Source organism: Shewanella sp. FeAMO (assembly GCF_053653955.1).
The window spans coordinates 4486975-4717660 of sequence record NZ_CM132201.1 but is presented as its reverse complement, the minus strand read 5'-3'; the positions used below and the strand labels follow the sequence as shown (position 1 = coordinate 4717660).

The 230686-nt window shown below is 53.8% G+C and carries 209 protein-coding genes, 4 tRNA genes and 2 pseudogenes (2 of these 215 running past the window's edge); 107 read left to right on the top strand and 108 right to left on the bottom strand.

Annotated elements, in window-relative coordinates:
• On the top strand, positions 1-27 hold the 3' portion of the coding sequence (locus tag ACWAU4_RS21095) for a LysR family transcriptional regulator (RefSeq protein ID WP_208125264.1). It extends 891 nt beyond the left edge of the window; the window shows 27 of its 918 coding nt (coding positions 892-918); the start codon falls outside the window, past its left edge; its stop codon occupies positions 25-27.
• A 74-nt stretch (positions 28-101) separates the two neighbouring features.
• Here ACWAU4_RS21095 and ACWAU4_RS21090 read toward each other — a convergent pair whose 3' ends face one another.
• On the bottom strand, positions 102-422 hold the full coding sequence (locus ACWAU4_RS21090) for an excalibur calcium-binding domain-containing protein (protein ID WP_025009224.1): 321 nt from the start codon (positions 420-422) through the stop codon (positions 102-104).
• A gap of 169 nt (positions 423-591) precedes the next feature.
• The gene (locus ACWAU4_RS21085; protein ID WP_156018539.1) at positions 592-765 is read right to left on the bottom strand and encodes a hypothetical protein; all 174 of its coding nucleotides are present in this window, start codon (positions 763-765) and stop codon (positions 592-594) included.
• A gap of 353 nt (positions 766-1118) precedes the next feature.
• Between ACWAU4_RS21085 and ACWAU4_RS21080 the strand changes: the two genes are divergently transcribed.
• From ACWAU4_RS21080 to ACWAU4_RS21070, 3 genes are read left to right on the top strand one after another with little or no spacing between them, the layout of a single operon-like run.
• Complete coding sequence (locus tag ACWAU4_RS21080; RefSeq protein ID WP_101059704.1) at positions 1119-1997, top strand: patatin-like phospholipase family protein; 879 nt, start codon at positions 1119-1121, stop codon at positions 1995-1997.
• A gap of 3 nt (positions 1998-2000) precedes the next feature.
• A complete protein-coding gene (locus ACWAU4_RS21075; RefSeq protein ID WP_107005815.1) occupies positions 2001-2531 on the top strand; it encodes a GNAT family N-acetyltransferase in 531 nt (176 codons plus the stop codon).
• The gene (locus ACWAU4_RS21070) at positions 2528-2956 is read left to right on the top strand and encodes a GNAT family N-acetyltransferase (RefSeq protein ID WP_044735473.1); all 429 of its coding nucleotides are present in this window, start codon (positions 2528-2530) and stop codon (positions 2954-2956) included. The genes ACWAU4_RS21075 and ACWAU4_RS21070 overlap by 4 nt, the downstream gene beginning before the upstream one ends.
• Before the next feature lie 33 nt (positions 2957-2989).
• Here ACWAU4_RS21070 and ACWAU4_RS21065 read toward each other — a convergent pair whose 3' ends face one another.
• Positions 2990-4156 carry an MFS transporter gene (locus ACWAU4_RS21065; protein ID WP_025009228.1) on the bottom strand — a complete coding sequence of 389 codons (1167 nt, stop codon included), beginning with the start codon at positions 4154-4156 and terminating at the stop codon, positions 2990-2992.
• A gap of 343 nt (positions 4157-4499) precedes the next feature.
• Between ACWAU4_RS21065 and ACWAU4_RS21060 the strand changes: the two genes are divergently transcribed.
• Positions 4500-5348, top strand: coding sequence for a PfkB family carbohydrate kinase (locus tag ACWAU4_RS21060; RefSeq protein ID WP_028780757.1), 849 nt, complete (start codon positions 4500-4502; stop codon positions 5346-5348).
• Positions 5349-5679: 331 nt separating this feature from the next.
• Here the strand turns inward: ACWAU4_RS21060 and ACWAU4_RS21055 are convergent, their stop codons facing one another.
• The 4 genes from ACWAU4_RS21055 to ACWAU4_RS21040 all read right to left on the bottom strand — a co-directional run bounded on the left by ACWAU4_RS21055 (position 5680) and on the right by ACWAU4_RS21040 (position 9055).
• The gene (locus tag ACWAU4_RS21055) at positions 5680-6987 is read right to left on the bottom strand and encodes an ATP-binding protein (protein ID WP_208125263.1); all 1308 of its coding nucleotides are present in this window, start codon (positions 6985-6987) and stop codon (positions 5680-5682) included.
• Positions 6987-7682 (bottom strand): response regulator, encoded by a 696-nt coding sequence (locus ACWAU4_RS21050; RefSeq protein ID WP_208125262.1) that lies wholly within the window; start codon positions 7680-7682, stop codon positions 6987-6989. The genes ACWAU4_RS21055 and ACWAU4_RS21050 overlap by 1 nt, the downstream gene beginning before the upstream one ends.
• Before the next feature lie 113 nt (positions 7683-7795).
• Positions 7796-8251 carry a CC0125/CC1285 family lipoprotein gene (locus tag ACWAU4_RS21045; RefSeq protein ID WP_044735471.1) on the bottom strand — a complete coding sequence of 152 codons (456 nt, stop codon included), beginning with the start codon at positions 8249-8251 and terminating at the stop codon, positions 7796-7798.
• Positions 8252-8266: 15 nt separating this feature from the next.
• Positions 8267-9055, bottom strand: coding sequence for a MipA/OmpV family protein (locus ACWAU4_RS21040; RefSeq protein ID WP_044735470.1), 789 nt, complete (start codon positions 9053-9055; stop codon positions 8267-8269).
• 147 nt (positions 9056-9202) lie between these two features.
• On the opposite strand from ACWAU4_RS21040, the gene ACWAU4_RS21035 reads away from it, so the two are divergent.
• The 3 genes from ACWAU4_RS21035 to ACWAU4_RS21025 are packed head-to-tail and all read left to right on the top strand — an operon-like array spanning position 9203 to position 10790.
• Positions 9203-9907, top strand: coding sequence for an MOSC domain-containing protein (locus ACWAU4_RS21035; RefSeq protein ID WP_208125261.1), 705 nt, complete (start codon positions 9203-9205; stop codon positions 9905-9907).
• A 17-nt stretch (positions 9908-9924) separates the two neighbouring features.
• Complete coding sequence (locus ACWAU4_RS21030) at positions 9925-10260, top strand: DUF4870 domain-containing protein (RefSeq protein ID WP_037436274.1); 336 nt, start codon at positions 9925-9927, stop codon at positions 10258-10260.
• Between the two features lie 47 nt (positions 10261-10307).
• Positions 10308-10790, top strand: coding sequence for a hypothetical protein (locus tag ACWAU4_RS21025; RefSeq protein ID WP_107005812.1), 483 nt, complete (start codon positions 10308-10310; stop codon positions 10788-10790).
• On the opposite strand, the gene ACWAU4_RS21020 is transcribed toward ACWAU4_RS21025, so the two are convergent.
• Together ACWAU4_RS21020 and rsmD are read right to left on the bottom strand one after the other, a co-directional pair.
• Positions 10781-11083 carry a DUF1145 domain-containing protein gene (locus ACWAU4_RS21020; protein WP_044735467.1) on the bottom strand — a complete coding sequence of 101 codons (303 nt, stop codon included), beginning with the start codon at positions 11081-11083 and terminating at the stop codon, positions 10781-10783. The two genes, ACWAU4_RS21025 and ACWAU4_RS21020, sit on opposite strands and share 10 nt — an antisense overlap.
• Positions 11080-11667, bottom strand: coding sequence for a 16S rRNA (guanine(966)-N(2))-methyltransferase RsmD (rsmD, locus tag ACWAU4_RS21015; RefSeq protein WP_025009234.1), 588 nt, complete (start codon positions 11665-11667; stop codon positions 11080-11082). The genes ACWAU4_RS21020 and rsmD overlap by 4 nt, the downstream gene beginning before the upstream one ends.
• 225 nt (positions 11668-11892) lie before the next feature.
• Here rsmD and ftsY point away from each other — a divergent pair, with 225 nt between their 5' ends.
• The 14 genes from ftsY to ACWAU4_RS20945 all read left to right on the top strand — a co-directional run bounded on the left by ftsY (position 11893) and on the right by ACWAU4_RS20945 (position 30362).
• Positions 11893-13602: a signal recognition particle-docking protein FtsY gene (gene ftsY, locus ACWAU4_RS21010; protein WP_208125260.1), complete on the top strand. Its 1710-nt coding sequence runs from the start codon at positions 11893-11895 to the stop codon at positions 13600-13602.
• A gap of 3 nt (positions 13603-13605) precedes the next feature.
• On the top strand, positions 13606-14298 hold the full coding sequence (ftsE, locus tag ACWAU4_RS21005; protein WP_025012145.1) for a cell division ATP-binding protein FtsE: 693 nt from the start codon (positions 13606-13608) through the stop codon (positions 14296-14298).
• Positions 14299-14301: 3 nt separating this feature from the next.
• On the top strand, positions 14302-15267 hold the full coding sequence (ftsX, locus tag ACWAU4_RS21000; protein ID WP_025012146.1) for a permease-like cell division protein FtsX: 966 nt from the start codon (positions 14302-14304) through the stop codon (positions 15265-15267).
• Between the two features lie 171 nt (positions 15268-15438).
• Positions 15439-16296 carry an RNA polymerase sigma factor RpoH gene (gene rpoH / locus ACWAU4_RS20995; protein ID WP_028780766.1) on the top strand — a complete coding sequence of 286 codons (858 nt, stop codon included), beginning with the start codon at positions 15439-15441 and terminating at the stop codon, positions 16294-16296.
• Positions 16297-16505: 209 nt separating this feature from the next.
• On the top strand, positions 16506-18680 hold the full coding sequence (katG, locus tag ACWAU4_RS20990; protein WP_208125259.1) for a catalase/peroxidase HPI: 2175 nt from the start codon (positions 16506-16508) through the stop codon (positions 18678-18680).
• A 414-nt stretch (positions 18681-19094) separates the two neighbouring features.
• Positions 19095-21251: a hypothetical protein gene (locus ACWAU4_RS20985; RefSeq protein ID WP_208125258.1), complete on the top strand. Its 2157-nt coding sequence runs from the start codon at positions 19095-19097 to the stop codon at positions 21249-21251.
• Positions 21252-21261: 10 nt separating this feature from the next.
• The gene (locus ACWAU4_RS20980) at positions 21262-23187 is read left to right on the top strand and encodes a toxin-antitoxin system YwqK family antitoxin (RefSeq protein WP_208125257.1); all 1926 of its coding nucleotides are present in this window, start codon (positions 21262-21264) and stop codon (positions 23185-23187) included.
• A 207-nt stretch (positions 23188-23394) separates the two neighbouring features.
• Positions 23395-23742 (top strand): hypothetical protein, encoded by a 348-nt coding sequence (locus tag ACWAU4_RS20975; RefSeq protein WP_123117144.1) that lies wholly within the window; start codon positions 23395-23397, stop codon positions 23740-23742.
• Between the two features lie 175 nt (positions 23743-23917).
• Positions 23918-24247: a type 1 fimbrial protein gene (locus ACWAU4_RS20970; protein ID WP_123117143.1), complete on the top strand. Its 330-nt coding sequence runs from the start codon at positions 23918-23920 to the stop codon at positions 24245-24247.
• A 197-nt stretch (positions 24248-24444) separates the two neighbouring features.
• Entirely contained in the window at positions 24445-24978 is a 534-nt protein-coding gene (locus ACWAU4_RS20965; RefSeq protein ID WP_025010734.1) for a fimbrial protein, read from the top strand.
• Positions 24979-25034: 56 nt separating this feature from the next.
• Positions 25035-25757, top strand: a complete 723-nt coding sequence (locus tag ACWAU4_RS20960) for a fimbrial biogenesis chaperone (protein ID WP_243756809.1) — start codon at positions 25035-25037, stop codon at positions 25755-25757.
• Entirely contained in the window at positions 25714-28320 is a 2607-nt protein-coding gene (locus tag ACWAU4_RS20955) for a fimbria/pilus outer membrane usher protein (RefSeq protein WP_454290373.1), read from the top strand. The genes ACWAU4_RS20960 and ACWAU4_RS20955 overlap by 44 nt, the downstream gene beginning before the upstream one ends.
• Before the next feature lie 22 nt (positions 28321-28342).
• Positions 28343-29680, top strand: a complete 1338-nt coding sequence (locus ACWAU4_RS20950) for a fimbrial protein (protein WP_044735460.1) — start codon at positions 28343-28345, stop codon at positions 29678-29680.
• A complete protein-coding gene (locus ACWAU4_RS20945; RefSeq protein ID WP_045283299.1) occupies positions 29646-30362 on the top strand; it encodes a fimbrial biogenesis chaperone in 717 nt (238 codons plus the stop codon). Before ACWAU4_RS20950 ends, ACWAU4_RS20945 begins: the two co-directional genes overlap by 35 nt.
• Before the next feature lie 22 nt (positions 30363-30384).
• Here ACWAU4_RS20945 and ACWAU4_RS20940 read toward each other — a convergent pair whose 3' ends face one another.
• Positions 30385-33987, bottom strand: a complete 3603-nt coding sequence (locus tag ACWAU4_RS20940) for an ATP-binding protein (protein WP_454290372.1) — start codon at positions 33985-33987, stop codon at positions 30385-30387.
• Positions 33984-34607, bottom strand: a complete 624-nt coding sequence (locus ACWAU4_RS20935; RefSeq protein ID WP_208125255.1) for a response regulator transcription factor — start codon at positions 34605-34607, stop codon at positions 33984-33986. Before ACWAU4_RS20935 ends, ACWAU4_RS20940 begins: the two co-directional genes overlap by 4 nt.
• Before the next feature lie 353 nt (positions 34608-34960).
• On the opposite strand from ACWAU4_RS20935, the gene ACWAU4_RS20930 reads away from it, so the two are divergent.
• Positions 34961-36175, top strand: coding sequence for an EAL domain-containing response regulator (locus tag ACWAU4_RS20930; protein WP_208194617.1), 1215 nt, complete (start codon positions 34961-34963; stop codon positions 36173-36175).
• Here the strand turns inward: ACWAU4_RS20930 and menE are convergent.
• From menE to ACWAU4_RS20905, 5 genes are all read right to left on the bottom strand, one after another.
• Positions 36158-37585, bottom strand: a complete 1428-nt coding sequence (menE, locus tag ACWAU4_RS20925) for an o-succinylbenzoate--CoA ligase (RefSeq protein WP_208125253.1) — start codon at positions 37583-37585, stop codon at positions 36158-36160. The genes ACWAU4_RS20930 and menE overlap by 18 nt on opposite strands.
• Positions 37586-37627: 42 nt before the next feature.
• Complete coding sequence (gene menC, locus ACWAU4_RS20920; RefSeq protein ID WP_208194644.1) at positions 37628-38671, bottom strand: o-succinylbenzoate synthase; 1044 nt, start codon at positions 38669-38671, stop codon at positions 37628-37630.
• Entirely contained in the window at positions 38671-39459 is a 789-nt protein-coding gene (gene menH / locus ACWAU4_RS20915; protein WP_208125252.1) for a 2-succinyl-6-hydroxy-2,4-cyclohexadiene-1-carboxylate synthase, read from the bottom strand. The genes menC and menH overlap by 1 nt, the downstream gene beginning before the upstream one ends.
• Positions 39459-41180, bottom strand: coding sequence for a 2-succinyl-5-enolpyruvyl-6-hydroxy-3-cyclohexene-1-carboxylic-acid synthase (menD, locus tag ACWAU4_RS20910; RefSeq protein WP_454290371.1), 1722 nt, complete (start codon positions 41178-41180; stop codon positions 39459-39461). Before menD ends, menH begins: the two co-directional genes overlap by 1 nt.
• A gap of 137 nt (positions 41181-41317) precedes the next feature.
• On the bottom strand, positions 41318-41998 hold the full coding sequence (locus ACWAU4_RS20905) for a LysR family transcriptional regulator substrate-binding protein (protein ID WP_157771182.1): 681 nt from the start codon (positions 41996-41998) through the stop codon (positions 41318-41320).
• 681 nt (positions 41999-42679) lie between these two features.
• On the opposite strand from ACWAU4_RS20905, the gene ACWAU4_RS20900 reads away from it, so the two are divergent.
• The 5 genes from ACWAU4_RS20900 to ACWAU4_RS20880 all read left to right on the top strand — a co-directional run bounded on the left by ACWAU4_RS20900 (position 42680) and on the right by ACWAU4_RS20880 (position 45629).
• Positions 42680-43144, top strand: a complete 465-nt coding sequence (locus tag ACWAU4_RS20900; protein WP_025010743.1) for a hypothetical protein — start codon at positions 42680-42682, stop codon at positions 43142-43144.
• Between the two features lie 76 nt (positions 43145-43220).
• Positions 43221-43682, top strand: coding sequence for a nitrite reductase (locus ACWAU4_RS20895; protein ID WP_025888903.1), 462 nt, complete (start codon positions 43221-43223; stop codon positions 43680-43682).
• Positions 43683-43694: 12 nt separating this feature from the next.
• On the top strand, positions 43695-44378 hold the full coding sequence (locus ACWAU4_RS20890) for a 4Fe-4S dicluster domain-containing protein (protein ID WP_144218619.1): 684 nt from the start codon (positions 43695-43697) through the stop codon (positions 44376-44378).
• Positions 44375-45316 carry a cytochrome c nitrite reductase subunit NrfD gene (gene nrfD / locus ACWAU4_RS20885; RefSeq protein WP_028780006.1) on the top strand — a complete coding sequence of 314 codons (942 nt, stop codon included), beginning with the start codon at positions 44375-44377 and terminating at the stop codon, positions 45314-45316. The genes ACWAU4_RS20890 and nrfD overlap by 4 nt, the downstream gene beginning before the upstream one ends.
• Before the next feature lie 22 nt (positions 45317-45338).
• Positions 45339-45629: a cytochrome c3 family protein gene (locus ACWAU4_RS20880; protein ID WP_025010747.1), complete on the top strand. Its 291-nt coding sequence runs from the start codon at positions 45339-45341 to the stop codon at positions 45627-45629.
• Positions 45630-45822: 193 nt separating this feature from the next.
• Here the strand turns inward: ACWAU4_RS20880 and ACWAU4_RS20875 are convergent, their stop codons facing one another.
• Positions 45823-46248: an Lrp/AsnC family transcriptional regulator gene (locus ACWAU4_RS20875; RefSeq protein ID WP_028780007.1), complete on the bottom strand. Its 426-nt coding sequence runs from the start codon at positions 46246-46248 to the stop codon at positions 45823-45825.
• A 141-nt stretch (positions 46249-46389) separates the two neighbouring features.
• Between ACWAU4_RS20875 and yjeH the strand changes: the two genes are divergently transcribed.
• Positions 46390-47655, top strand: coding sequence for an L-methionine/branched-chain amino acid transporter (gene yjeH / locus ACWAU4_RS20870; RefSeq protein ID WP_028780008.1), 1266 nt, complete (start codon positions 46390-46392; stop codon positions 47653-47655).
• A gap of 22 nt (positions 47656-47677) precedes the next feature.
• Here yjeH and ACWAU4_RS20865 read toward each other — a convergent pair whose 3' ends face one another.
• Both ACWAU4_RS20865 and ACWAU4_RS20860 read right to left on the bottom strand, forming a co-directional pair.
• The gene (locus ACWAU4_RS20865) at positions 47678-48133 is read right to left on the bottom strand and encodes a tellurite resistance TerB family protein (protein WP_028780009.1); all 456 of its coding nucleotides are present in this window, start codon (positions 48131-48133) and stop codon (positions 47678-47680) included.
• Between the two features lie 185 nt (positions 48134-48318).
• The gene (locus ACWAU4_RS20860) at positions 48319-48849 is read right to left on the bottom strand and encodes a DUF2780 domain-containing protein (protein ID WP_096142126.1); all 531 of its coding nucleotides are present in this window, start codon (positions 48847-48849) and stop codon (positions 48319-48321) included.
• Positions 48850-49036: 187 nt separating this feature from the next.
• Here ACWAU4_RS20860 and ACWAU4_RS20855 point away from each other — a divergent pair, with 187 nt between their 5' ends.
• Together ACWAU4_RS20855 and ACWAU4_RS20850 are read left to right on the top strand one after the other, a co-directional pair.
• On the top strand, positions 49037-49741 hold the full coding sequence (locus ACWAU4_RS20855; RefSeq protein WP_025888906.1) for a hypothetical protein: 705 nt from the start codon (positions 49037-49039) through the stop codon (positions 49739-49741).
• Positions 49742-49784: 43 nt separating this feature from the next.
• On the top strand, positions 49785-51197 hold the full coding sequence (locus ACWAU4_RS20850) for a tetratricopeptide repeat protein (RefSeq protein ID WP_101059620.1): 1413 nt from the start codon (positions 49785-49787) through the stop codon (positions 51195-51197).
• Here ACWAU4_RS20850 and ACWAU4_RS20845 read toward each other — a convergent pair.
• Positions 51194-51493 (bottom strand): hypothetical protein, encoded by a 300-nt coding sequence (locus ACWAU4_RS20845; RefSeq protein WP_025010750.1) that lies wholly within the window; start codon positions 51491-51493, stop codon positions 51194-51196. The genes ACWAU4_RS20850 and ACWAU4_RS20845 overlap by 4 nt on opposite strands.
• A gap of 326 nt (positions 51494-51819) precedes the next feature.
• On the opposite strand from ACWAU4_RS20845, the gene ACWAU4_RS20840 reads away from it, so the two are divergent.
• On the top strand, positions 51820-53691 hold the full coding sequence (locus tag ACWAU4_RS20840; RefSeq protein WP_345852958.1) for a methyl-accepting chemotaxis protein: 1872 nt from the start codon (positions 51820-51822) through the stop codon (positions 53689-53691).
• Positions 53692-53715: 24 nt separating this feature from the next.
• On the opposite strand, the gene ACWAU4_RS20835 is transcribed toward ACWAU4_RS20840, so the two are convergent.
• Positions 53716-54675, bottom strand: a complete 960-nt coding sequence (locus tag ACWAU4_RS20835) for a LysR family transcriptional regulator (RefSeq protein ID WP_025888907.1) — start codon at positions 54673-54675, stop codon at positions 53716-53718.
• A gap of 113 nt (positions 54676-54788) precedes the next feature.
• Here ACWAU4_RS20835 and ACWAU4_RS20830 point away from each other — a divergent pair, with 113 nt between their 5' ends.
• Together ACWAU4_RS20830 and ACWAU4_RS20825 are read left to right on the top strand one after the other, a co-directional pair.
• A complete protein-coding gene (locus tag ACWAU4_RS20830; RefSeq protein ID WP_096142123.1) occupies positions 54789-55997 on the top strand; it encodes a multidrug effflux MFS transporter in 1209 nt (402 codons plus the stop codon).
• A gap of 182 nt (positions 55998-56179) precedes the next feature.
• A complete protein-coding gene (locus ACWAU4_RS20825) occupies positions 56180-56770 on the top strand; it encodes a tRNA-uridine aminocarboxypropyltransferase (RefSeq protein WP_025010752.1) in 591 nt (196 codons plus the stop codon).
• A gap of 167 nt (positions 56771-56937) precedes the next feature.
• Here ACWAU4_RS20825 and ACWAU4_RS20820 read toward each other — a convergent pair whose 3' ends face one another.
• The gene (locus tag ACWAU4_RS20820; protein WP_071238005.1) at positions 56938-59040 is read right to left on the bottom strand and encodes a putative bifunctional diguanylate cyclase/phosphodiesterase; all 2103 of its coding nucleotides are present in this window, start codon (positions 59038-59040) and stop codon (positions 56938-56940) included.
• A 212-nt stretch (positions 59041-59252) separates the two neighbouring features.
• Here ACWAU4_RS20820 and ACWAU4_RS20815 point away from each other — a divergent pair, with 212 nt between their 5' ends.
• The 4 genes from ACWAU4_RS20815 (at position 59253) to ACWAU4_RS20800 (ending at position 63863) form a co-directional block, all read left to right on the top strand.
• Entirely contained in the window at positions 59253-59606 is a 354-nt protein-coding gene (locus ACWAU4_RS20815) for a hypothetical protein (RefSeq protein ID WP_025888910.1), read from the top strand.
• 72 nt (positions 59607-59678) lie between these two features.
• Positions 59679-60977 carry an amidohydrolase gene (locus tag ACWAU4_RS20810; RefSeq protein ID WP_107005796.1) on the top strand — a complete coding sequence of 433 codons (1299 nt, stop codon included), beginning with the start codon at positions 59679-59681 and terminating at the stop codon, positions 60975-60977.
• Positions 60978-61104: 127 nt separating this feature from the next.
• The gene (locus ACWAU4_RS20805) at positions 61105-62433 is read left to right on the top strand and encodes a M16 family metallopeptidase (protein ID WP_208125249.1); all 1329 of its coding nucleotides are present in this window, start codon (positions 61105-61107) and stop codon (positions 62431-62433) included.
• 56 nt (positions 62434-62489) lie between these two features.
• Positions 62490-63863: a M16 family metallopeptidase gene (locus ACWAU4_RS20800; protein ID WP_392464443.1), complete on the top strand. Its 1374-nt coding sequence runs from the start codon at positions 62490-62492 to the stop codon at positions 63861-63863.
• A gap of 68 nt (positions 63864-63931) precedes the next feature.
• Here the strand turns inward: ACWAU4_RS20800 and ACWAU4_RS20795 are convergent, their stop codons facing one another.
• Positions 63932-64909, bottom strand: a complete 978-nt coding sequence (locus tag ACWAU4_RS20795; protein ID WP_208125247.1) for a hypothetical protein — start codon at positions 64907-64909, stop codon at positions 63932-63934.
• A 291-nt stretch (positions 64910-65200) separates the two neighbouring features.
• Here ACWAU4_RS20795 and ACWAU4_RS20790 point away from each other — a divergent pair, with 291 nt between their 5' ends.
• Both ACWAU4_RS20790 and ACWAU4_RS20785 read left to right on the top strand, forming a co-directional pair.
• On the top strand, positions 65201-65764 hold the full coding sequence (locus ACWAU4_RS20790) for a hypothetical protein (RefSeq protein WP_025888918.1): 564 nt from the start codon (positions 65201-65203) through the stop codon (positions 65762-65764).
• Positions 65721-66260: a hypothetical protein gene (locus ACWAU4_RS20785; RefSeq protein WP_243756806.1), complete on the top strand. Its 540-nt coding sequence runs from the start codon at positions 65721-65723 to the stop codon at positions 66258-66260. The genes ACWAU4_RS20790 and ACWAU4_RS20785 overlap by 44 nt, the downstream gene beginning before the upstream one ends.
• A gap of 1 nt (position 66261) precedes the next feature.
• On the opposite strand, the gene ACWAU4_RS20780 is transcribed toward ACWAU4_RS20785, so the two are convergent.
• From ACWAU4_RS20780 to exaC, 3 genes are all read right to left on the bottom strand, one after another.
• Positions 66262-66726, bottom strand: coding sequence for a tRNA (cytidine(34)-2'-O)-methyltransferase (locus ACWAU4_RS20780; RefSeq protein WP_025010760.1), 465 nt, complete (start codon positions 66724-66726; stop codon positions 66262-66264).
• Between the two features lie 130 nt (positions 66727-66856).
• Positions 66857-69721 (bottom strand): TonB-dependent receptor plug domain-containing protein, encoded by a 2865-nt coding sequence (locus tag ACWAU4_RS20775; RefSeq protein WP_025010761.1) that lies wholly within the window; start codon positions 69719-69721, stop codon positions 66857-66859.
• A gap of 196 nt (positions 69722-69917) precedes the next feature.
• Positions 69918-71438 carry an acetaldehyde dehydrogenase ExaC gene (gene exaC / locus ACWAU4_RS20770; protein ID WP_044735443.1) on the bottom strand — a complete coding sequence of 507 codons (1521 nt, stop codon included), beginning with the start codon at positions 71436-71438 and terminating at the stop codon, positions 69918-69920.
• 247 nt (positions 71439-71685) lie between these two features.
• On the opposite strand from exaC, the gene ACWAU4_RS20765 reads away from it, so the two are divergent.
• The 5 genes from ACWAU4_RS20765 (at position 71686) to ACWAU4_RS20745 (ending at position 78517) form a co-directional block, all read left to right on the top strand.
• Positions 71686-73488, top strand: coding sequence for a sigma-54-dependent Fis family transcriptional regulator (locus tag ACWAU4_RS20765; protein WP_208125245.1), 1803 nt, complete (start codon positions 71686-71688; stop codon positions 73486-73488).
• A gap of 208 nt (positions 73489-73696) precedes the next feature.
• Positions 73697-74680 (top strand): acrylyl-CoA reductase (NADPH), encoded by a 984-nt coding sequence (gene acuI, locus ACWAU4_RS20760; RefSeq protein WP_025889898.1) that lies wholly within the window; start codon positions 73697-73699, stop codon positions 74678-74680.
• Between the two features lie 425 nt (positions 74681-75105).
• Entirely contained in the window at positions 75106-76626 is a 1521-nt protein-coding gene (locus ACWAU4_RS20755) for a flavocytochrome c (protein WP_044735440.1), read from the top strand.
• 26 nt (positions 76627-76652) lie between these two features.
• The gene (locus ACWAU4_RS20750; RefSeq protein ID WP_144135430.1) at positions 76653-77006 is read left to right on the top strand and encodes a cytochrome c3 family protein; all 354 of its coding nucleotides are present in this window, start codon (positions 76653-76655) and stop codon (positions 77004-77006) included.
• 266 nt (positions 77007-77272) lie between these two features.
• Complete coding sequence (locus ACWAU4_RS20745; protein ID WP_144135428.1) at positions 77273-78517, top strand: cupin domain-containing protein; 1245 nt, start codon at positions 77273-77275, stop codon at positions 78515-78517.
• A 38-nt stretch (positions 78518-78555) separates the two neighbouring features.
• Here ACWAU4_RS20745 and ACWAU4_RS20740 read toward each other — a convergent pair whose 3' ends face one another.
• The gene (locus tag ACWAU4_RS20740; RefSeq protein ID WP_025010766.1) at positions 78556-79422 is read right to left on the bottom strand and encodes a LysR family transcriptional regulator; all 867 of its coding nucleotides are present in this window, start codon (positions 79420-79422) and stop codon (positions 78556-78558) included.
• Between the two features lie 281 nt (positions 79423-79703).
• On the opposite strand from ACWAU4_RS20740, the gene ACWAU4_RS20735 reads away from it, so the two are divergent.
• Positions 79704-80219, top strand: coding sequence for a TetR/AcrR family transcriptional regulator (locus tag ACWAU4_RS20735; RefSeq protein WP_371873748.1), 516 nt, complete (start codon positions 79704-79706; stop codon positions 80217-80219).
• Here the strand turns inward: ACWAU4_RS20735 and ACWAU4_RS20730 are convergent.
• Together ACWAU4_RS20730 and ACWAU4_RS20725 are read right to left on the bottom strand one after the other, a co-directional pair.
• The gene (locus tag ACWAU4_RS20730; protein WP_208125244.1) at positions 80197-81564 is read right to left on the bottom strand and encodes an ATP-binding protein; all 1368 of its coding nucleotides are present in this window, start codon (positions 81562-81564) and stop codon (positions 80197-80199) included. The two genes, ACWAU4_RS20735 and ACWAU4_RS20730, sit on opposite strands and share 23 nt — an antisense overlap.
• Entirely contained in the window at positions 81564-82250 is a 687-nt protein-coding gene (locus ACWAU4_RS20725; protein ID WP_025010769.1) for a response regulator, read from the bottom strand. The genes ACWAU4_RS20730 and ACWAU4_RS20725 overlap by 1 nt, the downstream gene beginning before the upstream one ends.
• A 208-nt stretch (positions 82251-82458) precedes the next feature.
• Here ACWAU4_RS20725 and ACWAU4_RS20720 point away from each other — a divergent pair, with 208 nt between their 5' ends.
• The 3 genes from ACWAU4_RS20720 to ACWAU4_RS20710 all read left to right on the top strand — a co-directional run bounded on the left by ACWAU4_RS20720 (position 82459) and on the right by ACWAU4_RS20710 (position 84576).
• Positions 82459-82974, top strand: coding sequence for a Spy/CpxP family protein refolding chaperone (locus tag ACWAU4_RS20720; protein WP_101059633.1), 516 nt, complete (start codon positions 82459-82461; stop codon positions 82972-82974).
• Between the two features lie 45 nt (positions 82975-83019).
• Positions 83020-83889 (top strand): cation efflux pump FieF, encoded by an 870-nt coding sequence (fieF, locus tag ACWAU4_RS20715; protein WP_025010771.1) that lies wholly within the window; start codon positions 83020-83022, stop codon positions 83887-83889.
• A gap of 135 nt (positions 83890-84024) precedes the next feature.
• Positions 84025-84576, top strand: a complete 552-nt coding sequence (locus ACWAU4_RS20710; protein WP_208125243.1) for a porin family protein — start codon at positions 84025-84027, stop codon at positions 84574-84576.
• 72 nt (positions 84577-84648) lie between these two features.
• Here ACWAU4_RS20710 and glnG read toward each other — a convergent pair whose 3' ends face one another.
• From glnG to ACWAU4_RS20665, 9 genes are all read right to left on the bottom strand, one after another.
• A complete protein-coding gene (glnG, locus tag ACWAU4_RS20705; protein ID WP_044735433.1) occupies positions 84649-86052 on the bottom strand; it encodes a nitrogen regulation protein NR(I) in 1404 nt (467 codons plus the stop codon).
• A gap of 16 nt (positions 86053-86068) precedes the next feature.
• A complete protein-coding gene (gene glnL, locus ACWAU4_RS20700; RefSeq protein ID WP_025889905.1) occupies positions 86069-87127 on the bottom strand; it encodes a nitrogen regulation protein NR(II) in 1059 nt (352 codons plus the stop codon).
• Between the two features lie 115 nt (positions 87128-87242).
• The gene (locus tag ACWAU4_RS20695) at positions 87243-87788 is read right to left on the bottom strand and encodes a DUF4124 domain-containing protein (RefSeq protein WP_044735432.1); all 546 of its coding nucleotides are present in this window, start codon (positions 87786-87788) and stop codon (positions 87243-87245) included.
• 71 nt (positions 87789-87859) lie between these two features.
• Complete coding sequence (locus ACWAU4_RS20690) at positions 87860-89017, bottom strand: iron-containing alcohol dehydrogenase (RefSeq protein WP_144135421.1); 1158 nt, start codon at positions 89015-89017, stop codon at positions 87860-87862.
• Positions 89018-89029: 12 nt separating this feature from the next.
• Entirely contained in the window at positions 89030-91009 is a 1980-nt protein-coding gene (locus ACWAU4_RS20685; protein WP_144135419.1) for an FUSC family protein, read from the bottom strand.
• 106 nt (positions 91010-91115) lie between these two features.
• Positions 91116-92348, bottom strand: a complete 1233-nt coding sequence (locus ACWAU4_RS20680) for a cyanate transporter (RefSeq protein WP_144135417.1) — start codon at positions 92346-92348, stop codon at positions 91116-91118.
• Positions 92345-92479 (bottom strand): hypothetical protein, encoded by a 135-nt coding sequence (locus ACWAU4_RS20675; RefSeq protein WP_258181238.1) that lies wholly within the window; start codon positions 92477-92479, stop codon positions 92345-92347. Before ACWAU4_RS20675 ends, ACWAU4_RS20680 begins: the two co-directional genes overlap by 4 nt.
• A 90-nt stretch (positions 92480-92569) precedes the next feature.
• Entirely contained in the window at positions 92570-93427 is an 858-nt protein-coding gene (locus tag ACWAU4_RS20670; RefSeq protein WP_025889910.1) for a DMT family transporter, read from the bottom strand.
• A gap of 123 nt (positions 93428-93550) precedes the next feature.
• A complete protein-coding gene (locus ACWAU4_RS20665) occupies positions 93551-94597 on the bottom strand; it encodes a toxin-antitoxin system YwqK family antitoxin (protein WP_208125240.1) in 1047 nt (348 codons plus the stop codon).
• A 236-nt stretch (positions 94598-94833) separates the two neighbouring features.
• On the opposite strand from ACWAU4_RS20665, the gene ACWAU4_RS20660 reads away from it, so the two are divergent.
• Together ACWAU4_RS20660 and ACWAU4_RS20655 are read left to right on the top strand one after the other, a co-directional pair.
• A complete protein-coding gene (locus ACWAU4_RS20660) occupies positions 94834-95757 on the top strand; it encodes a C-GCAxxG-C-C family (seleno)protein (protein ID WP_025010779.1) in 924 nt (307 codons plus the stop codon).
• 9 nt (positions 95758-95766) lie between these two features.
• Positions 95767-96264: a hypothetical protein gene (locus tag ACWAU4_RS20655; RefSeq protein WP_208125239.1), complete on the top strand. Its 498-nt coding sequence runs from the start codon at positions 95767-95769 to the stop codon at positions 96262-96264.
• Positions 96265-96368: 104 nt separating this feature from the next.
• On the opposite strand, the gene glnA is transcribed toward ACWAU4_RS20655, so the two are convergent.
• A complete protein-coding gene (glnA, locus tag ACWAU4_RS20650) occupies positions 96369-97778 on the bottom strand; it encodes a glutamate--ammonia ligase (protein WP_028780041.1) in 1410 nt (469 codons plus the stop codon).
• A gap of 457 nt (positions 97779-98235) precedes the next feature.
• Between glnA and typA the strand changes: the two genes are divergently transcribed.
• Positions 98236-100047: a translational GTPase TypA gene (typA, locus tag ACWAU4_RS20645; RefSeq protein ID WP_025889914.1), complete on the top strand. Its 1812-nt coding sequence runs from the start codon at positions 98236-98238 to the stop codon at positions 100045-100047.
• A 70-nt stretch (positions 100048-100117) separates the two neighbouring features.
• Here the strand turns inward: typA and ACWAU4_RS20640 are convergent, their stop codons facing one another.
• Positions 100118-101518, bottom strand: coding sequence for an MATE family efflux transporter (locus tag ACWAU4_RS20640; protein ID WP_208125238.1), 1401 nt, complete (start codon positions 101516-101518; stop codon positions 100118-100120).
• Between the two features lie 111 nt (positions 101519-101629).
• Here ACWAU4_RS20640 and ACWAU4_RS20635 point away from each other — a divergent pair, with 111 nt between their 5' ends.
• Positions 101630-102502, top strand: a complete 873-nt coding sequence (locus ACWAU4_RS20635; RefSeq protein WP_025010784.1) for a LysR family transcriptional regulator — start codon at positions 101630-101632, stop codon at positions 102500-102502.
• Between the two features lie 34 nt (positions 102503-102536).
• Here the strand turns inward: ACWAU4_RS20635 and ACWAU4_RS20630 are convergent, their stop codons facing one another.
• The 7 genes from ACWAU4_RS20630 to ACWAU4_RS20600 all read right to left on the bottom strand — a co-directional run bounded on the left by ACWAU4_RS20630 (position 102537) and on the right by ACWAU4_RS20600 (position 109374).
• A complete protein-coding gene (locus ACWAU4_RS20630; protein ID WP_208125237.1) occupies positions 102537-104777 on the bottom strand; it encodes a xanthine dehydrogenase family protein molybdopterin-binding subunit in 2241 nt (746 codons plus the stop codon).
• On the bottom strand, positions 104774-105229 hold the full coding sequence (locus tag ACWAU4_RS20625; RefSeq protein ID WP_025010785.1) for a (2Fe-2S)-binding protein: 456 nt from the start codon (positions 105227-105229) through the stop codon (positions 104774-104776). Before ACWAU4_RS20625 ends, ACWAU4_RS20630 begins: the two co-directional genes overlap by 4 nt.
• 3 nt (positions 105230-105232) lie before the next feature.
• Complete coding sequence (locus ACWAU4_RS20620; protein ID WP_208125236.1) at positions 105233-105877, bottom strand: NTP transferase domain-containing protein; 645 nt, start codon at positions 105875-105877, stop codon at positions 105233-105235.
• On the bottom strand, positions 105874-106926 hold the full coding sequence (locus tag ACWAU4_RS20615; RefSeq protein WP_208125235.1) for an XdhC family protein: 1053 nt from the start codon (positions 106924-106926) through the stop codon (positions 105874-105876). The genes ACWAU4_RS20620 and ACWAU4_RS20615 overlap by 4 nt, the downstream gene beginning before the upstream one ends.
• 154 nt (positions 106927-107080) lie before the next feature.
• Positions 107081-108295, bottom strand: a complete 1215-nt coding sequence (locus ACWAU4_RS20610) for a 4Fe-4S binding protein (protein WP_208125234.1) — start codon at positions 108293-108295, stop codon at positions 107081-107083.
• A 189-nt stretch (positions 108296-108484) separates the two neighbouring features.
• Positions 108485-109135, bottom strand: coding sequence for a DUF2959 domain-containing protein (locus ACWAU4_RS20605; protein WP_208125233.1), 651 nt, complete (start codon positions 109133-109135; stop codon positions 108485-108487).
• 20 nt (positions 109136-109155) lie between these two features.
• The gene (locus ACWAU4_RS20600) at positions 109156-109374 is read right to left on the bottom strand and encodes a hypothetical protein (protein ID WP_025010146.1); all 219 of its coding nucleotides are present in this window, start codon (positions 109372-109374) and stop codon (positions 109156-109158) included.
• Positions 109375-109556: 182 nt separating this feature from the next.
• On the opposite strand from ACWAU4_RS20600, the gene ACWAU4_RS20595 reads away from it, so the two are divergent.
• From ACWAU4_RS20595 to ACWAU4_RS20575, 5 genes are all read left to right on the top strand, one after another.
• Positions 109557-110444 carry a virulence factor BrkB family protein gene (locus ACWAU4_RS20595; protein WP_025888483.1) on the top strand — a complete coding sequence of 296 codons (888 nt, stop codon included), beginning with the start codon at positions 109557-109559 and terminating at the stop codon, positions 110442-110444.
• Positions 110422-111387 carry an alpha/beta fold hydrolase gene (locus ACWAU4_RS20590; RefSeq protein WP_243756805.1) on the top strand — a complete coding sequence of 322 codons (966 nt, stop codon included), beginning with the start codon at positions 110422-110424 and terminating at the stop codon, positions 111385-111387. The genes ACWAU4_RS20595 and ACWAU4_RS20590 overlap by 23 nt, the downstream gene beginning before the upstream one ends.
• Positions 111384-111821 carry a D-aminoacyl-tRNA deacylase gene (dtd, locus tag ACWAU4_RS20585; protein ID WP_028780049.1) on the top strand — a complete coding sequence of 146 codons (438 nt, stop codon included), beginning with the start codon at positions 111384-111386 and terminating at the stop codon, positions 111819-111821. The genes ACWAU4_RS20590 and dtd overlap by 4 nt, the downstream gene beginning before the upstream one ends.
• Before the next feature lies 1 nt (position 111822).
• Positions 111823-112293 (top strand): thioesterase domain-containing protein, encoded by a 471-nt coding sequence (locus tag ACWAU4_RS20580; RefSeq protein WP_025010144.1) that lies wholly within the window; start codon positions 111823-111825, stop codon positions 112291-112293.
• 196 nt (positions 112294-112489) lie between these two features.
• Positions 112490-113083: an FMN-dependent NADH-azoreductase gene (locus tag ACWAU4_RS20575; protein ID WP_096142509.1), complete on the top strand. Its 594-nt coding sequence runs from the start codon at positions 112490-112492 to the stop codon at positions 113081-113083.
• Between the two features lie 55 nt (positions 113084-113138).
• Here ACWAU4_RS20575 and ACWAU4_RS20570 read toward each other — a convergent pair whose 3' ends face one another.
• A complete protein-coding gene (locus ACWAU4_RS20570) occupies positions 113139-113321 on the bottom strand; it encodes a hypothetical protein (protein ID WP_208135047.1) in 183 nt (60 codons plus the stop codon).
• Positions 113322-113326: 5 nt separating this feature from the next.
• Positions 113327-113647, bottom strand: a complete 321-nt coding sequence (locus tag ACWAU4_RS20565) for a rhodanese-like domain-containing protein (RefSeq protein WP_051472720.1) — start codon at positions 113645-113647, stop codon at positions 113327-113329.
• Positions 113648-113805: 158 nt separating this feature from the next.
• Between ACWAU4_RS20565 and ACWAU4_RS20560 the strand changes: the two genes are divergently transcribed.
• The gene (locus tag ACWAU4_RS20560; RefSeq protein WP_243756804.1) at positions 113806-114921 is read left to right on the top strand and encodes an HD-GYP domain-containing protein; all 1116 of its coding nucleotides are present in this window, start codon (positions 113806-113808) and stop codon (positions 114919-114921) included.
• Positions 114922-114991: 70 nt separating this feature from the next.
• Here the strand turns inward: ACWAU4_RS20560 and ACWAU4_RS20555 are convergent, their stop codons facing one another.
• The 24 genes and pseudogenes from ACWAU4_RS20555 to ACWAU4_RS20440 all read right to left on the bottom strand — a co-directional run bounded on the left by ACWAU4_RS20555 (position 114992) and on the right by ACWAU4_RS20440 (position 137220).
• Positions 114992-116224 carry a beta-ketoacyl-ACP synthase gene (locus ACWAU4_RS20555; RefSeq protein ID WP_208125231.1) on the bottom strand — a complete coding sequence of 411 codons (1233 nt, stop codon included), beginning with the start codon at positions 116222-116224 and terminating at the stop codon, positions 114992-114994.
• Positions 116221-116946 (bottom strand): 3-ketoacyl-ACP reductase FabG2, encoded by a 726-nt coding sequence (locus tag ACWAU4_RS20550; protein WP_044735417.1) that lies wholly within the window; start codon positions 116944-116946, stop codon positions 116221-116223. Before ACWAU4_RS20550 ends, ACWAU4_RS20555 begins: the two co-directional genes overlap by 4 nt.
• The gene (locus ACWAU4_RS20545; protein ID WP_045283272.1) at positions 116943-117434 is read right to left on the bottom strand and encodes an ApeP family dehydratase; all 492 of its coding nucleotides are present in this window, start codon (positions 117432-117434) and stop codon (positions 116943-116945) included. The genes ACWAU4_RS20550 and ACWAU4_RS20545 overlap by 4 nt, the downstream gene beginning before the upstream one ends.
• Positions 117431-118621 (bottom strand): beta-ketoacyl-[acyl-carrier-protein] synthase family protein, encoded by a 1191-nt coding sequence (locus tag ACWAU4_RS20540; RefSeq protein WP_096142505.1) that lies wholly within the window; start codon positions 118619-118621, stop codon positions 117431-117433. The genes ACWAU4_RS20545 and ACWAU4_RS20540 overlap by 4 nt, the downstream gene beginning before the upstream one ends.
• A gap of 31 nt (positions 118622-118652) precedes the next feature.
• Positions 118653-119336, bottom strand: coding sequence for a DUF3261 domain-containing protein (locus ACWAU4_RS20535; RefSeq protein WP_025010137.1), 684 nt, complete (start codon positions 119334-119336; stop codon positions 118653-118655).
• A complete protein-coding gene (locus tag ACWAU4_RS20530; RefSeq protein WP_062793396.1) occupies positions 119333-120589 on the bottom strand; it encodes an NAD(P)/FAD-dependent oxidoreductase in 1257 nt (418 codons plus the stop codon). The genes ACWAU4_RS20535 and ACWAU4_RS20530 overlap by 4 nt, the downstream gene beginning before the upstream one ends.
• Positions 120586-122943: an MMPL family transporter gene (locus ACWAU4_RS20525; protein ID WP_454290370.1), complete on the bottom strand. Its 2358-nt coding sequence runs from the start codon at positions 122941-122943 to the stop codon at positions 120586-120588. The genes ACWAU4_RS20530 and ACWAU4_RS20525 overlap by 4 nt, the downstream gene beginning before the upstream one ends.
• Complete coding sequence (locus ACWAU4_RS20520) at positions 122943-123737, bottom strand: LolA family protein (RefSeq protein WP_144131439.1); 795 nt, start codon at positions 123735-123737, stop codon at positions 122943-122945. Before ACWAU4_RS20520 ends, ACWAU4_RS20525 begins: the two co-directional genes overlap by 1 nt.
• Positions 123734-124171, bottom strand: coding sequence for an acyl-CoA thioesterase (locus ACWAU4_RS20515; protein ID WP_071238935.1), 438 nt, complete (start codon positions 124169-124171; stop codon positions 123734-123736). Before ACWAU4_RS20515 ends, ACWAU4_RS20520 begins: the two co-directional genes overlap by 4 nt.
• A pseudogene (locus tag ACWAU4_RS20510) lies at positions 124168-125720 on the bottom strand (HAL/PAL/TAL family ammonia-lyase). The gene ACWAU4_RS20515 and the pseudogene ACWAU4_RS20510 overlap by 4 nt, the downstream one beginning before the upstream one ends.
• A complete protein-coding gene (locus ACWAU4_RS20505) occupies positions 125717-127429 on the bottom strand; it encodes a glycosyltransferase family 2 protein (RefSeq protein WP_054744175.1) in 1713 nt (570 codons plus the stop codon). The pseudogene ACWAU4_RS20510 and the gene ACWAU4_RS20505 overlap by 4 nt, the downstream one beginning before the upstream one ends.
• Positions 127426-127788 (bottom strand): ApeI family dehydratase, encoded by a 363-nt coding sequence (locus tag ACWAU4_RS20500; RefSeq protein WP_454290369.1) that lies wholly within the window; start codon positions 127786-127788, stop codon positions 127426-127428. The genes ACWAU4_RS20505 and ACWAU4_RS20500 overlap by 4 nt, the downstream gene beginning before the upstream one ends.
• Positions 127781-129151 carry an AMP-binding protein gene (locus tag ACWAU4_RS20495; protein WP_454290368.1) on the bottom strand — a complete coding sequence of 457 codons (1371 nt, stop codon included), beginning with the start codon at positions 129149-129151 and terminating at the stop codon, positions 127781-127783. The genes ACWAU4_RS20500 and ACWAU4_RS20495 overlap by 8 nt, the downstream gene beginning before the upstream one ends.
• A 10-nt stretch (positions 129152-129161) precedes the next feature.
• Entirely contained in the window at positions 129162-129710 is a 549-nt protein-coding gene (locus ACWAU4_RS20490) for a COG4648 family protein (protein WP_025010132.1), read from the bottom strand.
• On the bottom strand, positions 129710-129958 hold the full coding sequence (locus ACWAU4_RS20485) for an acyl carrier protein (protein WP_025010131.1): 249 nt from the start codon (positions 129956-129958) through the stop codon (positions 129710-129712). The genes ACWAU4_RS20490 and ACWAU4_RS20485 overlap by 1 nt, the downstream gene beginning before the upstream one ends.
• Positions 129959-129967: 9 nt before the next feature.
• Positions 129968-130222 (bottom strand): phosphopantetheine-binding protein, encoded by a 255-nt coding sequence (locus tag ACWAU4_RS20480; RefSeq protein WP_025010130.1) that lies wholly within the window; start codon positions 130220-130222, stop codon positions 129968-129970.
• The gene (locus ACWAU4_RS20475; RefSeq protein ID WP_144131443.1) at positions 130209-131006 is read right to left on the bottom strand and encodes a lysophospholipid acyltransferase family protein; all 798 of its coding nucleotides are present in this window, start codon (positions 131004-131006) and stop codon (positions 130209-130211) included. The genes ACWAU4_RS20480 and ACWAU4_RS20475 overlap by 14 nt, the downstream gene beginning before the upstream one ends.
• Positions 131003-131731, bottom strand: coding sequence for a beta-ketoacyl synthase chain length factor (locus ACWAU4_RS20470; protein WP_025010128.1), 729 nt, complete (start codon positions 131729-131731; stop codon positions 131003-131005). The genes ACWAU4_RS20475 and ACWAU4_RS20470 overlap by 4 nt, the downstream gene beginning before the upstream one ends.
• Before the next feature lie 244 nt (positions 131732-131975).
• Positions 131976-132842, bottom strand: coding sequence for a DUF3014 domain-containing protein (locus ACWAU4_RS20465; protein ID WP_028780067.1), 867 nt, complete (start codon positions 132840-132842; stop codon positions 131976-131978).
• 188 nt (positions 132843-133030) lie between these two features.
• Positions 133031-135106: an ATP-dependent DNA helicase RecG gene (gene recG, locus ACWAU4_RS20460; RefSeq protein WP_025010126.1), complete on the bottom strand. Its 2076-nt coding sequence runs from the start codon at positions 135104-135106 to the stop codon at positions 133031-133033.
• A 170-nt stretch (positions 135107-135276) separates the two neighbouring features.
• Positions 135277-135516 (bottom strand): YrhK family protein, encoded by a 240-nt coding sequence (locus ACWAU4_RS20455; RefSeq protein ID WP_037474551.1) that lies wholly within the window; start codon positions 135514-135516, stop codon positions 135277-135279.
• 170 nt (positions 135517-135686) lie between these two features.
• Positions 135687-136238 (bottom strand): hypothetical protein, encoded by a 552-nt coding sequence (locus ACWAU4_RS20450; RefSeq protein ID WP_208142230.1) that lies wholly within the window; start codon positions 136236-136238, stop codon positions 135687-135689.
• A 99-nt stretch (positions 136239-136337) separates the two neighbouring features.
• On the bottom strand, positions 136338-136706 hold the full coding sequence (locus tag ACWAU4_RS20445; protein ID WP_096142495.1) for a nuclear transport factor 2 family protein: 369 nt from the start codon (positions 136704-136706) through the stop codon (positions 136338-136340).
• Positions 136707-136752: 46 nt separating this feature from the next.
• The gene (locus ACWAU4_RS20440; protein WP_208142229.1) at positions 136753-137220 is read right to left on the bottom strand and encodes a hypothetical protein; all 468 of its coding nucleotides are present in this window, start codon (positions 137218-137220) and stop codon (positions 136753-136755) included.
• 529 nt (positions 137221-137749) lie between these two features.
• Here ACWAU4_RS20440 and ACWAU4_RS20435 point away from each other — a divergent pair.
• A complete protein-coding gene (locus ACWAU4_RS20435; protein WP_208142228.1) occupies positions 137750-139042 on the top strand; it encodes an SLC5/6 family protein in 1293 nt (430 codons plus the stop codon).
• A 123-nt stretch (positions 139043-139165) separates the two neighbouring features.
• Positions 139166-140719 (top strand): L-lactate permease, encoded by a 1554-nt coding sequence (locus ACWAU4_RS20430; protein WP_208142227.1) that lies wholly within the window; start codon positions 139166-139168, stop codon positions 140717-140719.
• 126 nt (positions 140720-140845) lie between these two features.
• Here ACWAU4_RS20430 and ACWAU4_RS20425 read toward each other — a convergent pair whose 3' ends face one another.
• From ACWAU4_RS20425 to ACWAU4_RS20415, 3 genes are all read right to left on the bottom strand, one after another.
• Positions 140846-141442: a response regulator transcription factor gene (locus tag ACWAU4_RS20425; protein ID WP_025010119.1), complete on the bottom strand. Its 597-nt coding sequence runs from the start codon at positions 141440-141442 to the stop codon at positions 140846-140848.
• Positions 141439-142629 carry a sensor histidine kinase gene (locus tag ACWAU4_RS20420; protein WP_025888522.1) on the bottom strand — a complete coding sequence of 397 codons (1191 nt, stop codon included), beginning with the start codon at positions 142627-142629 and terminating at the stop codon, positions 141439-141441. Before ACWAU4_RS20420 ends, ACWAU4_RS20425 begins: the two co-directional genes overlap by 4 nt.
• 136 nt (positions 142630-142765) lie before the next feature.
• Positions 142766-143443 (bottom strand): tetratricopeptide repeat protein, encoded by a 678-nt coding sequence (locus tag ACWAU4_RS20415; protein ID WP_234522512.1) that lies wholly within the window; start codon positions 143441-143443, stop codon positions 142766-142768.
• Between the two features lie 86 nt (positions 143444-143529).
• On the opposite strand from ACWAU4_RS20415, the gene ACWAU4_RS20410 reads away from it, so the two are divergent.
• The gene (locus tag ACWAU4_RS20410) at positions 143530-143838 is read left to right on the top strand and encodes a DUF3332 family protein (RefSeq protein WP_025888526.1); all 309 of its coding nucleotides are present in this window, start codon (positions 143530-143532) and stop codon (positions 143836-143838) included.
• Between the two features lie 150 nt (positions 143839-143988).
• Here the strand turns inward: ACWAU4_RS20410 and ACWAU4_RS20405 are convergent, their stop codons facing one another.
• From ACWAU4_RS20405 to gmk, 7 genes are all read right to left on the bottom strand, one after another.
• Positions 143989-144918: a calcium/sodium antiporter gene (locus ACWAU4_RS20405; RefSeq protein ID WP_044735398.1), complete on the bottom strand. Its 930-nt coding sequence runs from the start codon at positions 144916-144918 to the stop codon at positions 143989-143991.
• A gap of 170 nt (positions 144919-145088) precedes the next feature.
• Positions 145089-146744: an AMP-binding protein gene (locus tag ACWAU4_RS20400; protein WP_044735397.1), complete on the bottom strand. Its 1656-nt coding sequence runs from the start codon at positions 146742-146744 to the stop codon at positions 145089-145091.
• Between the two features lie 159 nt (positions 146745-146903).
• A complete protein-coding gene (trmH, locus tag ACWAU4_RS20395) occupies positions 146904-147596 on the bottom strand; it encodes a tRNA (guanosine(18)-2'-O)-methyltransferase TrmH (protein WP_454290367.1) in 693 nt (230 codons plus the stop codon).
• A gap of 57 nt (positions 147597-147653) precedes the next feature.
• Complete coding sequence (locus tag ACWAU4_RS20390) at positions 147654-148037, bottom strand: RidA family protein (protein WP_025888534.1); 384 nt, start codon at positions 148035-148037, stop codon at positions 147654-147656.
• A 22-nt stretch (positions 148038-148059) separates the two neighbouring features.
• A complete protein-coding gene (gene spoT, locus ACWAU4_RS20385) occupies positions 148060-150168 on the bottom strand; it encodes a bifunctional GTP diphosphokinase/guanosine-3',5'-bis pyrophosphate 3'-pyrophosphohydrolase (RefSeq protein WP_028780077.1) in 2109 nt (702 codons plus the stop codon).
• Between the two features lie 25 nt (positions 150169-150193).
• On the bottom strand, positions 150194-150475 hold the full coding sequence (rpoZ, locus tag ACWAU4_RS20380) for a DNA-directed RNA polymerase subunit omega (RefSeq protein WP_025010112.1): 282 nt from the start codon (positions 150473-150475) through the stop codon (positions 150194-150196).
• 59 nt (positions 150476-150534) lie between these two features.
• Positions 150535-151158: a guanylate kinase gene (gene gmk, locus ACWAU4_RS20375; protein WP_025888535.1), complete on the bottom strand. Its 624-nt coding sequence runs from the start codon at positions 151156-151158 to the stop codon at positions 150535-150537.
• Between the two features lie 232 nt (positions 151159-151390).
• Here gmk and ACWAU4_RS20370 point away from each other — a divergent pair, with 232 nt between their 5' ends.
• From ACWAU4_RS20370 to ACWAU4_RS20360, 3 genes are all read left to right on the top strand, one after another.
• The gene (locus ACWAU4_RS20370; RefSeq protein ID WP_454290366.1) at positions 151391-152794 is read left to right on the top strand and encodes a hypothetical protein; all 1404 of its coding nucleotides are present in this window, start codon (positions 151391-151393) and stop codon (positions 152792-152794) included.
• A 111-nt stretch (positions 152795-152905) separates the two neighbouring features.
• Positions 152906-153841 (top strand): NTP transferase domain-containing protein, encoded by a 936-nt coding sequence (locus ACWAU4_RS20365; protein WP_208125216.1) that lies wholly within the window; start codon positions 152906-152908, stop codon positions 153839-153841.
• A complete protein-coding gene (locus tag ACWAU4_RS20360; protein ID WP_208125215.1) occupies positions 153834-154898 on the top strand; it encodes a phosphotransferase enzyme family protein in 1065 nt (354 codons plus the stop codon). The genes ACWAU4_RS20365 and ACWAU4_RS20360 overlap by 8 nt, the downstream gene beginning before the upstream one ends.
• A 256-nt stretch (positions 154899-155154) precedes the next feature.
• Here ACWAU4_RS20360 and ACWAU4_RS20355 read toward each other — a convergent pair whose 3' ends face one another.
• Positions 155155-156255 carry a DNA cytosine methyltransferase gene (locus tag ACWAU4_RS20355; RefSeq protein WP_145839373.1) on the bottom strand — a complete coding sequence of 367 codons (1101 nt, stop codon included), beginning with the start codon at positions 156253-156255 and terminating at the stop codon, positions 155155-155157.
• Between the two features lie 250 nt (positions 156256-156505).
• Between ACWAU4_RS20355 and ACWAU4_RS20350 the strand changes: the two genes are divergently transcribed.
• The 7 genes from ACWAU4_RS20350 to ACWAU4_RS20320 all read left to right on the top strand — a co-directional run bounded on the left by ACWAU4_RS20350 (position 156506) and on the right by ACWAU4_RS20320 (position 165736).
• The gene (locus tag ACWAU4_RS20350) at positions 156506-157471 is read left to right on the top strand and encodes an HNH endonuclease (protein ID WP_145839372.1); all 966 of its coding nucleotides are present in this window, start codon (positions 156506-156508) and stop codon (positions 157469-157471) included.
• Between the two features lie 58 nt (positions 157472-157529).
• On the top strand, positions 157530-158015 hold the full coding sequence (locus ACWAU4_RS20345) for a very short patch repair endonuclease (protein ID WP_208125214.1): 486 nt from the start codon (positions 157530-157532) through the stop codon (positions 158013-158015).
• Positions 158016-158321: 306 nt separating this feature from the next.
• Positions 158322-159701: an SWIM zinc finger family protein gene (locus ACWAU4_RS20340; RefSeq protein ID WP_208125213.1), complete on the top strand. Its 1380-nt coding sequence runs from the start codon at positions 158322-158324 to the stop codon at positions 159699-159701.
• The gene (locus ACWAU4_RS20335) at positions 159695-161164 is read left to right on the top strand and encodes a DUF5691 domain-containing protein (RefSeq protein WP_208125212.1); all 1470 of its coding nucleotides are present in this window, start codon (positions 159695-159697) and stop codon (positions 161162-161164) included. The genes ACWAU4_RS20340 and ACWAU4_RS20335 overlap by 7 nt, the downstream gene beginning before the upstream one ends.
• A 4-nt stretch (positions 161165-161168) precedes the next feature.
• On the top strand, positions 161169-162248 hold the full coding sequence (locus ACWAU4_RS20330; RefSeq protein ID WP_044735391.1) for an ATP-binding protein: 1080 nt from the start codon (positions 161169-161171) through the stop codon (positions 162246-162248).
• 27 nt (positions 162249-162275) lie between these two features.
• Positions 162276-164585 carry a DUF5682 family protein gene (locus ACWAU4_RS20325; RefSeq protein WP_208125211.1) on the top strand — a complete coding sequence of 770 codons (2310 nt, stop codon included), beginning with the start codon at positions 162276-162278 and terminating at the stop codon, positions 164583-164585.
• Positions 164573-165736 carry a VWA domain-containing protein gene (locus ACWAU4_RS20320; RefSeq protein ID WP_107111241.1) on the top strand — a complete coding sequence of 388 codons (1164 nt, stop codon included), beginning with the start codon at positions 164573-164575 and terminating at the stop codon, positions 165734-165736. The genes ACWAU4_RS20325 and ACWAU4_RS20320 overlap by 13 nt, the downstream gene beginning before the upstream one ends.
• Positions 165737-165890: 154 nt before the next feature.
• On the opposite strand, the gene ACWAU4_RS20315 is transcribed toward ACWAU4_RS20320, so the two are convergent.
• Positions 165891-166784: a LysR family transcriptional regulator gene (locus ACWAU4_RS20315; protein WP_208125210.1), complete on the bottom strand. Its 894-nt coding sequence runs from the start codon at positions 166782-166784 to the stop codon at positions 165891-165893.
• Between the two features lie 173 nt (positions 166785-166957).
• Between ACWAU4_RS20315 and ACWAU4_RS20310 the strand changes: the two genes are divergently transcribed.
• From ACWAU4_RS20310 to ACWAU4_RS20290, 5 genes are all read left to right on the top strand, one after another.
• Positions 166958-167473 carry a DMT family transporter gene (locus ACWAU4_RS20310; protein ID WP_243756803.1) on the top strand — a complete coding sequence of 172 codons (516 nt, stop codon included), beginning with the start codon at positions 166958-166960 and terminating at the stop codon, positions 167471-167473.
• Between the two features lie 18 nt (positions 167474-167491).
• On the top strand, positions 167492-167977 hold the full coding sequence (locus ACWAU4_RS20305) for a DMT family transporter (RefSeq protein WP_223828871.1): 486 nt from the start codon (positions 167492-167494) through the stop codon (positions 167975-167977).
• A gap of 85 nt (positions 167978-168062) precedes the next feature.
• A complete protein-coding gene (gene yjjG / locus ACWAU4_RS20300) occupies positions 168063-168755 on the top strand; it encodes a pyrimidine 5'-nucleotidase (protein WP_208125209.1) in 693 nt (230 codons plus the stop codon).
• Between the two features lie 220 nt (positions 168756-168975).
• Complete coding sequence (locus ACWAU4_RS20295) at positions 168976-171144, top strand: TonB-dependent receptor plug domain-containing protein (protein ID WP_208125208.1); 2169 nt, start codon at positions 168976-168978, stop codon at positions 171142-171144.
• Between the two features lie 2 nt (positions 171145-171146).
• Complete coding sequence (locus ACWAU4_RS20290; protein ID WP_107352473.1) at positions 171147-171608, top strand: TlpA family protein disulfide reductase; 462 nt, start codon at positions 171147-171149, stop codon at positions 171606-171608.
• A gap of 158 nt (positions 171609-171766) precedes the next feature.
• Here ACWAU4_RS20290 and ACWAU4_RS20285 read toward each other — a convergent pair whose 3' ends face one another.
• The 9 genes from ACWAU4_RS20285 to ACWAU4_RS20245 all read right to left on the bottom strand — a co-directional run bounded on the left by ACWAU4_RS20285 (position 171767) and on the right by ACWAU4_RS20245 (position 182440).
• Positions 171767-172708, bottom strand: a complete 942-nt coding sequence (locus ACWAU4_RS20285) for an alpha/beta hydrolase (protein WP_208125207.1) — start codon at positions 172706-172708, stop codon at positions 171767-171769.
• Positions 172709-172733: 25 nt separating this feature from the next.
• Positions 172734-173357: a carnitine operon protein CaiE gene (gene caiE, locus ACWAU4_RS20280; RefSeq protein WP_394805922.1), complete on the bottom strand. Its 624-nt coding sequence runs from the start codon at positions 173355-173357 to the stop codon at positions 172734-172736.
• A 30-nt stretch (positions 173358-173387) separates the two neighbouring features.
• Positions 173388-174173 (bottom strand): crotonobetainyl-CoA hydratase, encoded by a 786-nt coding sequence (gene caiD / locus ACWAU4_RS20275; RefSeq protein ID WP_025010097.1) that lies wholly within the window; start codon positions 174171-174173, stop codon positions 173388-173390.
• A 238-nt stretch (positions 174174-174411) separates the two neighbouring features.
• Positions 174412-175968 carry a crotonobetaine/carnitine-CoA ligase gene (gene caiC, locus ACWAU4_RS20270; RefSeq protein ID WP_208125206.1) on the bottom strand — a complete coding sequence of 519 codons (1557 nt, stop codon included), beginning with the start codon at positions 175966-175968 and terminating at the stop codon, positions 174412-174414.
• A gap of 73 nt (positions 175969-176041) precedes the next feature.
• The gene (gene caiB, locus ACWAU4_RS20265) at positions 176042-177268 is read right to left on the bottom strand and encodes an L-carnitine CoA-transferase (RefSeq protein WP_025010095.1); all 1227 of its coding nucleotides are present in this window, start codon (positions 177266-177268) and stop codon (positions 176042-176044) included.
• Between the two features lie 119 nt (positions 177269-177387).
• Positions 177388-178536, bottom strand: a complete 1149-nt coding sequence (gene caiA / locus ACWAU4_RS20260) for a crotonobetainyl-CoA dehydrogenase (protein ID WP_454290579.1) — start codon at positions 178534-178536, stop codon at positions 177388-177390.
• An 11-nt stretch (positions 178537-178547) separates the two neighbouring features.
• Positions 178548-179498: an IS30 family transposase gene (locus tag ACWAU4_RS20255; RefSeq protein ID WP_115389073.1), complete on the bottom strand. Its 951-nt coding sequence runs from the start codon at positions 179496-179498 to the stop codon at positions 178548-178550.
• A gap of 187 nt (positions 179499-179685) precedes the next feature.
• Positions 179686-181206, bottom strand: a complete 1521-nt coding sequence (gene caiT, locus ACWAU4_RS20250) for an L-carnitine/gamma-butyrobetaine antiporter (protein ID WP_025010093.1) — start codon at positions 181204-181206, stop codon at positions 179686-179688.
• Positions 181207-181333: 127 nt separating this feature from the next.
• Positions 181334-182440: a hypothetical protein gene (locus ACWAU4_RS20245; RefSeq protein WP_208125205.1), complete on the bottom strand. Its 1107-nt coding sequence runs from the start codon at positions 182438-182440 to the stop codon at positions 181334-181336.
• Between the two features lie 533 nt (positions 182441-182973).
• Between ACWAU4_RS20245 and fixA the strand changes: the two genes are divergently transcribed.
• The 5 genes from fixA to ACWAU4_RS20220 all read left to right on the top strand — a co-directional run bounded on the left by fixA (position 182974) and on the right by ACWAU4_RS20220 (position 188022).
• A complete protein-coding gene (gene fixA / locus ACWAU4_RS20240) occupies positions 182974-183747 on the top strand; it encodes a putative electron transfer flavoprotein FixA (RefSeq protein WP_208125204.1) in 774 nt (257 codons plus the stop codon).
• Positions 183748-183757: 10 nt separating this feature from the next.
• The gene (locus ACWAU4_RS20235) at positions 183758-184708 is read left to right on the top strand and encodes an FAD-binding protein (RefSeq protein WP_208125203.1); all 951 of its coding nucleotides are present in this window, start codon (positions 183758-183760) and stop codon (positions 184706-184708) included.
• A 60-nt stretch (positions 184709-184768) separates the two neighbouring features.
• On the top strand, positions 184769-186061 hold the full coding sequence (locus ACWAU4_RS20230; protein ID WP_123117090.1) for an FAD-dependent oxidoreductase: 1293 nt from the start codon (positions 184769-184771) through the stop codon (positions 186059-186061).
• Positions 186058-186345, top strand: coding sequence for a 4Fe-4S dicluster domain-containing protein (locus ACWAU4_RS20225; protein ID WP_025010089.1), 288 nt, complete (start codon positions 186058-186060; stop codon positions 186343-186345). Before ACWAU4_RS20230 ends, ACWAU4_RS20225 begins: the two co-directional genes overlap by 4 nt.
• A 357-nt stretch (positions 186346-186702) precedes the next feature.
• A complete protein-coding gene (locus ACWAU4_RS20220; protein ID WP_028780097.1) occupies positions 186703-188022 on the top strand; it encodes an MFS transporter in 1320 nt (439 codons plus the stop codon).
• 75 nt (positions 188023-188097) lie between these two features.
• On the opposite strand, the gene ACWAU4_RS20215 is transcribed toward ACWAU4_RS20220, so the two are convergent.
• On the bottom strand, positions 188098-188745 hold the full coding sequence (locus ACWAU4_RS20215) for an MBL fold metallo-hydrolase (RefSeq protein WP_454290365.1): 648 nt from the start codon (positions 188743-188745) through the stop codon (positions 188098-188100).
• A 348-nt stretch (positions 188746-189093) separates the two neighbouring features.
• On the opposite strand from ACWAU4_RS20215, the gene caiA (ACWAU4_RS20210) reads away from it, so the two are divergent.
• Positions 189094-190230 carry a crotonobetainyl-CoA dehydrogenase gene (caiA, locus tag ACWAU4_RS20210; protein ID WP_028780099.1) on the top strand — a complete coding sequence of 379 codons (1137 nt, stop codon included), beginning with the start codon at positions 189094-189096 and terminating at the stop codon, positions 190228-190230.
• Between the two features lie 86 nt (positions 190231-190316).
• Here the strand turns inward: caiA (ACWAU4_RS20210) and ACWAU4_RS20205 are convergent, their stop codons facing one another.
• Positions 190317-190685 carry a hypothetical protein gene (locus ACWAU4_RS20205; protein WP_082052712.1) on the bottom strand — a complete coding sequence of 123 codons (369 nt, stop codon included), beginning with the start codon at positions 190683-190685 and terminating at the stop codon, positions 190317-190319.
• Between the two features lie 116 nt (positions 190686-190801).
• On the bottom strand, positions 190802-192232 hold the full coding sequence (locus ACWAU4_RS20200; RefSeq protein ID WP_208125201.1) for a PAN domain-containing protein: 1431 nt from the start codon (positions 192230-192232) through the stop codon (positions 190802-190804).
• 214 nt (positions 192233-192446) lie between these two features.
• On the opposite strand from ACWAU4_RS20200, the gene ACWAU4_RS20195 reads away from it, so the two are divergent.
• From ACWAU4_RS20195 to phnX, 6 genes are all read left to right on the top strand, one after another.
• Entirely contained in the window at positions 192447-193550 is a 1104-nt protein-coding gene (locus ACWAU4_RS20195; RefSeq protein ID WP_052678657.1) for an OprO/OprP family phosphate-selective porin, read from the top strand.
• A gap of 109 nt (positions 193551-193659) precedes the next feature.
• Positions 193660-194508, top strand: a complete 849-nt coding sequence (phnD, locus tag ACWAU4_RS20190; protein WP_208125200.1) for a phosphonate ABC transporter substrate-binding protein — start codon at positions 193660-193662, stop codon at positions 194506-194508.
• Between the two features lie 16 nt (positions 194509-194524).
• Complete coding sequence (gene phnC, locus ACWAU4_RS20185; RefSeq protein ID WP_025010083.1) at positions 194525-195352, top strand: phosphonate ABC transporter ATP-binding protein; 828 nt, start codon at positions 194525-194527, stop codon at positions 195350-195352.
• Entirely contained in the window at positions 195346-196149 is an 804-nt protein-coding gene (gene phnE, locus ACWAU4_RS20180; protein WP_144131482.1) for a phosphonate ABC transporter, permease protein PhnE, read from the top strand. The genes phnC and phnE overlap by 7 nt, the downstream gene beginning before the upstream one ends.
• 18 nt (positions 196150-196167) lie before the next feature.
• Complete coding sequence (locus tag ACWAU4_RS20175) at positions 196168-197295, top strand: phosphonoacetaldehyde reductase (RefSeq protein ID WP_156018594.1); 1128 nt, start codon at positions 196168-196170, stop codon at positions 197293-197295.
• Positions 197283-198092, top strand: a complete 810-nt coding sequence (phnX, locus tag ACWAU4_RS20170) for a phosphonoacetaldehyde hydrolase (RefSeq protein ID WP_208125199.1) — start codon at positions 197283-197285, stop codon at positions 198090-198092. Before ACWAU4_RS20175 ends, phnX begins: the two co-directional genes overlap by 13 nt.
• A 102-nt stretch (positions 198093-198194) precedes the next feature.
• Here the strand turns inward: phnX and ACWAU4_RS20165 are convergent, their stop codons facing one another.
• From ACWAU4_RS20165 to ACWAU4_RS20150, 4 genes are all read right to left on the bottom strand, one after another.
• The gene (locus tag ACWAU4_RS20165) at positions 198195-199091 is read right to left on the bottom strand and encodes a LysR substrate-binding domain-containing protein (RefSeq protein ID WP_146146513.1); all 897 of its coding nucleotides are present in this window, start codon (positions 199089-199091) and stop codon (positions 198195-198197) included.
• 99 nt (positions 199092-199190) lie between these two features.
• Positions 199191-200711 carry a YifB family Mg chelatase-like AAA ATPase gene (locus ACWAU4_RS20160; protein WP_107352469.1) on the bottom strand — a complete coding sequence of 507 codons (1521 nt, stop codon included), beginning with the start codon at positions 200709-200711 and terminating at the stop codon, positions 199191-199193.
• A 157-nt stretch (positions 200712-200868) separates the two neighbouring features.
• Positions 200869-201369 carry a hypothetical protein gene (locus tag ACWAU4_RS20155; protein WP_054744206.1) on the bottom strand — a complete coding sequence of 167 codons (501 nt, stop codon included), beginning with the start codon at positions 201367-201369 and terminating at the stop codon, positions 200869-200871.
• A complete protein-coding gene (locus tag ACWAU4_RS20150; protein WP_025010078.1) occupies positions 201357-202154 on the bottom strand; it encodes a winged helix-turn-helix domain-containing protein in 798 nt (265 codons plus the stop codon). Before ACWAU4_RS20150 ends, ACWAU4_RS20155 begins: the two co-directional genes overlap by 13 nt.
• 318 nt (positions 202155-202472) lie before the next feature.
• Between ACWAU4_RS20150 and ACWAU4_RS20145 the strand changes: the two genes are divergently transcribed.
• The 4 genes from ACWAU4_RS20145 to ACWAU4_RS20130 all read left to right on the top strand — a co-directional run bounded on the left by ACWAU4_RS20145 (position 202473) and on the right by ACWAU4_RS20130 (position 206637).
• Positions 202473-203288 carry an EAL domain-containing protein gene (locus tag ACWAU4_RS20145; protein WP_144226303.1) on the top strand — a complete coding sequence of 272 codons (816 nt, stop codon included), beginning with the start codon at positions 202473-202475 and terminating at the stop codon, positions 203286-203288.
• A 155-nt stretch (positions 203289-203443) separates the two neighbouring features.
• Positions 203444-203692 (top strand): hypothetical protein, encoded by a 249-nt coding sequence (locus tag ACWAU4_RS20140; RefSeq protein WP_025010076.1) that lies wholly within the window; start codon positions 203444-203446, stop codon positions 203690-203692.
• Positions 203693-203881: 189 nt separating this feature from the next.
• Entirely contained in the window at positions 203882-204850 is a 969-nt protein-coding gene (locus ACWAU4_RS20135; protein WP_181317053.1) for an ABC transporter substrate-binding protein, read from the top strand.
• A complete protein-coding gene (locus ACWAU4_RS20130; protein WP_208125198.1) occupies positions 204847-206637 on the top strand; it encodes a sensor domain-containing diguanylate cyclase in 1791 nt (596 codons plus the stop codon). Before ACWAU4_RS20135 ends, ACWAU4_RS20130 begins: the two co-directional genes overlap by 4 nt.
• Before the next feature lie 30 nt (positions 206638-206667).
• On the opposite strand, the gene ACWAU4_RS20125 is transcribed toward ACWAU4_RS20130, so the two are convergent.
• Positions 206668-207471 (bottom strand): substrate-binding periplasmic protein, encoded by an 804-nt coding sequence (locus ACWAU4_RS20125; protein WP_208125197.1) that lies wholly within the window; start codon positions 207469-207471, stop codon positions 206668-206670.
• Between the two features lie 174 nt (positions 207472-207645).
• Here ACWAU4_RS20125 and paeA point away from each other — a divergent pair, with 174 nt between their 5' ends.
• The gene (gene paeA / locus ACWAU4_RS20120; RefSeq protein WP_025889658.1) at positions 207646-208977 is read left to right on the top strand and encodes a polyamine export protein PaeA; all 1332 of its coding nucleotides are present in this window, start codon (positions 207646-207648) and stop codon (positions 208975-208977) included.
• Between the two features lie 376 nt (positions 208978-209353).
• Here the strand turns inward: paeA and ilvY are convergent, their stop codons facing one another.
• Positions 209354-210226 (bottom strand): HTH-type transcriptional activator IlvY, encoded by an 873-nt coding sequence (gene ilvY, locus ACWAU4_RS20115; protein ID WP_096142464.1) that lies wholly within the window; start codon positions 210224-210226, stop codon positions 209354-209356.
• A 148-nt stretch (positions 210227-210374) separates the two neighbouring features.
• Here ilvY and ilvC point away from each other — a divergent pair, with 148 nt between their 5' ends.
• The 6 genes from ilvC (at position 210375) to ACWAU4_RS20085 (ending at position 218905) form a co-directional block, all read left to right on the top strand.
• Positions 210375-211856 (top strand): ketol-acid reductoisomerase, encoded by a 1482-nt coding sequence (gene ilvC, locus ACWAU4_RS20110; RefSeq protein WP_101056448.1) that lies wholly within the window; start codon positions 210375-210377, stop codon positions 211854-211856.
• Positions 211857-212268: 412 nt separating this feature from the next.
• On the top strand, positions 212269-213945 hold the full coding sequence (gene ilvG / locus ACWAU4_RS20105) for an acetolactate synthase 2 catalytic subunit (protein ID WP_100143442.1): 1677 nt from the start codon (positions 212269-212271) through the stop codon (positions 213943-213945).
• Entirely contained in the window at positions 213942-214199 is a 258-nt protein-coding gene (gene ilvM, locus ACWAU4_RS20100; RefSeq protein ID WP_025010070.1) for an acetolactate synthase 2 small subunit, read from the top strand. The genes ilvG and ilvM overlap by 4 nt, the downstream gene beginning before the upstream one ends.
• A 36-nt stretch (positions 214200-214235) precedes the next feature.
• Positions 214236-216092 carry a dihydroxy-acid dehydratase gene (gene ilvD / locus ACWAU4_RS20095; protein ID WP_454290364.1) on the top strand — a complete coding sequence of 619 codons (1857 nt, stop codon included), beginning with the start codon at positions 214236-214238 and terminating at the stop codon, positions 216090-216092.
• Between the two features lies 1 nt (position 216093).
• Positions 216094-217647, top strand: coding sequence for a threonine ammonia-lyase, biosynthetic (ilvA, locus tag ACWAU4_RS20090; RefSeq protein WP_208125196.1), 1554 nt, complete (start codon positions 216094-216096; stop codon positions 217645-217647).
• 127 nt (positions 217648-217774) lie between these two features.
• Complete coding sequence (locus ACWAU4_RS20085; RefSeq protein WP_045283242.1) at positions 217775-218905, top strand: pyridoxal-phosphate-dependent aminotransferase family protein; 1131 nt, start codon at positions 217775-217777, stop codon at positions 218903-218905.
• A gap of 43 nt (positions 218906-218948) precedes the next feature.
• Here the strand turns inward: ACWAU4_RS20085 and ACWAU4_RS20080 are convergent, their stop codons facing one another.
• Both ACWAU4_RS20080 and creD read right to left on the bottom strand, forming a co-directional pair.
• Positions 218949-219716 (bottom strand): phosphatase PAP2 family protein, encoded by a 768-nt coding sequence (locus ACWAU4_RS20080; protein ID WP_044735363.1) that lies wholly within the window; start codon positions 219714-219716, stop codon positions 218949-218951.
• Between the two features lie 168 nt (positions 219717-219884).
• Positions 219885-221306: a cell envelope integrity protein CreD gene (gene creD / locus ACWAU4_RS20075; protein ID WP_025010066.1), complete on the bottom strand. Its 1422-nt coding sequence runs from the start codon at positions 221304-221306 to the stop codon at positions 219885-219887.
• Between the two features lie 272 nt (positions 221307-221578).
• Here creD and ACWAU4_RS20070 point away from each other — a divergent pair, with 272 nt between their 5' ends.
• The gene (locus tag ACWAU4_RS20070) at positions 221579-222544 is read left to right on the top strand and encodes a DUF3187 family protein (RefSeq protein ID WP_208125195.1); all 966 of its coding nucleotides are present in this window, start codon (positions 221579-221581) and stop codon (positions 222542-222544) included.
• Positions 222545-222607: 63 nt separating this feature from the next.
• Here the strand turns inward: ACWAU4_RS20070 and ubiK are convergent, their stop codons facing one another.
• Positions 222608-222862: a ubiquinone biosynthesis accessory factor UbiK gene (gene ubiK / locus ACWAU4_RS20065; protein WP_208125194.1), complete on the bottom strand. Its 255-nt coding sequence runs from the start codon at positions 222860-222862 to the stop codon at positions 222608-222610.
• A 261-nt stretch (positions 222863-223123) separates the two neighbouring features.
• Here ubiK and rep point away from each other — a divergent pair, with 261 nt between their 5' ends.
• Positions 223124-225136 carry a DNA helicase Rep gene (gene rep, locus ACWAU4_RS20060; RefSeq protein ID WP_093983861.1) on the top strand — a complete coding sequence of 671 codons (2013 nt, stop codon included), beginning with the start codon at positions 223124-223126 and terminating at the stop codon, positions 225134-225136.
• Between the two features lie 21 nt (positions 225137-225157).
• Here rep and ACWAU4_RS20055 read toward each other — a convergent pair whose 3' ends face one another.
• On the bottom strand, positions 225158-227806 hold the full coding sequence (locus ACWAU4_RS20055; RefSeq protein ID WP_208125193.1) for a sensor domain-containing phosphodiesterase: 2649 nt from the start codon (positions 227804-227806) through the stop codon (positions 225158-225160).
• Between the two features lie 221 nt (positions 227807-228027).
• Here ACWAU4_RS20055 and ACWAU4_RS20050 point away from each other — a divergent pair.
• The 5 genes and pseudogenes from ACWAU4_RS20050 to ACWAU4_RS20030 all read left to right on the top strand — a co-directional run bounded on the left by ACWAU4_RS20050 (position 228028) and on the right by ACWAU4_RS20030 (position 228748).
• Positions 228028-228104: transfer RNA gene (locus ACWAU4_RS20050), tRNA-Arg, on the top strand.
• A gap of 44 nt (positions 228105-228148) precedes the next feature.
• Positions 228149-228224, top strand: a tRNA-His gene (locus ACWAU4_RS20045).
• A 132-nt stretch (positions 228225-228356) separates the two neighbouring features.
• Positions 228357-228433 (top strand) — tRNA-Pro (locus tag ACWAU4_RS20040).
• 47 nt (positions 228434-228480) lie between these two features.
• A tRNA-Pro gene (locus tag ACWAU4_RS20035) sits at positions 228481-228557 on the top strand.
• 102 nt (positions 228558-228659) lie between these two features.
• Positions 228660-228748 (top strand): annotated as a pseudogene (locus tag ACWAU4_RS20030).
• Between the two features lie 160 nt (positions 228749-228908).
• Here the strand turns inward: ACWAU4_RS20030 and ACWAU4_RS20025 are convergent.
• Positions 228909-230686: the 3' portion of a bifunctional diguanylate cyclase/phosphodiesterase gene (locus ACWAU4_RS20025; RefSeq protein WP_062793964.1), read on the bottom strand. It continues 142 nt past the right edge of the window; 1778 of the gene's 1920 nt are visible here — the last part of the coding sequence; the start codon falls outside the window, past its right edge; its stop codon occupies positions 228909-228911.

Genomic DNA, 230686 nt, shown 5'->3' with positions numbered 1-230686 from the left:
GAAGATGGTCCACTGGTTGCCGCTTGACTCAGGGTTGTCATTACCAGTGGATTGTCATTGCCAGTTGGGGAAATGGCTACAGGCCAAGACGGATTATTGCTTTACCAGCGGCTGTCGTTTTCACAGGGGCGGCCATCATTGTCGCCATCCATCTTGGTGTTGGGGCAGTAACGGTTGAAGTACTCGGCTTCGGCTCTGGAGGTCATCTGGCTGCAATACTGGCGTCCATCGCAGTGGAAGCCGGCGTCCATCTCTACAGGCTTACTGGCATAGCGCGGGGCGGTTTGAGCCGCTTCGCGGATGCTGTTGCTTATGGTGTCTTGGTGAATGTCGGTCAGCTGCTGCGGTTCATTGCCGCTGAGTTTTACCCAACTCAGGTAACAGGCATAACCAAAAATAAAATAAAAAACAAAGCGTTTCATCTTTTTCCCTTAAGTATTTCGGCATCCTTGGCCAAATTGAAGTTGGCTTTGCATCTTTGAGTGGCTAAACCGCCCAAGGTGAAATTTTGCGTCGCTATTGCAGCCTGTTCCGGGGAAAAATTCAACTTAAATTTGACTTGTGTCACCCTATTACCGGGTGCAATGCAGTTTACTCTTCCGCCAAGGCCTGTAGCCTGTGCATTTCATCCTGCACCTGTTGCACATATTGGTCCCAGTAGCCCAACTGTCGAAATTCTTCCAGACAGCAGCGATAGAGCTTGAGTTTGTGCTTGTTGGCCAACTGCGGCAGTAAGCAGATTTCTCCTTGATTGCTAGCATCCATTCCTTTTACTCCTGTCAGGCGATACTGCGTGGCTTCCTGCCACTGCAGATAAGTTACTTTTTAATCAGTTGCCTGATGGTGCAGACTCAACTGATATCGGCGGCATTTGGACCCGGCCAAGCAGGGGCAAGCCCTATGCCACCAGGGGTTGCCAAGGGTGAGTTGACAATCAATTTGAATGTTTTTGGCGGATTTCTTAATGAAAAATCAGCATAAGCTTAAGTAATTCAAGGCAAATTTCTTACTGCTAAAGTACGGGTATTTCAAGAGTGGCTTCCCCTGTGGGCCTTGCTTGGCTATGCTGCGCTATTGGCTGTATTGGGGGAATCATAATGGTCACAGAGTTTTCGCAACTGCAAGGCACGGCTTTGGTGCTGGAGGGCGGTGGCCTGCGCGCCATTTATACCGCCGGGGTGCTGGATGCTTTCCTGGAAGCCGGAGTCATGTTTGATTATCAGGTAGGGGTTTCCGCTGGAGCCATCTACCCGGCTTCGTACCTTTCCAGACAGAAAGGGCGTAACCTGTTAATTCAGCAGCGTTATCTTGCAGATAAGCGCTACATGGGCATGAGGCATCTGCTGAAGACGGGCAATTATGTCAATACTGACTTCACCTATAGACGTATGGCTCACGAGTTGCTGCCGTTCGATTTTGAGACCTTCCTGTCCTCGGGGGCCGAATTCAAAATAGGTGCTTTCAACTGCCTTTCCGGTGAAACCGACTTCTTTGGCATGAGTGATTTTGGTGGCCACGACGAGCTGTTGCAGATACTGATTGCCTCAAGCAGCCTGCCTTTTATCTCCAAACCCGTCGCCATCAATGGGGTGCCTTATCTTGATGGTGGCATTGCGGCTCCTATCCCGCTGCAGCAAGCCAGAGCTGACGGCTATCAAAAACAGCTGGTTATCCTGACCCAGGCCGCGGATTACAGTAAGTCAGCCTTTAAGTTTAAATGGTTGGCACAAAAGGCCTATCGGCGTTACCCCAAGGTTGCCGAGGCTTTGCTGAGGCGCCATCAGGTGTACAACCAGGCACAACAACAATTACAACAGGCGGTTGCTGAAGGGAGTGCCATGGTGATCCAACCCAAGATGGCGCTGGACTTGTCGAGGCTGGAGCGCGACATCAACAAGGTAGAGGCTGTGTATCATTTAGGGCTGGCCGATGGCCGTGAAGCGCTACCGGCTGTACAGGAGTTCTGTTGTTTTGGTGAAAAGCAAAGGGCTGGATAGCGAATGGAGCCAATTACAAGCACCAACCTGACACTGCGCCGCTTAAGAGCGTCAGATCTTGCCGCCTTCAGCCGTTATCGGCAGGAGCCGCAGGTGGCTCGTTATCAAAGCTGGGACACCTTCAGTCTCGAACAAGCCAAGACCTTGTATGAAGCCATTCCAAAAGCTTGGGCGCTGAGCGGTCATTGGTATCAACTGGCTATTGAGCTTACCGACGGCACTCTGGCCGGCGATCTGGCCTTGCACTTCATTGATGAGCAGCAAGTGGAGTTGGGATTCAGCCTGGATCCACTCTGCCAGGGGCAGGGTATCGCCAGGGAAGCGGTATTCGCCGTGCTGGATTACCTGTTTCGTGAGCTTGGCAGGCACAGGGTGATCGCAATTACCGACACGGAGAACCGCCCTGCCTGGCGCTTGCTTGAGGCCTTGGGCTTTCGCCGCGAAGGGCATTTTATCGACAATATTTTCTTTAAGGGACGCTGGGGCTGTGAGTATCAATATGCCCTGTTGGCAAAGGAGTGGTTATCCAAATGAAACAGCAAGTTGAAGTTCTGGAGCAAACCGCCGCTGTGGAGGACTTTATCCGTTTGCGGCAGATTACCGGACTGAGCCCTAGGCCGAGAGTCGGTGTCGAAAAGGCGCTGCCCAACAGCCTCTATGGTGTGCAACTTGTTTTCGAGGGTGAGTGTATCGCCATGGCCAGGGTGGTGGGGGACGGCGCAATTAATTTTGAAGTGGTGGATGTGGCTGTCGATCCCCGCTGGCAGGGACAAGGCTTGGGGCGTTTGTTGATGCAAAAGGTGATGGACTATCTGAAAGCTCACGCCTTCGAGGGTGCCTATATCACCTTGATGGCAGATGTGCCGCAACTGTACCTCAAATTTGGTTTCAGTTTCAGTTCACCGGCCAGTGAGGGCATGTATCTTGTCTGGCCGCCCAAGGCCGAGTTGAGTGCCTGAGTCCGGCCAAGGATCCTGAGCCTCAGCAGCGGCTCAGGGACGCAGTGCCGGCATCCGGCCACGGGTTGGTCGCACACTGGACAACAGCATATAGATACAAGTTGTGGTCAGACACAAGCCCAGATACATAGGCAGACCCTGCTGTTGCTGGAAGCCGTTGGCCACCAGAGGCCCGATAACTGAACCCACAGAGTAGCTGAGCAGCATAAGTTCGGTTGCCGCCACTATCTTGCTGCTGTCGAGGCTGTCACAGGCCAGCGTAATAGCGATAGGGTAGAGGGCGAAGGCGGCAGCCCCCAGCAGCAACAGGTTGAAGCCCATCACTAAAGTGCTGTGACTCAGCAAAATACCCACAACCCCGGCGGCGCCCAACAAACAGAAAAATGCCATCAAGAGAGTCTTGCTGAATCTGGGAGACAACCAACTGACCAGGGGTTGCACCAACATGGCTCCCAGGATCACTATGGCCATCAGTTTGCCCGTCAGCTGGTGGTCACCTGTCTGCTCGCTGAGAAACACAGGCATCAGGCCATAGATGGGGCCCAATACCAAACCTGCAACCAGACAGCCCATGATGGCAGGGCGACTGACATGCCTGACTTCTTTGAAGCTAATCTTCTGATGCTGTATTTTTTGTGGCTGGCAGCGCTTGGCCAGCAGTGGCGGCAATACGGCCAACACCAGTACTATAGCCACCAAAATATGCGGCATGGCACCATCGACACCCAACTGTCCCACACCCAGTTGTCCCAGGGCGTTACCGCCATAGAGTGAGCCTGTATAGAAGCCCAAACGCTTGGCTCTCTGCTTGGCGGTGTCGGCTATCAACAACCAGGACTCCACCACTACGAAGATGCCGGCCACGGCAATCCCGGCAATAAAGCGCGCCGCCAGCCAAAACTGGCCATTAACCACCAAGGGCATGCCAGCCACTGTCGCCGCCAACAGCAATAGAAACAGGATGAAGGCACCTCTGTGTCCCAGGCGTGCCACGACAGGTGAAATACAAGTTGCCCCGAGCAACAGGCCGAAATAGAAAATACTCGCCAGCCAAGCCGCCAGATCTGTCGCTAAGCCAAAACCGTCCAATGCCAGCGGCAGCAGACTCATATGATAGCCGGAAGCCAGAGCAAACAGGGTCAAACCCGCAACAGGTACCCAGGCACTGTTGTTGTGAGCGGTGGCGTGAGGTTGGGACAACTCAGACTCCAAATAGAAAAACGACCTTTTAAACTGAGATCAGTTTAAAAAGTCTGAATGGTGAAATTTTCCGCGAATATAGGAGTCTGTAGCGCTCGGGTAAAGTGAGTTTATTTTGTTGTCTTGGAAAGAAAATTTCACCAAAGTCTGGATGTTTAATAGTCTGTTTTAACTTTGAATAAATGTAAATAAAAACTCGCTTGAACGGCAATTTTTGCTGAGTTAAAACGGTGTTTTTAGCCGTTTGGTAATATCACCTCTTGTGGCCTTTGTTGTTGGCTGCGCTGCATTTAGTGTTTGCCCTGGGGTAAGATGGGGTCATTCGTTTCTGTGGACTATTTCTATGGCCAAGATTTTGCTCGTTGCCAACCTTAACTGTGACCGAATCTTATTGCTGGATAAACCCTTGCGTACCGGAGGTAGATTCCATTATCAGGATGGTGGCCAACGCTTGGGTGGTGGTGGCGCCAACACTGGCATAGGGCTGGAATGGGCCGGTCATAATGTGGCTCTGGTCAGTCAGGTTGGGCGAGACGAGATGGGCGATTGGCTGCTGGCCGAAGCCAGTACCCAAGGGCTGGATTGTCGCAGGGTGCAGCGGCGAGCAGGCAATACCTGTGAAATGTTGTTGGTGATGACCCCGGATGGCGAGCGCACCATTATCCGGCCGCAGCGGCCGATATTTGAATTGCCGGCGCCACCCAAATGGTCGCAGTGGGATGCCTTATATATCAACTCATCAGCCGAAGGGGCGGTCAGTTGGGCGCGAACCGCACTGGAACACACTCTGGTGGTGGCACAATTGGCCAAAGATGATAGGCCAAGACCCTGCCATGTATTGCTGTCTTCGGTAACCGATATGCAAGGGCGCAGCGAGCTTAGCCCCTGGCAGTTTGGGCGTCAGATAGCCGGTGATGCACTTAAATACTTTATTGTGACTCAAGGCGAGCAGGGCGCAGTGTTATACCAGGAGAATGGTGAGACGCTCATAGCGGCGGTTCCGGCGAAAGTGGTGGATACCACGGGTGCCGGTGATGCCTTTGCCGCTGGGCTTATCCATGGTTTGGTATCGGGAATGGCAGTGGAACAGGCCATGAAGGAAGCCGCTCAGTGGGCGGCTTTCGCGGTTGCCTCGGAAACCTCGATTCCGGGAGACGCCTTACGTCAGTACCTGCAAGCACAGCAGGATTGAGCTTGTCATAAAAATCCCGCATCAGTGTCATGCCGCCGTCATCAAGTGGGCTTAATCTTGCTGGCGATCTTTGGTTAGAGCTCAAGGGCTCTTCGGGTTTCTCCCTTCTTGTTTATTTATGTGCTAACTGGCTTGCCCTGCTCTTGAAGCAGGGCTTTTTTAATCCTGTTGCCCAAGGTTCGAGGCGATTGTCATCCCGCTGTCGCCTCTGTGTCATGAATGCGTCACCTAATAGCCCCAATATGTGCAGCGAGTCTTCTTTATGGCGCTGTGATTCGCCCGCTGATTCCCAACTGGTTTGCTGGTGCCCCGTTTCTTAACGGGGCTTTTTTTAGCTGCTTTGGCAGCTTGTTGCCGGTCTGGGTAACCAGATATCGAAACTCGGGCCACCGCTTGCTGTGTCGCTGACGCTAATGTCCCCACAGTGCTGGCGAATGATCTGGGCACTGATGGCCAATCCCAGGCCGTGACCGCCGCTGCCGCGATCCCGTGATTTGTCTATGCGAACGAAGGGATCAAAAATGCGCTGTTTATCTTCATCCTGGATCCCTGGGCCATCGTTGGCAATATGCAGCCAGACCCTGTCAGTGTCGCCGCTGAGCCTTATGCTGACGCTTTGGCTGGCATAGCGGTAGCCGTTGCGGATGATATTGCTGACAGCTCTATGCCAGAGGCGCAGATCTACCATGGCCTCCAGTGGTTCTACCTTGGTGAGTTCAAGGGCGATATCGGTTTCAAACTGCAGGTGGGCAATCAACTCCTGCAGCGCGGTATCCAATGATTGGCAGCTCAATTGTAATGGCGCCTGACGTCGCTCCATTCTGGCGTATTGCAGCAACTCGTCCACCATGGTGCCGAGTTCATCCAGGTCCTGATGTATGCCTTCCAGATAAGACATTTGCTCCGGGCGCACGCCGGAATCGTCCAGCATGTCCAGATTGCAACGGATCCTGAATATAGGTGTACGCACTTCATGGGCAACGGCATTGGTGAGTTGTTTGTTGCTGTCGATGAGTTTGGCTATCTTGTCAGCCATTTGATTGAATGACTGGTTCAGGTGTCCCACCTTGTGCCAAACACCTGTCTTGGCCCGTACTTTGAAATCTCCATTGGCAAAGGCACTGTGAACCCTTTCCAAGCGGCGCAGACGCCGGGCCAACAGGTAGAGCAGTACAAAGTTGATAAAAGCCAACACGGGAAACAGCACCCAGAGGGCAACGGATTCTTTGAAATAGTATTCCTGCCAGAAAGGAGCGGACTCATCACGGCTGATGGCATACACCTTATCTGAACCCTGGAACATGATATAGGAGATATCCTCTTCCATGTCTTTGACGTAATGCCGGTTGTCTCTCAGGATCTGTTTTTCTTCAGCCGACAGCTTGGCCGAGTCCAAAGAGATGACCCTCAGCTGTTTGTGCACGTTGCCTAGCACCTGCTCAAGCGAGGCCTCAGCGCTGGCAACACCCTTGGCGGCCGAGATTTCAGACAACAGCTGGCTCAGTGACATATTGGTGCGATCCAGATAGTCGCTTTCCCACTCATCGGAGGAAAAGAAGTCCAGCTGAAAGACAAAAATGATGGAGGTGAAAAACAGAAACACCAGCACCAGATAGGAGAAGATAAACAGGCGCTTCATTACCACCTATCCGGCACAAATAGATAACCCTTGCCCCTTACCGTGATTATCTTGCGTGGCAAACTGGGGTTGTCGCCTAATTTTTTACGCAAAATCACTACCTTGTTATCTATGCTGCGGTCTATTCCGTCGTACTCTATGCCGCGGGTTTCTTTGACCAGAAACTCCCGCGACAGTATTTCATCCGGATGTGAGCTCAGCAGCCACAACAGGTCGAATTCGGCTGCGGTGAGGTTGACCTCTGTCTGACTGACGGCGCAGAACTTGCGGGCATTGTCCAGATAGAGTTCACCAAACTGACGTTCACGGTTGCTCTCTGTGACCGCGCTTTCCTGCCGTCTCAGTAACATGCGGATCCTGGCCAGCAGTACCCTGGGCTGAATAGGTTTATTGACAAAGTCATCGGCGCCCATCTCCAGAGCTGCCACTTGATCCATGTCATCTTCACTGGCGGTGAGGATCAGTATCTTGCCTTGGTATTGGGCCCGGATTTCACGGCAGATACTCAAGCCATCGTTTCCCGGCAACATAAGATCCAGGATCACCAGCTCAGGTTGACGCTCGAGGATCTGCTGGCAGGCACAGTTGCCATCGTCTATCCGCTCTACATCGAAATGTTGGTTCCTGAGGTAATTGGTCAGAAGGTCACTGATCTTATTGTCGTCTTCTACGAGTGTTATGCGAGTGTTTGCCATTTCCTGCCGATAAGCTTGTGGATCAAGATAAAGCAAAATTAGCACCCCGATTACATAAGTGACAATTTGATTGGCATAAAGGGGGACTCAGTCACCCCTTTACCAGTGACCATTCAGTCTTTAACGCTGACATTACTGAGAATATAGCTGACTTCATAAACCCGGGTGCCTGGATTTTCCGGCTTCTGGTTCAGGCCGGTGACTTCCACTATCACTGAGGTTTCCCTCTCAATCGAGTTGGAGCCCCAGAGCCAGCTATTGTCATTGCGACCCACACCAAAAGTATTCACCGCATCCCTGTTGGTTTGTTCGCTGTCCAGGGTGAAGAAGGCAAATCCCCCTTGCTGGCTCAACTCTGCCGCTTTGCGCAGAATGTATTTGCGGGCCAGGGCCCTGTCAGTGTTGTTATTGCCGACAAAACTTATTTGCCAGGCATTTGAGGCAATTTGGGTTGTCTCAAAGCCTTTGCCAAAGGTCCAGAAGGATTTCTGGGTGTCATAAGGGGTAGCACAGCCACTGACAACTATGGCTAAGCCTGCGGCAAGCAAGAGGTTTTTAAGCGATTTCATCCAAGGACCTCAGATTCAGAAGTAATAAGTCAGTGCCAGGTTGGCGTTCCACTGCTGTTTGCCATCAACAATCGGCGAGTCGGCAATGGCGGAATCCAGGTAGCTGTAGTTGCTGCTTTGGCTGAGTTCGAGATGTTCCCCCAGAGGCACAATCAGCTTGTAACCTGCGTTGTAGGTGAAGGCTTTGCCCGGTTGGTAGGCCTTATGCTGCTTATTGGCTTCAGCCTTGCTGACTCCGAAGTAGTACTGGGTAAAGTCACTGCTCAGGTAGCTGACGCCGGCGTAGGGAACGACACTGCCCCAGCCCAGGTTCAGTGGTACGGCGTAACGGACCTGGCCGATAAAGCCGTTGTATCTGTTGGTTACGTCATGTTGTACCGAGGTGGACAGAGTACCGAATCCCAGTTGGGTATCCAGGTTGATACCCAGATCGCCACTCAGTTTACGTTCATGGATGCCGCCAAGCGCTGCCGCGTCTGAGTCTTTCAAGGCAATACCCGGACTACCCAGGTACACACTCAGGTTGAACAGATCTTTATCATTGCCGAAGAAACGGTAGTTGATATTGGCCAGTGAGGCGTTGAAGTCCTTGCCGTTATAACCCAGGTTACCGAAGGGACGCAGCTTGGAATCGACGCCTTGATAGAGTTCGCTGCCCTGATAGGCACCGGCAGAGACAAAGAAACTGTTTTCATGGCTGTAAATCTGGCCATTACGGATATAAACGTCAGTGTTGTCCGCCAAGGCGGCACTGCTTACTGCAGCCCCAACAAGGGCCAGGGCGCTGAATCTGAATGCTTTCATATTACTTCTCCTGAATACATAAGAAATCCCTGGTATTGTCCTCGGCGTCACGGCCATACAATAGCGCCGCTTTGTATGGAAATGTCCGTGATCTGTCCCGTAAGCTTGGAGTATGATCGGGCTTTGGCACCCGAAGGGAGACGTAACGTGACCAAGTGTTTGATTGACAAGATTTCTGGGCTGTATGCCGGTGATGAGCTGACATTCAGGGACAAGCTGGCAAGCGGGATAGATAACAAATCCCAGATGGAGACGCTGGAGGTTTTCGGCGACAGGGTTGCGGGTGATGCCCAGGCGGATCCAAAACATCATGGCGGCCCGGATAGGGTACTGCATCATTTCCCTCGCGAGCACTATGGCCACTACCGGCGCATGGGGCTGATAACTTCGGGGCAGGATGCACCTGCCATGGGAGAAAACATCAGCAGTGTTGGCTTAACAGAGGCGGATATTCATATCGGCGATATCCTCAGCTTTGGCGAAGTCGAGCTGCAAGTCACCCAACCGCGTTCCCCCTGCTTTAAGCTCAATCACCAATATGGCCAGCGGGACTTTGCCCTTGCCATGCAGCAAACAGGTATGTCAGGTTGGTTCTATCGGGTGCTGAAGCCTGGCATCATAAGCTGTCAGGATGCCCTGATATTGAAACAAAGGCGTACCGATATCAGTGTTGCCGAGGCGATGAAGCTGTATTTTCGCCCCGAATTTGATGCGGCCGCCTATGACAGGCTGCTCAGTTGTGAAGGTTTGGCAGCCAGCTGGGTAGGCAGCTTGCAGCGCCGACTGGAGCGGGGCAGCATAGAAGACTGGCAGATGCGCCTCTATGGCCCGGATAGTTTGGCTTTGAACTGAAAAAGTTAGGAAACAACATGGAAAAACAGGAAAGAGACATGGGAATGTTGGTGCACCTGGCGAGTTTTGCCGGTTACCTGATCCCTTTCGGCACTATCTTGGGGCCGTTGATCGTTTGGTTGATGAAACGGGAAGAGTTTGAATTTGTTGATGTTTGCGGCCGTAATTGCCTGAACTTCAAAATCAGTATGATCATTTACACCATCATCAGCCTGATCCTGATCTTTGTTGGCATAGGTTTGGTGCTGGTGGCTGTACTGGCGATTTTCGATGTGGTGGTGACCATAGTCGCAGCGGTCAAGGCCAGTGAGGGCGTGGAATACAAGTACCCCTTGGCAATCAAATTCCTGTGATCCCGGGCCATCCATTGGATGGCCTCGTTGCTGACAGCGGAGGAGCAATGCGAACCTTTTTATCCGGTATCAATAACTTTTGGGTCGGTCTGGTGTTCGGGTTGTCACTGCCGCTGTTGTTAATCGTGCTGACACTGAGCGTGACCCTTTATCAACTCACAGACTTTGCCAATGATGTTGCCATAACTCCTCTGTATCAGCGTGGAGAGCAGACTTTGGCGCGGGTCGACCAGCTGCTGGTGACTCTGGATCAACGACTCAGTGATGACGACCCAGGTTTATTGGCACCATTGAAGCAAATAGAGTTGTTGCCTGAGCTTAAGTTGTTGGCTCTCAGTGTTGCCAAGTTACAGGTTGAAGAGAACCAACCGGCTCTCTCTGCTGTGAAGGCTGAGCTGGCGACTCAACTCGATGCTTCCCTTAAGCAAAGGTTTGCGACAGCCGAGGCTGAAGCCCTGAGCCAGCATTTGCAGCAAATTCTGGAAATATTGGCCAAGGGTAAAGAGGCACCTTTGCCGCCTCAATCCTGAGTGTTTGCCGAGGTTTCTGCAGCCAGTTGACTCAGCGCTCGTTGGCGGTAATCCAGCAAGGCAAACACCCCGAATAGAAAGGCGTTGAGATAGTCTTTAGCCTTGAGCGGCAACAACTGACAAAATATCGTGTGAAATATCAGCACCTGCAGCCCATGCATCATGGCGGTTACCCCGAGAAGTATGGTGAGTATCACGCCGATATTGCCTTCAAACGGGCTGAACAGGTTGAAAAACATCAACACCCAAGCCAATAGGGTCGCCAGTTTTCCCAACACTAATACGGCTTTCATGACTCTATTCCTCCCGGGAAGCGATACAGGCGGTAGCTGACCTGGCCGGCCTGCTTCTCTTTCAATGCTTCCCAGTCAGCCGGTATCGGCAACTGCTGCAATTCTGATTCCACTTCGAGATAGATAAGGGCGCCTGGGTTGAGCCATTGATGCCGGGCCAGCAGGGTTAGGGTTTGCTCGGCCAGTCCCTTGCGAAAAGGGGGATCGATAAACACGATATCGAAACGGCGATCGGCAGGGCGCGCCAAACCGGCCAATACATCGCCGTTGATGACCTCGGCACTGTCGCATTTTAGGGTTTGCAGATTCTGCTGCAGTTGCTGAGCGGCGGTTTTTTGCAGCTCATAGACTCTGGCAAAAGCGGCATAGCGGGACAGGGCTTCCAAGGCAAGTGCGCCACTGCCACCGAAACAGTCCAACACCGAGCTGCCACTGAGTTCACCTGCCAGCCAGTTAAAAAGAGTTTCCCGCACTCTGTCTGTGGTTGGCCTCAGGCCTTCCAGATCCTGGATGGGTAATTTTCTCGAGCGCCATTGGCCTGCGATAATACGAACCTGACCGCTGCCCGGTCTATTTTTGGCCATCTTGCCCCCGTGATTTTGCCTGAAGAAAGAAAGTGGTAGACTATGCCACCTTAAAAGCGTCGCTATTTTATAACAAACTCAGCCGAAAAGGTGAGATGAAGCTAAAGCCCTTTATCGCTCGGGAATGCCCATAACAGGCCCCGCTGCTCCAGGGAAATAGTTGCGACCTCAAGCGGGAGCCCGGCTCCTGAAGATCCCCCACGATGTTGAGCACTGGTAGCACTGATGGCAAAGAAAGGTTTTTTTTCCTGGTTTCGTAAAGACAAAAGTAATGACGAAGCCGAGCAGGCGGCCAAACTCGCCGAACAACAAGCCGCAGAAGCCGCGGCCGAGGCCGAACGTTTAGCTGCTGAAAAAGCGCAGGCCGAACAAGCCGAAGCTGATCGTCTGGCGACTGAAAAGGCACAGGCTGAACAGGCCGAAGCCGAGCGTATTGCTGCTGAAAAAGCGCAGGCAGAACAGGCAGAAGCCGAGCGTATTGCTGCTGAAAAGGCACAGGTAGAGCAGGCCGAAGCTGAGCGTATTGCTGCTGAAAAAGCGCAGGCAGAACAGGCCGAAGCCGAGCGTATTGCTGCTGAAAAGGCGCAGGCGGAGCAGGCCGAAGCTGAGCGTCTGGCTGCTGAAAAGGCACAGGCAGAACAGGCCGAAGCCGAGCGTATTGCTGCTGAAAAAGCGCAGGCAGAGCAGGCCGAAGCCGAACGTCTGGCAGTTGAAAAGGCACAGGCAGAACAGGCAGAAGCCGAGCGTCTGGCGGCTGAAAAGGCGCAGGTGGAGCAGGCCGAGGCTGAACGTTTAGCTGTTGAAATAGCCCAGGCAGAGCAAGCAGAAGCCGAGCGTTTGGCGGCTGAAAAGGCGCAGGCAGAACAGGCCGAAGCCGAACGTCTGGCGGCCGAAAAAGCGCAGGCAGAACAGGCCGAAGCCGAGCGTCTGGCCGCTGAAAAAAACCAGGCCGAACAGGCTGCTGATGAAGAAGCTCAACCTGAGCCACAGGCAAAACCTGTTAAAGAGGGTTTCTTTGCCCGCCTCAAGCGAGGGCTGATGCGCACCAGCGAAAATATCGGTAGCGGTTTTATCGGGCTGTTTCGCGGTAAAAAGATTGATGATGACCTATTTGAAGAGCTGGAAGAGCAACTGCTTATTGCCGACGTTGGGGTGGAAACCACCAGTCGGTTGATCTCCAGCCTGACAGATCATGCTTCACGCAAGCAGCTCAAGGACGCCGAAGCCTTATATGAATTGCTGCAGCAGGAGATGCTGGCGACACTGGAGCCTGTGAGTGTGCCTCTGGTGCCGGATAATGCCGCCGGGCCTTTCGTTATTTTAATGGTGGGGGTCAACGGCGTTGGCAAGACCACTACCATAGGCAAGTTGGCCAAACAGTATCAGCGCGAAGGCAAGTCTGTCATGCTGGCAGCCGGTGATACTTTCCGCGCCGCTGCGGTTGAGCAGCTGCAGGTTTGGGGCCAGCGCAACGATATTCCTGTGATTGCCCAGCATACAGGTGCCGATAGCGCCTCTGTGCTGTTTGATGCCCTGCAGGCCGCCAAGGCCAGAAATGTCGATGTGTTGATTGCCGATACCGCAGGTCGTTTGCAGAACAAGAGCCATCTGATGGAAGAGCTGAAGAAAGTGGTTCGGGTGATGAAGAAACTGGATCCGGACGCTCCCCATGAAGTGATGCTGACCCTGGATGCCAGCACGGGCCAGAATGCCATCAGTCAGGCGCAGTTGTTCCAGGAAGCCGTCGGAGTTACCGGCATCAGTATCAGCAAGCTGGATGGTACCGCCAAAGGCGGAGTTATCTTTGCCATTGCCGATAAATTTGGTATTCCTATTCGTTACATAGGCGTGGGAGAGCAGATAGACGATCTGCGTACCTTCAATGCCAAAGACTTTATCGAAGCCCTGTTCAGTCAGGAGAAGGCGGATAACTGATATATGATTCGATTTGAGCAGGTCAGCAAAATTTACGCCGGGGGCCAAAAGGCACTGTCTGATGTGAGTTTTCATCTTCAGCGGGGCGAAATGGCCTTTCTTACCGGGCATTCCGGGGCCGGTAAGAGTACCTTGCTCAAATTGATCACAGTTATTGAGCGCGCCAGCGCCGGCCGGGTATGGATCAACGGCCATGATATCGCCGGTATCAAGCGCGGCCATGTGCCTTACCTGCGCCGCGATATCGGGATGATCTTCCAAAGCCACCATCTGTTGATGGACCGAAGCGTGTTTGACAATGTGGCGCTGCCCTTGGTTATCGAAGGTTTTACCCTGGGGGAGATCCGCAAGCGGGTAGCCGGTGCTCTGGATATGGTGGGGCTCTATGGTAAAGAGCGCCATAACCCCATCATGCTTTCGGGCGGTGAGCAGCAGCGGGTAGGCATTGCCAGGGCGATAGTCAACAAACCCCCTCTATTGCTGGCCGATGAACCTACGGGTAACCTGGACCCTAAGCTGTCCATGGATATTCTCAGGCTGTTTGAAACCTTCAACGATGCGGGCACCAGCGTGCTGATTGCCACCCATGATCTCGGTCTTATCGCCAGAATGAAATACCGCACCCTGACCCTGAAGCAGGGGCGGATGATAGGTGGTGAAGAACTGGGGACCAGCCCCATGAGCGCTAAGGAATAAGCTATGTCTGCCCAGCCTTCATTGACCCGCAGTAAACTCCCGCTTTCCGGCCGGATAGTGATGTTCTTTATCCGCCATATACAGCATGCCATGGCCAGCATGGGTGAGTTGTGGCGCAACCCTATCTCATCGCTGATGACCATGGCTGTGCTGGGTGTCAGCCTGAGTTTGCCGGCCGCCTTGCAGGTGCTGGTAAAAAATGCCGAAACCATTACCCAATCCTGGAGCAGCGCGGCACAGATCTCCTTGTTTATTGAGGGGAACCGCTCAGAGCAGAGTATTCAGAGCCTGCTGGCACGGATAAAGGTCTACCCGGAAATAGACGAGGTTGACTATATCAATCGTGACGAGGCACTGGCGGAGTTCCAACAGCTGTCTGGTTTCGGCGAGGCGCTCTCCTATCTGGAAAGCAACCCTTTGCCGGCGGTGATCAGCGTTATCCCCACCGAAAAGTATTCCAGCCCCGCAGGCGCCAGAGAGCTTTTGACCAAGCTGGAGCGTGAGCCTGAGGTGAGCTTTGGCCGTCTGGATATCGAGTGGCTGGAGCGCTTACAGGCGCTGGTGCGCTTGTTGGAACGTACCGTGCTGGCGTTGGCGGCACTGCTGATCCTGGCTGTGGTGCTGGTCATAGGTAACACGATTCGCTTGGCTATCATGAATCGGCGCAGTGAAATTGAGGTCATGAAGCTGGTCGGGGCCACGGAAGCCTTTATTCAGCGACCCTTTCTCTACACCGGCATCTGGTATGGTGTTATCGGCGGTATTCTCGCCTGGGTGATAATCAACCTCTTGGTCTGGTACCTGGATGGGGCGTTGGCCTCGCTTTTGGGCCTGTATGGCAGCCAACTTGAGATGCAGTCCCTGACCTTTGTTGAGCTGCTGCAGATGATGGCACTGGCGTCATTTTTGGGTTGGTTGGGGTCTTTCCTGTCGGTGCGCCAACACCTGCGAGCCATAGAGCCTCACTGATGTAAAAATGAACTTATCTTCACTTGCATTGTCCTATTTTCGGGGTAAAAATAACCCCAGATGTTGGATACGGCGTTGACAATATATGTCAATTGACCGATAGTGCATCGGCTCATCAGCGTTTTTTTCGACCCGAAATGAGCATCAAAGCAGTAAGAAACAGGAGCGTGAATGACTGATCAAACGCAATCAATGGCACTGATGGTTCCCCAGGGGAGCAGCAGTCTCGAGGCCTATATCCATTCGGTAAACAGCATGACCATGCTGGACGCCGAGCAGGAGTATGAGCTGGCGAAGCGTTTGCAGGAAACCGGTGATCTGCAGGCGGCTAAGCAACTGATTATGTCGCACTTACGTTTTGTGGTGCATATTGCCCGCGGCTATGCGGGTTATGGTCTGCCACAGGCAGACCTGATCCAGGAAGGCAACATAGGCCTGATGAAGGCGGTCAAACGTTTCGACCCTGATGTGGGTGTGCGTTTGGTGTCTTTCGCCGTGCACTGGATCAAGGCTGAAATTCATGAATATGTGCTGAAGAACTGGCGCATAGTTAAAGTCGCCACCACCAAGGCACAGCGTAAGTTGTTCTTCAACCTGCGTAAGGCCAAGAAACGTCTGGGTTGGTTCAGCGATGAAGAGGTCACTATGGTGGCGGAGAATCTTGGCGTATCCAAACAGGATGTGACCGAGATGGAGTCGCGAATGGCGGCGCAGGATCCGGCCTTTGACCTGACCAATGATCACGATGATGATCATGACTTTGCCCCGGCGCTTTATCTGGAAGATCACTCTTCCGACTTGGCGGCCCAGGTAGAAAATGACAACTGGGAATCCAATGCCCAGAACAAGCTGTTGTCGGCGATCAAGACCTTGGATGAACGCAGCCAGCATATTCTGCGGGCCCGTTGGTTGGACGATGAAAAGACCACACTGCAGGAGCTGGCCGATACCTATCAGGTGTCTGCCGAGCGGATCCGTCAGTTGGAGAAAAACGCCATGAACAAGCTCAAGGCTTGTATGGACGTATAACGCAGTCAGCAAACTATTCAGTAAAACCCGCCTTCTGGCGGGTTTTTTGTTTTCTGCCGAGGATGTGCCGGGTAAACCATACAAATTATATGGTTAAGAAATGCTTAACGGATTAGATATATACTCCTTGTTCGAGTATAAAAATTAGTCAGCGTATGATGTGAGAGTAAGTCTACTGTAATGCTTGTACCAATATGGAGATAACACCTATGACCGGAAGTAAGCCCTTGGGCAAATGTCCAGTAATGCACGGCGCCAACACATCCATAGAGCAAGACATCATGAAGTGGTGGCCCAAGTCGCTCAAGCTCGACATCCTCAGCCAGCACGACAGCAAGACCAATCCCATGGATCCCGATTTCAACTATGCCGAAGCGTTTGCCAAATTGGACTATGCCGGCCTGAAAGCCGATCTTAGGGCACTGATGACCACGAGCCAGGACTGGTGGCCGGCAGATTGGGGCCACTATGGCGCCATGATGGTGCGCATGGCCTGGCATGCGGCCGGTTCTTACCGCATTGAAGATGGCCGCGGCGGTGCAGGTACCGGCAATCAGCGTTTCGCCCCTCTCAATAGTTGGCCGGATAACGTCAACACAGACAAGGCTCGGCGTCTGCTATGGCCTATCAAGAAGAAGTACGGTAACAAGATTTCCTGGGCAGACCTGATCATTCTCGCCGGTACAGTCGCTTATGAAACCATGGGGCTGAAAACTTTCGGCTTTGCCGCCGGACGGGAAGATATCTGGCATCCGGAAAAGGATACCTATTGGGGCTCGGAGGAGGAGTGGCTGGCCACCAGTGATGGCCCCAACAGCCGCTATTCCGGGGAGCGCGAGTTGGAAAACCCATTGGCAGCCGTGATGATGGGGCTTATTTACGTCAACCCTGAAGGGGTTGATGGCAATCCGGATCCGCTGAAGACGGCCAAGGACATGCGGGAAACTTTCAAACGCATGGCAATGAATGATGAAGAAACCGTGGTGCTGACCGCAGGTGGCCACACTGTGGGTAAGTGTCACGGCAATGGCCGCGCCGAAAATCTCAGCCCGGAGCCGGAAGCGGCCGGCTTGGAAGAGCAGGGACTGGGCTGGCTAAACCACAAGAGCCGGGGCATTGGCCGCGATACTGTGGTCAGTGGCATTGAAGGGGCTTGGACAACCCATCCTACCCAGTGGGATAACGGTTTCTTCAAGATGCTGTTGCAGCATGAGTGGGAGCTGAAAAAGAGTCCAGCCGGTGCCTGGCAGTGGGAGCCTGTGGATATCAAAGAGCAAGACAAGCCTGTGGATGTGGAAGACCCGTCCATACGACACAATCCCATAATGACAGATGCCGATATGGCGCTGAAGGTCGACCCTGAATATCGTAAGATTGCCGAGCGTTTTGCCCAGGATCAGCAGTATTTCAGTGAGGTGTTTGCCAGGGCTTGGTTCAAGCTGACCCACAGAGACCTGGGGCCAAGAAGTCGCTATCTTGGGCCGGATGTGCCGACAGAAGAGCTTATCTGGCAAGACCCAATCCCTAAAGTCGACTACAGCCTGACAGCCAAGGATGTCGCCGACCTCAAGACAGAGATCCTGGCCTCCGGGCTGAGTGTGGCTGAGTTGGTGGCTACCGCCTGGGACAGCGCTCGCACCTTCCGCGGCTCTGACTACCGTGGTGGCGCCAACGGCGCGCGTATCCGTCTGCAGCCGTGCTGCGACTGGCATGGCAATGAGCCGAAGCGGCTGCAAAAAGTACTCAAGGTGTTGGAGGCTATCCAGTCAGGTTGCGGCAAAGAGATCAGCCTGGCCGACCTGATAGTGCTTGCGGGCAGCGCCGCAGTTGAGAAGGCCGCGAGGGATGCCGGGGTCAATATCGAGGTGCCATTCCTGCCGGGGCGTGGGGATGCAACCCAAGAGATGACGGATGTGGAATCGTTCGCCGTGCTTGAGCCTTTGCATGATGGCTTCAGAAATTATCTGCAGGCCGATTATCGGGTGACTCCCGAGCAACTCTTGCTGGATCGCAGCCAACTTATGGGGCTCACGGCCCCTGAAATGACAGTGCTCATAGGTGGTATGCGGGTGCTGGGTGCCAACTTCGAGGGGGCATTACAGGGCGTGTTTACCGATAGGGTCGGTGTTTTATCCAATGACTTCTTTGTCAATCTCACCGACATGCGCTATCAGTGGCGACCGGTTGCCGAAAACCTCTACGAGATTATTGAGCGTCACAGTGGCGCGGTTAAGTGGACCGCAACCCGGGTGGACTTGGTGCTTGGCTCCAACTCGATTCTGCGTTCTTATGCGGAAGTCTATGCCCAGGATGACAACGGCGAAAAGTTTGTTCGGGACTTCGTCAAGGCCTGGGTCAAGGTGATGAATGCCGATCGCTTTTAACTGAGAGCCAATAGACAGTATATGCCCGAGAGACATCTGGGGGTTGGAGTAGTGCAGCGTATGTAGCTGTATAATTCCAACCCCAGTTTTTTGGGCGTTGTACGGACTTAAAAAGGCTGCAACCTGACGTCAGGGTGGAAATCTGCCGCAGGGAGCAGAAAACGCCGGTTGCAGTAAAACTATGAGTCAGCAAGACTCTAGCCGCAGGAAAGGGTTGGTTGCCTCAAATGAGGTGGGACTTATTGTGGATTTTTGGCTTGGCCTTAAATAGAGGCTTTTTCCCAAAGCTATTGGCGAATTTGCGACGTTTACCCGGCGAAATGGTTAAAGCCTGCGGGGGTAGCAGCAGAATTGTGACTCAGGTTCTGGCATAATGTAGCGCTAATTTTTAAGTGTTCTTCTTCAAGGAATGAAATGAAGCAGTATCTTTCCCTCTTCGGCCTGTTATGGCTTTTGTCCGCATGCACCCCCAATTCCCATGTTGAATTTGACCCCAAAAAAGGCGATCAAGTTGATTACTGGGTACAGGCCAAAGCCACTATAGATATAGGTGGACGTCAATTTACTCAGGACAGCAACTCCCTGATGCGTTATGAGGTAATTGAGACCTCGCCGGCGCTAAAGATGGAGCTGGTACCCAAATATATGGCTATGTCAGGCGGCGGCCGGCCTTTCAGTAGCTTTGGCGCTACCGATGACAACCCCGAGCTGCAGAAGATGTTTTCCAAAGGCTTTGAAGTCACTCTGGATAAAGACTCAGGAAAACTGCTGGCGTTTAAGGCCAAGGACGATGAAACCTGGCAAAAAATATTGGCACGCTCTGGCCCTGAGCTAATCAAACTTTTGGCCCCGGGAATGGATGCTCCCGGCGTGTTGCAGGAGATCCCTGCCAAAGAGGGTAGTAAGCTGACACTTGAGGGGTTCAACGGCCAGCAAGCCGAATTACTGGTCACCAAAGTAACTCCCGAAACCGTAGACACTGAGTTGACGGCCGAAAGTGATGATAGCCGCCTGTATGGGCATATGCGCCTGGCCCGCGATAGCGGCTGGTTGCAGAAAATGGTGTTGGTGCTGGAAACTAAAGTCGAACTCAGGGGACGACAAGGCAGCAACCATATGTTGCTTGTCATGGAGCGTAAAGATCTGCTCGATCAAGTAGGTGACCTGAGCAATCGAATTGCCCCCGATTCTCTGGATAACTGGATTCCGATAGTGACCGCGCCGCCCAAACCTGTTGACGGGCAGGAGATCAGCGCCGAAGCCTTATTCCAATACGGCAAAGGAGCATATAGCGTCGAATCTAAACATCTCCAATTGGAGTTATTGCTCGCCGAGCATGAAAAAGAAGTTCTGGGAGAGATCACTTATCGAGACTTCAAGGCATTGGACGCGGAAGATAAACCTATTGAAATGGAGTTTGCCGTCCTAGGTCAATTTGGCCCCTATCAGCAAAATGACAAGCTAGTCACCAGTACCGCCATTGCACCTCTGGGCTGGAACCAGCGAAACCAGTTTGAAAAAATATCCTCCTTCAGCGCCATGGCAGATTTTATGCCACTCGAACTGGTATCGATTTCCGGCCAATGGCAGTCGGGACAAGAGCAGCAACTGGCGTTTGACGGCGGTATTGTCACCATTACACCTATAGCGCAGCAGCCAGATGAATATCAGCTGCATTTCAGCGGCACAGATGGCTATTTGTTGCCATTTTTTGATGGGCTTGAAGGTGAATACCGTTACCAGACGCCAGAAATCGGCCCCAAATGGCTCAATAGTTTGGATCGCAGCATACTATTTAGCGGCGAGAATGGGTTTAGGGTGAAGTTGACTAACCAGCCATCAGAGGTGACCTTCTTTGCTGTGAAGAAGCAGCAACAATCGAGCTTCAGCCGTGAGGTTAGCTGGGTAAGCCGCGAGGCCTTTGCTGCCGATTACACCCTGCCTCCAATGGATAAGAATTACCTTTACAATGACACCGGCGAAGACTCTGCCGATTTTGACCCTATGAGTTTCTCGACCCAGGCCGATACGCCGCAAGGTGCCAAGTTGACCCTGCCACAGGACTGGGCCAGTGTCTGCCAACTGCAGATAGAAGGCGATTTTAAACAAGGGCCGTCATCCTTGGTGTGGAAAGCGAAGTATGACAAATGGAAGCCTGCGCAACTCCAGTACCAACTGAGTACAGAAGATGGTCTTCGCCGTTACTTCTATGGCCTGGAAATACCCAGTCATCTGCATTGTGATGGACGCCCGGTATGGCAGCCAATTGACTATACCCCGAGTGAGCGCGCCTGGCTGGTGCCTATCGAAGTATTCGGTGAGCTGGATCTGCAGCAATCCACGCGGCAGTTCCTTCAGCAGTACCATCTCTATAGTGCCGACGGAGTACAACTGCCTTTGCTGGATATACACGCTCACTATCTCAATACGGACCATGCGTCCCTGAGCGAAGCCGTTATGGAAGACAAATACCTAAGGGTTGCCGATAGAGTGGAGCGTATCAGCAAACTCGAATATCAGGGCGAACCCCTGGATATTCGTTGGGTCAACAGTTTCCCGCCACTGCCTTAAGGACAAGAAAATGCGTGTATTGATATTACTTTGTTGCCTGATGAGCTGGATGGCCAGCGCCGAGACAGTGTGGCTGAATGATGATTGGCAAGTGGTCGACAGTGAGCAACAGGCCAGTTTTTATGTCAAAGATCCTCAAACTCAGGATCAACACGGTTGGCAAACCACCATCTATTATGTCGGCTCGGATACCCCCAGATTCAAGGGCAGCTTTGCCAAGCCGGGTCTTTTCCAAAATGCCCTAGGTAGCTACCGGTTCTTTCACAATAACGGCAAGCTGTCTTCCGACGGCAACTATAACAGTAACAGCGAGATGGAAGGCCCGATCCGCTTCTATGATGAAGACGGCATCCTGACCATGGAGGCCAGTTTTGTTGATGGTAAGCAGCGGGGCACTCAGAAAAACTTCTACAGTAACGGTCAGTTACAGGAAGTCTATGAGCAACTTGGCGACAAACGTGTCGGTAAAGACAGTCACTATTACCAGGATGGCAGTCTGCAGGCACAACACTCGCTGGTCAATGGGCTGCCGGAAGGGGAGCAACTGGAGTACTACCCCGGGGGGCAATTGCGTGAGCGCAGCCTGTATCTGGCGGGTAAACTGACCGGTGAGCGCAAACGTTATCACCGCAATGGCGAGCTGTCTTACATTGATACCTTTGGCCCTAAAGGCCAGCAGGGTAAAGCCTATGAATATTGGGATACAGGCGCCAAAGAGGCCGAATTTGTCTATGTGGATGGCCAGCGGCAGGGGTCGGCCAAACGTTGGCACAAGAATGGGCAACTCAGTTGGGAAGGCAGTTACCAGCAGAATAGAGAACATGGGGAAAGCCGTCGCTACGATGCACAGGGGCAACTGACTCGAGTCGAACATTATCAGCAGGGCAAAAAGGTGGGCGAGCAGCACACCTTTTATGCCAATAGCTCGCAGCTGCAGCATTTAGAGCGCTTTGACAATCAAGGCCGCTTGGTCTTTGAGCAAAAATTTGCCGATGACGGCAGCAAGACCATGGAATTCAGCGCCCGTTTTGTCAAAGACAAGCAGATCCTCGACAGGCAATACTTTAAAGAGGGCAAGCTCAGCTCAAGAATGCAGCAGGATATGACCCGGGTGTGGACTCTGTTTCAGAAGTTTGATGCCAGTGGGGTTGTCATTGAACGAGAGGAGAAACTGAAAGGTATGCGCGAGGGGCTAACTCTACAAAGTTATCAGGGGATTTGGGACGATGAGCCCTATATAGAGACCAGTTACTACAAGGAAGGTAAGCTCCATGGTGCCTATGAGAAGAAACTGGTTAGCGGCAAGCTGCTGGAGCAAGGCGAATATGCCAATGACAAAAAGGTGGGTACCTGGACCTACCTGGATGCCCGTAATCGCAGCACTGAAGCGTATGACAGCCAAGGGCGTCTGCATGGTGAGGTGAAAAAAATCCAGGTGCACGATGGTCAATTGTTGCAACTGGCACATTTCCGGCACGGGCAGCTTGAAGGCGAATACCAGACCTACAACGAAAAAGGCGAGTTGCAAGCCAAGGGATATTATAGTCAGGACAAACGGCATGGCCAGTGGCAGTACCAGGAGCCCTATGAAACCCAAGTGTCCCTCTGGCAAGGAGAGTACCATCACGGCAAAAAAGTCGGCACTTGGCTGGCCCACTCTGCAGCAGGTTATGAATTGGGACGGGAGCAGTATGACGCCAAGGGGCAGGAACAAGGCAGTTTTTACTATTTCACCGAAGACGGTTTATTGAAAAAGGTCGCCCGTTATCAGGACGGTAAAGAGCATGGTGATACCGTGTCTTACATCATGGGTAAACCCTACTATATCCAGATGTTCAAACACGGCGAGTTCTTGGGAAGTCGTGATGTCGATGAGTCGTCGAAGGGAGAGGGCGACTGCGATAACTCTACCTCATCGCTGCTGTTTGGTTGTTAATGGATATTTTATTGTTTAAAGAGTGAATCCGCTCATTGGTCTGGCGGTATTCCGCCGCCATAAATCTATGTTTAAGGCCGCATCTGCGGCCTTTTTTATGTTTAGGTAAGCCTGATCAGAAAATTCCGATGACAACAAGGATGTTTCTTAACGACCTTGTTTTCATGTCCCTATACAGTGCAACCAAGATCTCTTGGGGGACTGCTTATGGATTTCAGAACATACAGAGAGTTGGCGCTGACAGCCGAGCCAGGCTGGGGCATCGCGTTTCTGAAACAAAATAAGTATGAAGTTTACCATCAGACTCTTTACTGGCTGATGGATGCCGGTTTTCCTGTTCCACTAAGAGAACTGCGCATCGAACGCTTGGCCGGCTGCGACATTATCTGTTGCCGTATTCTCCCTTCTCGCCTGGAAAGATTTCTTGAAAAACAGGAAATCGCTCTCTACAAGAGCGACAAAGAAGCTCGCTGGGTATTACCCAATCCGATATCAGCCCCCCAATATCGACGTTGGCAGGCGTCAGTACTCTTGCATTCTCTTAAGAGCTTTTGAGTTGTCATTCCTTCATTTTTACGAATGAATCTCTAATGTCAGCCATTAATTCACTAAGTTATTCTTTTTTGTTGAAAGGAGTCACTAAAATCAACCGTTTATAAGCTGATAACTTGTTATCGAGGTCATTTGAAACCACAATAAGAATCGTCCTACAAACTTCGGGCGATTACTTATGAGATACTCCTTTAGTTTTATCAGAACAACCCTGTTGTCTACAGTTTTGTTGGCCTGTGGCGTTTTTGCGGCTAACGCTGCCGACGGGCAAATAAGTTTTACTGGCTCAGTCGTCGATCCTGGTTGTGAGTTACAGCAACAAGGGATCAATTGTTACCAGTCCGAGAGTTCAGCTTTTCAATATACTGCCTTGCCTTTTGGGCAAACAGCACTCGCGCTTGATGTTGGAGAGAGCCTCTCATTGGTTTCCCCATCTACCAGATTGGATTTAATCGAGGTGAGTCGAGTCGCTGACGCGGAAATGCTGATCTCTGCCAGTTTCAACTGAGGTTAAAAAATAACTCCTTTCCCTTGGTTGTTAGTTTGTCGTCAACCAAGGTTGAGGGCTTTATATCTTTAAGATATTTCCTACATTCCCACACACTTAGTCCGACAGTTTGATTGTTTCCGTAATTCTAAAATAGCTAGCGAATTCGATAAGCGCTTTTATCGTTTTCTATAAGCATTATTTTAAAGGAAATGATCATGAAAAAACTTACCTTAGCCTTTGCCGTAAGCGGCGCATTATTGGGTTCTTCTGCGGCTATGGCTGCCGGCCCTAACACCATTACCTTCCAAGGCGAAGTCACTGCCGAAACCTGTGAAGTTACCATCAATGGCAATGCAGCCAATCCTGTGGTTTTGCTGCCTACAGTCAGCGAAGCTGACCTGACTGCCGCCGGCGCAACTGCAGGTGAAACACTCTTTACTCTTGGTGTTACAGGCTGTAGTGGTGCATCCGCTATCAGCACCACGACCAAGTTTGTCGGCAACAATGTTGATACAGACGGCAACCTGGCCAATACCGGAACTGCCACCAATGTTGCGCTGCAGCTGCTGGACGCTCCAGGTGGTGCTGCTATTGACCTGAATACAGATGTTGCAGTTACCGGCGTAGCTTTGGCTGCGGGTGAGACAGAAGGCTCGGTTGACTATGCCGTGCAATACATCTCTGTTGCCGGTGGTGCAACAGCAGGTACAGTTGCCGGCTCTGTACAGTACGCCATCAGCTACCTGTAAGTTATTCCCGGCCCATATCTTATGGGCCATTCTCTACCTGAATGGGGTCAACTACCGTGTCTTGGTTACGTCCAGTTTCTATTTTGTTACTCGTCTTGGTTAGTCAGTGGGCCTGCGCCAGCGTGGTACTGACGGGAACCCGGGTGATCTATCCCGGGGATGCCAAAGACCACAGTATTCAACTGCGTAACAGGGATAGTTTCCCCAATGTGGTGCAACTATGGATGGACATAGATAACCCTGAATCAACACCGGAAACGGCCGATGCGCCATTTGTGTTGCTGCCGGCAATTTTTAAAGTCCCGGCCAACGGTGGCCAGACAGTGCGTATGCTCTATACAGGCACAGCTTTGCCACAGGACAGAGAATCTGTTTTCTACCTTAACTCCCTACAGATACCTCCTTCCAACAAGGCTGACAGCAGCAACAAGATGCTGGTCATGCTGCGTAATCGGAACAAGGTGTTTTATCGCCCTGAATCACTGACGGTCAGTCCAAGCCAAGTACCATCTATGTTGGCATTTTCCCTACGCCGTGATGCTTCGGGACTGCAGTTGGAAGTGCATAATCCCAGCCCCTATTTTGCCTCATTCAGCCAAGCAAGTTTGCAGGTGAATGAGCGATTGAGCTCAATACCTGTAGCCATGGTGGCACCTTTTTCCCGCATCAGTTGGCCCGTGGCAAACCTGATAGTGGCATCAGGAACCAGCGCTCAACTTAAATTCACTCTGATCAATGATCAGGGCGCACAGATCACTCAAGAACGCGTTGTCCGTTGAGGGAGTCTCGATGTTTAGATTTTACTCACAGAAGAAGTCTGCTCGGTGCGCTTGTATATATGCCTTGTTGTTTATGTCAGCACAGGTTATGGCCGATGAGGAGATAGAGTTCAGTTTTGATGAGTCTTTGCTGCTCGGACAAGGTTATAACACAGATATTCTGACACGTTTGGCGCAAGGGCCGGATGTGTTGCCCGGTGAGTACCAAGTTGATCTTTTCATCAATGGCCGTTTTTATTCCAGAGAGCAACTGCAGTTTTTTGCTTTGAGTGATGGCAGCGTTGAGCCATGTATTGAAGAATCTTTATGGTTGGATGCGGGGGTCATGTCAGAGCATGTGCAACCTGCACCTGTGACCGGCAGTTGCAGTTTGGGCTATAGGGTCGAGGGTAACAGTTTCAGTTTTGACCCTGGCAAATTGCGTCTGGAACTATCCATTCCTCAGGCTTATATGAAGCGGCAACCCAGAGGATATGTTTCGCCAGAGAGATGGGATGCCGGTGAAACGGCTTTATTCATCAACTATACCGCCAACTACTATCGCTCAGAGAGCAGAGTTAGCGGTGGCACCAGTAGCGATTCCGGTTATGTTGGGTTGAATTCCGGATTCAATCTGGGATTGTGGCGGATTCGTAACCAATCAACCTACCAATACCGTGACTATGGTTATGGAGCCGGTTATGGATCAGACAGCCAATTCAATTCGCAGCGCACTTACGTCAGTCGTGCGCTACCGAGCTGGGAAGCCGAGCTGACCTTGGGTGAGCTTTATACCCGCAGTACTGTATTTGGCAGCATCGGATTCAAAGGATTTCAGATTCAAACTGATACCAGAATGTTGCCCGTCTCTCAGCGGGGATATGCTCCCGTTGTAACTGGTATCGCCCAGACGACGGCCAAAGTCGTTATTAAACAAAATGGTCGTGAGATCTATCAGACAACAGTTGCTGCCGGTCCATTTGAAATCAATGATTTGTATCCGACCAGCTATCAAGGTGACCTGCTTGTTGAGGTGACGGAAGCGGACGGTCGAGTATCCTCATTTACCGTGCCATTTAGCGCTGTACCGGGGGCCATGCGAGCCGGACAGTCTCAATTTGCCCTCTCTATGGGCAAGAGTTATGACACAGGGGAGGATGACTATTTTGCCGATTTTACCTATGAGTTGGGTTTATCAAATGCTTTGACCTGGAATGCCGGTGTTCGCTTGGCCGATGATTATTTGGCACTGAGCTCGGGTGGAGTTTGGAGTTCCAACATAGGCTCGTTTGGGGCCACAGCGGTTTACTCCCACTCGCGTTTGAGCCGGGAAGTGGGCCAAGATGAGTCTGAAGCTGGTTGGCGTTTGGGGCTTAATTACAGCCGAGCTTTTGGTAGTGGCACTTCGGTAACTTTGGCGGGGTATAAGTACTCTACCGAAGGATATCGAGAATTGAGTGATGTGTTGCGCCAACGGGAATACCTGAACAGTGGTTACGAATATCTTTCGGCAGATTACCTGCAGAAGACTCAGATGACCCTGAGCATGAATCAGAGCATGGGGGAGTGGGGGATCTTGTCGGTCTCAGGTTCCAAACGGCAATATCGCAATGGCCGTGAGGATGACGATCAGTATCAGCTTGGTTACAGCAATCAGTTTGGTCCTGTCAGTGTTAGCCTTAACTACGCCCGCCAATACCTGAGCATGGATAGACCGCAGGAATCTTTTCTCCAGGAAGAGCGGATAAAAGATGATGTCTGGTCGCTGAATCTTTCCATGCCCCTTGGCGCTAGTAGCCATATGGTATCAACGGGAGCCAGTCACAGCAGTAGCTCAGGTGCCGATGACTATAGCTTGGGGATGTCCGGCACTTTGGATGATGCTCGCACTCTGAGCTACAGCATTAATGCCAGCCGTCAAGAAAACGATAGTTACAGTGGCAATAGTTTTGGTGCATCTGTTAACAAACGTACCTCTTTGGCCAGCATGGGGGCCAACTATTCCCGCAGTGACCAATATCAGCAATGGGGAGCCAATATTAGCGGCGCTGTAGTGCTGCATTCCGGGGGCGTCACTTTGGGGCAAACCGTGGGCGATACTTTTGCCATTGTCGAAGCCAAGGGGGCAGAAGGCGCAAGCGTTAGAAATAGTTGGGGAACCTTTGTTGATGGTAATGGATATGCATTAATGTCTAATTTGTTGCCTTACAGAGAGAACTCAATCGGCCTTGAGGCTGGTGATATGGGCGACAATGTTGAATTGCTGAATACGCAACAGCAAGTTGTACCCGTTGCCGGTGCAGCTGTTCGGCTCAAGTATAAAACCCGCAAAGGCATCCCAGTGCTATTCATTTCCAAGTTAGCTTCCGGCGAAGCTGTCCCGATGGGAGCAGATGTGTTTGGTAGTGGGGGGGAAGTCTTGGGAGTTGTTGGGCAAGCTGGCTTGGCTTATGTGCGCTTGAGTGAATTGAGCGGCAGCCTTGTGTTTCGTTGGGGGGGAGTAAACCAGCAGTGTCAACTCAATTACTCGCTGGAAGAGCAATCATTACATAATTTATTGAGGATCCCTGCTGTTTGCGAATAGTAGTATTCCCTTTGGAGACAATATGACTAAAAAAACGCTCTTGCTCTTATTCATATGCGGTTTATTTCAGCCTGTTCAGGCAACCTGTTATCGAATCAGTCACACTGGAGGATACGGACCAACAAGTGTTTACTATGTGAATCCGGCTTACGGTAAAGCGGCTGTTTGGAGTGGTGGTCATGACTCCAACCATGGTTTGGTGGGTATTCAAAATATCATTGGCATTACAGATAACGATTTTCAGCCGATAGGTACTGTTTTGGCACAGTCTACCGGCGCGCCAATGACTCAGTATGGACAGAGTGGTGGGTTTGACCCTGAGCAAGTGCTGTATCGCTGTGATGCCTCAGATGTTGACAGCCTATATGAAAGTTATTCGAACAACGGAGATGATTATTATAGTGGGCGCCGGTTAGTGACTGAAGCCGGAGTCCCTGCGGATACTTACGTGCTCAATAGTCAGCGTATTGGCTTTAGAGTTAAGAATGACACTACCGGTGAGTATTTAAACCGATATTGGCGTTATCGGAAGCTGACAAATTTGGATACCGACGACCAAGGTAAAATATTGGTAAAGGCAAAGAACTTTAGCAATATGTCTGTTGAGCTGATCAAAATATCATACCCTCCGATTACGGATACTCCCTCAGGTAACCCTGGAACCGGTTATAACTATAGCTATACCTATCTAGGCCCCCTTGGTTACACCACCTTTGTTGGGCCTGGCATTACTGGTTGTGACGAGGGGAAACCTTCTTCGACCTGCTACACAGGTTGGTATGCTAATTTCCCTGGAAATATTTCCATTCATAATCAACTCGTGATCAGAAGAACCAAGATGTGTGCCTTCAAGAGTGTTACGCCTTATGTGCTTTTTCCCACTATTTCAGTCGAAGCTCTGAGAAGAGGTGAGAAAGCAGCAGGGCAATTGAGTTTAACTTACAACTGTCAGCAGGGGGCTGCTTATGGAGTTGGTGCGAATCAGAATGCCGTAGGCTTTAAAGTAAGTGTGGAAGCTTATTTAGCTGCTGAATCAGCCGGTCTCAAGACTTCAGGTTATGGTGTTACTCATTTGCTCAGTCACGGCTATGGAACCGATCCTTCGGTAGCGACAGGCGTTGGTATTGAACTTGCCAAGTCTGATGGTTCACCAATGAATTGGCTGAGTGACGAGAATATTATGTATGGCGGTAATATTGATGGTTGGTATGCTTTGCAGGGAGAGAAAATCGGCACAGGAACCGTATCTGACGAGTATCTGGAAGTTTATAATGTGTATCTCACTGCTTTGGATGAGAATACGGCACCTACGCCTGGAAAAGTTTATGCAACTGCTGAAGTATTTATTCGGGTTCAATAGCCTGGGTTGGCTAATTTTCTGCGTGCCTCAGTTGGCTTGGGGAGGGGTTACAGCAGAGGTTTCTCGGGTAGTATATGAGGCCGCAAAGCCAGAACAATCGCTACAGCTGGCGAACCTCAATGATTATCCTGTGTTGGTGCAGCTGTGGATTGATGATGGTAACCCTGGCAGTACACCGGATAAAGCAACTTATGCGCCGGTAATATCTTTACCCGCCATTTTTAATCTGGCTGCCGGCGAGCAGCGAAGTATTCGATTGGTACGAGTGAGAGAAGATTTACCGGAAGATAGAGAAAGTCTCTATTGGCTTAATATTTACGAGGTGCCGCCCAAACCTTTGAGACAAGGAAGTAGTGCCGAGCAATTGGTGTTACTGACCATGCGTACTCAAATGAAGTTGTTTTTCCGTCCGGAATCTTTGAGTGCCAAAGCGGTCAATATGATTGAATCTGTTAAACTTGATTGGCGTGAAGGTAAACTGCAAATTAACAATCAAGGCCCATTTTTTCTGACAATCACCCGCATTGAATTAGATAACCAGACTCCCCCTCTGCAACCACAAATGCTGGCGCCATTTTCCAGCGAGAGCCTGGAACTGCCGATTAGGCCATTGGCTCAATCAGCATCTATCTATTACCTGGATGATTATGGGGTCGAGCAGTTATGGAAAGTGGCCTTGTAGCCCACTTTCCATAATGCTGTCGTTAGTTACCGGCCGCCAAGAATTCCTTGATTTCACTGGCCAGACGCGTAATTGCAACCGTCAACTTGGCCAGATGCACACAGGCATTTTCGGTTGTTTCGCTCTGCTCCAACTGCTCACATAGAGTGACTATGGCGGTAGCGGCAATGATCTTGGCTGCGCCTTTGATTTTGTGAGCAATGCTCTTGGCTTCATCAAGCTCACAGTTGTGTACTGCTGATTGTATCCTGGCAAGATCGGCCTCGTTGGCACTCAATAACTCCTGCAATAATTGCTCAGTCAGTTGCTTGTTACCACCGGTGAGTTTATCTAGGGAGCTGGGCAGGAAACTCTGCCTTGGGCCTTCCTGATTCAGTAGATTTCTGAAACTGTTCAGTTTTTGCTGTAGCTCTTCCAAACTTATGGGTTTGAACAGACAGTCATTCATGCCGGCCTCAATGCAGGCCCGTTTGGCTTCCAGTTGAGCATTCGCGGTATAACCCAGCAATACAGCCGGGGATAAGTTCTGATTTTGCTCCAGTTGTCTCAAGCGGCGACTCAACTCATAGCCATCCATTTCGGGCATGTTGCAGTCGGTGATGACAATCTTGTAGGAGTGTTGGCTAAATAGCTGTAGCGCTTCTTTGCCATCATTGGCTTCTTCTACGGTGTGGCCCAAGTACCTTAGTTGTTGAGATAACAGTAGTCGATTGGCTGGATGATCATCAACGATCAATACGTGTTGCGCTTGAATCGAGGGGATAACATCGGCGGAAGAGTTGACCTTGTTCTCCCCAAATAGATGAGTTTCCACAGCCAATAAGGGTATGCGCATGCTGATGCAAGTTCCCTGCCCGGGTTCGCTCATCATACTGAGTGTGCCACCCATCATGTCGCAAAGTGAGCGACATATCATGAGTCCCAAGCCGGTTCCTCCCTTGTTATGGGCACCGTTATGAACTTGGGCAAATGGGCGGAACAGCTTTTGTTGCTCTTCAATTGGAATACCTATACCTGTATCTGCGACTCTGAGGAGTAGCTGTGCCTTTTCCTCTGCATCCAGCTCTTTTTGTGCAGTGACTTTGATATGCCCTTGATCGGTAAACTTGATCGCATTGCCTATCAAGTTGGAAAGTATCTGCTTGACTCTGAGGGGATCCAACTGAACATATTTGGGTAGTTCAGAGTCAAACTCCAATGTTAATGCCAATCCTTTTTGGATGGCGATACCGTCAAAAATTCGGATCACTGAATCAAGCGTCTGTTTCAGCTCAACTTGAACTGGATTGAGGCTCAGCTGCCCAGCCTCGATACGTACGACATCAAGAATGTCGCCAATAAGGTCCAACAAGCCCTTGGCTGAGTCGTAAGCGACCCGGATAGAGTTGAAATCAAATTGATTATCTTGGGCACGTTTCAGTGATAGCTCGAGTAGCCCTATGATGGCATTCATTGGCGTGCGGATCTCGTGGCTCATGGTTGCGAGAAACTGGGTCTTGGCCTTACTGGCACCGTCGGCCATATCTTTAGCCTGGGTCAGTTGCTCCATGAGTTTGACCCTGTCACTGACATCAATCCAACCGCCAACTATCCCCTGTATTTGACCCTGTTCTCCTCTGTAGGGCTGAAACCAATGGTAGATATCCATGGATTGGCCATCAATATGCATTTTTCTATCGCGATAGAATGCACGGTTTTCTCTGATGGACGATTGGTATTCCTTGTCGATATCGGGCGCTTCCAATACCCGATGCACGCCTTCCATGGCCGTTTTATACAAGGCGTCTTCTTTGGACGTCCGAAAGACTCGCTGGTAGCTTTCGTTGCACAGAATTAGGCGACGGTTAATATCACGAACATAGATTGGGTGGGGGATGCTGTCGACCACCTCTTGCATGAATACCAGTTGTTCCTTGAGCTCCTGCTTGGCATTGAGTCTCTTGATATAGTGGCTACGGGTAAACCAGGCCCATACCAAGGATGCCAGAATCAACAGAATTGAGGCTATGGTTATTGTATATATGGTGTACTTGTAGTCTCGCCAGGTTTCTTGGCCTGGCATAGCGTTGCGGCGCCAACGGTTTTCCATGGATTGCAATTCATCTGCGGGAATCGCTGCCAGAATCTTATTCAGAATACTGATCAGCTCGGGATTCCTTTTACTGGTGGCAAAGGCCGCTGTTGCCGGCAATACACCGTCGAGAACTCTCTCTATCTTGAGCTGTTCGCTGAAGTAGTGATTGATGTAGTAATCGGCCATAGCAAGTGGTGCTACTGTGGCATCGACTTTTCCTTTAGCGGTAGCGTCCATGGCATCCAGGTAGTTATTCACCAAAATGATCTGCGCTTGAGGAAGAGCCTTGGGCAGCATTTCATTGGAAATATGTGCCGTCGGTAAGGCGACTTTTAAATTGGCTTTATTTACGGAGATGTTGTCTTCCTTGCGGGAGATCAGCACAAAGCTTGCTCTGGCAAATTCCTTACTGAACAGGAATTGCTGCTTGCGTTTCTCCGAAGGTGAAAACAGTGCCAAATCAGCGCTGTTATACTTAAGGTACTCTTCCATCTCCTTGAAATTTTGTGTCTTGATGACAACGGTTTCCATACCACTGTACAGTTTAATCACTTCGAGTACGTCGGCTGCAAAACCGTGCAGGTTGCGGTTCTGATCGAAATAGGTCATCGGAGCATTGAACTGGTTTGCCACCACTCTAATGGGTTGGTGTTGCTTGAGCCATTTTTGTTCTGCTTCGGTTAACTCAATACGGTGCTTACCTGTGAGTTGCGTGACACCACCGCCGCTCCAGCGCTTTTTGATCGCCCAATGCTCACTTGCCGGGAGCTGTTGCAACGCGCTGTTGATGATTTCTCTGAGAGTCTGATTCTCTGGCTTTAGCGCAAAACTGATGCCCCGACTATCTATTGGCAATAAGGTTCTCAGCAGCAGCTTCTTTGAAAAGCTGTTGTTGACCATATAGTTGGCAGAAAACAGATCGGTAACTACACCATCTGCTTGACCGAAAACCGCAGCGGCAACTGCTTGTTGTCTTGAGGGATAGCAGATTAGTTCGGCGTCTGGAAACAGCTTACTGACTTCGGCATCCGGTAGATAATCATAAGCCATGGCGATACGAGTCGGGGCTTCTGTTGCCGATAGTTTTTCCGAAACATAAAGCACAGGTACATCATCAATATAGGCATGGCTCAACTGCAGCTCATGAAACTCTTCGTAGCGGTTGGACGTGGTTAGCAGATCCAGTTCACCGGCCTTCACAGCAGCGATAGCATTTTGCCGTGAATTGAAGAAATGCAGCTCTATTTTGACTCTCAGAGCTTCAGAAAGAACCTGTAGGTAATCTGCACTCAAGCCTTCGTAGAAGTCACTACTGCCGTCCATTGTCATATCAAATGGAGGGTAGTCAGGTGTGGAGATCCCCACTCGGATTGTTTTCTGTGTCTGCAGCCAGTCCCATTGTTCATCGGATAGTTGCACTTCGACCTCACCTAGGGTGGTGTGGCCAAAGAGTGTCAGCGGGTGAGTTTCATCGCTTTTTGCTTGTGGTGAAACCACAAAACAACAAACCAATATCAGATAAAGCACCCGGATAAGAGGTGCTGTATTCATATAATTTGATTTCGCTTTGATATCTCAATGAGATCAACCAAGGTTCGGGCGTTAAGCTTCTCCAATAGCCGGGTCTTGTAGGTGCTGATGGTTTTATTGCTTAGCAACATACGGTCGGCAATCTCCTTGTTGGAAAGGCCATTGGCCAATTGCTGCAATACCATCATTTCTCTACCGGAAAGCTTGGCCAGCTTATCGGCCTCGGCCAACTGATTACCCTGATTGCGTTGCATGCTGGCGATATTGGGGAAATAGGAATATCCGGACAATACCGCCCGAAGAGCTCCCAAGACTTCCGTCAGATCTTCCTGTTTTGAAACAAACCCTGAGGCACCAGCATGAATGCAGCGAGTCACGAAGTATTCAGATGGCTGTGCTGTCAGTACTAAAACCTTGGGTGGAAGTGCCAGATTATTGAGGCGATTAATCACCTCCAATCCGTCGAGTTGGGGAATACCTATATCCAGAATCACGGCATCAGGCCTGTGCTCCCGAATGAGTTTCAGGGCATCTACCCCGTTATCTGTAGTGGCTATAACATGAAATCCTTTTTGTTCCAGCATGATCCTTATCGCCATAACCACAACGGGATGATCATCAACAATAATAACGTTCTTCATGTTTTCAATTACTCTTCATCTGTTCTCAGTGAAAACAGTCTGACGGCTTACAAGGCCTATGTAAGTAAGACGATTCTTACTGGCATTTCAGACTTTTCGATTGAGAAGCTCGGGTAGAATATGCGCATGCTTCGAGGCTGTAAACGGAACTTCATATTGATTTCCGTGACCTGAATCTTGCTTTAGATGAAGCTTTATTAATCTTGTTTGCATAAATGATTTTTATGAGTTTTGGAGTCACTTTTTCTTGATATTTGTAACTCTGAATGCCTTATTGCATGCAAGTTTTCCGTTGGCCGACTTAACCTAAATAAGTAGTTGCCTGAACCATTATTACTTCTATAGGCAGACTCATGAATAAACTCAGGGTACTGATTCTTGAGGATCATCCGTTTCAACGCACTGTGCTGGAGCATAATCTCAAGTCGTTGGCCTGTGTGGATGTTGTTAGTTTCGGCAGTGCAACTGCAGCCTTCTCTTGGTTAACTCAGAATCGCGAAGTCGACATAGTCATCTGCGACCTGATGATGGCCGGAACCGATGGACTGTCATTTCTGCGTCAGGCAAGGACTAGGTTTAAAATTCGTGCCGTAGCGCTCTATAGCGATGTGGACAGAGAGCTGCGCCGGGCAGTATCGCAGATGGTCAAACTGTTGGGGTTTCAATATTTGGGAGACTTGGCCAAGTCTCCCACAATTGAAAACCTGAGCTCAATGATTTGCCGTTATCGTGAGTTGAACGAACCTCGTCAGCAATCGCTTGAGCCTGAAAGACAAACAGACTGGGTATCTTTGAATTTCAAAGACTTCAAGGATGCAGTTATGGATCAGCAGTTTGTCGGCTTTTATCAGCCCAAGTTCCACGTATCTGATTTGCAGATTGAAGGCGCCGAAGTCTTGGCGCGCTGGAATCATCCCGTGTTTGGTCTCTTGAGTCCGGCACTGTTTATTGAGCCTTTGATCCGCTATGGGCTGCTGGATGAAATGTTTCTGCAGCTATTTCGCCAGGGGATAAGGCTGCAAAAACAGCTGCTGGAACAAGATTATCGCTTGTCGCTGGCTTATAACCTGGATATCTCTCAACTGAACTCCACTGAACTGGTATATCAGATCTCCAAGTTGATCCGTGACTACAAGTTGCCACCGAAATTGGTCACCATAGAGATCACCGAGTCCGGGCTTATCTCGGCGCCGGCCCTCAATATGGAAAACCTGATCCGATTACGCATGTTGGGCTGCGAGTTGGCCATTGACGACTTCGGGGCCGCACATTCATCTTTGGCTCGTCTGTGTGAACTGCCTTTTTCACAAATGAAACTGGATGCCTGTTTTGTGGCTGGTCTGGATACAGAGCCCAGATGCAAGGCAGCGATTTCCAGTGTAATTGCATTATCTGACTCACTCGACATGCAGTTGGTGATTGAAGGTATTGAGACCGAGGCCCAGCTCAGATTGCTGCAAAATCTTGGCTGCAACCTGGGGCAGGGATTCTACTTTTCCAAGCCCTTGAGTGAAGACGATTTTTGCAAGCGTTTTTTGAATAGCCAGACCCTAAGGCTTCGCGGCTGAGCTGACAGCCGCAATAAGCTGTTTACGCTGCACCTTGAGTCCCTCTGCAACCTGTTGCGGCCAGGGATAATAGTGCCTCGGGCGTTTAAAGCGGGCCAGCTTGTCTGCCAGGAAGGCGGTCAACTCTGCTTCGCTCGGTACTTCTATGCTTCGATATCGCAAAATGGCGGCCGGCAGTAAACCAAACTCGGGGTTATCTTCACCAAAGACGATGGCATCCAGGATGGCAGGGTGCCGTTTCAGCGCCGCTTCCACCTCTTCCGGTTGAATATTCTCGCCGCCGCAGATAAACATATTGTCGACCCGCCCCTGAATATGCAGTAGCCCATCCTGGCTCCAAAAGCCTTTGTCCTTGGTGCAGAACCAACCGTCTTGGGTCTCTTTAACTATGCTGCCATCCGGCTGCAGGTAACCCATGAACAAGGTCTCACCCCTGACCCAGATAACTCCTTGTTCTATTTTGAGTTCGCGCCCGGGTAACAGGCGGCCACTGCTGCTATCGCTGCGGGCCATTCCCGTGGTGATCTGCGAGCCCATCTCTGTCATGCCGTAACTGGTAAAAGCTTTCACCTTCAAGGGGGATAGCCTGTCCAGCAGGCCTTGGCCTATGGCGCCGCCGCCAAGTAGCAGGCACTTTACCCCCATAAGGCTTTCGGGGCTGTCGTCCAATAGGCGTTGCAATTGGGTGGCCACCAATGAGAGATGCGTGATGGCATCGCGCCTTAACTGCGCCGCCATAGTCAGCTTATTATCCGGCAGTACCACGGCTGCGGCCGCCAGGGCGCAGCGATTGAGGATTGCCAGACCACCGATATGGAACAGCGGCAACGAGAGTAACCAGGCATCACCACTCGCCAAAGGGATCAACTGCCGACTGCCATTGGCGTTGGCGATATGGTTGTTAAGGCTGTGGACTGCGGCCTTGGGGCTGCCACTGGAGCCTGAGGTAAGAATGATATTGAGCGGCGTATCGGCCGAGACAGTGGCTATCTCGGTAGAGGGACTGTTCAAATCTAAGCGGGTCGAATCTAAGGTGGCAAAATCCGCCTGCACTCGGGTGATATCCCGCGTTTGCCAAAGCTCATTCCGGGCGTTATCCGGACACCAGATAAAGCGAATATGAAAACGCTCAAGCAGCTCCTGGAGCTGACTATCCGGAAACTTGGGTGACAACGGGCAAAAGAGCAGCCCCAGATCCAGACAAGCCCAATACAGCAACATCAGCTCGCGGCAGTTGGCGGCCACACAAGCCAGTTTATCCCCGCGCTGCAACCCCAAGGCTCGAAGCTTAGCGCCGAGCGCCAACACCTGCCGGCTTACTGCCTGATAACTATGACAGAAGCCACCCTCTACCAAGGCGATGGCATCCGGAGTCTGTTGGCCACTGAGGTGAAGGGGCGAGTAGGTCATGCGCTTTCCTATTAATGAAATTGGAGGTTGCAGAGGCGGCGGTTACAGACAGGGCCACTGACCCAAGAGTTCCAGCTCGGCAAAGTCCAGACAGGGTTTGTGCCCTTGGCCAACAATAATATCGCGTCCGAAAGGCGCCAGAGTATCCAGTCCGGGGGCTTCGTTGGGGGTCAAGAGGGCACTGACCGCCTCCAGATCGGCAATTCCCAGAGAAGATTCCAGGCTGGAGCTCAATAGGGCACGCACGCCGGCCGCTTCGGCCTGTTCGATCAGGGTTTGCAGTCTGGTTAAGCTGCCGAGCAACATGGGTTTAAGCACCAGCGCGGTCAGGCCGCTCGCGAAGTCATTGCAGTCAGGTACAAACTCACTTTGCAGCAGACTTTCATCCAGGGCATAGCGGATCCCTGTGGCCTTGAATAGGGTCGGGTTATCGTCGGCGCGGCGGCAGGGTTCCTCAATATATTCAATGCTGGCCTTGGGCAGACAAGCGCAAAAATCCACAGCTTGCTGATACTCAAAGCCCTGATTGGCATCCAGCCTGAGTTTGAGATGAGGTTTGGCGGCCAATACAGCATGGATCAGTCTGAGCTCTTGCTCCATGCTGGTCTGGGCGACCTTGATCTTGGCTCTGAGAACCGTATCGGGAAGCGCCGCCAGCTTTTGTTGCAGCAGCGCCAGTGGCTCTTCTTCCCTGTGATAGATGAGTGGAATGGTTTCAAAGGCCGGCCAGCGCTGTGGCAGTTGTCCTTTGAGTTTGGCATCGAGCAGACTTAGCCCCCAGGCGAGCGAGGGATACTGACAGGCATCGGCCGCCTGACTCAACTCCAGCTCTTTGGCTGCCAGTGCTGGCATCAGCGCCAAGGCTGCTTCTGTCACCTCCGCCAGCGATTCACGGCTGAAACCCAGCAGTGGCTCGCCGTTGGCATCCAGGCCGCTCAAGGGGGCGACTTCCACAAAATGTTCTTCATTGCCGTAACAGGCCTTGATAATCAGCCCGGATCTCTGCTCGATTCTTTGCTTGCCCACAGGTAGTGAGGTTTCCAGCGGTAGCCTATAGCGGGCCAGTGACAGTGAGTCTGGATGCATCATTCACCCCTTGAAATCGCGTTCAGGGCGCCTTTGAGCGCCGTGGCAAAAGCGCCGGGTTGGGCCTGATGGCTATTATGGCCCGCATCGGCAATGGTATGCAGCTTGAATCCGGCTTGTGGCTGCCAGGCCTTGGCGAGAGCGCTAAACTTGGCATCCTGATCCCCTAGGTAGTAGTGGCTTGGGCAGGCAAGCTTGGCCGGCACCTGGCGCAGATCCTGTTGCAGTGCCAGTGAGGTGGCCTGGTAACAGTTGATTAGGCCAAGCGGCTGCTGATGGCGGCGTTTTTCGATTAAACGTTCACGCTCGGCGCTTGATAGGTCGGCAAATACCGCTTGCTGATACCAGAGGGCCAGCACTTGTTCAATCGGCATAGTGTTAAAACGTTCGGCCCACAGCTTATCGGCCATCGCCCTCTGCCGGCGTTCATCATGGGATAACAGGCCCGGGTGACAGGACTCAAGATGCAGGCTCAGCAGCGCCTCGGGCCAGGTTTGAGCCAGATGCAGCGCGATACGACCACCAAGCGAGTATCCCAATAAGTGAAAGCGTGGGATGCCAGCCTTGAGCAGTGTATGACGCAGCAAGGCAACACAGTCACTGAAGCCTGGGCTCGCTATCGAGATATCACCGCTGCGGCCATGGCCCGGGAGATCGACCGCAATACAGTAGTAGTCCTGACTCAGGTGCGGCAGCAACTCGCGCCAATCATAGCTGCTGCCGAGAAAACCGTGCAGCAGCACCAAAGGCGGCTGGGTTGCTGAACCCTGAGTCGTTGTGGCTAACATCAGCTTTGTTTTACCCATTGGCCTATGCTGGCTATCTGGTCGCTGGCCTGGGTTTGGCTGACGCAAACCTCAATAACCGAGGCGCCGTTATAGTTGAGTGCTTCACTGTAGGCATCCATAAAGCCCTGGAAGTCTTCCACCCTATTGTAGGGCAGGCCAAACATGGCCGCACCATAACCAAACTCCAGCCCGTGGCTTAATCGGTAATAGTGAGCCCTTACTTGCTCATCCGGTACCGGCAGGATATTGAAGATATTGCCGCCATCATTGTTGAGTATCACTATCACTAATGGCCCCTGAGCCTGGCGTGCCAGCGCCAGAGAGTTGAGGTCGTGCAGCGCCGATAGATCGCCGAGTACCAAGGTGGTGGCCTGGCCCTTGTGGTTGGCGACGCCACAGGCACTGGCCAGCAGGCCATCTATCCCCGAAGCGCCGCGGTTGGTATAGGTGATGGCGGCGCAGCAACTGATGGGCGCGAACATATCATAAAGTCGCACCGGCAAACTGTTACCGATAAAAAGCTGCTGCTCGCCGGTTCGGATTGCCGCTATGGCCCTGATCACCTGGGCCTCACCGAACTCGCCGTTATCGATTTGGCGTACAAAGAGCTCATTGAGCGCCTCATTCTGGGCGGTGAGCTCCAGCGCCCAATTGGCGGAGGACGAGCGTGGCCACTCAAGCGCGGCTATCTGCTGTAGCTCTGCCAGCCAGAGCTGCTTGGGTTTATGGCTGGGATCCAGGCGCATCTGCTGCGGCAATACTTGCCAATATTGGTGCCAGTTCTGCTGTTCAAGATAACTTATCAAGCGTTTCGACAGCAGGCGTCCACCAAACACCAGTGCCCGGTCAGCCTGTTGCAGCAGGGCTCGGCCCTTGGGGTTGAGCAGCAGTTGGTCGACATTGCCTATCGCGGCAGGATGTTGACGCAGCTGAGACTGGGCATCTGTCAGCAGCGGCCAACCGAGTTTGCTGGCCAGTTCGACCAACTTTTGTGGATTATCGGCACTATCCAGGGTGCCGGCAATGATAATACCCTTGCCGTGAACAAAACGCGCCATGGTATCCCAACTGGGGACTTGTCCCATGCCTACAGCTGCATATTGGTTATAGGGTGTGCTTGCCTGTTGCCAGCTCGCCAAAGGTTGCAGGTAGTGCTCTATGGCCTGGCTTCTGGGGGCATCCAGGCTGCTTGGGTACAGCGGCTCACGATACATACAATTGATGTGGACCGGCATGCTTTGGTTGGCCACGGCTTCATCAATCTGAGTCAGCAGTGCCTGAGGGGCTATGGCCAGATCCGGTGTCGGCAGGTTCAACTGCTTGGCATATTGGCCGAAAATCGCCGGTTGGAGTATGGCTTGGTTGGCGCCGCAAGCTATCAGCTCAGGCGGTCTGTCGCCGGAAAGCACGACCAAGGGGACTTGAGTCAACCAGGCCTCAACGATGGCCGGATACAGGTTGGCAACGGCCGTACCCGAGGTGGTGATAATGGCCACCGGAGCCCGACTGGCCTTGGCGAGCCCGAGCGCCATAAAGCCCAGTCCACGCTCATCGAAGTGCAGGTGTTGTTTTAGTTTGTCCTGGCGGGCGGCTGCCAGCGTCAGGGGCGTGGAGCGCGAGCCCGGCGCCATGCACACATGCTGAGCCCCAAGGCGTGCCAGTTCTTCAAGTATGAGGGAACCCCAAAGGAGATTGAGTTCGGCGTGAGAATTGATTTGCATAAACAGCTTACCCAGTATCGAATGCTCATTAGTGTACCGCTTTTGGCAGCGCTATTGTATGAACTCTTGGGCAAATCTGTCTGTATACCTCAAGGCCAAAGATCGGCTGAGATCGGGTTCAGATTGATGTGGCAAGCCTACAGCAAGGTTCCGCTCACCAAACGCAGCTGTGAGCGAATCCATTCCAGATCCGGGTCTTGCTGGCCGCTGGGGCTGAGCAGTGTCAGAGTCAGTGGCTCAGTGACATTGAACAGCCGGGTGGTTTCCATTTCCGACAGTTTGCAAAGGTGTAGCAGGGGTTCTTCGCCCAGCAGATCGAATACCGCCTTATAGGGCACCAAAGCCACCGCCTGTGAGGCTTCCAGATAGGCACTCAGGGAGGAGATGCCGGTGATGGTCATCTCGACATTCAAATCCAGATTGTTGATCCGGCAGTAGTCTTCAAATGGGCTCAGGCTGTTGGGACCAAGGCCCAGATCTGTATTGATATAGGGATACTCGGCTATGGTTTCCAGTGTCAGTTCACGGGACAACAGCGGATGATTCTTGTTGCAGATAAGGTAAAGGCTATCCAGCTTTCTCAAGGCTTCTATCTGTAACTTATTGCCGATTGCCAGTAAATCCTGCGGGTAATGGCAACTGCAAAGCCCGGCACTGATGTTGCCGTCTATTATTCCTTGCAATGAGTTGCAGCCCCAGGAGTTCAAATTGATATGCAACTGCTTGTTCTGTTGTTTAATGGCCTGCATCAAGGCTTTTGGGTAGGCGTAGGATATCAGCCCGGGGGTGACCAGCTCGAAGTTTTTGTTTCCAGCCAAGGTTGGGTTTCCAAGATGATTGAAGCCCTTGGCACAGTCGACTATTTCTTTGGCAATAGGGTAAACCTTGGCTGCAAATTCATTTGGAATAAGGCCATACTTCTTTCTTAAAAATAGCTCGTTACCAAAAATAGATCTGGCAGTTTTTAAACAACGGCTTATTTTTGGTGCGGGTACATTTAGAATTTTGGAAACATGTGTTGCAGACTTGTTCTCATATAAGCTAACAAGAATGGAAAGACTAAGAATATCCAGTTTTTCAAAGTCAATATGGTTCATCTGCAATACTCCTTTAGTGGTACCATCGATATCTATATTAACCAGTTTTTTCAGAAAAAATAATTTTATTCGAAGCTATTTTTGATTCTGTATTCTAGATCACTAAATGCTGGGTTTTAGGTTAATTAAAGGTTGTATGTGAGAGGGATTCTCATTACGCCTGCGTATTTCAAATAGTGAAATAGTGTATTTTCAAATATCGTTTTATCTAAATTCAATTTCTTATTTTTAACAGTTTATTTTCTAGAAAATAGCAATGTAGTCAGTGTCTTATGTTTTGTTTTTTAAGTCTTTCTCCGGATGGTTATTTGATGATGATCAAAATTTATATTGCTGTAGATAGTAATAATTCAACTGCGCAATAAGCGCATTAAAAACTAAAAATGATGTTTGGAGGGTTATATGGATACTTCAGTTATTCTAAGTTATGCCTTTATCTACTTCGTGCTTTTTATTGCAGTACCATTCGTGCTGGTGGTATTTGTGATGACATGTATCAAGTTCTTTAAGTCAGACGAAAAAAACGCCGAAGCGATAAAGCTCAAGAATCGGTTCTTTGACAAACAGAGTTTAGACTTTTTTAAATCTCTGAAGTCTTTAACCAATGGTCGATACGAAGTTTGCAGCAATGTAGCTTTGGAGTCAGTGGTTGATATTGACCCACATGCGCCTGCAAGTCACTCACGTCTGGACTATGTATTGATAGATCAGAATTCTTCAGAAATAAAAATGGTAATTTCAGATTTCAGTGATGCTGAAAGTGCCAATTCAAAGAGCCTACTCGAAAAACTCAACGTTCGCCTCATCGATATGAAACGCTCCAATCCCCTGGATGCACAGCATCTTGAGCAGATGTTGACGGCTTAGGCTGCAATAACGGGTGGCGGTGCTGCGCTGCCACCCTTGAGTCCCTGTTAGATCCAATTGAAAGTGAGGACCCGAGATGTCCAGTATTCGATGGCGTGCAATATTAGGCGCGGCCTCTTTGACTTGTTTGTTGGGAGTGAGCGGCGTTGTCTATGCCGAGACCGCGTTGAAAATCAACAGTGATCCCTGTGTGAAGTGCCACAAACGTAATGGCTTAATGCAGGGACACCATGGCCAGGATCAGCTCAATATGAGTTGCAGTACCTGTCATGGCGAAAAAGGAAACCATCCAAGAAAGCCCAATGATTTAAGGGTATTTACTCCTCAGGAAGGGATTGCACCTGTAACCCAGAATGCCACCTGTCTCAAGTGTCACCAGCCGCAGAAATTGGCTGAAAAAGAGTGGACCCACAATGTTCACGCCGACAAGTTGAGCTGCGCCGCCTGCCACAAGCTGCACCCGTTGGACGATCCAATGAAACAAGCAACAGGCAAACAGCACAGTAAGTTGTGCCGCGACTGTCATACGGCCAACTAAGGGGTAAGAGTAATGGAAAATTCCAGAAGACGTTTTTTAAAAGGGGGCTGTGCCCTGATGGCCGGTGCCTCTCTCTATCCATTGAGTGGCAATGAAGCGGTTGCCAGTGCCGATCATGACTCGGGGATCAATTATGCCCTGCTCCATGATGAAACCAAGTGTATTGGTTGTAATGCCTGTAGTGACGCCTGCCGGGAAGTCAACCAGGTACCTGAAGGGGTTTCCCGGTTGGAGATTATTCGCACCGGCCCTTACGGCGAATACCCGAACCAGTTTTATCACTTTAGCCGTAAGTCTTGTCAGCACTGTGAAGATGCGCCTTGTGTCAACGTCTGCCCAACAGGTGCGGCGTTCAAGGACAAGAAAACCGGCATAGTGACGGTCGACGCCTGGAAGTGTGTCGGTTGTCAGTACTGTATCGCGGCTTGCCCCTATCAGGTGCGCTTTATCAACCCTGTTACCAAAGCGGCCGACAAATGCGACTTCTGCCGTGAGACTCAACTCAAGCAGGGTAAACAGCCGGCCTGTGTGGAAGCCTGCCCAACCAAAGCCTTGGTATTCGGTAACCTGAAAGATCCGAGTTCAGAAGTGGTGCAGGTGATTCGGGCCAACCCAACCCAGAGATCCAAGGTCGATCTCGGCACCCGGCCCAAGCTGTTCAAGATTGTGGCCAAACAGGGGGAGATTAAGCTATGAGTCCTTTTCATTTTGATACTTTGGTTTGGCACTGGCCCATTGCGTTTTATTTGTTCTTCGCCGGGGTTTCGGCGGGCGCCATGTTCTTTGCCGTGCTGTTGAAAAACCTTTGTCTGAAGCAGGATGCCTGGCGTTCCGGCTTTGTCCAGGCAGCTTGTCTGGTGGCGCCGATCACTGTGATGGCGGGCTTGGGGATCTTGGTAATCGACCTGACCAAGCCGTTCCATTTCTGGAAGATCCTGGTGTTCTATAACCCCACTTCCGTGATGTCCATCGGGGTGATGATCCTCATGGTTTACATGGTGTTCATGTTTGCCTGGATTGCCATGGTATTTCGTCAACCGATAGATGACTGGTGTGAGCAACGTTTCCCCGTGGTGCTTAAAGTGACAGGCTTTTTGGCCAAGCATGAGCCCAGTTTGACTGGTCTGTTACTGATCTTCTCCCTGGCGCTGGGGGCTTATACCGGCTTCCTGCTGTCGGCTCTGCCCGGTTACCCCATGCTGAAGAATCCAGTATTGCCTCTGCTGTTCCTGATCTCCGGTTTGTCTTCCGGTGCGGCGGCGTCTCTGCTTGGTGGTGTACTGCTCAAGGGTAACCCTGACGGCAAGGAAGTGCACTTTATTCACAAGATAGAGATCCCTCTGATCCTGGTGGAAATTGCGGTGATCTTCACCTTCTTCGCCGGCTTGGTACTCACCGGTGGCCAAAGCAAAGTCGCGGCCTTCAATGCCATAGGGGAAGGTTTCTGGGGCTGGGTGTTCTGGCTGGGGATCCTGGGTTGTGGCCTCTCTATTCCACTGGCCATGAATCTGTTTATGACCGCCACGGCCAAGCGTAAATGGTCTTATGTGGCTGCGACAGCAACCCTGAGTCTGTTGGGGGTCATTTTGCTGCGCCACTTCATCCTGTACACAGGACAAATGACGATTGCTTAACCCCCATAAAAAGGAAAATGTGATGTTGAAAAAAATGCTTCTGATGATGGCTCTTGGTTTCTCCGGTTCACTGCTGGCTGCCCCAATTGCCGATTCCCACACGGAAATGTCCGGCTGCGAAGCCTGCCATAAAGATGGTTCGCCTTCCGCCGACTATGCCTTTGAAAACGAGCAATGTGCTTCCTGTCACGGTGATATGAAGTCGCTCGAAGGCGAGGCTCACAAGAAACATGATGGCGTGCTCAGCTGTACTGACTGTCATACAGCTCACGAAGAAAAAGACCCGGCAGCGGGTTGCAAAGACTGCCACTGATAAGAGGTTAAGGAATGCGGCGGCTTTGCAGTCAATAACAAGCACCGCCGCATCCTGAAGCAGCGTTTTACGTTGCTGACAAGGAAGTGATTGGGCAGGAAGCCACTTTGTTATTGCGCCTTTGACGCATTTCCCGATCCTCCACGGGACTCGCCACCTATTGAGCACGCGGGTGGCTTTTCTTGGTTTTCGTTCACTGGTTATTAATCCACTCGCTCATCACCACATGGGTTTTAATCTTCACTATCTCGGTGTGTGTGTCGATATATTCGCGGATCTCATGCAGCCGCCGCATGGATGGGGTTTTGACAAACACCAGCAGATCCATGTCGCCTGAGATACCATGGCAGGTCACGACTTCCGGAATTGCATGAAACACATGCACCACATCGCTGCAGCGGGGGCACTTATGCTGAATTTCAAAGTAAGCACTCACGGCTTCTTTTTGGGATTCGCTGAGTAGCAGCTGGTAACCGCGGATTACACCGTTTTGCTCGAGCTTCTTGATCCTGTCCGAGACAGCGCTGCGGGACAGCGACACTTCGGCTGCCACATCTGAAATACTCCGACGGGCGTTTTTTTTAAGCGCATTAATGATTGCTTTATCGAACTTATCCATGCTACCTGACGTTTTGAGTGTTTTTTGCTGATTTGCCGTCATTTTGTCGGCCTAAAAGCCGTATTTGACGGAAACGAATGACAGAAAGTCTGCCGGAGAACGACTATACTGGCGCCATTCAAGATACTGATAATTTAGCAGATGAATCAAGTTACAGGAACCATAGGACGCTGGCAGGGCGCCGGCTTAATGGCCACCACATTGTTGGGTACCGGGGTGTTTATTTTGCCGCAGATGACGGTCGCCAAAGCCGGTAGTGGCGCCTTGTTGGCCTGGGCTTTGCTGACCCTGGCCATTATTCCGGTGACCCTGGTGTTTGCCCGTCTGGCCAGTCGTTTCCCTCACGCCGCCGGGCCGGCTTATTTTGTCGAACGAGCCTTTGGCCGTACTCTGGGCCGCACCATAGGCCTGAGCTTTTTGATGGCTGTGCCTATCGGTGCGCCCGCCGCCATTTTGATGACTTTCCAATTCGTTAATGCGCTGGTTCCCGTGTCCGGCTGGGTTCAGGTGGGCTGCGAACTCTTGGTTCTGCTCGGGCTCTGGCTACTCAATCTCAGGGGGATTCAGGTTTCTGCCAAGGCGCAATTTGCCCTGACACTGGGAATTGTGGCCGTGGTGGTAATGATGTTCGGCGCCGGTGGTGCCAAGGCCGGTGAATTGGTGTCTTTGACTGCTCATTCCACTCCCGATTATGACGGCGTGATGCTGGCGATAGGCATCGCCTTCTGGAGTTTCCTCGGTGTGGAGGCCATGACCCACTTGGCCAACGATTTTCGGCGCCCGGATCGGGACTTGATCCCCGCCATGGTGATAGGGGTGATTTTGGTCGGCGCGGTTTATTTGGCCTGTACCTTGCTGTTATTGCTGGTGGAAGTGGATACCAAGGTCGCCATGATAGGCGCATTCGATACCCTGCTCGGCGGATACGGTGCTCAGGTGATAGGTGTGCTGGGTATTGCCAGTGGTCTGGCGGCGGTTAACGTTTATGCCGCCAGTGTATCGCGGCTGCTTTGGAGCTTCAGTACCGAGGGGATATTGCCGGCCTGGTTCCGTGAGCGTAACAGTTATCAGGTACCGGTCAGAGCCTTGTCGGCCGTGCTGGGTGTGATGGGGCTGGTGATAGTGCTGACCTATATTTCAGGCCAACAGCTTGAGCAGCTTATTGCCTGGAGTAACGGGGTCTTTGTGGTGATCTATCTCTTGTCCATGCTGGCAGCCATTCGCTTGCTGAGCAAACGCTACCTGCCTTTGGTACTGCTAAGCTGCGCGCTTTGTGTCTTGCTGGCGTTTGCACTCGGCAGCGCCATGGCTTACGCCCTGGGGTTGCTCTGTGTGCTGGCTGTGTTGTTGACACTGCAACAGCAGTGGCAGAAACGCCAATTGCCGCCGGTGATCCCTATGCAATAAAAGCGTGCAATAAAAGGCGGGTTCAGTCTGAGTTGCCAGTCATGGCCTGGTTGCGCAGCTGGATCAGCTCAGAGTGTTTGAGATACAGCAGGTCGGCACAGCGGCGAATGATCTGGTCTTCGTAGCGGCACAGTTCGCCGTCGGCATAGGCTACACGCCACATCGCCAGGATCAGCTGCTGCTTCTGCTCAAGGGTAAAGCTATCATTGATGGCAGAGGTGAACTCAAACAGTGAGGTGGCATCGTGACGGCTTTGTTTCGCTTCAACTATCAGCTCGGCCGCCGCTTCGGCGGCTATACCCAGCGTTTGTTCCAGAAGTTCGGGTAACAGCTGGGCCTCGGTGCCGGACATCTCCTCATCGGCATAAACCACTTCCAACAACATGCTGGCGGCTGCCAATTCCAGTTGTTTCTGTTGTTCCTGCGGGGATTTACTCTGCTGATGGGCATTCAAAAACTGCTTGAGTTTGGCGATCATAGGCTTCTCTTGTCAGTTGGCTCAGTGTTGGGGTTAACCCTGTTGGCTCTGGGAGTGTCGGGCCGCGCGGTTTGCGGCTTGGGCAGGGTGAAAACCAGCCTTGCCGATGCGCGCTTTAACCGGGCGGCCACATTTTTTAGACGCCATCAGCGGCCGCGGGTTCCCCTTTGATAGTGTGAACCGCTTTACAGCAGTGAGCCCAGCCCCTTGACCAGGAGATCGGCTGTGCCTTCGCCACCGCTACTTTGCAGGTAGTTTTTGACTATATCTATCATGGGCGCAGCCAGCTCTTTGGAGATCCCCAGTTTGGCAAAGGCATCATAGACCATGGCGCTGCCCTGTAGAGAGTTACCCAGGTCGCCGGCTTTTGACAAAAGGCCCGTCATCCCTGAGGTGCCATCCAGCTTGGGCGCTGCGGCCAGCAAGCCATCAATACCGGGAATGCTGTCGGCAATGGGAGAGAAAGATTCTTGCCCCAATGAAGTCTTGGCCAGTCCGAGCAGGCTGCCAAGGCCACCTTCGGCCTGGGTTTGAGTCAGACCCAGCTGTGACATCACGGTGCCAACCAGCTCACTGTTTTGAGTGGCGGTCTGAGTATTGGTGGCCGTATCGGCTTGTGTCTGGGTGTTGCTGGTGAGTTTGTCGAACCAACCGGCCTGCGCTGGGGCCGCCAACAGTGATCCCACGATTACGGCTGCAGTGATATAAGCTTTCATTTCTGCTTTCCTGTGCAAATAAAAGGTCTTCTGGGGCCATATTCTAGTCTTATCTCTGGCGTCGATGCACGGCTTTTGCGTGACAGGCGGTCGTTTTGCTGTATTTCATTTGTGCATTGGCGCGTGAATTTGGGTATCCTTGGCGTCTATCTTGATCCTTTAATTACAACCTTTTTGGGAAAGCTGCATGTCTCTGTCTGCCATCCTGACCGAAGCTTATAACTTCTTCCGTAATCATATCGTTCAGCTGGCGATGCTGACCGTTCCCTTACTACTGTTGCAGGTGGGTATTCAAATGTGGCTCGGTGCCGAGCTGCTAAATGCCGATCCTGAAAATCCGCAGTTCGGCACTCCTCATATGCTGGCAGTGATCGCCTTGATGGTGATCTTCTCAGTGCTTATCGCGGCGTTGACGCTATTTATGGAGCTGCGTACCGAAGGCATGCAGCCCAGTACTGGCCAGGTGTTGAAATCCAGTCTGGCATTTGTGCCTGGGCTGATGTTGGCCGGAGTGTTCTCCGGAATGGCGATCGCGGCGCCGACCATGATCCTGGCGGCCATAGGGCCTATTTGGATCCTGGGGATGGGGATCAGCCTGTATCTGTTTGCCCGCCTGGCCTTTGTTAACTTTATGGTAGTGGTCGAGCGCATGAGCCCGTTGCAGGCTATCAAGGCCAGTTTTGAGTTCAGTAGCGGGCTCACCGGCACGACAATCTTGGTACTGCTGAGCTATTTTCCGCTGCTTCTCATCGGCAGTGTGCTGTCGCAACTGGGACAGGCTGGTGGTATGCCACTGCAGTTGGTAGTGGATACCTTTGTGGCTTTCATTGGTTTGTTCGTCAATGTAGCCTTGTTCCGCCTCTATCGCGTTGCCCGTAAGGGCCGAGCTTGAATCTTCTTTGCTAGCCGCTCAAGCGGCTCTGTGAGGTCAGACTGTGCTGGATGATGTTGCCTTTATAGCCAGTGTGTCGGAAGACTTGGCCCGGGAATACCGGACTGCCAAGCGCTATGTGCAGGACGTGCCAACCCAGGCACTGCTGCATGTTCGCAGCTTTGCCCACAGATTGACTGAGCTGTTGGCCGCACCGGCCAAGCTCAGTTTTGACAGCCCCAACCTTTATGATCGTATCGAACAGCTCAATCGCCAGCGGCTGATCGATGTGCGCATCACCCGGGCGCTGCATAGGCTGAGGGCCGATGGCAACCGCGGCGCCCATCCGGAAAAGTTCCACCTCACAGAAACGCAACTGCTGCAACTGGCTAAAAAGGCCATCGGCGATCTGTTGAAACTGATGGAACTGGCCTACCCCAGGCTGAAGGGCCGGGAAGCGCCAGAGTACCACTTCGATGACTTTGATCTGCAGGCCGGACGCGAGCTCTGCTATCGGGCCGTGATGGAGGATGATGCCGAGGCGCAATATCTGCTGGGTATGGCGCTCAAGAATCGAGCCCTGATTGCCCGTGGCCAGGAACAGGCCCTGCAAGATAAGGCCGACGAACCGCTCACGGGTGACTCGGCGCGAATGCTGGCCAAGGCGGCACACTGGTTTGCCGAGGCGGCGCCAACTGAACCCAAGGCGTTGTTTGAACACGGAGTGGCCCTTATTCATGGCTACAGTGGTGATGTTGATCTTGCTACCGGACAGCAGGCTATTCGCCAAGCCGCTGAGGCCGGCGTGACCGACGCTATGGCGCTCTTGGGCTACTTCTATCTGGTGGGCAGTGGTGAGCTGGCTAAAGATGAAATCGAGGCAGAACGTTTCCTCAGTGCTGCTGCCGCCAACGAACAATCTGAGGCCATGGCCAATCTCGGGGTGCTCTGTTATCAACGCGGCGAGCTGCAACAAGCCTTTGAACACATAACCCGGGCGGCCAGAGCCGGCGATCCCCACGCTCAATACCACCTAGCCCTGATGTTGGCCCGTGGCGAAGGCTGTGAAGCAGACCCAGGTGCCAGTGAACAATGGTTGGCCGAAGCGGCAGAGCAGGGACAACTGGATGCCATGTTGGCGCGGGCGCAGCATATGCTCAACGATGACACCGCATTTGGCTCGGATCTGTCTCAGGCCGAAAGTTATTTAAGACAGGTTATCCGCTATGGCCACAGTGTGACCGCCATGATTGAATTGGCGATAGCCCTGACCGATGGTTGCCTTGGACGTATAGACGTAGTGGAGGCTGTTGCTTGGTTGCGTCTGGCGCGAGAGCGCGCCGATGAGCGTGAACTGGAGGTGATAGGCCCCTTGTGGCAGTCACTGCAACAACAGGTTGAGAATGTATTGCAGCTGAGCCAATCGGCAGATGAGCGGCGTGCCCTGAAACGGGCACAGGAACTGCTCGCCGATTAGTCCGGTTCGTGCTCTATGATACGGCCCCTTGGGCTCAAGCCTGAATCCCGGCACAGGTTGGGATCCAGGTCGTAGAGATCTCTTTGTCTGCCTCTTTGGCGGCATTGGTGAATGCTGGCCAACTGGCGTTTCAAATAGCTGCGGCCAAACAGGCTCAAACACAGGAGTGTCGTTGCCGCCAGGATCAACACCAGGGGCATAAGCAAGAGTGCCAGGCTAAAGGCACTGAGACTCAGCAATGCTCCCGCCAAGGTTCTGGGATTGAGTGGCTGACTCTGCGCAAATTGTCGGTACATCTTTCTTCCTCCGGTCTTTGCTTGGGTCCAAGTGTGACCCCATCCCTGGCTCAGGTCACGTTAAATCTGCTTCATTATTCATCATGTTTAATACGACTTTATTAAGAAAGCGTTAAGAGGCAGGAGTTCCCCGAATAAATAATTATTCATCAACTGTGGTTTAAAACCCAAAAGCCAGAGTTTTTGTTGCAATTTTGACCTGTTTTTCAACTAATTGTGAACTATCACTCAGTCAAATCAGCAGAATATGCGATCATTTCGACAAAGCTGTAGGTCGCTACTCCGATGGTTGTCGGCCTTTTCTCAAATATCGGACCCCGCTGAAGATGAAACTCCGCTCATTGAAACACAAGTTGCTGGTGTGTGTGGTACTGGCATTGACTCTGGTTGTGGCTCTGCTTTCCTGGCAAAGCTACAGCACTCAAAAAACACAACTGTTGCAAGCCAGCCAGCAAGAGTTAAAGCGTATTGGTGATATGCAGGCACAGCGTGTCACCGAGTGGTTGGCGATTCGCACCAACGTGGTTTCATCCTTGCAGGAATATATAAGTGATGACTTTGTGCCTGCACTGCAGCAGGCCAGGGCGGCCGGCAAGCTGGAGTCTGTCTACTTCGGTGGCAGTGACGGCAAAATGCAGGATGCCGATCCCAGCGTGGACAACAGTCATTACGATCCCCGCAGCCGTCCCTGGTACCAGGATGCCATGGCCAAAGGCCGGGCCATTATCACCAAACCCTATATCGACAGTGGCTATGGTATTCAGGTGGTCTCTTTGGCGCAGCCAACCGCCAAAGGGGTGATAGGTGGCGACTTGGCAATTGATACTCTGGTGGCCGAGGTTAACAGCATGGCGATCCCGGCCGCGGGTTTTGCCGTCATGATGCATAACGACGGTACCGTAATCGCTTATAAGGATGGCAGCAAGGCGATGCGTCCGGTTGCCGAAATTGATGATGATCTCGGTGCGGGCATTCTGGCCAACATTCAAAAAACGGCGCAGTTGCAATCCCTGTATTTTGATGCCGATGGTCGGGATAAACTTGTTTGGGCAACGGCCATCCCGGATACTGACTGGCAGCTCTTGCTGCTGCTGGATAAGGCAACGCTTGAAGCACCGCTCGGCAAATTGCTTTGGACCCAGGTTGGCTTGGCGGCGCTTGTGCTGCTGGTGAGCACGGCGGCTATCTCTTGGTTTCTTGGACTCTTGTTGGCTCCGCTTGGGCGGGTATCCCAGGCGCTGGCACGGATTGCCGACGGCAATGGCGATCTGACCCAAAGGATCACGGTCGACAGCAGTGATGAAGTGGCCGAGCTGGCCGACAACTTTAACCGCTTTGTCTCGGCCCAGCATCAACTGATAAGCCATATACGTCAGTTGGCGGCCGAACTGGATCTGGATGCCGAGCGGGGGTTGAATACTACCCAGAGCTCGGTTGTTGAACTGCAAAGGCAGCAGCAGGAAGTAACCATGGTGGCTACCGCAGTTACCGAGATGGCCAGTGCCACTCAGGAGATTGCCGCCAACGCCGAGTTGACCGCTACTGCAGCGCAGCAATCTTCCTGCAGCTCGCAGCAGGGTAAGAGTCTGGTACTGCAGACCCGAGACTCGATACATTCACTGGCCGAGGAAGTAGGCCAAACCACCGAAGTGATCAATGAGCTCAATCGTCATGCCCAGGCTATCAGCGGTATTCTCACCGCAATTCAAGGGGTGGCCGAACAGACCAATCTGTTGGCGTTGAATGCCGCCATCGAGGCTGCACGCGCCGGCGAACAAGGGCGCGGCTTTGCCGTGGTGGCCGATGAAGTGAGGGTTCTGTCTCAGCGTACTCAGGATTCGGCCTCCGAAATCCACGACACCATAGAGGCATTGCAGCAAACCACTGCCAGGGCGGTAGCCTCCATGGAAAACAGCCGCCAGATGGCAGGCCGCAGTGTCGGCGATGCCGAAGAGGCCAGTAAGGCGCTGGAAGAGATAGCCGTTGCAGTGGCGCAGATATCCGATATGGCCGGGCAGATAGCCACGGCGGCGGAAGAGCAGACTCAGGTAACGGGGGAGATTACCCAAAACACCACGGCCATCAAGGACGTTACCGATGAGATCACCACCACCGCCATGGACGACCTTGAGCACGCCAAGGCGCTCAAGGTGCGTGCGACCGATCTCAATGCCAAGGTCGCGACCTTCGTGCTCTAATCACGTTTAACTCAAGACCGCTGCTCAGGCGGTCTTTTTACTGCTCATGCTGTCACCTATCAGCTGCCGCATCCAGCGGTGGCCTGGGTCGTCATTATTGCGCTCATGCCAGAGCAACACATAAGCCATGGGCATAAAGTCTATCGGCAGTGGCAATTGCTGCAGCGAGTAAAGCTTGCAGGCGTGCAGTGCAAAACTGGATGGCAGGGTAAACACCAAGTCACTGTGAGCGCAAATACTGGCAGCACCGTAGAAGTCGGGCACTGTAGCACTGAGGCGGCGATGATGACCGAGATCCGCCAGAAAGTAGTCCAGCGCCCACCAATCATTACCCTCACAACGCACCTGTACATGGGGCAGCGCCAGGTAGGCAGCCAGATCCCAGACCTTGTTTTTTTGAGCTTGCAGCGCCGGGTGCCCTTCGCGCACCAGACACACTTGATGATCCTGAAACAGAGTTTGATACAGGATCCCTTCCGGCAACTGGCTGAAGTGAAAGCTGGAGCTGGGCTGCAGATCCCTTCCCGAAATTCCCAAATCTATCTGCCCCTGCTGCAGTGCCTGCATGGATTTTTCGGTCCAGACATAGGAGTCGAGCCTGACATTAGGGGCGTTGCTGAGCAAGCGACCGATAAAACTGGGCAGCAGAGTTTCATAGGCGCTTTCTACCATGGTGAGCGAAAACTGCCGGTTGCTGCTGGCCGGGGTAAATACGGGAGGTTGGGTCAGTTGATGCAGACTCTGTAAGGCGATAGGCAGATGTTGCGCTAACTGTTCGGCGTGAGCCGTCGGCTTGAGGCCGTGGGCGGTGCGCTGAAACAAAGGATCGCCCAACATGTCGCGCAGGCGGTTGAGGCTCTTGCTCAATGCAGATTGACTCAGGTGCAGCCGATTGGCGGCGCGGGTCACGCTGCGCTCTTCCAGCAGCACCTGCAACATGACCAACAGGTTGAGGTCGATACGGGCCAGATTATCCAGATTCACCCTGATATTCCTCAGAGGAAATTATGTTGTGAGATTATATCATTTCTTTTCATACCACCAGTTCATTAGAATGTGCCCCATCTCAGTTTTCACTCAGGATTGAACGACAACCTATGGCAAAAAACCTCCTGCCTATGCTGATGGCCATGGTGCTGTTAAGCCCACTGGCTATCGATATCTACTTGCCCTCTTTGCCGACTATGGCGATTGAATATGGTGTCAGTGCCGGCGAAGTCCAGTCTACTTTGGTGCTTTTCCTGTTCGCCATGGGGGTAGGGCAGATCCTCATAGGCCCTTTGGCTGACAGATTTGGCCGCAGGCCTGTGGCATTGGGGGGGATTTCTCTCTATGTGCTCAGTGCGCTGTTGGCTGTGGTTGCCATGGAGTTCGAATGGTTACAGATTGCCAGGGTATTGCAGGGGTTGGCAGCTTGCTCCACTTCTATTGTCGTCTTCAGTGCAGTGCGTGACTGTTACGCACCGGCTGAAAGTTCCCGTATCTACAGCTATCTCAACGGCGCGATTTGCGTCATCCCCGCACTGGCGCCAACGCTTGGTGGCGTGATGGCGATGCAATTCGGTTGGCGTTCAACCTTTGGACTGATGGCTGTTTACGGCTTGGTGATCCTGCTGCTGGTGAGTATGCGTTTTCCAGAAACCCGGCCGCAGAATACCGTCAGCAGTGGGCCGCTGTACCGCTGGGGTCGCTATCAGCCTGTATTGGCTGAACGCCACTTCCTGTTTTATGCCTTCTGCTGCATGGCGGGTATGGCCTCAATATTGAGCTATGTGTCCTACGCACCTGTGTGGCTGATTGATCATTTGGGTATGTCAGAGCTGGCATTCAGTGGCCTGTTTGGACTCAACGCCTTGGTGAACATTATTGCCTGTTTTGCCGCGCCAGTGGTCACCAAACGCCTTGGAAATCGCACGACCGTTGTGTTTTCGCTCTGGTTGCTGCTGGCTTCTGCCGCGATGCAACCTGTACTGCAGATCTATGGCCCTCAACAAGGTATGGCTGCCGCCATGAGCTTTATGTTGCCCATGATGTTGCTGTGTGTCGGATTCGCCTTCCTGTTGGGTCCGGCAACCAGTATGGCGTTGGCGGCCTTCGGCGAGCGTGCCGGTACTGCGGCAGCCTTGCTCGGTTGTATTCAGATGAGCGGCGCCTCTTTACTGGCCGGTCTGGTGCAGCAAACCGACCTCAGTGCGCCATTCGCCGTGACCCTGGTGATGGGCAGCCTGTCTATGGTGCTGCTGCTGATCATGGCCCAGCGTCGTTTCAATGCCTGGCATCAGGAGCAGCAGTTTGCGCATCACTGAGTTTTAACAGATTTAAGCATCACCCTTGGCCCGTTGCAGTTGACCGCTGCCGCGGGCATTTTTTTAGTGCCAGGGTGGTGCATGGGGGCAATGCCGGTTGCTGGCAGGGGTTGTGTTACCATAGCTGGCGCTGTGGTAGGTCCGCAGTCTTAAAAGTGTTGAATCTCTGATAGAGAAGACCTATGTCGCGCCCTTACTGTGAACAATGTGGTTACCCGCAAACGGCCTGTGTTTGCGGGGCCGTGTCTGCTATATCTCCACGCAGCCGGCTGTTGGTATTGCAGCATCCCTCCGAGGTGGAACATGCCAAGAACAGCGTGCGTTTATTGCAGTTGGCGGTGCCGAGCACCAGAGTGGTAGTGGGCGAAACCGAGGCGGACTTTGCCGAGCTGAGAGCCGAACTGACAAGGAATAGCATGCCGACTTTCTTACTCTATCCCTCTGATGAGAGTCAGCTATTACAGGCGGCTGAATCATCTGAAGCGGTACGGCTTATCCTGCTGGATGGCACCTGGCGTAAGACCTTGAAAATGTATCGACTTAACCCTTGGTTACAGGCCTTGCCCCAAAAGCATTTGTCACTGACGGCGCCGACAGCGTATCGTATTCGCAAGGCCAGCCGCAGCGATAGCCTGTCGACACTCGAGGCGGCAGCAGCGGCCCTGTCTCAGTTGGAGCCTGGGCTGGATGTGGCGCCTATGCATGGGTTACTGGCTGAGCTGGTGGCGCAGCGGCTGCGACGGATGCCGGCCAAGGTGCGGGAGCGGTATTGAGTAAGCGGTAGCGAAAATTTCGTGTAGATCACGACATTTATAAGCTAATCCGGTTTTAATTAGCGTACATCATCCCTGATGATGGAGTGGGACTGTCGGCTTACCGCTTTTGCAGGGGAGTGGTAGCAGAATGACTCTGTTGCCGGCAGTCCTGTTCACTCCGCTGACTAAAGCTGAAAATGTGCCAGGGCAAACTGTTCTGGATGCAAGGGATAACCGAAAAAGAACCCCTGTGCCAGCCCGTCACCCATCTGCCGCACCATATCATTTTGATCGGCCGTTTCTATTCCCTCGGCAACAAACTTGAGCTCCAGTGCCTGTGACAGCTGCACTATGGCCTGACACAGACGTTTGCCTTTCTGATGCTCCAGCTGTTCGGCAAATTCACCGGCAATTTTCAGCCCATCCAGGGGCAGGCTGCCTAAACGGCTCAGTGATGACAGCCCGGTACCGAAATCATCGAGGACGATTCTGACCCCCAGCTCCCTGAGTTGTTTGAGGGTTTGTTTGGCCTGGCGTGGATGGCCCAGCAGTGCCGATTCTGTGATCTCCAAAATCAGTGCTTCGGCGGGAAGCTGATGATGTTGCAGCGCCGATTTTACCTGCTGGTAAAAGTCCAGGTGCTCCAGTTGCAGCGGCGACACGTTGACCGAAATAATAAAGTCGTTGTCCTGTTGCCGCCAAAGCGCCAGTTGCCGGCAGGCTTGCTCCAACACCCAGTTGCCGACAGTGACTATTAGACCGGTTTCTTCCAGCAAGGGCACGAAATCGGCCGCTTCCAGTAGTTCGTGTGGACTCTTGTGCCAGCGCAGCAGTGCTTCGGCGCCGGCCATGCGGTTATCCTTGAGCCTGACTATGGGTTGGTAAAACAGGCTCAGTTGCCCCAGCCCCAAGGCATGACGCAGATCGCCGAGCAATTTGAGTTTATGTTCGGCGGCCTCACTCATGGAGCTGTCATAGAAATTGATATGGCTGGCGCTGCGTTTGGCACTGTACATGGCGGTGTCGGCCTGGCTCAGCAGCTCGGAGGGATCTATCTCTCGGTCGCCAAACAGGCTGATACCTATACTGGTACCCAGGTAGAATTTCTGTCCTTCCAACTCAAACGGCGTCTCGAACAGGGCCAATATCTGCTGCGCGAAACGGTAGATATCTTCTCTGTCGCGGCAATGCTGTAACACCAAGGTAAATTCATCACCGCCCATGCGGGCTATGTCGGCTCTCTCTATGCAACCGGCTTCCAGCCTGGCGGCGACCAATTGCAGTATTCTGTCACCCATGGAGTGACCAAAGCTGTCGTTGACATGTTTGAAGCCGTTGAGGTCCAGAAACATTAAGGCACCTGTGGTTGGTTTTCCTTGGTTGGCTGCTTCGCGACTGGCGCTGAGGGCCTGGCGCAGTTTGCGCTTCATATGACGACGATTGGGAAGTCCGGTGAGCATGTCGAACATGGCTTGTTCTGTCAGGCGAGACTCCAGTTGCTTGCGCTCGCTGATATCGCTGAAGATGGTGACCAGATAACAACCGGATTCGGTCTGCAACCTGCGACTGCTCTGCCAGGCGGGAAAGTGACTGCCATCGACTCGGGTATGGCTGACCTCGCCCTGCCAGAAGTCCCGCTGCGCCAAGGCGGCGCGGCATTCTCTCTGTTTGGGGTCGTTTGCGGTTTCGAGGATCTGCAGTTGCTGGCCTATCAATTGTGCCTGGCTGAAACCGCAAAGGCGGCAGAGGGCCCGATTGACTGCGAGGATTTTGCCCGAGGTATCACTGATGACTACGGCTTCGGCACTTTCTTCAAGAATGCCCGCCAATACGCTGCGGGGCAGCAAGCCAAATACGTCCTGAGCTTCACCTCTGGGGCCCAGGCGACGATCCAAGGCTTCGAAACGCACCAAGATCATCCTGTTACTGTCTATTCTGACTGGTTCCAGGTAGAGGCGGGTTGGCAGTTCTTTGCCGTGGCGATTGAGATGCAGCCACTCCTGCACCTGGGACTTAGCCGTAGCGGCCTGCAGTAGTTTTTTCGCCAACTCTATGCTGCTCTGGCCGCCCAATTGCAGTCTGGGGGCAAAGTCATAGAGAGTGGCATCGAGAATTTCCTGGTGGACACAGGCGAAGTAATCCAGCGCGGCCTGGTTGGCTGCGAAAATTTTACTCCCTCTGAACAGTGCCAGAGGTGTCGAGTGTGGATCGCTGCGCCAGAGTTGCAACTGGGGGCCAAGCTTTGTGTCGGCCACCAGACTCTGCAGCAGTTGTGTCCATCGGATCATCCAGGATACTCCCTTGTCGTTCTCCCGCTGAGAACCACTTCCCTTTGTCAATACTTCAATCCTTTGGTTTTAAAACTAAACAGATCTACTCTGTGGCTCAATCAAAATTTCGTTTTGTTGCTAAAAATGTTCATTATCGGTCAAACTGGTGAAAAAATGTGTGATAGTCCTTGGAAGATGGATTTTTGTTCTCTCTCATGCAGGAGTGAATTATGGCGAGATTAATACTGTTACTGAGTTGGCTGCTGGCCTTTGGCGTGAGTGCGGCCGATTTGACTCAACTGAGTGAAAAAGCCAGTGAAGATGCCCGGCGTCTGGAGCAGGAACAACTGGAAAAAGCCAGGGCCGCAGCCAAGGAAACTGCCGAGCGGGAACAGAAGGTGCTCAAACGCCAGCAATCCGGTGAATGGCAGGAGGAGCAAAGGCTAAAAGCCAGTAAACAGTTTGATGAGAGGGCGCAGCGGGAACAGAAATATTTGCAGGAAGCCAAAGAGGCGGCGGCCAAAGAACGCAAGATCGAAGAGCCCAAGATGAAGAAGCTGAAACAGAAGCAGATAGAACCTTAAGCCAGAGCTGCACTTCAGCCCCCAAGTTAAAGTGCTTGCCGTCCAAACCATTCAGACTAACAGGGAGATGTTATGAAATCTTTTGTCTCGGGACTGAGCCTGGTTCCTGCCTGGTTGTTGCCATTTGCCGTATTCGCTGCCGACCCTACTGTGCTGGCGCAGCAGCAAGCCGCCAAGTTGGAGCCAAAAGTGATTGAATGGCGGCGGGATCTGCATAGGCACCCTGAGTTGTCCAACCGTGAGTTTCGCACGGCCGCCAAGGTCAGTGAGCACCTGCAATCTTTGGGATTGGAAGTACAGACTGGAGTGGCTCATACCGGTGTCGTTGCCTTGCTCAAGGGCGATTATCCCGGGCCCTTGATCGCTCTTCGGGCCGACATGGACGCCTTACCTGTTACTGAAGCTGTGGATCTTCCCTTTGCCTCCAAGGTTAAGGCCGACTACCGTGGGCAAGAGGTGGGTGTCATGCATGCCTGTGGTCACGATACCCACGTGGCTATCTTGATGGGGGTGGCCGAAGCCCTGAGCAACTTGCGATCTCAGCTTCATGGTGAGGTGATGTTTATTTTCCAACCGGCGGAGGAGGGAGCGCCTGAAGGGGAAGAAGGCGGCGCCGAGTTGATGCTGAAGCAGGGGCTGTTTGCCGCCAAACCTGAACGTGTTTTTGGGCTGCATGTAACCTCGAATCTCCCAACAGGCATGATAGGGCTCAGGGGCGGGCCAACCATGGCCAGTGAAGACTCTTTCAGTATCCAGGTTAAAGGACGTCAAACCCATGGCTCCCGTCCCTGGAATGGCGCCGACCCCATAGTGGCCGCGGCACAAATTGTCGGTGCCTCGCAAACCATTATCAGCCGCCGCACGGATTTGACTGCCGGCCCCGCAGTATTGAGCTTTGGTGCCATCAACGGCGGGATACGTTCGAATATCATTCCCGATGAGGTTGAGCTTATCGGCACCATCAGAACCTTTGATCAGCCGAGCCGGGCCAATATCAAACGGCAACTGAGCAAGACCGCCGAAATGATAGCGCAAGCCAATGGCACTGAGGCGAAGACAGAGATAGTCCAAGGCTATCCTGTGCTGGTGAACAGTGCTGAATTGGTGGCTGAAGTCAGGCCCTTGCTGGAGCAATTGGTCGGCAAGGGGAGGCTGGTGGAACCCGGGCTTATCACAGGGGCTGAGGACTTTGCTTTCTACGCGCAAGAAACCCCGGGGGTTTTCTTCTTTCTTGGGGTAACTCCTGAGGGGACTGACCCGGCAACGGCGGCCAGCAATCACTCCCCCTATTTCTATGCCGATGAAGCAGCGTTCAAGACGGGGGTAGAGGCGTTGACCACACTGGCACTCACCAGCTTAAGCGGCAAATAAACCGTACGGGATAAAGCATTTTGCTTACAAAATCTGACAATTCCGCATCACTTGTTACTTGATTTACAGTGCTTTTTTACCCGATATTGGATCTTTTGAAATCAGCAATCAGCCAAGGAGCGACCCAATGAAGCGTACGCTGACCGCCCTGCTGATGTCAGCCAGCCTTCTTGGTGCGGCGACAACACAGGCGACCACGGCCGAAGATATTCAGAGTTTTACCCTGAATAACGGCATGAAAATCATGGTATTGGAGGATTCATCCATTCCCAATGCCAACATGTATCTGTTTTGGAAGGTGGGTTCACGCAACGAGGTGCCCGGGATCACAGGGATCTCCCACTTCTTCGAGCATATGATGTTCAATGGCTCCAAGAAATACGGCCCTAAGATGTTTGACCGCACCATGGAAGCGGCCGGTGGCGCCAACAACGCCTACACTACTGAAAACGTGACCGTTTATACCGACTGGTTCCCTTCCAATGCGCTGGAAACCATTTTTGATCTGGAAGCCGATCGGATTGCGGCGTTGGATATCAATGCCGAGATGGTAGAGAGTGAGCGCGGCGTAGTTGCCTCCGAGCGTACCACAGGGCTGGAAAACTCCAACTGGCGTACCCTGCAGGAAGAGGTAAAAGGTGTGGCCTTCAGGGCGCATCCCTATAGCTGGTCTGTGATTGGCCATGAATCTGATATTGCGGCCTGGACCTTGGAAGATCTGGTGCAGTATCACAAGACCTACTATGCCCCCAACAATGCGGTTGTGGTGATTGCCGGTGACGTTAAGCTGGCCGAGGTCAAGCGTCTGGCCCAGCGTTACTTTGGCCCTATCCCGGCGCAAGAGCCACCCAAGGCGGTGAAGACAGTCGAGCCGCTGCAAAAAGGGGAACGACGGGTCTTCGTCAAGAAGGAGTCTGTCAGCACGCCCAATATCATGCTGGCCTATCACGTACCGGCCACCACCAATAAAGACTATTACGCGCTGGATCTGCTGACCTCGATTCTGAGTGAAGGCAACAGCTCGCGCCTCTACAAGGCTTTGGTGGACAAGCAGTTGGCGATTGCCGCCGAGACTTATATGCCCATGTCTTTTGACCCCAACCTGTTGTACATCCTTGGGGTGGCGGCCACAGGTGTCAGCGCCACCACTCTGGAGCAGGCATTGATCGAAGAGGTCAACCGTATTGCCCGTGACGGTGTTAAGGTTGAAGAGTTGGAAAAAGCCAAAAATATCAAGCTGATGGATTTCTATCGCAGTATGGAAACCATCAATGGCAAGGCCAACACCCTGGGCACCTACGAACTTTATTTCGGTAGCTTCGACAAGCTGTTCCAGGCACCGGATGCCTATAATCAGGTCACAGTGGCCGACATTCAAAGGGTGGCAGAAACATACCTGCGCCGTGCCAACCGCACTGTGGGGGTACTGGCTGCACAAGAGGAGGCGGATCAATGAGCAAGGTTTTTTCTCTCAAGGCCTCTCTGGGCGCCGTGGCCATTGCCGCAGCCTTGATGGTTTCAGGTTGTCAGTCTACCCAGGTGAAGGTGAGCCAGGATACCGGCCACTTTGTACTGCCAACATATGAAAGAGTCACTCTGGATAACGGCCTGACGCTGATGCTGATGCCGCAGAAAGAGGTGCCGCTGATCACCCTGAACGCCGTGGTGAAAGTCGGCAGCGTCAATGACACCACAGCCGGTGTGGCAGAGGTGACGGCTCAGGGCTTGTTGCTTGGCGCCGCCGGTCGCACCAAGGCCAGCATAGAGCAGGAGGTGGACTTTCTCGGTGCCAGTCTGAATGCCGATGCCGGCCGTGAGGGCAGTTACCTCAGCGCCGATTTTATGGCCAAAGATGCCGATACCATGCTGGGATTGTTTGCCGATGTGCTGACCCGTCCCGACTTTGATGCCACCGAGTTTGATAAGCTCAAGAGTCGCAGAGTCGCCGAGCTGGCGCAGGAGAAAGAGAGTCCCAAGTCCGTGATTGGGCGCTACTTCAACAAGTTGGTCTTCGGTCAGCATCCTTATGGCAATGCCACTTCGGGAACCAGCGAGTCTGTGTCCCAGTTGACGGTCAACCAGCTGAGAGCCTTCCACAAGGGCTACTATCAACCGGCCAATACCGCTATCAGCGTGGTGGGCGATTTCGACCCGGCGCAGATGAAGGCCAAGCTGCAGGCGGCATTCGGTCAATGGAGCAACAGTGAATCGCTGCGTGCCGTTGACCTCAAGCAGGGGCTGCCGACTCTGTCTGCCAGCCGAGTCTTGCTGGTGGATAAGTCGGACGCGATAGAGACCACCTTCACCATAGGTGGCCTGGGTGTGACTCAGGATAACCCTGACTATGTGGGCCTGACTGTGGTCAACACCATACTCGGTGGCCGTTTTACCTCCTGGCTCAACGATGAGCTGAGGGTGAATGCCGGTTTGACCTATGGCGCGCGCTCGGGTTTCGTTCCCTATCGTGACTCAGGGGTGTTTATGATCAGTACTTTCACCAAGTCGGCTACTACAGAGGAAGCCATTGACTTGGCACTCAAGACCTACAGCCGCCTGTGGCAGAAAGGGATAGATCAGCAGACTCTGGATTCAGCCAAGGCCTACGTCAAAGGCCAGTTCCCGCCCAAGTTTGAAACCAGCGGCCAGTTGGCCGGTCTGCTGTCAGACATGTACCTGTACGGTTTTGATGAGTCCTATATCAATCAATTCCAGCAACGGGTGGATGGACTGACTCTGGCGCAGACCAAGCAGTTGGTCGATAGCTACTTCCCCAAGGATAAGTTGCAGATGGTGCTGATTGGCAGCGGCGACAAGATAGCCCCGATAGCGGCCAAGTATGGCGAGGTGACCCGGGTCGATATCAAGGATGTCGGTTTCGGCGGTTAACCCGACCAACTTAATCAGACAGCCACCTCAATTGAGGTGGCTTTTTATATCATTCTGCATACGCGCTTTTACTTTGGGGCTTGAACTTCACACAAGTTCAGCCTGCGTTTGTCGTTCACGACAAACAGCCTGTCATCCATAAAGCTGACCTGAGCCTTGGCCGGTTTGATGTCACCGAGACTTTGAACCTGGGTTAGTGCCAGTTCAAAGGCGCTTTGATCCTCGGCCAGTGGATGACACTCGAAGCGATTGTTGCCCTTGGTTCTTAACCACAGCTGTGGCCCACAATTGCTGAAACGGGCGCTGCCGGGCGCCAGAAGGCGAGACGACTGCAAGAGCAGATCTTTTTCCTGACCACTGCCGAGCATTTTGGAAAGCTTGCCAAAGAGGCTGTCCGGCAGGCCATATCTGTACTCTGCCAATATTGTCTCTTGACTGTCCGCTGCAGACTGCCCCTGACAGAGGCAGAAAATCTGCCTGTCACAGACCTGGATCTCTTCCAGCCAGTGTGGGCTGCCCGGCTTTAAGGCGGTGAGCTCAGGTTCGTCCGGCTCCTTGTATCTGTTGACCAAGTGACACTGATCATCCTTGATAAATAACCAGGAAATGGCTCGGCCCTTACGGGTATTGGGGGAACTCATTCGCAGCAGCAGTTGATTGTCATCCAGCGGGCAAAGCTGCAATGGCAGAAAGTGGAAGTGTTGCTGCTCCACAGTCATGGAAAGCACATCCGGATTGGCAAAGGGGTAGTGCTGCGCCTTATCTTCTGTCAGCGAATCCCAGATCCAGAGCCCGGTTTCATCCACCAAGGTGAGTTGTTGATGCCAGAGGCAGACCTGGGGATGCCCCTTAAATTGGGTGAGATCCAGCAGCAAGCTGGGGGAGTCCGCCTCGGTAGGCCAAATGGCCAGCAGCGGCTTACGCTCTGACTCGTCCCACAGCGTCAGCGCCAATAACTGCGGTGCCAGGAAGCGTGCGGCCTCCAGCAACCAGCCTTTGTGGTTGAAATCCCACTCTCTGATGATACGGCTCTTGAGTCTGTGCATGAGATCTCCGGCAATAACAGCATTGGCATTGATTGTCGCAGAAACTGTGCAATAGATCTGCTACGAAAACAGAAATTTATCGGCTTGTTTATCGGGAAACTTTGTTCTGATCCAGGTGCGGTTCGACTGTGGGATTTGGCGGAGTTCAAAAGCTTCCGGGCACTAACGCCCCGGGCACTAACGCATAGTCACGACACCGGGTTGCCGTTTGCCTGCCGCGCCAGGTAAAAGGCAAAAGGCGTTTTATGTCCTAAACTTCTTTATGCCTGCCACTCAGCCACAGAGATCCCCATGACCATGACAGATAACAAGCAGCTCGAAACGCCCACGACTCTGGATTCACTCGATTCGGCCCAATGGTTGCATATTTCGGAAACGGTAAAACTCTTGTTGTTGTCGATAGCCCAGATAGAGTTGACCCTGACTGACGGTGAACACAATGTCACCGGTTTAGGGAGTCTGTTTACCGACATGGCGGAGCAATTGCGTGAGGTGAATGCTTGGTTGGAAACTCAGGAGGATACTCCGGCCGAGATCCGCGATCATGGCCGCCATCTGGCCGGTAAGGTCAATGAAGGCATAGTGGCTTTTCAGTTCTATGATCGTCTGTCACAAAGGCTCAACCATGTGGTGACCGGGCTGGCGCTGACTGAAGAAGTTCTGCGGGATGAGCATAGTCGCACCTCGGAACATGCCTGGAAAATGTTACAGCGTACGATTAAGTCGACATACTCGCTGGACTGTGAACGCAAAATGTTTGATCTTGTGCTGCAGGGAATGCCACTACACGAGGCTTTGAGCCAGTATCAAGATGAACATCTCAAGCAAAACAACAACGATATCGAACTCTTCTGATTTTCTACGCCTGTTTATTATTTCCCTGGCCTTGGCCTGGCAACCCGCCTGGGCTGGCAAGGCCTCCTTTAGCCAATTCTGTGAAGCGCTCAATGGCCATTGGCAGGGGGATGGCGCCCAAAGCAGACAAACACCGAAGCAACTCAGCCTGGATGCCATCTGCAGTAAAGACAAGCGTCAGTTGTTACTCAGCGTCAGTGAAGGGGCACGCCATCCCCTGAGTGAAACCTGGTGGTTCAGAGACCAAGACCCCAGCGTGGGGCTCTGGTACTTTGACGGTGTGACCGAAGAACGCTTTCAATCTTTCACTCTTTACCATCAGGGCAGCGGATTTTCCCTGCTGGGTGAAGGGCAGTCCGGCGGACGCCCGGCGCTGATCCAACTGCTATTCGAAGCCGACAATGACGGCTGGCTCTGGCGCCAGAATCTGCACTATCTGGATGAGGACTCGGATAGCTATCAAACCTACAGAGCCATCTCACTGCAACATCGCTGATTTATTTAGCGCCGCTGAAACCCTGTTGACGCCATGCTTCATAGCTGATGATAGCCACTGCGTTGGAAAGGTTCAGGCTGCGGCTGGAGGGTACCATAGGGATCCTCAGTCTGTGCTCTGCAGCAATGCTCTGCAATATTTCCTGAGGCAGGCCGCGGCTCTCTGGGCCAAACAAAAGCACATCACCTTGCCGATACTCGAGCTCAGAATGTGGCCGGCTGCCCTTGGTGGTGCAAGCCAAAATGCGTTTGCCCGCCATGGCCGCGAGAAAGTGCGGGAAATCCGGGTAACGGTTTACTCGGGTCAGATCGCCATAATCCAGCCCGGCCCGGCGCAGTTTTTTCTCTTCCAGATCAAAACCCAAAGGTTCTATCAGGTGTAGCTCGCAGCCGTTGTTGGCGCAGAGACGGATAATGTTGCCGGTATTGGGGGCGATTTCGGGTTCATAGAGGGCAATGTGGAACACGGGTTTACCTTATTGCATGCAGATGCGGGCATTATACCATTCCGCTAAGGAGTGTACTCTCTCAGTGAGAATGCAAAGTCGCTAGAAAGTAAAAAGCCCCTTACGGGGCTTTTTCAGGCGAGGTAATCGCTTACATCTCGTATTTGACAGTCAGGTAGAAGAAACGACCTATGTTGTCATAGCTGGCACTGCCTGCACCTGTACCAGTGGTGCTGCCTGGCAGATCACGGTCGAACACATTGTCCACCCCGAGACCGAACTCCAGTCCATTATCCATGGCATAGGTGGCATACAGGTCTGTAACACTGTATGAACCATAGCTCATAACATTGGAGTAAGGCACGTCATAGTTGGCGCGGAACTGTGGTGTATACAGATCTACCGAGTCCAGATAACGTGTCTTCCAGTTCAGGTTCCAGGCGTCGTAGCTGTAGTTCAGCACCAACTGACCTTGCCACTGTGCTTCACCCAGAGTGCCGGCATACTCTTCAAAATCGGTCGCATCATCCTGGAAAGGATACTCGTTGCGTTCAATCAGATAAGTACCCAGCAGGTTGGTGCGCAGATCGCCGCCAAATAGTGGGAAGTCATAGCCGACTTCAAAGTCGACCCCTGAAGCTTCCTGCTTGGCTACGTTCTGTACAATCTGAGTGATGTTAGTGATCTCGTGTGAGGTGGGATCTCGGGTGATCAAGTCACAGTATTGGTTGTTGATACCTGTGGGTGAATCCACGCAGCGATCGATAATATTCTGTGCAGAGATATTGGCGATAGCATCTGTGATTTCAATGTTCCAGTAATCCACAGTCATCACCAGACCTTCAACGAATGAAGGCTGGAAAACCAGACCGACAGTGTAGCTGTCAGACTCTTCAGGCTCCAACTGGTCATTACCACCTGAAACTCCTTCTAGGGTGGCGCTGTCATAGTTGGAATCGAAGTCAGCCGGAATACCGAGAGCGGCACAGTTGGCTGCACGAATCGCCTGCTGATCCGGGCTCAGACCCGACAGCTCACTGGCTTTACAGCTATCATCAACACTGAAGAAGTTCTGGCCTTGGGCACCATAGTATTCACCAATGTTAGGTGCACGCAGAGCGGTAGACAGAGTCGAGCGTAAACGCAGTGAATCTATGATGGTCCAGTCCAGACCCAACTTCCAGCTGGTGGCATCGCCAATAGTGGAGTAGTCGGCGTAACGGATAGCACCATCAACCGTCAGGTTCTGGATACCAGGCAGGTCTTCCAGCAGTGGTACAGAGATCTCGGCATAGATTTCTTTGACATCGAAATCACCGCCTTCACTTTGCAGGGCGTTGAAGAAGGTGGCGCCGGTGGCGGCAAATGGATCTTCTTTACTCTTACTCTTTTCCTTGCGGTATTCGATACCGGAAGCGAAACCAACCATACCGGCAGGCAGTTCAAACAAGGCTGAGTTGGACATAGAGCCACCAATGACATACTGCTCAATCTTGGCGGTACCTTCAGTGGTAGTGCTGAACCAGTCGGCAGCTTCGCGGGTTACTGCACCATCGCCAAACAGATTGACTGGCACACAACCTGCGGCCTGGGCATCTGCGTCACGACAGACGATTTCGCCGCTGACAGGATCGCGGATGGCATCGACTGACTGCTGGAAGTTTTCAAAGATCAGGTTGTTGTAGTTGGTACGGGTCTGCTCTGTCTGACCATAGATGGCATAGGCTTCCATCTCCCAGTCTTCCAGTACAACGCCGTTTAGACCGATCACATACCTTTGAGTGGTACGCTCGTCATCTTCAGCGCGAGGCCCCATATCGGTCATAAAGCGGTTAACCACAACATAACCTTCTCCGGCCTGATCCATCAAAGCACCCAATTCATCAGAGATGTAGGGGTTATCACGGGTAACCAGAGTGTTGTCCGGATCGAAGAAGAAGAACGCCGGCTGCCCTGAAGTGGTGGCGTTGGTTCGGCTCCACTTGGCTTCAAAATAACCATTCAGGCTATCGGTAAAGTCGTAGTTGGCCTTGAAGTTGATGGTGGTACGATCAAACTCAGGTTGCAGCTCTTCCCACTGACGCAGGTTGATATAGTCACAGCCTTCACCGGCACAGAGTACACCGTCGGTGAATTCACCTGTTCCTACTTCGACCGGAGTGCCATCTGGCTTGAAGGTATAAACACCTGGGGTGCCACCGTAGAAGCCAACGGTACCTGCATTACTGATACCCCAATAACCGGCATTCTGGTACAGGGTCTTGTAAGTGTCACTACCGGGTGGGTTGGTCAGTGAAGACCATGAGATAGCGGTTTGGTCGCGATCCAGCATCTCCAGGCGGTCTTGCTGAGCGTATTCGACCGAGATGGCGGCGTTACCACGATCGTTATCAAAGTTGGAGCCATAGGCCAGGCTAAAGCGCTGGTTATTGTAGTCGCTGTCATCGGCGATACCGGCGGCGGCTGAGGCTGTCAGTCCTTCAATCTTCTTCTTCATCTTGAAGTTAACAACACCGGTAACCGCATCGGCACCATAAATGGCCGAGGCACCACCCGTGATGATTTCAACACTCTCAACCCACTCGGTTGGAATGGTGTTAACGTCAATAGAAGAAGTACCTGGGCTACTGGCTACATGACGCTTGCCATCGACCAGTACCAGAGTCCTGGAGGCGCCCATGCCACGCATATCCAGCAAGTTCAAACCGGCAGTACCGATAGAACTTCCTGAGTTGGCCAGTGAGTAAGTGTTTGCCAGAGCTGGCAGTTCGTTGAGTGCTTCACCTATGTTCACGGCCCCTGTTTTGATCAGAGACTCGCCTGAAATTACGGTAACCGGGCTTGGTGCTATCGCACCTTCACGCAGAATACGTGAGCCTGTTACCTGGATTTTTTCAATCTGCTGCTCATTTTGTTCCTCTGCCATGGCCGGAGAGGCCACTGCCAGAGAAGCAAAACCCGTTGCTGCAAAAAGTGAAAAGCGAATGGCGTTCGCCAGCAATTTCTCTTTTAACATACCAACTCCCTATGAAATTGTTTAGATATTGTTATTTATGTTTCTTGTTGTAGCTAAACAATACTAGTATTTGTAAAAATCTCTTTCAATAGTTGATTTGCTGGTATGTTTTGTATTCGTAAGTGTTAATTTACTGTATTAAATTTGTGTAATAAAAAACCCGGCAGAAGCCGGGCTTGTTTTTACTGTGTTTGGTTTAGAAGAAACCCAAGGGACTGGTGGAGTAACTCACCAGCAGATTCTTGGTATTTTGGTAGTGAGACAGCATCATTTTGTGGGTCTCCCGGCCGATACCTGACTTTTTGTATCCTCCGAAAGCGGCATGTGCCGGGTAGGCATGATAGCAGTTGATCCAGACCCGTCCTGCCTGGATCCCCCGCCCCATCCGCTGTGCCCGATTCATATCCCGGGTCCAGACGCCGGCACCCAAACCATACTGAGTGTCGTTGGCAATGCTGAGAGCTTCTGCTTCATCTTTGAAGGTGGTTACAGCAACGACTGGGCCAAAGATCTCCTCCTGAAATACCCGCATCCGGTTATGGCCACTGAGTATTGTCGGGGTAACATAATAGCCCTGACTCTGGGAGCCCGGCAGATTGTTGGCTTGACCGCCAAGCAGTACTTTGGCGCCTTCATTGCGGCCAATTTCCAGATAGCTGAGTATTTTATCAAACTGCTCCTGTGACGCTTGAGCGCCGACCTGAGTGTCGGTATCCAGCGGATCTCCCTGTTTGATACCCTGGGCTCTGGCGATGACCCGCTCGATAAATTTGTCGTAGATGGACTCCTGGATCAGTACCCGGCTGGGACAGGTGCAGACTTCACCCTGGTTGAAAAAGGCCAGCAACATGCCTTCGACCGCCTTATCCAGATAGTCGTCTTCCTGTTCCAGGACATCGGCGAAATAGATGTTGGGGGATTTCCCGCCCAGCTCCACGGTCGAGGGGATTAGTGACTCGGCGGCGCACTTGAGTATGTGGTAACCCACTTCGGTTGAACCCGTGAAAGCCAACTTGGCGATGCGTTTGCTGGTGGCCAGCGCTTGACCCGCCTCGGCGCCAAAGCCGTTGACGACATTAAGCACCCCGGCAGGCAGCAAATCTTGAATCTGCTCCAGCAGTACCATGATGGAAACCGGTGTCTGCTCCGCTGGCTTGAGTACGATACAGTTGCCAGCCGCCAGTGCCGGGGCTATCTTCCAGGCAGCCATCAAGAGTGGAAAGTTCCAGGGAATGATCTGCCCAACCACGCCCAAAGGTTCGGGAAAGTGATAGCTGACCGTGGTGGCATCAATATCGGCAGCGCTGCCTTCCTGCGCGCGAATACAGCCGGCAAAGTAACGGAAGTGGTCCACCAACAGGGGTAAGTCGGCATTGAGGGTTTCCCTGACTGCCTTACCGTTTTCCCAGGTTTCGGCCACTGCCAGCATCTCCAACCTCTGCTCTACTCGATCGGCAATGCGCAGTAACAGATTGGCCCGTTCGGTGACTGAAGTCTTGCCCCAACTCTCTTTGGCGGCATGGGCCGCATCCAACGCCAACTCGATATCCCGGGCGTCAGAGCGGGCGGCCTGACAGAAGACTTCGCCGGTGACCGGGGTACGGTTATCAAAGTATTGTCCGCCAACCGGCGCGAGCCACTTTCCACCAATAAAATTGTCGTACTTATCCTTGAACTGCAGCAGGGCACCCTGAGTGCCGGGTTGGGCATAAATCATGGTGAGTTTCCTCGTCTTGTTGAAAGGTTTTTCTTGTATTTATCTGTTCGGCCACAGCGGCCTTGGCTCAGGTAAACGCAAAGGCCGGGCCAGTGTGAGCCTGCTTGTTCATTTATTGTGCTAACAGTATGATGAAAAACTAAATTTGCGATTGCTGTATCTTGGCGTGGTGCCGGGTACTCGAGTTGTCTATCGCGCAAACTGTGGCAAAAAGGTACACACAGGTGTACCAGAATGGAGCAGGGCTATGACACTCAAGACCCATTCCCAATCCTGGTTATCGGCTTCCTGGCAACGTTGCCAGGGGGCTGGGCTCAATCCCGCCGCCATACCCGATGAACTCAGGCTCAATACTGCAGCCCTTGATGAGCGGCGCCAGCGCCATGGCCGGCTGCTGCAAGCCGTGGAGCACAGTGCACTGCCACTGTTCAATCAACTTATGGGGCGAACCCAGAGCCGGCTCATCCTCTCGGATCCTCAAGGTTTTGTGCTGCATCACTGGGGTGTGAGCCGCTACTCACAAAAGCTTGCCAATATTGCCCTGGATACCGGGGTCAACTGGCTGGAGCAATACAAGGGAACCAATGCCATAGCCGCGGCACTCAGCGAACGCCAGTGTGTTTCGGTTATCGGTGAGCAGCACTTTATCAAGAGCCACAGATTTATGAGTTGCACCGCCAGCCCGCTGTTTTCCCCGGACGGTGAGTTGCTGGGAGCCTTGGATATCACCAGTGAGCAGCAAATCCATACCCCAAAGACAGCCATCTTGGTGTCCAGTTTGGCGCAGCAGTTGGAGCTGGCCTTATTGTGCCGACTCCCCGGCGCTGCTGTTCGATTGGATCTGGCGCCGCAACAAGCCCTGTTGCATTCAGGCTGGCAAGGCGTATTGGTGCTCGACCTTGATGGACGGGTGCTGGGCGCCAACCCTATGGCAAGGCAGTTGCTCAAAGGCATCAACCTGGGCCAAATTCATCAGGCCTTGTCCCCTCAGGTATTGAGTCGGGGCAGCGGCCGCTTGCAGCAGGGATTGGTGTTCAGAACCCAGGCGTTGGAGCAGCCTCAACATACCAAGCCTGTGGTTCGAACGAGCCAGAGCCGAGAAAGCCAGACCAGAGAAAGCAGCGCAGCTTTTAAAGAACCCAGGTTGGAGCAAGCCTGGCAGCAGGCGCGTAAGGTGTTGGCACGAAATATCCCTTTGCTGATCCTGGGGGAAACCGGAGTGGGCAAGGAGCAGTTTGTCAAACAGCTGCATGTGCAAAGTCCCAGGCACCAGCAGCCTTTTGTGGCGGTCAACTGCGCCGCGATCCCGGCGGAGCTGGTGGAATCAGAGCTGTTTGGTTATCAGGCGGGTGCTTTTACCGGTGCTTCCAGGCAGGGATATGTCGGCAAAATACGTCAGGCGCACCAGGGATCCCTGTTTCTGGATGAAATAGGCGAGATGCCCCTGGCGGCCCAGAGCCGTTTGCTTAGGGTGTTGCAGGAGCGCGAGGTGGTGCCCATTGGCAGTAATCAGGCACACAGCGTCGACATTCAGGTGATTGCCGCCACTCATATGGACTTACCAGCATTGGTGCAGCAGGGGGCCTTTCGCGCCGATCTCTATTACCGGCTCAATGGCTTGCAGGTCACACTGCCTGCATTGCGCCAGCGAAGCGACCTGCGGCGTCTGATCCACAAATTGCACCAGCGCTATCGAGTTCGGCCCCAGAGCCTGTGTCCTGTGCTGGAGCAGCGATTGCTGCAATATCATTGGCCGGGAAACCTACGGGAGCTGGATAACCTGATGCAGGTAGCCTGTTTGATGGCCGAAGAGTTCCCTGAACTCAACTGGCAAACGCTGCCTGAGAGCCTGCAGCAGACCTTGGGTACTGCAGAAGAGGCGATGGCCGGCTTGGCACCCGCGCCGGGCAACAATCTGCACAGCCAAATGCAGACGCAAATTCGCGACACCTGGCTAGCCTGCAATGGTAACGTCAGTGAAGCGGCACGCCGTTTGGGGATTAGCCGAAACACCCTATACCGTAAGCTTAAGGCGTTGGCGCTGAAGTAGTTTTAGATGTTGATATTTTGTTAATGGACTCGCAGTAGTACAGTCAATGATTGAGGCCAGTGCAACAGATTGGGATTATTGAATGTGAACCAAGCCGCGAAATAGCCCATGAGTTGCACGCCTCGACACTCTGCGAATTATCCGATGTCTCGCCGGTGGTTTTTCCACTAGTCTTGAATCCATATTTTCAACAGCAGGAGCGGTAATCATGTTTAAGGCACTCGTATTGACCCAAAATGATAAACGGACCCAGGCCCAGATAACCCAATTGGAGGACAGCGATCTGCCTGAGGGGGATGTCCTGGTCGATGTTGCCTACAGCTCGCTGAACTACAAAGACGGCCTGGCGGTGACCGGGCTTGGCAAGATTATCCGTCAATTCCCCATGGTGCCGGGTATCGACTTTGCCGGTGTGGTGCGAGAGTCAGCCCATCCGGATTATGAGCCAGGCGATGAGGTTATCCTCACCGGCTGGGGCGTTGGCGAAAACCATTGGGGCGGTATGGCCGAGAGTGCCAGAGTCAAGGGGGACTGGCTGGTGCCTATGCCACTGGGTTGCACAGCCGCCAAGTCGATGATGATAGGCACCGCCGGCCTCACGGCCATGCTGTGTGTACAAGCGCTGCAGCAAGCTGGGATCAAACCGGAAGATGGTGAGGTGTTGGTAACAGGTGCCAGTGGTGGGGTCGGCTCGGTGGCCGTGACGCTGCTGGCTAAACTCGGCTTTAAGGTTGTAGCCAGCACAGGTCGCCTGGAGCAGAATGCGGCTTGGCTCAAGCAGCTTGGCGTCAGCGATTTAATTGAGCGCAGCGAGCTTGAGCAGGATGCCAGACCATTGGATAAGCAGCGCTGGGCCGCCGTAGTGGATACCGTAGGGAACAAGGTGCTGGCCAGCGCATTGTCACAGCTGAATTATGGTGGGGTTGCCGCGATTTGCGGCCTGGCGGGTGGCTTTGCCCTGCCAACCACGGTAATGCCCTTTATTCTTCGTGGCGTCAGCCTGCTGGGAATCGACTCGGTGCAGTGCCCGGCCGCCAAACGCCGCGCTGCCTGGGAGCAGATAGTGGCTCTGTTGCCTGAGAGTTACTATCAAGAGGCTTGCCATGAAATCACTCTGGAGCAGGTACCCGAGGCCGCAGCGCAAATCGTTAAAGGTGAAATCAGCGGCCGCACTCTGATTAAAGTCGGCTGATCCTCGTCTAAAAAAGGGGCCTCTGGGCCCCCAACAGTTTGTTGTGACCTGTCCTGAATACAGTTAGGCCCCAACAATACGGCTCCAACCCAGCTTTTCTGTTTATATTCCCTCTTATTGAGTCGGTGCTTGGCTAACTTTGACTTCGATTAGCTTTTGAGCTTGAGAAAGAGCCAAAGTCATAGTGGTTTATCAGTCGCTCTCATTTCCCCCCTGATTTCTTGCCTGTCTTGTGGGCTGTGGCGAAGTTTGGAAACCGTTCCAAAAAATGTCACTTGTCCAGCTTTGCGGTTAAAACCCAAGCCAGATGTCATTTTTAAATGTTGCCCTTTTGTTTAAAAAGCAACTGACGCTTAACTCCCGTTTTGGAATTGATTCCATCCCTAAGATGCCAGTGTCGATTAAAACGAAAAAGGTGATGACAGATGAGCAAAGTAGATCTGCTGGGACGCCGTAACTTTATTAAGGGCGTTGGCGCCGCTGCCGGAGTTGCCGTGGCTGCTCCCGTGTTGGCTGTATCGGAAAAAGCCACGGATGTGAGTTGGGATAAAGAAGTTGAAGTGCTGATTATCGGTTCAGGGTTTGCTGGTTTGGCAGCGGCCATTGAGGCGACCCGCAAAGGCGCCAAAGATGTACATATCTTTGAAAAAATGCCTTATTTCGGTGGTAACTCTGCCATTAACGGTGGCTTGTTCGCCGCACCGGGTACACCTATGCAGCAACAGGAAGGTGTCAAGGACTCAGTAGAACAGATGGTTGCCGATCAGTTGAAATCGGGCCGGGGTATCGCCGATGAGGAACTGCTGCGTCATGTGGCTTCACATGCGGTGGAAGCCTTGCAGATGACCCTGGATGCCGGCGCCGAATACCATCCTTACCTGCAACAATTGGGTGGTCACTCGGTTGCCCGTACTTATCAAACCGCGGTCAGTTGCGGCGCAGGTATTACCCAGCCTTTGTATAAAGAGTGCCAGCGTATCGGAGTCAAGACCCATAACCGCTCCAAGTTTGAGGGCTTTGTCCTCGGCAAGGATGGTCGCGTCGAAGGGGTGAAGATGCGTCAGGGTTATTACTTCGGCGAAGAGGACTCTGGCAAGTTGGTGTATATCAAGTCCAAGCGTGGTGTCTTGATGGCAACCGGTGGCTTTGCCCAGAATATCGGCCTGCGAATGGCGCAGGATCCGACTCTGACCCATGAAGTGGGTTGTACCAATACTCCCGGCGCCACAGGTGAAGGTATGTTGGAGATGTTCCGCCTCGGCGCTGTGCCTGTGCATCTGGCACATATTCAGTCCGGGCCCTGGGCCTCTCCCGATGAGGGCGGTTTTGGTTATGTTTCCAACTATTCCATCTTCAACTTCCCTCATTCAATTGCGATTAACCGCATGACGGGTAAGCGCTTTATGAATGAAATTGCCGACCGCAAGACCCGCGCCGATGCCGAGTTGGCCTGTCGCGACGCCAAGGGAGAACCGCTGCCACCTATCTTGATCACCAGCTACAAGGACTCCAAACAGCACCCCAATACCGCCAAGGTGCTCAAATACAATGTGGGATGGAAGTTTGACTCACTGGAGGCACTGGCCAAGCACTTTGAGGTGCCTTTGAAACCGCTTAAGGCACAAATCGAAGAGTACAACCGTTATGTCAAGAGCGGTGAAGACAAGCAGTTTGGCAAGAACATGACCAAGGCAAAAGATAAGTATATTGAAGCGCCTTTCACTGTGGTGCGTCTGTGGCCTAAGGTGCACTACTGCCAGGGCGGAGTCCAGGTGAACACCAAGGCTGAAGTCAAAGACAGCCTCACAGGTAAGCCGGTTGCCGGACTCTATGCCGCAGGGGAAGTCTGTGGCGGCATCCATGGCGTTAGCCGCCTGGGAAGCTGCTCTATCCCCGAATGTATGGTGATGGGTATGACTGCGGCCCGCAGCATGATGCAAGCCTGAATTGAACGGTGAGAGAGGACTCAATAATGAAGAAAGCAAACTTAGTATGGGCACTGCTGTTGGCAGGGCTAACTTCGGTATCGGTTCATGCCGTTCAGCAGCGCGATTATCACAAGGCAGTGATAGGCAAGGATTGCAAGGTATGCCACGACCAAGGGATTAAGCAGTACCCTTCAGATGGTGCCTGCCTGAAGTGCCACGATGTCGATGAGCTGGCAAAAAAGACAGCCCGCAGTGGTGAGGACAGATGGCAAAATCCCCATGACAACTTGCATTATGGTAAAGACTTGCCTTGTGTTGAGTGTCATGGTGAACACCAGCCTAAAAAACCTCTGTGCAGTAATTGCCATACCTTTAAATACGATAAACATAAGGAATAATGAAAGGGTTTATATGCTGCCTCAAGTTTCCTCCACCGGCAGCATGACCCGTATATATCTTTGATTAAAATAGTCCCTGCAACTGCTGTTTTAATTCAATGATAGGCTCACTTGATCACAAGTGGGCCTTTTTTGTTTGCTGGCTCACAACTCTTTTTCATTCTGTTATCTTTTTTGTTGCCTGTGTTCAGACAACATTTTTGGAATGGATTCCAAGTATATGCTTCGCCTGATATTTACTCTAAATATAATTGAGGTTCCAGGTGATGAATAAGAAACTAATATTAATTTCACTGCTGATTTCCAATACAGCGATGGCAGAAAAGTTACCGGATTTTTTAGACTCGGCTGATATTGAAAACGCAAGCTTTGTCTGTTTGGGTGAAACGCCAGAGTATTCCAAACAAGATCAAAAGTATGTCGATATTCTCTGGGATGAAACCTTGCGTTATTTAAATGGCTTTGCCCAGGCGCTCACCAATGGCGAGCAAGCTCATTGCCTGAACTCGGATGAGGCTATTTACGACACCAGCGCCGGTGGACAAAAGTTCTGCGTAATGGATCGCCGCGATATGCAGCTGATGGTGAAAAATATCTATCAGGTATTGCACAATCCCCAAAGTGCCAAAACTTGTTTCGGGGCTCGCCGTGATGTCAATTGGATCTACAGCCCTGGTGGGGAGCTGGAGCAAAAATCCCCGGTGGCTCAGTGGGCGAAACGCATGAGTTTTAATGAATTCTTCAAGCAGAAAGTCACCAATAAACAGGTGCAAAAGCAGGGAAAAATCTTTACTGATAACTTCTACAAAATGGTCACAGGTGATGAGGTGAAGATGCCATCGGCTTTCCCCTATGACATCAGCGCCAACGCCTTGCCCAACCTGTGGGCCGCTGCCGGTTGGTTCCCCATGTATGCCGAAGAAAGCAAGCGCAATGACAGGAACTTCAATAATGTTCGTGGCGGTTATGCTTATGCAGAGATCTTCGGTCACTGGGGACTACTGAGAATTGACAGCATCAATGGTGAGAAAGTCGGCGCCGAAGTAGGTATGACAGTACAGTCGGTCGATACTCTTTACCCGTTTCACAATCATGCCATTTCTGAAATGTACTACAACATGAGGCTGCCGGCTTGCACCAATCAGTTCAAGAGCCTGGCAATTAAAGCCGATTCACCTTTGTTGGAAACTGTAAAAGAGAATGACAAGATGCGCCGGGTCCGCTTCGATGCCGGGCAACCCAATGTCGATGCCATGTGGCTTTCCGGCAGCAGCGAACGCGATCCCCTGTTGTATTTTCACCAGAACACCATCCATGCCTTCGATGTTGATGGCAGCTGTGAAGCCAAGCCGGAAGAGAGAGCGATAGTCTCGGTTTGGGCCAGAAGCAATGCCCACGACAAACGCAATGACTATGGTACAACACTCTTGTGTGAATCAGCGCAGCAGCCGGGCACACCGGCCAAAAAGGGCGAAACCATTCAGTGCGATCTGAGTAAGCTCAAGTGGTAGTTAATCAAGATGAAAGCCGGCATTAGCCGGCTTTCATCTTATTCTACGGTCGTGTTTCTATTTTTGAGATTGGCCTTCAACAGGGCGATGAGTTGATTGCAGGCTTCAGTCTGGCTCTCTGGATTGAGATAGAGAGATTCATTAAACACGGGCAAGGGAGGGAGATCATGCTCTATGGGATCGAGGATCTGCATCTTGTCGTTGATCCTGAATTCGGCAATCGGAGCTATGCTCAAATCATTTTCAACCGCCATGCACAAGGCTTGGGGAGAGGGGGTAGAAAGCAGCACATTGATGGGCCGCATCGACAGTTGGTGGTTGGCAAACACCTGAGCTCTGATGGGGCAGTTTTCCGGGTAAAGTGCCATGGGAATCGTTTCCCGTTTATGGGCACTGCCGTTCTTGGCGGCCACCCAATGAAAACGTCGTTCGAACAGGAGCTCTCCCTGCACCGGAGGCTGCCAATGGGTCGCCACTATCAGGTCGAATTCCCCTTGATGCAACCGCTTATACAGATTGCCGCTGACATCTGTGTCTATGACTAACTCAATACAGGTGAACTCACGGACAAATTCCAGCAGGCAGTTGTCCAGATAATAGGTAATATAATCTGTGGGAACGCCAAGGCGAATGACTTCGCGATTCTGGCAGTCTTTCAGTTCATCCAGGGCCTGGGTGTTGAGTTGCATCATCTTATAGGCGTAGTTGAGCAGGGTATTGCCGGATTCGGTCAGCACCACGCCTCGATTGTCTCGGAGCAACAGCGGTTGACCGACACTTTCTTCCAGCTTCTTGATCTGTAAGCTCAATGCCGACGGGGTGCGACAGACTTTTTCTGCAGCCTTGGATAAATTGCCGCATTCGGCCACAGCAATAAAACTCTCGAGCAATTCTATTTTTAACATTGGCTATTGGCGTGACTCATAATGGTATCAGTATTACTCAATATCGCAGTCGCAGAAAGCTTGTTACTATTTTATTGTGAAGTTGGGAGAGTTTATATTTAAGCTTTGCTCAGGAGTGGCCAATGGGAAAATGGGAACGACGGGGAAACTATTTGGTTGAAGTGGCGCAACGTTGTTTAAGAGGACAGAAGACTTTTGGTTTATGTCGTTCTCATCTTGTTGAAGCCAGCCAAATATCCAAAGGCACTGTATATAATCATTTCACTACAGAAGCCGATCTCATGGTGGCAGTAGCTTGCAGTGAATATGAGTATTGGCTCAAGCAGGCCAAACAGGATGAAATACAATATAAAGACCCTCTGGAAAGGTTTATATTTCATCATTGTCAGCGGCTCTATGAAGTCTTGTCGACAAATAAATTTGTCATTGAGCGGATAATGCCGAATCAAGCTCTGTTGTTGTTGGCGACCGAGTTTTATCGGCATGGCTGTGAAAGACGTTTCGATGAATATATGCAGTGGAATGCCAAGACCATTTCCGCTGTGGGAGAGGTGCCAGGATTCGATCGGGTCGAGCTGGTGATGAGTTATCTGCGTGGCGCCATGATCAATACCGACGATGCCTGCAAGGCCCACGACGACCCGCAGCTCTATTACCAGTTCAGTTATGCGCTGATCCATCTGATGGGGCACTCAGATAAGCGCAGCCCCTCCAAGCAACAGTTTGCCGCCTGGCTAAGCCGCCAACCCAGTCTGGAGTATGAGCCTGAAGGTCTCAGTCGCGTGGTAAATGGATGACGACCTCAAGCCCACCTTGGGCGCGATTGCTTGCCTGGATATTGCCGCCGTGGGCTTGCACTGCGGCATCGGCAATGGCCAATCCCAGCCCCCAACCGCCACTCTCTCTTTCCCTGGCTGAATGCGGTCGATAGAAGGGCTTGAAAATAGCCTCCAACTCAGACTCCTCAATACCCGGGCCGTCGTCAGTAATGCTTATCTCTACCCATGGCCCCTTGGCCCCGGCGCAGATATTTACCTGGGTACGGCAGTAGCGGATGGCGTTGCGCAGCAGGTTTTCAATCGCCCGTGACAGCGGTCTTGGGTAGATGGGCAGCTCCAGTTCTTCCGGTATCAGGATGCTGAGTTCCTTTTGCTGCTGTTCGGCTTCAAATTCGGCATCGTCCAGTACCTGGCTCAGTGATTCGGCCAACCCCACCTTCAGCTTGTTGTCCTGTGCCTTGAGCTTCACCCGGGAAAGCTCCAGCAGCTCGGCAATCATTTTTTCCAGTTGGTCGGCCTCATAGGCGATACGTTCGGCTTCATCTCCGGCCATCCCCTTCTTGCGCGCCAGGGCCAGTGCCAATTGCAGCCTGGTCAACGGAGTTCGCAGCTCATGGGAGATGTCGCTTATCAGTCGCTGCTGATTATTGACCATGGTTTCGATGGCGGCCGCCATGCTGTTGAAGGCCTGGGCCAGTTCGCCGATTTCGTCGTGACGTCCGGCCGTGGCATCGTCGACCCGGCTGTTCAATTGCCCCAGCGCCAGAGCGTTGGCACTCTGTTTCAACGAACGCAGCGGCTTGCCCAGGTGCCAGGCCAACAAACCACAGAGCAACCCTGAAAGCAGAATCGCCAGCGACAATGTCAGTAACTTGTGTTCAATAAAGAAAAAGAACCAGGGCATGGGGTGGTGATCCGGCAACCGGCCATAAAGGGCATAGGGGGTGCCGTTAACCTTAAAATCGAACGGGCCGAATATCAGTTCATCGCGAAACTGGTGTGAAATGGGTGCGTTGGCTTCCTCCGCCATCAACATAAAGCGGCGCATGCCTTTGGACACTCTGTGAGTGTTGATTATCTGTCCCTGCTCATTGACCAGATAGATGCGAATTGGCTTGCCTTCCATGCTGCGTCTGCGCTCCCAATGGTGCAGAAAGCGGCCATTCAACTTGGCCGGTTCCTGTTGCAGCTCATCGGCGACCTGAGACAAGACCTCCCGCAGTTTAGGCGGCATTGGGGCCCTGTCATGGTTTTGCTGCAGCAGCGGCAGCATGCCAACAGCAAGAATGATCAGGCTGCTGCAGAGCCAAAAGCCCAGCAGCAGTTTGATAAAGAGGCGATTGGGCAGGGAAAATGACTTCATCAAGGGATCCAGATATAGCCTTTGCCACGTATGGTCTTGACCCTGGGACGACCGTCGCTGCGTTCCGGCAGTTTCTTGCGCAGGTTGGAAAGGTGCATGTCCAGGCTGCGATCAAAGGGCATCAGTTTTTTGCCAAGCACGGTTTCACTCAGTTCGTCTTTACCTATCAGTTCTCCGGCCTGATTGGCCAGGGTGTAGAGCAGGCTGAACTCAGTGCCGGTCAGCAGCAATAACTGTTCATTGCAATAGGCTTCCTGACGGGCGGAGTCCAGGCTGAGATCGCCTATGGTTTGAATACCGCTCTGGGGAATGTCCTGCGGGGTGATATTGGCGCGGCGTATGATGGCGCGGATCCTGGCTACCAGTTCCCTGTCATTGAAAGGCTTGGGCAGATAGTCGTCTGCGCCTATCTCCAGGCCAACCACTCTGTCTATCTCATCACCGCGGGCGGTAAGCATAAGCACAGGGGTTTGTTTCTTGCCACGCAGTTCCCTGAGCACTTCGAAGCCATTGAGCTTGGGCAGCATCACATCCAGCAGGATCAGGTCGTAATCATTGGCAATCGCCAGTTCCAGGCCGCTCTGACCATCATGGGCCAGTGTCAGCTCAAAGCCTTCCAGCTCCAGTAATTGCCCCAAGAGTTCGGCCAGGCCCAGGTCATCGTCTATCAATAAAATTCGGCTCATTTATACGCCTCACACAATTTCTCTCTGCCGAGTATACCCGCTTTTGAGTCAACTGCGGTTTAGCTGTGTAAGTCTGGGTAAAGATACGGATCTTCAACCAGGATAACCAAGCTTTACAGTGCTTTACTCAGTTTGAACCCACACTTACACATAGAGGACTAGACTGGAAGACGTCAAATACTTCCCGACCGAGAACGAGGATACTCTTATGAAGACTTCAATCAAAGCAAGCTTGCTGGCCCTGATTGCCGGCACCACTCTGATGGCTGGCGCTGCACAAGCCGGTAACGGCTACGGCGATTGCCCACACCGTGACGGCGACCGTGGTTATCATCACATGAAGGGCGAGCGCGGCTATCACCATATGAAAGGCGGCAAGGGCCATTTCGGCATGTTTGGCCTACGAGGTCTGGATCTGACCGACGCCCAGAAAACAGAGATTAAGGCGTTGATGGACCAGCACAGAAGCAGCATGTCACGTCCTGACAAGGAAACCCGTGCAGCGCACAGAGCCGAAATGCAGGCACTGATGACCTCAGGCAACTTCGATGAAGCCAAGGCCAAAGAGATTATCGAGCAGCGTCAGCAGGTGCGTGAACAACACATGCTGGAGCGGATGAAGCTGCACAACCAGATCTATAACCTGCTGACTCCGGAACAACAAGCCAAGTTCAAGGAGCGTATGGATAGACGTGGTGAGCGCCCTGAGCCTATCCAGGATTAAATCTGCTACTATGGGCTCAGTGACTCCCGACCGCTGAGCCTTTGAATGACAACGACTTCCCGCTACGAGTTTTGGGTTAAATTGGCGAGCCGCGCCGCAGTGGCGACTGCGATTACCCTGATCCTGATAAAACTGGCCGCCTGGCTCTGGTCCGGGTCGGCCAGTATGCTGGCCTCTCTGACCGACTCCTTTGCCGATGCCCTGGCTTCCATAGTCAACTTTATTGCCATTCGCTATGCCTTGGTGCCTGCCGATCAGGAGCACAGGTATGGTCACGGTAAGGCTGAGCCGCTGGCGTCTTTAGCCCAATCGGCCTTTATTATGGGGACGGCATTCCTGCTGCTGTTTCACGGCGGCGAGCGCCTGGTTAATCCCATGCCTTTGACCCATGCCACTTTGGGCGTTGTGGTGTCCATTATTGCCATAGTGCTGACCTTGGCCTTGGTCATGCTGCAGAAACGGGCGCTGGCGGCCACCAAGAGTACAGTGGTCGAGGCCGATGCCCTGCACTATAAGTCAGATCTGTTTCTCAACGGTGCCGTGCTGTTGGCGCTGGTTTTGGCGCAATACGGCTGGTGGTGGGCCGATGGTCTGTTTGCGGTATTGATCGCCCTTTACATAGGTCAACAAGCCTGGTCGCTGGGGTATCGCTCGATTCAGGCCTTGCTCGACCGGGAGCTTGATGATGAAACCCGGCTGCGTATTCGGCAATTGGCCGAGCAGGATACTCAAGTGCGTGGCATTCATGACTTGCGTACCCGTCAGGCGGGCAAGACCACCTTTATTCAACTGCATCTGGAGCTGGACAAAGACCTGAGCCTGCAACAGGCCCATGCCATAGCTGTGGCCACAGGCGAGCGGATCCGCGCCGACTTTGACCATGCCGAGGTGATCATTCACCAGGATCCTGTGTAGCGGGCGGCCATGGCACATTAGGGTTTCTGGCTGAACGCCTGCTGACAAAAAGGGTTTAATTTTGCAGCAATATTGTTGCAACTGTTTGTTTCTATTAATATCACTGCGACTTTCAATCGCTAAAAGGATTTATCAATGAAACAAGCAGCACTGGCTTTAGTGGTCTCTATGGCGGCCGCACCTCTGGCTCAGGCTCAGGACGACTCAGGTTTTTATGTAGGCGGCCAGATTGGCCAGGGAAAGCTTGAGCTTAAGGATAGTAACTTCAGCGAGTCCGGAGTAGGCTTCGGCGCTTACGGTGGTTACCGGTTCAACTCCTGGTTTGCCCTCGAGGCCAACCTCTTGGTGGCAGACAACCTGGATAGCGACAATCTGGATATCCTCAGCGGTTACACCAGCATAGCGCCCAAGTTTACTTGGCAGCTTAATGACACCTTTTCCCTCTATGCCAAGGCGGGTATTGCCCGCGGATTGGTGCGTGTCGATAACGGTTACTGGGAAGAGGATTTTGACGGCTATGGTTGGCTTTATGGTTTGGGGCTGGACGCCGCTCTGACAGAGCGCCTACATCTGCGTCTGGGTTATGAAATGCTCAAGGTAGAGCTGGATTCTGAATTCAATTATGGCGCCCGCGATCTGGACACAGACATGTCCAACCTGGCGTTGGGGCTACACTGGCAGTTTTGATATCGCTGTTCAGTTAGAAAAGGATGCCAAACGGCATCCTTTTCTATTGCGGGAAGGTCTCCGACGCAGGGGTCAGTCCATTGCCAGCTCTTTAAGCTTGCGGGTCAGGGTGTTGCGGCCCCATCCCAGGCGTTTGGCGGCTTCCTGTTTGTGGCCCTGGGTATGCTCCAGCGCGGTTTCCAGCAAGATGCGCTCAAACGCGGGTTGGATTTCGGTCAGCAGATCGCTCTCGCCCTGTGACAGGCGCATATCCAGCCACAATTTCAGGGCGTTTTGCCAATCCTGGGATGGGCCGGCACTGCCTTGAGGTGCCTTGGGCTCCTTGAACAGCTCAGGCGGCAGATCCTGAGGGATAATTTCCTGGCCCGAGGCCATCACGGTCAACCAGCGGCAGGTATTTTCCAACTGACGCACGTTGCCGGGCCAGGGTAGTTGCTGCAGCTTTGCGGCGGTTTCCGGGGTGAGTATTTTGGCCTCTACCCCAATCTCTTTGGCAGCACTGGCCAGGAAATGGCGCGCCAGCTGCGGAATATCTTCCCGCCGCTGTGATAGCGGTGGCAGATGGATTCGAATCACGTTCAGGCGGTGGAACAAGTCTTCCCGAAAGCCCCCCTTGAGTACCAGTTGCTCCAGATCCTGGTGGGTTGCGGCAATGATCCTGACATCGACCTGCACCGGAGAGTGGCCGCCGACCCGATAGAATTGGCCATCGGCCAGCACCCGCAGCAGCCGGGTCTGTACGTCCAGCGGCATATCGCCTATCTCATCGAGAAACAGGGTGCCGCCATTGGCCTGTTCAAACCGGCCCTGACGCACATTGGCGGCGCCGGTGAAGGCGCCTTTCTCGTGGCCGAACAGCTCGGATTCGATCAGCTCCTTGGGGATGGCCGCCATATTGAGGGCGATAAAGGGTTTGTCTTTGCGTGGACTGTGTTTGTGCAGCGCCCCGGCAACCAACTCTTTACCCGTACCTGACTGACCGTTGATCAGCACACTGATAGATGAGCGCGACAAACGGCCTATGGCGCGAAACACCTCCTGCATCGCGGGGGCTTCGCCTATGATCTCAGGTGCCTTGACCTGAGGCTCGGCGGCCGCAGGTGCCTGCTCGGTGGCATGGTTGAGCGCCCGCTCTACCAGGGCAATCGCCTCATCTATGTCGAAGGGTTTGGGCAGATACTCGAATGCCCCGGCCTGATAGGCGCTGACGGCACTGTCGAGATCTGAATGGGCCGTCATTATGATCACCGGGATATGGGGATAATGCAGGCCGATACGCTCCAGCAGGGTGAGGCCATCGGTTCCCGGCATGCGGATATCCGAGACTATGACTCTGGGCTGGGAGATTTCCAGCGCCTGCCACAGTGACTCGGCGGCGGCAAAGCTGGCGCAACTGAGTTTGGCGCCTTGCAGTGCCCGTTCCAGCACCCAACGAATTGAACTGTCATCATCGAGGATCCAAACCTGTTCACTCATATTGTTTCCTCTCTTGTTAGCCGCTGTGGTTGTTGATCGGCAATGTCAGGCTGAACTCTGTGTGTCCCGGGGCCGAATCGCAGTCGATACGGCCGCCGTGGAGCCTGGCAATATTGTGGGCGATGGATAGCCCCAGGCCGTTGCCGTCCTTGCGGCCTGTGACCATGGGGTAAAACAGGGTATCCACCAGTTCCGGGGCAATACCCGGGCCGTTGTCTATGATTGACAGCACCAGCACCAACTTGTGTCTCTGGTTGCCTATGGTGACCTGATGGGCGGTGCGGGTGCGGATCATGATATCGCCGCCCTGATGCTCCAAGGCTTGTACTGCATTTTGCACTATGTTGAGGATTGCCTGTTGCAGTTGATCTTCATCCATAGGCAAGTCCGGAATCGAGGGGTCGTAATCCTGGCGCAGATGTATCTGTTGCGGCAGGGTCACACTCACCAGGTTGATCACCTTTTGCAGCACCAGATGGATATTCTGCAGCTTGTGCTGCGATGGTTTCTGCGGCCCCAGCAATCGGTCGACCAGGGCGCGCAACCTGTCGGCCTGCTCTATGATGAGTGTGGTGAACTCCTTGAGCTGCGGCTCGCTAAGCTCGCGGGACAAGAGCTGCGCCGCGCCGCGCAGTCCACCCAGCGGGTTTTTGATCTCATGAGCCAGGTTGCGCACCAGATATTGAGCCGCCTGCTGCTGGGCATCCAGGGTCAACTGCTGGTGAATGCGCCGCTGCTGATCCACCTGTCTGAGTTCCAACAGGCTCAAGGGTTTGAGCTGTTCTCCCTGCTCCAGAGGGATCAGTGTCATATCCACAGTGTGGTGTTGGCCATCCAGGCTAATGAGCTGGGCGGTATTGACCGTCAGCCCCTGACGTTCCAGCACCGCGCTTTGCAGCACTCTGGGTTCAACTCCTATGGCATGCAGATGCTCTGTCAGTACCTGCTCCTGCAACCTGTGGCTGGAGACGCCCAGCAACTGCTCGGCAGCGGCGTTGGCATAGCTGGGGAGCAGGTCACTGTCGATGACCAGAACGGCAGTTGCCAGATGATTGAGCAGGATATTTGTGTCCATTGAGTTTCCCATAGCAGGATTGCACCATAATGGTGCACCAATTCGGTGCAGGCCGCAAGCCAACAACTCTGTGGACTAACTCGAAAAGCCAAGTAGCTAATTTATTGAAATAACTTTAGTTACTTGGCTTTGGGCCTTTCCCGGGAGCCGGGAAGGCAGGTTGCATCAGTCCGGCTTGGTGCAGAAAAATGGTTATGGGACTACTGGATGCAAGGACTTTGCCGTTTTGTTGCACTGCCTTGAGTTGCAGTGTGTGTTCGCCGCGGTCGATGTCCTTGAGCTGGAAGAGATTGCTGCGCTGAGCGTCGCTGGAGGAGATGCCATCTATGTAGAGTTGCAGAAAATGACCCGAAGCCAGCTCCGGCTCTACCTCTACCTGAACCTGAAAATCACCGGCGTTATCGCGAATGGTTTCCTCATGCTGTGGTGAAAGTATCTTTAACGCATAGCCGACCTGTTCTACTTCTATGGGATCGGGCAGAGGTTTAGGCGTTTCCAGGCTTATTTGATTCTGGGTCTTGTCGGTGAATTCCACTGCCTGGGCTTGGGGGTTGGGTTCATCGCTGTAATGCACCTTGCCATCTTTATCGACCCACTTATAGACAGTCGCCTGGGCAACCAGCGACAGCAATGCCAGGCTGATTATCATCAGAGTACGCATAAAGACTTCCCTTGTTATGCAGTTGTGAACTTGCTTCAGATTAGCTTGTTTATTGGCAAAAATCACTGCCTTTAAAGGCTGGCCTGAAAAACCTGTCGGCTCAGCTCAAGGTCGACCCGGCCGTCCTCCCCCAGTTGGGTCAGCCCCTGGCGCTCAAGGTTCTCCAGCAGCGGCGCTATGGCCTCATGGCCTATGCCATAGTCACTGAGGTGAGTCTTGAGCCCCATGGATTCGAAGAACTGCCGGGTCAGCTCTATGGCAGCATCTATGCGTTGCTCCTCACTGCCGTTGCTGAGTTGCCAAACCCGCTCGGCATACTGCAGCAGCTTGGCGTGTTTGGCGACCTTTCTCAGGCGCAGCATGGCCGGCAGCAGTATGGCGAGGGTCACGGCATGATCCAGGCCGTGGCGCACCGTCAGTTCGTGACCCAGCTTATGGGTCGACCAGTCTTGCGGAACACCTGTGCCGATCAGGCCGTTGAGCGCCATGGTGGCGCTGAACATGATATTGGCGCGCACCTGATAGTTTTCGGGCTCTGCCAGCGCCTTGGGGCCTTCCTCTATCAGAGTGAGCAGCAGGCCTTCGGCAAACCTGTCCTGCACCTTGGCGTCGACGGGGTAAGTCAGGTACTGCTCGGTCACGTGCACAAAGGCATCCACCACACCGTTGGCAATCTGTGGTTGCGGTAGGCTGAAACTCAGTTGTGGCGCCAGCACAGAGAAGCGGGGAAACACCGAGGGATGACGAAAGGAGCGCTTGAGGCCAAGAGCGCTATTGCTGATCACCGCGCAGTTATTCATCTCTGAGCCCGTGGCCGGCAGGGTCAGCACAGTGCCGAGCGGCAGAGCTTGGTCAATGTGGCGACCGTCGGTTTCCAGTATCTCCCAGGGCTCTCCCTGATAGGGCGCTGCGGCGGCAATAAACTTGCCCGCATCTATGATGGAACCGCCGCCGATGGCGAGAATAAAGTCCAGCTTTTGTTGCCTTATCTGCTCTACCGCCTGCAATAGCTGGTGGTAGTCGGGGTTGGGGCTAATGCCGCCGAACTCGGCGCAGATGCGTTGACCCAATACCTGGCCGACCTGGGTCAGGGTGCCATTGCGTTTGGCGCTTTGGCCGCCGTAGAGCAAGAGCACTCTGGCGTCATTGGGCACCAGAGTGTCCAACTGCTCCAGGCTGCTGTGGCCAAAGAGCAGGCGGGTTGGATTGTAAAATTCAAAATCGTACATCTTGGACTCCTGTCAGCCGTGAGTGTTGCCGCTCAGGGCATAGGGACGTTGCCAGTCGAGCCAGGCATAGAGATGGGCGATATCCTGCATAACCCAGGCGGGAATCGCTTCAGCTTGTTTTGCTGACTGTTGCGTAGTCTCATCTGTTGAATTGGGCGCTGGCCCGGACTCGGATTGGTGCATCTCTGTTGCCAAGAAGCGCTGGCGAAACAGCTGGGGCCAGGCCGCCAGCTGTTGCTCCGCCAGATGCAGCGGCTGCTTTTGCTGCTGGCGTGCCACCAACACCAGGGTGCAGTGCAGCGTCAGCCCAAGCCAGAGAAAACTCTGCCAGTCCTGCAGCTCCCGTTGGCCCGTGTTGGGCTCGAGCTTCAAAAAGCCGACTTCTTGGCCCAGTTGTCTCAGCGCCGCATGGGCTTGCCAACGCAGGGCATTATCGGCTTTACCTGTATTGATACTGGCAAGCCAAGCCCGCTCCAGCTCGATAAAGTGGCATACATAGCTGTCGAGCCAGCGTCGGGTCCAGCTGGGAATAAACAGATGCATCGCCAGAAATGCCATCAAGGCACCGGTAAAGGTGTCCAGCGCCCGGTAGAAGGCGATATAGGGATCGCTCGGCAGTAGCAGGGTGATGGCAAACACCATCAGCATGGTGAGCCAGAACACATGAATCTCATATCTGGCCTTGTAGAAGGTGGCAAAGGCCAGAAAGGCACTCAGGCAGGTGGCCGGTAATAACCAGCTACCGGCCCCCAGAAACCAGATTAGCCCCAGTGCCAACACAGAACCGAGCACAGTGCCATAGAAGCGGCTCCAGATCCTGGCCTGCAACTGCCCGAGCGGCGCCACCATCAGCACTATGTAGGCAGTGAGCGTCACCCAATAACCCTGCGGCAGTTGCAGCAGTTCTACCACGGCCTGACAACACAGCAGAGTGAACAGAATTCTCAGGCCGTGATGCCATTCCCGCGAGTGTTTCACCAAGGCCTTGCGCCATTGACTGCGAACGCTTTGGGCATCGGAAGGCCAGATAAGCCCCAGGCGTTCGCGCCAGTCGGCTGCCAGCGGTCTTTGAGGATCCAGCGCCAAGGCCAAGCGGTCGGCGGCATCCAACAGCAGAGGTTGCGGCTTGTCTCCCAAGGGCAGTGGCGTCGGCTCTGTGCCTTGCTCTCTATGGGTCTTGAGTTCGCTGGCAAAATTTGCCAAATACTGCTGCAGTGCTGTGCTGGCGGCATCATTTTGTTGCAGCCTGCCTATGCTCTCCAGAGTTTCTATCAGGATAAGATTCGACTCCAGTTGCCGGGCGATGCGTTGCACTTCGGCTTTATCCGGCATTTCCAGCAGCCAATGGGCCAGCACGGCAATAGCATCATCGAGTTGCTCCCGCAAGGCCAGACGCTGGCCGACATTGGCGGCGTCCGAGTGGCTGAGTATATTGCACCAGAAACCGAATTTGCGCTGCACACTGGCCAGCAGTTGTTCGCCCTGACGTATCGCCATCCAGGGCCCGGCGATGACGGCGCTGATGACAGCCAACCAGCTGCCGAACAGGCTGGAGAGCAGTAACATCTTCCAGTCGGTACCCGACTCCAGCAGATGCAGGCCACAGATCAGGCAAAAGCCGGCGTTGTAGGTCAGCAACTGAATGTACTTTCTTTGGTTGGAACTGAGGCCATATAACAGGCCTATGGCGCCGAGTACGCTGATCCCCAGCCAAGGGTGGATCAGGCTCAGCAAGGCCAGGGCACTGCTGATACAGCAAAGGAGTGCCGACTTGCTCAACAGCCCGGCACGTTTGGGATAAGCCAGGTTGCGGCCCTGGACGCCGACCAGCCAGGCACAGATCAGGGCGTTGACGCCGCTGGCACTGTCGCCGAGAAACGAAAACAGCAATAGGCCCGCCATCATGGGCAGCCCTATTCGTAAGCCTTCGGGAAGATCGGCACGATCAGGTAGCCATTGCAGCAGGCGCTGGAATAGATTGGATAGATTCACTTTATGTTGCTTAGACAGCAGAATGGCACAAGAGGGGCGCCATTCTACCTCATTTGAGTCTGCTTGAGTGCCGGGTGGATAACAATTTTCCACCCGGTGAATCGGCTCAGTGGGCCAACAGGGCGAAGTGTTGACTGTGGCGCTTGGGATCAAAGCGCCAGACAATGGCCAGCATGCCCAGAGACACAGCCGCGAGCAGCAACCAGGAAAGCGTGAAGCTGCTGGAGCTGTCCTTGAGATAACCCGCCAGCAGAGGCGACAGGGATGCCAGCAGGTAACCTATCCCCTGAACAAAGGCCGTCAGTTGTCCCGCCTGGCTGTAGTCGTCCAGATGGTCCAAAGTGACAATCAGACTCAAGGGGAAGAGGCCACCAATGCCTATACCCAGCAGCGCAGCCCATAACCAGGGCAGGGCCAGTGGCATCAACGCCAGCCCGATAAAACCGCCAATCGTAGACAGGAGTAGCAGCAATAGCAGTGGCCTTCTGTCATGACTGCGGGCCGCCAGCGTCGGCAGCAACAGGCCTGCGACCACTTCCATCAGCGTCAGAAACGCCAGCAATAGCCCTGCCTGAGTGGCTTGCCAGCCCAAGTCGATAAAGAAGGGCGCCAACCAAGCGAGCACACAGGTATAGGATGCTGTGCTCAGGCCAAAGAAAAGCCCCAACAGCCAGGCCCTGGGAATGCGGCTAAAGCTGCCTAAGCCCACATGTGGGCTAACTCCCGGTTTTCCTGAAGGCTTCTTTGCTGCTGCCTTATTGAAGCCCTGGGGTTGCAGGCCGTGTTTGCCCCAGAACCAAAATAGCATCGCCGGCAGACTCAACAGAGCCCAGAAGGCCAGCGCCGACTGCCAATGACCAAACCTGTGCTCAAGCCAAGGGCTAATGGCTGCAGCCAGGGCCGCTCCACCCATGATGGCGGTTACGTAAATCCCCATGTAACGCTCAATATGCTGGCTATAGCTGCGCTTGATCATTCCAGGCAGCAGTGCCTGAATAAGGGCGATACCTAAGCCGGCAATGATTGCGGTCAGTAGTAGTTGCAGGCCGCTGCCGGCCCAGAGCCGAGCCAGGTTGGCCAAACCAATAAGTAGCAGCGACAGTAGCAGGGTTTGGCGCTCTCCCAGTCTGGCGGCCAGCTTGGCACCGATAAACATAGCGACTCCCATGGTCATCACGGGCAGCATGGTCAGGAGTGCCAAGGAACTGTAACTGAGGGGCAAGGAAGCCCGGATAGCCTCCAGCAGTGGGCCTATGGCCGCCATGCTGGGGCGCAGGTTGAGGCCGAGAATAATCAAGGTCAGGATCAGCCACACAGGCTGCCATTTTGATGAGCTCATAGTCCATCTCCTTCAAACATGCTGTTGGCGGCATTGGTGTTATCTTTGTTGGCAGGCATCTTTAGTCGCGGACTGGCATCGTCCGCGGCTAGGACTGCATTGAGTTGTGGTTCTGTCAGAAACTGCATCATGGTCAATCTCCTTATTTTGCCAAATTCAGTTAAGCCGAACCCTTGGCCCCTTTTTCAGGGGCCAAACAGGGTTCTTATGTCAGGTGAGTGTCAGCGCCGGCTGGGGCGCAGGCGATACCAGATGGCCGGGACAGGAAGTTTCATCAGCAACAGCGATGACATGATCAGGCCGATCCCCAGCCATTGATAGCTATCCAGCTGTTCGCCGACCAAAAACACCCCGAGCGAGACGGCCACCACAGGGTTGATCAAGGCCATCATGCCCATGATTTGCGGTCCCAGATGTTTGATGGACCAGATCCAGGCCCAGTAGCTCAGCGCCGTGCTGAAGATGGCCAGCCAAGCGATGGCGGGCCAGGTCTTGGGCTCGGGCAGTGTGGGAGCCCCGGCTACTGTCCAGGCCAGCGGGATCAGCATCAAGCCGCCGAGCAACAACTGCCAGGCGGTCAATACCAGAAGATCGCCGGTTTGCCAGCGTTGCATCCAGCGGGATGATTGGGCTACCAACAGAGTGGCACTCAGGGCGCAGAGCACACCAATCAGATCCAGATTGGCCGAAGGATTGAGCAACAACATCACTCCACTCAGTCCCAGCAGTGCCAGCAAGGTCCACTTCAATGCCGGTCTTTGGCCATCGAGCAGCCAGGCCAGCAGCAGAAACATCAGTGGCAGTGTGGCCCCCAGGGTGCCGGCCACGGCGCCGGGCAGGCGGTAGGCACCCATAAACAGCAAGGCGAAGAAGGCGCCGATATTACAAAATGCCAGCAAGAGTATTTTGCTCCAGGCGAGCGAAGGCAGTTTGGGCCGCAGCAGCAATAACAGGATCCCGGCCGGTAGCGCACGCCAGACGGCGACCCAGAAAGGGGACATATCCTGCAGGTACAGGCTGACCAGGGCATAAGTGGTTCCCCAGAAGACGGGAGCAAGGAGTGCAATTAGGTAGGGCATTTTCTTTTCTTAAAGTATCTTGATGTGAAGATATTTTAAAGTTCAGTGCTTGGATAAGCAAGCCGCATTTGAAAAAGAGCTTTATTATCTTTGGATGATAAGTCCAACTGATTGAATATTATGTCAATCTTGGTAGGTTAGTTTACCCTGTTCATCATAGACCCGGGTATGCAGTACCTTGCCGTTCGTGCCTATCTCTTCCTGCAGATAGTTGCGCCCCTGCTCATCAAAGTAGTTCAGGGTCTGTGGTATGAGCTTGTCCTGGTCGAAACGTTTGCTCACCTGCAACTGGCCATTGCAGTGAAAGAGTTGCTCCTCACCCTGCTTGGCGCCTCGGCGGAACGGAGTACGTTTGCTCAAGGCGCCATTGGTCTCACAATAACTGAGCCAGATGCCGTCGGCGGCTATTGAGGGAAAGAAACCATAATGTTGCTCGGACTGGCGCTGGCCATTGCGCCAGAAGGTGTGCTGCACTGCGGTGCGCTGCCGGCGGTCGAACAGGTAGTCCAACTTGAGTCGGCCGTTGGCGTAGTAGCCTTGTTCCTTGAGTTTTCTGAGATTTTCTTCATCCAGATGTTCACTGAAGCTCTTTAATGAACCATCGGGAAAATAGCTTTTCCAGACGGTGAATTTCTCGCCGTCCCGCTTGAACTGTTTCATCCGCTCCCGTCCCTGTTTGTAGGAGATGGATTCAACCACTTTACCCTGGTCGAAACGCTTGAAACTGTCGAGTTGGCCTTGGTTGTCGTAGAGCCAGAGTTCTTGGCGCTCACCGTCTTGAAACAATTCCCGGCTGCGTAATTGGGTTTGCTGGTATTGAAAGTTCAGCTGCCAGCCGTGCAACTTGCCATTTTTATACCAGGCGCTTTGGCTTAGCAGACGCTCGGGCGGCGCGGATGTGCTGAAGCTGTAGCCGTCCCGCAGGCCATCCTTGAACTGGGCCGCACTATAGCTGGGGCGATCCGGCGCTCCCCAAATGGCAATGCCGTTGAAGGGTTCACCTCGGTATCCGTCAACGCAGCCTTCGAGGTAATAACCCAGGGCGCTATTGTCATCGCTTACTTCCCGGCAGTGGATTTGCTCCAGCTCGTCAGCCTGAATTGGCAGTTGCCCCTCAGAGTGACAGCCGGCCAGCAACAGGGGAGTGAGTAAAAAGACCTTGAGATTCATAGCAGATCCTTGCTTGACGAAGAGGCTCATTGTCGCTGCCGTTGCTGCTTGGCTCAAGCCTCTTGCCGGTGAACTGTTGAATTTTTGACTCTTTAACACTGAAACCCGCCTTGGATCACATCTGCACAACAGGAGAGGGGATAAGCTGGGGTTGCTTGCAAGCTATTGATTATAAAGAATTAATTTTACTTAATTTGCAATTCTGCAATATGTAAGTGCAAAAAGAGGTGATGAGTATGAACGTGAATCGACGTCAGGCGATGGGCCAGATTGTAGGTTTGGTTGGTGTGGCAGCAGGGAGTTCGCTGATCGCGACCACAGCTCTGGCCGCAGAGTCTTGTCCCGGAGATACCAGCATAGGGATCGGCAGTGAAGGGGGCAGCGATCTGGGCACCAAGCTGCTGACCTATGTGAAATTAGACCCTATGGAAGTCGCCAAACTGGCCTATGAAGGTTATGGCCGTGGCGGTTGCATGTATGGGGTTTTCGATGCCCTGGTGAAGGCCTTGGCGGCCAAAGGGCATGAGGATGCCTGTAAATTCGCCGCTATCCCAACTAACCTGGCGGCCTATGGTGGCGGCGGTATCGCAGGTTGGGGAACCCTGTGTGGTTGCTTGAATGCGGCGGCCATGGCGGTCAACGTCCTGGGCGGGGTCGACCGCACTGCGGTGATCCGCTCCGTGTACCGCTACTATGAACACACAGCCATGCCGAGAAATGATGAAGCCTTCCTCAAGGCGATTGGCGCACCGACCCGTAAAGACAATGCCGGTGAGCTACTGACCGCAGATAAGATAGGCCAGTCGGTTGCCAATTCCATTCTCTGTCACACCTCGGTGACCCACTGGTCGAAAGCGAGCAAGTACGGCTCCAGTCATCAGGCGAAATTGGAGCGCTGCGCTCAGCTGACGGCCGAGATTGCCTATGTCACTACTGACTTCCTCAATAAGTCGCTGGACAATGCCCTGGACGCTGAAATTGTGGCAGCAGGCAATGCCGAGTGTAGTGGTTGTCACAGCAGCACCAAACGTGAACCGGACACTTACATAGGTGCCGATGTCAATTCACAGATGGAATGTCAGAGCTGCCACAGCGCCCATGATGTCGGCGCCGGTTTGACCGGGGTTCACGAAGGTGCGGTCTGCAGCGATTGTCACTAGGAGGCTGTTATGAAACATAAGAGTTTGATAGTAGCGTCTTTGCTGTTGTGCCTGGGGGGTTGTGACTGGTGGGATGACGATGATGACCCTGTGCTTCCGCCGGATCCTGAACCGGAGCAGTCTGTGTCCATTAATGAAGCCGAAAGCCTCAAGGTGGTACTGAGCGCCGTGGATCCTCAAAGCCAGGCACTGACCTTTAACCTGACTACGGCGGAGGGCAAACCCGTCAAGGATGCCGGCAGCAACTATCTGGTGATGTACCTCAAGATGCCGGCAGAGCAGGTATCGGCCTTCTCCATGCCTTGGCATAAGGGGGTGCGTTTCGAATGCAGCGAAACCGTCGACACCTGCGGTGGCACCATGGAAGCGCTGGAGACAGAAGGCCAATATCGCTTTACTCCAGAAGGGCTTGAGGAGTTGAACCAGACAGAAGGTGAACTCAAGTTGGCGGTGATACTCACAGGGGCCAAGGCTCAGAGTGCTCCTGAGCTTGTCGGTGCTCCCTGAGTGATTTGAGTTTTATAGCCTTAAAATAGTAGCGCCCCGGGATTGCTCCCGGGGCGCTTTTCTTGTTATCCGATGGCTTGACTCATCGGTTGATTGCAGGGCAATTAGAGGCTGTAGTACAGCTCAAATTCGACTGGGTGAGTGGTGCGGCTGACTCGCTCGGCCTCGGCTTGTTTCAGCTTGAGGTAAGAGTCGATAAAGTCATCGCTGAACACACCGCCGCGGGTCAGGAACTCACGGTCTGCATCCAGAGCCGCCAGGGCGACTTCCAGAGATTCGGCCACAGTCGGGATTTCCGCTGCTTCTTCGGCCGGCAGATCGTACAGATCCTTGTCCATGGCATCACCAGGGTGGATCTTGTTCTGGATACCGTCCAGACCGGCCATCAGCAGTGCTGCGAAGGCCAGATAAGGGTTGGCCATAGGATCCGGGAAGCGGGTCTCGATACGGCGAGCCTTAGGACTTGGTACCACAGGGATACGGATAGAAGCCGAGCGGTTACGGGCTGAATAAGCCAGCATCACAGGGGCTTCAAAGTGTGGCACCAAACGCTTGTAGGAGTTGGTGCTTGGGTTGGTGAAGGCGTTCAGGGCACGGGCGTGCTTGATGATACCACCTATATAGTACAGGGCAGTTTCAGACAGGCCGCCGTACTTGTCACCGGCAAACAGGTTGGTGCCGTCTTTGGCCAGTGACTGGTGTACGTGCATGCCGCTGCCGTTGTCGCCGACTATCGGCTTGGGCATAAAGGTGGCTGTCTTGCCGTAGGCATGAGCCATGTTGTGAATCACGTACTTGAGTACCTGGATTTCATCGGCCTTGTTGGTCAGAGTGTTGAAGCGAGTGGCGATCTCGTTCTGACCCGCGGTAGCAACTTCGTGGTGGTGAGCTTCCACAACCTGGCCCATCTCTTCCAGCACCAGACACATGGCACTACGCAGATCCTGTGAAGAATCCACAGGCGCAACCGGGAAGTAGCCGCCTTTAACGAATGGACGGTGACCTGTGTTGCCATCTTCATAGCTGGTGCCTGAGTTCCAGGCCGCTTCTTTGGCATCGATTTTGACGAAGGTGCCGCTCATGTCGGTACCAAAACGTACGTCATCAAACAGGAAGAACTCTGGCTCAGGACCGATCAGCACAGTGTCGGCGATGCCGGTAGAACGCATGTACTCTTCGGCTTTCTTGGCGATAGAGCGAGGGTCACGGTCGTAACCCTGCATGGTGCCGGGCTCGAGGATGTCGCAGCGGATCAGCGCTGTGGTTTCTTCGGTGAAAGGATCCAGTACAAAGCTGCTTGGATCTGGCATCAGCACCATGTCAGATTCGTTGATCCCTTTCCAACCGGCGATAGATGAACCATCAAACATTTTGCCGTCTTCAAAGAAATCAGCATCTACCTGATGAGTCGGGATAGATACATGCTGTTCCTTACCTTTGGTATCGGTAAAGCGTAAATCAACAAACTTAACTTCCAACTCTTGCAGCTGTTGTAAAACTGATTCGACTGACATTATCAAGCCTCCGGTAGGGTAAAGGGGGTGCCCTTTGTCAACTCTTAGTATGTAGCGTCTGGCGCCTTGTTGGTCTCTATTAAGCCAGACTCATGCCAAGATGCTAAGATGTTGAAAATAAAGGGAGTGGTAAAATCGAGGGCTGGCGAGGCAAGCGGGTTTGCACTATCATGGTGCATTGAGTGTTCCAAAAAGGTGCGTTCACCATAATGGTGCGTGCGCTGAATAAGCCGGATATTCATAGGTGTCTAAAAAATAATCCTGTGCGATAGCCCCTCGCTAGAGTAGAATGGCACGCTTTTTAAAGCAACCATCCGGGGAAATTGTGCTCCCCGACACGATGGCAGCCCAGGTTTTATAAGGCCTGGAAGGCAATCGCCAAGCAGTCATAAAGCGGTTGTACCATTCAATTTATATTGCTGCATCCCACAGAACAGAGATCGTAAGAGGCAAAACTGTGTTAGAGAATTTACGTAACATCGCCATCATAGCGCACGTTGACCACGGTAAGACTACCCTGGTAGACAAGCTGTTGGCACAGTCAGGAACCCTGGCAACCCGCGGAGAAGCCACCGAGCGGGTGATGGACTCCAACGATCTGGAGAAAGAACGTGGGATCACTATTCTGGCGAAAAACACCGCCATTAAGTGGAACGACTATCGGATTAACATTGTAGATACCCCAGGACACGCCGACTTCGGTGGCGAAGTAGAACGGGTTCTGTCTATGGTTGACTCTGTACTGCTGCTGGTTGATGCGCAGGACGGCCCAATGCCACAGACTCGCTTCGTGACCAAGAAGGCATTCGCCCAAGGTCTTAAGCCTATTGTGGTGATCAACAAGATTGACCGTCCGGGTGCCCGCCCTGATTGGGTTATCGATCAGGTATTTGACCTGTTTGACAACCTGGGGGCCACCGACGAGCAGCTGGACTTCCCAGTGGTTTATGCCTCTGCACTGAACGGTTTTGCCAGCCTGGATCCTCAGGACAACAGTGAAGATATGACCCCACTGTTCCAAACTATCGTTGAAAAAGTATCTCCACCGGATGCCGACGCCGAAGGCGCATTCCAGATGCAGATCTCTCAGCTGGACTACAACAGCTATGTAGGGGTTATCGGTGTGGGTCGTATCAAGCGTGGTAGCGTCAAGACCAACCAACAGGTCACTATTGTCGGTGCCGACGGCAAGAGCCGTAACGGTAAAATCGGTCAGGTGCTGGGCTACATGGGCCTGGAACGCCACGAAGTGGACAGTGCCAATGCCGGTGATATCGTTGCTATCACAGGTCTGGGCGAGCTGAAGATCTCCGACACCATCTGTGCTGTTGGTCATGCCGAAGCATTGCCACCTCTTTCTGTTGATGAACCAACCATGACTATGACCTTCCAGGTCAACACCTCTCCTTTCGCGGGTAAAGAAGGTAAATACGTGACTTCACGTAACATCCTTGAGCGTCTGCAACAGGAACTGGTACACAACGTGGCTCTGCGTGTGGAAGAAACCGAGAGTCCGGATCGTTTCCGCGTATCCGGCCGTGGTGAACTGCACCTGTCTATCCTGATCGAAAACATGCGTCGTGAAGGTTATGAGCTGGCGGTTTCCCGTCCTGAAGTGATCATCAAAGAGATCGACGGCGAGAAGTGCGAGCCATACGAGCAGCTGACTGTGGACGTGGAAGAAGAACATCAGGGCGGCGTCATCGAGAAGCTGGGTACCCGTAAGGCCGACATGCGCGACATGCAGCCTGACGGCAAGGGCCGTGTACGTATTGACTTCATGATCCCAAGCCGTGGCTTGATCGGTTTCCAGACCGAGTTTATGACAGCGACTTCAGGTACAGGTCTGCTGTATCACACCTTCGACCACTATGGTCCTTACAAGGGTGGCGATATCGGCCAGCGTAGCAACGGGGTATTGATCTCCAACGCCACAGGTAAGGCTTTGACCTTCGCGCTGTTTGGTCTGCAGGATCGCGGTCGTCTGATGATTGGCCACGCCGCCGAAGTTTACGAAGGCCAGGTAGTGGGTATCCACAGCCGCTCCAACGACCTGACAGTAAACTGCCTCAAGGGCAAGCAGCTGACCAACATGCGTGCCTCTGGTACCGACGAAGCTCAGGTACTGACTCCGCATATCCAGATGACCCTGGAACAGGCGCTGGAATTCATCGATGATGATGAACTGGTTGAAGTCACGCCCAAGAGCATCCGTGTGCGTAAGCGTCATCTGACTGAAAATGACCGCAAGCGCGCCAGCCGTGGCTAAGCCATAGGCGAACAGTAAAAAACCCGGCATGACCGGGTTTTTTACTGCGTTCAATTTGCCCGGCATCTCATTAGACTGCGGGATGTTTTGCCAAAGTGCCGTCCGGTGCTTGTCGGGTTCTATCTGCCAGGTGCGACCTTGCATGCAGACGGCGCCAGAATCTAGGCAACACCAACAGTGCCAGCAGCAGGTTGGACAGCGGCATTGCCAGCCAGACACCGGTTTCTCCCAAAAACAGCGGCAATAGATAGAGAAACGGTAACTGGATCAGCATATTGGTCAAGGAGATTGCCAAAGCCATCCCGCCTTTGCCTATCGCCATAAAATACATGGCTGCCAGCACTATCAGCCCCTCCAACCAGATAGCCGCCAGATGGATACGGATCCCGGTTCTGGCTTCCTGGGTTAACAAAGGATTGTTGTCGGCGAACAGGCCGATCATGGTTTCGGGAAACAGGTTGAGCAGCGCCAGCCAACTCAGGCCAAACAGCAGGGTGACCTTGGCGCCCAGCTTGACTATGGCGATGATATTGCCGGGCTGGCGGGCCCCGTGGAAGTAGCTCACAGGTGGCTGCACCCCTTCGGCTATACCCTCAGCCAACAGATAGTAGAGTGTCATCAGATAGCCGACTATGGCAAAGGCACTGACGCTCAAGGTGGTGCCATACTGCATAAACTGATGGTTATGGGCCGCCACCATAAAGCTGGTGTAAAGGTACATCAGTAGTGCCGAAGCCCCCAGTTGGATAATCCGGGCGAACTCCCCGGCTCTGGGTAGCGCATCTTTGAGCCTTGGCTTAAAGCCTGAATGGCTCGAACACAGGTAATAGCCGGCCCCCAGACACACAGCTGTTTGGGCAATGATGGTGCCATAAGCCGCGCCGTTTAACCCAAGCCCAAGTACGGCAACAAACAGATAATCCAACAGGATATTTCCAAGCGCCCCCATCACCAACAGGGCGGTGGCAACTCTGGGGCTGTCATCGTTGCGGATCAACATAGGCAGCGCCGTCGAGGCTATGGTGATCACCGCGCCCCACTGAAACACGGCAATATATCCCTGCCCCAGCTGCAGAGTCGCTTCAGTGGCACCCTGCAGCTTTAACAGTGGTTCACTCAGCCATTGCAGCGCCATAAATGCCACCAGGGCCAACAAAACAATCAGCCAGATACTGGCCAACAGGGCTCGATTGGCTTGCGTTTGCTGCTCGGCTCCGCGGGCGATGGAGATATGGCTGCCGCCACCCATGCCCACCATAAGCCCCAGGCCGGAGAGAATAAACACTATCGGCCAGGCCATGTTGATGGCGGCCAATCCTTGAAAGCCGACATAGTGGCCGACAAAAATACCTGCGCTTATCTGGTACAGGCCACTGACCAGCATGGCAGCGATGGCTGGGATGGTATAGCGCCAAAAGGTGCGTCGCAGCTGGTTGTGACTCAGTGTTTGCTGAGAGATTCCGGTATTCATAATTGCACTACCTTTAACCGAATGCAGGAAAACAGGGTCGCAGATTATGCTTGTTTTTCGGATTGGTGAAAGATAGCTTGTATCCGTTATTCGGATACTTTGGTGGATGGAATGAATTGGACCCTGGATCAACTGAGCGCCTTTGTGATTGCGGTGGAAAAGGGCTCGTTTTCGGCCGCCGCCAGAGAGCTTGGCAAGGCGCAATCTCGGGTGAGCACAGCCGTGGCCAATCTGGAGATAGACCTGGGGCTGGAGCTGTTTGACCGCAGCGCCAGGTTGCCCAGGCTGACAGCCGCCGGCGAGCAGATCTATCAGGAGGCCAAGGTGGTGCTGAGGCAGTGCCAGCGCCTGGACGCCAGAGCCCTGACGGTCAGTTCGGGCGAGGAGGCCACCCTGACGGTTGCCATGGACGAGGCCCTGCCCATAGAGCGCTTCGAGAGTTTCTTCGTGCGGGTGGCCGAGCAGTTCCCGGGTTTGAAACTCACCCTGATCAACAGCTCCCAGGATGATATTGCCCGCTGGGTCGATGAGAAAAAAGCCGACCTGGGTATCTTGTTCCGCCAGACAGATGAGCTTTTGGATTCCTTGGAGTTCAACTCGATAGCTCACTTTCAGCAGTCGCTTATTGTAGGTCGTGAGCACCCGCTGGCGAATATTGCCGAGCCTTCACTCGACCAGCTCAATCAGCACCGGCAACTGGTAATCCGCTCCCGCATCGGCGACAGCCAGTCGCGCCCCGTGTCCAGCAATCACTGGCATATCGACAGTTATTACTACATCACGGCGCTGGTGATCAAAAATGTCGGTTGGGCCCTGGTTCCTGAGCATGTGGCGACGGCCGAGTGGTATGCCAAGGATCTGGTGCGGCTGTCCGGCGCCAATATCACAGACAATCAGTGGGTCGAGATAGGCGTGGTCAGACGCAGGGACAAGGGCATTGGCCCTGTGATGCAGTGGATGCTACAGCAGTTGGCCAGGGAATAGTGCCGGAGCATGGCCCCGACACTTTATCGACCAATCAAAGCTGCAGATACTGCTTCAGTGGCAGATCCCGGTAGCGCTTGCCGCCGGCGGCTACTATGGCGTTGGTCAGTGCCGGTGCTACCGGTGGCACTCCGGGTTCGCCCACACCGCCGGGTACCTCGGTCGAGGCGATGATTTGTGTTTCTATCTCAGGGCATTGCGGCAACCGCAGCAGTTGATAGTCGTGGAAGTTCGACTGTTGCACCTTGCCATCCTTGAAGCTGATTTCGCCCAGCATCGCCAGGCTGAGGCCGAAGATGACCGCGCCTTCCAGCTGCGAATGCACTCTGTCAGGGTTAACCACAGTGCCGGCATCCAGCACTGAGATGGCCTGCAACACCTGCAAACGCTCACCATCCAGTTTGACCTTGATGGCGACCGCCACATAGCTGACAAAGCTGCGGTGCACCGCAAAGCCCCAGCCTTCGCCCGCCTTGGCCGGTGATTGCGCCATACGTTTTTCGGCGGCGTCGATGACCGTCAGATAACGCGCGACATCCACAGGATGACGACTGAGTTCTTCGCCATAGTTACCGTATTTAAAGCCCTGATCGGCAAAGTTCTCCACTCTGGGTTGCCCCAAAAGTTGCCGCCACATGGCCGGGCAACTCTGGCCAGTGCGCAGCGCCAGTTCGTCGACAAAACTGCCGATGCCGAAGGCATGCTGAATGTTGCATACAGAGCGCAGCCAGCCTATGCGGGTGTGAGCCTCGGCCTTGGCGGTTTCGCAGCGCAGCGACGGCAACTGAAACGGCAAGTCGATAAAGCCCAAATCCAGTTCGCCGTCCGAGGGTTCATCCACGCCTTCGGCAAAGGTGGAACTGATGGAAGGGAAGGCGGTGCGCGACAACAGAGCCTCCACCTTGCCATCATCACTGAGCAGCGCCTGATAATGCTGGGCGCTGATGGCGTGCAGATAGCCGTTTTGCAGCTCATCTTCCCGGCTCCAGAACACCTTCACCGGCTTGCCGCTGCGTTTGGAAAGCAGCGCCGCTTCGACGCTGAAGTCCGGCTTGGACTTACGGCCAAAGCCGCCACCCAGCAGGGTGACATGTACCTTGACCTGCTCCTCCTTCAGCCCCAAAGCGGCCGCCACATTCTGCTGGGTACTCTGGGGAGTTTGGCTGCAGGCCCAGATTTCACAGCCATCCTTGCTGACTCTGGCGGTGGCTGCCGGTGGCTCCATCATGGCGTGAGCCAGATAGGGCACAGTGTAATCGGCGCTGAGCGTGCGCTCTTTTGGCCAGCTTGCGGGAGGCTGGCCCAGCTCACGCCTGACCTTGCCACTCTGCTGTACTCGCTGTTTCAGGGTGGCGAGAAACGCCTGGGAGTCGTGCTTGTCGTTGGGGCTTTGCTGCCACTGGATCGTCAGTGCCTTGCGGCCTTCAAGGGCGCTCCAGCTGTTGTTGGCCAGCACAGCCACACCGCCAAGCGGCTGGAAGGCCGGTGCCCCTTTGGGAGCGGGCAGGCTGATAATATCCACCACACCGGGGAAGGCGCGGGCCTTTTTATCATCGACACTCGCCGCTTGGCTGCCGAGCACAGGCGGCCGGGCAATCGCAGCATAGAGCATGCCTTCCAGACGTATATCCTGGCCATAGATGGCGCTGCCATCCAACATGGCATCCATATCCACTATGGTGCGTGACTGACCTATCTGGGTGAATTCTTCTCTGGGTTTGAGCCTGAGTTGGCTCTCATCCGGAAGCGGCAGCTTGGACGCCGCCAGTGCCAGTTCGCCATAGCTCAGGGAGCGGCCGGACGCCTTGTGAGTCACTCTGTGAGCCTTGGCGCTGACTTCTGCGATCGGCACTTGCCAATGTTCGGCGGCAGCCTGTTCCAACATGGTGCGCGCCATGGCACCCATCTGCCGCATTCTGTCGTAGTGTTTACGTATGCTGCGACTGCCATCTGTATTCTGGCTGCCGTAACGCTTGTCGGCCAGGCCCTGCACCACCACGACTTTGTCCCAGTCGGCTTCCAGTTCGTCGGCCAGCACCTGAGGAATGCCTGTTCGTATGCCCTGACCCATTTCCGAGCGATGGCAGGTGAGATAGACCTTGTCGTCTTCACCGACGGCGATAAACAGATTCAGAGGTTGCAGCTTGTCCTGCGCCAGGCTCATGGGGCTCCAGCCCAGGGCGCTGCTGCCCAGCATCAAGGCACCGCCACTGGCGCCAAAGAGTTTCAGTACATCACGACGGCTGAAGTTTTCCACTGCGGTAAACCGGCTCATGAGCTCTGCCCCCCTTTGACGGCGACATCCTTGATGGCGCTGCGGATCCGGGTATAGGTGCCGCAGCGGCAGATATTGCCGGACATGGCATCGTCTATCTGTTGGTCACTGGGGTTGGGCGTTTCACTCAAGAGCGCCGCGGCAGACATGAGTTGCCCTGTCTGACAGTAACCGCACTGGGGAACCTTGTGTTTGCTCCAGGCGGCTTTCAGCGCCGGATTATCCAGGCCTTCTATGGTGGTGATGTTCTTGCCCTCGGCACTTTTGAGACTGGTGAGGCAGGCTCTGGCGGGCTTACCGTCCAGATGTATGGTGCAGGCACCGCAGAGTCCGGCGCCACAGCCGAATTTGGTGCCTGTTAGTCCCAGGAGATCCCTGAGGGCCCATAGCAAGGGCATATTGGGATCGGCCTCGACCGAAAACAGTCTGCCATTGATTTTGAGTTGCGACATTGTTCACTCCTTGTGCTGGTTGAGGCGTCTGAGATCTGCGCCCGTGTCTATGTCTATGGCGGCGCGGTGCAGCACTATCCGGCCCAGTCGTTGTTGTTGTAATTTCTCGGTCAGCAGGGCCTTGGCCCCTCGGTCACCCTGCAGTTGGCAAAGGGCGTTGAAGTCTGTGGCATTAAAGATAGCAGGCGCGCCGGGGGCGTCCCGGTAAAAGGCGCTGCTGCTGAGTTGGCTGCCCAGCCAACAGTCGAGTAATTCAAGGTAATCGGCGCTAGTGAGCGCAACCTGATCGGCCAGCGCCAGTAGCAGGGCATCGGCGGAGCAGGCCTTGGCTTGCTCCGCGGCCAGAGCGATGGAGTGCCCCAGCCCCTGTTGCCAGAGAGGGTTGAAACAGCAGCTCGCATGGGGCGGCAACAGCGCTTGCAGTTGCTCCTTGTGGCCGCCGAGTATGGTCAGCAGCGGCAGCAGCTCAAGCTTGGGGTACTTCTGGCTTGCCTGAGCGCGCATCTGCTCCAGCGCTTGCCAACTGAGACGCAGCAGCGGCGTGCCATGGCTGTCCTGTGCCGCCAGTTTGGCGTGGCCGGGCACTGAGTCATCGGCGGCGAAGCGGCTTGATGCTCCGGCGGCCAGTAACACAGGCAATAGCCTCATGGCATCAGGCCCTCAAGCCCAGTCATGGGCGCATCAAACAAAACACCGTGGCACTGGGCCAAAATGCTGAGGGCGATGGCCCCCGGGAGTTCGCCGCCGAGTGCCAGTCCGGCGGGCGCCGCCAGTGGCACGGCAAAGTCTGCCAGCCCAAGAGCGGCATGTTTGAGTACCTTATCGCGCCTGTGAGTTGGCCCCAATAGCGCCAGATAGCGTGGGCAGCTTACTTGCAGCCGTTTGAGAATGGCGCTGTCGAGCTCGACATTGTGGTACATCACTATGGCACCATCCTGACGCTTGAGCCAATCGGCATCCAGCTCGTCGGCGCCGAGCTTGATTATGTCGCAACCGGCAAAGTCATGGCTGCGGGCGTAGGCGGCTCTGGGGTCGACGACGCTCACCTGCCAGTCCAGTTGCAAAGCCATCTGTGCCAGCGGCTTGGCATCCAGACCGCCGCCGAAAATCGCAAGCGCAGGTTTGGGGCCCACGGGTACGGTTAACCAGCTCTGTTGCCCATTCTGCCCAGTCTCTGGGCTCCAAATCCCGGTGCGGCGAAAGTCATTGGCGGGGAAAGGCAGAGGCTCAGCATCGGTTGAGGGGGAACCTTGGGGTAAAAAGCGCGCCTCAAGGGCTGCGGGCGCTTCACCGGCTTTTGGCATCAGCAACTGCCAGAAGCCGGATTGACCGGCATTCAGAGCCTGGCGCAACTCATCGAGTGCCAGAAAATGATTCTCCCGCCCCAGAGGCAGCAGGCAGATGTTCACCAAGCCGCCACAACCCAGTTGGTAACTGGCGTCCTGATCGTCGCGGGCGTCATAACAGACCTCCACCACCCTTTGTTCCGTCAGGGACTTGTGTGCCTGATGGCGCAGATCGGCCTCCAAACAGCCGCCGCTGAGGATCCCCAGGCTCTGGCCCAGGGGATGAAACAGCATCATGGCTCCGGGTTTGCGATAAGAAGAGCCTTGTACCGAGGTGATCAGTGCCAGCACCCAGGGCTCGTCTGCGCTGAGAGCCCATTGTTGCAGCAAGGTTTGCAGATGGTGCGCCATAAACTTCCCGTGCTTTTTGGTGGAGAAGTTAGCATTGCATAAAATAGCACCGGGAAACAATCTTGCCGGGCGTGGCAAGTCAGGGAGGGGCAGTGGGACTCGGCGACAAGCGCAATAAAAAGGCCCGCCTGTCGGCGAGCCTGAGTGGTTAAGTTTAGTGACCTAGATAGTCGATCATCTGCAGCAGTTGCATCCGAACCGCATCCGGCGTTTGGCTTTCCCAGAAGCCGGAGGTGTAGGCTATCAAGGGCAGCAGGAACAGCAGCCCGAGTACCAGCAGCATTACCGACTTGGCCGACCAGAAATGATTGCGGCTAAGGCCGAACCCCAGCGCCGCTTTCTTGGGACAGGCGGCCACGCAGCGCATGCAGGCCTGGCATTCATCGCTGTGCACTGTATTTTTGGTATGCACTATGATGCCGGCCGGACAGGCGCGGGTGCACTTGTCGCATTTCATCCCCTTGGACTCTATCAGGCAATGCTCAGGGGCGCGGCGGATTTTCAGCGGGCTGAGAAAACTCAGCAGTCCCAGCAGGGCGCCATAGGGGCAGAGGTAACGGCAAAATCCCTGACGGCGCCAGGCGACAATGGCAAGGATCAGGCCAAAGCAGGCCAGGGTGATGAGTCCCGGAGTGATGAAAAACAGCGCCATCTTGAGATCGGCTATCTTGTGATAATTACTCTCCAGGTAGCCGGGGATCCCCATAGACGGCATGCCCAACACTATGTAGAGCAGCGCCGCCAACAACAGATACTTGAGCATACGCAGTGGCCAGTCGAGCCAGGCAGGCGGCATAAATTCGCGCTTGATAAAGCGTTTACGCAGGCGATAGAGGTACTCTCCGGCCAACCCCAGCGGGCAGGCCCAGCCACAGAAGGCGCGCTTGCATAGCAGTCCGGTCAGTAGCACCACCGCCAGCATCACGGCCGCCGCCGGGTGGGTTTGATCCCAGAGTCCCAGGGTGGCTATCGCCTTGAGTTCTATACCGCCGGCGATGGGCAGAAACGCATCCACCACATCCGGGCGCCCAATCCAGGGCGTGATTCCGGCCTTGAGCATCAGGCTGTTGATGGTGTACTGAATCGCGACCAGAAACAGGGACAGCGCCAACAGGTGCTGGCAGCCGCTGCGCAGGTTATTGATCCTGGGCTCGGATTGCAGCAAGCCGGGGCGCAGTTGCTGCGGCAATGCCAGGCTACCAACGGCTGTCAGCGTGGCCAGCAGCAACATGGGGCTGCTGCTAATCAGCAGCGCGGTTAAAATCAGCAGCAAGGTGAGGCCGGCGCCGAAACGGCGGCCGCTCCACCAGAGTTGGCTGACACCATAGAGGAGTGCCAGCATGAGGGTGAGCGATTCGGTCAGTGTCATGAGAAAGAGGCCAGCAACAAAGGACTGCCTATTGTGAACTCAAATAAGGGCACAAGTTCTTGAGTCAAAAAAGGAAGTGTGCAGCAGATCCAAGTTTACATTCGCAGATGGAGAAATTCGTGCACTGGCTCACAGCTGAAAAAAAGCCCCGCGGTGCGGGGCTATCTCTATGGCTCTATGGCTTGGCGGTCAGTTACCCGACTCCATTGCTGCGATAAAGCGGTTGGACTCATCGATGGATTTATTCATCTCTTTGATAAAGCCGGAGATATCGCTCTGCAGACTGGCAAACTCCCCCTTGATGGCCCCTATGGTCTGGGCGTTGAGGTTGTGCTTGAGGTAGAGCATGTTGTCTTTCATTGAGGTCAGGATAGGAGGCATCTTGCTCTCGGCACGGCGCATGCTGCGGATCAGTTGCTCGTAGGAGCGGCGGGTCTCTTTCAGCTTGGCCTGGCTCTTACTGCGCAGGCTGGCCTTGCTGATCTCACCGATTTCCCCTTGCCACTCATCGAACAGGGCTTCGGCCACATCTTCCACCTTGTTGATGCGGTTGCTGACATCATCGGCGGCTTCCTGGGCCGACTCATATTCGTCTTTGGCCTTGTTGTAAGCCTTTTCCAGATCGCCACCGTCATGGTTCAGCAGTGCCTGCATCTCTTCCAGTGCCGAACTGAACTGCTCCTGAGCTTCCTGTTGCGATTCTTTGGCGTCTTTGACCCGGTCGACCATGATGTCACGTTTGTGATAGCCAACCTTTTCCATGGCACCGTAATAGGCACTCTGGCAACCACCCAGCAGCAATCCCAGGCTGACCAGGGTGGTGGTGAGGATCTTGTTCATAAGCTTTCTCTTTTCTCTGTTTATGCTTTGTATTTGGCGGCATCTATGATGCACCAGAGATGGGCAATGGCACCTATGATAGCAGGAACGATCAACCACCAGAGGGCGTAACCTGTAACTGTCACCAGAAAGAAGATCAGTGCGGCCAGGATCCGCCCCTGAACCAACTGCCCCAAACCCGGGAAAAATACGCTTGCCAGCGCGGCAATCACATTGCCCGCCGATCCTTGTTGTGACATTAACTCTCTCCTTTAAATTGTGGAAGAAGCGCTGAACGACCGGCCTCGGCGCATGCCTATGCATAGCACTGGCGTCATTCCCGGCTTCCTTTGCCCTGCTGCAGCGGCAGCATCACACTTTGTAATCCGGGCATTATTGTACGAAGATAGCGACACTAGACCCAGAGGATCAAGAGAAAACCGTGAGCAACAAGATAGATACCCGCAATTTCAGTTTGTTTATGAAAGGCTGCTGGCACTTCCTGCTGCACCTGAAACAGAGATTGCAGGACGATCAAATCAATATTCGAGCCGGTCATCTGGCCTATGTGACCCTATTGTCGCTGGTGCCCATGGTGGCCGTTACCATGTCTATGCTGTCGGCTTTCCCTGTCTTCAAGGGGGTGCGGCAACTGATAGAAAACTTTATTTATCAAAACTTTCTGCCGGCCGCAGGCGATACGGTTCAGGTCTATATCAACGAGTTTGTCGGCAACGCCTCCAAGGGCACTGCCGTCGGTATCGGCGCTCTGGTGGTGGTGGCCATTTTGCTGATCTCCGCCATCGACAAGGCGCTGAACTATATCTGGCGCACCAAAGAAAAACGCCAGACTGTCGTGTCTTTTTCCATGTACTGGATGATCCTGACGCTGGGCCCAGTGCTGATGGGGGCCAGCCTGGCGGCCACTTCCTACTTAGTATCGCTGAAAATATTCAACGAAGCCGATACTTATGGTGTAGGTACCTTCTTTGTCGCGCGTCTGCCGTTTCTGTTTTCTGTTGCGGCCTTCCTGCTGCTTTACACTGTGGTGCCCAATCAAAAGGTGAAGCTGCTGCATGCCCTGCTCGGGGCCATAGTGGCTGCCTTGCTGTTTGAGGCGGGCAAGAAAGGCTTTGCCCTGTATGTGACTCACTTCCCCAGCTACGAGGCGATTTACGGCGCCCTGGCGACGATTCCGATACTGTTTGTCTGGGTCTACCTGTCCTGGATGATTGTCCTGATGGGAGCCGAGATCACCGCATCTTTGCCGGAATTCCTCGATGGTGAAGAACCATTGGAGTCGCTGGATGATGAATCCGAATCGGCATAATCCGTTTGCCCGCGACTGGCTGGAGGTGGGTGGCGGCCACCGCCTGTATCTGGCGCAATTCGGCAACCCGGAAGGCATCCCGCTGCTGTATCTGCACGGCGGGCCCGGCGCCGGTTGCAACCTTGAAGAGTTGGCGCTGTTTGATCTGCGCCGCTTTCGTTTATTGTTTCTGGATCAGAGGGGCGCCGGCTTATCGCGCTCCGAGAAAGGCCTGGCGCAGAATCACTTCCAGGGCCTGCTCGATGATCTCGAGTCGGTCAGGAAGGCGCTGCGGTTGCCGCGCTGGTGTCTGGCAGGGGGCTCATTCGGGGCAACCTTGGGGCTGGTGTACGGCGGTTTATTCCCTGAGCGGGTCATAGCCCAGACATATTGGGGCAGCTTTATCCCCTCTGCCGAGGGCCGCGATTGGCTCTATGGTGCTGCTGGCGCCGCCAGCCGTTTCCCGGTGGACTATCATGGCTTTTCCCGCTGGCTATCCAGGAGTGAGCGCAGCACTGCGGCGCTGCTGGAAAGCTATGCCAAGGGATTTACTTGCCTCAATGCCCAGGATTATATCCGCAGTTGGCTGCGCTGGGAGCAGCATCTGTCTTTACCCGGGGCACTGTTGCCGCCGCCAAGGGCGCATCGGGACAGCAGTATGGCCAGAATCGAACTTCACTATGCCCGCCATCACTATTTCGAAGCCATGAGTTTGCTTGATGCAGGGCTCAATAACTGGCCGAAACATACCCGCTTGCTGCAGGGGGAAAACGACTGGGTCTGTCCAACTCACTTGCTGCAGGCTCAGCTTGCCCGCCAGACCCGCCCGGCCGAGTTGCAGCTGGTGGCCGGAGGTCATCACTCGCTGGTGGATGATAAAATGCGTCACGCCGTGGTTGCAGCCCTGTGTGCTATGGGCGACACTGCGGCCTCTTGTGAAACAGAATTAAGGAGTCAGGATTGATCGCCCTGATACAGAGAGTCAGCCGTGCCAAGGTAACGGTTGCCGATGAAGTGACCGGCGCTATAGATAAAGGTTTGTTGGTGTTGTTGGGCGTTGAACGCCAGGATGATATGGCGGCGATGGAAAAGCTGGCCACCAAGGTGATGAATTACAGGGTGTTCAGCGATGACAACGGCAAGATGAACCTCAATCTGACTCAGGTCGGCGGGCAGTTGTTGGTGGTGTCGCAATTTACCCTGGCGGCCGATACCAGCCGCGGTCTGCGTCCCAGTTTCTCGGGTGGTGCCAGTCCGGCTCAGGCCGAAGAGCTCTATGAAGCCTTTGTGGCATTTTGTCGCAGCAAGGGGGTGACCACAGAAACCGGCCGCTTCGCTGCCGATATGCAGGTGGAACTGCTGAACGACGGGCCAGTGACCTTTAATCTGAGTGTTTGATATGTCTGAGCCATCACTGCTTAAGCAATTGGAAAACACCTGGCATGGCACCATCCCCGTCAGTGCCTTTATGGGGATCCGGCCACTAGCTTTTGATGGCACAGAATTTCGTGTCGGTGCACCGCTGGCGCCCAACATCAATCTGCATCAGACCATGTTTGCCGGCAGTATCTATACCCTGTGCACTCTGTGTGGCTGGGGCATGCTCTGGCTGCAACAGCAGCGGGCCGGAGTGAGTGGTGATATAGTGCTGGCCCAGGCCGAGATCCGTTATCGGGCGCCGGTGACTGCCAATCCCGGTGAGTTGATCGAGGCCAGAGTCAGCTGGCCGGGCGTGTCACTGACGCCTTTGAGTGAAGGGCGCAGGGTCAAAGTCAGGCAGGAGGTGGAACTCTGGAGTCACGGCCTTTGCTGTGCTTCTTTCTTGGGGGTTTACGTCAGCCAGCCCAAGCAAGAGGCGACCCTGTCCTAGCTGGGATTACCTAGGCTTACAGGTTCGGTTTTAACCTTGTAAGCCCTGGATAACAACCTTTCCTTTCTAAAAAATCGAATTTAATATCAAATTTTCTCCGCTTTTTTTCTATTTTATCCATCAGTAAACTGCTCAGCATAGATTGGAGCAAAAGCTCTGACTCAAACAAATTCCTGAATCGAAGCGGAGCAATATCATGAGCAAAGTATTAGTTTTGAAATCCAGCATCCTGGGTGGTTACTCTCAGTCCGGTCTCTTGGTCGACCACCTGATCAAGCATTGGCAGGAGCAGGGTTCCAGCATCACAGTCAGGGATCTGGCGGCCGAGCCGCTGCCGGTACTGGACGGTGAAATTGCCACCGGCCTGCGCGGCGGCGAACAGCTGAGCGAGCGCCAGCAACAGGCGTTGGCCTTGTCTGATGAGCTGATCCAGGAACTGAAAGATCACGACACAGTAGTAATAGCTGCGCCCATGTATAACTTCGGTATTCCGACTCAGTTGAAAAACTGGATTGACCTGATTGCCCGCGCCGGTGTGAGTTTCAGTTACACAGAAAATGGCCCTGTGGGTCTTATCACTGGTAAGCGCGCGGTAGTGATCACTACCCGAGGTGGGGTACATAAAGACTCGACCACAGACCATGTGGTGCCTTATCTGAAAACCGTGCTGGGCTTTATTGGAATTACCGAAGTGGAAACCGTCTACGGTGAAGCGCTGAACATGGGCCCGGATGCCAACGCCAAGGGTATTTCAGCAGCCAAATCTTCGCTGGCGGCTATCTCTGCCTGAGGCAAACATCTCTTCCACCATCAATCTGAACGCCAGTTGCTTGACTGATTTGGTTCTACTGCCCCGGAGGTGACTCCCCGGGGCTTTTTTGTGACTGCTTGTCCGGCTCAAGCGTCTTGCTGCAAAGGGGACAAGCGGCATTGACTCCTTCGGCGGGCCACTGCTCGCGATAACGCACTCGCGCAGAGGCTTGGCCGCGATGTTGGCTTATCTGAAATCGCCCGGGCTTGCTTGTCATTATGGTTACTCAGGTTGGCAACAGACCAGCTCCTTGAAGGCGCCGCCGTTGAGCACGCAATCAAAGCCGTTGGCCCGCAGAATTTCGCAGCCCTTCTGGGCGCGCATGCCGGCACCACAATAGAGCACAAAGGGTTCCTGCTTATTCGGTTGCTGCTTTAGCCAGGTATCCAGGGTATCCAGTGGCACATTCAGCGCCTGCGGCAGGTGCCCTTCGGCATATTCGGCGGCCGAGCGGACATCCAGTACCCGAACTCCCTTGGCGATCATCTCATGGCACTGCTCAGGGCTCAGGCAGCCGTCTTGTGGATTGGCGTTGGTTTGCATTTTCAGACTCTCTATCAATTAGAAAATTTTCAATAAGGTTAATCTTATGTAATTGGAAATGCAATGGCCTGGATACTGGTCGTTTTCTCGCCATGGCTGTTTTTTGTTCTATCCTTTGGAAAAAGGAAATGATTTGAAAATAGTGTATGGACAAGAATATGCCAACAGCTCTCTGGCTGCAGGGTCACAACGCTTCTGAGCGCCTGGAGCGCATTCACGATCATCTGTTGCTCAACTACCCTTGGGTGGATCGTATCGCCTGCGCCCTGTATCACGATTCGACCGGGCTGCTAAAAACCTTTATCAACAGCACTCACAGGGGACAGGCCATAGTGGGTTATGAATATCCCATGTCAGAAAGCCCGGTGCTCAGCCAATTGGCCGACACAGGGCAGTATCGGGTGATAGACGATATCAAGGCCAATATCTTGCCGGAAAACAGCCATTCGCGTTGGTTGCTGGAGCAGGATTACAACTCCTCCTTTACCGTGCCCCTCTACGATGAACAGAGGTTTCTGGGGTTTCTGTTCTTCGATTCATACCGCTTATCGGCCTTCGATGCCAAGGCGCAGCGCGATATGGTGCTCTATGCCAACTTGATCAACATGTCTCTATGCGCCGAACTCAGTGCAGTGCGCACTATTCTCGCCTCGGCTCAGGTGGCACGGGACTTTGCCGACCTGCGCGACTTTGAAACCGGCGCGCACCTGGATCGCATGGCGGCCTATTCGGGCCTGATCGCTGGCATAGTCGCCCCCAAATACGGCCTGAATGATGAGCAGATAGAACATATCACCCAGTTTGCACCTTTGCATGACATAGGCAAGATAGGTATTCCGGACAAGGTGTTGTTGAAAGAGGGGCCCTTAAGCATAGACGAGCGTACTCTGATGGAGACTCATGTGGATAAGGGTGAGTGCCTGATCCGCAAGGTGCTGGGGGATTTTGGTCTGGCTCACCTGCCGGATTCGACCATCATGCTCAACATAGTGGCCTGTCATCATGAGTATCTGGATGGCAGCGGTTATCCCCGAGGTTTGAAGGGGGAAGAGGTGCCGATTGAAGCCAGAATAGTGACTGTGGCGGATATCTTCGATGCCCTCAGCAGCGAGCGGCCCTATAAGCAGGCCTGGCCACTGGACGCCTGTTTCCGTGAGTTGAGAAGCATGGTGGCCGCCGGCAAACTGGACGGCCACTGCGTCGAAGCCTTGGCGGCTTCGACTACACAGATCCTGGATATCATGGGGCGCTGCCGCGATGACAAGGCGGCCTGAAAAGAGGCCTGCAGTGCCGATGCATTCCGTTAAAGCTTCTTGGGCTTACTCTGGTTTTCTAGGGCTAAGCTCAGTCCTGCCAGCGGCGGAAGATCAACGAAGTATTGATGCCACCAAAGGCAAAGTTATTGCTCATCACCAAGTCGGTATCCAGTGCCCGGCCTTCGGCGCGAATATAATCCAGCTCGGCGCAATCCTCGGCGACATTCTCCAGGTTGATTGTGGGTGCAAACCAGCCATCACGCATCATCATAATGCTCCACCAGGCCTCCAGTGCGCCGCAAGCGCCCAGGGTATGGCCGGTATAGCTCTTCAGCGATGAAATCGGTATCTGTTCACCAAATACTGCGGCGGTAGCCCGGCTCTCGGCGGTATCGCCGCGGTCGGTGGCCGTACCGTGGGCGTTGACATAGCCTATCTGCTGCGGCGCTATATTGGCGTCTTTGAGCGCCAGCCGAATCGCCTTTTCCATGGTGTCGGCGTTCGGTTGCGTCACATGCAGGCCGTCTGAATTGGTACCAAAACCCAGCACCTCGGCGTAGATACGCGCGCCTCTGGCCTTGGCATGCTCCAGCTCTTCGAGCACCAGGGTGCAGGCGCCTTCGCCTATCACCAGGCCGTCCCGGTCGTGATCGAAAGGCTTGGGGGTTAACTCAGGAGTGTCGTTGCGGGTACTGGTGGCAAATAGGGTGTCGAACACGACCGCTTCTGTGGGGCAGAGTTCTTCGCCGCCCCCGGCCAGCATCAAATCCTGCTGGCCATACTTGATGGCTTCATAGGCATAGCCTATGCCCTGGCTGCCGGACGTACAGGCGCTGCTGGTGGTTAATACCCGCCCCTTGAGGCCGAAAAATACCCCGACATTGACCGCCGTGGTATGGGCCATCATGCGGATATAGCTGGTGGCGGTAACGCCGCTCATATCGCCGTGTTTGAGCATGTCGCCAAAGGCGGTGATGGGATCTGTACTGCCGGTGGAAGAGCCGTAGGCTATGCCCATGGCGCCTGAGGCTATCAGAGGATCATGCAACAGGCCGGCATCCTCCAGCGCCATTTCACTGGCGCGGGTGGCCATCAGAGACACCCGCCCCATGGAGCGGATCTTCTTGCGCGAATAGTGTGCCGGAGTGCTGAAGTCGCTGACCGGCGCCGCCAGACGGGTGTGCAGGCCATCAAACCTGTCCCATTCATCCATGCGAACCACGGCATTTTGGCCTGCCTGCAGCCTGGCCTTGATGCTGTCCCAATCCTGGCCCAGGGCGGAAATGCCGCCCATGCCGGTAATCACCACCCTGCGGCTCATAGCATGCCTCCGTTGACCGAGATCACCTGGCGGGTGATATAACCGGCTTCGTCAGACATCAGGAAGTTGGCCAGTGCCGCTATCTCTTCAGGCTGGCCCATGCGCCGCAACGGCACCAGTTGCTGTACCAGTTCGGGGCTGAAGGCATCGACCATTTCGGTTTCGATAATCCCGGGAGCGATGCAGTTGACCGTGATCTTGCGTTTGGCCAGCTCCAGTGCCAGTGCTTTGGTGGCGCCTATGATACCGGCCTTGGAGGCGCTGTAGTTCACCTGGCCACGGTTACCGGCCAAACCGGAAACCGAAGACAGCGTAATGATGCGGCCGCCCTTGCGCCGTTGGATCATCGGCATCAGCGCCGGATGGATCACATTGTAGAAACCATCGAGATTGGTATGGATGACACCGTCCCACTCGGCCTCTGTCATCGCCGGGAAAGCCGTATCGCGGGCGATACCGGCATTGAGAACCAGGCCGTGATAGGCACCGTTGGCTTCTATGTCGGCCTCAATGACTTGGCGGCAGGTCTGGCGCTCGGCAACATCGAACTGCAGCAGGCTGACCTTGACGCCCAAGGCTTGGATTTCGGCGGCGCTGGCCTCGGCGGCGGCTCGATTGGCATGAAAGTGCAGGGCGATATCAAAGCCGGATTGCGCCAGGCGCAGGGCTATAGCCTTGCCTATGCCGCGGCTGGAACCTGTGACCAAAACTCTCTGTGTCATGCGGAATCTCCCTGCATCGCCTCCAGACTACCGGCAATATAGGCCTGGGTGTCCTGGGGCTGAAAAACGTTTACATTGGCGCTGGCGATCTCTGTGTCGCCATCAAAGATGCGGCAGTCGAACACTGCCAGTCCCGTATTTTCCTGATAGAGGCGTTGCACCTGGGTCAGGTACTCGCGTCCGGGCAGGAATCCCGGGGTATGCATGCTGAGCTTACGGCTGCCCAGCAAAAAACCGACCCGGATAATATCACCGCGGGCCTCGGCTTCCACTCCGGCCAGTGCTGCTATGCTCTGGGCCATATATTCTATGCCGACATAATTGGGCACCAGAGCACGGGCGTCATCGAAATAGGGGCTCTGCTCACTAATCTTTACCTTGGTCAGCAGTCTGTCTTGGCTGTGCTCGACCACGGCGTCTATCAGTATCATGGGCGCCCTGTGGGGCAGAAAATCGGCGATATCACGCTCGGCTAAAGGCTGGGTCATTCCGGGGCTCCACGGCTGAAGATCAGGCTGGCATTGCTGCCGCCAAAGGCGAAGGAGTTACTCATCAGGTGATTCAGTGAGTGGCGGCTGCCCTGTTTGACCAGTGGCAGTGCGGGATCCTTGCCATCCTGCTCACCATCCCACAGATGCGGCGGCAGTTGTCCATCAGGGTTGAGGGGCGACAACAGCAGCCAGCAGAATACCGCTTCCAATGCCCCGGCGGCGCCCAGTGCGTGGCCGGTCAAGGGCTTGGTGGAACTGCAAGGCGGCAGTGCTTCGGCAAATACCGAGTGCATGGCGCGGCTTTCCATGGCGTCATTCTTGGGGGTGGCAGTGCCGTGCAGATTGACATAGTCGATGTCATCAGGCGTCAGCTCCGCCTGCTTGAGTGCCATCTCCATGGCGGCAATTGCGCCGCTGCCCTCGGGATGGGGCGCCGAGATATGGTGGGCATCGGCCGACTCGCCGACACCGGACAGCAGCACCTGGCCGCTTCCTCTCTCCAGGGTAAACAGCGCCGCGCCTTCACCTATGTTGATGCCGTCGCGGTTGGCGCTAAAAGGATTGCAGTGCCCCTTGGAGACAGACTCAAGCGCATCGAAGCCGTTGAGGGTCAATTGGCACAGGCTGTCGACCCCGCCGACTATCACCATGTCGCACAGTCCGGCGTCCAACAGCCGTTTACCGGCGGCAAACACCTTGGCGCTGGAGGAACAGGCCGTCGACAGTGTGTAACAGGGACCGCTCAGCTTGAACCAGGCTTGCAGGAAGCGACTGGTGCCCCCCAACTCCTGCTGAAAATAGTGGTAATCAGAGGGGAAATGGCCGTGGCGATTGCGGTACTCCAGTGCCTCTTCGCCCTTGGAGATCCCTGAGGTGCTGGTGCCTATGACAACCGCGATGCGCTCCTTGCCATATTTGGCCTTGGCGGCTTCCACCGCCGGGGTAATTTGCAGCGCGGCGCACAGCAACAGGGCGTTGTTACGACAGTCATAGTCGGCAAACTCGGCGGGAATGGCCGGTAATTCGCTGTTCACTACCCCGACTATGGCCGGCCGTTCAAACAACAGGTTGTCGCGGCTGACCATGCCGCGGCTGTCACCGGCGAGCAAGGCGTTAAGCACCTCGTCGGCCCGGTTGCCGAGAGGGGTACAAAAACCCGCATGATTTATGGCTGTAGTTGTCATATCTCTGTTTTGGGATCCGGCCCTGTATCCATTACAGGGGCTTAATGTTCAGTTTTAAATCGGCCTGCGGCATGTTCATGGCCACTTCCGCATGCCAGATGTCGGGGCTGGAGTAACTTATCCGCATCAGCTCGCGATTGTCATTGCTCAGCAATACCCGGCACAGGACGGCGGCGCAATCTTCCAATTTCACCCTGGCGCCATCCAGATAAGCGTTCAGCTTTTCCTCCGGCCAATAGATGAGCTGCAGCAAGGCCAGCAGATATTCTGCTTTAAACTCATTGCCGAGCAGCACACTCTGCTCGCTGGTCAGTGTATGTCCATCGTAGATCAAGGTAAACAGTGCTTGGCCCAGAGGTGCCAGCCCCACCACAGTCATCTGCTGCGGCTGCAGTTCCAGTTGGCTGATAAGCTCATGGCTCTGCTCCCCTCGTTGCAGCCGCACCTGCTGGCTGAGACTGAGCGTTTGCTCCAAAGTTTGAGCTTGAACCGAGTCACTGCCCTGGGGCTCATCTGGCTGCTTTGCGTCTTTGGCAGCCTTGGTATCAGAGGTTTGTCCCTTGGGCGCGGCCTGGTTCAGCGGCAGCGGCGCCAGACAATAACTGACATCCTTTGCCAGGGCAACGCAGGTTTGGCGATACAATAGCTGGCTGCAGCCACTCAGGCCAACCAGCACAGTGGCAAGCAGTAGCAAGCGGGTGACAGCGGCTGTCATAAGGCTTCCTCGACAGCGTCGCGGCAGAGGTTCACCACCAGATCCAATCTGCGCCGGGATTCACTGACAAAGGGGTTGTTGCTGTCCCAGGCGTAGCCCGCCAGGATAGAGCAGATCATCTGTTTTATTTTCGGATTGGCGTCTTCAAAGAAGATCACTTCCTGGAATCTGCCGTCATACCAGGCTTCCACATAGGTGCGGAAGGTGTTGACCCCCAGCATCAAGGGCTCGGCATAATCCTGCTGCCAGTCTACCGCTTCCCCCTTGAGCTGGCGTACCAGACAGTCGCAGGCCAGACTGGCCGAGTGCATGGCTATGGTCACCCCGGAGGAGAATACCGGGTCGAGAAACTCACCGGCATTGCCCAGCAGGGCAAACTTGTCGCTGGCCAGGGTGCTGACATTGGCCGAATAGCCCTTCAAGGTGGCGCAGTCGCGGATCACTCTGGCGTCCTTAAGCAGCGCCTCCAGCCCTGGCTCTTCATTGACTATGGTGCGCAGTTGTTGCTCCAGGCTACCTTCGAGTCTTGCCAGCAGGTGCGGTTCGGCCACCACCCCCAGCGAACAGGTGCCGTTACTGAAGGGGATCAACCAATACCAGATATCCTTGTTGCGCGGATGCACGCTGATAAGGATCTTGTTGCGGTCAAACTCCGGGTCGCTGATATTGTCCTCAATATGGGTAAAGATGGCCGAGCGGGCCGGCAGGCTGGAGGGGCATTCCAGCTGTAGCAATCTTGGCAGTACCCGGCCAAAGCCACTGGCATCCAGCAGATATTTGGCCTGCACTGAATAGACTCGTCCATTTTCGTCTGCCACTGTCAGCCGTGGCTCTGCGCTGAGATCCACCGCGGTGACCGTCTGGCCATAACGTATCTCTACCCCTTGGGTACTGGCGGTGTCGGCCAGTAGTTTGTCGAACTGGCCTCGGGGAACCTGAAAGGTGGTGCCGGGGCCCGGGGTAAACTTGTCACTGAAATCAAAGGTGGTGTAGCGGCCGTTGCGTCGAAAGGCGGCGCCGTTTTTAAACTGAAACCCGGCCTCGGCTACGGCTTCTGTCATCCCAGCCTGCTCCAGCACTGTCATGCAGCAGGGCAGCAGGCTCTCTCCGATGGAAAAGCGTGGAAATTGGGCCCGCTCCAGCACCAGGGCATCTACTCCTTGTTGTTTCAGCAGGCTGGCCGCGACCGAGCCGGATGGCCCGGCACCGATAATTACCACATCGACTTGTTCCACGGCATTGGCAGTGTTCACTTTGCATTCCTTGTAAGAGTTGAGGTTAGGGGAGCGAGTAACAGGGTAAAACCTATGCCCAGCGCCAGGGTTATGCCAAAGGCGGCAATGGCATAGGTGTCACTCAAAGCCAGCAGGCCAAAGGCCAGCAGGGTGGAGGCGGCAGACATCAGCACCGCCAACATCACGCCTCTGGGATGCTGTTTGGCTTCGGCAAAAAACAGGCTGTAGTCCACGCCTATGCCGAACACCAACACCAGTGCCAGGGCATGAAACAGGGTCAAGCCGCTGCCGAGCCAGCCAAGGGCGCCCAGAGTCAGAATCGCCGCCAGAGTCGGCACCAGCGCCACCCAAAGGCCGCGGCGCAAACCAAAGCGCCAGCTGAAAATCACCGCCGCCAGTGTCAGTGCCAGTGCCAGCATCAGCAGGGTCAATTGACGGTATTTGGCCATCAGCGCCGAGATATCGGCGACCTTGTCGACCAACTGCACGCCCGGGTTGCTGCTTGCCAGCTGCTTAAGGGCGTCGAGGTCGTGGATGCCACCGAGTAGCACTATGGCGGCGTAAGCCGTTATTCCGTCAGTGGGGGCGAGGTAGAGGTCACTCAGCCCTGAGGATTTAGCCCCTTCACTGGCGAGCCAGTCTGTGGCCGAGAGCGGCTGGAATTCGGCCCATTGCCTCGAGAGCGGCCCTGCCAACTCGGCATTCAGCCCTAGGGTGTCCAAAACCTTGTCTGTTTGGCGATAGATAAGCCCCTGCAACTGATGATCTTGCTGCTGGCGTTTGATGCTCGGCAAATAGCGGGCGATATTCACGCTGTTGCCGAGTTTGCCTTCAGCAATCAAACGCTCGAGCCCGGGCGCCAGCTGTTCGAGATGCTGCAGCATCTCCTCGGCGCTGTCACCCCGGACCAGCAGGAACTGATTGTCCGTGCCGCCACTCAGCAGTTGCCTGAGAGCATTTTCCGTCTCGCTGACCGCTGGTGGGCTGCTCTGCAGCGCCCGGATATCATCGTTGGCCTTGAGGTCAATGCCGCCAAACAGCAGCAGTAACCCCAGTGGCACTAGGATTAACAGACTGCTGCGCCGACCGAGAGCTTGCCAGAGATTCAGCAAGCGTCCAGCCAGCGCCAGGCGGCTATCTCCGGCAAGCAAAGGGCTGGCGGCTATGGCCGGGTAAGCCAGCAGCAGTGTCAGCCAGGTGAAAATCAGCCCGCTGGCACAGAACACGGCCACTTGTTGCATGCCGGGAAAAGGCGCCAGGCCTATGCCCAGGTAAGCGCCGACACTGGTGATCAAGGCCAGGGTCACGGCCGGGAATATCAGGCCAATCACCTGCCTGGGAGAAGCCTTGGGATGTTGCAAGCGCTCGCAGTAGAAGTGAAAGCTGTAGTCGATGGCGATTCCGATAAGGCTGGTGCCGAACACCAGCGTCAGCAGATGCAGTTCGCCAAACAGTGTCAGGGTCGTGACTGTCGCCGCCAGAAATCCGCTGCCCAGGGTGAGCAGTGCCACCGTCAGCGGCATCAAGGAACGAAACGCCAGCAGCACCAGCAGGAGCACTCCAAGCAGAGAGACTAATCCGATACGGTTGATCTCGCTCTTGGCCGATTCTGTGGCGGCTGCGGCATGAAACAGGGCGCCGGCCTTGAGCACTCGAATATCTTGCGGCAGAGGCGCCAAGGCCTGCTCCAGTGCCTTGAGCTGGATTGCCTGTTGCTGCGGGTTAAAGGCGCTGCCTATGCCATCGGCCATCACTATGGCTGCATACTGGCCCTGCGGCGTTGGCGCCAACAGTATGCCCTCTGCCTGGGTGAGACTGCGGCCCTCGGCCAGCGACTTGAGCCAGTCGGGGAACAACAACAGCGGATCTTCGGCAATCAGGTCGCTGCCGGCGGTGCCAAAGGCGCTATAGAGCTGTTGCTGCGCGTTTTGAATCAAAGGCGTTAATTCACCGCTAGCGAGTTGCTGCCTCTGGCTGTCACTGAGCAGCCCCATGCGGTAGGGGAAATAGAAACGCCCCAGGGCGCTGAAGCTGTCGGCCTCGGCGCTGCGCACTCTCTTAAAGGCGTTTTGCTCCTTTTTCAGCGCTCTTTGCAGCTGTTTGCCGGCGTTGATCGCCTGAGGCTTATCCTTGGCAATCAGGCCGATATACAGTTGATTGCCGAGCTTCTGCTCCATGCGTTTCAGCGCCGCTTCGGCGAGCGGATCTTCCTGCACCTTGGGCAGCATGGCGAGAATGTCGCTCTGAATACGGCCGCCCTGTTGCCACTGCCAGACGCCAAGCAGAATAAGCAGCGTCAGCAGCCCCAGCCACAACAGCAGGCCAACCGGCGCCGAGAGCCCGGGACGAGAGCGCTCAGGGCGAGGCGACATCAGGGGGCCACCTCGGGAAAGAAGCGAGCGCGCTCGCTGTCATTGAGTGGTGATTTATCCAGTTCAGAGAAGAATATCTGGCTGATATCGCCGTTCTTGGCCAGCAGGGTCAGAGATTCGAGATCCTGACTGCCTTCGAGCACCATTTGCGGCAGCAGAGCTGCCATTGTCTGCTCCTTGGCCTTGAGTCCCAGTTGCCAATGACCCGCTTGGTCATTGAGCAGATAGAGTTCAAACCCTTGGCTCAATGCCTGAATATCACCGGAGAGCAGGGATTGCATCATGCGCGGCAGCATTTCAGCCACGGCCGCCGGGCCGGCATCGGCCTTGGTGACACTGAGCTTGCCCTGGCTGTCCTGCTGGATAAGCTCGCCCTGTTTCAGCAGCAAGAGGTTGCCAAAGGGAGTCTGCTGTTGCCAGAGCATGCCCAGCTCTCGCTGAAACAGAAATTCGCCGCTGCTGCGAAGTGGCTGTTTCAGCACCCTGAGCCAGCGCACCTGCTCAAACTGGCCTCGGCTGCTGTCGCTGAGGGCCATCTTAGTGCTTAACTGTTGCAGAGCCTGCTCTGTGGCCGGGTTGGCAAAGAGTTTGTCGAATGCCTGCGCCTCCGGCCTGATTTTTCCCTTGGCTTCGGCGGCCAACACTGTCACCGGCTCAATCTGAGTGTTATCCGCTGGCGCCACTTCCCCTAAAGCCATGTTGCTGCAAGCGGCACTAAACCAAAACAGTCCCAGCAGCCCAAGCAGTAAGGTGGGCTGCCGTGTGAGCCGAAAGCCGAAGGCTGAGGGTTTCATGACTTGGCCTCGGCGGCCGCGATGAAGGGCGCCAGGCGCTCACGGAACACCGGCGGGGTCACCAAGCACAGTTCCTGAGTCTGCATATCCACTGCGGCCTGTATGGTGTAGCCCTTGGTGAGGCGCTCACCGCTGGTGGCGTCGCAAATCTGGTAGTTGATCTTCAGCCGATTTTCCCACTCAACCAAGGCGGCACTCACCCGGATCTTCTGCTCGAAACGGCTGGGTTTGACGTATTTCAGCTGCAGATCCACTATCGGCCAGGCGTAACCTGACTCCTGCATTCGGCTGTAGCCGTAGTCGAACCTGTCCAGCAGCTTGCAGCGGGCTATCTCAAAATAACGCAGATAGTTGCCGTGCCAGGTAATGCCCATGGAGTCGACATCGTGGAAGGGGATCTCCAGCTCTATTTCAGTGCTGAGGATGGCTTTCATCGGCACACCTCCCACTCTCCGGCTTGGATCTTGGCCAGGGTTTGCCGCAACAAGGCTTCCAGCGGCCTGTCTTCAATCAAGAGTTCAAAGTCGGCTTCCAGCTGCGCCAGGGTGGTGGCCACTGACTCGGCCAGCGACTCCCGTTCCAGTTCACCGGCGAGCAGGCGCAGGCGGATCCCCTGACTCATGGCCAGCAGTGCTGCGGCGGCCACCTGCTCGGTCAGTTCCTGCACCCGCAGGGCGTCACGGGCGGCAATGGTGCCCATGCTGACCTTGTCCTGGTTGTGGCACTCGGTAGAGCGCGAGAACACGCTGGCGGGCATAGTGTGTTTCAGTGCCTCGGCGGTCCAGGCCGAGCAACCTATCTGTACTGCCTTGAAACCGTGGTTGATGGGGCTGCGCTCGCCCTGGCTGGCCGACAGGTTGGCCGGCAGGCCGTTGTTGAATTTGGGATCCATCACCAGAGCCATCTGCCTGTCCAGCAGATCCGCCAAATTGGCCACCGCATTCTTGAGGCTGTCCATGGCAAAAGCGATATGGCCGCCATAGAAGTGGCCACCGTGGAGAATATGTTCCCCCTCGCCGTCCACTATCGGGTTGTCGTTGGCGCTGTTGAGTTCGGTCTCGATAAATTGGCGCATAAAGGGCAGGGCATCGGCCAAGACCCCGATAATGTGCGGCGCGCAGCGAATCGAATATCTGTCCTGCAGTCTGTCAGAGTTGCGTGGGTGCTCGTGGTGGTTGAGGTCTTCACGGATCCAGGCCGCGACCTGGTTCTGCCCCGGGTGCGGCTTGGCGGCAAACAGTATCTCGTCGAAATGGTTGGAGTTGCCCTTGAGTGTCAGTGAGGCCATGGCGGTAATGCGGGCGCACAGGCGGCTCAGGTACTCGGCCCTGTCATAGGCCAGACAAGCCAGCGCCGTCATCACGGCGGTGCCGTTCATCAGTGCCAGGCCCTCTTTGGGCCTGAGCTTGAGGGCGCTGATCCCAAGTTCGGCGTAGACCTCGCTGGTGGCGCGGCGCTGTCCTTGATAGAAGACCTCCCGCTCGCCAACCAGTACGGCGGCCAGATAAGACAGTGGCGTGAGATCGCCGCTGCACCCACAGAGCCTTCCTCCGGGATCACCGGCACTATGTTGAGATTCAGCAGCAGGGCTATACGCTCCAGCAGCTCATAGCTGACACCGGACTTACCCACGGCCAGTGAGTTGAGGCGACAGGCCATCACGGCTCTGGCCTGGGGGATCTCCAGCACCTTGCCCATACCGCAACCATGAAAGCGCGACAGATGCAGCGGCAATTCGTGTACCAGATCCGGGCCGACATTGACGGTACAGGAATCGCCGTAGCCTGTGGTGACCCCATAGACCACGCCTTCTTCATGAAGCAGGCTGTCGATAAAGCGAGCGCCGCGCTGGATATAGTCACGGTACTCTGCACTGGCGTTGAGGGTCACCGGCGCCCCTTTGGCGATGGCGACCACCTGTTCCAGTGTCAGTGATGTTTGGCCGAAGCCGACCGTCTTGGTGGCCTTAACTGTTGCGCTCATGAGTTGTCCTTGGGGCGGTCAGCAACTTGGTCCTGCCGCCAAAAATCGAAAAAGTTAAACCACTGCAGTGGTGCCTTGCGGGCAAAATGTTCCAGCCGCCGGGCATAGAGGCCTGCTGCCTGTTGCAGCCGCTGCTGCCGCTCGGCTCTCGGGCCTTTGAGACTCTGCTCGAAGGGCTCGAGCCAGACCTTGTAGCCCTGCTGTTCCCGCAGGCAGAACATGGTGTAGATGGGGCAGTCCAGCAGACCGGCCAGAATAAAGGGGCCCTGGGGGAAGGGCGCCATTTCGCCGAGGAACGGCACTTTCACAGTGCGACCCGGGCTGTGGCTAGAGGTGCGGTCGGCGGCAATCACCACCAATTCACCGGCCTCGACCTTGCTTTGCAGCAACATGGAGGTGGCCGGGTTGAGTTCGGTAACCTGGAGTAAGTTGAGTTCACTGTCCGGGTTCAGCTGCTTGAGCACCCGGTTGAAGTTTTCGGCATTGCGGGTCATCACCATCACATTGACCTTCACCTTGCGCTGGTGAATGGAGATGGCGCGGCACAGCTCAATATTGCCAAGGTGGGACACCAGCAACACGGCTCCCTGCCCGCTTTGTAACTGCTCGGCCAACTGCTGACGGTCGCTGAACTCCACCTGCTGCAAGCGAATGCGATCGCACCAGGCATCGATGCGATCCAGCGCGGCATTGCCGAAGGCGAAGAAGTGGCGCAGGCTGTCGCGCCAAGTCACCGGCTGACCGAGACTCGGGTGCTGTGGCTCCAGTGTCTGCACCCGCTTTAGAAACGCTTGTGACGCCTCGCGGGCCTGTCGCCCCGTGATAAAGAAATAACAGATCACCGGGTACATTATTGCCCGCGCCAGCCAGTGGCCGCCGAAACGATAGCTTTCGGCCAGCAGCTTGATACCCCAGTAGCTGCCCCGTTCCTTGACGTTGGACCAATGAGCGCCTTGGGGGTTGTCTTGTGCCGCTTGGGTTGGCCCCAGTTTCTGCCCCTTGAGCTTGCGCCACAGCATGGAGAAAAACAGCCTGCTGTGCAGCTTGCTGATCCTTACATTGTCGGCCAGCCCCTGAAAATGGCTGCTGCCGTCTTCCGGGTAGATCACCTTGGTGGGAATATGTTCTATGGCAACACCGCGCCAGTAGAGACGCACCATGACTTCGATATCAAAGTCCATCCGCTCGCCGAGGGCTTCGCTGCGAAGCAGGGCCTCGGTGGCCGCCAGTGGATAGATTCGAAAGCCGCACATGGAATCGCGGATATCCAGGCTCAGGGTCTCGACCCAGACCCAAAAATGGGTCAGGTAACGGCCGTAGAGCCGACCCTTGGGCACGGAATCATCATATTGCGGCAGGCCGGAGATCAGCGCCTTGGGGTTGAGCTGCGCCCTGGCTATCAGCGCCGGAATATCTTCCAGATTATGTTGGCCGTCGGCGTCCACCTGTAGGCCATGGGAAAAACCCGCGGCCCAGGCGGCGCGCAGGCCTGTCATCACGGCGGCGCCCTTGCCGCGGTTGTATGGGTGATGCAGCAGGCTGACCCAGTCGCTGTGTTGTTCGGCCAACTGTTGCAACAGATAGCGGGTCTCATCGTCGCTGCCGTCGTTGATCAAAAAGCAGGGCAGCCCCAGTGGTTTGAGGGCTTCCAGCGTCGCAGCGATATGGCCCCTATGGTTGTAATTGGGGATGATCAGCGCCAGCTTCATTGCTTGGCCTCTGTCTTGAAGGCGATACGACCCGAGCCGAACTTCTGTTCGCCGTCGCTGTAGCTGAAGCTCAGTTTACCCTTGGCGGGGTTATTGCTGATGCTGAGGGTGACTTGCATATTCGGCAACAGCAGTTGCTGAAACTTGAGCACCTCGAGCACCGCGACTTCGGCATCATAGCCGAATGCCTGGCTGCCGAGACGCACGGCCCAGTCCAGTTGAGTCACGCCGGGCAATACCGGCTGGCCGGGAAAGTGGCCGGCAAACATAGGCAGCTCGGCCGGAATGCTCAGGCGCCAACTGGCTTCATTGTCCTGATGCCGCTGTTGAACAATGGGCGGAAGAACAGACTTAATCATGATCAAACAGCTCGAGAATATCGTTTTTGAGCAACTTGCCCTGGGCGTTGAGCGGCAGCTGCTGTGGATAGCGCCAGCGCCTTGGCAGAGTCACACGTTCAAATTGGCTCAGCAGATGGGCCTTAAGGGCGTTGTTGATGCTGAGTTTGCCCTCGGCTTCGAGCTGTGCCTTACCGGCGGTGGAAAGCTCTACCGCCGCGCCCAGTTGTACTCTGGGGTTTTCCAGCAGCACCAGATGCGATTGGGTCACCCAGGGATGGGCGTTGAGCAAGGTTTCCATCTGCACCAGAGACAGGCGCTTTTCCTCTATCTTGACGATGCGGTCCAAGCGGCCTTCGAGGCAGAACTGGCCTTCGCCCAGCAGCCGAACCTTGTCTTCACAGCGGTATTGGCCATTGTCTTCAAGATAGGGCGAGCGCAGCAGCAAAGCGCCGTCGCTGTCATTGCTCAGCTCCATGGGGGCAAAGGCCTGCCAGGGTGTGTCGCTGCTCTGTTGGCGCCGATAACCTATGCCGCCGGTTTCCGTGCTGCCGTAGACCTCGATTGGCAGGCTACCGTAGCAGCGCTTGACCCCTTGGGCGGCTTCCAGGCTCAGGGGCCCGCCGGAGCTGAAGATCAGGCTGGGAGTGTGCAGCTGGCGTTCATGCTCCAGCGCATCCGGCAGCCTCGACAGCTGCGCCGGGCTGCTGATCAGGCACAGGTTGGGAAATAGGGCGGTGTAATAACTCAGGGTTTCCGGGTATTCCACCAGATCGCTGAGGAAGGGGCGACTGGCCGCCAGTGGCCAGAGAATCTTAAACAGCAAGCCATAGATATGCTGGTGGCTGACGGTGGCAATCACGCTGCAGTGTGGCAGGTGAGCGGCGAAGGTCTGCTCCAACACACTGACTTCGGCATCCAGTTGCTGCAGACGCTTGCGAACCGCCTTGGGTTGGCCGCTGGAGCCAGAGGTGAACAGCAGCAGTTCGCCGAACCCATCCCCCTCGGCCATCTGCGGCCAGGGCGAGTGGGGCAGTGATAGCTCTTTTTTCAGCTCGAGCCAGATCTTGCCCTCACACAGGGGGCGGTCTGACACTATGGCATCAAACTCCTGGGTCAATTCGCTGAGAGTACCAGGCTGAGTGTTGGCCGGCAGTATGATCTGCTTGCCCGACAACAGGGCGGCGCAGAGGCCAACGGCGAACAGATCGCTGCTGTCGCAGGCCAGTAACCAACGCTTTTCCGGCCGGGCTCGCAGGCGCTGATGCAGATGATAGACCTGGGTGGCGAACAGTGAACCCGTGACTATGTCATGGTGGTTAAAACTGATCAGTTGTTGCCCTGCGGGGCCTTGGGTAAGCCAGGTTTTCAATAACTCTGTCATAACTGTCCCTTTATGATCGCTTCAGACAAAAGTGGCGATAGAGCCATTCTCCGCCACCGAGCAGCCCCATCAGCAGATAGGCTATCAGGCCGTTGTACAGGGTCCAGGTCTCCAGGCTGGTAAACAGCGCCGTATAAGCCGCCATGCCGCCGTTGAAGACAAACAGACCGCACCAGAGTTGTGTGACCCTTACCAGGTAGGGCCTGGCTTCCTCGGGCAGATCCGGCTCGGCCAACCTGGCCAGACGTTCCACCATGCTGGGACCTTTAAGCAGCGAAGAGGCAAACAGCACCAGCATGCAGGCATTGACCAGCACAGGGTAGTACAGCAGCCAGTCCTGACGCTTGGCGAGCAGGCTGCCGAGCGCCAGCAGTAACCCCAGAACGACCGGGGCGGCCAGCGCCTTGAGCTTTTGCTTCCCCAGCAGCAACCTGGCACCGAGCAAGGCCGCCAGCAAGAGTGCCAGGCCATTGCCCGGCAGATAGTTCAGCCCCAGATATACCGCCAGGGGATATCCCAGCAGCAACAGGGCCGTGACTGTCTGAGCCAGGGCACGCATCAGTCTTTAACCAGTCCCTCGATGGCGTTAACCACGTCGTTGACCGTCCGTACCGACTTGAATTCATCGGGCTGGATCTTTTTGCCGGTCAGCTGTTGCAATTTGATCACCAGATCCACCGCATCTATGCTGTCCAGATCCAGCTCTTCATAGAGGGAAGCCTCAGGGGTTATCGCCTCGGCATCCACTTCAAACTCATCGACCAGGATCTTGCTCAGCATTTCCAATATCTGTTCACGGCTTTGCATGAGCACCTCCTACGCGCGCTGGGATTCGATAAACGCGGCAAGGCTGGCAACACTGTAAAAGTGGGCCTTGGTTGCCTCTGAGTTGGCTTCGATCTTGACGTCGAACTGCTTCTTGATCGCCAAGCCCAGCTCAAGTGCATCGATGGAATCCAGTCCCAACCCCTCACCGAACAGCGGTGCTTCGGTATCTATATCGTCGATACTGATATCCTCAAGATCGAGGCAATCTATGATTAGCTGTTTAATTTCGTTATGTAAGCTCATAATTTATATCTAATTGTTGTTTGTAATAGGTTTCCAGATCTCTGGTGAGTTGGCGCGCCATCCGGGCATCGCCACCGCTTTCGGCATCATACCTCAGATGCGCTATGCTTGCCCCGGTTTCCACTTGCATCTGTATGGTGCGTCTCGGGATTTCGTACCAGGGATCCTGTTTGGTGAGTCCGGGATGAACCACCCTGAGTACCACTGGCAGAATATCGGCCCCGGTGCGTAGGGCAATATTGGCCGAACCGCGGGCAAAGGGATTGATCACTGCGCCTTTTACCGTGCGGGTGCCCTCGGGAAAGATGATCAGATTGGTGCCTCTGGCCAACACTTCACGGCAGTCCTGTAGCAGCAGCTCGGCGCCGCGATTGGGAATATAGCCGGCGGCGGAGACGACTCCGCGCAGAAAGGGGTTACGCCACAGTCCCTGTTTTACTATGCAGCCGGCATTGGGCATCAGGCTGATTAACACCACCACATCTATGAGGGTGGGGTGATTGGCAATCACCACCATGCCTTTGGCCTGCCGTAATCGCTGCAGATTTACCGTGCTGACCCTGACCACGCCGGCCCAGGTCAGCATATGCACAAAGCCGCGGAACATGTAGTGCACCGCTTTTTGTACTCTTTGAATGCGCACATCGCGCTCGCCGGGCCAGAACCTCAGCACAGGTAAAATGGTCAAGGAGCTCAGCAAGCCGCCAAGGCCGAAGGCGATATAACAGCTGATGCCGGCGAGCCAACGGGGAAAATAGCCGATACCGGTTGCCGGGGCTGTCATAGCGGCTCCCTTGAGGGTTCCAGCTGCCAATGCCAATGGGCCAGTTGCCCCTGGATTGCCGTGCCGTTTGCCAGTGCCTGCAGCAGGGCGCCGAAGCTCAGCGGCTGCCCGGCGCCGGTCTGCTGGCTCAGGGTAACTCGGGCTATGCCGGTAACATCGGCTGGGGCCAGCTGCAGAGACAAGGCCAGCGGCAGTTCCATCTCTTGGGTAAATTCATCATAGACGGGCGGCACAGGGTCATCGCCGAACACCAATAGCAGGGGGCTGGGGTCCTCGGCCAACTGGGCCCAGGCTTCCAACATGGCTTGGGACAGGGTATCTGTGCCCGCCGCCACTGAAGTGGAAGCGCCAGTATTACCCGTGACTATGCCAAACAGACCGCTGGCGGTGTTGTGAACCGATTGGCTGAAACCCATGGGAGAGAGCGGCTGCCTGGCAATAATATCCTGCAGCAGTTCTATGGTGCGATTGAGTTCGCCATGGCGCGAGGCAAATACGCTGCGGCATTGGCTAGGGGCTTCAGCCTGAAAGGCGGCTTCCAGCATCATCTTGCTCAGGCGGCTGAAACGGCGCCGCTGCATGGCGGCAACCTGGGGTAACTTGGGGGCAATGCGATCGCTGTCATCAAGGGCGCAGTTGCTACTTTGCCACTGCTGCCAATCTTGCTGCTGTTGATACTCCGGGGACCAGGCTCCCCAGGAGAGAATACTGAACGCTAGTTGCACTGCTTTGCCTCTGACACAGATCTTTGTTGCTATCCCTTACGGGTCGTGAGGGAGTGAATCTGTCGGGTCGGAATGCGACCGCCGTACCGATTGCCCGTTCCCTCTGAAACACCGGTACAAAGGGCCATATTCTACACTGAAAGTACGGGTTTTAAGAAGGGGTTTAGGTTACAGCTAAAGATCAGTTACAACTTTTCGCTAACAAGGGAATCACCCGGCGGGCGCCGGGTGATTCAGATGCCGCTCAGTTGCTCAGCTGGCTCTGCAGCCGCCGCAGTACAGTCTTGATCTTACGGGTGTTGTCGGGACCCATACGAACCAGCATTTTCTGCGCGTTGGGCAGGGCTTCCAGTTTGGGATCGACAAACTTGTAGTTCACGCTGATGGCGTACAGCTCGATAGGATCTTCTATCACCGGGGTTGCCAACAGCACCTTGATGGCTTGTTGCATCCGCTCATCGAATTTGAGGTTGGGGTAACCCAGCTCATCGAAGGCCTGCTCCAGCAGCGGCGACAACTGACGATAGGTGTTGAGCAACTGCTCGTCGTTGAGGCCGGTGAGGAAGTCGGCGTAAAGGTCGTATCTGTGATAACTATCCGGATCCAGATAGGTCTTGTTGGAGATTTCAGATACTGTGAAGGTGTCGCTCGGGCCTTTCATCGGACTGGTTTTACGGGCCAGTTCGCCTTGGGCCAGGTTATCGACAAACACCACGAACTGGCGTACCAGATCTTGTTCAACCAGCAGTGGCTCTATCTTCATGCCATCAGCCATAGCCACTGCCTTTTCATGAACATATTCATCACTTTCGGCCAGTGAAGGCAGAGGTTGTTCCGGCTCGACTTCGGGCTGAACCACTTCAGGTTCTGGCTCGGGTACGGTTTCAGGTTCAGGCACCTGGACTTGGGTTTGCAGCGGTTCGCTGGGAGCGGGTTCGGGGAGTTCAACCTGGGTGGGCTCTGCTGCTTGCTGCGGCTCTTGTTCGCCGCTGAAATAGTAGTAGGCTCCTCCTGCAATCAGCAATACCAACACCAATAGGATGATAGCAATGCCACTGTTGCCAGAGGACTTTTCCTGCGGCGCGATTCTATCTTCTTGATTGACTTGCATTGGATTTCCTTTCATTGATACCTGTTAGGCAGCGCCTCTCCCATTCTGCAAATATTGGCCATCTTGTCCAGCGTTCGGCCGCCCGGCAGCAGGATTTATTTGTGAAATATTGCCAGTAGAGCAGATCCTGTGGTGATTGACTTGAACCCCGGCTGAACTCTCGGCAACTTTGTGACGTTTTTAGCGCACTAGGCCTGAACATACTGCTGCCGGTCGCCCAGCCAACGCTGAATGATGGCATCGACATTCTCCGGTGCCTGGCTCATCACGTGGCGAGCCAGTTTCTGGATGTGGGGAATAAGCGCCTGATCCCGTACCAGATCGGCCACCTTCATATCGGCTATACCTGTCTGGCGGGTGCCCAGCACTTCACCGGGGCCGCGGATCTCCAGATCTTTTTGGGCAATCACAAAGCCGTCGTTGCTCTGACGCAATACTCCAAGCCGTTTGGTAGCCGTGTGTGACAGCGGTGCCTTGTACAGCAGGACGCAGTGGCTGGCCACGGCGCCGCGACCGACCCGGCCGCGCAACTGGTGCAACTGTGCCAGCCCGAGCCGTTCCGGGTTTTCGATGATCATCAGACTGGCGTTGGGTACATCGACCCCCACTTCAATGACAGTGGTGGCCACCAACAACTTGAGTTCGCCGCGTTTGAAGCTGTCCATGACTTGTTGTTTTTCGGCGCTCTTCATACGGCCATGTACCAGGCCTATGCTCAGCTCCGGCAGGGCGGCACGCAGTTCTTCGCAGGTGTCTTCGGCTGCCTGGCATTCGAGCACTTCGGATTCTTCGATAAGGGTGCAGACCCAGTAGGCCTGGCGACCGTCATTGAGTGCCGCCTGACGTACCCTGTCGATCACCTCCTGACGCCGACTGTCACTGATGGCCACTGTGGTGACCGGGGTGCGCCCCGGCGGTAACTCGTCGATGATGGAGGTGTCAAGGTCTGCATAGGCGGTCATCGCCAGGGTGCGGGGAATAGGGGTCGCCGTCATGATCAACTGGTGGGGATGAAAACCCTGGCTGATGCCTTTTTCTCTCAGCCCCAGGCGCTGATGTACGCCGAATCTGTGTTGCTCATCTATGATGATCAACGCCAGCTTGTGAAACTGTACCTGCTCTTGAAAGATGGCGTGGGTACCTATCACCATGTGGGCACTGCCGGAGGCGATATCCTCCAGCGACTGGGCCCTGGCCTTGCCCTTGAGCTTGCCCGCCAGCCAGCCGACCTTGAGCCCCAATGGCTCCAGCCATTGACTGAAATTAATTGCATGTTGCTCGGCCAACAGCTCTGTGGGCGCCATCATGGCCACCTGATAACCGTTTTCTATCGCCTGCAGTGCGGCCATGGCCGCCACCAGGGTCTTGCCCGAGCCAACATCGCCCTGAACCAGGCGCATCATGGGTTGCGGCTTTTCAATATCGCGGCCGATATCTGCCACCACTCGCTGCTGCGCCCCCGTAGGTTTAAAGGGCAAGGCGGCGAGGAAGGGATTGAGTAAAGCGCCGGTGGCGGGCAAAGGCACGGCTTTGTCATGATTACTGCGCTCCCTGAGCTTGAGCATAGACAGGTTATGCGCCAGCAGTTCTTCCTGCACCAGGCGTTGCTGCGCCGGGTGTTGCCCCTGTTCCAGACGGTAGATATCGACATCCGCCGGGGGCCTATGCAGGGTGCGCACCGCCTGAGCCAGGCTTTGCTGATTGGGGCGCAGCGCCTCGGGTAGCAACTCCTGCAGTCCGTCCTCCTGCAGCAGGTTTAGAGCCTGCTCGGTCAATTTCATCCAACTGGCCTGCTTGAGCCCTTCAGTGGTGGGATAGATGGGCGTCAGGGTTTCACTGAGGTTGGGCGGTTCGTCGCCTTTGAGTATCTTGTAATCCGGATGAATGATCTCGGCCTGGTGGTTACCTCGGCGCACTTCGCCGTAGGCTCTAATGGTCAGACCTTGTTGCATGGCATTGCGCTGGGCGGCTGAGAAATTGAAGAACCTCAGGGTCATGGTGCCGCTGTCATCACGGACATTGCAGATCAACATACGCTTGCGGCCATTGATGATCTGGCTGGACTGAATTTCGGCTTCTATGGTGCCGTAGCTGCCGGGTGTGAGGCTGGCTATGGGGTAGATGCGGGTTCTGTCTTCGTAGCGCAGCGGCAGGTGGAACAGCAGATCCTGTACCGTGTTGATTCCGAGCTTGTGCAGTTTCTCAGCCATTTTAGCGGCTACGCCCTTGAGCTCGGTGATAGCAATAAGATCCAGTCTCTGCAAACCTTTAGCACCGGATTACTGTGAATTTATACATATACTATCAGAGAAATAGCCCTTGGCAATGCGTTGCGTTTATCGGCTGGGTAAAGTGTGGCGCAATGGTGGCAGGGCTTCTGCCTGGGGGCGAGTGTATGGCAAAAGCCCTGATATATTGGTGGCAGATTAATCTGTCAGCGCCACCAGTTGAGCAGGGTGACCAGGGGCTTTATCAGTAGCTGAACACTGCCTATTACAAACAGCCAGGCGCCGATAATAGTGTGAACATCTGTAAGAAAAAAGAAGCTGCCCAGTAGAAAACAGAGAGCGACTATCAGGTCGCTTAGGGTATTGAACAAGGCGTGTTTGGGAAGAGGGGTGGCGGGGGCTTTGATATCTTGCTCGGCAAAATATCGCTGCTTACTGTCGATCATGGTTCCTTCTTGGTAGTTATGATTCGCCGCGATACCTTAACGCTGCCATCCTCCGAGCGCAAATCTAATTCCCTTTGTTTTTGTGTGTATAAATATATCAACATAATCATTGAATTAAGTTAACAGCTGGCCTCTTTGGTTTGTCAGGCTTGGCTAAAGAGTAGCGTAACTTAACGGCCCAGGCCTGAACCCTGGGTAACTGTTATTTCGCCGTTAAAGCCTATCAGTTCGGCGAGTGTTTGTGCGTAGGCTCTGGCCTTGTCTGTGGCCTGCTTTTGAGGTTTGAACAGGCCAAAACCGAGTCGCTCACGCTCAGTAAAACAGAGTACCACGCTGACACTTATGAGCTCTTCGTCAGTCAGGTGTTCAAGCATGTGACTTCTGAATCTTTCGTTATAGGTATTGCGTTGCACCTCTATGCGGCAGAGTTGACTGAGAGGCTTGCTTTTTCCGCCCCGGAAGAAGCAGCCCTGTTGCAGATCCAGAGTAACGGGTTTGAGCAGGCGGTAGAGGTTCAGGCCCATGATGATGCCGCTGAGCCCCAGCACTATAGCTATGATGGCAGCCGTAAACCAAGTGTCCTGTCTGGCGGGGTCCAACACCAGTACTCCCAGAATTCCGGCAAGCATCGCCAGTAGTCCCCAAAGCGCGTATTTCAGTTGCGTTTGCCTGCTGCGCCAGACGAGTTTCAACTTGCCTGGCTCAGCCTCGAGCTTTGTCATAAGCATATGCTGCTGATATTGGCATAGCCTGGTCTGCTGTGGGTTTTTGGTCATAAAATGGTCACCATGAAATCAGTAGTTCGTCGTAAAACCCAGTGCTCAAACCAGCAGGCTCGAGTGAGCCGCTATCAGTTGCCAGCCGGTTGTCCTGTGCAGCCAAACCCGGGTAAAGCGAAAACGGCCGTTGGTCGGCGCTTTGGCATAGCTGCCTTGAATATTCACCTCCGCCGACACTATCGCAGTCCCCTGATGCAGCCGTATCTCTTCGGCCAGAATGTCTATCCGAGTGATGTTGAGCAGGCCTGAGCTGTGGGCATGCAGATCCTCTGCTTTGCCGAGCACTTGCCCCAGGTGATTGGTGAATATCAGTTGAGGCGACAACAGTCTATCCAGCAAATTGATATCCGAATTCAACATGGCGCTACGCAGTTGGCTTTCCAGTTGCTGAATGTCTGAGATGTGATTCATGGTTATTCCCAAGGCCTGATGAGTGACGGCAAAGAGGCAAGAAGGTTTAAAAAATACTGACTTTGGCACACTTGCCACAGTACCAGGAGTTCTGCCATTGATTCAGTGCCGCCTGGTATTGCTGCATCGACTTTCGCCCTCCCAAGTAGTTTTTCCACAGCCAATCGGCGCTCAGGATCAGAGTAAAACAGGAGACAAAAAAGCACAGCACTCCCAGCCAAAAACTGCTCCAGTTGCTGCCTGCCTGAAACCCCAGGTAGCCGCCCAAGAGTAGTCCGGGGAAAGCCGCCAGAAATAGCACCAAGGGCTGAGGGTTAGATGGCGGCGAGCAGCGCTTGGCCAGTTCGGTTTGCAGTTGGGCGCCACCCTTGAGTTTTTGTTTTCCATGCACAGAGAAGGGCTGGTTGTTCCACACGGGTTTGGCCGAGGCGCTGACTGAAACTTCTGTTGTCCCCTCGGCATGAATGGCTTTGAAGTGTCTGATATTGTCTGAGCCGCAGTGTCTGCAACGCATTGATTGTTCTCCTTAACTTGGACTAACCGGATCCCTGATTCTTCTCGTCCAAACAACAGCCTTCGGGTAACAAGCCTTTGCTGGTCGCCGAGTCATGGTAAAGCTTTTAGCCTCGGCGGTGAACCCGAAAACCAGCTACAGGCCCTCTTTTTATCCGTATTCGCAGCGTTTGGGTAAACTCATATAAATTAACTTCTATGCACTTATGATGAAAATATATTCATTGGATGCTGGAAGTGTGAAAGATAGTTCATCTGCGGACGGCCAATTTCATATTGATCGATTGGATTGGCAATACAAATTTCGCCGGAATGTTTGCTAAAGCAGATCGGCTTCAATATTTGAGCCGTATTTGGCTTAACTTAGTCTATACATCTGCCGAGGTAGACTTTATCTATTTACAATAATCATACAGGTTTGGCGCCATATTTAACTCATTGAGATTAATGAAAATACATTAGGAATTTATATTCCTTGAATATTAAATGGTTCAAAAAATAAATAAAAAATAATTGAACCAGGGGGCGTAATGACAGCAGCAATATCGGCAGTAGAAATCACCAGGGGCTCGGCACAGTGGAAGGCGGCAACCCGCTTCGACAGCACGGACTGGGGCTGGGTGATCATGAGTATAGGCATGGCCATTGGCGCGGGGATAGTATTTCTGCCTATTCAAATCGGCTTGATGGGACTTTGGGTATTCCTGCTATCGGCCATTATTGGCTATCCAGCCATGTATATGTTTCAGAAACTATTTATTAATACCTTGGTGGAATCTCCCAAATGCCAGAATTATCCGGATGTGATTTCCGGTTATCTGGGGAAAAACTGGGGAATATTACTGGGTGTGCTCTATTTCTTGATGTTGGTGATTTGGGTATTGGTTTATTCGACCGCAATTACCAATGACAGCGCTTCTTTCCTGCAGAGTTTTGGCCTCACCAAACAGCTGTTGTCCGATAATCCCTTCTACGGGTTGGCACTGGTTTGCATCCTGGTGAGTCTGGCATCCAGAGGCGAGGCGCTGCTATTCAAGGTTTCATCCTTTATGGTACTCACCAAATTGAGTGTGATTGCGATACTGGGTTTCATGATGATAGAGCAGTGGGATCTGAATAACATAGGTGCGGTACCCACTCCCCAGAGTGGCTTCAAAGACACTATTGTTATGCTGCCATTTACCCTGTCATCGATTCTGTTTGTGACCAACCTGAGCCCTCTGGTGATCTCCTATCGCGCCAGGGAAAAGTCGATAGAGGTGGCGCGCTACAAGGCTCAGAGAGCGATGAAGTTGGCCTTCGGCATTTTGTTTGTAGTGGTATTTTTCTATGCCGTGTCTTTCAGCCTGGCCATGGGGCATGACCAGGCGCTAAAAGCCTACGATGAGAATATCTCCGCCCTGGCCATGGTGGCTCAGGGAATCCCCGGAGACACCATCAAGCTGTTCAGCCTGATCCTGAATATTTTTGCCGTTATGACAGCCTTCTTTGCGGTTTACATGGGGTTTCGTGAAGCCTGTTATGGCCTGACCATGAACTTGCTGAGGCGCACCACTGCGGAAGAGAAGATCAATACCAAGTATGTCAATCGCGGCATTATTTTGTTCACCATACTGCTTGCCTGGGGCGCCATCTGTTTCAATGCGCCTGTGCTCAGCTTTACCAGCATCAGCAGCCCGATCTTCGGCCTGGTGGGATGTTTGATCCCGGCTTACCTGGTCTATCGGGTGCCTGCGCTGCATAAATATAAGGGCTTGTCTCTCTACATAGTTATCGCGACCGGCATCTTGCTGTGTCTGTCCCCCTTGCTGACATTCAGCTGAAGCCTTGTGGCAAGGCCTTGAGCAGGTTGGAGTTCCTGCTCAAGGCCTACCCAGCTTCACCCCCAGGTTTTGGGACGTAATCCATCACGCAATTCACTCTATCTCTGTCGTTTAAGGAATCCTATGCACGAGTATCTGCTGTTTTCCCTGGGCGTATTACCGCTCTTGGTCATGATCCTGCTGATCCTGAAAATCAAGATGCCGATACATCAGGCGGTGTTAATCACTCTGTTACTGACCCTGGCCGAGGCAACCATTTTCTGGCATACCCCGGCACAGACATTGGGCTCGGCCATGGCTTATGGGGTTATCAAAGGCTTGTGGCCAATAGTGATAGTGATCCTGGGGGCCATCTTCAGCTATAACCTGATGCTTCAAACCCGCAGCATGGAGGTACTGAAAAACCTTCTCGCCGGGATCAGCGACGATAAGCGGATCCAGGTGTTACTGATCTCCTGGTGTTTTGGCGGATTTCTCGAGGCCGCCGCCGGATACGGCACCGCAGTGGCGATTCCTATCGGGATATTGATTGCTCTGGGTTTCAAGCCGCTGAAGGCGGCGATTGCTTCTCTGGTGGCCAACACAGTGCCTACGGCGTTTGGTGCCGTGGGGATCCCTGTGTCGATTCTGGCTGAGCAGGTAAACCTGCCTGTGACTGAGCTCAGCGGCACAGTTATCGCGCAGTTGGCACTGTTTACCTTGCTGCTGCCTTTTGTGATTGTCGCCATCATAGGGGATGGATTCAAGGCGATACGGGGAGTGTTTGGCATTACGCTGGTATGCGGAATTGCAACACTGCTGCCGCAGTACTTTGTCGCCATTCATCTGGGGGCTGAGTTGCCCGCCTTTGCCGGCAGTTTGGTCAGTTTGCTGGTGGTGGCCTTGATGGCTAAAAAACGCCAAAAGCCCACCCCGGCCGCTTATCGTATCGACAATGACCAGTGCCGCATCACCGACCACTACAGTGGCGGACAAATCTTCAAAGCCTGCGCCATCTATCTGCTGATCTTTGTGTTTATTCTGCTGTGCTCGCCGCTGTTTCCGGAAATCAAGAGCCTGCTGACTCAGGTGTCTTCCAAGCCGGTATTTCCGCTGGCCAATGGGGTGGAGCTGAGTTTGACCATTGACTGGATTGCCACGCCGGGTGTCTTGATCATTCTGGCGACCTTTATCGGCGGTACCCTTCAGGGAGCCTCATTGGCCAGCATGTTAAAGGTGTTCAGCGCGACGTTAAAGCAACTGAAAAACTCCATCATAGCCATCACCGCCATAGTGGCGATGGCAACCGTGATGGATGTCAGCGGTCTGATAACAGATCTGGCCCATACCCTGGTGAATATTACCGGAGGGGCATATCTGTTTATCGCCCCCTTGATTGGCGCGTTGGGGACTTTTGTCACCGGCAGCGATACCAACTCCAATGTGCTGTTTGGTAAGTTGCAAACAGTGGCTGCGGAAAAGCTGCAGGTGGATCCGCTGTGGCTGGCTGCCGCCAATACCTCCGGAGCCACGGGCGGGAAAATGATCTCGCCCCAGAGCATAGCCATTGCCGTGTCGGCGACCCGGATGGAGGGCCAGGGCAGCGCTATCATGTCCGGTACCATCAAATACTGTATGGCTTACATCTTGATCCTGGGGCTTAAGGTGGGCCTGGTGTATTACCTGTTTATGAGCTGATGTCAGAGAATTTCTTCGACGAGGAGTTTACGCGAGGAGTTATTGTCTCGCGTACTCTTTGTGCAAAGAGAGCTTGCCGCTAACAGGCCAGAGTAATGGCAGTATGCTTGTTACTTGCCCGCCTGCTTACAGCCAGCCCTTTTGTTTGGCGATACGGGCGGCATCGATACGATTGGAGGCTCCCAGCTTGTTGATGGCTTCCGACAGATAGTTGCGTACCGTGCCTTCACTGATGAAGAGTGCGGCGGCAATCTCGCCGCTGCTCTTGCCCTCGGCGGCCAGTCGCAGGGCGCGGCGTTCTTTGTCGGATAGCGGGTCTTGCTCCCCAAGAGCCAGCATGGCCAGTTCGGGGGCAATGACTTTTTTACCCTGCATCACCTTGGCTATGGCCTCGACCAGTTCCTCCACAGGGGCATCCTTTAGCAGGAAGCCGCAGACACCGGCCTCCAGCGCCCGTTTGATATAGCCGGCGCGGCCAAAGGTGGTGATGATAATGGTCTTTAGCGCAGGTTGCTCTCGGGCGACCCAGGCAGCCAGCTCCAGCCCCGAAGTGCCGGGCATTTCGATATCTGTCAGCAGGAGTTGAAAATCCTCGGTCTTGAGCAGTGCCAATGCCTGGTCGCCATCCGTGGCCTGAGTGACGCTGAAGTCCCCGGAGAGTTGCAGCAGGCCGGCAAGCGCGCCGCGAACCATGGCTTGATCTTCCGCCAGCAATATCTTCATACCTGGCCCTCCAGGGGATTTTTGTGTTGCTCTTGGGTGAGCTTGTCCATGTTCTCGGTACTCTCGGTTTTCACTGTGCTCTTTGCTTTCTCAATGCCCTCTCCCTGGGCCGATAACAGCTGTTGTCTGGGCAGCAGTAAAAGAGCGCTGAACCCCTTTGCTGTATCGATTTGCAGCTCGCCACCCAAGAGGGCAAGCCGCTCGGCTATGCCTTTGAGGCCGTTCCCAGGCGTGGGTTTGAGCCTTATCGTGCCGTTGTCTCGCAGGCAAATGGTAAGTTGAGGCTCCAGGGTAAAGCCCAAGTGTGCCTCTGTGGCATCACTGTGCCTGAGAATATTGCTCACCAGTTCGGTCAGGATCAGTATCAGTTGGCTTTCTGCCAGTGGTGACAGCACAGGCAGTTCCCCCTCCAGGCTGACCGCCAAGCCTTTTTCGCGCAAGCGCCGGCAGAGTTGGGCGCAGCAGCTATCCAGCCCCTGATGCCGATAGTCGGCCACAGCCCGGCGAATTTGGCTCAGGCTGTCACGGGCAATCTGCGCCAGTTCAGTGAGTTGTTCCCGACTGGCTTGCAGATCATTTTTTTGCAGCAGCTTGTTCGCCAGCTCGGCCTTGAGGGCGATGGAAGAGAGTTGATGTCCCATGAGGTCGTGCAGATCTCTGCCGATACGCTCCCGCTCCAACATGGTCGCCAGGGCACGGATCTCCTCTTCGCTACGGCGGGCTTGTCGTTTGGCCTGTTGGCGTTTGCGCTCAGCGACCCCAAGCAGAGAGATAGCGGCTGTCAGGCCGCAGCCATAATAGACAAAATAGAGGCCGTTAAAACCCAGCAACTGATTCAATGCCAGTAGCACCAGGGCAATCAGCAATAATGCCGGCAAGAGCAGCCTGAGAGGATAAAAAAAGCCGATAAAGAAGGCGGCGAAGGTAAACAGCGACAAAGAACCCGGATTGGCGGGGGTGATCAAGATAGCCAGTAGGATGATCCCCAGAATTGGCCAGTGCACTTTAGCCCTATCGGCACCATAGGCGCGAAAATAACAGTAGATAAAGGGCGGCAAAACCAGCAGGCTGGCGAGCCATTGCCAGGGCGACACCGGCATAATAAACAGTGGGATAAAGTAAAAGGCCAGATTGACCAGATAGTATTTGGCCAGTTTGAGTTCGGTTTGAGTCTGTGGATCCTGCATCGGTTGTCCTCGCATCTCCAGCGCAAATAATGGCGTGTATCGGTGCACAAGTAAACCGGATCCCCGGGCGGAGATCCGGTCGAGACCTTAAGGTGGTGCGAATAAGCCCCAGTGGCGCTCTGATTCGCACCTTCCCTTATTGCTGCGTTTGTTTTGACAGAAGAAAACCCGCCCAGGCGTAGTCAGGATCCAGTGCCAGCGCTTGTTGCCAACTCCGGCTGGCGGCTTTGGATTGCCCCAGCTGTTGCTGTATCACTCCCCGCCAGGTGTAGGCTTCGGCCTGACCCCAGCAGATATCGCTGCAGGGATTGGCATAGAGTTTCAGGGCGCGTTCAATTTCCTGCAGGGCTCTGTCACTGCTGCCACCATACTCGACTGGCGTATAGAAACTGGAGATGGCGCCAATGAGCGCGACTCTGGGGCTATTGGGCGCCAGTTGTCTGGCATCTTGCAGAGACTTGCCTGCAGCTTTCCCCAGGGTTGCCGACTGGCTTGGATTGGCGGTTATCTGCATACCATAAACGGCAGATAGAAGTGCCAGAGCTTCACCGTCCTTGTTGAAGTTCGGCTGAGCCAGGCTTTCGGCCGCTGTGGCCAAGGCCTGATCCCGGGTCTGAAGCTGGCCGAGTATATTGGCGCTGACAGCCAAACGATAGTTGGCGTAGGCCTGTTGATATCCCTGACTGTTGTCGGCGTAGAGGCTCAAGGTGTCAATGTCGATTTGATTTGCAGCGGCATCGATTTCATCAATGGTGGCTGCCTGGGTTGAGAGGGCCAGACTCAGGCCCAATAACAGTGTGAGTTTACGCATCATTCGCTCCTTGGATGAACAGACTCGAATCTGAGTCGGGTTTAGTATTCCCGAGAGCCTGAATTGGCGGTATTCACAAAGGTCATAAGTTGCAGGTGACAAATGTCATCATTACCGGCAAGTCACCGGCCTTGGTGGATATGCCGGCCGATGCCGTCTTCAAGATCAATCATAAACTGGATAAGGAACTGACCACGGCGCCGGTAAAACTGAGCCGTGCCAGCATGTCAGCCATAGATGACAATACCCTGGCGATGACGCTGAGCTATGAAGATGGCACCGAGCAGGTAATGCTGGGGCGTAAGCATGGGGAGATGGTGGACTTCTACCTGGATCAGCAATTCATTGCCAGTGTCAGCATAGCTGAAATGGAGAGTTATGTAGCGGCTCGCTCTTGAGCGCTTCTGGGCTGCTTGAGCCCTTAACTTGATGATATCCCGGGTTTTGACTATCCATTCTTGACGTCAAAACCCGGGATTTTTTTATGCTACTGCGGCTTGGCAACAAAGCTTTTCAGAATCATTCCGTTGCCAGTCCCGTACTCAGATTCAGGCGCTGGCGTGGGTAACCAGATAGCCCATATAGCCGCAGTAACCCAGCAATAATATGGCGCCTTCGCGGCGACCGATACGAAAACCGCTCCAGGCAAAGGGCAACACCAACAGTGCCAGGGTTAGCATCACGCTGAAGTCCAGGCTGCTAAAACCGGCTGAGCTGATAGGATGCACTAGGGCAGTAACCCCGAGGATCCCCAGCAGGTTGAACAGGTTGGAGCCAACCACATTACCTATGGCGATATCGCTCTGGCCCTTGAGAGCGGCCAGAATCGAGGTCACTAATTCCGGCATGCTGGTGCCTATGGCAATAATGGTCAGGCCGATCACGACCTCACTGATACCGAAGGTACGGGCCAACTCGACCGCGCCATCGACAAACAGTATGCCGCCGCCCACCAACATGCCGATACCGGCGATGATAAACAGCAGCGACAACAGAGGGTTCTTGGGGCCTTCAATAGGTTCATCAGTCTCTTCGCCCTTGCTGCTGAAATAGCTGAGCAACAGATAGCCTACCAGTAAGCTGGTCAGTACGGCGCCGTCAATCAGGCTCAGTTCACCGTCGAGTACCAGCAGCCACATCAAAATAGAGGCGCCTATCATCAGCGGAATGTCGCGTCTGACCATCTGTGACTGTACCCCTATCGGGCGGATCAGCGCGGTCAGTGCCAGGATCAGACCGATATTGGCGATATTGGAGCCCACCACGTTACCCAGGGCAATACCCGGACTGCCGGCCAGTGCTGACTTAACGCTCACTGCCAGCTCGGGCGCGCTGGTACCGAAGGCGACGATCGTCAGGCCGATCACCAGCGGGGTGATCCCCAGGCGCAGGGCGATGACGCTGGCTCCGCGAACCAAGGCTTCTGCTCCCAGAGTCAGGATCAAGAAGCCGCCGAGAATAGAGAGTGCAATCAACATTAAAAACCGCTTTTCCTGTCAGTAAGGTGCCATGCAGAACGGCACCGATGAATGTGTTTGGGCTGCCAGCATAAGGTTTTTCCTCCCGAAGGCAACCTCTTTTTGACAGAATATGTCACAAAAATCCCGGCCGAAGCCGGGATAATCAGATAAACCAAGGAGCGTCGGCTCTAGATTTCATCTTCCCAGACAACCTTGGCACCGCGAATGCCTTCCATCCGGCTGGCGTATCTGCTCTCCAACACATGGCGCTTGATTTTCAGCGTCGGAGTCAGCACGTCGTTTTCTATGGTCCAGGGCTCCTTGACCACCAGAACCGCTTCCACGGTTTCATGGGATTCCAGGTTGGGGTTAACCGCATCCACAGTGGCCTTGAGCGAGGCGCGCACCTCTTCTCTGGCTTGCAGCGCCGCCCCTTCAGAGAGTTGCACCAAAGCCACAGGGTGAGGCAGTCCCAGGCCGATGACACAGATAAGTTCCACATGGGGATCCTGCGCCAGCTTACGTTCAATCGGCACAGGCGCCACATACTTGCCCTTGGCGGTCTTGAAGTTATCCTTGACCCGGCCTGTGATGCTGACGCAACCGTCGGCATCTATGGCGCAGAGATCGCCGGTGAGGAAAAAGCCCTCTTCATCGAAGGCGGCGGCTGTGGCTTCCGGCGCCTTGTAGTATTCACGCATCAATCCCGGGCTCTTCACCAGCAGTTCGCCATTGGCAGCCTGCTTAACTTCGCAGCCGATCACCGGCTTGCCGACTGTGCCTATCTTACTGGCATCGAAGGGGAAGTTGATGATTGAGTAGGCGCAGTTTTCTGTCATGCCCCAGGCTTCGCAGATATCCAAACCTATGCTGTGATACCACTCCACCAGTGACGGAGGTATCGGCGCCGAACCTGAACCGAGCAAACGACACTTGTCCAGCCCCAGCCCTTTGTGGATCTTGCGTTTGACCAGATGGCTGATGAGGGGGATCTTCAGCAGCAGATTGAGTCTGGCGTAGCCGACCTTATCGATAATGTTCTTCTGGAACAGGGTCCACAGGCGAGGTACCGAGAAGAACACGGTTGGCCGCATTCGCTGCACATCGGCAACAAAGCTGTCGAGGCTTTCGACAAAGGCAACGCAGGAGCCGGAATAGAAGGAGGAACCCTCTATCGCCACCCGCTCTGTGATATGGGCCAGCGGCAGGTAGGACAGCAGTCTGTCTTTCCCATCTGTCTTGAGATCGCGTACCACGGCATTACAGGTCCAGCCGTAGCTGCCGAAGGTTTGGATGGCACCCTTGGGCTTGCCGGTGGAACCTGAGGTGTAGATCAGCGTCATCACCTGCTCGGCCTCGGGATAAGGGGCATCCACCAGAGGTGTACCTAGATTCAACAGCTGCTGCCAGTGATATTGAGCCGGCATGGTGTCATAAGGCATTGCCAGGCGCAGAATATCACCGCCGACACCGGCTTCCTGATCGGCCCAGTGATCCAGCTTACCCAGCATGATGGCCTTACAGCCACTGTGTTCCAGCACGTAGCGTATGGTATCGGCATTGGCCGTGGGGTAAATGGGCACACTGATATAGCCGCCGTGCATCAGCGCCAGATCGGTAATGAACCATTCGGCGCAGTTTTTCGACAGCACGGCTATCTTGTCGCCGGGTTGCAGCCCCAAGTGACGCAGGCCGCCGCAGAGTTGTTGCACCTTGGCCTGTACCTGACGCCAGGTCAGATCCTGATATTGGCCGTTGATCGGCTGCCTGAGATAGATCTCATCGCCTTGAGTCTCTACCCAGTGGTCGAGCATTTCCACCGGGCTCTTGAATGATGCTTCCATGGGGTGTCCCCTTTACTGTTCTTGTTATCTGCGTAGCTGCAGCTTCCCCCACGGCGGCTGCAACGATCTGATTATCTGTTAGTTTCGCTATGCAGTGGCCAAACCAGTATGGCGATAATTGTGATCTGGCGCAATATTTAATCGGTTGTTTGAAAAGCTTCACAGTTCGGGGACGGGTTCACGCATCCGTTGCCACCAGTGGGCATCGGCGACTATCTGGCCCTGAGTGTCTATGGCCGGGTAGGGGATGCCTTTGCGGCGGCAGGCCTTGGCATAGATGGGGTGGCCTTGCTCAAACAACATGATCTGACAATAGTCATTGTCCAGCTTGCGGGTGCCATAGAGCCCGGCCTCCTGCCGCTGACGCTGCGCCTCATACAATAGCAGCGCCGACGCCACCGAGACATTGAGGGATTGCACCATGCCAACCATGGGGATCACTACCTGCTCGTCGGCTAAGGCCAGGGCTTCGGCGCTGATGCCATCACGTTCATTGCCGACAATAAAGGCGGTGGGGCGGCGGTAATCCAGCTCCCTAAAGTCACGGGCCTGAGGGCCGAAATGGGTGGCGACCAGCTGCATCCCGCGCGCCTTACAGGCCTTGGCAGCCGAGGCGAAGTCATAGTGTTTAATGGTTTTGACCCACTGCTGACTGCCGGAGGCGGTATTGCCGGACAGGCGCATATCGGCATCGGGCCAGACCGCATGGATTTCGTGGATACCCACAGCATCGGCACTGCGCAGCGCGGCGGAAATATTGTTGCTCTTGTGGACTCTGTCCAGGATCAGGCTCAGATCCGGCTGGCGCATGTCCAGCATTTGGTTGATGCGAGCGAAGCGTTCGGGGCTCATTGGCGGGGGATCCTATATGAAAAAGGGCGCCGTAGCGCCCTGTATTGGGGAGGGAACTCAGAGTTCCATCACACCGTCCATTTCGACCAGAGAACCCTTTGGCAGCTCTTTCACGCCGATGGCGGCGCGGGCCGGGTAAGGCTGGTTGAAGTAACGGCTCATGATTTCGTTGACCGTGGCAAAGTTGCCCAGATCCAGCATATAGATATTCAGCTTGACGATATCGGCCATGGAACCGCCGGCGGCTTCACAGACGGCCTTGAGGTTGTCGAATACCCGTACAACCTGGGTTTCAAAGTCGTCACCGGCCAGTGCCATGGTGGCTGGGTCCAGCGGGATCTGCCCGGACAGGTAGACTGTGCTGCCCACTTTGACTGCCTGGGAGTAGGTGCCGATAGCGGCGGGAGCCTTGTCTGTTGCTATGATGATCTTCTCTGCCATAACGCTCTCTCTTTTTCTGTTATCAACGGTTACGGGATGTACGCAGAACCTCGGGCAGTACCCTGATTCGGCGCATAACATTTGCCATATGGATCCGGTCGCGAACCGAGATGCGCAGGTTGATCAGATAGACGCGGCCATCGCGCTCTTCGGTGCTGAGATTGTGAATATTGGAGCCTTCGGCGGCAATGATATTGGTGATCTTCGCCAGCGCGCCCTGATGGTTGACGATTTCGACCCTCAGGTTGGCCTGGAATTCGACGCCATCGACGGCATCCCACTGCACCGGAATATACTTGTCCGGCTCGCCCTGATAGCCGCGGATGTTGGCGCAGTTTTCCATGTGCACTACCAGGCCCTTGCCCGGGCTCACGTGAGCAATCACGGCATCCCCAGGAATGGGGCGGCAGCAGTTGGCGAAAGTAACCAGCATGCCTTCGGCGCCGCGGATCGGCATCAGCTTGTGCTCATCATGCTGCTTCTGCGGCTCTATCTTGTCGCCCTTGAGGCGTTGGGCTATGACTATGCTCATGGCATTGCCAAGACCTATGTCGGCCAGCAGTGACTGCAGATCGGCGTGTTTGGTGTCTTTGACTACCTTGTCTATCTGCGCCGGATCTATCTGTTCCAGCTTGGTTTCGCCCAGTGCATGGTTCAGCAGACGCCTACCCAGGGTGCTGGCTTCGTCCTGCTTGAGGCTCTTGAGCACCTGACGGATTTTGGCGCGGGCCTTGCCGGTAACCACGAAGTTGAGCCAGGCGGCGTTGGGGCGTGCGCCCTTGGCGGTGATGATCTCGACCGTTTGCCCGGAAATCAGTGGCTGACTCAGGGGGTAGGCCTGGCGGTTGACCCGGGCGCCGACACAGGTGTTGCCCACATCTGTGTGCACCTCATAGGCGAAGTCCACTGCGGTGGCGCCTACCGGCAGTTCCAGAATGCGGCCCTCGGGAGTGAACACATAGATCTCTTCCGGGAACAGCTCTGTCTTGACGTTTTCAACAAATTCAAACGAGGTGGAAGCACTCTGTTGCAGTTCCAGCAGGCTTTGCATCCATTTGCGGGCGCGCAGCTGGGTAGTGGTACCCGAGGCGCCGGTTTGGCCACTCTTGTACATCCAGTGGGCCGCAACCCCTTTATCGGCCATCTGATCCATGTCTTCGGTACGGATCTGAATTTCCACCGGTACCGCATGGGGACCAAACAGCGAGGTATGCAACGACTGATAGCCGTTGGCCTTGGGAATGGCGATATAGTCTTTAAATCTGCCCGGACGCGGCTTGTAGAGGCCGTGCATTACTCCGAGCACCCGATAACAGGTGTCTATGGAGTCCACTATCAGGCGGAAGGCATAGATATCCATCACTTCCTGGAATTGCAGCTCTTTGCTGCGCATCTTGTTGTAGATGGAATAGAGGTTCTTTTCCCTGCCCTTGACCTTGCCCTTGATACCCACATCTTCCAGGCGGGTACGAATGGCGGTTTCTATGCTCTGGATCAGTTCCTTGCGGTTACCGCGGGCGGCACGAACCACCTCTTTGAGTACCCGATAGCGCATGGGGTAATAGGCCTGAAAGCCGAGATCTTCCAACTCTGTCTTGATATTGTGAATACCCAGACGGTTGGCAATGGGGGCGTAAATTTCCAGGGTTTCGCGGGCAATGCGGCGACGTTTGTCGGGCCGCAGGGCGCCCAGGGTGCGCATATTGTGGGTGCGGTCGGCCAGTTTGATGAGGATCACCCGGATATCCTGGGTCATGGCCATCATCATCTTGCGGAAGTTTTCCGCCTGGGCCTCTTTCTTGTCGCGGAATTTGATCTTGTCTAGCTTGGAGACACCTTCCACCAGCTCCGCCACCGAGGCGCCGAACAGTTCGGCCAGATCCTGATGGGTAACTTGGGTGTCTTCTATGGTGTCGTGCAGCAGGGCGGCCATCAGCGTCTCGTGGTCGAGACGCATTTCGGCCAGGATGCGGGCAACCGCAACCGGATGGGTAATATAGGGTTCGCCACTGGTGCGCATCTGCCCTTCATGGGCATCACGCGCCACCTGATAGGCCTGCTTGAGTAATTCTACCTGCTCCGGCTCCAGATAACTGGCGGCAGACTCCTTGAGACCTTCAAACAGATACAAGTGGCTGTTCTCCTAAGAATATGCCTTAGAGTGAAGAGTTACCTTCTGCAATCGCTGCCACGGCAGCAATTTCAGCTGCTTCGCGCTCACGTACGCTCTGACGCTCATCGGCATCCAGAGTCGCTGAGTTAACCAGTCCCTGTTCGATTTCGCGCAGTGCGATAACAGTGGGTTTGTCGTTTTGCTCTTCAACCAAAGGATCTTTACCCTGGACGGCGATCTGACGGGCACGACGCGCCGCAACCATGATCATATCAAAACGGTTGCCGATTTGTTTAACGGCGTCTTCTACAGTAACGCGAGCCATGTGTTGAAACTCCAGTGATTTGAATGGAAAAAATGACGCAAAATTGTACACGAAGGCAATTAATCTGCCAACAGACCCTTAAGCATATCATTGTGAGTATTAATTTGACTAGCACGAGTCAGGCGTTGCGAGCGAATGATCGCGCTCAGATCCCCCAGTGCAGTCTCAAAATCGTCGTTGACTATGATGAAATCATACTCTTTATAGTGCGACATTTCTGACACTGCCTGTGCCATGCGGGAGGCGATGACTTCGCTGCTGTCCTGACCGCGACCTGTCAGACGGCGCTCCAGTTCTTCGCGGGACGGTGGCAGAATAAAGATGCCGATGGCCTCGGGCATCAGTTTCTTCACTTGCTGGGCACCCTGCCAGTCGATATCCAGGAACACATCTATGCCCCGTTCAAGGGTCTCTTCAATGACCTTGCGGGAAGTGCCATAAAAGTTACCGAAGACTTCGGCCCACTCGAAGAAGGCTTCTTCGGCAATCAGCGCCTTGAACTCCTCCACCGACACATAATGATAGTGCTGGCCGTGAACCTCTCCCGGACGGGGCTGGCGGGTGGTGTGCGATACGGAAACTTGTTTGTCGGCCGGTTTATTGGCCAGCAGGGCTGCAATCAGTGACGATTTGCCCGCTCCGCTGGGGGCCGAGACAATAAAAAGGTTTCCGCGTGCACTCATAATATTTGGGTTCCAAGTCTTTGACTGTAAAAAAAGCCGGTGGCTGATGAGGGAAGCTGCGAACTATGCCCTGTCGGCACTCTGGCTTGCGCCAGCTACAGGTGTTCAAGGCAGCTTCCTTAAGGGCAGCTATTATATAGGCAGGCAATGCTGCCATGCCAGTGGCGCTGACAATTGCCATCAAATTCGTTAGGCTGCCATCAATAAGTCGGTCGATTTTTTAAGGGGTTCTGTGCTGTATAAATCGCTCATCTGTATTCAGGGTTACGACAATGGTCTGCGGCACGCGGCCATCAGTGGCGCCGTCTATCTTTTGTTACTCGTGCTGGGGTTGCTTTTTGGTGGCGGCAGTTTCATCTGGGTGCTCGGGATTTTACTGGCGCCCGTACTACTGCTCAGTTGCCGTCGTCGCTTGGGTGATGGCGGCCGTAACCCCTGGTTGTCACTGATAGCCCTGCTGCCTTGGCTCATTCTGCTGTTGGCCCTGAGTACCGACCAGGATAGCAGTTATCTGATAGGTGCCCTGGTGCTGGCTTTGGCGCTGCATGCAGGTTTGGCGCTGTTGCCTGGTGGGAATCGCGGCCGCGGTGCCCGCAGCAAGCGAGACTATGTGCAGGGATACTGTGGCCCTGTGCCTTTGAGCGCCGAGCGTAAGACCAAGATAAGACGGGTCGAGCCAACTCTGGGCAGTGATGTTCATGGCTATGCAGATAACCACGCTCAAGGCTATTCAGATGATCACGTTTATCAGAGTAGCGACCACGACAATAACCAACCGCACCACAGCGGCGCCGGGTATAGTGCCACGGGGCAGCAGCCTGAGCACCCTATGAGCCCAGCGCCTGAGCCGGCAAGCTTTGCTGCCGCCAATAGCGACCATGATATCAGTCATGATGCCATATCCTATGGACCTGGCCGCAGCCGTTATTTCGACTCGGCGCCGACCGAGGTCGATACCTCAGCGATAGATACAGAGCCTGGCTGGCATACAGATAAGCAAGCCCGCCATAAGGTCAATAGCACTGAGCCTGGGGTTGATGATGAGGTAGACCGCACCGGTTCCTTGTCGGTATTGCTGCTCTCCTGGCGCGATGCCATATTGCAACTTTGGCAGCGGCTTGGCGGCCTCTCGGCCGCCCAGCGTAAGGGCCTTGCCATAACCGCTCTGGTCACAGCGCTGCTTGGCTTGGGATTGATCATATGGCTGCTGTGGCCTCAGGCTGAGCCTAATGACGCATCAGGCCGTGAGACTACTGAGATTGCGGCCGAAACATCCGACAGGGTGACTGTGCGCCTACCGGACAGCTTCAGCCTGTCGCTCGATGGCGACTTGCTGCGTATGAGCTGGCTTGGCGATACTGACGCCCCTGGCCCCTTGTGGGATCTGGCTACCGCCAAGGGCGATCGCCGCTGCGCCGAGCTGGTGTTCAACAATGGCACTGGCTATCGGCCCATGTCGGTCGTTATCGGCGATAACGGCAAGGTCGAAGCGGCCTTCAGCCCTCTGGATAGTCAGGTGATTGTTCAGGATATGGCGCGGCGGGGCTCGGTTAAGCTCTGCGGCTATGACTTCAGCCTCAAGGGCAGTCAGGCGGCATTGGGTTCTGTTCCTGCCTTCCGGCAGCTTATTGAATAGGGCGCATGTTGGTGCACGGTTAACCACAGCTTTGGTTCATCAGAGCTGTGATTCTGTTATACTGCTTCGCTTCTTTCGGCTCGGCTTTCTTCGCGGCATATTCGACAGTTTATGGATACAAAATTAACTCTGGTGATTATGGCCGCCGGGCTGGGAAGCCGTTTTGGCGGTGATAAACAGTTGGCGGCATTGGGGCCCAATGGGGAAACCATGCTGCAATTGGCGTTACGGTCGGCCATTAAGGCCGGGTTTGCCCGCGCGGTACTGGTTATCCGCCCTGAGCTTGAAAGCGAGATCTGTCGCCAGTTAAGCGACTTCCTGCCTTCCGGGTTTGAGTGGCACCTTTGTTATCAGACGCTGGACGATCTGCCACAGCCGGTATCGGCAAGGCGGACAGGGGATATCACAAAGCGCCACAGTAACAGGCAAAAACCCTGGGGCACGGCGCATGCCCTCTGGAGTGCCAGGCATCTGGTCGATGGCCCCATGGCAGTGATCACCGCAGATGACTATTATGGCGATCATGCCTTTGTGCAGTTGGCCGCGGGGCTTAGGCAACATCCCAATGAATGGATGCTGGTGGCCTGGCCGCTGGGACTGACCTTGTCCGAGCATGGCGGGGTGAATCGTGGCTTGTGTGAGGTCAATGGGAAGGGTTACCTGACTTCGGTGCAGGAGTGGCTCGATATTCGTCAGGGCACCCATGGCCTTGAGGGAGAGCTTCAGGGCGAACGCCGGCCGATAGCCGCCGATGCCTTGGTATCCATGACCTGCTGGGGCTTTTCGGCGAATATATTTACCGCACTGGAGCAGGGGCTCAGGCGCTTTTTGGCAACCCATAGCGATGATCTTAAAGCCGAGTGTTATCTGCCTGCGATAGTGCAAAATGCAATCGAGCAGCCAGACCCAGAGCCGTGCCAACAACAGCAAAACCTTGCCACCCGCAGTGTCAGGGTGGAAACCGCCCGCGAGGCCTGGTTGGGAGTGACATATCCCCAGGACGCCGCCCGGGTGAAACAGCAATTACAGGAGTTAATGGGTGCTTGAGCTTATCCGGCAGCAGGTGCTGCCTCACTTCGGGATCCCTGACAATGCCAAAATCAGCCCACTGGGCAATGGCCATATCAACGACACTTTTCTGATCCGCAGCGCCGATAGCGAACTTGTGCTGCAAAAGATCAACACCCAGGTATTTCGCGCGCCCAACGCCTTGGTCAATAATGCGGCCAAGGTCAGCGAGCATTTGAGTCAGTGTGCTGCTGAAGGCGGCTATCAACTGCAGCTGATAAGGCCTGTGATGACCCGCGAGCAGCAGTTGGCGGTGGATCTCGGTGAACAGGGATTCTGGCGCGCCATCAGTTATCTGCCCTTTAGTCAGAGCATCGAAGTGGTGCGCTCTGAGGCCGAGGCCGAACAGGCGGCGCGTGCCTTTGGCCATTTCGCCCGCGCCTTGAGCCAAGTAGACCCCCATGAACTGGAAGATGTGATCCCTCTGTTTCACCATCTGCCGGGCAGAATCGAAGCCCTTTCCAAGGCGGTTGCCGAGGACCCGCTTGGGCGCCTGCAGCACTGTCGGCAGTGGGCCGAGTTGGCCTTGTCCCAGCAATCCCTGCTTGCGGAGCTTGAAGATACCTGTGCCGGTTTGCCGCTGCGGATTTGTCACAACGACACCAAGATCAACAACATGCTGTTCGACAAGCGTGATATGTCCAGCATGGCTATCATAGATCTCGACACCTGCATGAAGGGTTTCCTGATGTATGACTTCGGCGACATGGTGCGCACCTTCTGCTCACCCGAGGCCGAAGACTCCACCGCACTCGAGAAGGTCAGAGTCAGGCCCGAAGTGTTTGCCGCCATCTGCCGGGGTTACCTGGCAGAGCTGGGCGAGGTGTTGACGCCACTGGAGCGCCAGAGTCTATGGCTGGGTGCCCGGGTGATTTGTCTTATGATAGGTGTGCGTTTCCTCACCGACTATCTGGTGGGGGATAAGTATTTCCATATCCACCGCGAAGGCCACAACCTGGACAGAGCCGCCAACCAGTTCACCCTCTATCTCAGCCTATTGCAGCAGAGCGAGGCCCTTAAGGCGTGTTTGGTTTGAGGGCTCCGCTCGGTTTAAAGAAGTAGTCTGGCTTATTGGTGCCGCATTTTTTCAATTCATATGTCGGCACCAAACCATCGAACTTACCTTAGTCTGCGCTATATACCGCTAATACGTAACATAATTTATTGATAATATGTCTGCAGTCATTGCCAGCTTTGAGGAATACCTCCTTGGAATCTTGAGGTGCTTGACAGAAAACTCACTGTAGGTAGAAGTAAGTTATAGCTTCCTTCATAACAGGAGTTAACAAATCTTATATTTCAGACTGTATTGCATCTTCACATACGCCTCTTAGAGCGTCATATGCATATATAGCTATAGCTTTGGCAAAATTAACTGGAACGGCGTTACCTATCTGCTTGGCAATTTCAATTTTTGAGCCTCTGAATTTGAATGAGTCGGGAAATGTCATTATTCGTGCTGCTTCACGGTGTGTAATAGGCCTGTGCTTTTCGGGATGCAGATATCGTCCTTTCTCAGGTTTAAAAAACTCAGTTCGAATGGTGACTGATGGCCTATCCCACCATAGCCTCCCGAAAAGATCAGTACCTCCTGAAGGTTTATTGAGCCAACATTTTGGAGTAATCTCTGGTGCATTTTTCATTAAGTCAAAGCGATTTCCCCCGGGAGGTACTGCTTGATACCGTTTGAGACTTGTTAAAGTTGGGGTACGTCCGAAATGTAGATCGTACGGAGGATCTGTATCTCTAATTTGTGTCCCGTACGGCTCATCCAAATCAGCAATCACTGAGCGCACATTTTCCCATTTCTGTAGGTTTGGATCAGAATCAGGGGTCGCTGAATGACTGGGTTTTGGTGGAAAGTCCGGTAGAGTTGATTCGGAAAAATACCTAGAGTTATACCCGATTACAATAGCCCGCTTTCGCGTTTGGGGGACGCCATAGTCTGCAGTATTTAAGACATCATAATGCAAATAGAAGCCTTCAGATTTTGCTCTTTTTTTAATATCTTGGAATTCATCACTCTTCAATAGTCCGGGTACGTTTTCCATTATGAACATTTTTGCTCCGGATCGGACTACTATATCCAAGTATGGCTCCCAAAGAGCACGTCTTGAGTCACCCTCTCGCTTTTTATTGAGAAGACTAAAGCCCTGACAAGGTGGCCCACCGATAACAATATCTGCATCTGGAATGCTGGCTTGCTTTTCCAGCCATTCTTCAATGTTGACGGCTATGCAGTGGTTTCCGGGAAAGTTAGCGTTGTAGGTGTCTACAGCATGTTGATTGTTATCGATAGCTAACACACATTCGTAATCAATGTCACTTCTGCATAAAAAACCGGCGCTTAAGCCGCCAGCACCACAAAATAAATCGATAACCTTAACGCTCATTTCTAGTATGTCCTTTGAAACTATGGCTGACATTTTACCCCAGCTTAAGCCGTTGCCCAAGCAGAAAGTGCTGTATGTTTATACATACATTTTAATTAGAGAGACTCTCTATAAGGTGATATATGATGATTTTTTACTGAGACAAGATTGAAATTGTAGGCTGGATTAGTGATGCTTTATCCGGCATGGTTAAAACTTTTCCGCACGATATCAAACCTCTACAAAACTTAAGAAGTCAAAGGTGGTAAGCATGGCGAGGCGTTCTACACGAAAGGAGGCGGAAACGCTTAGGGCGAAAGCGGTGAATCTCCTTACAAATTTTCAAAATGTACTTGTAACGGGTGAGTTACGAGAACAGGTACTGGCCTTGCTGCCAGTTACTGAAACGTTTCGTGACCTCGGCAGTTCACTAATAAAAGATGAGAAGGCGAATTCTGCAAGAGAAAGAATCCTGGTTTATATGAGGCAGTACCCTCAGACCTTAATCGCTGGTTCGGAGCTTTCGATTGTGGCGGGGATTAGTGAGTACCCGAGGCGCATTAGAGAGCTTCGAGTGGAATCTGGATGGCCAATAATCAGTGGGAAATCTCTTAAAAATATTATTGCCGAGGACGGTCATGTATGGGGCTTGAAGGATTCTGATATCAAAACTGATAATTACTTTTTACTCGAGGACAAGCAAGACCGTGATGCGGCTTATAGATGGAATACAGCGAACCAGATAAGAAAGGAAAAAACTTCTGTAAAAGATAAGCTTTTGAAATATTTAAAAGAAAATGTTGGGAAACAGGTCTCCGGTGAAGAGCTTCAGTACTTGGCATCCGATAAGTCTGAATGGGCAAGGCGGGTACGTGAATTGAGGACCGAGGACGGTTGGCAAATTCTTACCAAAGCATCGGGTGCGGCGCATTTACCTGTTGGAGTATACGTTCTTGCAACTGATGAGCAAGCAGAGGCCCATGACCGAAAAATCCCTGATTCGGTGAGGGTCAAAGTCCTAGAAAGAGATCAGTTCTCATGTAAGTGTTGTGGGTGGGATTTATCTAGAATGCATCCGGCAGATAAACGCAGTATGTTAGAGCTTCATCATCTCATCCATCATGTTTTGGGGGGAAAGAACATCGTGGAGAACTTGATTACACTTTGCAATGTTTGCCATGATGAAGTCCATGCTAACAGGATTTCTGAGTCTGAACTTAGAGCATTATTAAGCTGAAATGAGGTTCAGGAGTTAAGAATACTAAAATGTTACTAGACGGTGTTTTCAAGTTTGAATGATTGGCAAGGGAGCAGAGAGCAAAAGCCAACAAATGTCCCGCATCAAGGGCGATGATACTCGCCCTGAGATGTGGCTGAGAAAGCGGCTCCACGCATTGGGATATCGCTTTCGTTTGCATGAAAAACGCTTGCCGGGAAAGCCGGATCTGGTCTTGCCCAAGTATCACGCCATTATTTTGGTTAATGGCTGCTTCTGGCATATGCATCAGTGCCGTTATTTTCAATTTCCCAGATCATCGTCCATTCAAAATAGAGGGCCTGAGTGGTGGCGGAGCAAACTCTTGGGCAACAGAGCCCGGGACTTGGCTGCACAGGACAAGCTGCGTGAGCTCGGTTGGCGGGTTCTGGTGCTGTGGGAGTGTGCTATCAAGGGTAAGGAAAGGCGGCCTGAAACCGAAGTCATTCAGACAGTTATTCAGTGGTTACATTCAGATATCCATTATCTTGAAATACCTCCTGCTGAAACAGTACAAAAATCCTGAGTTTTGCTTCAAAACCCTCTCAAATCCGGTAGTTTTCTTCACACATCTTCCCCTGCTCTTTACTGCAAAAAGTCGATCATGACGCTGACCTGGGTCGGCAAGTGTTCGCACCTTCCTTAGCTGTGCTTAAGATCAAATGCTTATCTAAAACTCTTGCCATTCGGGTAAAGGCAATTTCTTTTCCAGTCTAATTCAGGCAGAATCTCGCACTTGAATTTGAAGGGCTTTTGTCTTTAGCCCAATAGGATAGGACGTCTTTGTCTGCCCCTCATTCGTTGGCGGCGGGCAAGAGAACAAGGACTGGAAATGGAACTCCCATTACAGGTAGTGCAGGACCTGGCCCCGGATCAGTCATCTCTGGGGGCTGCCAAAAAGCTGCTCAATACATCCAAGTGGCCCATGTTGGGCGTAGCCTCTGAACTCAATAGTATTTGGGGGCAGTGCCAGGGATCGGGTGCCAATCCCTACCTCACCATGGCAGATGTGGTCGACCATGGCTACAAGTGTACCTGCCCATCTAGAAAATTCCCGTGTAAACATGTGCTTGCATTGATGTGGATCTTCAGTGAAAGCCAAGACAGCTTCAATGAGTCAACCCCGCCTGATTGGGTTGGGGAATGGTTGTCCCGTCGTCGTCGCAGTTCTGCCACCGCAACTGAGGATAACAAGCCCTCGGTGGCGAAGAATATCGCCACCGCCGGTGATGAAGAGCCAATGCTCAGCCCGGAGCAACTCGCCAAGAATGCCGCGCAAAAGCAAAAGCGGGCTTTGGCGGCGCAGCAAGCCAGCGAGCAAAGCATACGCGAAGGGTTGGCCGAGCTTGAGCTGTGGATCCGCGATCAACAACGAACCGGTCTTTCCGGACTGCTTAAGGATTTGCGCCCCAGGGTTCGACGCATTGCCGCAAGATTGGTGGATGCTAAAGCGAGTGCCTTGGCATCCAGAGTCGATGAATTACCGTCCTTGTTGGCTGGACTGCCGTTTGAGCGGCAACTGGCCCGGCTGATAGAAGAACTGGGGGTCTGGGTCTTGCTTTCCCGGGCCTGGCGAATCAATCCACAGGATCCCGATGTTCGCCGGGCGCTGGTTGGGGCGGAAAATCGAGAACAACTGCTGGCCAATGCCGCCGCCGGGGTCAGTGGCCGCTGGTTATGCCTTGGTGAGCGTATCGAAACCCGACGGGACGGTTTGGTTAGCCATGCGACCTGGCTTTGGCCACTGGATGGCCAGTGTAGCTCAGGCGCCATGTTGCTCGACTATTATCCAGCCACGGCAGGCAAACGTGAGGCCAGCCTCAGGGCCGGTACCTTGCTTGAAGGGGAACTGGTCTTTTATCCCTCAAGGGCGCCGCAGCGCGCCATATTGACCCAGTACCAGATTCTGGCACCCGAAGCCGTATCCTGGCCCGCAGCCTCGGCTGTGACACCAGAGCAAGCCTTGTTTACGCTGCGGCGCACCTTGCCATGGGAAACTTCAGTGCCCTTGGTGTTGGGCCCATGCCGTTTGCAGCAGGCAGAGGACGGCGGTTATTGGCTCAGTGTCGAGGAGCAGCTAATTCCGGTGAAGGGCAGAGACTTGCCACCCTTGGCACAGGGAGACTTGCAAGGGGCCTTTGTCAGCTGGCGTGGTGATGGAGCCGAGCTTCTGTCTGTTTGTACCAGTGCCTGGGGGATGATCTCATGCTAAATGCTGAAACCCTGCAACAGGATCTGGCGCAAATTGACGAACTCAAGCAGCGTTGGTTGATAGGTGATGGCGGCGCGCCGATTTTGCTTCCTGAGCATTGGACAGTGCCCGCCGATGCCGACGATGACGAGCGCACCCTGATGGCGCTGGCTTATTGCAGCCAGTATCCCCTGTTGCAACAACCCCATCCCCCCGGGGCGCTTAAAACCTTGCCCGGCTTGCCGCAACTGAGTCTGTCCCTATTACCCGGCCAATGTCGCCCGGCATTCAGGCAGTTACTGGCGCTGACCACCACATCCGGCAGTCAATATCAGGCGCTGTTGGCGCTGCTGGTGAGTCGTGGTTTTTCCCCTCATCCCGAAGACTGGCTGCCCGGTCGACAGGATGCAGAGCTGCCGCCTGAGTTTGAACCTTGGGTTTGCTGGGTTACCGATGCCAGGGATGAACCGCTCACCGAAGAGAGCTGGCCCGATAAAAGCCCGGCACAGAGGCTGGCTGCGCTTAAGCTGCTGCGGCGCCGGTCGCCGGATACCGCTCGTGATTTGCTGGCAAGCATGGCCGCCTCGGAAGCCGCCGATAAACGCCTGAATCTCTATCAGGTATTGGCAGATGGACTGAGCTTGGCAGACTTGCCCTTATTGGTATCTCTGGAAAAAGACAGATCCCAGAAAGTGAAGGAACTGGCCAATCAATTGCAGATGCGCTTAGGTCAGGGCAACCATCAAGCGGAAGATGAGACACTCACAGAGCTGGTAACTTGGCTGTCACTGAAACCTCGGGGGCTGCTACGGCGCGAAACTGTGTTGCTTGCTCCTGTGCTGAAAAACAGTGTCCAGAATCGTGACCGCTGCGCCGCACTGAAGAGCATTTCCTTGCCTTTGCTGGCAACTGGGCTGGGCATGAGTCTGGAGCAGCTTTTGTGCCAGTGGTCCTTTGCCGACAACGCCGGTAAGGGGCTCAATAGCCCCAATCAGGCCTTGCTGCTGAATGTTGCTGCCAGTTTGCCCGAGGAACAGGTGTTGTTGGTGGCCAATCGGCTGCTCGATTGGGCCGTTGAGGAAAATGAAAATCCCATGGCTGAACTGGGTTTATTGGTATCCAGGTTAAACGAGCAAGCCAAGGTCAACCTGGCTCAGACGCTACTGTCCAAGGCTCCCGGCGATCTGCTCCCCAATGCTCCGTACGCACTATTTAGCAGTGAATGGCACTGGCTGAGTGTCGCTGAGTTCAGCCGTTGCAAGGCCACGGCTGAACTGCTTAAACAACTTAAAACCCTGGTGCAAGCCAAGGATGCGGACAAGATGGAACGGCAACTCGCTTGGGTGATGCAACAATTGGGTTTGTGCCTGAACCTCGAGTGTGCTCAGTGGCTGCTGGCCGAGACAAAGACGCTGGGGATATCGCCCATGCACCCAATACTCGACTATTTGAAATTTAACGTAAGTTTGCAACGAGAAGGATGAAAAGATGAGTGACGTATTAAGGCAACCGGCGGAAGTCATTTATCAAGCCGAGCTGGATGCTCTGAAAGAAGAAGATCATGGCCAAAAACCCGAGAATTGGCAACTGACGCCTAAAAGTGTGGTCAAGTATCTACTCGGTGGCACTACGGATTCCGGGGTGTCTATCAGCCCCAAATACATAGGCAATCGTCGCCTTATCGAAACAGCGGTTGCGACTTTGGCCACTGACAGGGCGCTGTTGCTCCTTGGGGTACCGGGTACTGCCAAGTCCTGGGTGTCCGAGCATCTGGCTGCGGCTATTTCGGGCAACAGTACCCAGGTGATCCAATGCACTGCAGGCACAGATGAAAACCAAATTCGTTACGGTTGGAACTATGCACAGCTGCTTGCCAAAGGCCCCAGTAAGGACGCCTTGGTGCCGACACCACTGTTCCGGGCCATGGAGTCTGGTACCTTGTGCCGTCTGGAGGAATTGACCCGCATGGGGTCGGACGTCCAGGATACCCTGATAACCGTATTGTCTGAAAAAATGTTGCCGGTGCCCGAGCTGAACGATGCTGTGTTTGCCAAGCGTGGTTTCAACATCATAGCTACCGCCAATAACCGCGATAAAGGTGTGAATGAGCTGTCTTCGGCACTCAAGCGGCGCTTCAACGTAGTGGTGTTGCCGCTACCCGATGATATGGAGCAAGAAGTAGAGATTATTCGTCGCCGGGTGGTCGAGATGGGTCAAAGCCTGTCACTGCCGGTGCCCGCCAGTGCCAGCAGTGAAATTGAGAAAGTGGTAACTATCTTCCGCGAACTGAGAAGCGGCGCTACCTTGGATGGCAAGATGGCGCTCAAGGTGCCTTCGGGGAATCTGTCCACTGCCGAGGCTATTGCCGTGATGGTTGGCGGCTTGAGTCAGGCAGCCTGGTTCGGCGATGGTCAACTGGGGGCTGCTGACGTGGGAGCCAACCTGGTGGGCGCCATAGTGAAAGACCCTGTGCAGGACAAGTTGGTACTCGAGGAGTATCTCGAGACTGTGCTGAAAAAACGCAGTGATTACAGCTCCTATTACCACAGCATCAATGAACTGCTGTGAGCCGTGACCGCCAGAGAACACTTGCCCATGAAGAATATCCATTATTTTGGCATTCGCCACCATGGTCCGGGCTCGGCCCGGCGGCTGGTGGCGGCGCTGGAGCGGTTGAACCCGGCGTTGGTTCTGATAGAAGGACCGGCTGATTGCAGTGAACTGGTGCCATTTTTGGCCAGTGACGAGATGAAACCGCCGGTGGCTCTCTTGTCCTTTGTCACCGATGAAACAGGCCACAGCCTCTATTATCCCTTTGCCGAATACTCGCCCGAGTATCAGGCGTGCCTCTGGGCATTGAACACCAATACCGAGGTACGTTTTATTGATTTGCCTGTATCTGTGCAGTTGGCATCCAGGCTGCAGGATATTGAGCCTGAGTCGGAAGATGACGACGATACAGCGACAGAAGCTGACGATACAGATTCAGCCTCTCTTCCTGAAGATTCCCCCGCGCCTTACGAGGGCCGGCTCCGTCAGGATCCTGTCTCAGCACTGGCCTTGCTTGCCGGTTATGAGGACGGTGAAAGTTGGTGGAATCATGTCATAGAGCAGGGCAGTGATGACGATCCTGAGCTGTTTGATGCGTTGGCCCAGGCCATGGCCGAGCTCAGGAATGCCATGCCCAACGACAGCTTGAGAGAAGCCCAGCGAGAAGCCTTTATGCGGCTGCAAATTGCCGAGGCGGCCAAACAAAACGCGGGACCAATCGCTGTGGTTTGCGGTGCCTGGCATCTGCCGGGGCTGAAGACCAAGGTTAGCCAGAAAGAAGATAAGGCACAATTGAAGAGCCTCCCGGCAAAACTGGCGCCCAAGCGGGTGAGTTCAACCTGGATCCCCTGGACCAGCCCAAGGCTCGCCAGTGAGTCTGGCTATGGGGCCGGGGTGGCCGCGCCCATGTGGTATAGCCACCTGTGGCAACACGGTTATGACGAGGTCTCTTTGACTCGCTGGCTAACCCAGGTTGCCGACATGTTGAGAGCGGCCGGGCTAATGGTTTCAACCGCCGCTGTGATTGAGACCCTGCGCCTGTGTCATAGCTTGGCTGCCATTCGCGCTCGTCCCAGTCCTGGATTCGAAGAGGCGCGGGATGCATCTATAGCCACTATGTGCGGCGGAGAAGCCAGGTGGTGGCAACAGATTTCGCAGCAACTCCTGCTCGGCTCCCGGGTCGGTGAAATACCCGCAGATGTGCCTTTGGCCCCCCTCTTGGATGACTTGCAGCGTTGGCAAAAGAAAACCCGTCTCAAGAGCGAGGCTTTGCCGCGGGAGCTTTCTCTCGACTTGCGCAGTGAGTCGGGCCAGCTGAAATCCTGGTTTTTGCATCGCCTGAGGCTGCTCGATGTGCCTTGGGGCGAGCAGGGCAGTGCCGGCGCCAGCCGAGGAACTTTCCGTGAGCGTTGGGTGATCGCCTGGCAACCTGAGTTTGCGGTGCAACTGGTTGAAAATCAAATCTATGGCAGTTCACTGGTACAGGCGGCAGCCGAACGTACCATCCAGCGCATGCGGGAGCAAAGACAACTGGGTGAGCTGGCAAACCTGGTGTTGGAGGCCTTGGAGGCTGAATTGCCCCGAGCGGTAGAGCTGGGCTTCGAACTGTTGGCCGAGCGTGCAGCACACACAGCCGAGGGCTTGGATCTGCTGGATTGTTTGCCTCCTCTGGTGGATATCAGCCGCTACGGTACCTCGAGAAACCTGTCGCTGGCGCATGTCAATGAGTTGATTGAACGCTTGGCGGTGCAGGCATCTTTATCCTTGCCCATTGTTGTTCGCCAGTTGAATGAGGACGAAAGTAATCATTACCGGCTGGCCGTAGGCAGAGCACATGCCCAGTTGGAGTTGGCACAAGTGGCAGATTCTGTCATGGAGGGCTGGTGGCAGGCGCTAATCGAAGTGGTCAATACCGGCCTATGTGATGCGGGAGTCCGCGGGCTGTGTTGTCGCCTGCTGTATCAGGCCAAACGCCTGGATGAAGACTACCTGGCACAATTGATGGCGAAAATGTTGTCACCGGCCAATCCGATTGTCGAAGCCAAGGGGTTCTTCGAGGGCTTCTTCAGCGGGGCTGCCGAACGTTTGCTTTACGACCCCAGGTTGCGACAGTCGGTGGACAATTGGCTGCTGTCGCTTGAGGAAGAGGCGTTTGTCGAGAGTCTGCCGTTGCTGCGGCGGGTATTTGCCGAGTTGGATGCCATGGAGCGTCGCCGACTGCTGGATAGTCTCAATGCCAAAGCTGTGGCAAAAGGCACTGAGTATTCCGTGAATGATGCCTTGGTACCGCTCTGGTCTGCCCATCTGGAAGGGCTGGGCAAGTTGCTTGCAGGAGACAATCAATGGATGAATTGATGAGACAGCGTCGCTGGCAACTGGCCCTTGGCGCAGAATTGGAACAGGCGCCCCTCAATGGCAGCGACAAACGTTTGAATGAGGCGTTGTCGGCACTCTATGGTGACGGCAAACATTCAGAGACACGTCGCGGGGGCTTGGGCGGCTCAGCACCCAGGGTGGCGCGTTGGCTTGGGGATATTCGCGAATTTTTCCCGGCATCTGTGGTGCAGTTGGTGCAGCGGGATGCCTTCGAGCGCTTGGGCCTGAAACAGATGCTGATGGAGCCCGAGTTCCTGCAAGCTATGGAGGCCGATGTGCACTTGGTTGCGGATCTCGTCAGCCTCGGGAGCATGATGCCGGCGCAAACCATGGAAACGGCGCGGCAGGTCATTCGTAAGGTGGTAGATGAACTCCTGGCCAGGCTGGAACAAAAAACTGCCGAGGCCATTCGTGGTGCCGTGGATAAAAGCAAACGCAGTTTTCGTCCCCGTCATGCCGATATCGACTGGCACAGAACCATCAGTGCCAATTTACGCCACTATCAACCTGAACTTGGCACTGTGATGCCGGAAAAACTGGTGGGCTATACCCGCAAGCAGCGGCGACAGGTGGATCTGGACGAGGTGATCCTTTGCGTTGACCAGTCCGGCTCCATGGCGACATCTGTGGTGTACAGTTCCATTTTTGCGGCTGTGATGGCCTCCATTCCAGCGGTGAAAACCCGGTTGGTGTGTTTTGATACTGCGGTAGTGGACCTTACTGATGAATTGGCCGACCCGGTGCAAGTGTTGTTTGGCGTACAACTGGGGGGTGGCACAGATATTAACCAAGCGGTAGCTTACTGCGCCGACAAAATTGAGCGCCCCTCCAAGACTCACCTTATCCTGATCACGGATCTCTATGAAGGGGGCAATGAAAAGGAGCTTAAGGCTCGGGTCGCTGAACTGCTACGCCGTGAAGTGAATGTGATCACCCTGTTGGCGTTGAGCGACGATGGGCGTCCGGCTTATGACAACCAAATGGCCGCGGATTTTGCCGCCATCGGCAGCCCGGTGTTTGCCTGTACGCCGGACAAATTTCCCGAGTTGATGGCCACGGCGCTAAAAAGGGAGGATGTGCTGCAATGGGCGGCAGACGCCGGCATAGCCACGGTTAGAGCGACTGAGTAATACCATGAAGAAGCAGGCTGATGCCTGCTTTTTTAATCCAAAGGTTCAGGCCGAAGCTTTCCCTTATCTCACATCACAGCCAAGGACAAGCTGGGCGCTGCTCGTGGATCCGTCACCTGCGCCTCGGACAAGGCCACTGTCTTTCATGCTGCCATCACGGTAGCTTCGCCGTTAAAAAATCTATCATGGCGCTGACCTTGGCCGGCAGGTGCTTGCGTCTGGGGTAGACGCAGTAAATAGCGTGTCGGGGCAGCCGATACTCGGGCATCAGGGCGACCAGGCGGCCCTTGGCGATATCACCTCTTACAATAAAGTCAGGCATATTGGCTATTCCCAGGCCTTGGAGAGTCGCGCTGTGAATCGCATCGCTGTTATTGACCTCGAAGTTGCCTTTGGGCTCAATTCTGACTTCGCCGCCCGATTGCTGCTGGGGGCCTTGAAAGCGCCATTCGTTGCCACCGCGAAACAGCGAATAGAACAAGCAGTTGTGTTGGCCGAGCTGCTCCGGCGTTTGCGGCGTGCCGTGGCGCTTTAAGTACTCGGGAGAGGCCACCAGGAAGCTCTCGCATGGCGCGATGCGCTTGGCGACCAGGCTGGAATCTGCCAGTTCACCAATGCGCAGCGCCAGATCAAAACCTTCGGCAATCAGATCGGTATGGCTGTCGCTCAACTCAAGTTGCAGGCGAATATCAGGAAAACGCTGCAGAAATTCAGCCATCAGCGGCGCGACATAACGGCGGCCATACACCATGGGCACAGACATCCTCAGCAGCCCCTTGGGGCTGTGCTGCAGCTCGCCTATGGCATCTTCCGCCTCCCTGGCGAAACGTACCGCATGGCGCACAGAGTCATAGTAGCGCTCGCCTGCTTCCGTCAGGCTGAGCGAACGTGTGGTGCGGTACAGGAGTTGCACCCCGAGGCGTGTTTCGAGCTGGCTTATCCGCTTGCTGATCGCCGATTTACTGCTGCCGAGCTGCTTGGCAGCGGCCGAGAAGCTGCCGGACTCCACCACAGCGACAAACACCGGCAGGGCATTGAAGTGATCCATCTTGATAGTTGAGTTTTTGGAAACTGTATTGCGACATTATCGGTAATTATCCTAAATGGCAAAACAATGTAGAGTGGCGTCTGCTTGAAGGGCGGCGACAGACGCCCTGTCGAGCCCCAATAATGCCCGCCATTGGCTGGCCAAGATTGATTCGCACACGCCGGAGAAGAGAGATGCAAGGCAGCCGCAACCGAGAATCCAATATGCCGCTATCCTGGGGAGCCGCCCTGGTGGCATTCATTGCCGGTGGCTTATTGGCGCTGATGATCCAGCTTAACAGCCAGCTGGCCTCGGCCGGCTCACCCCTGCTGGCTTCCTGGATAGCCCATGGTACCGGGGCGTTGACCGCCCTGTTGTTATGGCTATTTATGGGAAGGCGAAAGACAGCCCCTTCGCCAGGGGGGCCTGAGCAGAATAAGCAGCCAAAGCGCACCTTGCCACTTTGGGCCTGGCTTGGCGGTCTGCCCGGCGCCATGACTGTGATTCTGGCGGCCATCTGCGTCAACTCTCCCCTGGGGCTGGGCGGAACCCTGGCACTCCTGCTGCTGGGGCAGTTACTGTTCGGCGCCATCAGTGATACTCGGGGCTGGTGGTTGTTGCCAAAGCGGCAACTGCATCCACTCGAGTGGCCGGCATTACTGCTGGTACTGGCCGGGGCGCTGTTGCTGATATTTTCCGCTCACGCTTAATTTTTACCTGGGGAGAAGATGATGTTGTCACTGTTTTTGTTGTTGGCGCTGGCCAACGGCGTCATGGTCAGCCTGAGCCGCAGTTTTAACGGTGCACTGGCGGCAAATAAAGGCGCGCTGCAGGCATCGTTGCTGAACCACCTATTGGGTTTTTTACTGCTGACCTTGGTATTGGCGGTTTATACCCTGTTTCAGGGCGGCGCAGTATGGCAACTGCAGGCTACGCCGGCTTACACTTGGCTCGGCGGCGTGATAGGCGCCTTGTTTGTTGCGACCAGCAGCTGGGCTCTGGCCAGGCTTGGCGCCATGGCCTGTGCCCTGTTGGTGATTTCCGGACAGATGCTGACCGGTGTCTGGCTCGACAGCCTTTCCCGTGAGTTGGGCTGGCAGGCCTGGCTGGGGGCGGCGCTGATCCTGGCTGGTGTGATACTGCAGCGCCTGGCGGCCAAGGCGCAAACCCGTCGAGTCGGCAGCGGGTTGGACGCCGCCGACGTCAAGGCGTAAAATTCGCAACTTGTGTCCTGTATAACGCTATGTTTTCGGGCTATGGCTTTTGGTTTAAAGAAGAATGGGGAAACAGGAGAGAAGAATGCCGTACTCTAATAGTCAGGCTTATCAGTGGGTATTGTTCGATGCCGATGAAACCCTGTTTCAGTTCGATGCGCCGCGTGGGCTCAAGCTGATGTTTTCCCGTCAGGGGGTGGATTTCAGCGATGCCGACTATGCCGAGTATCAGCAAACCAATGCGCCGCTGTGGGTGGCCTACCAGGACGGCAAGATCAGCGCCAGCGAGTTGCAGCTGACCCGTTTCAGCCATTGGGCCAAACGTCTCGGGCGCACACCTTTTGAACTCAACAGCGCCTTTATGACGGCAATGGCCGATATCTGTGAGCCGCTTCCCGGTGCTGCCGAGCTGCTTGATAGCCTCAAGGGCCGTGCCCGCTTGGGGATTATCACCAATGGTTTTACCGAGCTGCAGCAGGTGCGGTTGCAAAAGACTGGCTTTGACGAACACTTTGATCTGTTGATTATTTCAGAAGAGGTCGGCTTGGCCAAGCCGGATCCGGGTATCTTCGAGCATGCGCTGGCCAAGATGCAGCAACCCGAGCGTAAGCGGGTATTGATGGTGGGTGACAACCCCCATTCGGATATTCTCGGCGGCCTTCAAGCCGGTCTGGATACCTGTTGGCTCAACGTTAAGGGAGAGGCGGCACCCGAAGGGATTAAGCCCCATATCGAGGTGCGTTCACTGAGTGAACTGCAAAGGCAACTCTGTAGCTGATCCGCATCTTACTTAAAGCATTTTTAAACCCAAGGCCCGCCATTATGCGGGCCTTGGGCATTTCTGCACTGCCGAGAAAAGCCGCCGTCCACCCGTTAATACCTTTAGGGGATGCTGATACACCTTTAGAGCAGCTGTTAAAAACATGATCTAAGTCAATTGATAATTATTCTCATTCATATAATATTGCGCAACTTTGTTGATTTGGGGAGATATCTGAGTGAAACCGACTTATCTGGCAGTTGTTTTGGCGGCCCTGTTGAGCCCGCAGTTGATGGCGGCAGAAGCAGAAGAAGCGCAGGAGCCGGCTGCAGAAAACATGGAGCGCTTGAGTGTGGTAGGGGTTAGGCAGCGGCTGGAGCAAGCCGGCACCCTGGCCAACACCATAATGAAGACAGAGGTGATAGACGCCAGCATCATAGAAAACAAGAATGCCGTTAACCTGTCGGAAGCCATAGATAACTCTCCCGGGGTAAAAGTCTCCAACGAATGCTCCATGTGTGGTGTGAAACGCATCATGCTCAACGGCATGAAAGGGGAGCAAACCACAATTCTGGTGGATGGTTTGCCGGTGCATACCATGATTTCCGGTTATTACGCCGTCGATGCCATTCCTACCACAGGGATTGAACGCATCGAAGTGGCCCGCGGCGCCGGGGCTTCACTGATTGCCCCTGAGGCGATTGGCGGCACCATCAACATCATCAGCTATGAGCCGACCGAAAACGGTGCCGAGCTGGATATCGCCGCCGGTGAAAATGGCTATCGCAAAGTGGGCTTCCTTGGCAAGGGCGTCAGTGAAGACGGCCGCACCCGGGCGACGCTGGTGGCTCAGTATGACGACAGAGATCAGTTCGACGCCGATGACAACAAGGTCAACGAGGCGCCATTGCAGGAAAACCGCAGCGTAACCGCAAGAATTTCCCAGGATATCGGCGACTTTGACAACCTGGTGCTGCGAATTGCCAATATCCAGTCGGAGATCTTCGGTGGCCCCATGCTGGGCAGCAACTTTGCCGATGGCACAGCTTCCAGCATTGGCAGTGTACTCTCAGGTTTTGATGATAAGCCCAGTGAGCCGCAGCAGCTGTTTGAAGACGGTGATATCCGCAAGCGCTACAAGGGCAAGGCCTGGGAAACCACAGAGTGGATCAAGACAGAGCGCAACGAGGCATCGCTTGCCTGGCTGAAGGAGTTCAGTGACGACTGGAACATGCACCTGGCGGTAAGCTATGCCGAGCACAAGCAGGATTCCTTCTACGAGGGGTTCGATTATACCGCCGATGACAAGATGTGGTTCTTCGACGCCAGATTCAACTACCTGTTCAACGACAGCCATTTGTTGACCTTCGGCGCCGATCTGCGTACCGAAGAGATGCGCTCCCACTCCCGCGCCGGCAGCGCCAACCCTGACTATGTCTCCGACTCTTTTGACTATGACGTCAAGGGCTTGTACCTGCAGGATACCTGGCAGGTGACAGATGCCCTCGAAGTCGCCATGGCGCTGCGTTACGACAGCATCACTGCCGACTTTACCGACCCCAGCAAGCCGGGCACAGAGCTGGACGAGTCGATACTCTCGCCCAGAGTGGATATCCGCCTGCGTCACAATGAGCTGTGGACTTCGCGTCTGTCTGCCGGCCGTGGCTATCGGGCGCCGTTGTCATTCTTCGAGACTGATCACGGCATTCTGGATGGCTCATTGGGGTTTGATATCGACATCGACGAGCTGGAACGTTCCAACTCGGTGAACTATGCCCTGAGCTACGAGGGTGACAGACTCACCTCTACGGCTTCCGTGGCCTGGACTGAAGTCGAGCATCTGGCGGCGCTGACCACCAACGACCAGGGGATCCCGCTGTTGACCCAGCTGGATGAGAAGGCCAGCGTGGTGACCACAGATATCGCCCTGGGCTATCGCCTGACCGATGATCTGACGGTTAACCTTACCGGCGAGCACTTCGACTATGATTCGGTATTCAAGTCTTCCTATGCGGTGGCACCGGTCGAGGAACGGGTGACCCTGAGCGTGGATTGGGACGTCAACGATTGGGAATTTTTCGCCAACCTGGTGTGGATTGGCAGCCGCGATCTGTCGCAGTACGGTTATGAAGGTTACAACCGCCTGGATGCCAACGGTAAGGTGGATCCCGACTCGAAGAAGCGTACCGATGCGCCGTCCTACTTTACCCTGGACTTGCGTGCCAGCTATCAGTTCAACGACAACCTGTCCTTCTATACCGGGGTCAGCAATCTGTTTGACTATACCCAGGCAGGTGACGAGGAAAGCCCCTTGTTCTATGACGCCGAAGGCGCCTTCGATGTGGGTTACATCTATGGCCCGCTGCGTGGCAGAGAGATCTATGCCGGCATGAAACTGGTGTTCTGATTATGAAGCGCCTGGCTCTGGGATTATTGCTGCTGTGTGCCATGCCGTTGCAGGCCTCACAGCTGACCCGCGACTATCTGTTCCAGCCCCTTCGCGGGCAGGAGCAACAGACGCTGGCACATCTCGAGGGCCAGAGTGCTGTGCTGATGTTTTTCGAGCCCGAATGCCCCTGGTGTGTCAAGCAGGCGGCGGTGCTGAAAAAGTTACATCAGCTGTGCCCTGGTCATCTGCAGCCGGTGGCGCTCGGCGTCAATGGCAATCAACTGGCCCTGAAACGGGCGCTGTTCCGCCTCAACTTTCCATTTGAGGCCTATAGAGCGCCAATGGAGTTGGTAAGGGATATGGGCGGCATTCCGGCAACCCCTATCTTGTTGCTGCTGGATAGCAAGGGCAGGTTGATTAAGGGCTATCGTGGTTTGACCGGGGAAGCCGAACTGCAGGCGCAGCTCTGTCCGGCGGCCTGAGTGAGCACAATTCAAACCTGATCCCATCGAGATAAAAATGCCCGGCATCGAGCCGGGCATTTTGTTGTCAATCTTAAACCCCTCCCATGGAGGTGGTGATTTCTGGCGGCTGTTTGGGTGCCCAATTTCAGGGGTGCCAAAATCAGGCGCTTGGGTTGTTAATCCTTGACCGCCAGCAACTCTCTTACTTGGGCGCCGACATCGCGCAGGAACTCATCGGCCTGCTCGAACACTCCCAACATCTTGATAAAGCCGTGAATCGTGCCCGGGTAGCGCTGATAGTGCACGGCTACGCCGGAAGTCGCCAACTTGTCGGCGTACAGACGGCTGTCGTCGCACAGGGGGTCGCATTCGGCGCAGTAGAGCAAGGTAGTGGGCAGCTTGCTGTGGTCGGTTGCCAGCAAAGGGGAGCAATAGGGGTGAATGGCATCGGCCGGGCTGCGTAGATAGTGGTTCCAGTAGTACTTCATGCTGTCCTTGTGCAGCAAAAAACCTGTGGCGTATTTCTCGGCCGAGGCCGTGTGCCAGCCGTACTGCACCGGCGGGTAAACCAGCACCTGGCAGGCGAGATCCGCCGAGTCTTCATCGCGGCACCTCAATGCCACCGCAGCGGCGAGATTGGCACCGGCGCTGTCGCCGAAGATACCGATTCGCTTGGGATCCAGTCCAAGTCTCTCGGCGTGTTTGAACACCCACAGGGTTGCCGCGTAACAGTCATCCATGGGGATGGGGAACTTGTGCTCCGGCGCCTTTTGATAATTGACGGCAATCACCACCACGCCGCAATTCTTGGCTAGTGCCCGGCTGAAGGGGTCGTTGATCTCTATGTTGGACACCATCCAGCCGCTGCCGTGAAAGTAGATCAGCGCCGGTTGGGGTTGCTCGCTGTGTTTGGGGCGGTAAATCCTAACCGGCAGGTCGGCGGTAGGGCCGGGAATAAATCTGTGTTCAACGGCGGCCATCTCTTCCGGTGGCCTGGCCGGGGGAATATCGCTGTGTTCCTGATGACGACCGGCGTCGGGCGCCAGATCTTCATAGGGTGTAAAGCCTGCGGCATAGGTTTGCTGCAGGAAGGTTTCAACCTGGGGATTGAGTGGCATACGGGTACTCTATTCAGCAAGGGGATCAGGCCTTGTAGGTCACCTCTGTGACCCCTTTGAGCCTGGGACGGTTGGCTTCGGCTTGTGTCAGCGGCCTCACTTCCCGAAGGAAGTTGTGGCAGCGCGGCACCAGCGCCTGATATTCCTGGGTATTGAGGCGTTTCCAGTGTAGATCCTGCTCTGTGACATCGCGGATATATCGGGCGGGAGAGCCTGCCAGTAACTGCCGCGGTTGCCCCTGAAAGCCGGCTTTGATAAAGCTCATGGCGCCGACTATGGTGTCTGGCCCTATCTCGGCGCCATCCATGATCACGCTGTTCATGCCTATCAGGGCATTGCGGCCTATGATGCAGCCGTGCAGCACGGCGCCATGGCCGATATGGCCATCTTCGGCGACTATGGTGTCTTGATCGCAATAGCCGTGCATGATGCAGCCATCCTGCAGATTGCTGCCGGCCTTGAGGATCAGCCGACCATAATCACCGCGAAGGGAAGCGTGAGGGCCAACGTAGACATTGGCGCCGACTATCACATCGCCTATCAGTACGGCACTGGGGTGAACAAAGGCGCTGGGGTCGACAACAGGGATCAGACCTTCAAATGCATAACAGCTCATGGCATTTTCCTGTTTGGCTTGAGGGTGGGACATCCTTGTCCCGGTTGGCGTGCTTTCCTTAAATCATTTGCCTTTCCAGACAGGATCGCGTTTTTCGGCAAAGGCCTGAGGCCCTTCCAGCGCGTCTTCTGAGTGCAATACGGATGGATAGTGTTTCAGTTGGCCGCTGCGGATAAAGCGATAGGCTTCTTCCACCGGCATTTCGCTGGTGGTGCGATACACCTCTTTCAGGGCGGCGATGGCCAGAGGGGCACTCTGGGTGATCTCCTGTGCCAACTCTCGGGCGGTTTCCATCAGTTGGCTGTTGTCCACTACCCGGTTGACTATGCCCCAGCGCAGCGCTTCCTGGGCATCCATGCGGCGGCCGGTCATCATCATCTCGTTGACGATCGCAGGCGGGATCAGCTTGGGCAGGCGCAGCATGCCGCCGCTATCCGGTACTATGCCCAGTTTGGCTTCCGGCAGGGCGAAGCTGGCGTTGTCACTGCAGACTATCATGTCGGCGGCCAGGGCCAGCTCGAAACCACCACCGAAGGCATAACCATTGACGGCGGCGATAACTGGCTTGTCCAGATCGAACAGCTCGGTCAGACCGGCAAAACCGCCCGGACCAAAGTCGGCATCCGGGGCTTCACCCTCGGCGGCGGCTTTCAGGTCCCAGCCGGCAGAGAAGAAGCGCTCACCGGCCCCTGTGATAATTGCTACCCGCAGTTCCGGATCGTCACGGAAAGCGATAAAGGCTTCACCCATGGCAAAACTGGTCTTGGCATCTATGGCGTTGGCCTTGGGGCGATCCAGGGTGATTTCCAGAATATGGCCATTGCGGCGTATGTGTAACGATTCGTTCATGCTAATACTCCATCTGGATAAAAATTAAAATATCACTGAGTATGTGCGAAATACAGTTAACGCTTATCACCAGCCTAAGGCCATAACTATTTATGGTTTAAGCAGATATTACCCAGCTACGACAATTTTGGTAATAAAGGCATTACCAATTACTTTCTTGGTTTTTACGGTTTGCTTTTTAAGCCTTCGATATTTAGAAGGCTTAAATTTAAAACTTGATAGTTCGATTAACTATTTGTCAGCAAAGACTCTTCTTTTTTATTTTACCCGAGCAGGTTCTCGGTAAACTTTTTCTGATCTCAAGGAAAGAAGGTACCTTGAATTTAGCCATGTGTTCTTCACAATATTCGAAGAACTCCTCTTCGGTAATCGTCTGGTTTTCATGCAAGACAATAAAGGCCTTGATGGCTTGATCTCGAATAGAGTCTTTCACCCCAATAATGGCGATATCGGCAATTTTTGGGTGCTCTGAAATAATGTTTTCCAGTTCGACACAGGAGATATTTTCGCCGCAGCGTTTGATCATGTTGCAGCTGCGATCGATAAAGTAGAAAAAGCCTTCCTCATCGACGTATCCTGAGTCACCTGTGTGCAGCCAACCGTCGGCCGAGAGTGTCTTGGCGGTCTCTTCCGGCAATTTGTAGTATTCACGAAACAGTGTCTTACCCGGATCGCCCTTGATGCAGATTTCCCCGGTTTCACCGGTAGGTAGGGAGCGCCCCTGTTGATCGCGGATTTCCACTTGATAGCCCATGCCGACCCGGCCGATGGAGGGCCAGCGCCGCTTGTCACCTGGGCGGTCGCCGATGACGCCGACTATAGTTTCTGTCATGCCGTATGAGGTAAATAGGCGCACGTTAAAGCGCTCGACGAAGGCGTCTTTTTCCTGATCTGACAGATTGAGGTAGAACAATACCTCACGCAGGCAATGCTGTTTCTCCCAGGGCATTTGCGGCTGCATCATCAGGGTGCGGATCATCAGCGGGATACACTCAGTGACAGTGGCACGATACTTACAAATCTGACCCCAGAAGGCGCGGGCGCTGAATTTTTCCAGCATCACAAAGGTGGCTCCCGCCGAAAAGGCCGCCATGGCTGCTGTGCACTGGCAGTCGATATGATAGGCGGGCATGGGAGTCAGGTAGATATCATCGTCCCTGAGGGCACATTGCCAGGCGGTGTAGTAACCGGCGAATCTGAGGTTGTAGTGGGTAATTACCACCCCCTTGGGACGGGAAGTGGTACCCGAGGTAAACAGGATTTCGGCGACATCGCTGCTGCTCAATGGCACTCTGTGTTGCAGTTCATCGGGTTGTGCCAGCCTTAGGCGGTGGAAATTGAGAATGCTGGCCGGTGCAGTGGCCGACTCGTCGGCTATCAGCAGGATCTGCTGTAGTGGAGAGCCGGGATCTCGCTGCAAGCCGCTGTAGAGTGATTGAAACTCACTGCTGGTAACCACCAGCGAGATAGCGCACTTGTCCAGAATATAGGCGGTTTCTTCCTGCAGTAGATGGGTGTTTATCGGCACCATGATGGCGCCTATCTTGGCCAGACCGAACCAACAGAAGATGAATTCGGCACAGTTGTTGATATGCAGCGCCACCTTGTCGCCCTTGGCGACTCCCAGCGAATGAAACAGGTTGGCGGTGCGGTTGATCTCTTTATTGAGCCCGGCATAACTGTATTCCTGGGCCAGCCCTTGAAGGTTTTCGACGATAAGCGCCGTTTTCTCTCCATAGTTGAGGGCCAGATCATCCCAGGTCTGACGTAAATCTTGTCCAGCTATTATATCCATTTGACACCTTGCTCAATAAAACGGGTTATGCAGCGAAGGCCTGTATATGCCGGCCTTCGCACGACTTCAGGAGTTATTTTTCTCCCTTGATTTTGGCCAGCCCTTTATTCACCAACTCCTGGATAGCGGCTTCGTCATAACCGATATCTTTGAGAATGGCATCGGTATCCATGCCGTGGCTTGGCATGCCGCGCCAGATCTGGCCTGGGTTGTTTTTGAATTTGGGCATCACATTGGGACCCTTGCAGGTACGGCCGTCCATGGTTTGCCACTGGGTGATAGACTCACGGGCGATGTACTGAGGATTGGACTCGAGATCTTCGGCGCTGAGTACCTTGGCACAGGCAATTTTCAGCTCGGCGAAGCGCTCGCGCACTTGTTCTATGGTGCGTTGGCCTATGTAACGCTCCAGTGCATCTTCAATTTCCTGCCCATGTGGGCATTCGATGCGGTGGATAAGCTGGGTGCCTTCCGGTACCGCTTCCGTGTGCAGCAGGTGGCCAAGACCTATGTCTTTGAACAGCTCTTCAATCTGGGTGACGCCGACCATTTCCATCACTATGTAGCCGTCTTCACACTTGTACAGACCACAACCGGCATAGTAAGGGTCACGGCCCTTGTACTGACGTGGTGCCATCTTGCCGCCGTTGAAGTAGTCCATCATGAAGTACTGGCCCATGCGTAACATAACTTCATACATGGCCACGTCGATGCTTTCGCCAACACCCGTTTGCTGCGCCTTGTAAAGGGCTGCCAGCGCAGATGTGGTTACTGTCATGCCTGAAAAATAATCAGCCGTATAAGGGAAGGCCGCCATGGGTTGGTCGACATCGCCGTTTTGCATCAGATAGCCACTGAAGGCCTGGGCTATGGTGTTATACGCGGCCAGGTGAGTGTATTCCTCGGTGCCGTACTGACCAAAGCCTGATAAGTGAGCGATAACTAACTTTTTGTTGCGTTCCCACAAGACTTCATCCGTGATGCCACGACGGGCGAAGGCCGGACCCTTGCTGGCTTCGATAAAGATGTCTGTGGTTTCCATCAGCTTGAGGAAGGCTTCGCGCCCTTCATCCTTGAAGATATTCAGCGACAAGGCATGCAGGTTACGGCGTGACAGCTCAGGATAGTTGGGTTGCACCCGGATAGTGTCTGTGTAAGCCACGTTTTCAATCCAGATAACTTCGGCGCCCCATTCGGCAAACAGCTGCCCGGCAAATGGGCCGGCAATCTCTATGCCGGAGAACACGACTCTGACACCCGAGAGAGGGCCAAATGTTGGCATAGCTAAATGATGTGACATGATCTGTTCCTTCTATCGATTCTTGGCATTGATGGCGCAGATTGTGCTGCGCCATACCGACCGGCCGGTTTCACCGGGAGCAGGGAGATTAGGCGAACCCGGCCGGTACTCATGGGCAACTACCTGTTGCGATACTCTTTCAGCACAGCACGACCCAGAGTCAGGATCTGCATCTCGTCTGAACCGCCGGAAACTCTGTCTACCCGCAGATCGCGCCAGAAGCGGCTGATGCGGTGCTCACCGGCAATGGCGTAACCCCCGAAGACCTGCATGGCATGGTCAACCACCCGGAAGGCGGCATTGGCGCAGTAGTATTTACACATGGCTGCGTCACCTGAAGTCATGATGCCGTTGTCGGCTTTCCAGGCGGTGTGATAGATCATGTTGCGCATGTTGTTCAGCTCGATGGCCATATGGGCAAACTTCTCCTGGATCAGCTGGGTACGGCCGATGGCCTCGCCGAACTGTACCCTTTGGTTGGCGTACTTGGCGGCATCTTCGAAGGCGCAGTAAGCCGTGCCATAGTTGGTGCAGGCCACCAGGAAACGTTCGTCATCGAATTCTTCTTTCACCCGCAGGAAACCGTTGCCTTCGGTGCCGAAGAAGTCTTTCTCTTCCAGCTCAACATCGATGAATTGCACTTCGCAGCAGCTGTCCATCTTCAGGCCGAGTTTGGGAAGCTTGCTGACCTTGATGCCAGGTTTGGTCATGTCGACAAAGAACTCGGAGAACACAGGTTTCTCGGAAGCTGAGTCTTTGGCCATCACCACCAGGAAGGGGCAACCGGCGGCACTGGTGATAAAGCACTTGGTACCATTGAGGTAAATTTTGCCGTCGCGGCGGGTATAGGTGGTTTGCAGGCTGCCAACATCGGAACCGGCTGAAGGCTCGGTGATGGCGGAGTTCCACATCTGTTTGCCGGTCCCCAGGAAAGCCATGATCTTGTCGATCTGCTCTTGGGTGCCGTGTTTCAGTACTGTGGTAAAGCCGGCCAGTTGGAACAGGACATAGGTGGGGGCACCGAGGCGGCCCAGCTCTTCCCAGATAACCGCCAGGGTCATCAGTCCGGCTTCGAAGCCACCAAACTCTTCCGGCAATAACAGACTATCTATGCCCATTTCTGCCAGTTCTTTTACAAATCTTTCTGGATATTGACTATTTTCGTCACACTCGGAGAAATATTGTTCCCAGTTTTCTCTCTCCATTAAGTCACGAACACCTTTAACAAATAATTCCTGCTCATCCGCGAATTCAACTCCGAAGTGCACCACTCGCTAAATTAGGCTGCCTTGCGTAATTCATTGAATACCGCAATAGGTTGCCTGAAGCCGAGGCACTTTCTCGGTCTGGCATTTAATGCCCGTTCAATCTCACTAATTTGCTTATCTGTTACCGTCCGCAAATCGGTGCCTTTCCGTATGTATTGCCGCAGCAAACCGTTGAAGTTTTCATTCAGTCCGCGTTCCCAGGACGAATAAGGGTTAGCGAAGTAGACATCCGTTTTAAGCTTTTCTGCGACCTGTTCGTGGTCACAGAACTCGCTGCCGTTGTCCGCAGTGATAGTTCGAACATAACCTCGATATTTCCACAGCATACCAACCATGGCCCGGGCCACATCGGCTGCGCTTTTCGCTGGCACTTTGCGTATCAGGTACAGCTTACTTTTTCGCTCAACCAGGCTAACAATCGCGCCCGTACCTTGCTTGCCCAGAACCGTGTCAGCTTCCCAGTCTCCGAACCGCTTTTTCTTGTTCACGATAGCGGGACGATGCTCTATGCCTACGCGATTCGGGATAATCACACGCTTCGCACGGTTACCTTTACGGTATCTTCGGTGACTCTGGCGTAGCTGTTTGTACAACTTGCCGCCGCATAATTTATCACGCTGGACATAGCCATAAATCCACTCGTGACTGACGTTATATCCGATGATTTTACCGACACCGGCTATTTGTTCCGGACTCCACTTCTCATTGAGACCGAACTCAACAAAGGTGATGGTCAGTCCAGATATTCTAGACTTCGCGGACTGACAACGGCGTTTTAGTGCCTTCGCCTGAGCGACTTCCGGCAAGTAATGGTTATCCCGAATTCGATTGCGATTTACTTCCCGGCTGATTGTGCTGTGACTGACTTTCAGACGTTTTCCTATCTCCCGATAACTGAAACCCTCGCGTAAATAGGCCTCAATCTGGTATCGTTGTCCCTCGATCAACTGCTTGTAATTCATGGTAACTACTCATGTTTGTTTGGCGACTACAGAGTATCACCAACAGGCAGTTGATCTCTCCTCACCGTTTAACCATGAGTGGTGCACTTATTATCTGAATTCGGGTCAGTTAAACGATAATCCATGAAAAGTCCCCTATATAAATACATTTGTTCAAAGTAAGGTGTGAGGTGAATCTATAATCCGATCAACTCTTCCAGTTATTTTTTCGTGAATCTTTCAAGAATGAGATAATGATCATTATGTTCACGAAAACGAGAGGCGCACCGCCGGCAATAATGGCTGTTTGCAGTGGTTTTAATCCGCCCAAAGCCAACAAAACAATACCGATAACACCGACCAATACAGACCAACCTACACGAACCCAAACCGGTGGTTCATTATCCGCATCAACCCCTTTACAGGTAGACATGGCCAAGGTGTAAGAACAGGCGTTAATTAATGTTACTGTTGCCAGGAAACACAGAATAAAGAACATCCACATGGTAATGGTGCTCATAGGTAAAGCGGCCCAGGTTTCAATAATGGCCCTGGCGGCACCATACTGTTCAATCAGGGCAGGCATATTGACGATATTTTCGTTCATCAAATTAAGTGTGTTACTGCCGAGTATGGTCCACAGCAACCAGGTAGAAGCTGTTAGACCACCTACCATGGCCAGACACAGCTGACGCACGGTTCTGCCGCGGGAGATCTTGGCCAGGAAGATACACATCTGGATGCCGTAAACTACCCACCAGGCCCAGTAGAACACAGTCCAGTCCTGAGGGAAGCTGCTGTCACTGACAGAGGCTGTGTAGAACAGCATGCGGCCCATGTTCATCAGCAATACCCCGATGGAATCGGTGAAGTAGTTCACTGTGAACGTAGTGGCACCAATGATGAGTACCCAGGCGAGGATGATGATGCTCAGGTAGCTGCGCAGGTCACTGGCAATCTTGATCCCTTTTTGCAGACCAAAGGCCACACAAATAGCGTTGAAGATGATCCAGGCTGAAATAATGGTGGCATCCACTTCTATGGTGCGCGGAATACCGAACAGATACTGAATACATTCGGTAACCAGAGGTGTCGCCAGACCCAGACTGGTACCCATGGCCAGGATCAGCGCGACGACATAGATGTTGTCTATTATGGTGCCTATGATGCCTTCACACTTCTTGCCCATGATGGGATAGAGGGTGCCGCTTGGGCGTACCACGTCCATCTTCTTCACGAACAGGAAGTAACCCAGAGCCACGGAGAAGAAGGCGTAACCGGCCCATGGCAGCGGTCCCCAGTGGAACAGACTGTAAGCCAGTCCAAGTTCTTTGGCCTGTACCGACAAAGGTTCCAGTTCAAATGGGGGATAGCTGACATAGTAGTAGATCTCCAACGAGCCCCAGAACAGCACTGCGGCTGAGGTACAGGAGGCAAACATCAGGAAGATCCAGCTTCCGGTACTGAATTCAGGTTCTTCATTACCGAGGCGGTTGTTGGCATAAGGACCAAACAGTAACCAGAGCCAGCCGGCCAACATGACTATCATGTACCATTCAAATGCCCAACCCCAGCTGTGGGTTAAGTAATGGAAGACTGCGCTGATTACTTCATTGGCGGCATCAAGGTCTCTCACAGTAAAGTAGGAGAGAAGGATCACTACCAATAGTGAAGGGAAAAATATCTTCGCTTCAATACCGGCCTTTTTGATCTTTTTATTTTCACTCATCAAAATTCTCCATACCCAAAAGTCTTTAACTGATTTTCAGGAAAGGTGAGCCCGTGAGGTTTAATTAAAAACCCCAGATTAATAAAAAATGATTTGGGTTTAAGCTACTGGCTAAATAGCTCAGTTATTAAAACCAATACTGCAAGTGAATGTTGAATCGACCATTCCACTCCTTATCGCTGTCTTTCAGGCCCAGACTATTGTCACCCAGCCACACAACGTTTTTGGCATGATAATAATCGACGTACACAAAGAATTGTTTGTATGAAAGAGAAACCCCAGTGCTATTCAGTACTGAGTCGTCAAAGTTGGATTCATCTGGTGTCAAAATACTGAAGTCGTTGTAGAAGGTGAATTGGCCACCCCATTGGGTATCGACCACTTTTGACAGGTTAAATGTCATGATGTCGCCTTTGGCTGCCACTTCATAGAAGCCATTAACTGCGCCAACACCAATTTTTGAAGTATCTATTTTGCCATCATCATATTGATCGAAGTCATACTTCAAATATTGAAGTTGTACACCCCAGCCACGATATTTTGCATCCAGGTGTACGGCATAGTTGAGGTTGTCTCCTGATTCATCGGCCACCGGATTATAAAGTTGGCCGTATTCAACGGAGGCTCCCAAGAGCACCTGCCAGTTGTCATTTTCCCATCTGTAGCTTTCGCGCAAACTGACAGTGTTGTATTCCTTGTTGTTATAGGTTGTGCCGTCTATGGTGCCCGAACCTATGGTACCAGCGAAGTTACGATAGTCGCTGCCCTTGTAGAGAGAGCTCTGGATGAAGGAAAAGTCTGTTTCGAAGTTATTGAATTTATGGTTGATATTGAATCCAACACCATAGTCATCTTCGAAGCCAAGGTAGTAGTTGAGACTGTACCACCAGTTATGGGAAGCAAAGTTCTTATTACCGAATGCCTTGCTGACCACACCGAGCTGCAGGGTCAGATCTTCATTGGCATTCCAATAGGCATAACCGTTTTTAAGATAGTCGTAACCATCGGCAAAACGATATTCGGCGACAAAACCATAGTTTTCAAAATCCTGGGAGAGTTTTATTCCCAAGGTGTTGAAATCGAAATCACCACCCGTAGCTTTTGAAGCGTCACTAAAATCTTTAATGCTGTAGTTCGCTCTTATTGAACCACTGATATCCACCGCCAAACTTGGCGCACTAAGCGTTAATCCTAATAACATCAAGCTTAGATTTTTTAGCTTAAACTTATTCATTAACCACCCTCCGTTTTTAATTTGAACCGATTATGGTTTCGGTCATGAATAAAAAAACATTCCCGCATCACACTTTTGGTCAATGGATTGTTACCTTGCTCGAAAATGTGTGATGCAAATCAATAAAAACGGTAAAAATGAACCATTGAAGGTCGTTATATAATCAGGTTTTGTTTAATTTGGTTGAAAAATTGGATATTGCTCACAAAAAGTGGCTCAACAAACGAATTTGTTTGGTCTTAATTGAAAATAGCTTGTATTAATAAAATGACGCTGATGGATTGTGAGAGGATTATTTAATTAATCTGATAATCAATTAAGCAACTCTAAATTTGGTTAAGGTGAACTAATCTATTATCCATATTGATATCTAAATGGGTGTGGACTTTTATTCCCTTTCGTTACCCAGGAGGGTGCGACTTTGTGTGATGCAAGCCTGAAATTTTATTAATTATGGGTTTCCGATCACCAATGTTGAGGAATGTAAACCAGTAGAGACGAATGTTTATAGTGATACTTAGACTGGAGATAAGATGAAGATCATTGCATGTTATAAGCTTGTCCCGGAAGAGCAGGATATCAAAGTCATTCCCAACCTTCCTGTAGATACAAGTAATGTAAACAAAAAGATAGGCCAATTCGATCTGTGTGCCGTTGAAGCTGCGGTACAAATCAAGGCAACCCAGAGCGATTGCAGCATTACGGCGTTGAGTATAGGCGCAGATGCACTGGCCGCCCCCAAAGCCTGCAAAGATATCCTCTCAAGAGGCCCGGACGCGCTGACCCTGGTTTGCGATCCCAAGCTGGAGCAGGCGCTGCCCCATCAAACTGCCCGAGTCTTGGCTGCTGCCGCCAAGCAGGAAGGGTTTGAGCTGATCCTCTGCGGTGACGGTTCGGGTGACCTCTACGCCCAGCAGGTAGGTTTGCTGCTTGGTGAATTGCTGCAAGTACCTTGCATCAATGGTGTCAGCAAAATTCTGGAAGTCGCCAACGGTATGGTCAGGGTTGAGCGCGAGCTGGACGACGAAGTTGAAGAGCTGGAGTTGTCGCTCCCTGCCGTGTTGGCTGTTTCTGCCGATATCAACGAACCTCAAATTCCTTCAATGAAAGCCATTCTGGCGGCGGGCAAAAAGCCGGTCAACAAGCTGGCTTATGCCGAACTGGCGCTGGAAGAGATCCCGCAGCTGGTGGAGCTGGTGTCTATTACTGCGCCTGAACAGAAGGCCCGCAAGCAGATCATTATCGAGGGTGATGATGAAGGCCAGGTTGTCGAGTTTGTCGGCCATATTGGCAATGTGTTGAATTGAGGGGGATGAAATGAACAAGCTAGCAAATGTTTGGGTTTTCAGCAGCGAGGCTGCTCGTCTGCCCGAAGTGATGGCCGCCGGTCTGCAACTGGGTGACAGTGTCTCTGTATTCGTCTTGGGTGGTGCCGATGAGGTTGCCAGGGCTGCAGCATTGGGCGCAAGCAAGGTGTATCACCTGGGCGAGAAGGACTCAAACCGCATAGTGGAAGAGTACGCCTTGACCATGGCCAAGGCGATTGAAGCCGAAGCGCAGGCGTCCCTGGTCTTGTTGCCAGCCAGCCGCCGCGGCAAGGCGTTGGCCGCCAAGCTGGGTGTGCGCCTGAGTGCCGGGGTTTTCAATGATGCCGCTGAACTCACAATCGATGGCGAAGGCCATGTCGGTGCCAAGCATCTGGTCTACGGTGGCCTGGCCATCGGCGAAGAGAAGATCACCTCTCAAATTGCTGTGGTGACTCTGGCCGCCGGCGCCTTCAAGGAGTTGCCAGCCGAAGAAGCGGGCAGCAGCGCCGAAACGATCACTCTGGAATTTGTTGCCCCTGCCAATGGCATTCGTTGCCTGGCACGTCGGCCAAAGGAAAAATCCAATATCGACCTGGGTAAGGCCAAGCGCGTTATCGGTGTGGGCAATGGCATAGGTTCGCAGGATAACCTGAAGCTGATTGAACAGCTGGCCGCCAAGGTTGGTGCCGAACTGGGCTGCAGCCGTCCGATTGCCGAAACTGAAAAGTGGATGGAGCGTGAGCGCTACATTGGGGTTTCAGGTGTGATGATCAAGCCTGATGTCTATATGGCCATAGGGATTTCCGGTCAGATCCAGCACATGGTTGGCGTCAACGACTCCCTGACCATTATTGCTGTCAACAAAGACAAGAATGCCCCCATCTTCCAGTATGCGGATTACGGCATTGTCGGTGATATCAACAAGATAGTTCCAGCCCTGCTGAACAGTTTCAAAGGCTAACTATCTGGCCCGGCTACCGGCTCAAGGGGCCGGTAGTCTCGAATTCAAGAGAGGATCAGCATGTCAGAAGATGCATTTGACGCAATCATAGTGGGAGGCGGGCTCGCCGGCTGCGTTGCTGCCTATGTCCTGGCCAGTCAGGGCGCCGATGTTCTGGTGATTGAACGCGGCAACTATGCCGGGGCCAAGAATATGACTGGTGGTAGACTCTACGCCCATAGCCTGGAAAAGATTATGCCCGATTTTGCCAAACGGGCGCCGCTGGAGCGTAAGGTTACCAAGGAAAAAGTATCGTTTCTCACTGATGATACTGCAGTAACCCTGGACTATCACAACGGCCGTGGTCAGGAGCCGGTAGAGGAATCTTATACTCTGCTCAGAGGCACTTTCGATCAGTGGCTGGCCGAACAGGCCGAAGAAGCCGGTGCTCAGTTTATTACCGGTATTCGGGTTGAAAAAATCCTCAAGGAAGACGGTAAGGTCATAGGGGTGGAGGCCGATGGCGACTCACTGCTGGCCAAGACAGTGATTCTGGCTGAAGGGGTCAACCCTCTTCTGGGGGAACAGCTCGGCATGGTTAAGCCCAAGGTGCAATCCAGTGCCATGGCGGTCGGAGCCAAGGAGCTTATCGCCCTCTCAGAGCAGCAGATTAAGGATCGTTTTAATGTCAGTGGTGATGAAGGCGTTGCCTGGCTGTTTGCCGGTTCACCCTCCAATGGTCTCTTGGGCGGGGGCTTCCTTTACACCAATAAAGACACTGTTTCTTTGGGGATTGTTTGTGGCTTGCACCACATAGAAACCTCTTCCAAGACAGTGCCGCAGATGTTGGAAGACTTCAAGAATCATCCGGCGATCAAGCCTTTGATTGAAGGCGGCAAGTTGCTTGAGTACTCAGGCCACGTGGTTCCCGAGGCCGGACTGAACATGCTGCCCAAGCTGGTGGATGACGGTGTCTTGATTGCCGGGGATGCGGCAGGCTTCTGTCTCAACGTGGGCTATACGGTTCGCGGAATGGACTTGGCTATCGCATCCGGTGAGGCCGCCGCCAGAGCCGTACTTGCCGCCAAGGCCAAGAATGACTTCAGTGCCGCCGGACTCGGTGCCTATCAAACACTGCTGGACAACAGCTTTATCATGAAAGATCTCAAGCTGTACCAGAAATTACCCGCCTTTATGGAGAACCCAAGGATCTTTAATCAGTATCCCAAGCTGGTCGCCGACATAATGCAGGAGATGTTCACCATAGATGGCAGCGCCTCGCAACCTCTGCGCAAGACCCTGATGAAGCATGCCAAAGAGGTGGGTTATATGAATCTGATTAAAGATGGTATTAAGGGGATGACAGCGATATGAGCGAGCCAGTCAATGTTGATGTGAAATTGGGGGTGAACAAGTTCTATGTTGATGAGGGACATCCACATATCGAGCTTGTTGAAAACCCGGATATCAATGAATTCCGTAAGTTGGTTAACGCCTGCCCAGCAGGACTCTATAAAATTCAGGACGACGGCAGCCTTAAATTTGACTCTGCTGGTTGTTTGGAATGTGGCACCTGTAAAATGCTTTGCGGTGAAACCATTATCAAGAAATGGGAATATCCCAGAGGTACATTCGGTATTGAATATCGTTATGGCTAGTGCCGCTTGAAAACTTTAAATCTGAATTTAAGTTAGTTTTCTAACGAGCTCGATTGTGCAAAATGAGAGCATACACTTTTAATGTTATTAGCCCTGTTGAATAAACAGATTTTGATAATGCTTAACTTGAAGCGCTGTGCTCTTATTTGTTTTAACTTTTAACCTGTTTAAAGATTTGTCTGCGACTTATGTAGTTTGCTAACTGTAACCGTTTTCTCACTTTTGAGCTTCAGATTTGTTTTAGTCCCATTTTTTATTCAGTATTTCTCGACTGAGAAATCAGGCTGAAGATTAATGGCACATTTTGTGAACGAATAAATCAACCATGTTTATTGGTTTAATATAAGAGATTAGCATATGAAAGCTAAAAAGTTCGATGAAATGGAGTTTACGCCATTACATAAGAAAATCATGTTTTGGGGCAGTGGTGGTCCCTTCCTCGACGGTTATATTCTGGTCATTATTGGCCTGGCGCTTGAGCAACTGATCCCTGAAATGCAGCTGGATGCCAACTGGATAGGCCTGGTTGGGGCATCTACCCTGGTGGGCCTATTTGTCGGTACCGCACTCTTTGGTTACATCGCCGACCTATTCGGTCGTAAGTTAATGTTTCTAATAGATATCATAGCGATAGCCGTGTTATCTGTCGCCACTATGTTCGTTTCATCGCCGATAGAGTTAGTGGTGATGCGCTTCCTTATCGGGGTAGTGATAGGGGCCGATTACCCCATTGCCACCTCCATGGTGGCCGAGTTTTCCCCAACCAAGAAGCGGGCCTTTACCATGGGCTTCATAGCCTTGATGTGGTATGTGGGCGCTACTGCGGCCAATGCGGTAGGTTATCTGCTTTATGACGTTGAAGGGGGCTGGCGCTGGATGCTCGGCAGCGGCCTGATACCTTGTCTGGTAATCCTGCTTGGGCGTTTCCATCTGCCCGAGTCGCCACGCTGGCTGCTGCGCAAGGGCCGTATCGCCGAGTACAAACAAGTTATGCAACAGTACTTTGGCGGCAATATTCATATTGAAGCGGAAGAGAAGATCGATACCCAGTATCGTAAGCTGTTCGAAAAACGCAACTTCACCATGATCATCTTTATCGGCACAATTTGGACCTGCCAGATCATTCCCATGTTTGCCATCTACACCTTTGGGCCGCAGATAGTCGGGGCCTTGGGTTTTTACGATGGCAAAGACTCGGCGCTTGGCAACATTATTATCAGTACCTTCTTTATCATAGGTTGTATTCCGGCCATGTATTGGCTGGATTCCATGGGCCGTCGACCACTGCTTATCATCAGCTTTGCCATGATGACCTTGTCGCTGGCCATGCTGGGACTGGTTTCCTCGCCTGGTATCTGGGTAGTGATTGCGGCCTTTGGCATGTACGCCTTCTGCTCCGGAGGCCCTGGGATCTTGCAGTGGCTCTACCCCAATGAGCTGTTCCCTACCGATATCCGCGCTTCGGCCGTGGGTGCCGTGATGTCTTTCAGCCGTATAGGCACCATACTCTCGACCTATGCCTTGCCTGTGTTTATGAACGCTTATGGCGTTTCCTGGACCATGATGGCCGGTGCCGGTATTTCACTGTTGGGCCTGGTGGTTTCCATCTTGCTGGCACCGGAAACCCGTGGCATGACCCTGGCGGACACCAGTGTTGCAGGATTTGTAAAGCACTGATTATAAAATACTAATCATCTTTCGCTAGTTATCAAATACTGAGAAATCGCCGCCTCATGGGAGGCGGCAATAGCTTCAACGGTCGGCGACATAAGGGTTGTGGCGCCGCTCTTCAGCAAAAGTGGACATGGGGCCATGACCGGGAATAAAGCAGGTATCTCCCCCCAGCAGCCAGAGTTTGTTCTTGATGGAATCCAGCAGCGCCGTGTGATTCCCGCCGGGAAAATCGCAGCGGCCTATGGAGTGCCTGAACAGCACATCGCCAACCCAGGCCAACTTGGCCGCTGGGGCAAAGAATACCAGGTGGCCTGGTGTATGGCCCGGGCAATGAATCACCTGAAGTTGTAACTCGCCGACCCAAATAGTGTCATCCTGCTCAAGAAAGCGGTCTGGATAAAAGACATCACAGTGGGGAAATTGATATAGACGACATTCCTCCGGCAACATATCAAACAGAAAAGTATCATCCTTATGAGGGCCGAGTATTTCGGCAGATGAACTCTTGGCCAATAATCTGGCCGCGCCGATATGATCGATATGGCCATGGGTCAGGAGTATCTTATCCAGCTCCAGTTTATTGTCTTCAATAAAACTTGTTATCTTCTCTACTTCACCACCAGGATCTATTACAGCAGCCTTGTTGCAACCATCTTGCCAAACAATACAGGCATTTTGTTTGTAATGAGTTACAGGAATAATTTTGAAGTTTACATTTTGAGTCATTTATATCTCCACGATTATATAACGATAAGTTGAGTTTACTTGTCGATGGATTCTATTGGTTGATATTGCTCAATAAATCAAAAATTATTTTCTGTGATTTTATATTTAAATTAATTAAATGGATTGTTTCAGGCTTTAAATTTATACCTTATTGTTCAATAATCTATTTCACTTGGATTATTGTGAAATGGCTCAAAGGGATTGCGGGCTAATTTCTATAATATTGACCATGTTCCAGCATTTCTCTCTGGATTGACTCGAATATGCCTGGGGTTATACTGCCGTAGGTACCTGTCGCAGAGTTTAGACAGGCGTCCTGCTTACTGATGAAAACTTGCTGAGGTATCGATGAACTATCGACTGACAAACGAACAAGAAGCATTTATTGCAGGAGTAAGAGACCTGATGTCACAGGAGGACTGGGAGCGCTATTTCTCCGCCTGCGACGACAACAATGAATATCCTGAACGTTTTGTCAAAGAGCTGGCCAAGCTGGGGCTGGACAGTTTGCTGCTTCCGGAAGAATACGGTGGCAGCGATGCCGGTCTGGTGACTCTGGCCTTGATCTGGGAAGAGTTGGGCCGTCTCGGTGCGCCAACCTATGTGCTTTATCAGATGGCGGGTTTTCCCACTATATTGCAGGAAGGTACCCAGGAGCAGATTGACAAGATCATGGCCTATATAGGTACCGGCAAACAGGTGTGGAACTCGGCGGTCACCGAGCCGGATGCCGGCTCGGATGTTCGCAGCCTACAGACCACTTATACCCGAAAGAAAGGCAAGGTCTACCTCAATGGCACCAAATGTTATATCACCAGTGCCGCCGAGACCCCTTACCTGGTGGTGATGGCCAAAGATTCCGCCAGCTTCGAACCAATTTTCTCCGAGTTTTTTGTCGATATGAGTAAACCGGGGATCTCTGTCAGCCACTTGCCCAAGCTGGGACTGAAGATGGACAGTTGCTGTGTGGTGGAGTTCGACAATGTAGAGCTGGAGGAAAAGGACTTTTTCGGTACCGAAGGCAACGGGTTTGCCAGGGTGAAGAAGGAGTTTGATCTGGAGCGTTTCCTCATTGCCTGCAGCAACTATGGTTGCGCCTATTGCGCCTTCGAAGATGCCGCCCGTTACGCCAACAAGCGGGTACAGTTTGACTTGCCGATCGCCAAGACACAGCTGATCCAGGAAAAGTTTGCCTATATGTCGGTGCAGCTCACCAACATGAAGAACATGATTTATCACACCGCCTGGAAGGCCGACAACGGCCAGATGACCCCGGGCGATGCCGCCAAGTGTAAGCTCTACTGCTCCAAGGCGGCCTTCGATGTGGTTGACAATGCCATGCAGGTGTTTGGCGGCCAGGGGATCACCGGCGAGCATCGCATCAGCCGTTTCTGGCGCGATCTGCGGGTCGACAGAGTTTCCGGCGGCTCGGAAGAGATGCAGGTGCTGACGCTGGGCCGGGAAGTGCTCCGGGAGTATGTCTAGTCTTTAGGTAAAGACAGATACCGCCCACAATGTGGCCGAGTTGGCCTTCCTGTTGGCCAAGCTGCAACCGTTACCTAGCTGAAGCCTTACTGTAGTTGGTACTGGATAACTCCGTCCTGGGTCAGGCGGAAGATCCACAGGGAGTCGCCTTCGCGGTAATACCAGCTGTTGGCCAGGCCTTCTTCGGCTTTTAACTGAGAAGTGAACTCGCTCATCGCCGCGGCTGGCAGGCGGAAACTGCCGCTGGAGCTGTTGTTGTCCAGATCATTGTTGACCTTTATCTCCGTGGCCGAGGGCGGCAATATCGGTGGTAGCCAGCCTCGCTCGAATACTCCTTCAGCCCGTGCTTCGGCCTCGGTGGGGTATTGTTCGCTGATGACATCGCTGCAACCCCAGATTAAGGCGGTTAATGTCAGCATGGAGCTGATGGAAAGGGAACGCATCAGTGGTTTCATCTTGGGCTCCTTGTCAGTGAAATGGCGTTTTACTATAACAAAGGCGGCCTGTACCTAGTCTGAAGCCAAGTGAATTGATGGGTGAGCACTGAACTCAGTGTTCACCCATCGGCTGGTTAATGCTTACCACAGCTTGGATGTATAACACCTTCAGTGTTGTTGCCAAGCCCGAGGAAATCGAGGATATGTGGGGTCACGCCATCGACCTGCGTCATGGCGGTTTGGCTTAAATCTCCCTGGCAATAGGGGCTAATGCCCGGGTTATCCAGGCTGTTGTTGAGGATCAGAAAGGTATTGCGCTCGCCGGTACTCTGGCCGCCATGACCGGTTCCCAAACCGCCGTGATCTGAAGTCACCAGAATCAACCACTCTTCGTCCTGATAGTTGGGCCTTGAGGTCAGCGCTTGCAGCACTTGGGCTATCTGCTGATCTTCGTCGCGTATCTTTTGCTGATAGGTGGGATGCAGTGGTGCATAGGCATGGGTATGAATATCTGTGTTATGCAGATAGTAGAAGATGGCCGTGGGTGGGTTTTGCCAGCCCAGCCACTGTTTGACCGTGTCTGTAGCCTGTTGTGAGTTCTTGTTGGCATTGCTGACCACGAGATCGGCCTTGGCGGGTTTCAGGTTGTGGGTCAGATTGAACCAATCGGCAACCAGCGCCGTGGTTGCGGTAGGGTAGGCCTGCTTTATCAGATCAAAGACATGAGGTTTTTGCAGCACAAGGCTACTGTCGTTAGAGTGGACGCCGTGTTTATCGGCCCAGAATCCGGTGAAGACGCTGGACCAACCTGGCCCACTGAAGGTGGACTGGTGTCCACCGGCCAGCAGATTGTTGTGAAAGGCGCCTGTTGCAATCAGGCTATCCAGTGCCGGTGTCTCGGCGCAATCCTCACATTGGATGGCATCGCCCCTCAAGCCGTCCAGTCCTATCACCAGAATGTGTTTATTACCGGGTATCGGGTTCTTGATGCCGTGGTTGTCGAAGCGCTCATAGTAGTCCATCGGCTGTTGCCCCTTATTGAGCTGTAGGCCACCTACGTAGTCGGCTCTCTGGCTGCTGAGGCTGCAATTACCGCTTTGGGTGTGGTAGTTGAATGACTGACACCAATAGCTTCTCTGATCATCGACACAGGCATCGGCACAGGCCTCTGCGCTCAGGCCGGGCAGCTGTTCGCTGTTGTACCCGGGTAAAAAGGCTTGCTCCACATGAACAAACTGTTCGAGTGAACTGGGCTTCAAGCTGTAATGGGCATAGGGGTTACCGGGATAATCTGTCTTGAGTCCACCGACATCGGCCGCGCGTTTGTCGCTGAGATCGCAGGATTGATTCTGTTTGTGATAATCAAAAGAGACGCACCAACTGCGCCCTTCCTCAAGACAGGCATTGGCACATTGAGCCGCGGTTACCCCGGACAACTTCTCTGAGTTGTAACCGGAAATCGCAGCATTGTCTGTCATCTCAAACCTGGACAGCGGATTGTCGCTCGCCTGGGCGCCGGCCGCGGCCAGCAGCAATAGGCTGAGACTCAGGGGTGAAGTTTTCATTGTTAGCTCCTTGCTTTAAGGGAAGGCAGGTGGGTATCTGCCTCTTCCCCGGTTATGGGTTCCCGGTTTATTTCAGTGAAAGCTAATGACGGGGCTGTGAATCCTGATTCAGTTTTAGTTAATTACGGCTAGGCAAAAGCAAGCCCCGGGTCACCCGAGTGTCATTGCCTCTGTTGAGAATGGCTGCATTCGAACACAGACGAGGACCTATGAAATGCGCTCCACCTTAGCTTGCCTGTTGCTGCCCATAATGGCGGCGACTCCAGCCCTGGCCGAAGAATCGGCTCCGTTGCAATTTACTCTGAATACTGATGGCGGCATCAAGGTCGCCAATCACGACAAATCGGCCACTTTTCAGTTGGGTGGTCGCTTGCAATTCGACTATGACGCCACCGAATCAAAAGATAACCAGCTCGATACCGAGGACTTCGATGTGCGCCGGGCACGTTTGTATGTCAAAGGGCATGTCGGTGACTGGGGTTACAAGGCGCAGTTCAACATTGCCGAGAGTGACGGCGGCAAGGGAGGCAATGCCGAAGATCTCTATCTGAGCTACCTGGGATTTGGCAAACAGGCGCAGATCACCATAGGTAAACAGGCCGAGCCTTTCGGCCTGGAACGCCTGATGAGCTCCAAAGATATTTCAGCCCTCGAACGCAGTGCCATGACTGAACTGCACAGTCCGGGCCGGGCGCTCGGGGTCAAACTGCACGGTGTCGGAAGCAACTGGACCTATGCCCTGGGGGTATTTGAGTCAGATGGCGACGGTGGCAACGACTTCGAACATAAGGCGATGACAGGGCGCTTTACTTATACCCCATACCAAGTAGGTGATGCCGTTATTCACTTAGGCGCCAGCTACACCCAGCGTGATGCCGATGTCAGCGAAGATGAGGTCAAGGGCTATGGCCTGGAACTGGCGGCCAGTAGCGGCCCTTTGCATTTGCAGGCGGAATACTTCGGCAGCGAGTTCGGCGATGAAGATCTCGACGGCTTCTATGTTCAGGGCGGCTGGGTGATTACCGGGGAATCCCGTCCTTACAAGCAAGGTAACTTCGGCCGGGTCAAACCGGGCAATGCCTATGGTGCCTGGGAGCTGGTATTGAGGTTAGAACAGGGCGACGGCAATTATGGTGATATTGGCCTGGACAAGAGCACTCAAGTGTACGACGGCAATATGTACACCCTGGGGGTGAACTACTACGCAGATAAAAATGTCCGTTTGGGCCTCAACTACTCCAAGGGTGAAGCCGAGGACCTGCTGGGGAACGAGTTCAGCGGCAGTGAACTGCGGGCCAGGTTCCAGTACGCCTTTTAATTCAATGGCTGCGCCTGGGGTTGTCACAGTTCTGTCTTGATATGACGTAATAATGACGTTTCTGTTACGCCGGCAGGCGCAGGTTCAATAGCACAGCGAGGAAAACAAGATGAACAAGCTCAATCAACTGCTGCTCACTCTGAGCCTTACCGGGGCGGCTCTTTTCAGCCAAAGCGCGCTGGCATTGGAGTCGCTGAAAATAGCCTTGATCCCATCGGAAGATTCCCGCGCCATGATCAAACAGTCACAGGCGCTGATGGATGAACTGGGTAAACAATTGGGGGTTAAGGTCGAAGGCTTTGTTGCTACCGACTACAACGGGGTGATAGAAGCGCTGAGAGCCAAGCATATTGATATCGCCTATCTGGGTCCCTTCTCTTATGTCAAGGCGACTCAGGTCACGGATGTTGAGGCCTTTGTGGTGGCCGAAACCAAGAAGAAGGGCGCTGTGGCCTATCACAGCCAGATCATCGCCAGAGCCGATTCAGATATCAAAGATATTCAGGACCTTAAGGGTAAAGACTTCGCCTTTGTCGACCCTACTTCCACCTCAGGTTATGTGTTTCCTATGGTGGGATTGAAGCATGCCGGTATTGAACCCAAAGACGACTTTGCCACCCTCATCTACACAGGGGCTCACGATGCCAACATACTGGCAGTGAAAAATCGCCGGGTGGATGCTGCGACTGTGGCCGACAGGATCCTCAGTGCCGCCGTCGACAAAGGCATGATCGGCAGTGAGGAATACCGTGTGGTTTGGCGCTCGCCGGCTATCCCGGAGTCTCCCATGGTCTGGCGTAAAGACCTGGCCGAAGAAGACAAGCAGAAGATCCGCACTGCCTTCCTGAGCCTGAAGAATCTGCAGTTCGGCGATCAGGGTGAGGTCAATCGCTATGTGGCTACAGATGATGCCGCATACGATGTTGTCCGCGAAGCTGCCAAGTTGGCACGGCAGTAATGGCAGGGTCAGAAAGATGATTGAAGTCAGAAACTTGAGTAAAGCATACGGCGAGACCCGGGTATTGGAAGATATCAACTTCAAGGTCGAAGCCGGTGAGTTTGTCGTGGTACTCGGCCCCTCGGGGGCGGGAAAGTCCACGCTGCTGCGCTGCATCAACCGCCTGACGCCGCCTTCCAGCGGTGAGGTGTTGATCGACGGCGAGTCCTATCCAGTGGGAGACAAGCATGCCTACCGAATATTATCTCAGCGAATTGCGATGGTGTTTCAGCATCATAATCTTGTTGATCGTTTATCTGTAATCAAAAACGTGCTCACCGGGCGCATGGCCAAGATCCCCTTCTGGGCCTGTCTGTTGCAGCTGTTTCCCAAACAGGATGTGGAGGCGGCATTGAACGCCATCGCCCAGGTTGGACTGGAGGAGAAGGCCTGGAATCGCGCCGATAACCTCAGCGGCGGCCAGCAGCAAAGGGTTGGCATCGCCAGGGCGCTGGCCCAGGAGCCTGACCTTATATTGGCCGACGAGCCAGTGGCCAGTCTCGATCCCAAGACCTCAAGGCAGATCCTGGGGTATATCCGCGAAGTGAGCCGCAAGAACAACATCGCCGTGCTCTGCAACCTGCACCAGATAGATTACGCCATGGAATTCGGCCAAAGGATCATAGGGATTTCCGGCGGCCACATAGTCTTCAACGGCAAGCCCGAGGAGCTGACCCCCGAGATAGTGGCGCAGATCTATCCCGGCCTGGAAGATGAAGGCATTGCCAAGTTGGTCAGTCGCACCGCCGAGGAACTGCGGCGCAAGAAGGCCGGCGCACCGGTGTTGAAGGAGGCCCTATGTTGAAACAGTATCGATTTGTGGCCAATGCGCCACGTGGCCCCATGGGCTGGTGGGTGTTGCTGCCCATAGCTTTGGTCTCGCTGGCCACACTCAACTGGACGGTGACAGGTACAGACACTGAAATTGGCAAATTAGTGCAGGGACTGCCCTGGATAGCCGACTTTATCGGCCGCATGTTGCCTCCCAATCTAAGCTATATCACTGACAACCTGATAGGCCCGGCGCTGCAGACCTTGCAAATTGCGCTGTTGGGGACTCTGTTGTCAATAGTGTTGGCAGTGCCGGTCAGCTTACTGGCTGCCCGTAATCTGTCACCCAACGCCTGGCTCTATCACAGCAGTCGTCAGGTGCTGAACGTGCTCAGGGGCATAAATGAAATTATTCTGGCACTGATCTTCGTGGCCGCCGTTGGCCTTGGGCCCTTTGCCGGTGTGCTGGCGTTGGCAGTGCATGGTGCAGGCATGGTGGGCAAGTTCTTCTCTGAAGCGATTGAAGAGATAGATCAGGGCCCGATAGAGGCGATGCGCGCCTCAGGTTGCTCGACGCCGAAAATCGTGCTGTTCGGCATACTGCCGCAGGTATTGCCGGCATGGATCGGGGTGGTGCTGTACCGCCTGGAAGCCAATATCCGTATCTCCACTATTCTGGGAATGGTCGGCGCCGGAGGCATAGGCTTTGAGCTGATGACCACCATGAAGTTATTCGAGTATGAGAATACCGCCGCTTGTGTGCTGGTTATCCTCTTGCTTGTGTTTGCTACCGACATTATCTCCGCCAGATTACGCAGTTTTATTCGCTGATTTCAGGACCACAACAAGATGTACAGATATCACAATCCTGTAGAGATAATTACAGGGCTGGGGGCCCTGCGCGCCCTTGAATCCCGGGTGGCACAACAAGACTACGTGCTGTTGACCCACCCAGGGCAGACGTTTACGACCATGGCAGAGCGGGTGATTGCCGCAGCCGGTAGGCCACCACTGGCTTGCTTGACCGATGTGGAAGACAATCCTTCACTGGCCAACCTGCAGCGTCTGTGTCGGCAATTACAGGCCCTGCCGGCCAAGCCAGCGCTGCTGTTGGCGTTGGGCGGTGGCTCGGTGATAGATGCCTGCAAGGTACTTTGTGCCACCGGGGGCGATTTTGACCGCCTGAGGGCCATGCTCAATGGAACCGAGCCCGTGGCGCCCTTGCCCTATATCGCGATTCCCACCACCTCGGGTACCGGCAGCGAAGTGACCTGCTGGGCCACGGTTTGGGATCCCGAGACGCAGCGTAAGCACTCCTTGGCGCACCCGGCGCTTTATGCCCGGAGCGCCTTGTTGGAGCCCGAGTTGACCTTGAGTTTGCCACTGAATCTCAGCATTTCTACCGCACTCGATGCCCTGTCTCATGCGCTGGAAAGCCTGTGGAATCACAACCGGAATCCGCTGAGCAGTCAATATGCAGTGAGAGCTGCACAGATGATTTTATCTCAGCTACCTAGGCTTAAGCTTTGCAGTCATGAACTGGCACTACGGGAGACACTGCAGCTGGCCTCTCTGTTTGCCGGATTGGCATTTTCCAATACCAAGACCTCACTGGCACATAACATCTCCTACCGGGTGACGTTGGAAAAAGGGGTCAGCCACGGCCAAGCATGTAGCTTTACTCTGCCGATGATCATCCGCGCCATGAGTGGCGATACTCACGTACAGCCGCTGTTGGAGCAGATTTTTGGTTGCCCGCCACTATTGGCCGCAGAGCGGTTGGAACAGCTACTGCTCAGGCTGGGTATCGATGTTGACCCCAGACGTTATGGTTATCGGCCCCAGCAGTGGCTGGCACTGGTAGCCGAAGCGGCCGATGGTCAGCGAGGGCGCAACTTCAGCGGCGACCCGCAGCGCCTGCTGGCGCTCTATCAACAAAGTTTTCAGATGGATGAGGTAATTTCATGTCAAAAGTAGCGGGTGTGATATTCGATTGGGCCGGAACTACAGTGGACTTTGGTTCCTTTGCACCGACCAGTATCTTTGTCGAGGCCTTTGCCCAGGCCTATGATTTCGAACTTTCACTCAAGGAAGCCCGTGGCCCCATGGGGTTGGGCAAGTGGGACCATATTCGCGCTCTGGGTGATACTCCAGCCATCGCCGAACGCTGGTTGGTGCAATTTGGCCGTCCCATGAGTGATGAGGATGTCGATGCTATCTACCGGCGTTTTATGCCGTTGCAAATTGCCAAGGTCGGCGAGTTTGCCGACCTTATCCCGGGGACGCTGGAGACAGTGGCCTGGCTCAGGCAGCAAGAGATCAAAATAGGTTCTTGCAGCGGTTATCCGAGGGAAGTGATGGCTGAGTTGTTGCCGGCGGCCAAGGCGCGCGGCTTTGTTCCCGACTCTGTGGTCGCTACCGGTGAACTCAGTGCCGGTGGCCGTCCAGGCCCCTGGATGGCGCTGCAAAACGTGCTCAATCTGGGGATTGCCGATGTTGGACATTGCCTCAAGGTGGATGATTCGGCGCCTGGCATTCACGAAGGGCACAGTGCCGGCATGTGGACTGTAGGTCTGAGTCTTTCCGGTAACGAATCCGGTATGACACTGGCAGACTTTCTGGCTGCTACAGAGGCCGACAAGGTGTTTGCCCGCCGTACCGCTTCTGTCAATCTGGCTGCTGCAGGGGCGCACTACATCATTGATACTATTGCGCAGTTGCCTGAGGTAGTGCTGGATATCAACGCCAGATTGGCACGGGGTGAGCGGCCCTGATATTCAAGTAAAATCACTGTTAAGCAGCTCTTATTCTCCAGCAGGAAAGGGCTGCTTTTTTGTATGGCTGGATTGCGTTTAACCAGTGCCGGCAAGCCGGGATCAAACACTTATCTGGGTATCCTTGTGCTGGGCGACTAGGGCTATCAGGGTTTTTATCATGGGGGAGTTGAGCTGTTTATTGTGTACCACCAGGCTGCTGCTGGCCTTGAGCTGGTCACTGACAATCCGCTTGGTTACTATCTGTTCGTGGGGCGTATGCTCATCCTCGGCCACCACAGAGATACCCAGGCCCTGGGCGACAGCTTCGCGCACCGATTCGCGGCTGCCCAGTTCATAGGCAAGCTGAGGGACAATGCCCGCGTTTTGCAGCGCGCCAAGAAACAGCTTGCGGGTCAGGGAACCTGGCTCGCGGATCAATAGCTCCTCATTGGCAAAGTCTTCTATGCTCAGGGTGTCCTTACGACACAGCCGATGGTCTCTTGGCAAAATCGCCATCAGCTTATAGCGATAATAATGGAAAGCCTGCAGCCCAGGCTGACTCTGCGGCAGAACAAAGAAACCGGCATCCACAGTTTCTGTCTCCAGCAGTTGCAATACCTTGTTGGAGGCGGCAAAGGTGATATTGACCTTGATGTTGGGGTAAATAAGCCGAAACTCGCGCACTATGGCCGACAGTCTGACAGGGTTGACGGCGGCGATATGCAACTCGCCGGTTTGGCTTATGCTGTGAGAAAGCAAAATGAACTCGGCTTCTTTCAACTGGCTGAGTATTGCCCTGAATGAAGGCAACAGCGCCACCCCGAGCTGGGTCAGGCGATTATTTTCCCGCTGGCGCAGAAACAGCTTGGCGCCATAGGCTTCTTCCAAAGAGGCTATCTGATTGATGATAGAGGGTTGCGATACTTGCAGGTGTTCGGCGGCCTCTTTAAAACTGCGCTGCTGCGCCAGGGCACAGAAGGCGCGGATCTGAGCGAGTGAAATTTGAGGCTTGGGCATCTTTTCGCGAGTAAACAAGGGCTGATGGCATAATTTTGCTACCAATTTATGACGCCACTATGACATGACCTGGATACAACCAGGATATAAGAGCAGAGATCAGAGCTGTTGCAGGCTGGCCAGCAAACGGTCCATCGCCCGATAACCCAGGGCCTGGGCCAGATGGCGCCGCTCGACCATGGGGCTGAGCTGCAGATCGGCTATGGTGCGCGCCACTCGTTGCAGCCGATGAAAGCTGCGCACCGATAATCCCAGCTGATTGACACTCTGTTCGAGAAACGCCAGATCGCCGGGTTTGAAACCTGCCTGCTTCAATGCCTTACTGCCCAACTGACTATTGAGTACGCCGGCGCGGCTGAGTTGCAGCTCCCGCGCTGCCGCTACTCTGGCGGCTATCTGCTCACTGGTTTCACCCTGCGCCGCCTCTGAGGTCAAGGCGCCTGGCGGGAGTTTGGGCACCTCAATGGTGAGGTCGAATCTGTCAATGAAAGGGCCTGACAGCCGGGCCAGGTAACGGCGGATCTGCTCTGGGCTGGCGCGGCTTCCCGGGCCGGCATCTCCACAAGGGCTGGGATTCATGGCGGCGATGAGTTGAAAACGGGCATCGAAGCGCAGTTTGGCTGCGGCGCGGGAGATGATGACATGGCCGGTTTCCATGGGTTCACGCAAGCAGTCGAGTACCTTGCGGGGAAACTCGGCAATTTCATCGAGAAACAGCACTCCCAGGTGAGCCAGTGAAATCTCGCCGGGTTTGGGAATCGAGCCGCCACCCACCAAAGAGATGGCCGAGCTGGTGTGGTGCGGAGCGCGAAACGGGCGGCGATAAAACTCCCCCGGCTCAGTAGCCATACCGGCCACTGAATGAATCGCAGCCACTTCCAGCGCCTCTTCATAACTCATGGGGGGCAGGAGTGAGATTATCCGGCTGGCCAGCATGGTTTTGCCTGTGCCAGGTGGCCCCAGCATCAGCAGGTTATGCCCGCCGGCGGCAGCGATTTCCAGTGCTTGTTTGGCTTGATATTGGCCTATGACCTCCGACAGGCAGTCACTCGAGTTCGGCTTGGACTGTTCCAGCCATTCGGTTCCCGGTACTATCCCCGGCAGGGTTTGCTGTCCATGCAGATAGGCGGCGATATGTTGCAGGTGCTGGGCCAGGCAACATTGCCGGTAGCCCACCAAATCCGCCTCACTGCGGTTATCCTGTGGCAACACCAGTTTGATGCCTCTTTGACGGGCGGCGATGATCACCGGCAGGATACCAGTGCAGTGCCTGACCTCACCGGACAGCCCAAGCTCACCGACAAATTCATGATCGTCCAGAGATTTCAGTGGCAGTTGCCCGGATGCTGCCAGAATACCAATGGCAATAGGAAGGTCGTAACGTCCACCTTGCTTGGGCAGATCGGCCGGTGCCAGATTGATGGTGATCCTGCGCATGGGGAATTCAAAACCCGCATTGATTATGGCGCTGCGGACTCTTTCTCTGGCTTCCTTGACCGAAGCTTCCGGCAACCCCACCAGATTGAAGGCCGGCAGGCCGTTGGAGAGGTGAGCTTCGACCAGTACCTGAGGCGCCTCCACACCTTTGGCGGCTCGGGTGGCAACTCTGGCTATGGGCATAACAGTTCCTTTGTAGTGCGCTTCCCTGATTCAGTAGAGTGTAGCAGTTGCCTGGATTTACAGTGGCTTGAGGGAATAGCGGTTCTGGCCTTATCGACAGAGGTTTCCAGAACCCGGGAATGGACTGCACCAATAGCTATCACCCTGGAAGGCGGGATTAGATGACTTTCTTCATACACCTTAGACTGGTGTCTGTTTCATTGGAGAAGCAGAAAATTTGGTCGACCAAAGTGTAGTGCCACACCACTTTATAGTCAGTCGCCAGCAAGAGCTTCAACAGTGACAGTGCAGGGTTGGCAAACAAGACTTCCAGCGAATCGGCTGAGACAGGGTAGACTTTAACCTGTTCGACCTGAACTGCATTGTCGTGCAGTACCAGCCTGGAGACCTTGCCGGAAAAGAGTATTTTCCCATCCGTTTTTTCTTTGTTGTCACTCAGTTGCAACAGCCCCCAGAAGCTTTCTGAATCAATATCTATGTAGAGGGAAAAAGTGATGCGCTTGACCTGCTTATCAGGGCCTTCTACTTCCTTGATCATCTGGTACATGCCATCTATGTCCTGAACCTCGTGATAGTCATATAGAAGGTTAATGATGATGGAACTCAGCAAGAGGGTTAGAGGGATGGTGATTGGCAGCAGTTTCTTTAACTTTGGCATACAGTTCCATCCTTCAGCTTATTGAGTATTGAGGCATCTGCATAACTGACATAGGTATTAATACTGTTATGCGATTTATTAATGCAGTCGATCGAAAATAAACCTGATCTATGGCTCAAGATAATAGTGTCTCTGTTATCCTTTATTGTTCTCCCAATTTCATAGAAGTCTACAGTGCCAATGAGTTGATAGTTTAGTTCTTCAATGACTGAGTTTATGGCTTGCTTGTCTATTGTGTTCTTGATCCTTGATATAGTAATTATCTTATTTATTCCGTTGGTGTATATTTTTATTCTGGGTGGTGTGTGTGTCAGCGCTTTTGTTATTGCGAATGGTACAAAGAATAATGCCAATGATATGCTTGTGATATACAGAATTCGTCTTAAGCTGAAGTTGGTCTTTTGTGGGGTAGGCGTTACCGCTTCAGTATAAACGGGATTGATGTTGTCATTGATGAACTCCAGCTGGATATTGCCCTGAAGTGTATCAAGGCCGTAACCAAAACCTTTCTTGGTGAATATAATGTTGTTGCCGGAAATCTCTCTGAATATTCTTCTCAGATTGGCAATGGCAACTGGAATGGAATTTGGGGAAACAATTCTTCCATGCCAGCCGGCATCCAAGAGTTTATCTCTGCTTACTGCTTGGCCTCGACTGAGGTATAGCTCTTTTAATATATAAAATTCTGGAATTGAACATTTATATCCTTTGGTGTCTGTTTTGATAATTGGGTTGTCGTTGTTTTGGCGAGCTGTGATTATTTTCCTACCTTTAGTGATGTCCATTTTTATTCCTATTGTTTTTGTTTTTAATTTAAGTTTCTACATGTTTTACGCCCTAATAATAAGTAATAAAAAATCCTGTTGTTGAGATAATGTTTCATTAATCAATAGAGTGTTAATTTTGCAAGTTATTGATTCTTAAGCTCAATGCCTGTGTTGTCAATAGTGGGTATCCCTTAGGCTCCATTTATTAGTTTTTATAACTGCGGGATTAACTCCACTGGTGAGAATCTCTGCCTTGATCCCGCAAAATGCATAGTGTTAACCGAATGCTGGTCTGTTTGCCGGGTTGTTGCTGTTCAGTGCTATCAAGGGGGAAACATGCTCACGCAGCAGAGATGTGACAATACGGATTCCGGCAATGAGTCGGGCAGCATAGGCAAGCTGTTTAATGAGTACAATAACGCACCATTAACTGAAGCCCATTTTCAGGAGATAGTTGCCAGAAAAATAAGCGGCTGTGCCCAAGAGGTGGCTTATGAAGTATTATTCAGGCCTGGAAAGCTATGCTTAAGTGTGGAAGGCTTCTATGCTAATCTGCATCAAAAAGAGCTATTGAATTTATCTCTGGAGCAGTTGCATCAATTGGCGGCTATTGATTACAGGCATCTCGATGTTTTGGCCCTGGCTGGCCACAAAATTGCACGGCTGTTTATCAATATAGAAGCTAGAATCATCTCCTCTTTAGAGGCTGAATTGGTTTGGCTAAAAGAAACATTGAAACAACAAGAGGTGGAGTTGGTTGTTGAAATTACGGAACGTTTGTCAGCCAAGATTGCTACAACTGCTTTTGCCAGTATCGCCAAGTTACATGATTTTGGTGTTAAATTTGCTTTGGATGACTTTGAGCCTAAAGGTGATTTGAGACGGCATTGGATTAATACTGCTTGCGTCGATTATATCAAATTGATCCTTCCCCGCGGTTTTGAAAAATCAGAAAAAGTCAGGCTGGATTTTATTGACTATATATATCAATTAAAAAATCAGGCTCAGGTTAAGGTGATTGTTGAAAAGGTAGAGACGCTGGAGCAATTTTTGGCGATGGAGTTGGTACCCTATGATGGTCTGCAGGGATACCTGTTTTCCCAGCCGGAAAAGCTGGCGCAAATAGAGTTGCACCGGCATGCCTTTGGGTGACATCGCAGGCGCTAATTCACTTGTTTAACGGATAAAAAAGGTCACTGTCACGGCAAAAATTTCTCGTTATCTGAATGTAAAATCTACTGATAGATTGTGTGAGACTTCTCTGTGCTGCCCCATGGGATGGCACTATACTCACACAAGGAAACAAGATGAAAAGCTTAACTCTGCTGCTGGCCGGTATGTTACTCAGTGGTGCTGCCCTGGCAGCCGATGAAGAAAACGCCCTGCCTCAAGCCAGTGAAACCGATATTCAACAACTGCAGCAAGCCTGTTTGCAAATGGCCGATGAAGACGCGGTGCCAGCCGAAGAACGTCAGGAATATCTGCTGACTTGCGTTAATGATCAACTCAACGAAATGGGTTATCAGCTTCTGGAAAGTCTGCCAGAGGTTAATTAATCTCCACAAGGGCAGCCCATCTGTGTTTTAATTCTCCGGTATACGATATGCATTGTTTGCTGGGGGATGGATGCCTTGCTGTTGAGTCTATTTAATACGTGGTGGGGTGATTTATTCACTCCACCACGTAAACTCCTTTCCCTTTTTCTGCTTTTGCTGACGGTTTTTCTAAACTACCCGACCAAGGTATTGGCTCAAGCTCAGCCGTTACGGGTTAGCTTTATTAATCCAGGCTCTGCTCAGGAGAGTTTCTGGGGCGATATAGATAAGCTGATGTTGGTGGCGGCGGCCGAGCTCAACATTGAGTTGGAAATACTGCATGCCAACAGGGATCATTTCAGGATGATAGCCCTGGCACAAGAGTTGGCGGCTCGCGAGCAATTGCCCCGGTATGTCATTTTGGTCAATGAAAAAAATGTTGCTGCAAAAATGCTGGCAGCCTTTGAAGGGCTACCCTTTAAAACGCTACTGCTGCTCAATGATATTGAGCCCAAGGCGCGTCATTCATTGTTGCAGGAGCCTTATTGGCAGCAGCATTTGCTACCGCCATTGGTACCGGACAATGAAAGAATAGGTTTTCTGACCGCCCAGGCACTGTTAATGCAAATGGGGAATAAGCGGCAGGGCAAGGTATTATTGATCTCAGGTGACAAGGGGACACCGGCGTCTATCGAACGGACTCAAGGAGCTTTAAACGGTTTTCGGCAGGCGGGGATAGAACCGCTGCAACTCGTCTATGGTCACTGGCAAGAGCAAAGAGCCAGGGCGCAGACCCAGGTGTTGCTGAATCGTTACCCCGGGCTGGAAGGGATTTGGACCGCCAACGATCATATGGCCTTTGGTGCCATTGCGGCATTGGAGGACAAGGGGCTCAGGCCTGGAGAGGATATTTTCATCGCCAGTATCAACACTTCCTCCAAGGTACTTGATTGGCGTAGTCAGGGGCACATCAGTGTCTTGGGCGGCGGTCATTTGCTGGCGGGGGCAGAGGCGCTCATGCGCATCCGTGACGACAGCGAGGCCAGGCCATGGAATGAGAAGGTTCCCCCAATGTTCAGGCTTCTGGTGCCGGGCACTGAGCCTTTCAATCTGCTCGAGCAACGAAATTGGCGGGCACTGCTCGCCTGGTACCAACAGACATCGGAAGTAACGCATTGAAACAAAGCTCCGTCATCAGTCACAAGATGACCCTGGTTATCATAGGTGTCAGTTCATTTTTTGCCTTGGTGACCATGGCGGCCCAGCTGTTCTGGAACTATCAGGATGGCGTTGAAGGCAGCAATCGCAGGTTACATGAATATGTCGAGGCAAATCTGCCCGGCATGGCGCAGGCCATTTGGGATGTGGACCATAAGCTGCTGCGGGACATACTGATTGGCATAGGCATGCAGCCCTATGTTTCCGGCGCGTCTTTGTCCAGTGCCGACGGGATTGCCCTGCAGGTGGGAAATAATCAGGCCCAGGATAATGAAACCTTTCTGTTTCCAATCATCTACCGTCAGCAACAGATAGGTGAGCTCAAGGTTCAGCGCAGCCGCAACCAACTCTATTATGAGTTGTGGCGACAGATGATTCTGATCGTCGTGGGTAATGGCTTGAAAACCCTGCTGATGATCTATGTGATTCTGACGCTGGTGCGCAGCCTGGTTACAGGAAGGCTGGCGGCACTGGCCGCATACGTCAACCGCATAGATTTGGGGCAACCGCGAAAAGTGCCCTTGCCCGATGCGGTTGGTGCGGCGAATCAGGATGAAATTGGCAGTGTCGCCCGCGCCATAGAGCAGATGTATCGACGTATTAGAACCGATTTTGCCCGCAAACGTTGGCAACAGAGACATCTGGCCCGGGGGCAAAGGCAGTTGTCTGAGTTGGTAGAGCTAAGCCATAAGGAGCTGGCTTGGCAGGCCAGAGCCAATGAGTTGTTGGCGGATCTGTCATTACAATTTTTGAAGTTGCAGCCGGGAGAAGTCAATCAGGCCCTGGCCGATGTTGGCCGTCAGATTGCCGAATTGTTTGCCGTCGAACGGGTCGCCTTGTTGGAGATAAAAGAGCAGCAACTCTGCTACCGCAGTGTCTGGAGCCGCCGGGGTGACCCTCAGGCTTCACGCTATATAGATATCAGTGAGTTGAATCGTTTTTCAGAGCAGCTCAACTCCCGCCAGATGATGGTGGTGGAAGATGTGGAAACCCTGAGGCCAGAGGCGGATGCGGAATATCGTCTGCTCAAGCAGTTGCAGTTACGTTCCCTGGCACTGTTTGCCATTACCGATGGTCACGATCTGTTGGGGGTATTGTCGCTGAGTAATGGTCAATCACCTCAGTCATGGCCGCAGTCCCGCCGTGCCATGCTGACCCAGTTTGCCGCTGCGCTCAATGAACTCTTGGTCAGGGAGCGCAGGGATTTGCAGATGCTGGGGCTGCAGCGGGAACTGTTGGGGCTGAATCACAAGCTCAAGCAGCTGTCGGAAACCGATGAACTTACCGGGTTGGCCAATCGCCGCCCCTTTACCGAATCCCTGGCGCGGCTGCTGGCCTCGGAAGAAGCCGGTGCACTGATCATGCTGGATGTGGATCACTTCAAGGCCTTCAACGACAGTTTCGGTCATCCGGCCGGTGACAGTGTGCTGCAGCGCCTGGCGCAGACCATGCAAAAAGCGCTTCCTGAATCAGCCTTGTTGGCCAGGGTCGGCGGCGAGGAATTTGCTTTGGTCTTGCCGGGAGTCGACCGCCGGCAAGCCAAGGATTTGGCTGAAACCCTGTTGAATCGAGTCAGGGCGTTGCAGATCTCTCACGCAGCATCGCCCGCAGGCATAGTCACCATAAGTCTTGGGCTGGCACTTCTGCCCCGGGATGAACAGGATTTGAGTGAGGTTATTCGAGTGGCAGACAAGGCGCTTTATCAGGCCAAGCATCTGGGACGCAACACTTGGTTTCTGGCGGAATAACACTTGGTTTCTGACGGAGTAACGCGGGGATCAGTGGCCGGTGAAAGTTTGCAGTAACAGCTGCAGTTCGCCGCTTTTTTCCAATTGGGTTACACCGGTATTGAACTCTTCCAGCAGCGCCATCTTGTGTGGGCTTTGCCTGGAAACCAGCATATAGAAGGGTTCTGGCCGAGTGTTGGGAATGGCTTGCGTTGCCAGCCCTATGACCTGTGGGTCGCGATCCATCAGTTTTAAGGTACCGCTGAAAATCTCCAGTCGTGCCAGAAAGAAGTTACACCGGCCCCGGATCAATAATTCGGGGATCAACGGCAGATCTTTGCTCAGGGACAATGGCTGAGAGTTGTCCCAACCGAAGTTACGATAATTGAAACCGCGAATGCCGCAAACTGTGCCCAGCTGTGCCAGCTCGGTCAGTGAGTTGAACCTCAAGCCCTGCGGGAAACGACGCTTGAGAAAGACCACCCCCGGGGTGAGATAGTAATAGGAGCGCGACAGCAGGAACTTTCGCCGTCGCTCGGGATTGGCCGAGGCGCTCATGGCTGCGTCTATCTTGCCCTGTTCCACTTCCAGCATGCACCTTGGCCAGGGAAGGGTGATTATTTGCAGTTGCCAGCGTGGTGGCGTAAACAGCCGATAAAGCAGCTGAATGTCATAGCCGTCACTATCGTGGGTCTTGTAACCATCGACTCTGGAAAAGTAATTGAAGGGGGGAAATTCAGACTCTTCGACACATATCCTTAACTTAATGCCGTTAGAGTCTTCTTCAGCCATTGAAACCGGTGAGATAAGCATCACTGTCAAAAATGCCGCAAACGGATATAATGTAAACTTCATTCCGGTAAAAGAGGCCTGCAATGGGTTTCTTGGAGTATAGCAAAGCCACTCAATTCGCCATGTAATTGTCCATACCGGTAACCAGTTCGCCTTTCTGACCTCCCAGTCATTCCATTTTCAGGCCTGGATAAGGGCACGGCATAGAAGCGCTTTGTAACTAACCTAAGGTGTTGTATGAGTTTATTCGATAATTTGGTGATTATCTTTTGCCTGATCGGAACCAGCTGCTTTTTTTCCATGTCTGAGATTGCTCTGGCCGCATCCCGTAAAATCCGTTTACGGCAGATGGCCGAGGAGGGAGACTTGCGCGCCGAAAAAGTATTGGCGTTGCAAACCACTCCGGGCAGTTTTTTCACCGTAGTGCAGATTGGTCTCAATGCCGTCGCCATCATGGGGGGGATTGTCGGTGAGTCTGCTTTTACCCCTTACTTCGCAGCGGCTTTGGCCCATGTGATCCCTCAGGCTTGGGTCGGACAGCTAAGCTTTGTGTTGTCCTTCGTGCTGGTGACCAGCCTGTTTATTCTGATTGCCGACCTGATGCCCAAACGGGTTGCCATGGCCTTACCGGAGAAAGTGGCGGTTAACTTGGTGAACCCCATGCTGATATGCATCACCCTACTGCGCCCCTTTGTGTGGATCTTCAACGGCATGGCCAACGGTATCTTCAAGCTATTGCAGATCCCCACTGCCCGCAATGATGAGATCACCCCGGACGATATCTACGCCATCATGGATGCCGGTGCAGAGGCCGGTGTGTTGGATAAGGGCGAGCAGCAGATGATAGAGAATGTGTTCGAGATGCAATCTGTCAGTGTTACCTCGGCGATGACCGCCCGTGAGAGCCTGGTGTATTTTCTGCTGCAGGACGACGAAGACACTATCAAGAAAAAAATCGCCGAGGATCCGCACAACAAGTTTTTGGTCTGTGATGGTCAGCTGGACAATATTAAAGGGGTGGTAGACGCCAAGGAGCTGCTGATCCGGGTGATCAACGGCCGCAAGATAGATTTGAAAGATACCTCGTTAGTACGCAGCAGCCTGATTATTCCCGACACCCTGAGCCTATCGGAAGCCATGGAGTACTTCCGTCATCACAGGGCCGACTTTGCCGTGGTGATGAATGAATACGCCCTCGTGGTGGGGATAGTGACTACTGACGATCTGCAAAGTGCGGTAATGGGCGCCTGGTCGCTGCATGAAAGTGAAGAGCAGATAGTGCCCCGCGACGCCAATTCCTGGCTGGTGGACGGGGTGACGCCGATAACCGACGTGATGCGTGCCTTTGGTATTGAGGAGTTCCCGCAAAACCAAAACTATGAAACCATCGCCGGTTTTATGATGTACACATTACGCAAGATCCCCAAGCGCACCGATTCGGTCAACTACGCAGGTTATAAGTTTGAGGTGGTGGACATAGATGCCTACAAGGTAGACCAGTTGCTGGTTACCCGCCTCTTGCCTCAGGAAGATCAACTGCCCAAGGATGAAGAGTCACTCGATATTTAAGGTAAGCTCGAAGGGCGTGGCATACAGACCATAGATTGAGTTATGCATCTTGCAAAGGACTCGGTCGTAGGCGGTAAAGCCCGCGCCGACTTTCCAAGCCGAGCTTAGGGAAGGTGCGAATAAGTCCTCGCGGCACTCTGGCTTACACAGCAATTGGCATTCAAGGCATCTGACTGAAGGCATGCCGGGGCCTGTCGAAGTCGGATAACGCAGAGAGCCGATTGCTGTGCAAGCCCCGAAGGGCGTGGCTTACAAGCCTGCCTGCGGTGTTGTGCTTCTTGCAAAGGACTAGGGCCATTTGCTGCGAACCACGCCTTGTATCCAGGCCTGTAAGCCGACGCAGAGCACGCATGGGACTTGTTTGCACCTTCCTTAGCTAAATCACTTCCAGAAACGCACTCACCAAGGGATCCTGGCGCCGCTTGGCCTTGCAGCAGCACCCCAGTTCAAAGGGGGCTATCTCGGCCGGTGAGGCCAGGGTTTTTATCCTCTCGCCCAGTGGACTGTTGGCTACCACTACATCCGGAGTGATGCTGACACCGCAGCCCAGAGCCACCATGGGCACTATCGCCTCGTGGCCCGATACCTGGGCATAGATATTGGCCTTGATCCCCATCGCCTTGAACCAGCGTTCGGCCCGTAAACGCCCGGGGCCGTGGTCTGGCACGATAAAGGGCAGTTGCTCCCAGGGAATAGGATTTTGCGCCAGCAGCGACTGCAACTGACAGTTGATGGTGGGCGCGATAATCGACAGTGGCACCTCTCCTATGGGGGCAAAGTGCAGACTCGGCGGAAAGTCCTGCGGCAGAGCGGCGATGGCGATATCCGCCCTCTGCTGCTGAATTTCCTGCACCGCATCGGCGGCATCACCCGTGGTGAGTTTGATATCGACCAGGGGCTGCTGGCGGCGAAACTTATCCAATAGGGCCGGCAGGTGGCTGTAGGCGGCTGTGACTGAGCAATAGAGTTGCAATGTGCCCCTCAGCAGCTTTTGCTGCGGATCCAGCTCGCGGCGCAGCTCCTGCCACTGAGTCAATGTCTGGCTGGCGAAGCGGCGAAAGGCTTCGCCTGCGTGGGTCAGGGTAACGCTGCGGTTGTCCCGCTCCAGCAGCTTGCAGCCCACTTCATCTTCCAGCCTTTGCAAGGTGCGGCTTAAGGTTGAAGGGCTGACATGCATCCGGGTGGCGGTGCGGGAAAAATGCAGGGTGTCGCAGAGATCCAGATAGAGTTTTATCGCCCGAATATCCATGCCGTTTTGCCTCTCTTTTTGTTGCGTTTTGTGCAACATGACATGCCGAATATATCATTTCAAGCAATTTAAACCATGGGCTATAGTGATTTGCATCACTGAGCCGTTTCGGCTTGGTCCCAGGAATTCGGTTAAACAGGTGGCTAAGATGGCAAATTACTTCAATACCCTGAATCTGCGGCAACAGTTGGCACAGTTGAGCCAGTGCCGTTTTATGGAGCGCAGCGAGTTTGAAAACGGCTGTGACTATATCAAGGACTGGAATATTGTCATCCTTGGCTGTGGTGCCCAGGGCCTGAATCAGGGGTTGAACATGCGTGACTCAGGGCTGAACATCGCCTATGCCCTGCGCAGCGAAGCCATAGCCGAGAAACGCGCCTCCTGGCAGCGAGCCACCGAAAACGGTTTCAAGGTAGGCACCTTCGAAGAGCTGATCCCCGGGGCCGATCTGGTACTGAACCTGACACCTGACAAGCAGCACACTCCTGTGGTCAATGCGGTAATGCCCTTGATGAAGCAAGGTGCGACCCTGTCCTATTCCCATGGCTTCAACATAGTGGAAGAGGGGATGCAGGTGCGCCCGGACATTACTGTCATCATGGTGGCGCCCAAGTGCCCCGGTACTGAAGTGCGTGAGGAATACAAGCGTGGCTTTGGGGTACCGACACTGATCGCAGTGCATCCTGAGAATGATCCCAATGGCGACGGCCTGGAGATAGCCAAGGCCTATGCCAGTGCTACCGGCGGCGATCGCGCCGGCGTGCTGCACTCCTCGTTTATCGCCGAGGTGAAGTCGGATCTGATGGGCGAGCAGACCATTCTCTGCGGCATGCTGCAGACGGGAGCGATTCTGGGTTATGACAAGATGGTGGCCGATGGCGTTGAGCCGGGTTATGCCGCCAAGCTTATCCAGCAGGGCTGGGAAACCATCACAGAGGCGCTCAAGCATGGCGGTATCACCAATATGATGGATCGCCTGTCCAACCCGGCCAAGATCAAGGCGTTTGAGATTGCCGAAGAGCTTAAGGTGTTGCTGACTCCGCTGTTTGAAAAACATATGGACGACATCATCAGCGGCGAGTTTTCCGCCACTATGATGGCCGACTGGGCCAATGACGACGCCAATTTGCTGCGCTGGCGTGAAGAGACCAATAACACCGGCTTTGAAAAGGCGCCGACCTGCGCCGAGCAGATAGATGAGCAGACCTATTTCGACAAGGGGATCTTGCTGGTGGCCATGATCAAGGCCGGGGTGGAACTGGCGTTCGATACCATGGTGGATGCCGGGATCATCGAAGAGTCGGCCTATTACGAGTCGCTGCACGAGACGCCGCTGATTGCCAACACCATAGCCCGCAAACGCCTCTATGAGATGAACGTAGTGATCTCGGATACCGCCGAATATGGCTGTTACTTGTTCAACCATGCCGCCGTGCCGCTGCTGCGTGACTATGTTAACGCCCTCTCTCCCGAGGTCCTGGGCGCCGGTCTCAAGGATTCGGGCAATGGGGTCGATAATCTGCGTCTGATCGAGGTCAACGAAGCGATTCGCCATACGGCCGTCGAATATGTCGGTGCCGAACTTCGCGGTTACATGACTGAAATGAAAAGGATAAACCTGCAAGATTGACGTAAACGTTAGCTTAATTGCCGCCGGCGGCAATTAAGCTGTTTAGGCGAGCCATTGCCGAGGGTGCCATAGCCAGGCCAAGTTGGAAGATTTTCAGGTTGTGAATTTTTTTGTTGTGTTCTGAAAACACTTTATGGTAATGGTTAATAAGTGCGCTGCCAAAGGGCTCGCCAAGCAGATAAATTGAATACAGGAAACTGTCTGAGAAATGTTTAACTTAAGCGCCAAGCTCCTCCTCGTGATTATTACCGTCGTGATTATTCCATCACAGCGGGGGCGGCTCGTGGCGCGACGACAGACCAGATAGGGTCAGAAATTGCAAACAAACCCCCCGCTCCGAAAGGACCGGGGGGTTTGTCGTTTCAGGGCCATTGAAAACTTAAACAGCAGCAAAAATAGGCGAGACAACAAGATGGAACAAGGGCAGAAGATCAGCGGCAGTGAAGCAGTTATCAAGGTATTGGCCGCCCATGGGGTGAACACGGTTTTTGGTTATCCCGGCGGCGCCATCATGCCTATCTATGATGCTCTCTACGACAGCCAGGTCGAACATCTGCTCTCCCGTCATGAACAGGGCGCCGCCTTCGCTGCCGTCGGTTATGCCCGCTCAAGCGGCAAGACAGGCGTCTGCCTGGCCACCTCGGGCCCGGGGGCGACCAATCTGATCACCGCCTTGGCAGATGCGCTGTTGGACTCAGTGCCGCTGGTGGCCATCACGGGCCAGGTTTCCACCTCTGTGATAGGCACAGATGCCTTTCAGGAGATGGACGTGCTGGGCATGAGCCTGTCATGTACCAAACACAGTTTTATGGTGACCCGCGCCGAGGAACTGGTTGCTACCCTGTACCGCGCCTTCGAAATCGCCGCCTCCGGCCGTCCCGGTCCTGTGTTGGTGGATATCCCCAAAGACATCCAGCTTGCCCAAGTGGAATACAAGGCGCCGTTGCAGGCGGTGCCCGATGAGCCGGAGCTGGACCAGGCGGCTTTGGCGGAAGCCAACGCCTTGCTGGCGGCCGCGCGCCAACCCATGTTGTACGTCGGTGGCGGCGTCGGTATGGCGGGCGCAGTGGAGCCGCTGCGGGCCTTTATCCAGCGTAGCGGTATTCCTTCGGTGGCAACGCTTAAGGGGCTGGGTGCCATAGCCCATGGCACTCAAGGTTACCTGGGGATGCTGGGGATGCACGGCAACAAGGCCGCCAATCTGGCGGTGCAGCAGTGCGATCTGCTGCTGGTGGTCGGTGCCCGTTTCGATGACAGGGTCACGGGTAGGCTGGAGAGCTTTGCCAGCAAGGCCAAGGTGATCCACCTGGATATCGATGCCGCCGAACTTGGCAAACTGCGTCAGCCGGATGTGGCCATGGATGGGGACTTAAGAAGCATATTGACGCAACTGGCGCCGCAAGCGCTGCAAATAGCGCCCTGGCAGGCTGAAGTCGAGCACCTGCGGGCGCTGCACCAGTGGGATTACGCCCATCCAGGCTCACTCATCTATGCGCCGGCCATGTTGCGCCGTCTGGCCAACAAGCTGCCGAGCGACTCTGTGGTGAGCTGTGATGTCGGCCAGCACCAGATGTGGGTTGCCCAGCATATGCATTTTCGCCGCCCGGAAGATCATCTTTCCAGTGCCGGGCTTGGCACCATGGGCTTTGGCTTGCCGGCGGCCATAGGCGCGCAGATGGCCCGGCCGGATGCCACTGTGGTCACGGTTTCCGGCGACGGCTCTTTCATGATGAATGTGCAGGAGCTGACCACCATCAAGCGTCGTAAACTGCCGGTGAAGATACTTTTGATAGATAACCAGAAGTTGGGCATGGTGAAGCAGTGGCAACAGCTGTTTTTTGAAGAGAGATACAGCGAAACCGACCTGTCCGATAACCCCGACTTTGTTACCCTGGCGTCCTCCTTCGATATCCCCGGACGCACCATCTACTCGGCCGATGAGGTTGAGCAGGCACTGGATGAGATGCTCAGTGCCAAAGGCCCCTTCCTGCTGCACGTCGCCATAGACGATGCCTTTAATGTCTGGCCGCTGGTTCCCCCCGGCGCCTCCAACTGTGAAATGATGGAACAAACGGAGAAGCGATCATGATCCATAATCTGGAATTGACCCTGGAACAACGCCCCGAAGTACTGGAACGTGTATTGCGGGTAACCCGCCACCGCGGCTTTACCGTCCGCGATATGCATATGACACTGGCCGAGGATCAGCGCCTGCAGCTGGCAATGGCGGTCGACAGTGACAGAGCTATCGAGTTGCTGAGCCGTCAGTTGACTAAGCTGGTAGACGTGGCCCGCTGCACTGTGCGGCCCGCGAGCAGCCTCTCCCGTACCGTCAACGGCTAACCAAGAATCATCAGAATAAGCGTAAGGAATTGAGCAATGCCCAAACTCAGATCAGCAACCAGTACCGAAGGCCGCAACATGGCCGGAGCCCGAGCCCTTTGGCGTGCCACTGGGGTTAAGGAAGGCGACTTCGGTAAGCCCATTATCGCCATTGCTAATTCCTTCACTCAGTTTGTCCCCGGTCATGTGCATCTGAAAGACATGGGCTCTCTGGTGGCATCGGCCGTCGAAGAGGCCGGCGGCATCGCCAAAGAGTTCAACACCATAGCGGTCGATGACGGCATCGCCATGGGTCATGGCGGCATGCTCTATTCCCTGCCTTCCCGTGAACTGATTGCCGACAGCGTCGAATATATGGTCAATGCCCACTGCGCCGATGCTCTGGTGTGTATCTCCAACTGCGACAAGATCACCCCCGGCATGTTGATGGCGGCGCTGCGGCTCAATATCCCCGTGGTATTTGTTTCCGGCGGGCCTATGGAAGCGGGCAAGACCAAACTGTCCGATAAACTTATCAAGCTGGATCTGGTGGATGCCATGGTGGCGGCGGCCGATGACAGGGTATCCGATGCTGACAGCGAGAAAATCGAACGCAGCGCCTGCCCAACCTGTGGCAGCTGCTCCGGCATGTTTACTGCCAACTCGATGAACTGCCTGACCGAGGCGTTGGGGCTGTCGCTGCCGGGCAACGGCTCCATGTTGGCGACCCACAGTGATCGACGCGAACTGTTTCTGGAGGCGGGCAGAAGAGTGATGGCGCTGGCCAAGCGTTACTACTCGGATGATGATGCCTCGGTATTGCCGCGCAATATCGCCAACTTCAAGGCGTTCGAGAATGCCATGACCTTGGATATCGCCATGGGCGGTTCTTCCAACACTGTGCTGCACCTGTTGGCGGCGGCTCAGGAAGCCGAAGTGGATTTCACCATGACGGATATCGACCGTCTCAGCCGCAAGGTGCCGCACCTTTGCAAGGTGGCACCTTCGACCCCCAAATACCATATGGAAGATGTCCACAGAGCCGGTGGCGTAATGGGGATCTTGGGTGAGCTGGAACGCGCCGGTTTACTGCATACGGATGTAAACCATGTGGCTTCCGATGATGGCTCGCTTGAGTTTGTGTTGGCCAATTATGATGTGATGCGCACCGAGTCTGAGAAGGTAAAAGACTTCTTCCGCGCCGGCCCCGCGGGGATCCCTACTACCCAGGCCTTCAGCCAGGATTGCCGCTGGCCATCACTGGATACAGATCGCCGCGAAGGTTGTATCCGCAGCCGCGAGTTTGCTTTCAGTCAGGAAGGGGGCTTGGCGGTACTGTCCGGTAATCTGGCCGAGCATGGCTGCATAGTGAAAACCGCCGGGGTGGATGAATCCAACCTGAGGTTCAAAGGCGTGGCCAGGGTGTATGAGAGCCAGGACGAGGCCGTTGCCGGGATCCTCGGTGGTGAAGTGGTCGCCGGGGATGTGGTGGTTATTCGCTACGAAGGCCCCAAAGGTGGCCCTGGCATGCAGGAGATGCTTTATCCCACCAGTTACCTCAAGTCCCGCGGTTTGGGCAAGGCCTGCGCCTTAATCACAGATGGCCGCTTCTCCGGCGGTACCTCTGGGCTGTCCATAGGCCATGTGTCACCGGAAGCTGCCTCAGGGGGCACTATCGCCTTGATTGAAAATGGCGATGTCATTGAAATCGATATCCCGGCCCGCAGCATTACGCTTAAGCTGAGCGATGCTGAGCTCGCCCGGCGCCGTGAGGCGATGCAGGCCAAGGGGCCTTTGGCCTGGAAGCCGTTGGCACGGGTGCGCCCCGTGTCGCTGGCGCTCAAGGCTTATGCCATGTTGGCCACCAGTGCCGACAAGGGTGCCGTGCGCGATCGCACTAAGTTGGAGGGCTAGTATGTTGGCGCTGGCATCCAAGAGTCAGCTGTCGCTGGCCAACTATTATCTACAGAAGATCCTCTTGTCCCATGTCTATGATGTGGCGCGGGTTACCCCGCTGTCGAGTCTGAACAAGTTGTCGGCCCGTCTGGGCTGCCAGGTGTTTCTCAAGCGCGAGGATATGCAACCGGTACACTCGTTCAAGTTGCGCGGCGCCTATAACCGTATCGCCGCCTTGAGCCCCGTTGAGTGCGAAAACGGAGTGGTATGTGCCTCGGCCGGTAATCATGCCCAGGGCGTTGCCATGTCGGCCTCGAGCCGCGGGGTCGATGCCGTGATAGTGATGCCAACCACCACCCCGGACATCAAGATAGATGCGGTGCGCCGCCTCGGCGGCAATGTGGTGCTTCATGGACAGTCGTTCGATCAGGCCAATCAGTATGCCATGTCACTGGCCCAGGATGAGGGGCGGGTGTTTATCCCCCCCTTCGATGATGAGGCGGTGATCGCCGGGCAGGGCACGGTTGCCCAGGAGATGCTGCAGCAGCAAAGAGATCTTGAAGTGGTGTTTGTGCCAGTGGGTGGCGGTGGCTTAATCGCCGGCATTGCCGCTTACTACAAAGCCGTAATGCCTGAGGTGAAGATCATCGGCGTCGAGCCGGAAGATGCCGCCTGTCTCAAGGCAGCGCTGGAAGCCGATGAACCTGTGACGCTGGAGCAGGTGGGATTATTTGCCGATGGGGTGGCGGTTAAGCGTATAGGTCAGGAGCCTTTTCGATTGGCGCGGGAATATGTCGATGAAGTGGTGACCGTCAGCTCGGATGAAATTTGCGCCGCGGTCAAGGATATCTTCGAAGATACCCGCGCCATTGCCGAACCGGCCGGTGCTTTGTCGCTGGCCGGGCTGAAAAAGTATGTCGGTGACAAGGGCAAGGGCGAGAAACTGGCGGCGATTCTCAGCGGAGCCAATGTCAATTTTCACAGCCTGAGATATGTGTCCGAGCGCTGCGAACTGGGCGAGCATAAAGAGGCGGTGCTGGCAGTGACCATTCCGGAAAGGCCGGGCTCCTTCCTGCATTTTTGTGAACTGCTGGAGCGGCGGGTGATGACAGAGTTCAACTACCGTTTCAGCGGGCGCGATCGCGCCGTGGTCTTTGCCGGGATCCGTCTTAGCGAAGGTGCCAGCGAGCTGCAGGCGATTGTCTCCCGCCTGGAGAGTGCCGGTTTTGCAGTGCAGGATCTTTCTGCCGATGAGGCGGCCAAACTGCATGTGCGTTATATGGTGGGCGGCTTGCCACCCGAACCGCTTGAAGAAAAACTGCTCAGCTTTGAATTCCCGGAGCATCCCGGGGCCTTGCTGCAGTTTCTCACGACGTTGAAGAGCAAGTGGAACATTAGTTTGTTTCACTATCGCAACCATGGCGCCGCCTTTGGGCGGGTGCTGGCCGGCTTTGAAGTGCCCAAGGCCGATGAAGCCGCCTTTGGTCAGTTTCTGTATGAGTTGGGGTTTGTCTGTCAGGACGAGACGGATAACCCCGCCTACCGGCTGTTTCTGGCGCGCCCAGGCCAGTGAGATCCTGAAAGGGAAAAGGTCGACTGTCTTCGCCAAAAGCAGGGGCAGTCCGGGGGCCAGTTTTATGCTATGGTCTTGAGTTATTATTCTAATCCGTACCCTGAAACCTCTTGTAAGGAGAGCCAAGATGTTTGCTGCACCCTCGGTTAGCGCTTTTAACCCTCCCCGTCGGATCCTGATGGGCCCCGGCCCTTCGGATGTCTATCCTCAGGTATTGGCGGCGCAGTCGCGGCCGACAGTCGGGCATCTGGATCCTCTGTTTGTGGCCATGATGGATGAGCTCAAGAGTCTCATTCAATATGCGTTTCAAACCCGCAACGAGATGACTATAGCGGTATCTGCCCCGGGCAGCGCCGGTATGGAGACCTGCTTCGTTAACCTGGTGGAGCCGGGCGAAAAGGTGATTGTCTGCCGTAACGGGGTGTTTGGCGACAGAATGCGCCAGAACGTTGAGCGGATTGGCGCCGAGGCGGTGATGCTGGATTTCGAATGGGGCACAGCGGTTGACCCAGAAGTGGTGGAAGCTGCGCTGAAGGCGCATCCCGATGCCGCCTTCCTGGCCTTTGTGCACGCCGAAACCTCCACCGGCGCGCTTTCCGACGCCAAAACGCTGTGCGCCCTGGCGCGTGAGCATGGCTGTCTGTCGATTGTCGATGCCGTAACTTCCCTCGGAGGCGTCGAGCTCAGAGTCGATGATTGGGGCATAGATGCCATCTATTCCGGCAGTCAGAAGTGCCTCTCCTGTGTGCCGGGTTTGTCCCCCGTGTCCTTCTCTCCGGCCGCCGTCGCTAAACTCAAGGCGCGCAAGAGCCCGGTGCAGAGCTGGTTCCTGGACCAGTCCCTGGTGATGGGTTATTGGAGCGGTGATGGCAAGCGCAGTTATCACCACACGGCGCCTGTTAATGCCTTGTACTCACTGCACGAAGCGCTGCGGTTACTGGCCGAAGAGGGGCTGGAAAATGCCTGGCAACGTCACCGGGATATGCACCTTTTGCTGCGTCAGGGGCTTGAGTCCATGGGGCTCGAATTTGTGGTGGCCGAGCAGAGCCGCTTGCCGCAACTCAACGCGGTTTATATCCCGCAAGGTGTCGATGATGGCGCCGTGAGAAAGCAGCTGTTGGATAACTATAATCTGGAGATAGGTGCCGGCCTCGGCGCCTTGGCCGGAAAGGCTTGGCGTATCGGCCTGATGGGTTACGGTGCCAGACGGGAAAATGTTGCCCTGTGCCTGCGGGCCCTGGCCGAAGTGCTCAACTGATCCTATAGATAAACGCCCCGTTCAATGACGGGGCGTTTTCGTTTCAGCCTTTACTCACAGCCCCTGTGAACCAAGGTTCCAGGCGGCGATAGCTGTGGCTGCCGACATAGATAGCTAGGGCCGACAGTATTCCTCCCAGCAGGGTCGAGGTCAATACATCGACACTCCAGTGCATTCCCAGCAACATGCGGCTCAGCCCCATCAGCAGCGCCCAGCAGATAAGCAGCGCCGGGAGCCAGAGATTATTGTGCCTCAGCAGAAAGAAACTGCTGCACATAGTCAGGGTCACGGCAAAAATGGTATGGCCGGAGGGAAAGGAAAACCCCGTTTCTATCTGCCAGTGGCGCTGGATCTGTGCCGAGATGGGCATATCCAGTGGTGATACCCCGGGAAGAACCTGTGCCAGCAGCTCCCTGCGGGCGTACTTGTCTATGCTGTAGAACTCCTTGATATCCAGATGCTGCTGGTGGGACAGCCATTCGATATAGGGCCGGGATTCGGCAAATACCAGCTTGAGCTGTTCATTGAGCAGCAAACACAGCACCAAGCCCAGCGAAGTGCAGAACATCATCTTCAGCCAACTGCCCCTTGGCAGGATAAAAAAGCTGATGGCAAATACCAGTAACACAGTGCTTACGCCCCAGGGGGCCGAACCGGACACGGTTAACCAGTACCAAAACTGAGCGGCGGCGCTATCGAGATTAAGCCAAGGGAAGAGTGGCTCTGACAGGGAAAACAGCGCCAGCGGCAAGCTGAGCAGAAACAGCCAACAAATGGCCAGAGAGGTCAAAGGGACGGCTGCATATTTCATTAATACACCCTTATCGGAACGGACAAACCGCCATTGTGCCAGAGGGGAGGAACGCGGCAAGCATTAATGGCGTCCTCCGTCGAAGTAGGCCCTTTGGGCGGCAGTTTGTCAGCACACTTGTAAAAAAACGGCTGCCCAAGTGTGGCAGCCGTTGGTTGGCAGTAAATACTACTCTTCAATTTGTTGGTGACGGGTGAGGTACATTAGCACCAGCATGATCAGTACCAACAGTCCGGTTCCCATCAAGAGGGCGTAATCTTCCAACTGGAGTATGGAGTAGAGTACGCCGTAGAGACTCGCCAGCATGGCCGCAACTATAGCTCCTTGGCGTCGACTGCCACTGGCACTGGCGACATAAAGTGGAATGCTGAGCAGGGGAACCGCCGCGGCCACCAGATAAGCGGTTAAAAACAGCAAGTGTTCCGACAGCGACAGCAGCAATAGATAGAAGAGGCACATGGCGCCACCCACCATCAGATACTGTACTGCGCTGAGGCGTGACTTGTTGCCCAGTTCGAAGATCAGCAGCAGTATGTAGGTCAGTAAGATAAAGAGTATGCCGTACTTGAGCGACCTTTCTATCTTGCCGTAGTGAGTCACGGGTTCGAACAGGGTAACACTGGCACTGATCTCGGTAAGATCCCGGCCATCACTGGCGCGGAATACCTGAGGGAAGTTACGACTCAGATGGCTTATCTGCCAGTTGGCATCAAAACCTTCAGTGCTGAGATTACGGCTGGCGGGCAGGTAACCCTGGAAGCTGGGATGCGGCCAATCGGCATGGATATCTATCTGGCTCAGTTCCGCCAGCGGTAGTACCTCCAAGCCTTCAGAACCCCTGAGGCTGAGCTGGAAGGTCAGTTGATATTCACCTTGGCTCGGATCCAGCGCTATGGTGCGATGAAAGCCGCGGCCAAGGCCGCCTGTGTTATCCAGGCCTGTACCTGACATCAAGCTGGGCATGCCCTGCTCTCCAGCCAGATTAAAACGGCTGACAGTCTCAATAGCCTGGTTGGCTGAAACGCCGAACACCAGCCGGGCCTGGTTATAATCAAAGCCGAGTAAGCCTGGGATATTGACCTTGGGCAGTTCGAAGTTGGCCTGACCCTTGACTTGTCCCAGATATACGAGTGACTGATAGATACCGCGATGGCGGAATTCGTGCTGCAGACCGGCATCCAGTGTCATGCCTTTGGGCAGGATCAAGAGTTCATCGCTGTAAACCTGGCGACTGCGGTGCTGTTTACCATCGATATTGCTGTCGGAGATCACTTCATAGCGAAACGGCAGTACCAAAACCGGACCGGCCAAGGTTTGGGAATCGCCCCAGGTGTGGCCTATCTCGCGCACCACTTGGCGATAGAGGCTTTCTCTGTCCTGGCTGAGATCCTGGATCATCCCAAGCGGTATCAATGACAACAGGCCCACCATGGCCACAGCAAAGAGTTTGAGCGTTAATTTGGATTTGAATTGAGGCAGCGCCGCTTGGCCGTTTTGTTTCTTCATCACGCTTTTCAGCAGCAGATAAGCCCCGAAACCCATGGCACCAAGAAAGGCCAGCGCTACCACCAGGACGATAATTTCAAACATGAGGTATGTTCCTTTAACCTATAGTGGCAGTATTAGAACAGATTTGACCTGACATATCATGACAAGTCACTGATCAATAATGGCGAAATTATGGCACGGCCCTTTTTGCCCCGGTCTGATTTGGCTTCTTGGATGTTATGCTCAAGGGATTCTGCTGTTACTGTCACATTTATTATGACAATGTGGTCGTGATTGAATCATCTATAATGAGTGTGAATCAATGCTGCAGTCATTTAAAATAACCGCCTATACAATCTGCTGTGAAGATACCTATGAAGAACTTTTCCAAAATCTGTTGGTTGCCGTTTTTTTTCAGTTTGCCCCTGCATGCTGAACTGGCCGATTTTGATGACTATGGGCCGCTGCGGGTCTATGCCCAGTCTCCCCTGCAATCCAGTAGCCTGGCCCCCATGTTGCGCTCGGGCTTTTCCATGGCTGAGGAACAAAAAGAATGGTATCTGACCGGTAACATCGCCAGTGTGTGGGCCGAGACGGACGATTATCTGGCCGATTACTATCACAACTCCTTAACTGGTGGTCTCAAGTGGCAAATCGATGACCGTTGGATGCTGGACGCCAATTACACTTGGCGTTTCAGTGGCAATAACCACTTGGATTCGCTGACCATGTGGTTCCACGATTCCTTCGGTTTCGATCAGAACGGTCGTGAGCATCAGCCGAGAAACCAGAATCAGATTTACTCCAAGCAACACGGTATCGACCTCAGTGATTTTGGCGGCAAGACGATGAATAACGCCTTCAACGTCTATCTGGGGTATCAACTGCTGCAAAATGAGCACCACGGCCTGTCTGTGGGGGGCAGCCTGTATTACAACTATGTGGGCTCGGGGCCTTTTGCCAATGAGAACTTTGAACAGGCGTTGCAGCTTAATTACAGCTATCGCAACGGACGGCACAACTTCCATTCAACACTTGGTCTGAGCTTTCGTCAGGACGAAGAGGTGTTGTCGGATGTACCCTATAAGTCCAACGCTTTGATGGTCGGCCTGGGCTATGAATACCGTGTCGGGCGTCATGGCTGGATGCTGGAGTACCACAGATACGAGGGAATGGCCGAGTCGGATGACGACTTCTCTGAAGCCTCAAATGAAGCCTTGCTGGGCTACCGTTATTATCTGGATCGCAGCGCCATAGAGTTCACTGTGATTGAAAACTTCCTCAACATGGATAACAGCACGGATATCGCCTTTACTCTGGGCTATCGGCATATGCTCTAATTTAGCCGTGTTGAAACATAAGGCCGCTCATGAGCGGCCTTATCTATTTTGGGGTGAGATGTATTACTCTGCCTGTTCAGCCTTGGCTTCCAGTGCCTCGACTCTGGCTTGCAGGGCTTCCAGCTTTTCGCGGGTCTTGAACAATACATGCTGCTGCACTTCAAACTCTTCCCGGGAGACCAGATCCAGTTTCAGCAACTGGTGTTGCAGTACTTGCTTGCTGCGCTCTTCAAACTCGCCGGCAAATTGCTTCAGCCCTGAAGGCAGGTTTTCGCTCAGCTGTTTGGCCATTTCTTCAATTTTCTTGGGGTTGATCATCTCTTTAATCCACTGGCAAGGTTTTAACTGATTGTAACTTATAGGCCGTACTGAACCCAAGGTTAACCTAAGGAAGGTGCGAACAAGTCCCATGTGTGCTCTGCGTCGGCTTACAGGCCGGATGCAAGGCGTGGTTCGCAGCAAATGGCCCTAGTCCTTTGCAAGAAGCACTTCCCTAAGGGGATTTTGGGGCTGCCTCCGGCACTGATTCTGGTATGATCTCAGCCTCTAAACCTTCCTTGTGTGAGATATCGATAACCCATGAAGCTCAATCCTGCCCAGAATGAAGCCGTCCATTATGTTTCCGGTCCCTGCCTGGTATTGGCTGGAGCCGGCAGTGGCAAAACACGGGTTATCATCAACAAGATAGCCCATTTGGTGCAGAAGTGTGGTTATCAGGCCAAGCATATCGCCGCTGTGACTTTTACCAACAAGGCAGCACGGGAGATGAAAGAGCGGGTGGCTCAATCCATGGGCCGTAAAGAAGCAAGGGGGTTGTGGATCTCTACCTTCCATACCCTGGGGTTGGAAATCATCAAGCGTGAACACAAGACTTTGGGCCTAAAGGCCGGGTTCTCTCTGTTTGACGATCAGGACACCTTGGCTCTGCTTAAAGAGCTGACCCAGGACGAGCTACAGGAGGACAAAGATCTGCTGCGGGCGCTGGCGACCATGATCTCCAATTGGAAGGGGGGCTTGGTGATCCCGGATCATGCCCGCAAGATAGCCAAGGGTGAACAGGAACAACTGTTCGCGCTCCTTTATCAGCGTTACGCCCAGCATATGAAGGCATACAATGCGCTGGATTTTGACGACCTTATCCTGCTGCCGACCCTATTGCTGCGGCATAACGCCGATGTCAGAGCCCGTTGGCAGGCGAGGATCCGTTACCTGTTGGTAGATGAATATCAGGATACCAACACCAGCCAGTATGAACTGGTTAAATTGCTGGTGGGAGAGCGGGCACGTTTTACTGTAGTGGGCGATGATGACCAGTCCATCTACTCCTGGCGCGGTGCCAAGCCACAAAACCTGGTGCTGCTGGGTAAAGACTTTCCCGAGCTCAAGCTCATTAAGCTGGAACAAAACTATCGCTCCAGCCAGCGGATATTGCGGGCGGCCAATATTCTGATCGCCAACAATCCCCATGTGTATGATAAGTCGCTGTTCAGTGAGTTGGCCTATGGCGAGCCGCTGCGGGTACTGTTTGCCGCCAACGAAGAGCAGGAAGCGGAGCGGGTGGTGGCCGAAATCATTCGCCACAAGTTTATGGGCAAGACCAGTTATGGCGAGTACGCCATTCTCTATCGGGGAAATCACCAATCCCGTTTGTTGGAGCGGGCGCTGATGACCAACCGTATTCCCTACAAGCTCAGTGGTGGTACCTCATTCTTTGCCAGAGCCGAAATCAAGGACATCATGGCCTATCTGCGCTTGGTGGTGAACCCGGATGACGACAATGCCTTCCTGCGTATCGTCAACCTCCCAAAACGCGGAATTGGCCCGGCAACTTTGGAAAAACTGGGGAATTTTGCCAATCAGAAGCATATCTCCATGTTTGAGGCGATTTTCGACGCTGAATTGAACCATCATCTGCCACCGGCAGCCATGGGCTCACTGTATGAGTTTGGTCGTTTCATTGTCGATACAGGTGAAATCGCTCAGCGTGGTGAAGGGGTTGATGCCATCAAGCAGTTGATCCGCAAAATCAACTATGAAGACTATCTCTACGAGACCAGTGCCAGCGCCAAGGCGGCCGAGATGCGGATGAAAAATATCTCTGAGCTGTATCGCTGGGTGACAGAGATGCTGGCCGGTGACGATCTGGATGAGCCCATGAGCCTACCCGAAGTGGTCAATAGGCTGACGCTCAGGGACATGATGGAAAGAAACAATGAGGATGAGGGCGGCGATCAGGTGCAGTTGATGACACTGCACGCCTCCAAGGGGCTGGAGTTTCCCTATGTGTTTATGGTGGGAGTGGAAGAGCGGATTCTGCCGCATCAAACCAGCATAGATGAAGACAATGTCGATGAAGAGCGGCGTCTGGCTTATGTTGGCATCACCCGGGCCCAGAAAGAGCTGTGGTTTATGCTTTGCCGTGAGCGGCGCCAATTCGGCGAAACCATGCGTTGCGAACCCAGCCGCTTTTTGATGGAACTGCCTCAGGACGACCTTATCTGGGAAAACCGCAAGCCGCAGCAGAGTGAGCAGCAACGGATGGAAACCGGCAAGGCCAATATTGCCAACCTGCGGGATATGTTCAAGAAGTAAGCCTTGGCTTCAAGACCCGACTCAGGCACAAACCTGGGTTGCCGTATCTATGACCTCGGTGTTGTTGCTGTCAGCGGCGCTCAAGCGACTCCCCAAGGCTTGTCCCTGGCCTGAGTTAAAGCCCATTTGCGCCAGTTGCTGTTTCTGCTCTTGGGTATTGACGCCATCCAATACCAATTCAAGCTCCAGCGCGCCGGCACTCAAGCGTATCGCTTTGAGCAAGCGTCTGTGGTGGGGGCTTTGCAGATGTGACACCAGGCTGGCATCCAGTTTCAGTACATTGACAGGCAGGAAGGATAGGCTGATCAAGGGGCTGTAACCACTGCCGTAGCCTGTGATCCCCAGAGTGACCTGCAAGCGTTTGAGCACTTCAAAGCCGTTGATATGGTTTTCCAGATCCCGTGACAAGGATTGCTCGTTGAAAAACAAGCAGAGGTCGTTAAGCGGGAAGCGGCAGTTTCTCAGGCAGTTTTTCAGACTGCGCAGCGCGTGTTTATGTTTGAGGTGCTGGCTACAGATGGCCAGATGCAACTTGGTACCTGTGGCCAGTTGCAGCTTGGGAAGTTCGCTGTTCAGCGCCTCTATCGCATACCTGTCCAGTTCCAGCTGTAAGTTGGCTTGCTCTGCCAAATTGGCGAGTTGTTGCTGTTTGATTTTGCCGTGTTGTGGATGAGGCCAATACAGGCGTACATCCAGTGCCTGTAGCTGCCCGGTCTTAAGATCCTGCACCGGGAAGTAACTAAGCCGAATTTGCTGGGTATCCAGGGCGTTCCTCAGTTCATTTTCCAGGCTCACATCCTGCATCAGTTGCTGATGCGATTTCTCATCGAATACCACATAGCAACCCTTGCCTCGGGTCTTGGCCATATACATGGCGGTGTCGGCATCCCGCAGAATGGACTCGCTGGTGTCATCTCTGTGATGACCACTGACGGCTATACCGATACTGGCGCCTGAGTTGAACTGTTTATCGGCCAACTCGTAGGGGCGTGACAGCTCTTTGAGGATCCGCTCGGCGACTTCCTTGGCATCGTCGGCCGTGCGTAACCCGTCCAGCAAAATCACAAACTCATCGCCACCGAGACGGGCGAGGGTGTCGTTGTCGCGAATACAAAACTTGAGGCGGATGGCTGTCTCAACCAGAAACTTGTCGCCTTCCAGGTGCCCCAGGGTGTCGTTAATCAGCTTGAAACGGTCGAGATCGACGAACAGCAGAGCGAATTTGTCCTGCATGTGTCGGCGATTATGCTTAACGGCCTGGCTCAAACGCTCCATAAACATCAGCCGATTGGGCAAGCCTGTCAGGGCGTCGTGTTTGGCATCATGCAGCAGTTGTTGCTCTGCCTTTCGGCGCTGGGAGATCTCTTTTTGTAACTCTTGGTTGGTGGTGGCCAGCTCGCGGGTGCGCTCCAGGATCTTTTCTTCCAACTCTTCGTTGCTGCGTTTCAGTGCCTCGGTGGCCAGCTTACGCTCTATGGCCGTAGCTATATGCTGCGACACAAAGGTCAGCAGCTCAAGATCCTTGAACTGATAGTTCTGGTGCATGCTGAAGCTATAGATAGTCAGGGCGCCGGCAATTCTGTCCTGAATAAACAGTGGCACACCAATCCACTGGTGCATGCTCTGGGTGTGATTGAGCTCAGGAGCCTTGCTGTATATCTCTTTGGCGCACACCAAAGATTGGATATCACTCTGATCCAGTAATACGGGACGTTTCAATCTGAGCAGGTATTCCACCAGTCCGTCCATTAAGGGACGGCATTTGGGTGGCTGGTCACTGAGCTGGGAAACATAGAAGGGAAAGTGCAGCTCAGTTGCCGTGTCGTCCAGCAGGGCTATGTAACAGTTATTGGCGGGCAACAGATGACTGAGGACCCGGTGCAGCTCGGTATAAAACTCGCTGTCATCCAGGTTTGAGGAGGAGAGTTCGGCGATTTCAAACAGGGACTTTTGCAGTCTCTCGGCGCGGCGCCTCTCATAGACTTCCTGTTTCAGCTTATCGTAGGCCTGGCTCAGCTCCTGGGTTCTCTGGGTGATGGCTTGTTCCAGTTGTTCATGATGCCGTAATCGCTCCATGGCCCCGGCGATGTGGTGGCTGATGAAGGCCATCAGCTCAAACTCCATCTCGCCGTAGGAACTGGCAGGATTGTAGCTCTGTACCACCAAGACACCGATTGCTCTGTCATTTTGCATTATCGGCACGCCGAGCCACTGATGACAGGGGGAGCCGAGGGACATGATTTCCCCGGCGGCAGCCAGCTCTTCGGCTTTGCGCTCATCACACAGCAGGGGCTTGGCCGTTCGCAGCACATAACCGGTGAGACCCTGCATCAGAATTTCAGATAGCTCCTGTTCCGGATAGAGCTCAGAAGGGTGGGAGTCTTTTTCATCGGAGAAAAACGGCAGTTCCAGATGTTGTCTTTGGGCATCGAGCAGGGAGATATAAAAGTTGTCGGCAGGGATCAGTTGTTGAAGGTGCAAGTGCATGCCTTGGTAGAAGCTCTCCATTGAAGTTGCCTTATTGGCAATATTGGAGATCTCCAGCAGCGCGTTCTGAGTGGCTTCGGCTCTTTTATATTTGGCCGCCAGTCGTCTGAGTCTGACAACCCTTTTTTCTAAACTCGAGACTTCCTGAGCCGAATGCTGATGGAGAGTTTCATCCCTAAACATGTTATCCGCCAAGGAATAATTGCAATATAATTGTTGTGTGGTTTTCAATCAAAGGATAGGAATAGCACGAAATACGGTATTATCCAAGTCAATTTTTTGGCTGGTGTCGGATAATTGTTGTGCTATTTAAGTCAAAACTTGAGCAAACAGCCGAAAAAAAGCAAAACAGGTGTAGACGCGGGGAGTAAATCCTCCTACTATATGCGGCGCTGACACGGCGGGCGCCCATAGCTCAGCTGGATAGAGCGCACCCCTCCGGAGGGTGAGGCCGAGGGTTCGAATCCTTCTGGGCGCACCAGTTTGATTCAACTGTTGTGCCAGTCAGTGAAAGAAATATCAGTGGTGATTGTAGCTCAGTTGGTAGAGCCCCGGATTGTGATTCCGGTTGTCGTGGGTTCAAGTCCCATCAGTCACCCCACTTCTTTCGTGAAGCGAGTCAGCTTCAAATCTTACGGTGATTAGCGCAATTGATAGCGCCTCCCGGTTTGGAAACCAGAGTGGAGCAGAGGGTGACCCTCTTCCTTTCAAGGTGCCCAATAAAGCAATATTTCGGTGATTAGCGCAGCCTGGTAGCGCATCTGCTTTGGGAGCAGAGGGTCAGAGGTTCGAATCCTCTATCACCGACCAAATTTGATTTATCTGACTTAAAGTCGGGTAAAAGCTGGAAAGTATTTCGGTGATTAGCGCAGCCTGGTAGCGCATCTGCTTTGGGAGCAGAGGGTCAGAGGTTCGAATCCTCTATCACCGACCAAAACACTTAAGCCCCTGAGAAATCAGGGGCTTTTTGTTTTTATCTTGATAGTTTCGAACTTGTGATGACCTTAAAGATATTCTCATGGGTACAAGTGGAGTTCAGTGATTAGCGTGGTCTGGTAGCGTATCCTGACTTGGAAACCAGAGTGGAGCAGAGGGTCAGAGGTTCGAATCCTCTATCACCGACCAAAACATTTAAGCCCCTGAGAAATCAGGGGCTTTTTTGTTGATTTCTTAGTACTCAACGCCTTCCTTTTTTCATCTTCTAGATGCTTAAGTGTCTTGGGTCTTCGCTGTCTCTAGCAGCTTCTGGTAAAGGAAAGGCCCCCCGAAGGGAGCCTTATATCAGTTACGCAACATTCACCGGCGGTGAAATAAAGCCTTGGTATGCTTGGGTCTTGAGTGGCGTAAAGCGCTCCAACTGACCTTTCTCCTGAATACCTGTGACTATCACATCGATTTCCAGTCCTCGGGCCACGTTCACCAGTGCCCGGCACAGTTCGCTGTTGTGCTGGTTTTCATCATATTGTGCAAAGGATTGATCCAGCTTGACGTAAGCCGGCCGCAGGCTTTGCAAATAAGACATGGAGCCGAACTGACGGCCGAAGTGGTCTATCCCTATGCTGGCGCCATTGTCGCGGATAACGGTACACAGCGCCTGGCAGGCATCGATATCGGTATAGATGGCGGCTTCCGGTAATTCAAAGGCCAACCGGCTTGCATGGCGACTGTTACGCAGGAAGTGATTGAGCCATTCGTGGAACTTGGGATCGCTGATGCTGTGATGGGTGAGGTTAACCGCAACTGCTTCGGCATTTTTCTCCAACAACTCATCTTCGCTGATCTTTTCAATCAGGCAGCGGTCGAGCAGGCTACCCAAGGACAATAGCTCGACATAAGGCATGAACTGGCCGGCGTGTACCAGTTTGTCACCTATCTGCAGCTGACAGAAAAGCTCCCGCTGCAGTACGTTGTCTGAGTCCTGATAGTGCACTGGCTGCCAACGGAAACGGAACTGCTTACGGTTAATTGCTTCGGTAAGCTTGTCGCGCCATTGTTCGCGACTGAACAACTGCTGCTCATTGGTCTCCAACCAGTGATAAACCTTGCCTTCCTTGAGGGCTATTTGCAGGGCATTGTCCGAGCGTGCCAGCAGTTCTGAGCTATTCATCTGTCCTATGCGCTCGGCAATACCTATGGCGTAGTCTTCATTGGGTTTGCAACCCGCCTTGACCATTTCCTGGTTGATGGTGCGGATCAACGTCTGTAGATACTTACTTAACTGTTCACGCTCAACATTGGTGACCAGGAAAGCAAATTCATAGGCGGCGATACGGGCAATGACAGATTCACAGATTTCGCCCAGCTCATGCTGCAGTTTTTCCGAGAGTAGCTTGATAGTTTCGTCTCTTACCTGATAGCCATACTTGCTATGCACTTCTTCGAGCCAATCGAACTTGGTCATCATCAGGGCACCGCTGCCGGGTTCACCGAGCCAACCACCAATTCGGCCCATCATATATTGACGGTTGGGTAGGTTGGATACCTGATCCACCAGATTCTTCTTCCTGAGTGCGGTAACTTCTTCGTCCAGAGAGCTGAAGATCTTCTTCAACTGGGCCGACATGCTGTTGAAGGCGTTAACCACATCCCTGAGTTCCAGGGTTTTGGGGAGCGGCATATCCGGGCCGAATTCCCGTTTGGCAATGCTCTTGGCGTGTTCGGCAATGGCATGCAGTGGACTGAGGATCCAGGTCAGGCCCAGACGGGCGAATAGAATGGCGACCAAAAACAGGATTGAAAAGGCTATCAGGGTGTGGCTCATAATGCGCCACAGTTCATGGTAGCCGAAACCCGGGTGCGCGGTAATTTCCAACTTGGCCAACTGCAACCAACCCGAAGTGATGGTGCTTTCCTTGCGTAACGGGGTGAAGATCCCCAGATCGATAAACCATTGGGGCACATCTTCGATGCGGATATTGTTATTCCAGACCTGCTGTTTACCGTCGACCAACCAGGTGAGTTTCACCTCTTGGTAATAGCCACCCTCGAAGATGACATTCACCATGGTTTCTGCGGTGGCGAGATCACCGGCCTCCAGCGATGGAACCAACATCAATCCCAATG

Coding starts and splice junctions, on each gene's coding strand:
- ACWAU4_RS20680 (WP_144135417.1), bottom strand. CDS start 92,348: ATGAGCTCATCAAAATGGCAGCCTGTGTGGCTGATCCTGACCTTGATT.
- menC (WP_208194644.1), bottom strand. CDS start 38,671: ATGCATCCAGACTCACTGTCACTGGCCCGCTATAGGCTACCGCTGGAA.
- ACWAU4_RS20145 (WP_144226303.1), top strand. CDS start 202,473: ATGCTCACGCAGCAGAGATGTGACAATACGGATTCCGGCAATGAGTCG.
- ACWAU4_RS20745 (WP_144135428.1), top strand. CDS start 77,273: ATGAATAAGAAACTAATATTAATTTCACTGCTGATTTCCAATACAGCG.
- ACWAU4_RS20350 (WP_145839372.1), top strand. CDS start 156,506: ATGGCGAGGCGTTCTACACGAAAGGAGGCGGAAACGCTTAGGGCGAAA.
- ACWAU4_RS20610 (WP_208125234.1), bottom strand. CDS start 108,295: ATGACACTGACCGAATCGCTCACCCTCATGCTGGCACTCCTCTATGGT.
- ACWAU4_RS20490 (WP_025010132.1), bottom strand. CDS start 129,710: ATGCGTGCCCTGGCTCAGACAGTCACGGCCCTGTTGCTGCTGGGATAT.
- ACWAU4_RS20570 (WP_208135047.1), bottom strand. CDS start 113,321: ATGACAAGCAAGCCCGGGCGATTTCAGATAAGCCAACATCGCGGCCAA.
- ACWAU4_RS20935 (WP_208125255.1), bottom strand. CDS start 34,607: ATGAAGAACGTTATTATTGTTGATGATCATCCCGTTGTGGTTATGGCG.
- ACWAU4_RS20775 (WP_025010761.1), bottom strand. CDS start 69,721: ATGTTAAAAGAGAAATTGCTGGCGAACGCCATTCGCTTTTCACTTTTT.
- ACWAU4_RS21060 (WP_028780757.1), top strand. CDS start 4,500: ATGGCCAAGATTTTGCTCGTTGCCAACCTTAACTGTGACCGAATCTTA.
- menD (WP_454290371.1), bottom strand. CDS start 41,180: ATGCAAATCAATTCTCACGCCGAACTCAATCTCCTTTGGGGTTCCCTC.
- caiE (WP_394805922.1), bottom strand. CDS start 173,357: ATGTCCCACCCTCAAGCCAAACAGGAAAATGCCATGAGCTGTTATGCA.
- ACWAU4_RS20635 (WP_025010784.1), top strand. CDS start 101,630: ATGAATTGGACCCTGGATCAACTGAGCGCCTTTGTGATTGCGGTGGAA.
- ACWAU4_RS20735 (WP_371873748.1), top strand. CDS start 79,704: ATGGTGGCAGTAGCTTGCAGTGAATATGAGTATTGGCTCAAGCAGGCC.
- paeA (WP_025889658.1), top strand. CDS start 207,646: ATGAGTTTATTCGATAATTTGGTGATTATCTTTTGCCTGATCGGAACC.
- ACWAU4_RS20975 (WP_123117144.1), top strand. CDS start 23,395: ATGGATTTCAGAACATACAGAGAGTTGGCGCTGACAGCCGAGCCAGGC.
- ACWAU4_RS20140 (WP_025010076.1), top strand. CDS start 203,444: ATGAAAAGCTTAACTCTGCTGCTGGCCGGTATGTTACTCAGTGGTGCT.
- ACWAU4_RS20565 (WP_051472720.1), bottom strand. CDS start 113,647: ATGCAAACCAACGCCAATCCACAAGACGGCTGCCTGAGCCCTGAGCAG.
- exaC (WP_044735443.1), bottom strand. CDS start 71,438: ATGATTTATGCCCAACCCGGCACTCAGGGTGCCCTGCTGCAGTTCAAG.
- ACWAU4_RS20845 (WP_025010750.1), bottom strand. CDS start 51,493: ATGTACCGACAATTTGCGCAGAGTCAGCCACTCAATCCCAGAACCTTG.
- ACWAU4_RS20475 (WP_144131443.1), bottom strand. CDS start 131,006: ATGACAGCCCCGGCAACCGGTATCGGCTATTTTCCCCGTTGGCTCGCC.
- ACWAU4_RS20540 (WP_096142505.1), bottom strand. CDS start 118,621: ATGACAACTACAGCCATAAATCATGCGGGTTTTTGTACCCCTCTCGGC.
- ACWAU4_RS20285 (WP_208125207.1), bottom strand. CDS start 172,708: ATGCCACTCAATCCCCAGGTTGAAACCTTCCTGCAGCAAACCTATGCC.
- ACWAU4_RS20655 (WP_208125239.1), top strand. CDS start 95,767: ATGAAACATAAGAGTTTGATAGTAGCGTCTTTGCTGTTGTGCCTGGGG.
- ilvD (WP_454290364.1), top strand. CDS start 214,236: ATGCCCAAACTCAGATCAGCAACCAGTACCGAAGGCCGCAACATGGCC.
- ACWAU4_RS20815 (WP_025888910.1), top strand. CDS start 59,253: ATGGCGAGATTAATACTGTTACTGAGTTGGCTGCTGGCCTTTGGCGTG.
- ACWAU4_RS20165 (WP_146146513.1), bottom strand. CDS start 199,091: ATGCCCAAGCCTCAAATTTCACTCGCTCAGATCCGCGCCTTCTGTGCC.
- ACWAU4_RS20720 (WP_101059633.1), top strand. CDS start 82,459: ATGAAGACTTCAATCAAAGCAAGCTTGCTGGCCCTGATTGCCGGCACC.
- ilvY (WP_096142464.1), bottom strand. CDS start 210,226: ATGGATATTCGGGCGATAAAACTCTATCTGGATCTCTGCGACACCCTG.
- glnG (WP_044735433.1), bottom strand. CDS start 86,052: ATGAGTGAACAGGTTTGGATCCTCGATGATGACAGTTCAATTCGTTGG.
- glnA (WP_028780041.1), bottom strand. CDS start 97,778: ATGTCAGTCGAATCAGTTTTACAACAGCTGCAAGAGTTGGAAGTTAAG.
- ACWAU4_RS20340 (WP_208125213.1), top strand. CDS start 158,322: ATGGAACTCCCATTACAGGTAGTGCAGGACCTGGCCCCGGATCAGTCA.
- ACWAU4_RS20855 (WP_025888906.1), top strand. CDS start 49,037: ATGTCTCTGTCTGCCATCCTGACCGAAGCTTATAACTTCTTCCGTAAT.
- ACWAU4_RS20580 (WP_025010144.1), top strand. CDS start 111,823: ATGTCTGAGCCATCACTGCTTAAGCAATTGGAAAACACCTGGCATGGC.
- ACWAU4_RS20535 (WP_025010137.1), bottom strand. CDS start 119,336: ATGACAGCCGCTGTCACCCGCTTGCTACTGCTTGCCACTGTGCTGGTT.
- ACWAU4_RS20485 (WP_025010131.1), bottom strand. CDS start 129,958: ATGCAAAGCCGTGAACAGATATTGGAAATGCTGAGCAAGATCCTGGTC.
- ACWAU4_RS20600 (WP_025010146.1), bottom strand. CDS start 109,374: ATGTCACAACAAGGATCGGCGGGCAATGTGATTGCCGCGCTGGCAAGC.
- ACWAU4_RS20695 (WP_044735432.1), bottom strand. CDS start 87,788: ATGCGTACTCTGATGATAATCAGCCTGGCATTGCTGTCGCTGGTTGCC.
- ACWAU4_RS20335 (WP_208125212.1), top strand. CDS start 159,695: ATGCTAAATGCTGAAACCCTGCAACAGGATCTGGCGCAAATTGACGAA.
- ubiK (WP_208125194.1), bottom strand. CDS start 222,862: ATGATCAACCCCAAGAAAATTGAAGAAATGGCCAAACAGCTGAGCGAA.
- ACWAU4_RS20660 (WP_025010779.1), top strand. CDS start 94,834: ATGAACGTGAATCGACGTCAGGCGATGGGCCAGATTGTAGGTTTGGTT.
- ftsX (WP_025012146.1), top strand. CDS start 14,302: ATGTCTGCCCAGCCTTCATTGACCCGCAGTAAACTCCCGCTTTCCGGC.
- ACWAU4_RS20590 (WP_243756805.1), top strand. CDS start 110,422: ATGATGAATCCGAATCGGCATAATCCGTTTGCCCGCGACTGGCTGGAG.
- ACWAU4_RS20880 (WP_025010747.1), top strand. CDS start 45,339: ATGTTGAAAAAAATGCTTCTGATGATGGCTCTTGGTTTCTCCGGTTCA.
- ACWAU4_RS20730 (WP_208125244.1), bottom strand. CDS start 81,564: ATGAAGTCATTTTCCCTGCCCAATCGCCTCTTTATCAAACTGCTGCTG.
- ACWAU4_RS21085 (WP_156018539.1), bottom strand. CDS start 765: ATGGATGCTAGCAATCAAGGAGAAATCTGCTTACTGCCGCAGTTGGCC.
- ACWAU4_RS20840 (WP_345852958.1), top strand. CDS start 51,820: ATGAAACTCCGCTCATTGAAACACAAGTTGCTGGTGTGTGTGGTACTG.
- ACWAU4_RS20790 (WP_025888918.1), top strand. CDS start 65,201: ATGACCATGACAGATAACAAGCAGCTCGAAACGCCCACGACTCTGGAT.
- ACWAU4_RS20665 (WP_208125240.1), bottom strand. CDS start 94,597: ATGAATCTCAAGGTCTTTTTACTCACTCCCCTGTTGCTGGCCGGCTGT.
- yjjG (WP_208125209.1), top strand. CDS start 168,063: ATGCCGTACTCTAATAGTCAGGCTTATCAGTGGGTATTGTTCGATGCC.
- ACWAU4_RS20420 (WP_025888522.1), bottom strand. CDS start 142,629: ATGCAGGATCCACAGACTCAAACCGAACTCAAACTGGCCAAATACTAT.
- ACWAU4_RS20305 (WP_223828871.1), top strand. CDS start 167,492: ATGATGTTGTCACTGTTTTTGTTGTTGGCGCTGGCCAACGGCGTCATG.
- phnC (WP_025010083.1), top strand. CDS start 194,525: ATGATTGAAGTCAGAAACTTGAGTAAAGCATACGGCGAGACCCGGGTA.
- ACWAU4_RS20070 (WP_208125195.1), top strand. CDS start 221,579: ATGAAGAACTTTTCCAAAATCTGTTGGTTGCCGTTTTTTTTCAGTTTG.
- ACWAU4_RS20810 (WP_107005796.1), top strand. CDS start 59,679: ATGAAATCTTTTGTCTCGGGACTGAGCCTGGTTCCTGCCTGGTTGTTG.
- ftsY (WP_208125260.1), top strand. CDS start 11,893: ATGGCAAAGAAAGGTTTTTTTTCCTGGTTTCGTAAAGACAAAAGTAAT.
- phnX (WP_208125199.1), top strand. CDS start 197,283: ATGTCAAAAGTAGCGGGTGTGATATTCGATTGGGCCGGAACTACAGTG.
- trmH (WP_454290367.1), bottom strand. CDS start 147,596: ATGAGCCCCGAACGCTTCGCTCGCATCAACCAAATGCTGGACATGCGC.
- ACWAU4_RS20950 (WP_044735460.1), top strand. CDS start 28,343: ATGACTAAAAAAACGCTCTTGCTCTTATTCATATGCGGTTTATTTCAG.
- ilvG (WP_100143442.1), top strand. CDS start 212,269: ATGGAACAAGGGCAGAAGATCAGCGGCAGTGAAGCAGTTATCAAGGTA.
- ACWAU4_RS20525 (WP_454290370.1), bottom strand. CDS start 122,943: ATGTCGCCTCGCCCTGAGCGCTCTCGTCCCGGGCTCTCGGCGCCGGTT.
- ACWAU4_RS20160 (WP_107352469.1), bottom strand. CDS start 200,711: ATGCCCATAGCCAGAGTTGCCACCCGAGCCGCCAAAGGTGTGGAGGCG.
- ACWAU4_RS20640 (WP_208125238.1), bottom strand. CDS start 101,518: ATGAATACCGGAATCTCTCAGCAAACACTGAGTCACAACCAGCTGCGA.
- ACWAU4_RS20555 (WP_208125231.1), bottom strand. CDS start 116,224: ATGAGCCGCAGGGTGGTGATTACCGGCATGGGCGGCATTTCCGCCCTG.
- phnE (WP_144131482.1), top strand. CDS start 195,346: ATGTTGAAACAGTATCGATTTGTGGCCAATGCGCCACGTGGCCCCATG.
- ACWAU4_RS21020 (WP_044735467.1), bottom strand. CDS start 11,083: ATGAAAGCCGTATTAGTGTTGGGAAAACTGGCGACCCTATTGGCTTGG.
- phnD (WP_208125200.1), top strand. CDS start 193,660: ATGAACAAGCTCAATCAACTGCTGCTCACTCTGAGCCTTACCGGGGCG.
- ACWAU4_RS20085 (WP_045283242.1), top strand. CDS start 217,775: ATGTTTGCTGCACCCTCGGTTAGCGCTTTTAACCCTCCCCGTCGGATC.
- ACWAU4_RS20435 (WP_208142228.1), top strand. CDS start 137,750: ATGACAGCAGCAATATCGGCAGTAGAAATCACCAGGGGCTCGGCACAG.
- ACWAU4_RS20825 (WP_025010752.1), top strand. CDS start 56,180: ATGTCGCGCCCTTACTGTGAACAATGTGGTTACCCGCAAACGGCCTGT.
- ACWAU4_RS20800 (WP_392464443.1), top strand. CDS start 62,490: ATGGTTTCAGGTTGTCAGTCTACCCAGGTGAAGGTGAGCCAGGATACC.
- ACWAU4_RS20055 (WP_208125193.1), bottom strand. CDS start 227,806: ATGTTTAGGGATGAAACTCTCCATCAGCATTCGGCTCAGGAAGTCTCG.
- creD (WP_025010066.1), bottom strand. CDS start 221,306: ATGTTTGAAATTATCGTCCTGGTGGTAGCGCTGGCCTTTCTTGGTGCC.
- rpoH (WP_028780766.1), top strand. CDS start 15,439: ATGACTGATCAAACGCAATCAATGGCACTGATGGTTCCCCAGGGGAGC.
- ACWAU4_RS20235 (WP_208125203.1), top strand. CDS start 183,758: ATGAACAAGCTAGCAAATGTTTGGGTTTTCAGCAGCGAGGCTGCTCGT.
- ACWAU4_RS20675 (WP_258181238.1), bottom strand. CDS start 92,479: ATGATGCAGTTTCTGACAGAACCACAACTCAATGCAGTCCTAGCCGCG.
- ACWAU4_RS20425 (WP_025010119.1), bottom strand. CDS start 141,442: ATGAAGATATTGCTGGCGGAAGATCAAGCCATGGTTCGCGGCGCGCTT.
- ilvM (WP_025010070.1), top strand. CDS start 213,942: ATGATCCATAATCTGGAATTGACCCTGGAACAACGCCCCGAAGTACTG.
- ACWAU4_RS21030 (WP_037436274.1), top strand. CDS start 9,925: ATGGAAAAACAGGAAAGAGACATGGGAATGTTGGTGCACCTGGCGAGT.
- ACWAU4_RS20225 (WP_025010089.1), top strand. CDS start 186,058: ATGAGCGAGCCAGTCAATGTTGATGTGAAATTGGGGGTGAACAAGTTC.
- fieF (WP_025010771.1), top strand. CDS start 83,020: ATGACAACGACTTCCCGCTACGAGTTTTGGGTTAAATTGGCGAGCCGC.
- fixA (WP_208125204.1), top strand. CDS start 182,974: ATGAAGATCATTGCATGTTATAAGCTTGTCCCGGAAGAGCAGGATATC.
- ACWAU4_RS20740 (WP_025010766.1), bottom strand. CDS start 79,422: ATGTTAAAAATAGAATTGCTCGAGAGTTTTATTGCTGTGGCCGAATGC.
- ACWAU4_RS20515 (WP_071238935.1), bottom strand. CDS start 124,171: ATGAAAGCCATCCTCAGCACTGAAATAGAGCTGGAGATCCCCTTCCAC.
- ACWAU4_RS20670 (WP_025889910.1), bottom strand. CDS start 93,427: ATGCCCTACCTAATTGCACTCCTTGCTCCCGTCTTCTGGGGAACCACT.
- ACWAU4_RS20550 (WP_044735417.1), bottom strand. CDS start 116,946: ATGACACAGAGAGTTTTGGTCACAGGTTCCAGCCGCGGCATAGGCAAG.
- ACWAU4_RS20205 (WP_082052712.1), bottom strand. CDS start 190,685: ATGAAACCACTGATGCGTTCCCTTTCCATCAGCTCCATGCTGACATTA.
- rpoZ (WP_025010112.1), bottom strand. CDS start 150,475: ATGGCTCGCGTTACTGTAGAAGACGCCGTTAAACAAATCGGCAACCGT.
- ACWAU4_RS20985 (WP_208125258.1), top strand. CDS start 19,095: ATGAAGCAGTATCTTTCCCTCTTCGGCCTGTTATGGCTTTTGTCCGCA.
- ACWAU4_RS20785 (WP_243756806.1), top strand. CDS start 65,721: ATGAACATCTCAAGCAAAACAACAACGATATCGAACTCTTCTGATTTT.
- ACWAU4_RS20215 (WP_454290365.1), bottom strand. CDS start 188,745: ATGACTCAAAATGTAAACTTCAAAATTATTCCTGTAACTCATTACAAA.
- ACWAU4_RS20365 (WP_208125216.1), top strand. CDS start 152,906: ATGGATACAAAATTAACTCTGGTGATTATGGCCGCCGGGCTGGGAAGC.
- ACWAU4_RS20575 (WP_096142509.1), top strand. CDS start 112,490: ATGAGCAAAGTATTAGTTTTGAAATCCAGCATCCTGGGTGGTTACTCT.
- ACWAU4_RS20895 (WP_025888903.1), top strand. CDS start 43,221: ATGTCCAGTATTCGATGGCGTGCAATATTAGGCGCGGCCTCTTTGACT.
- ACWAU4_RS20625 (WP_025010785.1), bottom strand. CDS start 105,229: ATGTCGCAACTCAAAATCAATGGCAGACTGTTTTCGGTCGAGGCCGAT.
- ACWAU4_RS20445 (WP_096142495.1), bottom strand. CDS start 136,706: ATGAATCACATCTCAGACATTCAGCAACTGGAAAGCCAACTGCGTAGC.
- gmk (WP_025888535.1), bottom strand. CDS start 151,158: ATGAGTGCACGCGGAAACCTTTTTATTGTCTCGGCCCCCAGCGGAGCG.
- ACWAU4_RS20320 (WP_107111241.1), top strand. CDS start 164,573: ATGGATGAATTGATGAGACAGCGTCGCTGGCAACTGGCCCTTGGCGCA.
- ACWAU4_RS20440 (WP_208142229.1), bottom strand. CDS start 137,220: ATGCGTTGCAGACACTGCGGCTCAGACAATATCAGACACTTCAAAGCC.
- ACWAU4_RS20255 (WP_115389073.1), bottom strand. CDS start 179,498: ATGAATTACAAGCAGTTGATCGAGGGACAACGATACCAGATTGAGGCC.
- ACWAU4_RS20930 (WP_208194617.1), top strand. CDS start 34,961: ATGAATAAACTCAGGGTACTGATTCTTGAGGATCATCCGTTTCAACGC.
- ACWAU4_RS20940 (WP_454290372.1), bottom strand. CDS start 33,987: ATGAATACAGCACCTCTTATCCGGGTGCTTTATCTGATATTGGTTTGT.
- ACWAU4_RS20430 (WP_208142227.1), top strand. CDS start 139,166: ATGCACGAGTATCTGCTGTTTTCCCTGGGCGTATTACCGCTCTTGGTC.
- ACWAU4_RS20310 (WP_243756803.1), top strand. CDS start 166,958: ATGCAAGGCAGCCGCAACCGAGAATCCAATATGCCGCTATCCTGGGGA.
- ACWAU4_RS20325 (WP_208125211.1), top strand. CDS start 162,276: ATGAAGAATATCCATTATTTTGGCATTCGCCACCATGGTCCGGGCTCG.
- ACWAU4_RS20290 (WP_107352473.1), top strand. CDS start 171,147: ATGAAGCGCCTGGCTCTGGGATTATTGCTGCTGTGTGCCATGCCGTTG.
- ACWAU4_RS20405 (WP_044735398.1), bottom strand. CDS start 144,918: ATGTTGATTGCACTCTCTATTCTCGGCGGCTTCTTGATCCTGACTCTG.
- ACWAU4_RS20980 (WP_208125257.1), top strand. CDS start 21,262: ATGCGTGTATTGATATTACTTTGTTGCCTGATGAGCTGGATGGCCAGC.
- ACWAU4_RS20345 (WP_208125214.1), top strand. CDS start 157,530: ATGATTGGCAAGGGAGCAGAGAGCAAAAGCCAACAAATGTCCCGCATC.
- ACWAU4_RS21045 (WP_044735471.1), bottom strand. CDS start 8,251: ATGAAATCGCTTAAAAACCTCTTGCTTGCCGCAGGCTTAGCCATAGTT.
- ilvC (WP_101056448.1), top strand. CDS start 210,375: ATGGCAAATTACTTCAATACCCTGAATCTGCGGCAACAGTTGGCACAG.
- yjeH (WP_028780008.1), top strand. CDS start 46,390: ATGAATCAAGTTACAGGAACCATAGGACGCTGGCAGGGCGCCGGCTTA.
- ACWAU4_RS20155 (WP_054744206.1), bottom strand. CDS start 201,369: ATGCCAAAGTTAAAGAAACTGCTGCCAATCACCATCCCTCTAACCCTC.
- rep (WP_093983861.1), top strand. CDS start 223,124: ATGAAGCTCAATCCTGCCCAGAATGAAGCCGTCCATTATGTTTCCGGT.
- ACWAU4_RS20245 (WP_208125205.1), bottom strand. CDS start 182,440: ATGAATAAGTTTAAGCTAAAAAATCTAAGCTTGATGTTATTAGGATTA.
- ACWAU4_RS20150 (WP_025010078.1), bottom strand. CDS start 202,154: ATGGACATCACTAAAGGTAGGAAAATAATCACAGCTCGCCAAAACAAC.
- ACWAU4_RS20315 (WP_208125210.1), bottom strand. CDS start 166,784: ATGGATCACTTCAATGCCCTGCCGGTGTTTGTCGCTGTGGTGGAGTCC.
- ACWAU4_RS20755 (WP_044735440.1), top strand. CDS start 75,106: ATGAGCAAAGTAGATCTGCTGGGACGCCGTAACTTTATTAAGGGCGTT.
- nrfD (WP_028780006.1), top strand. CDS start 44,375: ATGAGTCCTTTTCATTTTGATACTTTGGTTTGGCACTGGCCCATTGCG.
- caiB (WP_025010095.1), bottom strand. CDS start 177,268: ATGTCACATCATTTAGCTATGCCAACATTTGGCCCTCTCTCGGGTGTC.
- ACWAU4_RS21055 (WP_208125263.1), bottom strand. CDS start 6,987: ATGAAGCGCCTGTTTATCTTCTCCTATCTGGTGCTGGTGTTTCTGTTT.
- ACWAU4_RS20220 (WP_028780097.1), top strand. CDS start 186,703: ATGAAAGCTAAAAAGTTCGATGAAATGGAGTTTACGCCATTACATAAG.
- ACWAU4_RS20480 (WP_025010130.1), bottom strand. CDS start 130,222: ATGAGCTTACATAACGAAATTAAACAGCTAATCATAGATTGCCTCGAT.
- ACWAU4_RS20505 (WP_054744175.1), bottom strand. CDS start 127,429: ATGAAGCTGGCGCTGATCATCCCCAATTACAACCATAGGGGCCATATC.
- ACWAU4_RS20195 (WP_052678657.1), top strand. CDS start 192,447: ATGCGCTCCACCTTAGCTTGCCTGTTGCTGCCCATAATGGCGGCGACT.
- ACWAU4_RS20500 (WP_454290369.1), bottom strand. CDS start 127,788: ATGATTAAGTCTGTTCTTCCGCCCATTGTTCAACAGCGGCATCAGGAC.
- ACWAU4_RS20520 (WP_144131439.1), bottom strand. CDS start 123,737: ATGAAACCCTCAGCCTTCGGCTTTCGGCTCACACGGCAGCCCACCTTA.
- ACWAU4_RS20830 (WP_096142123.1), top strand. CDS start 54,789: ATGGCAAAAAACCTCCTGCCTATGCTGATGGCCATGGTGCTGTTAAGC.
- ACWAU4_RS20465 (WP_028780067.1), bottom strand. CDS start 132,842: ATGCAAGTCAATCAAGAAGATAGAATCGCGCCGCAGGAAAAGTCCTCT.
- ACWAU4_RS20545 (WP_045283272.1), bottom strand. CDS start 117,434: ATGACCCAGCCTTTAGCCGAGCGTGATATCGCCGATTTTCTGCCCCAC.
- ACWAU4_RS20615 (WP_208125235.1), bottom strand. CDS start 106,926: ATGGCGCACCATCTGCAAACCTTGCTGCAACAATGGGCTCTCAGCGCA.
- ACWAU4_RS20630 (WP_208125237.1), bottom strand. CDS start 104,777: ATGAGCCGGTTTACCGCAGTGGAAAACTTCAGCCGTCGTGATGTACTG.
- ACWAU4_RS20125 (WP_208125197.1), bottom strand. CDS start 207,471: ATGAAGTTTACATTATATCCGTTTGCGGCATTTTTGACAGTGATGCTT.
- ACWAU4_RS20970 (WP_123117143.1), top strand. CDS start 23,918: ATGAGATACTCCTTTAGTTTTATCAGAACAACCCTGTTGTCTACAGTT.
- ACWAU4_RS21025 (WP_107005812.1), top strand. CDS start 10,308: ATGCGAACCTTTTTATCCGGTATCAATAACTTTTGGGTCGGTCTGGTG.
- ACWAU4_RS20620 (WP_208125236.1), bottom strand. CDS start 105,877: ATGAGGCTATTGCCTGTGTTACTGGCCGCCGGAGCATCAAGCCGCTTC.
- ACWAU4_RS20945 (WP_045283299.1), top strand. CDS start 29,646: ATGCAACTGCTGAAGTATTTATTCGGGTTCAATAGCCTGGGTTGGCTA.
- caiD (WP_025010097.1), bottom strand. CDS start 174,173: ATGAACGAATCGTTACACATACGCCGCAATGGCCATATTCTGGAAATC.
- ACWAU4_RS20230 (WP_123117090.1), top strand. CDS start 184,769: ATGTCAGAAGATGCATTTGACGCAATCATAGTGGGAGGCGGGCTCGCC.
- ACWAU4_RS21075 (WP_107005815.1), top strand. CDS start 2,001: ATGGAGCCAATTACAAGCACCAACCTGACACTGCGCCGCTTAAGAGCG.
- ACWAU4_RS20710 (WP_208125243.1), top strand. CDS start 84,025: ATGAAACAAGCAGCACTGGCTTTAGTGGTCTCTATGGCGGCCGCACCT.
- ACWAU4_RS20765 (WP_208125245.1), top strand. CDS start 71,686: ATGACACTCAAGACCCATTCCCAATCCTGGTTATCGGCTTCCTGGCAA.
- ACWAU4_RS20200 (WP_208125201.1), bottom strand. CDS start 192,232: ATGAAAACTTCACCCCTGAGTCTCAGCCTATTGCTGCTGGCCGCGGCC.
- ACWAU4_RS20690 (WP_144135421.1), bottom strand. CDS start 89,017: ATGTACGATTTTGAATTTTACAATCCAACCCGCCTGCTCTTTGGCCAC.
- ACWAU4_RS21090 (WP_025009224.1), bottom strand. CDS start 422: ATGAAACGCTTTGTTTTTTATTTTATTTTTGGTTATGCCTGTTACCTG.
- ACWAU4_RS20175 (WP_156018594.1), top strand. CDS start 196,168: ATGTACAGATATCACAATCCTGTAGAGATAATTACAGGGCTGGGGGCC.
- ACWAU4_RS20495 (WP_454290368.1), bottom strand. CDS start 129,151: ATGACAGAGTTATTGAAAACCTGGCTTACCCAAGGCCCCGCAGGGCAA.
- ACWAU4_RS20415 (WP_234522512.1), bottom strand. CDS start 143,443: ATGATGCGTAAACTCACACTGTTATTGGGCCTGAGTCTGGCCCTCTCA.
- ACWAU4_RS20865 (WP_028780009.1), bottom strand. CDS start 48,133: ATGATCGCCAAACTCAAGCAGTTTTTGAATGCCCATCAGCAGAGTAAA.
- ACWAU4_RS21050 (WP_208125262.1), bottom strand. CDS start 7,682: ATGGCAAACACTCGCATAACACTCGTAGAAGACGACAATAAGATCAGT.
- ACWAU4_RS20890 (WP_144218619.1), top strand. CDS start 43,695: ATGGAAAATTCCAGAAGACGTTTTTTAAAAGGGGGCTGTGCCCTGATG.
- ACWAU4_RS20330 (WP_044735391.1), top strand. CDS start 161,169: ATGAGTGACGTATTAAGGCAACCGGCGGAAGTCATTTATCAAGCCGAG.
- ACWAU4_RS20860 (WP_096142126.1), bottom strand. CDS start 48,849: ATGAAAGCTTATATCACTGCAGCCGTAATCGTGGGATCACTGTTGGCG.
- ACWAU4_RS20965 (WP_025010734.1), top strand. CDS start 24,445: ATGAAAAAACTTACCTTAGCCTTTGCCGTAAGCGGCGCATTATTGGGT.
- ACWAU4_RS20455 (WP_037474551.1), bottom strand. CDS start 135,516: ATGATCGACAGTAAGCAGCGATATTTTGCCGAGCAAGATATCAAAGCC.
- caiC (WP_208125206.1), bottom strand. CDS start 175,968: ATGGATATAATAGCTGGACAAGATTTACGTCAGACCTGGGATGATCTG.
- acuI (WP_025889898.1), top strand. CDS start 73,697: ATGTTTAAGGCACTCGTATTGACCCAAAATGATAAACGGACCCAGGCC.
- ACWAU4_RS20805 (WP_208125249.1), top strand. CDS start 61,105: ATGAAGCGTACGCTGACCGCCCTGCTGATGTCAGCCAGCCTTCTTGGT.
- ACWAU4_RS20450 (WP_208142230.1), bottom strand. CDS start 136,238: ATGACAAAGCTCGAGGCTGAGCCAGGCAAGTTGAAACTCGTCTGGCGC.
- katG (WP_208125259.1), top strand. CDS start 16,506: ATGACCGGAAGTAAGCCCTTGGGCAAATGTCCAGTAATGCACGGCGCC.
- caiT (WP_025010093.1), bottom strand. CDS start 181,206: ATGAGTGAAAATAAAAAGATCAAAAAGGCCGGTATTGAAGCGAAGATA.
- ACWAU4_RS20725 (WP_025010769.1), bottom strand. CDS start 82,250: ATGAGCCGAATTTTATTGATAGACGATGACCTGGGCCTGGCCGAACTC.
- ACWAU4_RS20605 (WP_208125233.1), bottom strand. CDS start 109,135: ATGAACAAGATCCTCACCACCACCCTGGTCAGCCTGGGATTGCTGCTG.
- glnL (WP_025889905.1), bottom strand. CDS start 87,127: ATGGACACAAATATCCTGCTCAATCATCTGGCAACTGCCGTTCTGGTC.
- ACWAU4_RS20820 (WP_071238005.1), bottom strand. CDS start 59,040: ATGATCCGATGGACACAACTGCTGCAGAGTCTGGTGGCCGACACAAAG.
- rsmD (WP_025009234.1), bottom strand. CDS start 11,667: ATGGCCAAAAATAGACCGGGCAGCGGTCAGGTTCGTATTATCGCAGGC.
- ACWAU4_RS20355 (WP_145839373.1), bottom strand. CDS start 156,255: ATGAGCGTTAAGGTTATCGATTTATTTTGTGGTGCTGGCGGCTTAAGC.
- caiA (WP_028780099.1), top strand. CDS start 189,094: ATGAACTATCGACTGACAAACGAACAAGAAGCATTTATTGCAGGAGTA.
- ACWAU4_RS20900 (WP_025010743.1), top strand. CDS start 42,680: ATGGATACTTCAGTTATTCTAAGTTATGCCTTTATCTACTTCGTGCTT.
- ACWAU4_RS21040 (WP_044735470.1), bottom strand. CDS start 9,055: ATGAAAGCATTCAGATTCAGCGCCCTGGCCCTTGTTGGGGCTGCAGTA.
- ilvA (WP_208125196.1), top strand. CDS start 216,094: ATGTTGGCGCTGGCATCCAAGAGTCAGCTGTCGCTGGCCAACTATTAT.
- ACWAU4_RS20560 (WP_243756804.1), top strand. CDS start 113,806: ATGCCAACAGCTCTCTGGCTGCAGGGTCACAACGCTTCTGAGCGCCTG.
- ACWAU4_RS20750 (WP_144135430.1), top strand. CDS start 76,653: ATGAAGAAAGCAAACTTAGTATGGGCACTGCTGTTGGCAGGGCTAACT.
- menH (WP_208125252.1), bottom strand. CDS start 39,459: ATGTTAGCCACAACGACTCAGGGTTCAGCAACCCAGCCGCCTTTGGTG.
- ftsE (WP_025012145.1), top strand. CDS start 13,606: ATGATTCGATTTGAGCAGGTCAGCAAAATTTACGCCGGGGGCCAAAAG.
- ACWAU4_RS21070 (WP_044735473.1), top strand. CDS start 2,528: ATGAAACAGCAAGTTGAAGTTCTGGAGCAAACCGCCGCTGTGGAGGAC.
- ACWAU4_RS20390 (WP_025888534.1), bottom strand. CDS start 148,037: ATGGCAGAGAAGATCATCATAGCAACAGACAAGGCTCCCGCCGCTATC.
- ACWAU4_RS20875 (WP_028780007.1), bottom strand. CDS start 46,248: ATGGATAAGTTCGATAAAGCAATCATTAATGCGCTTAAAAAAAACGCC.
- ACWAU4_RS20795 (WP_208125247.1), bottom strand. CDS start 64,909: ATGCACAGACTCAAGAGCCGTATCATCAGAGAGTGGGATTTCAACCAC.
- menE (WP_208125253.1), bottom strand. CDS start 37,585: ATGACCTACTCGCCCCTTCACCTCAGTGGCCAACAGACTCCGGATGCC.
- ACWAU4_RS20400 (WP_044735397.1), bottom strand. CDS start 146,744: ATGGAAGCATCATTCAAGAGCCCGGTGGAAATGCTCGACCACTGGGTA.
- ACWAU4_RS20955 (WP_454290373.1), top strand. CDS start 25,714: ATGATCAGGGCGCACAGATCACTCAAGAACGCGTTGTCCGTTGAGGGA.
- ACWAU4_RS20080 (WP_044735363.1), bottom strand. CDS start 219,716: ATGAAATATGCAGCCGTCCCTTTGACCTCTCTGGCCATTTGTTGGCTG.